At 37.9% G+C, this 230,686-nt stretch carries 230 protein-coding genes, 1 tRNA gene, 3 pseudogenes, 2 riboswitches and 1 other annotated feature (2 of these 237 cut by a window edge); of the genes and pseudogenes, 177 read left to right on the top strand and 57 right to left on the bottom strand.

Annotation, left to right across the window (positions count from 1 at the left end; genetic code table 11):
* Nucleotides 1-975, top strand: partial view of a helicase-exonuclease AddAB subunit AddA gene (gene addA, locus AB7942_RS02785; RefSeq protein WP_369445690.1) — the 3' portion only. It extends 2,811 nt beyond the left edge of the window; only the last 975 of its 3,786 coding nucleotides appear in the window; its start codon lies off the left edge, out of view; its stop codon occupies nucleotides 973-975.
* Between the two features lie 46 nt (nucleotides 976-1,021).
* Here addA and AB7942_RS02780 read toward each other — a convergent pair whose 3' ends face one another.
* Genes AB7942_RS02780 through AB7942_RS02755 form a run of 6 tightly spaced genes read right to left on the bottom strand, consistent with a single transcriptional unit; the run spans nucleotide 1,022 to nucleotide 3,017 of the window.
* A complete protein-coding gene (locus AB7942_RS02780) occupies nucleotides 1,022-1,240 on the bottom strand; it encodes a spore germination protein (RefSeq protein ID WP_369445689.1) in 219 nt (72 codons plus the stop codon).
* A gap of 59 nt (nucleotides 1,241-1,299) precedes the next feature.
* Nucleotides 1,300-1,695 carry a spore germination protein GerPE gene (locus AB7942_RS02775; protein WP_369445688.1) on the bottom strand — a complete coding sequence of 132 codons (396 nt, stop codon included), beginning with the start codon at nucleotides 1,693-1,695 and terminating at the stop codon, nucleotides 1,300-1,302.
* A 5-nt stretch (nucleotides 1,696-1,700) separates the two neighbouring features.
* The gene (locus AB7942_RS02770; protein WP_369445687.1) at nucleotides 1,701-1,877 is read right to left on the bottom strand and encodes a spore gernimation protein GerPD; all 177 of its coding nucleotides are present in this window, start codon (nucleotides 1,875-1,877) and stop codon (nucleotides 1,701-1,703) included.
* Complete coding sequence (gerPC, locus tag AB7942_RS02765; RefSeq protein ID WP_369445686.1) at nucleotides 1,874-2,488, bottom strand: spore germination protein GerPC; 615 nt, start codon at nucleotides 2,486-2,488, stop codon at nucleotides 1,874-1,876. The genes AB7942_RS02770 and gerPC overlap by 4 nt, the downstream gene beginning before the upstream one ends.
* A 34-nt stretch (nucleotides 2,489-2,522) precedes the next feature.
* Nucleotides 2,523-2,777 (bottom strand): spore germination protein GerPB, encoded by a 255-nt coding sequence (locus tag AB7942_RS02760; RefSeq protein WP_369445685.1) that lies wholly within the window; start codon nucleotides 2,775-2,777, stop codon nucleotides 2,523-2,525.
* An 18-nt stretch (nucleotides 2,778-2,795) separates the two neighbouring features.
* Nucleotides 2,796-3,017 carry a spore germination protein gene (locus AB7942_RS02755; RefSeq protein WP_088086031.1) on the bottom strand — a complete coding sequence of 74 codons (222 nt, stop codon included), beginning with the start codon at nucleotides 3,015-3,017 and terminating at the stop codon, nucleotides 2,796-2,798.
* A gap of 280 nt (nucleotides 3,018-3,297) precedes the next feature.
* Between AB7942_RS02755 and AB7942_RS02750 the strand changes: the two genes are divergently transcribed.
* From AB7942_RS02750 to AB7942_RS02725, 6 genes are all read left to right on the top strand, one after another.
* Entirely contained in the window at nucleotides 3,298-3,738 is a 441-nt protein-coding gene (locus tag AB7942_RS02750) for a hypothetical protein (protein ID WP_369445684.1), read from the top strand.
* Nucleotides 3,686-4,000, top strand: a complete 315-nt coding sequence (locus AB7942_RS02745; protein WP_369445683.1) for a type II secretion system F family protein — start codon at nucleotides 3,686-3,688, stop codon at nucleotides 3,998-4,000. Before AB7942_RS02750 ends, AB7942_RS02745 begins: the two co-directional genes overlap by 53 nt.
* Nucleotides 4,001-4,113: 113 nt before the next feature.
* Nucleotides 4,114-5,022 carry a fumarylacetoacetate hydrolase family protein gene (locus tag AB7942_RS02740; protein WP_369445682.1) on the top strand — a complete coding sequence of 303 codons (909 nt, stop codon included), beginning with the start codon at nucleotides 4,114-4,116 and terminating at the stop codon, nucleotides 5,020-5,022.
* Nucleotides 5,023-5,161: 139 nt separating this feature from the next.
* Nucleotides 5,162-5,521 (top strand): YisL family protein, encoded by a 360-nt coding sequence (locus tag AB7942_RS02735; RefSeq protein ID WP_088086033.1) that lies wholly within the window; start codon nucleotides 5,162-5,164, stop codon nucleotides 5,519-5,521.
* 128 nt (nucleotides 5,522-5,649) lie between these two features.
* The gene (locus tag AB7942_RS02730) at nucleotides 5,650-5,922 is read left to right on the top strand and encodes a ubiquitin-like small modifier protein 1 (RefSeq protein ID WP_369445681.1); all 273 of its coding nucleotides are present in this window, start codon (nucleotides 5,650-5,652) and stop codon (nucleotides 5,920-5,922) included.
* A gap of 1 nt (nucleotide 5,923) precedes the next feature.
* Complete coding sequence (locus AB7942_RS02725) at nucleotides 5,924-6,196, top strand: MoaD-like domain-containing protein (RefSeq protein WP_369445680.1); 273 nt, start codon at nucleotides 5,924-5,926, stop codon at nucleotides 6,194-6,196.
* Between the two features lie 116 nt (nucleotides 6,197-6,312).
* On the opposite strand, the gene AB7942_RS02720 is transcribed toward AB7942_RS02725, so the two are convergent.
* Entirely contained in the window at nucleotides 6,313-8,145 is a 1,833-nt protein-coding gene (locus tag AB7942_RS02720; RefSeq protein ID WP_369445679.1) for an aldehyde ferredoxin oxidoreductase family protein, read from the bottom strand.
* A gap of 243 nt (nucleotides 8,146-8,388) precedes the next feature.
* Between AB7942_RS02720 and AB7942_RS02715 the strand changes: the two genes are divergently transcribed.
* Nucleotides 8,389-9,417 (top strand): ThiF family adenylyltransferase, encoded by a 1,029-nt coding sequence (locus AB7942_RS02715; protein WP_369445678.1) that lies wholly within the window; start codon nucleotides 8,389-8,391, stop codon nucleotides 9,415-9,417.
* A gap of 46 nt (nucleotides 9,418-9,463) precedes the next feature.
* Here AB7942_RS02715 and AB7942_RS02710 read toward each other — a convergent pair whose 3' ends face one another.
* A complete protein-coding gene (locus tag AB7942_RS02710; protein ID WP_214713207.1) occupies nucleotides 9,464-10,027 on the bottom strand; it encodes a DUF2777 domain-containing protein in 564 nt (187 codons plus the stop codon).
* A 221-nt stretch (nucleotides 10,028-10,248) separates the two neighbouring features.
* Here AB7942_RS02710 and asnB point away from each other — a divergent pair, with 221 nt between their 5' ends.
* Both asnB and AB7942_RS02700 read left to right on the top strand, forming a co-directional pair.
* Entirely contained in the window at nucleotides 10,249-12,096 is a 1,848-nt protein-coding gene (gene asnB, locus AB7942_RS02705) for an asparagine synthase (glutamine-hydrolyzing) (protein ID WP_369445677.1), read from the top strand.
* 116 nt (nucleotides 12,097-12,212) lie between these two features.
* Entirely contained in the window at nucleotides 12,213-13,724 is a 1,512-nt protein-coding gene (locus AB7942_RS02700) for an alpha-amylase family glycosyl hydrolase (RefSeq protein WP_369445676.1), read from the top strand.
* A gap of 214 nt (nucleotides 13,725-13,938) precedes the next feature.
* Here AB7942_RS02700 and AB7942_RS02695 read toward each other — a convergent pair whose 3' ends face one another.
* Together AB7942_RS02695 and AB7942_RS02690 are read right to left on the bottom strand one after the other, a co-directional pair.
* Nucleotides 13,939-14,811 (bottom strand): SDR family oxidoreductase, encoded by an 873-nt coding sequence (locus AB7942_RS02695; protein WP_369445675.1) that lies wholly within the window; start codon nucleotides 14,809-14,811, stop codon nucleotides 13,939-13,941.
* A gap of 113 nt (nucleotides 14,812-14,924) precedes the next feature.
* Nucleotides 14,925-15,422, bottom strand: coding sequence for a YajQ family cyclic di-GMP-binding protein (locus tag AB7942_RS02690; protein ID WP_088086042.1), 498 nt, complete (start codon nucleotides 15,420-15,422; stop codon nucleotides 14,925-14,927).
* A gap of 136 nt (nucleotides 15,423-15,558) precedes the next feature.
* Between AB7942_RS02690 and AB7942_RS02685 the strand changes: the two genes are divergently transcribed.
* Nucleotides 15,559-16,422 (top strand): CvfB family protein, encoded by an 864-nt coding sequence (locus AB7942_RS02685; RefSeq protein ID WP_088086043.1) that lies wholly within the window; start codon nucleotides 15,559-15,561, stop codon nucleotides 16,420-16,422.
* Nucleotides 16,423-16,489: 67 nt separating this feature from the next.
* Nucleotides 16,490-16,621: a DUF3941 domain-containing protein gene (locus tag AB7942_RS02680; RefSeq protein ID WP_024028473.1), complete on the top strand. Its 132-nt coding sequence runs from the start codon at nucleotides 16,490-16,492 to the stop codon at nucleotides 16,619-16,621.
* A gap of 44 nt (nucleotides 16,622-16,665) precedes the next feature.
* Here AB7942_RS02680 and AB7942_RS02675 read toward each other — a convergent pair whose 3' ends face one another.
* Nucleotides 16,666-17,526 carry a DegV family protein gene (locus AB7942_RS02675; protein ID WP_369445674.1) on the bottom strand — a complete coding sequence of 287 codons (861 nt, stop codon included), beginning with the start codon at nucleotides 17,524-17,526 and terminating at the stop codon, nucleotides 16,666-16,668.
* A 124-nt stretch (nucleotides 17,527-17,650) separates the two neighbouring features.
* Here AB7942_RS02675 and AB7942_RS02670 point away from each other — a divergent pair, with 124 nt between their 5' ends.
* Nucleotides 17,651-18,493 carry a YitT family protein gene (locus AB7942_RS02670; protein ID WP_369445673.1) on the top strand — a complete coding sequence of 281 codons (843 nt, stop codon included), beginning with the start codon at nucleotides 17,651-17,653 and terminating at the stop codon, nucleotides 18,491-18,493.
* A 170-nt stretch (nucleotides 18,494-18,663) separates the two neighbouring features.
* Here the strand turns inward: AB7942_RS02670 and AB7942_RS02665 are convergent, their stop codons facing one another.
* From AB7942_RS02665 to AB7942_RS02655, 3 genes are all read right to left on the bottom strand, one after another.
* The gene (locus AB7942_RS02665; protein WP_088086046.1) at nucleotides 18,664-18,849 is read right to left on the bottom strand and encodes a DUF3813 domain-containing protein; all 186 of its coding nucleotides are present in this window, start codon (nucleotides 18,847-18,849) and stop codon (nucleotides 18,664-18,666) included.
* A 1-nt stretch (nucleotide 18,850) separates the two neighbouring features.
* Complete coding sequence (locus tag AB7942_RS02660) at nucleotides 18,851-19,003, bottom strand: hypothetical protein (RefSeq protein WP_168242474.1); 153 nt, start codon at nucleotides 19,001-19,003, stop codon at nucleotides 18,851-18,853.
* A 112-nt stretch (nucleotides 19,004-19,115) separates the two neighbouring features.
* Nucleotides 19,116-19,931 carry a Cof-type HAD-IIB family hydrolase gene (locus AB7942_RS02655; RefSeq protein WP_088086047.1) on the bottom strand — a complete coding sequence of 272 codons (816 nt, stop codon included), beginning with the start codon at nucleotides 19,929-19,931 and terminating at the stop codon, nucleotides 19,116-19,118.
* A 277-nt stretch (nucleotides 19,932-20,208) separates the two neighbouring features.
* Between AB7942_RS02655 and AB7942_RS02650 the strand changes: the two genes are divergently transcribed.
* Nucleotides 20,209-20,517, top strand: coding sequence for a metal-sulfur cluster assembly factor (locus AB7942_RS02650; protein ID WP_088086048.1), 309 nt, complete (start codon nucleotides 20,209-20,211; stop codon nucleotides 20,515-20,517).
* Nucleotides 20,518-20,727: 210 nt separating this feature from the next.
* The gene (locus AB7942_RS02645) at nucleotides 20,728-21,852 is read left to right on the top strand and encodes a TIGR04053 family radical SAM/SPASM domain-containing protein (protein WP_335713018.1); all 1,125 of its coding nucleotides are present in this window, start codon (nucleotides 20,728-20,730) and stop codon (nucleotides 21,850-21,852) included.
* An 81-nt stretch (nucleotides 21,853-21,933) separates the two neighbouring features.
* Here AB7942_RS02645 and AB7942_RS02640 read toward each other — a convergent pair whose 3' ends face one another.
* Nucleotides 21,934-22,632 (bottom strand): Crp/Fnr family transcriptional regulator, encoded by a 699-nt coding sequence (locus AB7942_RS02640; protein WP_098932856.1) that lies wholly within the window; start codon nucleotides 22,630-22,632, stop codon nucleotides 21,934-21,936.
* A 362-nt stretch (nucleotides 22,633-22,994) separates the two neighbouring features.
* On the opposite strand from AB7942_RS02640, the gene moaA reads away from it, so the two are divergent.
* Nucleotides 22,995-24,011: a GTP 3',8-cyclase MoaA gene (gene moaA, locus AB7942_RS02635; protein ID WP_369445672.1), complete on the top strand. Its 1,017-nt coding sequence runs from the start codon at nucleotides 22,995-22,997 to the stop codon at nucleotides 24,009-24,011.
* A gap of 73 nt (nucleotides 24,012-24,084) precedes the next feature.
* Here the strand turns inward: moaA and ric are convergent, their stop codons facing one another.
* Nucleotides 24,085-24,780: an iron-sulfur cluster repair di-iron protein gene (gene ric, locus AB7942_RS02630; protein ID WP_369445671.1), complete on the bottom strand. Its 696-nt coding sequence runs from the start codon at nucleotides 24,778-24,780 to the stop codon at nucleotides 24,085-24,087.
* 240 nt (nucleotides 24,781-25,020) lie between these two features.
* Here ric and AB7942_RS02625 point away from each other — a divergent pair, with 240 nt between their 5' ends.
* The 3 genes from AB7942_RS02625 to AB7942_RS02615 all read left to right on the top strand — a co-directional run bounded on the left by AB7942_RS02625 (nucleotide 25,021) and on the right by AB7942_RS02615 (nucleotide 27,878).
* Complete coding sequence (locus tag AB7942_RS02625; protein WP_369445670.1) at nucleotides 25,021-26,286, top strand: molybdopterin molybdotransferase MoeA; 1,266 nt, start codon at nucleotides 25,021-25,023, stop codon at nucleotides 26,284-26,286.
* Nucleotides 26,274-26,822 (top strand): molybdopterin-guanine dinucleotide biosynthesis protein B, encoded by a 549-nt coding sequence (mobB, locus tag AB7942_RS02620; RefSeq protein ID WP_335712207.1) that lies wholly within the window; start codon nucleotides 26,274-26,276, stop codon nucleotides 26,820-26,822. Before AB7942_RS02625 ends, mobB begins: the two co-directional genes overlap by 13 nt.
* Nucleotides 26,823-27,146: 324 nt before the next feature.
* Nucleotides 27,147-27,878: a YwiC-like family protein gene (locus AB7942_RS02615; protein WP_369445669.1), complete on the top strand. Its 732-nt coding sequence runs from the start codon at nucleotides 27,147-27,149 to the stop codon at nucleotides 27,876-27,878.
* 146 nt (nucleotides 27,879-28,024) lie between these two features.
* On the opposite strand, the gene AB7942_RS02610 is transcribed toward AB7942_RS02615, so the two are convergent.
* The gene (locus AB7942_RS02610) at nucleotides 28,025-28,717 is read right to left on the bottom strand and encodes a Crp/Fnr family transcriptional regulator (RefSeq protein WP_483310828.1); all 693 of its coding nucleotides are present in this window, start codon (nucleotides 28,715-28,717) and stop codon (nucleotides 28,025-28,027) included.
* A gap of 280 nt (nucleotides 28,718-28,997) precedes the next feature.
* Between AB7942_RS02610 and AB7942_RS02605 the strand changes: the two genes are divergently transcribed.
* Nucleotides 28,998-29,177, top strand: a complete 180-nt coding sequence (locus AB7942_RS02605) for a YjzC family protein (RefSeq protein WP_088086056.1) — start codon at nucleotides 28,998-29,000, stop codon at nucleotides 29,175-29,177.
* A 167-nt stretch (nucleotides 29,178-29,344) separates the two neighbouring features.
* A complete protein-coding gene (gene clpB / locus AB7942_RS02600; RefSeq protein WP_369445668.1) occupies nucleotides 29,345-31,939 on the top strand; it encodes an ATP-dependent chaperone ClpB in 2,595 nt (864 codons plus the stop codon).
* A gap of 45 nt (nucleotides 31,940-31,984) precedes the next feature.
* Here clpB and AB7942_RS02595 read toward each other — a convergent pair whose 3' ends face one another.
* Nucleotides 31,985-32,170 carry a YjzD family protein gene (locus tag AB7942_RS02595; RefSeq protein WP_088086058.1) on the bottom strand — a complete coding sequence of 62 codons (186 nt, stop codon included), beginning with the start codon at nucleotides 32,168-32,170 and terminating at the stop codon, nucleotides 31,985-31,987.
* 242 nt (nucleotides 32,171-32,412) lie between these two features.
* Between AB7942_RS02595 and AB7942_RS02590 the strand changes: the two genes are divergently transcribed.
* The 13 genes from AB7942_RS02590 (at nucleotide 32,413) to AB7942_RS02530 (ending at nucleotide 45,868) form a co-directional block, all read left to right on the top strand.
* The gene (locus AB7942_RS02590) at nucleotides 32,413-33,135 is read left to right on the top strand and encodes a lipase family protein (RefSeq protein ID WP_369445667.1); all 723 of its coding nucleotides are present in this window, start codon (nucleotides 32,413-32,415) and stop codon (nucleotides 33,133-33,135) included.
* A gap of 84 nt (nucleotides 33,136-33,219) precedes the next feature.
* Nucleotides 33,220-34,059, top strand: a complete 840-nt coding sequence (locus tag AB7942_RS02585; RefSeq protein ID WP_369445666.1) for a Rossmann-fold NAD(P)-binding domain-containing protein — start codon at nucleotides 33,220-33,222, stop codon at nucleotides 34,057-34,059.
* A gap of 218 nt (nucleotides 34,060-34,277) precedes the next feature.
* Nucleotides 34,278-35,225 (top strand): BMP family ABC transporter substrate-binding protein, encoded by a 948-nt coding sequence (locus tag AB7942_RS02580; RefSeq protein WP_369445665.1) that lies wholly within the window; start codon nucleotides 34,278-34,280, stop codon nucleotides 35,223-35,225.
* An 18-nt stretch (nucleotides 35,226-35,243) separates the two neighbouring features.
* On the top strand, nucleotides 35,244-35,435 hold the full coding sequence (locus AB7942_RS02575) for a ComZ family protein (protein ID WP_335711431.1): 192 nt from the start codon (nucleotides 35,244-35,246) through the stop codon (nucleotides 35,433-35,435).
* Nucleotides 35,436-35,724: 289 nt separating this feature from the next.
* Nucleotides 35,725-36,657: a beta-ketoacyl-ACP synthase III gene (locus AB7942_RS02570; RefSeq protein WP_369445664.1), complete on the top strand. Its 933-nt coding sequence runs from the start codon at nucleotides 35,725-35,727 to the stop codon at nucleotides 36,655-36,657.
* Nucleotides 36,658-36,718: 61 nt separating this feature from the next.
* Nucleotides 36,719-37,957, top strand: a complete 1,239-nt coding sequence (fabF, locus tag AB7942_RS02565) for a beta-ketoacyl-ACP synthase II (protein ID WP_335711433.1) — start codon at nucleotides 36,719-36,721, stop codon at nucleotides 37,955-37,957.
* Nucleotides 37,958-38,089: 132 nt separating this feature from the next.
* The gene (locus AB7942_RS02560; RefSeq protein ID WP_369445663.1) at nucleotides 38,090-38,890 is read left to right on the top strand and encodes a DUF2268 domain-containing putative Zn-dependent protease; all 801 of its coding nucleotides are present in this window, start codon (nucleotides 38,090-38,092) and stop codon (nucleotides 38,888-38,890) included.
* Nucleotides 38,891-39,030: 140 nt separating this feature from the next.
* Nucleotides 39,031-40,056 (top strand): ABC transporter ATP-binding protein, encoded by a 1,026-nt coding sequence (locus AB7942_RS02555; RefSeq protein ID WP_369445662.1) that lies wholly within the window; start codon nucleotides 39,031-39,033, stop codon nucleotides 40,054-40,056.
* Complete coding sequence (locus AB7942_RS02550; RefSeq protein ID WP_369445660.1) at nucleotides 40,053-41,063, top strand: ABC transporter ATP-binding protein; 1,011 nt, start codon at nucleotides 40,053-40,055, stop codon at nucleotides 41,061-41,063. Before AB7942_RS02555 ends, AB7942_RS02550 begins: the two co-directional genes overlap by 4 nt.
* 75 nt (nucleotides 41,064-41,138) lie before the next feature.
* A complete protein-coding gene (opp4A, locus tag AB7942_RS02545; protein WP_369445659.1) occupies nucleotides 41,139-42,854 on the top strand; it encodes an oligopeptide ABC transporter substrate-binding protein in 1,716 nt (571 codons plus the stop codon).
* Between the two features lie 164 nt (nucleotides 42,855-43,018).
* Nucleotides 43,019-43,984 (top strand): oligopeptide ABC transporter permease, encoded by a 966-nt coding sequence (gene opp4B / locus AB7942_RS02540; protein WP_088086069.1) that lies wholly within the window; start codon nucleotides 43,019-43,021, stop codon nucleotides 43,982-43,984.
* Nucleotides 43,985-43,995: 11 nt separating this feature from the next.
* A complete protein-coding gene (gene opp4C / locus AB7942_RS02535) occupies nucleotides 43,996-44,907 on the top strand; it encodes an oligopeptide ABC transporter permease (RefSeq protein ID WP_369445658.1) in 912 nt (303 codons plus the stop codon).
* Between the two features lie 214 nt (nucleotides 44,908-45,121).
* On the top strand, nucleotides 45,122-45,868 hold the full coding sequence (locus AB7942_RS02530) for a YjbA family protein (protein ID WP_369445657.1): 747 nt from the start codon (nucleotides 45,122-45,124) through the stop codon (nucleotides 45,866-45,868).
* 56 nt (nucleotides 45,869-45,924) lie between these two features.
* On the opposite strand, the gene trpS is transcribed toward AB7942_RS02530, so the two are convergent.
* Nucleotides 45,925-46,917 (bottom strand): tryptophan--tRNA ligase, encoded by a 993-nt coding sequence (trpS, locus tag AB7942_RS02525; RefSeq protein ID WP_369445761.1) that lies wholly within the window; start codon nucleotides 46,915-46,917, stop codon nucleotides 45,925-45,927.
* Between the two features lie 49 nt (nucleotides 46,918-46,966).
* Nucleotides 46,967-47,208, bottom strand: a binding site (T-box leader).
* Nucleotides 47,209-47,842: 634 nt separating this feature from the next.
* Here trpS and AB7942_RS02515 point away from each other — a divergent pair.
* From AB7942_RS02515 to AB7942_RS02495, 5 genes are all read left to right on the top strand, one after another.
* The gene (locus AB7942_RS02515; RefSeq protein WP_098932871.1) at nucleotides 47,843-49,537 is read left to right on the top strand and encodes a peptide ABC transporter substrate-binding protein; all 1,695 of its coding nucleotides are present in this window, start codon (nucleotides 47,843-47,845) and stop codon (nucleotides 49,535-49,537) included.
* A 115-nt stretch (nucleotides 49,538-49,652) separates the two neighbouring features.
* Entirely contained in the window at nucleotides 49,653-50,585 is a 933-nt protein-coding gene (opp3b, locus tag AB7942_RS02510; protein ID WP_088086074.1) for an oligopeptide ABC transporter permease, read from the top strand.
* Nucleotides 50,582-51,610: an oligopeptide ABC transporter permease gene (gene opp3C, locus AB7942_RS02505; RefSeq protein ID WP_098932872.1), complete on the top strand. Its 1,029-nt coding sequence runs from the start codon at nucleotides 50,582-50,584 to the stop codon at nucleotides 51,608-51,610. Before opp3b ends, opp3C begins: the two co-directional genes overlap by 4 nt.
* Before the next feature lie 17 nt (nucleotides 51,611-51,627).
* Nucleotides 51,628-52,722, top strand: coding sequence for an ABC transporter ATP-binding protein (locus AB7942_RS02500; RefSeq protein WP_335439474.1), 1,095 nt, complete (start codon nucleotides 51,628-51,630; stop codon nucleotides 52,720-52,722).
* Nucleotides 52,723-53,661 carry an ABC transporter ATP-binding protein gene (locus AB7942_RS02495; RefSeq protein WP_088086077.1) on the top strand — a complete coding sequence of 313 codons (939 nt, stop codon included), beginning with the start codon at nucleotides 52,723-52,725 and terminating at the stop codon, nucleotides 53,659-53,661.
* A 41-nt stretch (nucleotides 53,662-53,702) separates the two neighbouring features.
* On the opposite strand, the gene AB7942_RS02490 is transcribed toward AB7942_RS02495, so the two are convergent.
* Nucleotides 53,703-53,888, bottom strand: a complete 186-nt coding sequence (locus AB7942_RS02490; RefSeq protein ID WP_088086078.1) for a hypothetical protein — start codon at nucleotides 53,886-53,888, stop codon at nucleotides 53,703-53,705.
* A 587-nt stretch (nucleotides 53,889-54,475) separates the two neighbouring features.
* Here AB7942_RS02490 and spxA point away from each other — a divergent pair.
* From spxA to pepF, 5 genes are all read left to right on the top strand, one after another.
* Nucleotides 54,476-54,871, top strand: a complete 396-nt coding sequence (gene spxA / locus AB7942_RS02485) for a transcriptional regulator SpxA (RefSeq protein ID WP_026566143.1) — start codon at nucleotides 54,476-54,478, stop codon at nucleotides 54,869-54,871.
* Nucleotides 54,872-55,176: 305 nt separating this feature from the next.
* Complete coding sequence (gene mecA / locus AB7942_RS02480; RefSeq protein ID WP_369445656.1) at nucleotides 55,177-55,848, top strand: adaptor protein MecA; 672 nt, start codon at nucleotides 55,177-55,179, stop codon at nucleotides 55,846-55,848.
* 79 nt (nucleotides 55,849-55,927) lie between these two features.
* On the top strand, nucleotides 55,928-57,439 hold the full coding sequence (gene cls / locus AB7942_RS02475; RefSeq protein ID WP_088090336.1) for a cardiolipin synthase: 1,512 nt from the start codon (nucleotides 55,928-55,930) through the stop codon (nucleotides 57,437-57,439).
* A gap of 104 nt (nucleotides 57,440-57,543) precedes the next feature.
* Nucleotides 57,544-58,740, top strand: coding sequence for a competence protein CoiA (locus tag AB7942_RS02470; RefSeq protein WP_369445655.1), 1,197 nt, complete (start codon nucleotides 57,544-57,546; stop codon nucleotides 58,738-58,740).
* Nucleotides 58,741-58,886: 146 nt separating this feature from the next.
* Complete coding sequence (gene pepF, locus AB7942_RS02465) at nucleotides 58,887-60,710, top strand: oligoendopeptidase F (RefSeq protein ID WP_369445654.1); 1,824 nt, start codon at nucleotides 58,887-58,889, stop codon at nucleotides 60,708-60,710.
* A gap of 602 nt (nucleotides 60,711-61,312) precedes the next feature.
* Here the strand turns inward: pepF and AB7942_RS02460 are convergent.
* The 3 genes from AB7942_RS02460 to AB7942_RS02450 form a co-directional block, all read right to left on the bottom strand.
* On the bottom strand, nucleotides 61,313-62,191 hold the full coding sequence (locus tag AB7942_RS02460) for a ClpXP adapter SpxH family protein (RefSeq protein WP_483310827.1): 879 nt from the start codon (nucleotides 62,189-62,191) through the stop codon (nucleotides 61,313-61,315).
* Nucleotides 62,175-62,582, bottom strand: a complete 408-nt coding sequence (locus tag AB7942_RS02455; protein WP_098932875.1) for a globin domain-containing protein — start codon at nucleotides 62,580-62,582, stop codon at nucleotides 62,175-62,177. The genes AB7942_RS02460 and AB7942_RS02455 overlap by 17 nt, the downstream gene beginning before the upstream one ends.
* Nucleotides 62,583-62,788: 206 nt before the next feature.
* A complete protein-coding gene (locus tag AB7942_RS02450; protein ID WP_369445653.1) occupies nucleotides 62,789-63,379 on the bottom strand; it encodes a CYTH domain-containing protein in 591 nt (196 codons plus the stop codon).
* A gap of 120 nt (nucleotides 63,380-63,499) precedes the next feature.
* Here AB7942_RS02450 and AB7942_RS02445 point away from each other — a divergent pair, with 120 nt between their 5' ends.
* From AB7942_RS02445 to AB7942_RS02430, 4 genes are read left to right on the top strand one after another with little or no spacing between them, the layout of a single operon-like run.
* Nucleotides 63,500-63,865 (top strand): UPF0738 family protein, encoded by a 366-nt coding sequence (locus AB7942_RS02445; RefSeq protein ID WP_088086084.1) that lies wholly within the window; start codon nucleotides 63,500-63,502, stop codon nucleotides 63,863-63,865.
* A 19-nt stretch (nucleotides 63,866-63,884) separates the two neighbouring features.
* The gene (gene yjbM / locus AB7942_RS02440; protein ID WP_098932878.1) at nucleotides 63,885-64,523 is read left to right on the top strand and encodes a GTP diphosphokinase; all 639 of its coding nucleotides are present in this window, start codon (nucleotides 63,885-63,887) and stop codon (nucleotides 64,521-64,523) included.
* A 53-nt stretch (nucleotides 64,524-64,576) separates the two neighbouring features.
* A complete protein-coding gene (locus AB7942_RS02435; RefSeq protein WP_168242509.1) occupies nucleotides 64,577-65,371 on the top strand; it encodes an NAD kinase in 795 nt (264 codons plus the stop codon).
* Nucleotides 65,372-65,389: 18 nt separating this feature from the next.
* Complete coding sequence (locus AB7942_RS02430; protein WP_369445652.1) at nucleotides 65,390-66,295, top strand: RluA family pseudouridine synthase; 906 nt, start codon at nucleotides 65,390-65,392, stop codon at nucleotides 66,293-66,295.
* 49 nt (nucleotides 66,296-66,344) lie between these two features.
* Here AB7942_RS02430 and prpE read toward each other — a convergent pair whose 3' ends face one another.
* The gene (prpE, locus tag AB7942_RS02425) at nucleotides 66,345-67,085 is read right to left on the bottom strand and encodes a bis(5'-nucleosyl)-tetraphosphatase PrpE (protein WP_369445651.1); all 741 of its coding nucleotides are present in this window, start codon (nucleotides 67,083-67,085) and stop codon (nucleotides 66,345-66,347) included.
* A 94-nt stretch (nucleotides 67,086-67,179) separates the two neighbouring features.
* Here prpE and AB7942_RS02420 point away from each other — a divergent pair, with 94 nt between their 5' ends.
* From AB7942_RS02420 to AB7942_RS02410, 3 genes are all read left to right on the top strand, one after another.
* Nucleotides 67,180-69,039: a monovalent cation:proton antiporter family protein gene (locus AB7942_RS02420; RefSeq protein ID WP_369445650.1), complete on the top strand. Its 1,860-nt coding sequence runs from the start codon at nucleotides 67,180-67,182 to the stop codon at nucleotides 69,037-69,039.
* 114 nt (nucleotides 69,040-69,153) lie between these two features.
* Entirely contained in the window at nucleotides 69,154-69,924 is a 771-nt protein-coding gene (fabI, locus tag AB7942_RS02415) for an enoyl-ACP reductase FabI (protein WP_369445649.1), read from the top strand.
* A 130-nt stretch (nucleotides 69,925-70,054) separates the two neighbouring features.
* Entirely contained in the window at nucleotides 70,055-70,543 is a 489-nt protein-coding gene (locus AB7942_RS02410) for a CotO family spore coat protein (RefSeq protein WP_369445648.1), read from the top strand.
* A gap of 43 nt (nucleotides 70,544-70,586) precedes the next feature.
* Here the strand turns inward: AB7942_RS02410 and AB7942_RS02405 are convergent, their stop codons facing one another.
* On the bottom strand, nucleotides 70,587-71,099 hold the full coding sequence (locus tag AB7942_RS02405; protein ID WP_335712783.1) for a CotY/CotZ family spore coat protein: 513 nt from the start codon (nucleotides 71,097-71,099) through the stop codon (nucleotides 70,587-70,589).
* 138 nt (nucleotides 71,100-71,237) lie between these two features.
* Here AB7942_RS02405 and AB7942_RS02400 point away from each other — a divergent pair, with 138 nt between their 5' ends.
* From AB7942_RS02400 to spoVIF, 8 genes are all read left to right on the top strand, one after another.
* Complete coding sequence (locus AB7942_RS02400; protein WP_335712782.1) at nucleotides 71,238-71,594, top strand: DUF1360 domain-containing protein; 357 nt, start codon at nucleotides 71,238-71,240, stop codon at nucleotides 71,592-71,594.
* A gap of 82 nt (nucleotides 71,595-71,676) precedes the next feature.
* Entirely contained in the window at nucleotides 71,677-71,838 is a 162-nt protein-coding gene (locus AB7942_RS02395) for a hypothetical protein (protein ID WP_179195738.1), read from the top strand.
* Between the two features lie 148 nt (nucleotides 71,839-71,986).
* On the top strand, nucleotides 71,987-72,457 hold the full coding sequence (locus AB7942_RS02390; RefSeq protein ID WP_088086094.1) for a sporulation protein: 471 nt from the start codon (nucleotides 71,987-71,989) through the stop codon (nucleotides 72,455-72,457).
* Between the two features lie 16 nt (nucleotides 72,458-72,473).
* Nucleotides 72,474-72,953 carry a stage V sporulation protein AC gene (gene spoVAC, locus AB7942_RS02385; RefSeq protein WP_335712780.1) on the top strand — a complete coding sequence of 160 codons (480 nt, stop codon included), beginning with the start codon at nucleotides 72,474-72,476 and terminating at the stop codon, nucleotides 72,951-72,953.
* The gene (gene spoVAD / locus AB7942_RS02380) at nucleotides 72,954-73,979 is read left to right on the top strand and encodes a stage V sporulation protein AD (protein ID WP_369445647.1); all 1,026 of its coding nucleotides are present in this window, start codon (nucleotides 72,954-72,956) and stop codon (nucleotides 73,977-73,979) included.
* A gap of 4 nt (nucleotides 73,980-73,983) precedes the next feature.
* Nucleotides 73,984-74,340: a stage V sporulation protein AE gene (gene spoVAE, locus AB7942_RS02375; RefSeq protein WP_088086097.1), complete on the top strand. Its 357-nt coding sequence runs from the start codon at nucleotides 73,984-73,986 to the stop codon at nucleotides 74,338-74,340.
* 109 nt (nucleotides 74,341-74,449) lie between these two features.
* Nucleotides 74,450-74,572: a YjcZ family sporulation protein gene (locus tag AB7942_RS02370; protein WP_088086098.1), complete on the top strand. Its 123-nt coding sequence runs from the start codon at nucleotides 74,450-74,452 to the stop codon at nucleotides 74,570-74,572.
* A 176-nt stretch (nucleotides 74,573-74,748) separates the two neighbouring features.
* Complete coding sequence (gene spoVIF, locus AB7942_RS02365; RefSeq protein WP_088086099.1) at nucleotides 74,749-75,003, top strand: sporulation-specific transcription regulator SpoVIF; 255 nt, start codon at nucleotides 74,749-74,751, stop codon at nucleotides 75,001-75,003.
* Nucleotides 75,004-75,028: 25 nt separating this feature from the next.
* On the opposite strand, the gene AB7942_RS02360 is transcribed toward spoVIF, so the two are convergent.
* The 5 genes from AB7942_RS02360 to AB7942_RS02340 form a co-directional block, all read right to left on the bottom strand.
* Nucleotides 75,029-77,335: a UvrD-helicase domain-containing protein gene (locus AB7942_RS02360; protein ID WP_369445646.1), complete on the bottom strand. Its 2,307-nt coding sequence runs from the start codon at nucleotides 77,333-77,335 to the stop codon at nucleotides 75,029-75,031.
* Between the two features lie 137 nt (nucleotides 77,336-77,472).
* Complete coding sequence (locus tag AB7942_RS02355; RefSeq protein ID WP_098932885.1) at nucleotides 77,473-77,895, bottom strand: GNAT family N-acetyltransferase; 423 nt, start codon at nucleotides 77,893-77,895, stop codon at nucleotides 77,473-77,475.
* A 5-nt stretch (nucleotides 77,896-77,900) separates the two neighbouring features.
* Entirely contained in the window at nucleotides 77,901-78,413 is a 513-nt protein-coding gene (locus tag AB7942_RS02350) for a YjcG family protein (protein ID WP_369445645.1), read from the bottom strand.
* A gap of 123 nt (nucleotides 78,414-78,536) precedes the next feature.
* Nucleotides 78,537-79,259 (bottom strand): alpha/beta hydrolase, encoded by a 723-nt coding sequence (locus AB7942_RS02345; protein WP_369445644.1) that lies wholly within the window; start codon nucleotides 79,257-79,259, stop codon nucleotides 78,537-78,539.
* Between the two features lie 113 nt (nucleotides 79,260-79,372).
* The gene (locus tag AB7942_RS02340) at nucleotides 79,373-79,597 is read right to left on the bottom strand and encodes a hypothetical protein (RefSeq protein ID WP_098932888.1); all 225 of its coding nucleotides are present in this window, start codon (nucleotides 79,595-79,597) and stop codon (nucleotides 79,373-79,375) included.
* A gap of 192 nt (nucleotides 79,598-79,789) precedes the next feature.
* On the opposite strand from AB7942_RS02340, the gene AB7942_RS02335 reads away from it, so the two are divergent.
* Nucleotides 79,790-79,861 (top strand) — tRNA-Val (locus AB7942_RS02335).
* Between the two features lie 224 nt (nucleotides 79,862-80,085).
* Here the strand turns inward: AB7942_RS02335 and AB7942_RS02330 are convergent.
* Entirely contained in the window at nucleotides 80,086-80,961 is an 876-nt protein-coding gene (locus tag AB7942_RS02330; protein ID WP_369445643.1) for a helix-turn-helix transcriptional regulator, read from the bottom strand.
* A 176-nt stretch (nucleotides 80,962-81,137) separates the two neighbouring features.
* Here AB7942_RS02330 and AB7942_RS02325 point away from each other — a divergent pair, with 176 nt between their 5' ends.
* The 40 genes and pseudogenes from AB7942_RS02325 to AB7942_RS02130 all read left to right on the top strand — a co-directional run bounded on the left by AB7942_RS02325 (nucleotide 81,138) and on the right by AB7942_RS02130 (nucleotide 135,870).
* Nucleotides 81,138-82,907, top strand: coding sequence for an ABC transporter ATP-binding protein (locus tag AB7942_RS02325; RefSeq protein ID WP_369445642.1), 1,770 nt, complete (start codon nucleotides 81,138-81,140; stop codon nucleotides 82,905-82,907).
* Nucleotides 82,894-84,675 carry an ABC transporter ATP-binding protein gene (locus AB7942_RS02320; RefSeq protein WP_369445641.1) on the top strand — a complete coding sequence of 594 codons (1,782 nt, stop codon included), beginning with the start codon at nucleotides 82,894-82,896 and terminating at the stop codon, nucleotides 84,673-84,675. Before AB7942_RS02325 ends, AB7942_RS02320 begins: the two co-directional genes overlap by 14 nt.
* 294 nt (nucleotides 84,676-84,969) lie before the next feature.
* Nucleotides 84,970-85,521: an alpha-L-arabinofuranosidase C-terminal domain-containing protein gene (locus tag AB7942_RS02315; RefSeq protein WP_369445640.1), complete on the top strand. Its 552-nt coding sequence runs from the start codon at nucleotides 84,970-84,972 to the stop codon at nucleotides 85,519-85,521.
* A 39-nt stretch (nucleotides 85,522-85,560) separates the two neighbouring features.
* Nucleotides 85,561-86,841 carry a glycoside hydrolase family 27 protein gene (locus AB7942_RS02310; protein WP_369445639.1) on the top strand — a complete coding sequence of 427 codons (1,281 nt, stop codon included), beginning with the start codon at nucleotides 85,561-85,563 and terminating at the stop codon, nucleotides 86,839-86,841.
* Between the two features lie 392 nt (nucleotides 86,842-87,233).
* Nucleotides 87,234-88,532, top strand: a complete 1,299-nt coding sequence (locus AB7942_RS02305; RefSeq protein WP_369445638.1) for an ABC transporter substrate-binding protein — start codon at nucleotides 87,234-87,236, stop codon at nucleotides 88,530-88,532.
* Nucleotides 88,533-88,593: 61 nt separating this feature from the next.
* Nucleotides 88,594-89,508: a carbohydrate ABC transporter permease gene (locus AB7942_RS02300; RefSeq protein ID WP_335711680.1), complete on the top strand. Its 915-nt coding sequence runs from the start codon at nucleotides 88,594-88,596 to the stop codon at nucleotides 89,506-89,508.
* The gene (locus AB7942_RS02295) at nucleotides 89,495-90,397 is read left to right on the top strand and encodes a carbohydrate ABC transporter permease (RefSeq protein WP_335711681.1); all 903 of its coding nucleotides are present in this window, start codon (nucleotides 89,495-89,497) and stop codon (nucleotides 90,395-90,397) included. Before AB7942_RS02300 ends, AB7942_RS02295 begins: the two co-directional genes overlap by 14 nt.
* 15 nt (nucleotides 90,398-90,412) lie before the next feature.
* Nucleotides 90,413-93,229 (top strand): beta-galactosidase, encoded by a 2,817-nt coding sequence (locus AB7942_RS02290; RefSeq protein ID WP_369445637.1) that lies wholly within the window; start codon nucleotides 90,413-90,415, stop codon nucleotides 93,227-93,229.
* Between the two features lie 46 nt (nucleotides 93,230-93,275).
* On the top strand, nucleotides 93,276-93,878 hold the full coding sequence (locus AB7942_RS02285; protein WP_369445636.1) for a YesL family protein: 603 nt from the start codon (nucleotides 93,276-93,278) through the stop codon (nucleotides 93,876-93,878).
* Nucleotides 93,879-93,917: 39 nt separating this feature from the next.
* The gene (locus tag AB7942_RS02280) at nucleotides 93,918-97,076 is read left to right on the top strand and encodes a family 43 glycosylhydrolase (RefSeq protein WP_369445759.1); all 3,159 of its coding nucleotides are present in this window, start codon (nucleotides 93,918-93,920) and stop codon (nucleotides 97,074-97,076) included.
* A gap of 324 nt (nucleotides 97,077-97,400) precedes the next feature.
* On the top strand, nucleotides 97,401-99,161 hold the full coding sequence (locus tag AB7942_RS02275) for a sensor histidine kinase (RefSeq protein WP_369445635.1): 1,761 nt from the start codon (nucleotides 97,401-97,403) through the stop codon (nucleotides 99,159-99,161).
* A gap of 3 nt (nucleotides 99,162-99,164) precedes the next feature.
* A complete protein-coding gene (locus AB7942_RS02270) occupies nucleotides 99,165-100,616 on the top strand; it encodes a response regulator transcription factor (RefSeq protein ID WP_369445634.1) in 1,452 nt (483 codons plus the stop codon).
* A gap of 93 nt (nucleotides 100,617-100,709) precedes the next feature.
* Nucleotides 100,710-102,386, top strand: coding sequence for a type 2 periplasmic-binding domain-containing protein (locus tag AB7942_RS02265; RefSeq protein WP_369445633.1), 1,677 nt, complete (start codon nucleotides 100,710-100,712; stop codon nucleotides 102,384-102,386).
* 335 nt (nucleotides 102,387-102,721) lie between these two features.
* The gene (locus AB7942_RS02260; protein WP_369445632.1) at nucleotides 102,722-103,636 is read left to right on the top strand and encodes a family 43 glycosylhydrolase; all 915 of its coding nucleotides are present in this window, start codon (nucleotides 102,722-102,724) and stop codon (nucleotides 103,634-103,636) included.
* Nucleotides 103,605-104,033, top strand: coding sequence for a DUF6805 domain-containing protein (locus tag AB7942_RS02255; RefSeq protein WP_369445758.1), 429 nt, complete (start codon nucleotides 103,605-103,607; stop codon nucleotides 104,031-104,033). Before AB7942_RS02260 ends, AB7942_RS02255 begins: the two co-directional genes overlap by 32 nt.
* A 382-nt stretch (nucleotides 104,034-104,415) precedes the next feature.
* Complete coding sequence (locus AB7942_RS02250; protein WP_369445631.1) at nucleotides 104,416-105,759, top strand: ABC transporter substrate-binding protein; 1,344 nt, start codon at nucleotides 104,416-104,418, stop codon at nucleotides 105,757-105,759.
* 72 nt (nucleotides 105,760-105,831) lie between these two features.
* A complete protein-coding gene (locus tag AB7942_RS02245; protein WP_369445630.1) occupies nucleotides 105,832-107,676 on the top strand; it encodes a sensor histidine kinase in 1,845 nt (614 codons plus the stop codon).
* Complete coding sequence (locus AB7942_RS02240; RefSeq protein ID WP_369445629.1) at nucleotides 107,654-109,273, top strand: response regulator transcription factor; 1,620 nt, start codon at nucleotides 107,654-107,656, stop codon at nucleotides 109,271-109,273. The genes AB7942_RS02245 and AB7942_RS02240 overlap by 23 nt, the downstream gene beginning before the upstream one ends.
* A 290-nt stretch (nucleotides 109,274-109,563) precedes the next feature.
* Nucleotides 109,564-109,656: pseudogene (locus AB7942_RS02235) on the top strand (aspartyl-phosphate phosphatase Spo0E family protein); the annotation flags it as partial.
* Between the two features lie 142 nt (nucleotides 109,657-109,798).
* On the top strand, nucleotides 109,799-111,628 hold the full coding sequence (locus AB7942_RS02230) for a heparinase II/III family protein (RefSeq protein WP_369445628.1): 1,830 nt from the start codon (nucleotides 109,799-109,801) through the stop codon (nucleotides 111,626-111,628).
* A 12-nt stretch (nucleotides 111,629-111,640) separates the two neighbouring features.
* Entirely contained in the window at nucleotides 111,641-112,765 is a 1,125-nt protein-coding gene (locus AB7942_RS02225; RefSeq protein WP_369445627.1) for a glycoside hydrolase family 88 protein, read from the top strand.
* 60 nt (nucleotides 112,766-112,825) lie between these two features.
* On the top strand, nucleotides 112,826-114,706 hold the full coding sequence (locus AB7942_RS02220) for a DUF2264 domain-containing protein (protein WP_369445626.1): 1,881 nt from the start codon (nucleotides 112,826-112,828) through the stop codon (nucleotides 114,704-114,706).
* A gap of 61 nt (nucleotides 114,707-114,767) precedes the next feature.
* Complete coding sequence (gene kduI / locus AB7942_RS02215) at nucleotides 114,768-115,598, top strand: 5-dehydro-4-deoxy-D-glucuronate isomerase (protein ID WP_369445625.1); 831 nt, start codon at nucleotides 114,768-114,770, stop codon at nucleotides 115,596-115,598.
* Nucleotides 115,599-115,611: 13 nt separating this feature from the next.
* Complete coding sequence (gene kduD / locus AB7942_RS02210) at nucleotides 115,612-116,394, top strand: 2-dehydro-3-deoxy-D-gluconate 5-dehydrogenase KduD (protein ID WP_369445623.1); 783 nt, start codon at nucleotides 115,612-115,614, stop codon at nucleotides 116,392-116,394.
* A gap of 127 nt (nucleotides 116,395-116,521) precedes the next feature.
* Nucleotides 116,522-119,548: a beta-galactosidase, LacZ type gene (gene lacZ / locus AB7942_RS02205; RefSeq protein ID WP_369445757.1), complete on the top strand. Its 3,027-nt coding sequence runs from the start codon at nucleotides 116,522-116,524 to the stop codon at nucleotides 119,546-119,548.
* A gap of 149 nt (nucleotides 119,549-119,697) precedes the next feature.
* Nucleotides 119,698-121,185 (top strand): alpha-N-arabinofuranosidase, encoded by a 1,488-nt coding sequence (locus tag AB7942_RS02200; RefSeq protein WP_369445622.1) that lies wholly within the window; start codon nucleotides 119,698-119,700, stop codon nucleotides 121,183-121,185.
* A gap of 20 nt (nucleotides 121,186-121,205) precedes the next feature.
* On the top strand, nucleotides 121,206-121,478 hold the full coding sequence (locus tag AB7942_RS02195; protein ID WP_369445621.1) for a DUF6171 family protein: 273 nt from the start codon (nucleotides 121,206-121,208) through the stop codon (nucleotides 121,476-121,478).
* 732 nt (nucleotides 121,479-122,210) lie between these two features.
* Nucleotides 122,211-123,092 (top strand): pyridoxal 5'-phosphate synthase lyase subunit PdxS, encoded by an 882-nt coding sequence (pdxS, locus tag AB7942_RS02190; protein WP_369445620.1) that lies wholly within the window; start codon nucleotides 122,211-122,213, stop codon nucleotides 123,090-123,092.
* A 214-nt stretch (nucleotides 123,093-123,306) separates the two neighbouring features.
* A complete protein-coding gene (locus AB7942_RS02185) occupies nucleotides 123,307-123,636 on the top strand; it encodes a DUF3870 domain-containing protein (protein WP_369445619.1) in 330 nt (109 codons plus the stop codon).
* 188 nt (nucleotides 123,637-123,824) lie between these two features.
* Nucleotides 123,825-124,481: a CoA transferase subunit A gene (locus tag AB7942_RS02180; RefSeq protein WP_369445756.1), complete on the top strand. Its 657-nt coding sequence runs from the start codon at nucleotides 123,825-123,827 to the stop codon at nucleotides 124,479-124,481.
* Nucleotide 124,482: 1 nt separating this feature from the next.
* Nucleotides 124,483-125,145, top strand: coding sequence for a 3-oxoacid CoA-transferase subunit B (locus AB7942_RS02175; RefSeq protein WP_369445618.1), 663 nt, complete (start codon nucleotides 124,483-124,485; stop codon nucleotides 125,143-125,145).
* Complete coding sequence (locus AB7942_RS02170) at nucleotides 125,145-126,335, top strand: thiolase family protein (RefSeq protein WP_369445617.1); 1,191 nt, start codon at nucleotides 125,145-125,147, stop codon at nucleotides 126,333-126,335. Before AB7942_RS02175 ends, AB7942_RS02170 begins: the two co-directional genes overlap by 1 nt.
* Nucleotides 126,323-127,708 (top strand): aspartate aminotransferase family protein, encoded by a 1,386-nt coding sequence (locus tag AB7942_RS02165; RefSeq protein WP_369445616.1) that lies wholly within the window; start codon nucleotides 126,323-126,325, stop codon nucleotides 127,706-127,708. Before AB7942_RS02170 ends, AB7942_RS02165 begins: the two co-directional genes overlap by 13 nt.
* Nucleotides 127,692-128,987, top strand: coding sequence for an aspartate aminotransferase family protein (locus AB7942_RS02160; RefSeq protein ID WP_369445615.1), 1,296 nt, complete (start codon nucleotides 127,692-127,694; stop codon nucleotides 128,985-128,987). The genes AB7942_RS02165 and AB7942_RS02160 overlap by 17 nt, the downstream gene beginning before the upstream one ends.
* Nucleotides 128,988-129,029: 42 nt before the next feature.
* On the top strand, nucleotides 129,030-130,490 hold the full coding sequence (locus AB7942_RS02155) for an aldehyde dehydrogenase family protein (protein WP_369445614.1): 1,461 nt from the start codon (nucleotides 129,030-129,032) through the stop codon (nucleotides 130,488-130,490).
* Between the two features lie 34 nt (nucleotides 130,491-130,524).
* Entirely contained in the window at nucleotides 130,525-132,045 is a 1,521-nt protein-coding gene (locus AB7942_RS02150) for a M81 family metallopeptidase (protein WP_369445613.1), read from the top strand.
* Nucleotides 132,033-132,512 carry a GNAT family N-acetyltransferase gene (locus AB7942_RS02145; protein ID WP_369445612.1) on the top strand — a complete coding sequence of 160 codons (480 nt, stop codon included), beginning with the start codon at nucleotides 132,033-132,035 and terminating at the stop codon, nucleotides 132,510-132,512. Before AB7942_RS02150 ends, AB7942_RS02145 begins: the two co-directional genes overlap by 13 nt.
* Nucleotides 132,513-132,573: 61 nt before the next feature.
* Nucleotides 132,574-133,983, top strand: coding sequence for a lysine 2,3-aminomutase (gene kamA / locus AB7942_RS02140; RefSeq protein ID WP_369445755.1), 1,410 nt, complete (start codon nucleotides 132,574-132,576; stop codon nucleotides 133,981-133,983).
* A gap of 2 nt (nucleotides 133,984-133,985) precedes the next feature.
* Nucleotides 133,986-134,264, top strand: a complete 279-nt coding sequence (locus AB7942_RS02135) for a YokU family protein (protein WP_088086128.1) — start codon at nucleotides 133,986-133,988, stop codon at nucleotides 134,262-134,264.
* A 103-nt stretch (nucleotides 134,265-134,367) separates the two neighbouring features.
* Entirely contained in the window at nucleotides 134,368-135,870 is a 1,503-nt protein-coding gene (locus tag AB7942_RS02130) for an amino acid permease (protein WP_335438814.1), read from the top strand.
* 101 nt (nucleotides 135,871-135,971) lie between these two features.
* Here AB7942_RS02130 and AB7942_RS02125 read toward each other — a convergent pair whose 3' ends face one another.
* Nucleotides 135,972-136,868 carry a DNA-3-methyladenine glycosylase 2 gene (locus AB7942_RS02125; protein ID WP_369445754.1) on the bottom strand — a complete coding sequence of 299 codons (897 nt, stop codon included), beginning with the start codon at nucleotides 136,866-136,868 and terminating at the stop codon, nucleotides 135,972-135,974.
* Nucleotides 136,869-137,074: 206 nt separating this feature from the next.
* On the opposite strand from AB7942_RS02125, the gene AB7942_RS02120 reads away from it, so the two are divergent.
* From AB7942_RS02120 to AB7942_RS02080, 9 genes are all read left to right on the top strand, one after another.
* Nucleotides 137,075-138,058: a 2-hydroxyacid dehydrogenase gene (locus tag AB7942_RS02120; protein ID WP_369445611.1), complete on the top strand. Its 984-nt coding sequence runs from the start codon at nucleotides 137,075-137,077 to the stop codon at nucleotides 138,056-138,058.
* A gap of 245 nt (nucleotides 138,059-138,303) precedes the next feature.
* On the top strand, nucleotides 138,304-139,245 hold the full coding sequence (gene cyoE, locus AB7942_RS02115; protein ID WP_483310826.1) for a heme o synthase: 942 nt from the start codon (nucleotides 138,304-138,306) through the stop codon (nucleotides 139,243-139,245).
* 216 nt (nucleotides 139,246-139,461) lie between these two features.
* On the top strand, nucleotides 139,462-139,611 hold the full coding sequence (locus tag AB7942_RS02110; RefSeq protein WP_335438656.1) for a hypothetical protein: 150 nt from the start codon (nucleotides 139,462-139,464) through the stop codon (nucleotides 139,609-139,611).
* A gap of 15 nt (nucleotides 139,612-139,626) precedes the next feature.
* The gene (locus AB7942_RS02105; RefSeq protein ID WP_369445610.1) at nucleotides 139,627-140,094 is read left to right on the top strand and encodes a cytochrome c oxidase subunit II; all 468 of its coding nucleotides are present in this window, start codon (nucleotides 139,627-139,629) and stop codon (nucleotides 140,092-140,094) included.
* Nucleotides 140,095-140,108: 14 nt separating this feature from the next.
* Nucleotides 140,109-141,791: a cbb3-type cytochrome c oxidase subunit I gene (locus AB7942_RS02100; RefSeq protein WP_369445609.1), complete on the top strand. Its 1,683-nt coding sequence runs from the start codon at nucleotides 140,109-140,111 to the stop codon at nucleotides 141,789-141,791.
* Between the two features lie 105 nt (nucleotides 141,792-141,896).
* Nucleotides 141,897-142,529 carry an SCO family protein gene (locus AB7942_RS02095; RefSeq protein ID WP_369445608.1) on the top strand — a complete coding sequence of 211 codons (633 nt, stop codon included), beginning with the start codon at nucleotides 141,897-141,899 and terminating at the stop codon, nucleotides 142,527-142,529.
* 2 nt (nucleotides 142,530-142,531) lie between these two features.
* Complete coding sequence (locus AB7942_RS02090) at nucleotides 142,532-143,089, top strand: hypothetical protein (protein ID WP_335438653.1); 558 nt, start codon at nucleotides 142,532-142,534, stop codon at nucleotides 143,087-143,089.
* 173 nt (nucleotides 143,090-143,262) lie between these two features.
* Nucleotides 143,263-143,823, top strand: coding sequence for a LemA family protein (locus AB7942_RS02085; RefSeq protein ID WP_483310831.1), 561 nt, complete (start codon nucleotides 143,263-143,265; stop codon nucleotides 143,821-143,823).
* Nucleotides 143,823-144,578, top strand: a complete 756-nt coding sequence (locus AB7942_RS02080) for a TPM domain-containing protein (RefSeq protein WP_369445606.1) — start codon at nucleotides 143,823-143,825, stop codon at nucleotides 144,576-144,578. The genes AB7942_RS02085 and AB7942_RS02080 overlap by 1 nt, the downstream gene beginning before the upstream one ends.
* An 85-nt stretch (nucleotides 144,579-144,663) precedes the next feature.
* Here the strand turns inward: AB7942_RS02080 and AB7942_RS02075 are convergent, their stop codons facing one another.
* Nucleotides 144,664-145,764 carry an AI-2E family transporter gene (locus AB7942_RS02075; protein WP_369445605.1) on the bottom strand — a complete coding sequence of 367 codons (1,101 nt, stop codon included), beginning with the start codon at nucleotides 145,762-145,764 and terminating at the stop codon, nucleotides 144,664-144,666.
* Nucleotides 145,765-146,023: 259 nt separating this feature from the next.
* Between AB7942_RS02075 and yknW the strand changes: the two genes are divergently transcribed.
* The 6 genes from yknW (at nucleotide 146,024) to AB7942_RS02045 (ending at nucleotide 151,840) form a co-directional block, all read left to right on the top strand.
* Nucleotides 146,024-146,695, top strand: a complete 672-nt coding sequence (yknW, locus tag AB7942_RS02070; protein ID WP_369445604.1) for a YknW family membrane protein — start codon at nucleotides 146,024-146,026, stop codon at nucleotides 146,693-146,695.
* The gene (locus AB7942_RS02065; RefSeq protein ID WP_369445603.1) at nucleotides 146,695-147,825 is read left to right on the top strand and encodes an efflux RND transporter periplasmic adaptor subunit; all 1,131 of its coding nucleotides are present in this window, start codon (nucleotides 146,695-146,697) and stop codon (nucleotides 147,823-147,825) included. The genes yknW and AB7942_RS02065 overlap by 1 nt, the downstream gene beginning before the upstream one ends.
* Entirely contained in the window at nucleotides 147,822-148,514 is a 693-nt protein-coding gene (locus AB7942_RS02060) for an ABC transporter ATP-binding protein (RefSeq protein WP_369445602.1), read from the top strand. Before AB7942_RS02065 ends, AB7942_RS02060 begins: the two co-directional genes overlap by 4 nt.
* Nucleotides 148,511-149,704: an ABC transporter permease gene (locus tag AB7942_RS02055; protein WP_369445601.1), complete on the top strand. Its 1,194-nt coding sequence runs from the start codon at nucleotides 148,511-148,513 to the stop codon at nucleotides 149,702-149,704. Before AB7942_RS02060 ends, AB7942_RS02055 begins: the two co-directional genes overlap by 4 nt.
* A gap of 183 nt (nucleotides 149,705-149,887) precedes the next feature.
* Complete coding sequence (gene trpB, locus AB7942_RS02050; protein WP_369445600.1) at nucleotides 149,888-151,051, top strand: tryptophan synthase subunit beta; 1,164 nt, start codon at nucleotides 149,888-149,890, stop codon at nucleotides 151,049-151,051.
* 168 nt (nucleotides 151,052-151,219) lie between these two features.
* Entirely contained in the window at nucleotides 151,220-151,840 is a 621-nt protein-coding gene (locus AB7942_RS02045; protein ID WP_369445599.1) for a YitT family protein, read from the top strand.
* Between the two features lie 199 nt (nucleotides 151,841-152,039).
* On the opposite strand, the gene AB7942_RS02040 is transcribed toward AB7942_RS02045, so the two are convergent.
* Both AB7942_RS02040 and AB7942_RS02035 read right to left on the bottom strand, forming a co-directional pair.
* Nucleotides 152,040-152,843 (bottom strand): alpha/beta fold hydrolase, encoded by an 804-nt coding sequence (locus AB7942_RS02040; protein WP_369445598.1) that lies wholly within the window; start codon nucleotides 152,841-152,843, stop codon nucleotides 152,040-152,042.
* Between the two features lie 93 nt (nucleotides 152,844-152,936).
* Nucleotides 152,937-153,263, bottom strand: a complete 327-nt coding sequence (locus tag AB7942_RS02035; protein ID WP_369445597.1) for an alpha/beta fold hydrolase — start codon at nucleotides 153,261-153,263, stop codon at nucleotides 152,937-152,939.
* Between the two features lie 577 nt (nucleotides 153,264-153,840).
* Between AB7942_RS02035 and AB7942_RS02030 the strand changes: the two are divergent.
* The 7 genes and pseudogenes from AB7942_RS02030 to AB7942_RS02000 all read left to right on the top strand — a co-directional run.
* Nucleotides 153,841-155,037: pseudogene (locus AB7942_RS02030) on the top strand (AMP-binding protein); the annotation flags it as partial.
* Nucleotides 155,035-155,436, top strand: a complete 402-nt coding sequence (locus tag AB7942_RS02025) for an AMP-binding enzyme (RefSeq protein WP_369445752.1) — start codon at nucleotides 155,035-155,037, stop codon at nucleotides 155,434-155,436. The pseudogene AB7942_RS02030 and the gene AB7942_RS02025, both read left to right, overlap by 3 nt.
* Before the next feature lie 57 nt (nucleotides 155,437-155,493).
* A complete protein-coding gene (locus AB7942_RS02020; RefSeq protein ID WP_369445596.1) occupies nucleotides 155,494-156,273 on the top strand; it encodes an SDR family oxidoreductase in 780 nt (259 codons plus the stop codon).
* 36 nt (nucleotides 156,274-156,309) lie between these two features.
* Entirely contained in the window at nucleotides 156,310-156,792 is a 483-nt protein-coding gene (locus AB7942_RS02015; RefSeq protein ID WP_369445595.1) for a hypothetical protein, read from the top strand.
* Nucleotides 156,776-157,399, top strand: coding sequence for a hypothetical protein (locus AB7942_RS02010; protein WP_369445594.1), 624 nt, complete (start codon nucleotides 156,776-156,778; stop codon nucleotides 157,397-157,399). The genes AB7942_RS02015 and AB7942_RS02010 overlap by 17 nt, the downstream gene beginning before the upstream one ends.
* A gap of 22 nt (nucleotides 157,400-157,421) precedes the next feature.
* Nucleotides 157,422-157,988: a polyhydroxyalkanoate biosynthesis repressor PhaR gene (locus AB7942_RS02005; protein ID WP_369445593.1), complete on the top strand. Its 567-nt coding sequence runs from the start codon at nucleotides 157,422-157,424 to the stop codon at nucleotides 157,986-157,988.
* Between the two features lie 21 nt (nucleotides 157,989-158,009).
* Nucleotides 158,010-159,083 (top strand): alpha/beta fold hydrolase, encoded by a 1,074-nt coding sequence (locus tag AB7942_RS02000; protein ID WP_369445592.1) that lies wholly within the window; start codon nucleotides 158,010-158,012, stop codon nucleotides 159,081-159,083.
* A gap of 77 nt (nucleotides 159,084-159,160) precedes the next feature.
* Here the strand turns inward: AB7942_RS02000 and AB7942_RS01995 are convergent, their stop codons facing one another.
* The gene (locus AB7942_RS01995) at nucleotides 159,161-159,940 is read right to left on the bottom strand and encodes an alpha/beta fold hydrolase (RefSeq protein WP_369445591.1); all 780 of its coding nucleotides are present in this window, start codon (nucleotides 159,938-159,940) and stop codon (nucleotides 159,161-159,163) included.
* 334 nt (nucleotides 159,941-160,274) lie between these two features.
* Between AB7942_RS01995 and AB7942_RS01990 the strand changes: the two genes are divergently transcribed.
* The 3 genes from AB7942_RS01990 (at nucleotide 160,275) to AB7942_RS01980 (ending at nucleotide 163,481) form a co-directional block, all read left to right on the top strand.
* Entirely contained in the window at nucleotides 160,275-161,414 is a 1,140-nt protein-coding gene (locus AB7942_RS01990) for a sensor histidine kinase (protein ID WP_369445590.1), read from the top strand.
* Complete coding sequence (locus AB7942_RS01985) at nucleotides 161,411-162,010, top strand: response regulator transcription factor (RefSeq protein ID WP_088086152.1); 600 nt, start codon at nucleotides 161,411-161,413, stop codon at nucleotides 162,008-162,010. The genes AB7942_RS01990 and AB7942_RS01985 overlap by 4 nt, the downstream gene beginning before the upstream one ends.
* A gap of 238 nt (nucleotides 162,011-162,248) precedes the next feature.
* The gene (locus tag AB7942_RS01980) at nucleotides 162,249-163,481 is read left to right on the top strand and encodes a multidrug effflux MFS transporter (RefSeq protein WP_369445751.1); all 1,233 of its coding nucleotides are present in this window, start codon (nucleotides 162,249-162,251) and stop codon (nucleotides 163,479-163,481) included.
* 52 nt (nucleotides 163,482-163,533) lie between these two features.
* Here AB7942_RS01980 and AB7942_RS01975 read toward each other — a convergent pair whose 3' ends face one another.
* Nucleotides 163,534-164,382: an alpha/beta fold hydrolase gene (locus AB7942_RS01975; protein ID WP_088086153.1), complete on the bottom strand. Its 849-nt coding sequence runs from the start codon at nucleotides 164,380-164,382 to the stop codon at nucleotides 163,534-163,536.
* A gap of 362 nt (nucleotides 164,383-164,744) precedes the next feature.
* Between AB7942_RS01975 and AB7942_RS01970 the strand changes: the two genes are divergently transcribed.
* The 7 genes from AB7942_RS01970 to AB7942_RS01940 all read left to right on the top strand — a co-directional run bounded on the left by AB7942_RS01970 (nucleotide 164,745) and on the right by AB7942_RS01940 (nucleotide 171,697).
* Nucleotides 164,745-164,939 (top strand): IDEAL domain-containing protein, encoded by a 195-nt coding sequence (locus AB7942_RS01970; RefSeq protein ID WP_098933134.1) that lies wholly within the window; start codon nucleotides 164,745-164,747, stop codon nucleotides 164,937-164,939.
* 281 nt (nucleotides 164,940-165,220) lie between these two features.
* Nucleotides 165,221-166,612 carry an aminodeoxychorismate synthase, component I gene (pabB, locus tag AB7942_RS01965; RefSeq protein WP_369445589.1) on the top strand — a complete coding sequence of 464 codons (1,392 nt, stop codon included), beginning with the start codon at nucleotides 165,221-165,223 and terminating at the stop codon, nucleotides 166,610-166,612.
* Between the two features lie 6 nt (nucleotides 166,613-166,618).
* The gene (pabA, locus tag AB7942_RS01960; protein ID WP_098933128.1) at nucleotides 166,619-167,212 is read left to right on the top strand and encodes an aminodeoxychorismate/anthranilate synthase component II; all 594 of its coding nucleotides are present in this window, start codon (nucleotides 166,619-166,621) and stop codon (nucleotides 167,210-167,212) included.
* A 2-nt stretch (nucleotides 167,213-167,214) separates the two neighbouring features.
* Nucleotides 167,215-168,081 carry an aminodeoxychorismate lyase gene (gene pabC / locus AB7942_RS01955; RefSeq protein WP_369445588.1) on the top strand — a complete coding sequence of 289 codons (867 nt, stop codon included), beginning with the start codon at nucleotides 167,215-167,217 and terminating at the stop codon, nucleotides 168,079-168,081.
* 2 nt (nucleotides 168,082-168,083) lie between these two features.
* Complete coding sequence (locus AB7942_RS01950; RefSeq protein ID WP_369445587.1) at nucleotides 168,084-168,854, top strand: nucleotidyltransferase domain-containing protein; 771 nt, start codon at nucleotides 168,084-168,086, stop codon at nucleotides 168,852-168,854.
* Between the two features lie 159 nt (nucleotides 168,855-169,013).
* On the top strand, nucleotides 169,014-170,663 hold the full coding sequence (locus AB7942_RS01945) for a copper resistance CopC/CopD family protein (protein ID WP_369445586.1): 1,650 nt from the start codon (nucleotides 169,014-169,016) through the stop codon (nucleotides 170,661-170,663).
* Between the two features lie 455 nt (nucleotides 170,664-171,118).
* Nucleotides 171,119-171,697, top strand: coding sequence for a hypothetical protein (locus AB7942_RS01940; RefSeq protein ID WP_369445585.1), 579 nt, complete (start codon nucleotides 171,119-171,121; stop codon nucleotides 171,695-171,697).
* A gap of 55 nt (nucleotides 171,698-171,752) precedes the next feature.
* Here AB7942_RS01940 and AB7942_RS01935 read toward each other — a convergent pair whose 3' ends face one another.
* Complete coding sequence (locus tag AB7942_RS01935; protein ID WP_369445750.1) at nucleotides 171,753-172,397, bottom strand: YczE/YyaS/YitT family protein; 645 nt, start codon at nucleotides 172,395-172,397, stop codon at nucleotides 171,753-171,755.
* 244 nt (nucleotides 172,398-172,641) lie between these two features.
* On the opposite strand from AB7942_RS01935, the gene AB7942_RS01930 reads away from it, so the two are divergent.
* From AB7942_RS01930 to AB7942_RS01900, 7 genes are all read left to right on the top strand, one after another.
* Nucleotides 172,642-173,091 carry an SRPBCC family protein gene (locus AB7942_RS01930; protein ID WP_335712410.1) on the top strand — a complete coding sequence of 150 codons (450 nt, stop codon included), beginning with the start codon at nucleotides 172,642-172,644 and terminating at the stop codon, nucleotides 173,089-173,091.
* An 89-nt stretch (nucleotides 173,092-173,180) separates the two neighbouring features.
* Complete coding sequence (locus tag AB7942_RS01925; RefSeq protein ID WP_369445584.1) at nucleotides 173,181-174,371, top strand: cadherin-like beta sandwich domain-containing protein; 1,191 nt, start codon at nucleotides 173,181-173,183, stop codon at nucleotides 174,369-174,371.
* A 175-nt stretch (nucleotides 174,372-174,546) separates the two neighbouring features.
* On the top strand, nucleotides 174,547-177,306 hold the full coding sequence (gene ppc / locus AB7942_RS01920; RefSeq protein ID WP_369445583.1) for a phosphoenolpyruvate carboxylase: 2,760 nt from the start codon (nucleotides 174,547-174,549) through the stop codon (nucleotides 177,304-177,306).
* Between the two features lie 143 nt (nucleotides 177,307-177,449).
* A complete protein-coding gene (locus AB7942_RS01915; protein ID WP_369445582.1) occupies nucleotides 177,450-177,941 on the top strand; it encodes a hypothetical protein in 492 nt (163 codons plus the stop codon).
* A gap of 2 nt (nucleotides 177,942-177,943) precedes the next feature.
* Nucleotides 177,944-178,072: a hypothetical protein gene (locus AB7942_RS01910; RefSeq protein ID WP_369445581.1), complete on the top strand. Its 129-nt coding sequence runs from the start codon at nucleotides 177,944-177,946 to the stop codon at nucleotides 178,070-178,072.
* 71 nt (nucleotides 178,073-178,143) lie between these two features.
* The gene (locus AB7942_RS01905) at nucleotides 178,144-178,578 is read left to right on the top strand and encodes an alpha/beta fold hydrolase (RefSeq protein ID WP_369445580.1); all 435 of its coding nucleotides are present in this window, start codon (nucleotides 178,144-178,146) and stop codon (nucleotides 178,576-178,578) included.
* 96 nt (nucleotides 178,579-178,674) lie between these two features.
* On the top strand, nucleotides 178,675-179,007 hold the full coding sequence (locus AB7942_RS01900; protein ID WP_369445579.1) for a hypothetical protein: 333 nt from the start codon (nucleotides 178,675-178,677) through the stop codon (nucleotides 179,005-179,007).
* Between the two features lie 75 nt (nucleotides 179,008-179,082).
* On the opposite strand, the gene AB7942_RS01895 is transcribed toward AB7942_RS01900, so the two are convergent.
* Entirely contained in the window at nucleotides 179,083-179,865 is a 783-nt protein-coding gene (locus AB7942_RS01895; protein ID WP_369445578.1) for an alpha/beta fold hydrolase, read from the bottom strand.
* Nucleotides 179,866-180,015: 150 nt separating this feature from the next.
* Between AB7942_RS01895 and AB7942_RS01890 the strand changes: the two genes are divergently transcribed.
* The 5 genes from AB7942_RS01890 to AB7942_RS01870 all read left to right on the top strand — a co-directional run bounded on the left by AB7942_RS01890 (nucleotide 180,016) and on the right by AB7942_RS01870 (nucleotide 183,167).
* Nucleotides 180,016-180,453: a helix-turn-helix transcriptional regulator gene (locus tag AB7942_RS01890; protein WP_369445577.1), complete on the top strand. Its 438-nt coding sequence runs from the start codon at nucleotides 180,016-180,018 to the stop codon at nucleotides 180,451-180,453.
* Entirely contained in the window at nucleotides 180,434-181,033 is a 600-nt protein-coding gene (locus AB7942_RS01885; protein WP_369445576.1) for a hypothetical protein, read from the top strand. The genes AB7942_RS01890 and AB7942_RS01885 overlap by 20 nt, the downstream gene beginning before the upstream one ends.
* 369 nt (nucleotides 181,034-181,402) lie before the next feature.
* Nucleotides 181,403-181,552 (top strand): hypothetical protein, encoded by a 150-nt coding sequence (locus AB7942_RS01880; protein WP_369445575.1) that lies wholly within the window; start codon nucleotides 181,403-181,405, stop codon nucleotides 181,550-181,552.
* 135 nt (nucleotides 181,553-181,687) lie between these two features.
* Nucleotides 181,688-182,518, top strand: coding sequence for an undecaprenyl-diphosphate phosphatase (locus AB7942_RS01875; RefSeq protein WP_369445574.1), 831 nt, complete (start codon nucleotides 181,688-181,690; stop codon nucleotides 182,516-182,518).
* Between the two features lie 220 nt (nucleotides 182,519-182,738).
* Complete coding sequence (locus tag AB7942_RS01870; RefSeq protein ID WP_369445573.1) at nucleotides 182,739-183,167, top strand: CotY/CotZ family spore coat protein; 429 nt, start codon at nucleotides 182,739-182,741, stop codon at nucleotides 183,165-183,167.
* Nucleotides 183,168-183,231: 64 nt separating this feature from the next.
* Here the strand turns inward: AB7942_RS01870 and AB7942_RS01865 are convergent, their stop codons facing one another.
* Entirely contained in the window at nucleotides 183,232-184,038 is an 807-nt protein-coding gene (locus AB7942_RS01865) for a glycerophosphodiester phosphodiesterase (protein WP_369445572.1), read from the bottom strand.
* Nucleotides 184,039-184,288: 250 nt separating this feature from the next.
* Between AB7942_RS01865 and AB7942_RS01860 the strand changes: the two genes are divergently transcribed.
* Together AB7942_RS01860 and AB7942_RS01855 are read left to right on the top strand one after the other, a co-directional pair.
* Nucleotides 184,289-184,384, top strand: a complete 96-nt coding sequence (locus tag AB7942_RS01860; protein WP_369445571.1) for a YjcZ family sporulation protein — start codon at nucleotides 184,289-184,291, stop codon at nucleotides 184,382-184,384.
* 33 nt (nucleotides 184,385-184,417) lie between these two features.
* On the top strand, nucleotides 184,418-184,546 hold the full coding sequence (locus AB7942_RS01855) for a YjcZ family sporulation protein (RefSeq protein WP_369445570.1): 129 nt from the start codon (nucleotides 184,418-184,420) through the stop codon (nucleotides 184,544-184,546).
* 26 nt (nucleotides 184,547-184,572) lie between these two features.
* Here AB7942_RS01855 and AB7942_RS01850 read toward each other — a convergent pair whose 3' ends face one another.
* The 3 genes from AB7942_RS01850 to AB7942_RS01840 form a co-directional block, all read right to left on the bottom strand.
* A complete protein-coding gene (locus AB7942_RS01850) occupies nucleotides 184,573-184,995 on the bottom strand; it encodes a YkvA family protein (protein WP_256942289.1) in 423 nt (140 codons plus the stop codon).
* Between the two features lie 123 nt (nucleotides 184,996-185,118).
* The gene (locus AB7942_RS01845; RefSeq protein ID WP_369445569.1) at nucleotides 185,119-186,852 is read right to left on the bottom strand and encodes an AAA family ATPase; all 1,734 of its coding nucleotides are present in this window, start codon (nucleotides 186,850-186,852) and stop codon (nucleotides 185,119-185,121) included.
* Nucleotides 186,853-186,994: 142 nt separating this feature from the next.
* Nucleotides 186,995-187,255 (bottom strand): hypothetical protein, encoded by a 261-nt coding sequence (locus AB7942_RS01840; RefSeq protein ID WP_098933116.1) that lies wholly within the window; start codon nucleotides 187,253-187,255, stop codon nucleotides 186,995-186,997.
* A 201-nt stretch (nucleotides 187,256-187,456) separates the two neighbouring features.
* On the opposite strand from AB7942_RS01840, the gene AB7942_RS01835 reads away from it, so the two are divergent.
* The 5 genes from AB7942_RS01835 to AB7942_RS01815 all read left to right on the top strand — a co-directional run bounded on the left by AB7942_RS01835 (nucleotide 187,457) and on the right by AB7942_RS01815 (nucleotide 193,593).
* A complete protein-coding gene (locus tag AB7942_RS01835) occupies nucleotides 187,457-189,037 on the top strand; it encodes a peptide chain release factor 3 (RefSeq protein WP_369445568.1) in 1,581 nt (526 codons plus the stop codon).
* A 272-nt stretch (nucleotides 189,038-189,309) separates the two neighbouring features.
* Nucleotides 189,310-190,830 (top strand): aldehyde dehydrogenase family protein, encoded by a 1,521-nt coding sequence (locus AB7942_RS01830; protein ID WP_369445567.1) that lies wholly within the window; start codon nucleotides 189,310-189,312, stop codon nucleotides 190,828-190,830.
* A gap of 110 nt (nucleotides 190,831-190,940) precedes the next feature.
* Nucleotides 190,941-191,417, top strand: coding sequence for a hypothetical protein (locus AB7942_RS01825; RefSeq protein WP_369445566.1), 477 nt, complete (start codon nucleotides 190,941-190,943; stop codon nucleotides 191,415-191,417).
* Nucleotides 191,418-191,662: 245 nt separating this feature from the next.
* On the top strand, nucleotides 191,663-192,409 hold the full coding sequence (gene sigI / locus AB7942_RS01820) for an RNA polymerase sigma factor SigI (RefSeq protein WP_168242599.1): 747 nt from the start codon (nucleotides 191,663-191,665) through the stop codon (nucleotides 192,407-192,409).
* On the top strand, nucleotides 192,406-193,593 hold the full coding sequence (locus tag AB7942_RS01815) for an anti-sigma factor domain-containing protein (protein ID WP_369445565.1): 1,188 nt from the start codon (nucleotides 192,406-192,408) through the stop codon (nucleotides 193,591-193,593). Before sigI ends, AB7942_RS01815 begins: the two co-directional genes overlap by 4 nt.
* Before the next feature lie 43 nt (nucleotides 193,594-193,636).
* Here the strand turns inward: AB7942_RS01815 and AB7942_RS01810 are convergent, their stop codons facing one another.
* The 4 genes and pseudogenes from AB7942_RS01810 to AB7942_RS01795 all read right to left on the bottom strand — a co-directional run bounded on the left by AB7942_RS01810 (nucleotide 193,637) and on the right by AB7942_RS01795 (nucleotide 195,322).
* Nucleotides 193,637-193,840 carry an alpha/beta-type small acid-soluble spore protein gene (locus AB7942_RS01810; RefSeq protein ID WP_088086184.1) on the bottom strand — a complete coding sequence of 68 codons (204 nt, stop codon included), beginning with the start codon at nucleotides 193,838-193,840 and terminating at the stop codon, nucleotides 193,637-193,639.
* 437 nt (nucleotides 193,841-194,277) lie between these two features.
* Nucleotides 194,278-194,469: pseudogene (locus AB7942_RS01805) on the bottom strand (FAD-binding protein); the annotation flags it as partial.
* Between the two features lie 86 nt (nucleotides 194,470-194,555).
* Nucleotides 194,556-194,858, bottom strand: coding sequence for a sugar diacid recognition domain-containing protein (locus AB7942_RS01800; protein ID WP_369445564.1), 303 nt, complete (start codon nucleotides 194,856-194,858; stop codon nucleotides 194,556-194,558).
* A 110-nt stretch (nucleotides 194,859-194,968) separates the two neighbouring features.
* Nucleotides 194,969-195,322, bottom strand: coding sequence for a DUF3905 domain-containing protein (locus AB7942_RS01795; RefSeq protein ID WP_369445563.1), 354 nt, complete (start codon nucleotides 195,320-195,322; stop codon nucleotides 194,969-194,971).
* Nucleotides 195,323-195,458: 136 nt separating this feature from the next.
* Here AB7942_RS01795 and AB7942_RS01790 point away from each other — a divergent pair, with 136 nt between their 5' ends.
* Both AB7942_RS01790 and AB7942_RS01785 read left to right on the top strand, forming a co-directional pair.
* Complete coding sequence (locus AB7942_RS01790; RefSeq protein WP_166257651.1) at nucleotides 195,459-195,620, top strand: hypothetical protein; 162 nt, start codon at nucleotides 195,459-195,461, stop codon at nucleotides 195,618-195,620.
* Entirely contained in the window at nucleotides 195,620-195,757 is a 138-nt protein-coding gene (locus AB7942_RS01785; protein WP_168242602.1) for a hypothetical protein, read from the top strand. Before AB7942_RS01790 ends, AB7942_RS01785 begins: the two co-directional genes overlap by 1 nt.
* A 20-nt stretch (nucleotides 195,758-195,777) precedes the next feature.
* Here the strand turns inward: AB7942_RS01785 and AB7942_RS01780 are convergent, their stop codons facing one another.
* A complete protein-coding gene (locus AB7942_RS01780) occupies nucleotides 195,778-197,523 on the bottom strand; it encodes a B12-binding domain-containing radical SAM protein (RefSeq protein ID WP_369445562.1) in 1,746 nt (581 codons plus the stop codon).
* A gap of 125 nt (nucleotides 197,524-197,648) precedes the next feature.
* Nucleotides 197,649-199,343, bottom strand: coding sequence for an L-lactate permease (locus AB7942_RS01775; RefSeq protein ID WP_369445561.1), 1,695 nt, complete (start codon nucleotides 199,341-199,343; stop codon nucleotides 197,649-197,651).
* Nucleotides 199,344-199,669: 326 nt separating this feature from the next.
* On the opposite strand from AB7942_RS01775, the gene AB7942_RS01770 reads away from it, so the two are divergent.
* The 7 genes from AB7942_RS01770 to AB7942_RS01740 all read left to right on the top strand — a co-directional run bounded on the left by AB7942_RS01770 (nucleotide 199,670) and on the right by AB7942_RS01740 (nucleotide 207,922).
* Nucleotides 199,670-200,398: a FadR/GntR family transcriptional regulator gene (locus AB7942_RS01770; protein WP_088086188.1), complete on the top strand. Its 729-nt coding sequence runs from the start codon at nucleotides 199,670-199,672 to the stop codon at nucleotides 200,396-200,398.
* A 310-nt stretch (nucleotides 200,399-200,708) separates the two neighbouring features.
* A complete protein-coding gene (locus tag AB7942_RS01765) occupies nucleotides 200,709-201,428 on the top strand; it encodes a (Fe-S)-binding protein (RefSeq protein WP_369445560.1) in 720 nt (239 codons plus the stop codon).
* 45 nt (nucleotides 201,429-201,473) lie between these two features.
* On the top strand, nucleotides 201,474-202,898 hold the full coding sequence (locus AB7942_RS01760; protein ID WP_369445559.1) for a LutB/LldF family L-lactate oxidation iron-sulfur protein: 1,425 nt from the start codon (nucleotides 201,474-201,476) through the stop codon (nucleotides 202,896-202,898).
* A 2-nt stretch (nucleotides 202,899-202,900) separates the two neighbouring features.
* Nucleotides 202,901-203,620 (top strand): LutC/YkgG family protein, encoded by a 720-nt coding sequence (locus AB7942_RS01755; protein WP_369445558.1) that lies wholly within the window; start codon nucleotides 202,901-202,903, stop codon nucleotides 203,618-203,620.
* Nucleotides 203,621-203,899: 279 nt separating this feature from the next.
* Nucleotides 203,900-204,913, top strand: a complete 1,014-nt coding sequence (locus tag AB7942_RS01750; protein WP_369445557.1) for a 2-oxoacid:acceptor oxidoreductase family protein — start codon at nucleotides 203,900-203,902, stop codon at nucleotides 204,911-204,913.
* Entirely contained in the window at nucleotides 204,913-207,207 is a 2,295-nt protein-coding gene (locus tag AB7942_RS01745; protein WP_369445556.1) for a transketolase C-terminal domain-containing protein, read from the top strand. The genes AB7942_RS01750 and AB7942_RS01745 overlap by 1 nt, the downstream gene beginning before the upstream one ends.
* 130 nt (nucleotides 207,208-207,337) lie before the next feature.
* Entirely contained in the window at nucleotides 207,338-207,922 is a 585-nt protein-coding gene (locus AB7942_RS01740; RefSeq protein ID WP_335712009.1) for a DUF2087 domain-containing protein, read from the top strand.
* Between the two features lie 34 nt (nucleotides 207,923-207,956).
* On the opposite strand, the gene mtnK is transcribed toward AB7942_RS01740, so the two are convergent.
* Nucleotides 207,957-209,141, bottom strand: coding sequence for an S-methyl-5-thioribose kinase (gene mtnK / locus AB7942_RS01735; RefSeq protein WP_369445555.1), 1,185 nt, complete (start codon nucleotides 209,139-209,141; stop codon nucleotides 207,957-207,959).
* Nucleotides 209,142-209,244: 103 nt separating this feature from the next.
* Nucleotides 209,245-209,397: riboswitch (SAM riboswitch) on the bottom strand.
* Nucleotides 209,398-209,465: 68 nt separating this feature from the next.
* The gene (locus AB7942_RS01730) at nucleotides 209,466-210,251 is read right to left on the bottom strand and encodes a carbon-nitrogen family hydrolase (RefSeq protein WP_369445554.1); all 786 of its coding nucleotides are present in this window, start codon (nucleotides 210,249-210,251) and stop codon (nucleotides 209,466-209,468) included.
* Between the two features lie 118 nt (nucleotides 210,252-210,369).
* Here AB7942_RS01730 and AB7942_RS01725 point away from each other — a divergent pair, with 118 nt between their 5' ends.
* The 6 genes from AB7942_RS01725 to AB7942_RS01700 all read left to right on the top strand — a co-directional run bounded on the left by AB7942_RS01725 (nucleotide 210,370) and on the right by AB7942_RS01700 (nucleotide 215,394).
* A complete protein-coding gene (locus AB7942_RS01725) occupies nucleotides 210,370-211,545 on the top strand; it encodes a pyridoxal phosphate-dependent aminotransferase (RefSeq protein ID WP_369445553.1) in 1,176 nt (391 codons plus the stop codon).
* Nucleotides 211,546-211,628: 83 nt separating this feature from the next.
* Nucleotides 211,629-211,737: riboswitch (SAM riboswitch) on the top strand.
* A 72-nt stretch (nucleotides 211,738-211,809) separates the two neighbouring features.
* Nucleotides 211,810-213,021, top strand: coding sequence for a 2,3-diketo-5-methylthiopentyl-1-phosphate enolase (gene mtnW, locus AB7942_RS01720; RefSeq protein WP_369445552.1), 1,212 nt, complete (start codon nucleotides 211,810-211,812; stop codon nucleotides 213,019-213,021).
* Nucleotides 213,018-213,692: a 2-hydroxy-3-keto-5-methylthiopentenyl-1-phosphate phosphatase gene (locus AB7942_RS01715; protein ID WP_369445551.1), complete on the top strand. Its 675-nt coding sequence runs from the start codon at nucleotides 213,018-213,020 to the stop codon at nucleotides 213,690-213,692. Before mtnW ends, AB7942_RS01715 begins: the two co-directional genes overlap by 4 nt.
* Entirely contained in the window at nucleotides 213,686-214,315 is a 630-nt protein-coding gene (locus tag AB7942_RS01710) for a methylthioribulose 1-phosphate dehydratase (protein ID WP_088086199.1), read from the top strand. Before AB7942_RS01715 ends, AB7942_RS01710 begins: the two co-directional genes overlap by 7 nt.
* A gap of 30 nt (nucleotides 214,316-214,345) precedes the next feature.
* On the top strand, nucleotides 214,346-214,879 hold the full coding sequence (locus AB7942_RS01705) for a 1,2-dihydroxy-3-keto-5-methylthiopentene dioxygenase (RefSeq protein ID WP_088086200.1): 534 nt from the start codon (nucleotides 214,346-214,348) through the stop codon (nucleotides 214,877-214,879).
* A gap of 272 nt (nucleotides 214,880-215,151) precedes the next feature.
* The gene (locus tag AB7942_RS01700) at nucleotides 215,152-215,394 is read left to right on the top strand and encodes an aspartyl-phosphate phosphatase Spo0E family protein (RefSeq protein WP_335712004.1); all 243 of its coding nucleotides are present in this window, start codon (nucleotides 215,152-215,154) and stop codon (nucleotides 215,392-215,394) included.
* 66 nt (nucleotides 215,395-215,460) lie between these two features.
* On the opposite strand, the gene AB7942_RS01695 is transcribed toward AB7942_RS01700, so the two are convergent.
* Nucleotides 215,461-216,195, bottom strand: coding sequence for a ZIP family metal transporter (locus tag AB7942_RS01695; RefSeq protein ID WP_369445550.1), 735 nt, complete (start codon nucleotides 216,193-216,195; stop codon nucleotides 215,461-215,463).
* A gap of 394 nt (nucleotides 216,196-216,589) precedes the next feature.
* Here AB7942_RS01695 and AB7942_RS01690 point away from each other — a divergent pair, with 394 nt between their 5' ends.
* The 4 genes from AB7942_RS01690 to AB7942_RS01675 are packed head-to-tail and all read left to right on the top strand — an operon-like array spanning nucleotide 216,590 to nucleotide 220,052.
* Nucleotides 216,590-217,414: an electron transfer flavoprotein subunit beta/FixA family protein gene (locus tag AB7942_RS01690; RefSeq protein ID WP_088086203.1), complete on the top strand. Its 825-nt coding sequence runs from the start codon at nucleotides 216,590-216,592 to the stop codon at nucleotides 217,412-217,414.
* A 34-nt stretch (nucleotides 217,415-217,448) separates the two neighbouring features.
* The gene (locus tag AB7942_RS01685) at nucleotides 217,449-218,480 is read left to right on the top strand and encodes an electron transfer flavoprotein subunit alpha/FixB family protein (protein WP_335719413.1); all 1,032 of its coding nucleotides are present in this window, start codon (nucleotides 217,449-217,451) and stop codon (nucleotides 218,478-218,480) included.
* Nucleotides 218,473-219,768: an FAD-dependent oxidoreductase gene (locus AB7942_RS01680; RefSeq protein ID WP_088086205.1), complete on the top strand. Its 1,296-nt coding sequence runs from the start codon at nucleotides 218,473-218,475 to the stop codon at nucleotides 219,766-219,768. Before AB7942_RS01685 ends, AB7942_RS01680 begins: the two co-directional genes overlap by 8 nt.
* Nucleotides 219,768-220,052, top strand: coding sequence for a ferredoxin family protein (locus AB7942_RS01675; protein ID WP_066252392.1), 285 nt, complete (start codon nucleotides 219,768-219,770; stop codon nucleotides 220,050-220,052). Before AB7942_RS01680 ends, AB7942_RS01675 begins: the two co-directional genes overlap by 1 nt.
* Before the next feature lie 140 nt (nucleotides 220,053-220,192).
* Here the strand turns inward: AB7942_RS01675 and AB7942_RS01670 are convergent, their stop codons facing one another.
* Nucleotides 220,193-220,540 carry a hypothetical protein gene (locus AB7942_RS01670; protein ID WP_088086206.1) on the bottom strand — a complete coding sequence of 116 codons (348 nt, stop codon included), beginning with the start codon at nucleotides 220,538-220,540 and terminating at the stop codon, nucleotides 220,193-220,195.
* A 213-nt stretch (nucleotides 220,541-220,753) separates the two neighbouring features.
* Between AB7942_RS01670 and AB7942_RS01665 the strand changes: the two genes are divergently transcribed.
* Nucleotides 220,754-221,278, top strand: coding sequence for a hemerythrin domain-containing protein (locus AB7942_RS01665; protein WP_369445549.1), 525 nt, complete (start codon nucleotides 220,754-220,756; stop codon nucleotides 221,276-221,278).
* Nucleotides 221,279-221,304: 26 nt separating this feature from the next.
* Here AB7942_RS01665 and AB7942_RS01660 read toward each other — a convergent pair whose 3' ends face one another.
* The gene (locus AB7942_RS01660) at nucleotides 221,305-222,540 is read right to left on the bottom strand and encodes an MFS transporter (protein WP_088086207.1); all 1,236 of its coding nucleotides are present in this window, start codon (nucleotides 222,538-222,540) and stop codon (nucleotides 221,305-221,307) included.
* 453 nt (nucleotides 222,541-222,993) lie between these two features.
* On the opposite strand from AB7942_RS01660, the gene AB7942_RS01655 reads away from it, so the two are divergent.
* Together AB7942_RS01655 and AB7942_RS01650 are read left to right on the top strand one after the other, a co-directional pair.
* Entirely contained in the window at nucleotides 222,994-223,434 is a 441-nt protein-coding gene (locus AB7942_RS01655) for a MarR family winged helix-turn-helix transcriptional regulator (RefSeq protein ID WP_088086208.1), read from the top strand.
* 105 nt (nucleotides 223,435-223,539) lie between these two features.
* Nucleotides 223,540-225,234 carry a M3 family oligoendopeptidase gene (locus AB7942_RS01650; protein WP_369445548.1) on the top strand — a complete coding sequence of 565 codons (1,695 nt, stop codon included), beginning with the start codon at nucleotides 223,540-223,542 and terminating at the stop codon, nucleotides 225,232-225,234.
* Between the two features lie 47 nt (nucleotides 225,235-225,281).
* Here AB7942_RS01650 and AB7942_RS01645 read toward each other — a convergent pair whose 3' ends face one another.
* Nucleotides 225,282-227,435, bottom strand: a complete 2,154-nt coding sequence (locus AB7942_RS01645; protein WP_369445547.1) for an ATP-dependent Clp protease ATP-binding subunit — start codon at nucleotides 227,433-227,435, stop codon at nucleotides 225,282-225,284.
* Between the two features lie 192 nt (nucleotides 227,436-227,627).
* Here AB7942_RS01645 and AB7942_RS01640 point away from each other — a divergent pair, with 192 nt between their 5' ends.
* Nucleotides 227,628-228,677, top strand: a complete 1,050-nt coding sequence (locus AB7942_RS01640) for a YkvI family membrane protein (protein WP_098933096.1) — start codon at nucleotides 227,628-227,630, stop codon at nucleotides 228,675-228,677.
* A gap of 32 nt (nucleotides 228,678-228,709) precedes the next feature.
* Here AB7942_RS01640 and AB7942_RS01635 read toward each other — a convergent pair whose 3' ends face one another.
* Nucleotides 228,710-229,321 (bottom strand): CPBP family intramembrane glutamic endopeptidase, encoded by a 612-nt coding sequence (locus AB7942_RS01635; protein WP_369445546.1) that lies wholly within the window; start codon nucleotides 229,319-229,321, stop codon nucleotides 228,710-228,712.
* Between the two features lie 144 nt (nucleotides 229,322-229,465).
* Here AB7942_RS01635 and AB7942_RS01630 point away from each other — a divergent pair, with 144 nt between their 5' ends.
* Entirely contained in the window at nucleotides 229,466-229,585 is a 120-nt protein-coding gene (locus AB7942_RS01630; RefSeq protein WP_246869713.1) for a DUF6254 family protein, read from the top strand.
* Nucleotides 229,586-229,640: 55 nt separating this feature from the next.
* Here the strand turns inward: AB7942_RS01630 and AB7942_RS01625 are convergent, their stop codons facing one another.
* The gene (locus AB7942_RS01625) at nucleotides 229,641-229,829 is read right to left on the bottom strand and encodes a YkvS family protein (protein WP_066252404.1); all 189 of its coding nucleotides are present in this window, start codon (nucleotides 229,827-229,829) and stop codon (nucleotides 229,641-229,643) included.
* Between the two features lie 248 nt (nucleotides 229,830-230,077).
* Between AB7942_RS01625 and AB7942_RS01620 the strand changes: the two genes are divergently transcribed.
* Together AB7942_RS01620 and AB7942_RS01615 are read left to right on the top strand one after the other, a co-directional pair.
* Nucleotides 230,078-230,272 carry a hypothetical protein gene (locus AB7942_RS01620; RefSeq protein ID WP_098933094.1) on the top strand — a complete coding sequence of 65 codons (195 nt, stop codon included), beginning with the start codon at nucleotides 230,078-230,080 and terminating at the stop codon, nucleotides 230,270-230,272.
* 383 nt (nucleotides 230,273-230,655) lie between these two features.
* Nucleotides 230,656-230,686, top strand: the 5' portion of a protein-coding gene (locus AB7942_RS01615; protein WP_088086214.1) for a phosphocarrier protein HPr. The gene runs 236 nt beyond the window's last position; the window shows 31 of its 267 coding nt (coding positions 1-31); it begins with the start codon at nucleotides 230,656-230,658; its stop codon lies off the right edge, out of view.

Genomic DNA, 230,686 nt, shown 5'->3' with positions numbered 1-230,686 from the left:
AGCTATATTGACTGGATTGGACCAGCGCTTGTTCGCCATCAGGACGCCAATGAACTAAGGCTTAGTAGTACGGGAAATGCCCTTGTTCCTGAGGAAATTACAAGTCATCCTTCTTCATGGAAAATTTCTCTAATAAGTGCAGAAGAAATCAAGAAGACGGAATTAGAAATCGGAATGAATGAAGACCAATTTCTTGAAATGGTCCAAAAAGGGGAACATGTCCCGACCACGTCGCCATTTGATGAAGAAATTAAGTCGCGCTTAGACTGGGAATATTCCTTCCCAAGTGCCGCAGCCCATCGCTCTAAGCAATCCGTTTCTGAAATGAAACGCCAAAGAGAAATGGCAGATGAACAAAGTGGGACGGACCTTGTGAACCACTATAAAAAGTCGATAGTTAAACGCCCAAAATTTATGCAGGAAAAGCAATTAAGTCCAGCTGAACGGGGATCTGCCATGCATATGGTTATGCAACACGTAGATTTAACCAATTCAGTTAGTCAAGAATCTCTCCAGGAACGGTTAACATGGATGGTAAACAACGAATTGTTAACCCCAGACCAAGCAGAAGTCATTGACAAAAATTTAATTGTTCAATTCTTTCATTCAGATTTAGGGATTAGATATTTTAACGCAAAAGCAATCACCAGAGAGGTTCCCTTTACCCTTTCCATGCCTGCTCGTGATGTGTACCCCACTTGGAAGGATGAAGATGAATCTGTTTTTGTACAAGGGATCATTGACTGCGTCTTTGAGGATGAAAACGGCCTTGTTTTGGTCGATTATAAATCCGATCGAATTTCTGACCGCTATAAAGGTGGGTTTGAACAAGCGAAAACAATTCTTGAAGACCGCTACAAGATACAAATTAACTTATATACAAGAGCAATTGAACAAATTTGGAAAAGAAAGGTCACAGAAAGGTATTTATTTTTCTTTGATGGGGCCCATCTTTTGAAGGTTGAAAAGGATTAAGTAAACAAAAAATGACATAGACCATTTAGATGGTTTATGTCATTTTTTAATTATTCCCTGCAATTGGCTGGTCAATTACATTTGTATCAAGTACATTGGTCCCGCTTAACCCGGAATTATTTACTATAAATCCACCGGTATTAAATGCACCGGAACCCCCATTCGTCTTAGAGGCGCTCTTTGGAGAGATATACACGGCATCGCCAAATTGCACAATACCTCCACTTACGTGAACGATTTGGACTGGACCTATAATCGCTGGCATGACAAACATCCTTTTTTAGTGTACTTACTGGCTAGTTCCCCTTAAAGTAGTTTATGCTTTTATTTTTGTCCCTGTTCTGCATTCTCTTCATAAGGAAGTAACTGTCGAATATGCTTAATTCTAGCCTCCATAGAAACATGGCGGCTGTTACCCACATGTAAAAGGGACGCAGAGGATATCCCGATAATATCAATTTTACTTACCTTAATTAGCGGGTTGGGATTTTGACGGTAATATGAAAAAGGTTCATCGATAGGTTGAAAAGGAATAGGTTCAGAATAGACTCGATAGGGAGATAAATTGCCTTCATTACCATAAAATACCTCGGTTTCCCTTTGCACAGCCAGCGCTTTTGAAAGCCCATTTATTATACAGGAATCCCCAAGCTGTACCGTAGAGGCAAAAGAGACAATTTTAATATTTATAGTGTCTACACAAGAGGTTCTCTGCAACATGTTGGTCACTCCGGTGAGAGGGGAACAAACGGACCTATGATTAACGATTCTGCAGGGGTATCAAAAGTTGAGGCCAACTGGATCGTTTCCGTATCTCCCACCATGACTAACGAGGAGCTTGCCACCCCAGTGATTTTTATGTTTTCGACATAGAGTTCTCGGTTATAAACTTGAAAGTTCATTCTGATTTCATTCCTTTCAGATTTTCAGGTAAATTGCTGAAAAAAACCATTACCCCATTTTGAATTTCCTTTTTTAATCCTTCAATAATTAAATCGTCGGAAGGGGCATTTTCAAAGGAGCGGCTACTAGCGGAATGGGTGTTTAAATGTTGTTCAATCCTGCCAGGAAGTTGTTTAATGATGTCTTGTTTTATGAACGATAAATATTCATCATTCGGTTGAACGGTTAATTCCCTTTGGGCATTTTCTACTAATTGAGGTAAATCCGTTTCTAAATATCTGTAAATAGCTTCCTCAATTTTCATTGATCTTTGCATTTGATGTTTGGGTGATATTGGTGTGGTTAAGGATTGATTTTGTACTGCGAAGTCCTCGATTCCTGCTAATTCGGATGGGTTCAGACCTATGTTTAATGTGCCTTCAAGCGTCTCTACTTTTAATTGATCAAATTTATATTCAATTTTGTCAACATGGATAGCCTTTTTTTCATTTAATTTTTTCATATCTTCTTTCATTTTTTGGAGAGCGTTCTCTAAAGCTAGGATTCTCTGCTCCTGTGCTTGAATACACATCTGCAGCCATTGAAGATATTGGGAATAATCCTGATACATGTAATCACCTCACAATTATTTCACCAATGGTTTATCAAGTTTCGTTTGCTTGGGAGGCTGACATATCCTGCTTTCTAACGGCGGCTTGTAATGGTACTGATGGTGCCCCTAATGATGCGCTTGAAGGTTGAAGCGTTTGTGGTGCTGGTTGTGTAAAGCCACCGGTATTATATAAATGAGATGTAGGTTTGATAATTCCAGCACTGCCTATTTGTAAGACTGAGGAATTGGTAATCCCGCCAATTTTAATGAAATTAATTTGAATGGTCTGCTGGATATAAAAATTCATTTGAAAATCACCCATTCATTAAGCATTAAGTGCAATTCCTTGATCGTAAACATCTGAATCATGGGTATTTGTGGAACTAACATTATTATGGAGCTGTAAGCTATCCCCTGTGTTAAAGGAACCAGCACCGGAAAAGGTTTTTGCAGTAGAAAATGGCATAATTTTATAAACATCTCCAATATGGAAAACAGAACTGCTGCCAAGTGTAATGACCTGTGCAACTCCAACAATCGCTGGCATTTTCAACACCCTTTTTTCATAGTATCTTCTACATCCTATGTATGGGCACAGGTAATGTGATTGATTCGCCCAAATAAATTGGAAACTGAGGCTTGAGCATTTATGGGATTTATTTGATTAGGTTTGAAAAAAAGGGCAATGTAAAAGAGAGAGTAAATTTCTTCTTACTAAATGAACAATCCAATCCCTTGGAAGTAGAAGAGGGTGAAAAACAACAATCGTTTTTTGTAAGATTTATTAAACCCTTATTCCTTGATTTTAAAAAAAGCTTAAAAAGAGAATGCCAGGGGAAAAAGAAGCAAAAATAGATCAAAAGCTTCAACTGGCTGGAAATCCTTTTGGTATGACTGCTGTTGATTTTCGGATTGTTCAGATCGTATCAATAGTTGTTCTTCCGCTTATATTGGGAGGATATGGAGCACTGTTAAATGCTGGCACTGGGGCCATTGTCCTCTTTATATTGGCAGGACTTCTTCTTGGTTTCATTGCACCTCACCAATATTTAAAGAAGAAAACAAAGGCGAGAAGTCGTCATGCCTTAAGGGAATTTCCTGATATATTGGACCTTTTAACAGTAAGTCTTGAAGCAGGACTTGGATTTGATGCCGGTAGTGTCGAAGGTTATCTCAAAAAAAGAGGGGGTCCTCGCTTACGAATTTCATCGTTGTTTGGAAGAAATTCGGCTTGGGAAAACCAGAAGGGAAGCATTAGCAGGTATTAGAGATAGGCTTGATGTAGATATTGTTATAGCGTTTATCAGTAATGTTTTACAAGCTGAAAAATTAGGAATCGGCATGGTTCGAGTGCTCCGAGTTCAATCCAATGAAGTCAAAGAACAGAGAAAGCAACGGGCGGAAGAGACGGCTATGAAAGCATCAATCAAAATGCTCTTTCCGTTAGTTTTTTTCATATTTCCAAGTTTATTTATCGTTTTGTTAGGACCGGCAATCATCCAATTTATCGATACTTTTAAAAATAGTTAAGGGCTGATTCCCTTTTAATTAGGGATCGGCCTTTTTTGATTCTTTATATTTGTTCGGTTCATCTGTTTCTTTTAATATATAAAGTGTAATTACTATAAATTGAGGTGAAACCGATGAAATTTGTAACAGTCAAACATAATCATGAAACGTTTGTTGGTTTAGTAGACTCAGATGAATCAAAAGTCCTTTTACTAAATCCTGCTGAAGAAGTAAGGACAGGGAAGAGAAGTTTCCCATCTTCATTGCAGGAATGTATCGATTTAGGAGAAAGTTTTATCGAACAAGTCCAAGGTTTGCATGATTGGGTAATTAGTGGTGCGCATGCTGCATCTTTATATGTCTCCTTGGATGAAGTCACCTTGCTAGCTCCTATTCCAAGACCAAACAAGAATATTTTCTGTGTGGGAAAAAATTATGCAGAACATGCGATTGAAATGGGAAGTGAAGCAGATATCCCGGAACATGTAATGGTCTTTACGAAAGCCCCTACAACGGTTATTGGACCGAATGAAACAGTCCTAAACCATCTAGATGTAACGAATCAACTTGATTATGAAGGTGAGTTAGCTGTTATCATCGGCAAAAAGGGTCGGGCCATAAACAAGGAAGAAGCTTTGGATTATATTTTTGGTTATACCATTCTGAATGATGTAACAGCAAGAGATTTACAAGCGCGGCACCAGCAATTTTTTATCGGCAAAAGCCTCGACACTACGTGTCCAATGGGACCCTGGATTGTCCATAAAAGTGTGATAGAAAATCCCAACCATTTAAATATAGAAACAATTGTAAATGGGGAAGTAAGACAGAGTTCAAATACAAAGAATTTTATTTTTCCGATTGAGGAGGTTATCTCCGTTCTTTCCGCCGGAATGACACTTGAACCAGGCGATATTATAGCGACCGGCACACCGGCTGGAGTAGGAAAAGGGTTCAAACCACCTAAATTCTTATCTCCTGGCGACCACATGGAAGTGACCATCGAAAACATCGGAACATTGAAGAATAGGATTAAGCGATAGGCACAATTTATATCTCAAAATTGGTAGGGTAACATATCCATGTTTGTAACTAGATTGACTTACTTTTTTCGTTTTTATTAATGTTTTATGGTATGATAAGGTCGAAATAAATGAATTTCATTCATTAGGAGGTACTATATTGATTCACGGTCATATCACTGCATGGGTTTTAGCTTTAATTTTATTTTTCATTGCACTTTCCTTACATAAAAGTGGAAAAGCAAAAGGATTTAAAATTCTACAAATGATCTTACGAGTATTATACTTAGTTATAATAGCAACAGGTGTAGGACTTCTGTTTTCGGTTTACAGAATTGATGTGTGGTATATTTTAAAAGCGGTTGTAGGTCTATGGATAATCGGATTATTTGAAATGATCCTTGGCCGTGTGGCTAATGACAGAAGAACTTCTGTATTCTGGATTCAGTTTATCATTGCATGGGTGCTTGTATTATACCTAGGCTTTGCAAAATTACCAATGTCATTTTTACACCCATAAAACCTAATGTAACTAGTAAAGGCTGCCGAGAATTTCGGTAGTCTTTTTATATTTGCAAAATGATAAACATCGTGACAACTGCTTAGTTTGGTCTTAATATTGAAATTAGTAGAGAGGAGAGGTTCCATATGCTCGTAAAAGTGTTTGCTAATCTCCGGCAAATATGTGGTGGGGTAACGGTAGACGTTCAGCCTGATGGTGAACGGGTAATAGATGTACTTGATAAAATGATAGAAATGTTTCCACTATTAAAAGATGAAATCTTTACAAATGAAAAGGAACTGCTTCCATTTGTTCATGTCTATGTAAACGGAAGAAATATCATCCACCTTGATGACCTTCAGACAAAAGTAGAAGAAAAGGATCAATTTGCTCTTTTTCCGCCTGTTGCAGGTGGCTGATATGGTTATCAGAGAATTAGAGTTTCGTGGTATTAGAATTGAACATCTTGGTCTGTATTTTGAAGAACTTGGAGCTTTACAGAGGACAGATATGTTTCCTTACGTCTATGAGGCGGATAACTGGAAGGGACAAATACTTTCGGAAAAGGAAATTTCTTTTACTTCAAGTTTTAAGGTGAATACCGTCCAAGTTCGATTTTGTGCAAAGGACGATCATGTTCTAGATGTGTTAATCAAAAATTACCGCTATAAAACAACAAGAATTGGCGGTTAATTAAGAATAGCGTTAGCGCCCGTTTAGTAGCTTGCGCAAGCAAGTTATCTAAGTTCAAAAACTTAGGCATTGAAAAAAAGCTTCTGCACTTGTGCAGAAGCTTACTAAATTAATTCTTAGACACTTTGTTTTACTTCAGGATCGATAATTCCTAATTCACGAAGCTTTGCATCTGTAACGAGGCCGTCTGTCCAGCCGCGAACTTGATAATATTCTTCTAGCATGATATCCATCCGGCTTACATGGCCCGCACTGTTTCCAGACGCCGGTTCTTCTGTAAAACGTTTTGGAAGGAAGTCATCTTCACGTTTATTAAAGCCTGCAAGATTGTTGTAATAACGTTCAAGATTATAGATTCTTTCCCCAGCCTTCATAACATCCTCAGCTGTTAGTTGAACTCCAGTCATTGCACTATATTGCTCCGCATAATGCTCTGCGTTTTCTGAGAAGGATGAGAACTTACAAATATTCATAGAATCTGAGAATGCAAGCATATCTTGGAATACTTTTAGTAATTCGCCTTTTCCTTCTGGCTTTAATCGGTCAGTTGGTTCAGGAATACCGGCAATTTCACTGGCTACAGTGTATCCACGAAGGTGACATGCACCGCGGTTACTTGTAGCATAACCAAGTCCAATACCTTGAATGCCGCGAGGATCATAGGCAGGGATGGATTGGCCTTTAACAGACATTGATAATTCAGGTGCACCCCAAAGTGCTGTTGCACGTGCAGGCCCTTCAGCAAGTACGCCGCCAAATCCTTCCCGGTAAGCGATTTTTTTGGTTAATTCAATCATAGAATCAGCGTCGCCCCAGATTAATTCCTGATTAATAATCCCTTTTTCAAAAGCTTCCATAGTAACGGAGAAACAATGTCCAAGTTCAATTGTATCAAGACCATATTCATTACAGCGGTCGATCATATATGAAATCGCTTCTGCATCACTTAATAAACAGTTTGATCCAAGTGACCAAGCGGATTCGAATTCGATGCTCTCTACACGTGTTTTATATTTACCATCTTTTACTTCTACCTCAATTTTACAACCAACCGGGCAGGCATGGCATGTCTTGTTAGCAACACGTAAATTAGTGTTGTAATATTCACCACTGTGTTTCTCTGCTTCATCCCAGTGTGTTAATTGGGAGTTCTTTGTTGGAAGCGCTCCCACTTCATTGATCAAGTTGGTTAATACATTTGTTCCATATACGGATAATCCGCCTTTATTAGGTGCCGTTAAGCCGCCATCAAGGATCGCCTTTACAGCTTTTTTATTGGCATCTTTGTAATCGGTTTCTAATTTTGGTTGTGGCATATTGCCTTTTTGAGCAGCTTTGATAACAATTGCTTTTAATTTTTTATAGCCCGCAACAGCAGCTGTACCACCACGGCCTGCAGCACGGTCATGCTCATTAATAAATGCAGCAAAGCGGACAGTGTTTTCACCTGCTTGACCAATCGTCATAACACTTAGGTCTTCTTCACCGTGTTCGTCCTTCATTGCTTGAATAAAGGCTCGTGTGCTAGTTCCCCAAAGGTTTGAAGCGTCACGAAGCTCTGCCTTACCATCTTCAATAAATAGGTATACAGGCTTATCACTTTTTCCTGAAAAAATAATATTATCCACACCTGCCCATTTGAGCCGCGCTGCAGTCCACCCGCCGATGTGTGAATCCGTTACCGTACCAGTCAGCGGAGATTTAGTAACAACACAAAGACGTCCGCTCATCGAAGAACGTGAGCCTGTGACAGGGCCTGTCATAATACAAATGATGTTTTCTGCAGATAATGGCTCGACTTCAGGGCCGTTATCTAAAACATACTTAACCCCTAGGCCACGACCACCTATGTACTTAACTGCATCATCTTCGTTGATTCCTCTGTAATCAACCACACCATTTGTTAAGTCGACTAATACTTCTTTGTTTTTAAAACCGCCTAGATTCAAAGTTTTTCCCCCTCTTTCCCATATTAAAAAAATATATACTAATCTCTTATAATATTAGATATTGTTATAAGAGATTCCTACCAAATTATACTAAAACCCAATATTTATTATATCTCTTTTTCAATATTTATAAAATTAAATTATTTATAAAAGACAATCAAAAATAATTTGGTAAGATAATAGTAATATAACTTTTTCTTTTGCGGTTCATGATTACAGTTTAACATAGGAAAGAGGTGGATCATGAGTGATTTAGAACGCTATTCAAGACAGATTCTTTTTCAACAGATTGGGGAGTTTGGACAAATAAAATTGCAAAATAGCAAAGTGGCAATTGTCGGAGTTGGTGCACTTGGCACGGTAATCGCAAATCATCTGGTTCGTTCAGGGGTGGGCTATATAAGGTTAATTGATAGGGATTTGGTTGAACTATCAAATTTGCAGCGGCAGACACTTTTTGATGAAGAGGATGCAAAATTACAGCTCCCAAAGGTAATTGCTGCAAAAAAAAGATTAAATCGAATTAATTCTACTGTTACAGTCGATGCAGTAATCGCTGATTTAAACCTAGATAATGTGGAAGAATTATTAACGGATTTTAATTGTATCGTTGATGGCACTGATAATTTTATGACACGTTTCTTAATCAATGATGTGGCCGTAAAGTACGGAATTCCTTGGGTTCATGGTGCTGCTGTTAGTTCAAGAGGCATGTTTGCCTCGATAAAACCCGGAATTACCCCCTGCTACCGCTGTCTCTTTCCGCATGTCCCAACAGGGACGGGGGAAACCTGCGATACAGTTGGCGTATTGTCACCATTGACGGATATTATCGGTTCCTTTCAAGCCATGGAAACAATGAAGATATTAATTGATGAAAAAACTACACCTAATCTAGAACAAATTGATATATGGGATTATACCACCATGCAAATGGATATTTCAGAGGGGAGAAATCCTAATTGTCGGACATGTGTGAATCATCAATTTGATTTTTTAGATCGATCCTCGGAACTCCAGGTGGCCTATACGACACTTTGTGGGCGTAATACAGTCCAAGTCAATCCAAGAAATAATCGCGACTTAGATGTAAAAAAGGTGGCTGCGAATCTCAAGAAAAGTGGCAAAGTATCAGGAAATGACTACTTAATCCGTTTTACTCCTGATGAAGATATTTCTATTGTCGTATTTAAAGATGGACGTGTATTGATTCATGGTACAAATGATTTGGTCCAAGCAAAATTGCTTTATTCAAAATACATTGGGAACTAAATTGGTACCAAAAGAAAAAGGCGTGGGAGCTGCCCATGCCTTTTTCTTATGATATCATTTTTTCGATCACTAATCGTTTTCCGGTATTTAAAGTAAATTCAAATCGATCGTTAACTTTTTCATAGTAACAAAAGTGGTGCTGGACATTACAAATTTGCTCCTGATTATCGAAAACCAAAAAATTAACTCCATCCTTTCGATTTTCGTCCGATAAGAAGGATAAATGGTTGTAACAATAGATGCAATCGTAAATAGAAAAGTTTAAGGAGTTTAAAGTGGTCACAAATTGAAAAAAAGCATCATCATTAATCCCATCTAAAAGCCGCTCAAGTGAATAAATTAAATGTTTCCTAATTCTTACTAAATCATGGTTACGAAGCATCGTTGCTTCGTTTCCAATTCGGACCTTTCCTGTTTCATACAATTTGCCTTTCTTCCAACGATTCATTCGGAAGACTTCTATTTCTTGCTGAAGGTAATCATCTAACATTTCAGCTTCTTCTGTTTCTTCATCAAAAAAAATCCATTGTTCATTAATTTGTTCAACAGTTCCTTCTGTGTATGCTCTTTCCTGAAAATCGTAAAGTCTCATTCGTTGTTGTCGATTCATTATTAACCTCCGTGCCAGATGCTATCATATTCTTTTTAGACATCTTCATGAAATTTTATAACTGAAAGATAAAGTATTATCTTTTAAATCATATGAATTGTTGACTTACTCCATCGACCTCCGCTTTTCTATTTGGACAATTAACCATTTCCCATGGGCTGAATACTATAAAAACATGAATTCATGTACAGTAGTGCTGTTAATGAGGAGTGTGATAGGAAATGTGTGGTATTACAGGCTGGATTAATTTTGATAAATCACTTAAGAACGAAGCGGATACACTTACCAAAATGACAAATACACTGGCAAAAAGAGGACCTGATGAGACCAACATCTGGTCTGAAACACATGTCGCTTTTGGCCATAAGAGACTTATTGTTGTCGACCCTGAAGGGGGAAGGCAGCCAATGTCCAAACAAAAAGACGGCTTCGATTACACCATTTGCTACAATGGGGAATTATATAATACAGAAGATATCCGCAAAGTTCTCCATACTAAAGGATATTCATTTAAAGGTCATTCTGATACAGAAGTTCTATTATCTGCCTATATAGAATGGGCGGAAGAGTGTGTCAATTACTTGAATGGGATTTATGCATTTGCAATCTGGGATAGTAAGAAGGAACAACTCTTTATTGGACGTGACCGGTTAGGGGTCAAACCATTATTTTTCAGAGAACACAATAAGGGGCTTTTATTTGCTTCTGAAACCAAGGCTATTTTAGCTCATCCAGAAGTGAAAACAGAGATTGATCAAGAGGGGCTTGCTGAGATCTTTGGAGTCGGCCCTTCCAGGTCACCAGGTTCTGGTGTTTTTAAAGGGATTAAAGAACTGAGACCAGCCCATGCATTAACATTTTCAAAAAATGGTTTAAAAATTTGGAGATATTGGAATGTAAAAAGTGGTGAACACAAGGATAATGTTGAAGAAACAGCAGAAAAGGTCCGTTATTTAGTCACCGATGCGGTAACAAGGCAGCTTGTTTCCGATGTTCCTCTAAGTACCTTTTTGTCTGGCGGACTAGATTCTAGCATCATCACGGCCATTGCTGCTAAGGGTTTCCAAGAGCAGAACAAAGGACAGCTCCACACTTATTCAATCGATTATGAAGGTAATGACAAATTCTTTTCTTCAAATGAATTCCAGCCGGATGCTGATGGGAAATTTATTCAAATGATAACGGATAAATTTAATACAAAGCACCATAACAAGATTATCACTCAAAAGCAATTGGTCAATGATTTGGTGGAAGCTACACATGTCAGAGATCTTCCAGGGATGGCTGATGTGGATTCATCGTTACTGTGGTTTTGTAAGGAAATCAAACAGGATTTTGTTGTCAGCCTTTCAGGGGAATGTGCGGATGAAATTTTCGGGGGGTATCCTTGGTTCCATCGAAAACAAGACTTAGAACGTCCAGGATTTCCTTGGATGAGATCTGTAGCAGAAAGACAAAGTTTGTTGAAATCGCATTGGCAGGAAAAATTAAAATTAAATGACTATGTCATGGAAAAGTATTATCAAGCGGTCGCCGAAACCCCAAGGCTAGAGGGTGAAAGCGGGGAAGATTCTAAGCGCAGAGAATTATTTTATATTAATATGATTAATTTTATGACGACATTACTTGATCGGAAAGACCGAATGAGCATGGGAGCAAGCCTGGAAGTCAGAGTTCCCTTTGCTGATCACCGTCTTGTCGAATATGTATGGAATATCCCATGGGAGATGAAAATGTATCGAGGCAGGGAAAAAGGGATTCTTAGAAAAGCATTTGAAGGTATATTACCAGAGGAAGTATTGTACCGGAAAAAAAGCCCTTATCCAAAAACACATAATCCTGCCTATACCATTGCCGTTCAAAAACTGGTGGAAAATATATTACAAGATAAATCCTCAGCATTGCATGAATTTTTTAATAAAGAACAGCTTGAGAGTATCGTCAAGTCTGGTGGAAATTCATTTCAAGAACCTTGGTTTGGGCAGTTGATGACAGGACCACAGTTATTGGCATATCTTGTGCAGCTCCACACATGGTTTAAGGATTACAATATTAACATAGTAAATTAAAAATGAATTTCCGATAAAACGAAGAATAAAAAATTTGGAATAAGGACTTGATTAGATTAAAATGGTGTAGGGAAGAGGATATCCTCTTCTTTTTTTTTAGAGGAGGATATAACTTTATGAAAAAAATTACTTTTATTTTAATGCTATTATTACTAAATTCATCATTTCCTGCAAATGCTGCTGTTGAAAAGGAAGAACGTTTGTGGCAGGATGAATCCGTTTATTCTATCATGGTAGATCGTTTTAACGACGGGGATAGAAAAAATGACATCGATGTTAATGCCAAAGACCCATTAGCATATAACGGCGGTGATATCCAAGGTATTATTGATAAATTGGATTACATCCATGATATGGGATTTACTTCGATTCGACTATCTCCGATAGTTGACAATGCGAAGAATGGCTACCATGGTTTTTGGGTGAATGATTTTTACAAAGTGGACGAGCATTTTGGCACAATTAAGACTGTCCAAACGCTTGTAAAAGAAGCGCATAAGCGAAAGATGAAGGTTATCATGGATTTTGTGACGAATAATGTAGCTGCGGAACATCCATGGTTAAGTGATATTAATAAGCAGGACTGGTTTCATAAAAAAAAGGATACCCTAGCTGGAAATGAAAATCAGAAGGAGCTTGAAATGGGCTGGTCGGATGGCCTGCCAGACCTTAATCAGGACAACCCTGAAGTAAAAAAATACTTAATTGATGCAGCAAAATGGTGGATTAATAAAACAGATATTGATGGGCTTAGTCTACCAGAAGTAAATTATGTTCCAGTAAGCTTTTGGACAGATTTTTCAACTGAAGTTAAGAAAGAAAAAAAGGATTTCTTTCTGTTGGGAGTCATGTCAAAAAATACCTCAACTAATCTGAAAGAGTATGAAAGTGCCGGAATAGATAGTGTAGTTGATTACTCGTATAGTGAAAAGTTAAGAAAAACGTTTGCAGGTACGGATCAATCTTTCAGCACACTTTATTCGGCTGCTGATAATGGTCAGAACGCCTTATTAAGGGCAAATTTTATGGATAACGAATATACGTCAAGATTTACGAGTGATATTGTGGCAAAGAAACAATTCCCTGGCTCACGCTGGAAAACAGCATTGGTTTATCTTTATACGACCCCTGGAATCCCCTTCTTTTATTATGGAAGTGAAATTGCTCTAAATGGGGGAGAAATCCCGGATAACCGTGGGCAAATGAGCTTTCGAGCGGAAAAGGACCTGATTGATTATATTACCAAGGTGAGTGAATTAAGAAATCAGCTTCCGTCGCTAACAAGAGGGACAATGGAAATGCTCTATGATCAAAAGGGAATGGCAGTTTATAAACGGGTTTATAAGGGTGAAACGTCAATAATTGCCATCAATAATTCGAGTAAATCCCAAAGTGTTACGTTAACAAATAGTCAAATTGAAGGTGGAAAAGAGCTGCGGGGCCTGTTGGCAGGAGATAAAGTTAAAAGTGAAGATAATAAATACATGATCATCCTTGATCGGGATAATTCAGAGGTATATATTTTAGCTGAGAAAAGTGGCATCAATTTCTCATTAATTGCTAGCGTAGTCGTTGTATACCTGTTGTGTTTCTTATTTCTTTATAAAATAAGGAAACGAAGAAGATAAAATGTCGGGGAAATCCCCGACATTTTTTTAAAAGATAAAAAAGTATAAGTATTTGAACTTAGATAACTGTCTAGCTCCGGCGCCCAGCGTCTAGTGGACTTCGCTCTTTTCCCTACGATAAGTCAAGCACGAATGCGCTTACGCTCTCCGTGTTTCCTTTATCTCAGTCAAAGCGCTCCAGTCCATACGCCGCTAAACGGGCGCCTCCGCTTTTCTATCCATTGATAATCTCCCCGCCATTTACATGAATCATTTGCCCGCTTACATAGGAGGAGTCATCTGAAGCCAGGAAAACATAGCTTGCGGCCAATTCAAATGGTTGTCCTGCTCTCCCCATTGGGGTAGTTGATCCGAAAGCTGCAACCTGGTCTGCAGGGAAAGTCGATGGAATGAGTGGTGTCCAAATGGGACCTGGAGCCACACCATTAACACGAATCCCTTGAGGTGCAAGAGACATCGCTAAAGAGCGGGTAAAGGAAACAACCGCACCTTTTGTAGCTGAATAGTCCAATAATTGGTCATTCCCCTTGTAAGCAGTAATCGAGGCAGTATTAATGATGGATGCCCCTTGTTTTAAAAAAGGCAGCACCATTTTAGTCATATAAAAAAAGGAGAAAATATTCGTTCGGAACGTTTTTTCCAATTGATCCGAAGTAATAGATAATAAGCTTTTTTGCGGATGTTGTTCCGCCGCATTGTTGACGAGTATATCTAATCGGCCAAACTCAGAATGAATCTTATTGACAGTCTCCTTACAAAAATTTTCATTGCCAATGTCACCCGAATAAAGAAGACATCTTCGGCCCTCGGCTTCAATCATTTGTTTAGTTTCTTCTGCATCTTGATGCTCTTCCAAATAGACAATAGCAATATCTGCCCCTTCTTTGGCAAAATAAATAGCAACAGATTTGCCAATACCACTGTCGCCTCCTGTAATAATCGCTGTCTTCCCTGCTAATTTTCCTCCAGGCTTATATTTAGGATCAACTGAGATAGGCCGAGGATTCATTTCACTTTCTATACCAGGTTGATGGTTCTGATGCTGAGGTGGAAAGATATTCTTTTGTTTATTTTGATTGTTGCTCATTTACTAAAACCTCCAAGTATTTACTCACAATTAGTTTTAGTTAAATGGGTTAAATTATGAAAAATAAAGATAATAAAAAGCGAAAGGATTTTAAATCCTTCCGCCGTTTTGTTTTACCGATAATTAATAAACTGGACATCTACAGTTAAGTCCGCTTCGCGCACGAGGGAGATTATTTTTTGTAAATCATCGCGGTTTTTACCGCTAACACGAACTTGATCGTCCTGTACCTGACTTTTTACCTTGACGCCACTATTTTTAATAATTGTATTGATTTTTTTGGCATTTTCTTTATCAATACCTTGAACGAGCTTGGCTCTTTGGCGAACAGTTCCGCCTGATGCTTTTTCGACTTTCCCATAGTCAAGATTTCTAACGGGAACGCTTCGTTTCATCAGTTTGCTAAACAAAACATCTTTAAGCTGGTCCATTTTATATTCATCATCTGAAATAAGAACAAGCTCTTCTTTTTCCTTATCAAGTGAGACTTCACTTTTACTGCCTTTAAAATCATAGCGAGTGCCAATTTCCTTCATGGTTTGGGCAATCGCATTTGAAACTTCAGATAAGTCTACTTGAGATACAATATCAAATGAGCTATCTTTTGACATAACAAAACCTCCATTTTATAACGATATGTGAAACCCAGCCTGCTAAAGTTTCCCTTTATGGGTACATTATAGTAAAATATAGCAGTTGTAACAACCGCTTAGGAAAATTCTCCGAAAAAGAAAGAAGGAGTTATATATGTCTTTAAATGAACTTATTGGTCAAACAACCACATTAACAGTCGCCCGTAAAGCATCCTTTGGCTATTTTTTAACAGACGGTAATGAAGATGTTTTGCTGCATATAAATCAAGCCAATCAAGAATTAGAAGAAGAGGATCAGGTTGAAGTGTTTCTTTATGTTGATTCAGAAGGTCGAATCTCTGCATCAACCACTATTCCTGAGGTTGCGATTGGACGATATGCTTGGGTTAAAGTAACGGACATAAATCCCAGAATTGGCGTCTTTATCAATATAGGACTTCCAAAGGATATTTTGTTAGGAATCGATGATTTGCCTGTGCATAAGACAGTATGGCCAATGCCAGGAGATTTAGTCTACATAACTTTAAAGCTAAGCAGCAATTACCTTCTTTACGCGAAGCTTGCCAGTGACCAAGTAATTGAGTCTATTTCCGTAAAAGCAACAAGAGAAAATTTCAATAAAAATGTGCAGGGACATATTTATCGTACAGCTAAAGTAGGCAGCTGGATCTTTACAATAGAAGGGTTCAAAGGTTTCATTCATGAATCACAAAGACCAGAAGAGCCCCGCATAGGTGAAAAGGTTGAGGGAAGGATTATTGACGTTAAGGAAGATGGAACAATTAATGTTTCTTTACTAGCAAGGAAAGAGGAATCGCAGGATCTAGATGCGGAACGGATATATGAATATCTAATGAGCAGAAATGGAGCCATGCCCTATAACGATAAAAGCATGCCTGAAGATATTAAAGATCGCTTCGATTTGAGCAAAGGTGCCTTCAAGCGGGCCCTTGGAAAGCTTATGAAAGAGGGCAGGGTATACCAAGAGGGCAACTGGACATATGTAAAGAAAGATTAATGTGTTTTTACATACTCTTTTCAAATTGACAGAAACTAAAGTGAATCTATTTGAAAGGGGTAAGGATATGCCACATACATCAGACAACGATAAAAAAGCAAAAGACAACAATGCCCTTCGCCATGAAAAGAATATGATGCGCGAAAAAAATCGTCAAGCTGGAAAAAATCAATACTCCAAGCAGACAGACCATAAATAGAGTAATGAAAAATGAGTGAGGTGCGCACCTCACTCATTTTTTTATTAAGATGGTAATTGATTTAAGAAGAAAATCGCGATTGTTCCTGCACCTGTATGTGACCCAACGGCAGAACCAATGGAAGAAATGAATACCTCTTTTGGATGGAATTCTTCTTCAATCATTACTTTCATTTCTAATGTGGTTTCTTCACAATCGGCTTGGCTAATCCCAATCACCTGGTCTTTCATATTTGCCCCGCGTTCCTTCATAATTTCGATGATACGGCGCATCACTTTTTTCTTCCCACGGATTTTTTCAATTGGAACAAGTTTTCCGGCTTCCACATTTAAGATTGGCTTAATGTTCAATAATCCGCCGAGGAAGGCAGATGCTTTTGATACTCGGCCACCCTTTGCTAAATAATCTAAATCTTCAACAGTAAAAAGATGTTCCATGTGTTGGCTTCTAAAAACAACATCTTCTAAGATTGTTTCTTTATCGACACCTTTCATGGCGAGTGATGCTGCTTCTTTAACCACAAGACCAAATCCAAGCGATGCACATTTTGTATCGACAATTGTTAACTTAAAATTTGGATATTTTTCCTTCACTTGGTCAAGAATCATAACAGCGGTTGAATATGTACCAGATAATGCTGAAGAAAAAGCTATGTATATCCCATCTTCATCTTTTTCTGCCATTTTGGTAAATACTTCCTCAAACAGAAGTGGGGAGACTTGAGATGTTTTTGGAACAACGCCATTACGTATTGCCTCATAGACGGTGTTTGGATCAATTGTTTTTACATCTTCAAATTCTTTGCCATTAATCTCGACTTTTAAAGGAAATAAAGTAACATGATTCTCTTCATAAAAACTTTTTGGTAAATCGCATGCGCTATCAGCTAGTATTCTTACCTGCATGAAGCTCACCTGCTTTCAGGCTAATTTATAGTTTCAGTTTATCGGTTTCACCATAAAAATACAATTAGCAATCACCACAAAAGTATTAATGGATTGACAATCACATAAAAAGGGGGAAATTGAAATGATATGGCTCCAGGCGCAAAAACTGGCAGTGGTGGCAGCGGGCTCATTGTTAAGTGCGTTAGCGATGAATTTATTTTTAGTACCGGCAAATATTTATTCAAGTGGATTTACTGGAATAGCACAACTACTTTCAAAGGTGTTAAGTGACTATACTCCTATCCATGTTTCACTAGGGTTCTTATTATTATTGCTGAATATTCCTGTGGCCATTTTAGGCTGGAAAAAGGTAGGGAAATCCTTTACCGTCTATAGCTTTATAAGTGTTGCCCTGTCCTCGTTGTTTTTAATACTAATTCCTATTAAACAAGTTTCGAATGATATTCTTCTAAATGCTGTTTTTGGTGGTGTCATCCAAGCTGTTGGCGTCGGGATTACGTTAAAATGGGGAGCTTCAACAGGCGGAGTAGATATCATTGCAATGGTTTTATCGAGAATGAAAGACAAGCCGATTGGACCCTATATGTTGGTTATAAATGGAGTGATTATTATAACAGCAGGATTTTTGTATGGCTGGGAGAAAGCCCTTTATACACTTGTTACTTTATATACTTCGACTAGAGTGATTGACGCCATTCATACTAGACATGCAAAACTCACTGCAATAATTATTACCAAAAAGGCTGATGTCATGAAAAAAGCAATACAAGAAAAACTTGTAAGAGGAATCACGATTTTACCAGCAAAAGGTGCGTTCTCAAACGAAGCAAGAGAAATGTTGATGGTAGTTATTACACGCTATGAGCTCTTTGATTTGGAAAGGATCCTTAAGGATGTGGATCCCAATGCCTTTACAAATATCATTCAAACAACCAATATCTATGGATTTTTTCGTAAGGAATAAAAAGAAAAGCGGAAGCGCCTTGTCCAGGGGCGACAGGCATAAGACGAGCCGGCATGAAGGTTGCTTTTTAACCTTCAGGACGGATTGGCTGATGACCCCGAGCCCCTAGGCGCTATAGCTAGACAAAAAGAAAAGCGGAAGCGCCCAGTTAGGTGCCTCCGCTTTTCTTTTTAAGTCATCTGTTCAAGCTCTTGTTGCATTTGTTGGAGCTGTGCTTGCTCTGCTACAGTCGAATTTGCATAAGCAGAACTTAATGCATTTTTAGCTTTCGCGACAGCAGAATCAAGATCAGCTGGGTCGGCAGACTTCGCCATCTCAACAAATCTTCGTGCTTCTTGGAACAATTGGTTTCCCATGTTATATTCCTCCAAGCGAGGATTCTTGCACATTGGACATCTTCTGAGCTTCCGCTTCAGCGTAAGTCATGTGATAAGGAATACGTTCAGCATGCTTACTGACCGTATCCACTCCTTGCTGGACAAAGCGTTTTGATTTGTTTCGTTTACCCATTCGAATCCCTCCAATATGCTCATAGCTCATATTGAAACAGCAACGCTGCCTCAAAAAATAGTATGTACCAAAAGGGGGAGGTTCATTTAGGTAAACAATGGTGAAATGAGTGTTAATATTTTATATTTAACAAATCTGCCAAATATTGAGCAACACCATCTTCTTCGTTACTTAGAGTGACGTCATTAGCAATATTTTTCGCTTTGTCGATTGCGTTTCCCATGGCAATCCCATGCCCAGCAAATTCAAGCATTTCAAGGTCGTTGTCTTCATCGCCAAACGCAATAATTCTCTCAGCGGGAATACCATAATAATCAGAAGCCTTTTTTAACCCCACAGCCTTACTTAAGCCAACCTTTATAATTTCAACCACATGCCATGGAGCGGCCCAACTGCGATGATCGATAACTTCTGCATGGACGGCCGATAAGTGTTCGCGAATTATCTTTAATTGATCCTCCTCTGTATGAATTAATAAACTCGTGGGTGAATCATTTAAATAATTTGCCAGATCTCCCGTAGTGATTTTTGGATTGCCAAAGTTGAAAATATCTAACAGCTTTTCATCGTGATAATGGAAGTAAACATCATCGATCACTTCGGCAATTATATTATGGAAGTGGAAACTTCTGCACGCTTCCACAATTTCTTTTGCCACCTTTATATCAAGAGGTTCATGATAAAATCCCCAATCAGGTTTTCGAGGGTGATGCATAAATGCTCCATTGAAATTGACAATCGGTGTGTCTAAATCCAATTCCCGATAGTACATCTCACTGGAACGATAAGGCCTTCCTGTTGCAATCATAACGATATGACCTTGTTCTCTTGCTTTTTTAATAATTCCGTGTGTTTTTAATGATATCGTTTTATCATCTTTTAATAATGTCCCATCTAAATCTAATGCAATTAAGTGTCTATCTGTCATAATAACTCCTTCTAATTATAATTTTCATCGCTAATAAAGTGCGTCGCTTTAGGAAAAAATTTATATACATGTTACACTGCAATTATGCATTTAATACTTAGTGGAATTTCTTATTCCTATCTTTACTATGTTAACAATTTTATATCTAAACTGTAAAAAAATTCACACCAAAAGATATAAAAAAACTATATACTTTTTTTAACTAAGTCTCAATCTTAGCATGCTTGATCATTTGCTATAATAGAGTGGGACAAGATAATGAAGGAGTGGATCAAACATGAATGAAGAACTAAAAGAAAATATCATGGGTGCCTTAGAACTAGTAATTGACCCTGAACTAGGGGTAGATATTGTTAATTTAGGATTAGTATATAATGCTGAAATGGATGAAGAAGGAAATGTAACGATTACCATGACGTTAACTTCAATGGGCTGCCCACTTGCTGGAACAATTGTTGACCAGGTTAAACGGGCATTGGCCGACATTCCGGAGATCAAAGAAGTAGAAGTAAATATTGTTTTTAATCCTCCATGGAATAAAGAAATGATGTCACGTTATGCGAAAATCGCATTAGGAATTCGCTAAGCTTAATTAGAGGCTTTTGAACTCTCAGTAAAATAAGCGTATTTTTTAGAAACAGCAGATTTTCTGCTGTTTTTGTATTTTTCTTCACGTTTCAGACATATCTAGCATACTGAATGTGAGATAGTTCACTTTTTTCAAATATAAACACCTTTATAATACAGATTAATAAGGCTGTTGGATTTGAATAGCCGTTATTAGGAGGCGTTTCATATGGCTATTAGCCGAGATTTTAATAAAGACCCTTTTATCGTAATATGGGAACTCACTAGAGCTTGTCAATTAAAGTGTCTACACTGTCGTGCCGATGCACAGTATAAAAGGGATCCACGTGAACTATCATTTGAAGAAGGAAAAAATTTAATTGATCAAATATATGAAATGAACAATCCGATGCTTGTTTTTACTGGCGGAGACCCGCTGATGAGAGAAGATGTTTTTGATATTGCGAAATATGCAGTTGAAAAAGGCGTACGGGTATCAATGACCCCAAGCGCGACACCAAATGTAACAAAAGAAGCAATTGAAAAAGCAAAAGAAGTTGGTCTTGCTCGCTGGGCATTTAGTATTGATGGTCCTAGGGCTGAGATTCATGACCATTTTAGGGGAACAGCTGGATCATTTGACCTTACCATGGAAAAAATAAAATATTTGCATGAAGTTGGATTACCAATTCAGATTAATACGGTGATTTCCCGTTACAATATTGACTACCTTGATGAAATGGCAAAAATGGTTGAAGATTTAGAATGTGTGTTATGGAGTGTTTTTTTCCTAGTGCCAACAGGAAGAGGTCAACAATCAGATATGATTTCTCCAGTTCAACATGAAAAAGTATTCAGATGGCTATATGATTTAAGTAAGCGCGTGTCTTTTGATATCAAAACAACAGAAGCCATGCACTATAGACGTGTTGTGATTCAACAAAAAATGCGCGAAGCGAAGGAAACAACAGATGAGATTGAGTATTTAAGTGCATTAACAGAAAAAGGATTAACAGGCTCTATCGATGGTTTAGGACGAGCACCAAAAGGTGTTAATGATGGTAATGGTTTTGTTTTCATCTCCCATATTGGCGATGTATATCCAAGCGGACTATTACCCGTTAAAGCTGGTAATATCCGGGAAACGCCATTAGCTGAAATTTATCGTGAATCACCAATTTTCCAATCACTAAGAAACCCAGATCTTTTTAAAGGGAAATGTGGTGTCTGTGAATTCCGTCATGTTTGCGGGGGATCAAGGTCTAGAGCTTATGCAATGACTGGAGATTATCTAGAAAGCGAGCCATTCTGCGTTTATATTCCTAAATCATTAAGAGAAAAGCAAGAACAGTAATTAAAACCGATAAAAAAGGCTGCCTTATTATAGTGAGACAGCCTTGCGTATATAGATAACTGCAAATAAGTATAGGCTAGCCTATTCGATATTGCAATAAACGGCAGAACAATTTTCACAGTCGATTTCATTTTTTAAGTATTGTAAATCCAATATTGAAATCTTTCCTTTTTTAACTGAAATGATTTTATCTTTCTTTAGTTCACTAAGTATACGGTTTGTACTCTCACGTGATGTACCGCAGAAGTTGGCAAGTTCTTGGTTGGTTAACGGCAGATCTATTAAGATTTCATTATCTTTTTGAATACCATAACTATTCGACATACGGATAAGTGTTGAGAAAAGGGCACCTCGTTTTCCATTTAAAACGAGGTCGCGAAATTTTGTTTGTGTTTTCCGGAAATGATCACTCATCCATTTCATAAATTCAAAAGCAAGCTTACTGTTTTGGAAAATTTCACTTTCGATTATATCCTTTTTTATTGCTACGATTTCTCCTTCTTCAAGAACCATTGCACTTAATAAATATCTGGGGTTATCAGTAAATAGGGTTAATTCCCCGCATATATCATTTTCTCCACAAATTCTTAATGAAAGTTCACGGCCATCTGAAGTAATTTTACTGATTTGAATTTTGCCGGAAATGATAATGTAAAGTTCTTCCGCAAGCATTCCTTCTTGAAATAAAAAGCTTCCTTTTTCACTTTTAAATTTCCGGTCTGCAAATTTAAGCAATTCTTTTATTTCAATTGAATGAGTTGGTTTCATTATTGCTGTCATCAGCTTCACCTCAATGTGTCATATTAACAATCATCTATTTTCCATAGTGATCAATGTTTAGTTTGTTAGTACCATTTTATCTCATGAGGAATCAATAAGAAGAAGTAAACAATGACAATATAGTGAAAACTCATATGAAATTAATCATGTTTATTTATTTTCTATTTGAATTATCGTTTAAATGAATAAAATCTGTAGAGGAAATTTTTTTCCAAAACAGTTATTTATAGATTGTAAAACATCTGCTAAGATAAGAATTGTATTAAAAAGTATTGTTATAGTGAATAAAGTAACAGTTTTTTTATCTAAAGACTGGTACACTGAATATCATTAGGTTCCAAAAATAATGGAGTTGATATGGAATGGAAAAAACCATTATTAAAGATAAATTAAATAGACCATTGCATGACTTAAGAATTTCTGTGATTGATCGATGTAATTTCCGTTGCCAATACTGTATGCCAGCAGATCAATTTGGTCCTGATTTTGAGTTTCTTCCTAAAAGTGCTTTGCTATCCTATGAAGAGATCGAACGAATAGCGAAAATATTTGTTAGTTTGGGTGTGGAAAAAATTCGCCTAACTGGAGGAGAACCTCTTCTTCGAAGAGATATGCCCATTCTTGTTAAGAAGCTGTCAGCTATTGAGGGCTTACTTGATATCGGATTAACGACGAATGGTGTGCTCCTGCCGAAATTTGCCAAAGATTTAAAGGAAGCAGGACTCAAAAGAGTAAATGTCAGCCTTGATACCCTAAACGATGAATTGTTTGGCCAAATTAACGGGCGTGGGGTTGGAACTGGGCCAGTTTTGGAAGGCATTGAAGCAGCGAAACAAGCAGGTCTTGGGGTCAAAATAAATATGGTTGTCAAAAAAGGTTTGAATGATACTGAAATTATTCCAATGGCAGAGTACTGCAAGGAGAACAGTCTGGAGCTTCGCTATATAGAATTCATGGATGTTGGCTCCACGAACGGCTGGAAAATGGATGATGTTATTACAAAAAAACAGATTTATTATTTGTTAAAAGAACAATTTGATATTGAACCTGTTGACCCAGCCTACTACGGAGAAGTGGCGAAGGTGTACCGCTATAAAGATAAAGATGTGAATGTAGGATTTATCACGTCTGTTTCGGAATCGTTTTGTTCAAGCTGCACTCGTTCTCGACTTTCAGCGAATGGTCAGATTTTTACTTGTTTATTTAATGGGAATGGGCATGATATCCGTAATTTTATGAGAAACGGTGCCTCTGATGAAGAAATCCGTGAGCGGGTGAGCGCCATTTGGAATGGACGAGATGACAGATATTCAGACGAACGAACAGCCGAAACGCACAAAAACCGTAAAAAAATAGAAATGTCCTATATTGGTGGTTAAACTCTCTTCCATGAAGAGAGTTTTTTTGTAGAAAGAAACAGCCCGCTTTAAGAAAAGCGGACTGTTGATTTTATTAAAGATACCTAGGAAATAGGATGTTGTTTTCAAGATGCACATGCATAAAGGTTAATCCTTCTAACGCTTCCAAGCGTGCATATACTAATCGGTACGTACCGCATGCATCCAGAGGTAGAGTGTAGTCAGAAGTTACTGCACGGATCTCTCTTAAAATTTCACCGGCATGGTCATGTTCTTTTTCTAATTCAACAATCATTGCAATTGCTTCTTCACGATTCTCCACGGTTCCATCTGCAAGCTGCTTAATTAATGGGAATACAACAGCTTCCTCTTTCGCCATATGCTCCATCAATTCTTTTTTGAATTCATAGAAGAGTTCGTAAACCTTAAGTAACTCTGGATGGTTATCTCCATGGACACGTGAAACCTTCGTTACATAGGGACTTAGCATAGTTAGTTCCTCTTCAGATACACGATGGTAGTTTGAAATAACATGATCAATAATTGTAGTTGAATCAGAATTAGTCCAAACCTCAACATCTTTCTCGGTGTTTTCGTATTTATCAAAAACTTCTTTTAATTCATCTAACAAAGTATCAAGGTTAAGCCTAGTTTGAGCAACTGCTTCTGTTAATGAGATATTACCACCGCAGCAAAAATCGATTCGGTTCTTTTTAAAAACATCACTTGTTTTAGGTAATTCGTTAACAATATCTTTAACTAATGAATTAGCTGTAATTGTGAAACTCATCTTTAATTTCCTCCCAAAGTCCAAGATTAAATCTAACCTAATCATAATGTAAAATAGAAAAAAACTAGGTGACCTGAATCACACATTCCCTATGATTTTATATTTTTTGGCAAGATTCTTTTATTTTGTGACATTTGATATGTTAGTTAGTTTTTAATAAGCTTATAATGTTGATTAGTCGATGACTAATAGTACATATCACAATGGATAGATATTTGTTTAAGGCAGGAGCTGATTATTTTGTTCGAAAGAAGAAGACCGATACCAATTGGAGAAGCGGTCAAAAGCATAATGGAATATCAATTACTTGGTGTGACCGAACAAGTTTCGATAAATGAAAGCTTTGGCCGCTTTTTATCGGAGGATTTGATCGCAACTAGCGATGTGCCCCATTTTGACCGTGCACCGTATGATGGCTTTGCTGTTAGGTCAATCGATACACGTGAGGCTTCGCTATCCAATGTAGTTGAATTTGAAGTGGTCGATCACATCGGCGCTGGAATGGTTTCTACTAAAGTAATAGGAGAGCAGCAAGCTGTTAGGATTATGACTGGAGCAATGATGCCAGTTGGAACAGATGCTGTCGTTATGTTTGAGGTGGCTAAGGCCTACGAAAAGAATGGATTCTCATATATGTCCATTAAACGCAGCTTTAAAAAGGGTGATAACGTTTCGTTCAGTGGTGAAGATGCCAAGCAGGGTGAAGTTTTGGTGAAAAAAGGAACATTGATAAATCCTGGAATTCAAGCCATGCTTGCAACATTTGGATATGAACGAGTGTCCGTTGCGAAAAAGCCACGTGTTGGTTTGTTTGCAACAGGGACAGAGCTTTTAGAAGTAAATGAATCCTTGGTTCCAGGAAAAATTCGTAATAGTAATTCACATATGATTGCAGCCCAAATTGAAAGAGCGGGAGGCATTGTTCATTATTTTGGAAAGCTTCCTGATGAATTTGACACTTGCTTTGAAGCAGTCCAAAAAGCAATAAATGAAGTAGACTTATTAATTACCACCGGTGGGGTTTCAGTTGGGGATTTTGATTATCTGCCTGCTATTTATGAAAAGCTTGGGGCAGAGGTTTTCTTTAATAAAGTTGCCATGCGGCCTGGGAGTGTGACGACGGTTGCACAGCACAATGGGAAGCTTCTCTTTGGGCTTTCGGGTAATCCTTCGGCTTGTTATGTAGGCTTTGAATTGTTTGCCCGCCCAATTATCCGTAGGATGCTTTTTTCAGAAAAACCTCACCTTCGTAAAGAGCAAGCACTTTTAGAAGTCGATTTTCCTAAAGCCAATCCATTTACAAGGTTTGTCCGAAGTTCTACGTTTATAGATGCGGGAAGACTAAAGGCAACACCGAGTGGACTTGACAAGTCTAACATTATTATGAGCCTTTCTGGAGCGAATTCGTTGATGATTCTTCCAGGCGGAACTAGAGGCTTTACAGCCGGAAGTGAAGTGGACGTCCTTCTGCTTGAAGACCAGGTTGGCAGTTTGTGGCCGTGGTAAAGCCTGTCGTCTTTCAGGTGGTTGGTTATCAAAATAGTGGTAAAACCACGATAACAGCCAAACTAATCGAAGACTTAGTAAAAAAAGGACTTAAAACAGTTACGATTAAGCATCATGGTCATGGAGGCAGGCTTGCAGCCCTGCCACAGAAAGATACAGAAAAACATCTAAATGCAGGTGCACTTGCCTCGATTGTTGAAGGAGATGGAAGTTTAATGTTACAGGCTGACAATTTCTATCCATCACTAGAAGATCAGATCGAGTTAATGAAATTCTTTCATCCAGATGTAATATTAATCGAAGGTTATAAGTTAAAGTCCTTCCCGAAGTTACTGCTATTAAGAGATGAAAGTGACCTTTCTTTGTTAGATACCGTAAGTAATGTTTCTGCTATTGTATATTGGAAGGAAGAAATGCAGGAGCAAATCACATCAAGAATCAAAGTGCCCAGCTTTCATATCAACGATGAAGGTGCATTAATCTGGACTGCGCAAGTACTTCAGGAGCATGTTCATAATATTGATCAAAAAAGTTAATAAAATTGTCAAATCTGTTACTTTTATCACAGCTTGAAATATGGATTTACTCTACAATTCAAATTAGGGGATATAATGTTTGTTAAAATAGAATTATGGGTCTTTAATGGAAATACAGCAATCACTCATCAGATAACCGACCTAGAGATGATTGAAGTTACCTAGTAGATGATATAGATTTGCTGTACTTCCATTTTAACCTAAACAAATTTGTCACAAAAAGAAGGCGGAGTCCTTCTTTTTTACTGTAATTATGTGATGTGTTTCACTTATTTTTCCGCTTTGCTGGCTTATATTTAGGTTAGTCAAGGAAGAGGAGTGAAAATGATGAAGTTATTTTTACCGAAACAACATGGTGCATGGGCAATGCTAATCATCCCTTTTTGGCTTGGTGTCATTGAAGGAGGATTTATGTGGAAGCATGTCCCATTTTTCTTTGGATGGCTCCTATTATACTTGGCGACCTATCCGATGCTTCTTTTATTTAAAAAGAAAAAACCTCAGTTTTATACTAAATGGACACTTGTATATATGATTCCATCCCTATTACTTTTACTTATTCCTCTTTTGGAAAGACCAACGATTTTTTATTTTGGTCTTCTAATGATTCTGTTTTTTATAATAAATGCTTACTTTACTTCCAAAAATCAAGACCGTGCTTTTATGAATGACATCTCTGCTATTTTTGCCTTTTCAGTTGCTGGATTAGCAAGCAGTTATTTAGGACACGGTGTTATGAACATAGAGACACTTGTTTTCACCTTTGTAACTTCAGTCCTGTTTTTTGTGGGTTGTACTTTTTATGTCAAAACAATGATCAGGGAAAAGAAGAATACCCAATTTAAATGGATTTCATGGATTTACCATTTTCTTTTAGTGGCAGTGTGGATCGGAGTTGGCTTTTGGATCGTTGCAATAGCATTTATCCCAAGTCTTCTGAGAGCTATGATATTTTATGGGAAACCACTATCTCCTAAACAAATTGGCATTTACGAAATAATAAATTCAGCTATATTCTTTACGATCATGGCGATTCAAATAATCTTATTAAAATAAGAGCTATGTTACACGTGGCTGATTTCCGCTCCAATCAACATGTGCCAAAATCAGCAATGAGCTTTAACATTGCCATTAAAATAAAAAAATCGGTCGATATGACCGATTTTTTTTGCTTTATTTTAAGTTGTTTGCCAGCAGCAATTCTAATCAACTTTACAGATTTCGGTTGGACAATCTTCACAATCAATTTCCCGTTTTAAATACTCTAAATCATGAATAGTAATTGTTCCTTTATCTATTGACAGGATACCGGCCTTACGTAAATCACTCAACAAGCGATTTACTACTTCTCTTGATGTACCACAAAAATTGGCTAACTCTTGATTGGTTAGTGGTAATTCAATTAATATTCCTTTATTGGTTTTAATTCCATAACTATTGGTAATTCGAATAAGTGTGGAATAAAGAGCCCCTTTTTTTCCATGAAGAACCAAATCACGAAACTTGGTTTGTGTTTTTCGATATTGCTGACTCATCCACTTTATGAATTCAAATGAGAGTGCCAGATTTTGTGAGAGTTTTCCTTCAAGCGTGTCTTTCATAATAACGGCTACTTCACCACTCTCGACAACACGTGCACTTAATAAATATCTTGAAGAAGGGGAAAATAAGTTTAATTCACCAACAAAATCACCACGCGAGCACATTCTTAACGTAAGTTCTCTTCCATCAGGGATGATCTTGCTGATTTGAAGTATGCCACTTTGAACAATATACAATTCATCGGCTACAGATCCTTCTTGAAATAAAAAGGTACCTTTTTCAACTTTTTTTATATGGTGAACGGTATCTAAAAGATGGGACAGTGTTACCGGCATTTCTTTTACTGACTGCATACTCATAACCACCTTTAAAGGTACGAATTCAATGCTCATTTGATTTTAAAAAATGACAGTCAAGGTTAAATTTGCTAGATAATACTATAATTATATTGTTAACAAAGAATAATTAGCAACAAATGTGCGATAAGTTCATACAATCGTCAAAAGTTTGTTTAATCTTTACGTATTTCTTAGGAAATAATGTCGACTCATAAGATAATTTGCAAGAAATTCCAATAATGACAACCCGTTAAAGGGTAATAATAAGGAATGTGAAGCAAAGGAGGGAAAAAGAATGGGCCAAAATCGTCAGTTTAAGTCAGGGAGCAAAGCCCCAAATAATGGTGTTTATATTGAAGTTGGAGATACGGGAAGTAATGTTAATAATCCCAAAAAAATAAGGCTAAAAGCAGGAGATGCATTTCCTGAAACTTCGAATGATGAACGTGTTTGGACATATCAGCGGAAACCATGAATAAATAAGGAAAAGGTCATCCTTGGGGTGGCTTTTTCTTTTGCCTGCGCCTAGGCGTCAGTAGGCAATTTTTGCTGTTATTCCTATTTGCAAAAATTTACTTTTTATATAGGAAGTTTTATAATAAAAGAAAAGGTCAAAATTGGTCAAAGAGGGTGTGATAAAAAATGGACATGAATCGAATGACAGAAAGGTTACAAAAGGGGCTAATGGATGCTCAGTCGCTAGCTATCAAAAAAAATCATCAAGAGATTGATGAACCCCATTTGTTTTTATGTTTAATGGACCAAGAAGATAGTCTCATTTCTTCTATATTAAAAAAGTCAGGTATCCCTCCCGAAAAAATTAGAAAGAACCTAAATGAGGCTCTTGCTAAAAAACCAGAGGTTACAGGAAGTGGGGTTGAACAAGGAAAACTTTATATCACAGCCACGCTGCAAAAACTTTTTGTCAGTGCCGAGGAGTTTGCCAAAAAGTTTTCTGATGAGTATGTATCAGTCGAACATATTCTGTTAGCTGCAGTCTACGCGAAGGATTCAGAAATGCGAAGGCTTTTACAAAACGTTGGAATTCAACCAGACAAAGTTTTGCAAGCAATTAAAGAAATTAGGGGGAACCAAAGAGTGACATCACAAAATCCAGAAGCAGGATACGAAGCACTAAAAAAATATGGACGGGATCTTGTTGCTGAGGTTAAAGAAGGAAAAATGGATCCAGTTATTGGCCGTGATTCTGAAATCCGCAATGTAATTCGGATATTATCAAGGAAAACAAAGAATAATCCTGTTTTAATCGGTGAACCTGGTGTAGGGAAAACCGCTATTGTGGAAGGGTTGGCACAAAGGATAGTTAGGAAGGATGTACCGGAAGGACTAAAGGATAAAACAATTTTCTCATTGGATATGAGTGCGCTAATTGCTGGAGCCAAATTTAGAGGTGAGTTTGAAGAAAGATTGAAAGCAGTCCTAAATGAAATCAAAAAAAGTGAAGGACGAATATTGTTATTTATTGATGAAATTCACACGATAGTAGGAGCCGGTAAGACGGAAGGCGCGATGGATGCAGGCAATATGTTAAAACCAATGCTTGCCCGTGGTGAACTTCATTGTATTGGAGCAACTACTCTAGATGAGCACCGAAAATATATCGAAAAGGATCCAGCGCTTGAACGTAGATTTCAGCAGGTACTGGTCCAAGAGCCAAACGTTGAAGATACCATTTCAATCTTAAGAGGGCTAAAAGAGCGATATGAAGTGCATCACGGTGTTAAAATTCATGACCATGCCTTGGTTGCTGCTGCTACATTATCTGATCGTTATATCACCGATCGTTTTTTGCCTGATAAAGCAATTGATCTAGTCGATGAGGCTTGTGCTTTAATACGTACTGAAATAGATTCAATGCCTACCGAATTAGATGAAGTAACACGCAGGGTTATGCAATTGGAAATTGAAGAAGCTGCCTTAAGTAAAGAGGTTGATGACGGGAGTAAGTTGAGGCTGGAGGCTCTCCTAAAAGAACTAGCTGATTTAAAAGAAACAGCCAATGAAATGAAGGCAAAATGGCTCCAAGAGAAACAAAGTATACAGAAATTGCAGGAGAAAAGAGAACAACTGGAAAAACTTCGCAGGGAGCTTCAACAAGCTGAAGATAAATACGATTTAAACCGAGCGGCAGAGCTTCGCCATGGTCAAATTCCGTTAGCAGAAAAAGAGCTAAAGGATCTCGAAAGGGCAACTGCTAAGGACGAACGTATACTTCGTGAAGAAGTTACTGGAGAAGAAATCTCCAATATCGTATCAAGATGGACAGGAATACCTCTTTCTAAACTAGTAGAAGGGGAGAGAGAAAAGCTGTTAAAATTGGAATCCATCCTACACGAAAGAGTCATCGGTCAGAATGAGGCAGTAAATTTGGTGGCAGATGCAGTACTCAGGGCTCGTGCTGGAATTAAGGATCCTAAGCGACCAATTGGATCGTTTTTATTTTTAGGACCGACTGGTGTTGGGAAAACGGAGCTTGCGAAAGCATTGGCCGAGTCTTTATTCGACAGTGAGGAACATATTATACGTATCGATATGTCTGAATATATGGAGAAGCATGCTGTTTCCCGCCTAATTGGAGCCCCTCCAGGCTATATTGGCTATGAAGAAGGAGGACAGTTGACGGAAGCAGTAAGGAGAAGACCATATTCTGTTGTTTTAATGGATGAAATTGAAAAAGCTCATCCTGAGGTATTTAACATTCTCTTACAAGCGCTTGATGACGGAAGAATTACTGACTCAAAAGGGCGTGTCGTTGACTTTAAAAATACAGTTATTATTATGACTTCTAATATTGGCTCACATTTTTTACTAGAACGAAGTGAAACCGAGGTTGAAATCTCTGAAGCGGTAAGGGAGAAAGTGATGAGTCAATTACGGGGACATTTCCGTCCTGAGTTTTTAAATCGAATCGATGAAACGATCCTCTTTAAGCCGCTTTCATTGGACGAAATTAAGAATATCGTTGTCAAAATGATGAGAGAACTTCAAAATCGGTTAAAGCATCAACAAATTGATATAATCATTAATGAGGAAGCAAAAGAATTCATTGCCGTAAATGGATTTGATCCAATTTATGGGGCAAGGCCTTTAAAACGATTTATCCAAAGAAACATTGAAACCAAGCTAGCCCGTGAAATAATCGCTGGCAAGTTACATGATCAGTCAAGAGTGAAAATAAATATTAACGATGGTGAAATTACTTTATCGGTTTATTAAATACCTATAGAAAAAGGTCATCCATTTGATAGGATGACCTTTTTCTTAATGTTTTGTCGCAGGCTCGTTAGGAATTATTGCAGCAGCAATGTAAATCAAAATCGTTACCCCAACTGAAGCAATAGCAGCAGGCATAAATTCATATTTAGCACCTGCAGTCATGGCACTTACTACATATGTAAGCATTTGCACTAAAAGAAATGACCAGAAAAAGGTCCAAAAAAATCGCACTATTTTTCACCTCTAACCTATTTTACATCTTAATTTATATTATCATATGATTCTGAAATGATAAAGTGAAACTTCCACCAGTGGTAAGTAATACCATTCAGGCTTTTCCGAGCATTTTCCATTTTTAAATGGGTGGCCACTGATTTTCCAGATGAGCTTAATAAAAATAGGCTAACCCCCCTTTCATCTTCAATAAGACGGCATACAATACTGTGAGGAAATATGTAAAAGGAGATTTATCTATGGAGAATCGTAATTTTCAGATGGATACCCAATGGAATATTATTCACTACCCTGAAAAGCCTACCGGATTTGGGATCTTAATAATTGGAGATGAAAGACATTTTGTCGATGAAAGTAAATGCTTTTGGACACAAAATGAAGGAAGGTTAGCCATTGTTAACCAGCTCAAAGAAAAAGGGTATACCATTTTTTCCTCAAATCTATATGGGCGAAACTGGGGGAGCAATAATGCAGTTGAGCTTGCCGAGAGGTTATACCAGCATGTGATAAGAAGTGAAATACTTAATAACAAAATCCATATCTTAGCCGAAGGTATGGGGGCACTGGTTGCCTTAAGTTTAATGGAGAAAATGAAAGGGCGGATACGGTCAATTATTCTGCTCAACCCCATTATTTCCTTGAAAAACTATCTTGAACAAGAAAAGGAACATAAATTCTTTTATAAAAAGTTAATGAGGGAATTAGTAGCAGCGCATCAAATGGACCGACAAGTACTCGAAAACCATATTTTTAGTATGGATGATAAAATAAATCTTCAATTTGGATGTCCAGTTAAAATTATTCATGTCCTGTCAGGGGGGAAATCGTATAACCAATCTAAAGTGTATCCTCAAATAATCAGTAATTCAGAAATAAACCCTACTTTCATTCTTCCTGAAAAAAAACAACAGCTTGGCCATATGATGTTAAAGTTTTTCAACAAACATGAATCGATCCTCTAGGCTGTGCTGGTCCTCCCCAAAAAGAAATAATTCCTTAGCGAAACGCATAGGATTCATTAAGGTAAGTATGGGGAGGAATATTTTATGGACAAGGCAATTATATTTGGGATGTTTGACTTTGTTGGTTTTCATGTTGGCAAAAACCTGCTGAATAAGGGAATAGAGGTCATTGGCGTTCATATAGATGAGTTTGATAATATAGATTTTCTTGATGAAAAAAGACTTGAAGTTGGTCGAAATGCAAACTTTCTGGAAAAATCGTTATTCGATTTGGAGAATAGTCCTAGAGAAGACATAAGTAATACAAGGCTTATATTTTCGATATATGATTTATTTATGCTTAAAAAGGAACAAATTTTACAAAATGAAGAGGTAACAAAGCCGATAATTCAGTATATAGAGGACAATAACAAAAATGCGAATATCGTTTTTATTCTTCCAATTCAAATGCTTACCAGAACATTTAGGGGAAAAGAAATTGAGGGATTCCTAAGTAAGATAAACGGATTAGTAAAGAATACACAGATATTGTATTTACCTGCTATTTATGGTCCATGGCAGCCGTTAGCTTTTTTGTTTCAACAAGCAATTGTTTCCAAATTTAAAAAGACAGATATAACTCATGAAGAACGGGAATGGACAAACGATGTCATTTTTGTTGATGATGCCATAGAATCAATCTTAGAAATCATAGAGAAAGGAAAACCTGGCAGTTATTTGATTGAAAGTGGAAGTGATGACCAATGGATCAGATGTGCTTCTTACCTAAAAATCGATGAAACTCAGGCTCGGTTAAGTAACTTATCATCAATACAAGGTGATCTTCCAGTATTAAAAGTAACAGTAAGAAAGGTTACCCCAATTTCAGCTTCTATCCTGGCACAAATGGAACATGTGAAGCGATTGTATGATAATCGTTTATAAGGCAATTGGCATACTGTTTGAAAGAATCATGAAATATATGACCATAAAAAAAGATCCAAATGTGTTGTGGTGTTAAAATTGTCTTTTCATTTATTTGTTGAAAGGTTAGAATAAAATTGGAAAAAGCAGTCATAGAATTATTTTCCTTTGTTCTATAAATTAATAATGTAAAGAAAACGTGTTATAGAAATGGCAACAGTACGAAGGAGATGCATGAAATGATAAACCGTTTCGGAATCATACTTTTATGCCTTTTTTTGCTTGGTGCCTGCGGAGAGACAAAACCTACAGGTAAAATAAAAAAGGTTGGATTGTTAGTACCTGAAACGGTCAATGACCAAGTATGGGGGACGAAGGGCTTTAAAGGTTTGTTAAAGATACAGTCAAAATTTGATGTGGATGTGTTTTATAAAGAAGGAATGAATTCAGAAGCAGTTGTCGAACGTGCAGTAGAAGAGTTTGACCAAAAAGGAGTAAATCTAATATTCGGCCATGGGTCTGAATATGCTGAATACTTTAATAGTCTTTCTAAGGATTATCCTGATATTCATTTTATTAGTTTTAATGGTGATGCTAAAAACAAAAACACAACTAGTCTGAATTTTAAAGCACACGCGATGGGTTTTTTTGGAGGAATGGTAGCTGCACATATGTCAAAAGCACAAAATGTCGGTGTTATAGCCGCATATGAATGGCAGCCAGAGATTGAGGGCTTCTATCAGGGGGCTTTGGCTGAAAATAAAAACACGAATGTTAGTATAGAATATGTAGGAAATTGGGATGATGAAATAAAAGCCGTTCAATTAGCAAATGACATGATGGAAAAGGGAATTGATGTGATTTATCCTGCTGGTGACGGGTTTAATGTGCCAGTAATAGAAACGGTAAAGGAACACGGCATGTATGTAATCGGTTACGTTTCGGACCAATCTGATTTAGGTGAATCTACGGTATTAACAAGTACCATACAGCAGGTAGACATTTTATATGAAAAGGTTGCAGATCTATACAATAAAGGGGAACTAAAGACAGGAAACCTTTCCTATGATTTTCAAGACAATGTTATTTCACTTGGAAAATTTAGTCCTCATGTAAACAAAGAATTCATTCAGAAGATAAACAATCGAATTGAAGATTATAAAAAAACAGGAAACTTGCCAAAATGAAAAATTGAAGGAGTACATATGAACAGTCAAGATAAAACATTTCAATTTATGCAGATCGCGATGAAATACTTACCAGAAGCAAAGGAACAATTGGACACGGCTGGTGTGGAATTATCAATGGAATTAATTGAGCCATTCATGAATCTTTTTACAAAGGTCATGCAAGAAGCATATGAACTCGGTCTAGTTGAAGGTCGAAAAGAACTATAAAGAGGAAGTAAGCTCTCGTAATTGGGGGCTTATTTATTTTTTTGCTATGTTAAGGATTATTGTTGATTTTACAGCCAAGTTGATTGGAGCGAAGCACCTGAAGCGTAAATCAACAGCCAAGTTTTATTGAGCCATTTTATTTAATGGAATATACTTATGCGGAGAGAGAAATAAGAAGAAACAGTTGCTTAAAATAGGCTTTATTTGATAAAATTAGTACCAAGTCATAATAATTGATATTAAACTTTAGGATATAGAGAATCTTGCGAAAAAAAAGGAGTTGGAACTTGTGAAAGCAGGTATTGTTGGGATTGGCAGGTTTTTACCAGAGAAAATTGTCACCAATAAGGATTTAGAAAAAATAATGGATACCTCCGATGAATGGATTCGTACGATGACAGGTATCGAAGAAAGAAGAATTGCTGCCGATGATGTTAATACATCAGATATGGCATTTGAAGCAGCAAAAAAGGCCATTCAAGATGCTGGAATTACCGCTGAAGAAATTGATTTAATTTTGGTAGCTACAGTTACACCTGATACTCCTTTTCCATCGGTTGCCTGCAGAATTCAAGAAAGGCTGGGAGCAAAAAAGGCGGCAGCGATGGATGTCAGTGCAGCATGTGCTGGCTTTATGTACGGAATTGTGACAGCGAAACAATTCATTGAAACCGAAGTTTATAAATATGTCTTAGTCGTTGGCGTGGAAAAGCTTTCGAAAGTTACCGACTGGAGTGACCGCAATACGGCAGTATTGTTTGGGGACGGCGCTGGTGCCACCATTATTGGACCTGTTTCAGAAAATCGCGGAATCCTTTCCTTTGAGCTTGGGGCAGATGGGACTGGATCAAAACACCTTTACCAGGATGAATATATTATTATGAATGGTAGAGAAGTGTTCAAATTTGCTGTAAGGCAAATGGGGGAAAGCTGTATCAATGTTCTCGAAAAAGCAGGTTTAACAAAGGATGATGTTGATTTCCTTATTCCTCATCAAGCCAATATTCGTATTATGGAAGCATCTAGACAAAGATTAGATCTGCCAGTCGAAAAAATGTCCAAAACGATTAATAAATATGGTAATACTTCTGCTGCATCGATTCCAATTTCGATTGTGGAGGATATAGAAGAGGGAAGAATTAAAGATGATGACCTCATTGTCATGGTTGGCTTCGGCGGAGGCTTAACTTGGGGAGCAATTGCCATTAGATGGGGAAAATAAAGAGAATTTTTTTGATAAATAACCATACGAAACAAGATACGAAATGAAGGAGATAGATAACATGGAAAAACGCAGGGTCGTTGTAACAGGCATAGGTGCAGTAACGCCACTTGGAAATGATGCTGAAACAACATGGAAGCACATATTAGATGGTAAATCAGGGATTGGGCCATTGACAAGAGTTAATGCAGATGAATATCCTGCAAAAGTTGCCGCAGAATCTACTGATTTTGACCCAGAAGCCTTTATGGATAGAAAAGATGCACGCAAAATGGACCGTTTTACACAGTTTGCAGTTGCATCGGCATTAATGGCAGTAAAAGATGCTAATTTAACAATTAATGAAGATAACTCCCATCGTGTTGGAGTGTGGATTGGTTCTGGCATCGGCGGAATGGAAACATTTGAACAGCAATACGAAATATTTCAGAAGAGAGGTTACAAGCGTGTAAGCCCATTCTTTGTACCAATGCTGATTCCTGATATGGCAACAGGACAGGTTTCAATTATACTCGGCGCAAGAGGCTTCAATTCTTGTACAGTAACAGCCTGTGCAACAGGAACTAATTCCATTGGTGATGCCTTTAAAGTAATTCAACGCGGCGATGCAGATGCAATGGTGACCGGTGGAGCGGAAGCACCAATCACAAAAATGTCTGTCGCAGGCTTCTGCGCGAATACCGCTCTTTCGACAAATCCAGACCCGAAGACAGCAAGCAGACCATTCGATAAAAACCGCGATGGCTTTGTTATTGGTGAAGGTGCCGGGATCATTGTTCTGGAGGAACTTGATCATGCCTTAGCACGTGGTGCTAAAATCTATGCCGAAATTATTGGTTATGGGGCAACTGGTGATGCCTATCATATAACAGCACCAGCACCTGGTGGTGAAGGTGGTGCCCGTGCAATGAAAATGGCTATTAATGATGGCGGATTAAAACCTGAGGAAATTGATTATGTGAATGCGCACGGGACTAGTACTGAATATAATGACAAGTTTGAAACCCTTGCGGTTAAGGAAGTATTTGGCGAACATGCATATAAATTAGCAATCAGCTCAACTAAATCTATGACAGGACACCTTCTAGGTGCAGCAGGTGGTGTAGAAGCGATTTTCACTGTTTTAGCAATAAGAGACAGCATCCTTCCTCCAACTATGAATTATGAAACACCAGACCCTGAATGTGACTTAGATTATGTAGTCAATAAAGCACGTTCGAAAGAAATTAAGGCAGCCATGAGTAATTCGCTAGGCTTTGGCGGCCACAACGCAACGATTGTTTTCAAAAAATATGAATAAGAAAAAAATTCGGCCGGAGATGATTTCTGGTCGAATTTTTTTTGAGAAAAAATACCTCAGAAATACATGAACCACTTTTGTTCCATTTAATAAACTGATCAGAGGGTGAGTGAAGTTAAATGGGGTGAAGTAATGGGAATCATTCGAACAGAGCAATGGTTAGAGTTGGAGATTGACAGACCAGTTAAGATTTGTGAAAGATTAGAGCCATATTTTAAAAAACAAACCGCAAAGGAAATTTATAATCAATTGATGGATTTTGGGATGTATCGGCCGTCTAGGGCCGCAAGGAACAATCTTGTTCAGATGAAGGAACAAAAAGCATGGGATAAAGTAGAGCGTCTATTTAATAAATATAAACATAAATGGAATGGCCCTGACATACCAATTTTTCTCTTTCCAGTAGCACAGTCAGGAGGTTTTTTTATCAGAGAAGTTAAAAGCAAGGCTGGTGTTTCGTTCCCAGATAAAATGTTTCTTTTTCTCTCTACCTATGATGACCCAAAAGAAGTAGAGGCACTTATGATTCATGAATACCACCACGTCTGCCGGCTTAGGTTGTTAGATAAAAAGCTGGAAGACTATACTTTGCTTGATTCCATTATCATAGAAGGACTGGCAGAATATGCAGTTTTAAAAAATTGTGGACGGGAATATTTAGCTCCATGGTGCCGTATGTATAAAGAAAAGGAGTTATTAAATTTTTGGGAGAAATATTTGAAAGAACAGCTAAACACCAAAAAATTTGAAAAGAAACACGATGAATTACTTTATGGTGGAGGAAGACTGCCAAATCTACTAGGTTATGCTGCAGGATATCATTTGATTGAACATTTTTACAAAAACAATAATTATTCTACAAAACTATCTTTTATAAACCCTGCAATAAAATATCTAGAATACTATAATAAAACCTTCGAAAAAAGCCAGTAAAATAAGGCTTTTTTTAATGATGAAATAACATATATTAGGAATTGTGCAAAAAAATCTTGCAATTGTAACAATTCTGTAATAGAATTTTATTGAATATATAGAATAAACTGAATAATTCAAAAAAAGTTGGAAGGTGTACTATGAGCGCAAAAAAATCGCTGCACAAAGAGGCACCATTGCTTGAAGTGAAAAATTTACAGACCGCTTTTGATATTGACGGAACTGATTATAATGCAGTAGAAAATGTTTCGTTCAATGTAATGCCAGGGAAAATTATCGGTATTGTTGGAGAAACTGGTTGTGGTAAGTCTGTTTTGAGCCTTTCCATTATGAAGTTACTACCGAAAGGAAGTGGAAAAATAAAATCAGGTGAAGTCATTTTTGATGGAGTAAATCTTGAGAAAATGTCCGAATCACAAATCAATAAAATTCGCGGGAAAGACGTCTCCATGATTTTCCAAGAACCAATGACCTCATTAAATCCAGTCTTTACAATTGGATATCAACTCCAAGAAGTCCTTTTTAACCATACAAAGATTACTAAAAAAGAGGCTCGGTTAAAATCGATCGCCTTATTGAAAAGTGTTGGCATCTCTCGGCCAGAAAAACTCGTTGATGAGTATCCGCACCAATTATCAGGCGGGATGAGACAACGCGTCATGATCGCCATTGCCATTGCTTGTCAACCCAGATTATTAATTGCTGATGAACCAACCACTGCCCTCGATGTTACCGTTCAAGCCCAAATTCTCGAACTTTTAAAAGATATACAAACCGTAAATGATATGTCTGTTATTTTGATTACACATGATTTAGGTGTAATTGCTGAAATGTGTGACGAAGTAATGGTGATGTACGCTGGAAGGATTGTAGAACGGACCGATGTGGATACACTTTTCCATAATCCTAAACATCCATATACAAGTTTGCTCTTAGGGGCAATCCCGAAAATGGATGGACAAGAAGAACGGTTAAGTTCGATTAAAGGTATCGTCCCATCGCTTATAAATATGCCGAAAATTGGCTGCCGTTTTGCCCATCGATGTCCAAACGCCATGCCTGAATGCACTAAAATTACCCCTTTGCTTGAAGAAGTTGAACAAGGCCATGAGGTTGCCTGTTTGCTCTTTGAAACTAGCAAGCCAAGAGAAGGGGTGAAAAAATGAGTACCATTTATATACATAAAAAGGAACCCCATTTTTCCTCTCAATCTGAAAATCTATTAGAGATTAAAAATCTTAAAACCTATTATCCAGTCAAAGGTGGGTTCTTCAAGCGCACTATTGGAAATGTAAAAGCGGTAGATAATATCTCTTTTGAGATAAAAAAAGGAGAAACTCTTGGACTAGTAGGTGAATCCGGATGTGGAAAATCTACGGCAGGGAGAACCATTCTTCGTTTACTTAAACCAACGGGGGGACAAATTCTCTTTAATGGAAAAGACATTACCAAAGTAACTGGTAAATCACTTCGAGAGATTCGAAAAGATATGCAGATGGTCTTTCAGGACCCCTATGCTTCCTTGAATCCCATGCAAATGGTTGGAGATATAATTGCAGAGCCCATTTATAATTTTTCAAAAAAAGATAAAGCTGAGTTAAAACGGGAAGTCATGGATTTGTTAGATAAAGTAGGCTTGCCGCCCGATGCCTATTACAAGTATGCCCATGAATTTTCTGGGGGACAGCGCCAAAGAATTGGAATAGCCAGAGCTCTAGCATTAAAACCCAAATTAATTATTGCCGATGAACCGGTTTCAGCACTAGACGTATCAGTCCAATCACAGGTATTAAACCTGTTAAAGGACTTACAGGAAGAATTTGATCTTACTTTTCTTTTCATTGCGCATGACTTAAGTGTTGTTAAACACATGAGTGACCGAATAGGTGTTATGTACCTAGGGAATATGGTTGAGGTTTCGGATAAAGACCACCTATACGCTGAACCTCTCCATCCATATACACAGGCATTAATTTCAGCTATTCCAACTCCAGATCCCAGGGTGAAAAAGGAGCGGGTCATATTAAAAGGTGATGTGCCAAGCCCTATCAATCCTCCTTCTGGATGCACATTCCATCCTCGCTGCCCAATGGCAATGGAGGAATGTTCTAAAAGTAAGCCAGTATTAAAGGAGGTGAAGCCCTCTCATCGAGTAGCTTGCCACCTTTACTAGAAAAGTGAAAGTGCTTAGGGGCTGGAGCTTGTCATTAGCAAAAGGAAAAATATAAAACAATTAGGGGGGAAACAAATGAAGAAGAGAAGTATGCTTATGTTAGCAGCATTAATGCTGGTTCTTTCCGCATTTTTAGTAGCTTGCAGCGGCGGTGAAAAAGCGGGTACTAAGAAAAATGAAAATCAAGGTAACAGTGGCGAAACATCCGAAAAGCCACAGGATGGCGGCACACTTGTATATGCACTGGATTCGGCACCTGAAGGTAAATTTAACTACTCTTTTTATGGTACACAAACTGATGCATATGTAATTGATTTCTTTGATGAAAACTTAATTGATTATGATGAGAACCTCAAGGCACAACCACATATAGCCTCATGGAAAACAGCAGACAATAAAGTGTTTGACTTCGAAATCAAACAAGGTGTTAAATGGCACAACGGGGACGAATTATCAGTTAAGGATTGGGAATTCGCTTTGAAAGTTGTTGCTGACAAGGATTATGAAGGTCCGCGCTTTGATAACGTAAGAAACATTATGGGTGCACAAGATTATCATGATGGTAAAGCAAAGGAAATTGCTGGTATTAAAGTAGTTGACGATTACCACATTCAAATTACATTCGATAAGGCCCGTGTAAACAACTTGGATAATCTTTGGACATACCCTATGAACCGTACTGCATTTAAAGGAATTGCTGTTAAAGATATGATGGGGTCTGAACAAGTTCGTACAAAGCCAGTTGGTTTAGGACCATTTAAAGTTTCAAAAATTATCCCCGGTGAATCAGTTGAAATGGAGCGCTTTGATGATTACTTCGGAGGCAAACCGCATATCGAAAAAGTCGTTGTTAAAGTGATCGACCCATCTCTTTCCGTAGGAGAACTTAAAAATGGAACGCTTGATATGACTTCTTTCCATCCTAGTATTATTGATCAAGTTAAAGCGCTTGATAATGTAAACGCAGTAACATATCCTGGCGTAAGCTATTACTATGTTGGTTTCAGATTAGGTACTTGGGATGGCGAGAAAAACGTCATGAACGAACCAAAATACCAAGAGAAAAAGCTTCGTGAAGCAATGTATTATGCAATCAATCGTGAGGAATGGGTTAAGGCGTTCTTCTTTGGTGTAGGTAAGCCTGTAAACCGTCCAATCCCGACAAACCATTGGATTGCAGCACCTAATGAAGATTTAGAGCAATACAAATATGATCCGGAAAAAGCTAAAACACTATTAGATGAAGCGGGCTACAAAGACGTTGATGGCGATGGATTCCGTGAAGATCCAAACGGTAAGAAATTCGTTGTAAACTTCAGCCACTATGCAACGGATAACCCAACTTTTGAATCTCGTGCCAAAGCAATGACTCAATATTGGGAAGCTGTTGGATTGAAAACTAAATTAACGATGACTGATGTAAATCTTTACTATGAAATGCTTGAAAAAGCGGACAAATCAATGGAAGTATTCTTCGGAGGCTGGTCAACTGGTGCAGATCCAGATCCAACTCCACTTTGGGGCTCAAAAGCACTTTGGAACTATCCACGCTGGGTAAATGCGGACAGTGATAAATTGTTGGATCAAGCACTTGATATCAGTGTTGTTGGAACAGATAACGAAAAACGTAAGAATCTTTATGTACAATGGCAAAAACTATTCATGCAAGATCTTCCGGCATTACCAATTGCTGAACTAGAAGAAACAATGGCTGTTAGCAAGCGAGTTCAGGAAGTTAAATTTGACGTATCTGGTATGAACCGTCCAAATGAATGGTGGATAAAACAATAGTGCAGTTTTCTGGGAATTTTATACAATTCGTTTTGAAGGCTTACTATTACTGACAACTCAATTTTGAACTTCAGATGGGAGAAGGCTTTGCTTCTCCCATTTGAACAAATTAGGCGAGATATACAGCTTGTGGTTACCAAAGCTTATAGACAAGGAGAATGCACATGTTGAAATATGCATTTCGTAGAATATTGGGAATGATTCCAATGTTACTCCTTACTTCCATAGTAGTGTTTTCCTTGGCAAAATTAATGCCGGGGGATTCACTTAGTGGAGAGATTGATCCAAGAAATACAAATCCAGAATACATCGCAGAAATGCGTGAGAAATTGGGATACAATGATCCAATGCCTCAGCAGTATTTCCGTTGGATTAGTGGTTTCGTGGAGGGGGATTTTGGGAAATCAACACGATTCAAAATTGCTGTATCTGAGGTTATTGGAGAACGTCTCCCTAACACCATACTATTAGGCCTTTCAGCTATCTTAATAACCTACGTCCTTGCATTTTTTATGGGTTCATATGCAGGTCGAAAGCCGTATACCTTAATGGATAACCTAATAGGAGGATTAAACTACATAGGCTTGGCCATTCCATCCTTTATTGCAGGGGTATTCGCCATCTTTTTCTTTTCATTTAAGTTAGGCTGGTTTCCATCTAATGGCTCAGTAGACATTGGTGTTACAGATGGAACATTAGAATGGTGGCTAAGCCGTTTTCACCATGTTTTTTTACCTGCTATCGTACTTGGATTATTAAGTACAGCAAGTTATACGCAATTTTTACGTAACGATATTATTGAAAATAGCCGTAAAGATTATGTTCGTACTGCTCGTGCAAAAGGGACTCCGGAAAGTAAGATCTACAATGTTCATATTTTAAGAAACTCAATTATCCCACTTATAACCTTTTTAGGCTTTGATATTGTCGCCATTATTAGTGGTGCTATTATCACCGAGACAATTTTTACATATCCAGGTCTTGGACAATTATTCCTGCAGTCTGTCGGGACAAGAGATTATCCGGTATTAATGACATTGACCATGTTTTTCTCTTTCTTAACGCTTATCGGCAATTTAGTAGCAGATGTATTATATGGTGTTGTAGATCCGAGAATTAGGCTAGATTAGGGGGAGAAAAAATGAAAGTTGTAACACAATACGAAAAAAATGTTATCGTCACACCCCCGAAAAAAAGTTTATCTCCTTTTGCCATTGCTAGGAAGAAATTTGTAAAAAATAAATTAGCAATGGTCAGCTTTATCTTTTTATTAATTGTTACTATTGTTTCGATACTAGCACCTTTTATTACAACTGCAGATATTACGAGAATTAATATTGGCCAAATGTCGTTAGAACCATCGGGTGATCATTGGCTTGGAACGGATAAAGCCGGTCGGGATGTTTTTACGAGATTACTCTATGGGGGCCGCATATCGTTATTAGTTGGAATGAGTTGTACATTATTTGTCATATTACTTGGGACATTGATCGGCTCTATTTCAGGTTATTTTGGTGGAACAGTAGATAGTATATTAATGAGATTTACTGATTTTATCTTAAACTTTCCATTTCTAGTATTTGTAATAGTCCTTAATGCCATTCTTTTTGGAAAAGTAAATGGGTTATGGGTATTAATCGGCACCATTAGCTTGTTAAGCTGGGGGGGAATCGCCCGGATTGTTCGTAGTAAAATCCTCGCCGAAAAAGAAAATGAATATATTACGGCTGCTATTTCAATTGGTTGTTCACCAGCCAAAGTAATTATGAAACATCTATTACCAAACATTTTATCTACCGTTATCGTGCAAGCGACAATTACATTTGCGACAATGATTGTCGCTGAAACAGGATTAAGTTTTCTTGGCTTTGGTGTGCCTCAGGAAATTCCAAGTTGGGGAAATATGTTGAATTCGGCAAACGAGCCGGATGTTCTCCAATTTAAGCTTTGGATATGGGTACCGCCGGCATTAATTATAACGATTACTATTTTATCGATAAACTTTATCGGAGAAGGACTAAAGGATGCTTTCAATCCAAAATCAAAAAGATAAAATCTGCCATTCATGTGGTGGATTTTTTTGTGATTCTTTTCATTCGGGAATAACCAATATCATTTACCCATATACATTAAGATATATAAAAGGACAGGTTCTAAAAAAGTAGGTCAATCATTGAAATTGGAGCAAAATATATATAAAGGAATAATTTAACTAAGGTCTGCCCATACTGATTTACAAACAGTTTCTTGAAGTGAGGGGTTGTAAAATGTTGTATCTTCATGATGTATGGGTAAATTGGTTTGAAGGGGAAGAAAACGGTTATAATGTATGTCACTTTCATGAATGGCGTAAGGATGACGGGGTGGAACTGTTAGATCAGGTACCACTGATAAAAGTTGAGCCTGTTTTGTTTAAGTACATTGAAAACGATTTGGCGGAATTACCTCAACAACTTCTAGATGATATTTATCAGAAAGCCTATTTAAGAAAAAACCATGAAAGAGTTCAACTTGACTATTGCTTCGTGGTAACTGATGGAATTGGGATCTTAGCAATTGATACCATTGGCTATAATATCCCGATTCGAAAAAGTCGGTTAATACCTAGACAAGAGCAATTGGTGTACGAAATGATTGCTCAACATGAGGCTACTAAATATCATTTTTATGAACATGAAAAAATGAAGGACTATCATATTCTCTCACCTGAACCAGAACTAATGAGAGGTTTAACAAGAAAAGAGCGTCAATTAAAACAACTGTTATTTATGGCTTTAGATCAATTGCTCTCATCTAGTAATGAAGCAGAAGTTAGATATTGGTATACCGAATGGTGCCCCGAGCATTATTCAACCATTCAAGAATTAAATTTTGAAGCTGCATGGGAACAATTGTTTGAGGAAACAAAGTATGGGTGGTCTAAGCGCCATGAGACATTTTGTGAAAATTTAATAAAAGGACAGCCGTTTTTTGAAAAGCTTTGGGAAATGGAGCACGGTCCGAAAGTAAATTAAAAGCCTGACCCAAAAGATATGTATTCCATATCTTTTGTGGGTCAGGCTTTTTGCTGTTATCTTTTTTTTCTACCAAGCCCCATTGCATTTTCCATTTTTTTAAGGGTTTTTGCTGCCACTAGATTTGCCTTTTCTGCACCTTCATCTAGAATCCGGTCGAGTTCTGATGATTCGAGTAAATCATAGTATTTTTCTTGAATAGGCTGAAAGAAATTTACGACGACATCTGCTAAATCGCCTTTAAAATCACCATATCCTTTCCCTTCATACATTCCTTCAATTTCTGATACTGATTTACCACCTAGGATAGAATAAATGGATAATAAGTTAGATATACCAGGTTTGTTTAACTTATCGAATTTAACAATTCCTTCTGAATCTGTGACAGCACTCTTAATTTTCTTCTCAATCTGTTTTGGGTCATCCAATGGTGTGATAATTGCCTTTTTATTTGGATCTGATTTGCTCATTTTTTTTGTTGGTTCTTGCAATGACATAATTCTAGCACCAATTTTAGGAATACTAATCTCAGGGATAGTCAATATGTCCCTGTATTTTTTATTAAATCTTTCAGCTAAATCTCGTGTTAATTCTAAATGTTGTTTTTGATCTTCACCTACAGGTACAAGATTCGTGTTATATAAGAGGATATCCGCAGCCATGAGTGGCGGGTAAGTTAAAAGACTTGCCTGCACAGCCTCTTTACCAGTAGATTTATCCTTAAATTGTGTCATTCTTTCAAGTTCTCCAATATAGGCAACACATTGCATAATCCATCCTGCCTGGGCGTGAGCAGGGACCTCTGATTGAATAAATAAAGTAGCTTTTTCTGGATCAATTCCAACTGCTAGATACAATGCCGCTAAACTTCGAATATTTTTGCGAAGTGTTATTGGATCCTGTGGAACCGTAACGGCATGCTGGTCAACGATACAAAAGAAACAATTGTATTCGTTTTGCATTTCAACAAACTGTTTTAATGCTCCGATATAGTTACCAAGTGTTATTGTTCCACTCGGCTGAATACCAGAAAAAATCGTTTTCATGATTAATTTCCTCCTAAAAATATATAAAAAAACCATTCATCCCCATAAAACTAATAGGGACGAATGGTTCCGCGGTACCACCCTAAATTACTCAATAAAGAGTCACTCAATTCCACAATCATCCACAATGACGAACGGGAGTCCTTTTAACGCAAGGAAAACGTCAAATCCTACTTTTATATGTTCAGACAGAGGCTCCAAAGTCCATTCCGTATTTATTCGTGTTTGTTTACACCAGCCACAAACTCTCTGAAACGAAGGAAAATACGTACTACTCTTTATCATAGCCTGTTAAGCAACTATACAATTGTTCTTATTATAAATGAACTGTATATTTAATTTCAAGTCCGTAAAAAATAATATAGGCAGCACGAGATTAGCATTAGGAGAAAGTTAGCTAATCCATGAAATAGAAGGGGGGATTGATTGAATGTAATGAGCTCAGATAATGCAGGAATATCTTCGAACTTTCTATTGTTTTGCCCTCTTGAAAAAGCCAAATTAAAGGATTTACCAATACCATCGTAAAAGCCAGAATTTATCGTATAAAGAAGTAAGAAAGTAAGAAGGAGCAAAGAAGAAACATAAAACGATATATCGATATAACTTAATAAAGAAAATCCTTTTTTTGAAAGTGAAGAAATTATTAGTATAAGCAACTGTGTTAGTGCCAATATTAAAAGTCTTTTCCTTAATCTGTAATTCACAGTATAACCTCCAAAACATAGATTTAATAAGGGTAGACACTTAATATTATACAAAAAAATTAGTATAAGTGTAAATTATAACACAGGAATTTGTAACCAATACGTAACGAATGTTTCAATACTGTAAATAAAATTGTAAAAAATAATGTACAATTAATTTAAAATATGTATAATAGAGAATGTAGTAATTTTTCAGAATAATAGAAAAGGGAGGTCTACTAGTGAAGAAATCAAAACTTTCACTACTTTTAGTACTATCACTAGTTCTAAGCATGTTTCTAGCAGCATGTTCAGGCGGAGACAAGAATGAAGGCAAAGGAACGAATGAAGGCAATAAAGATGCTGGCACTGAGGAAACAACTCTAGCAGATGAACAAGTTCTTAATGTTCTTGAAACTGCAGAAATTCCATCAATGGACAGCGTAATGTCCCAAGACGTATTAAGCTTCACAATGTTAAATGCTACAAACGAAGGTTTATATCGTTTAGATCCTGACCAAAAAGTTATCCCTGGCGTAGCTGAGGGTGCACCAACATACAATGATGACAAAACTGTTATCACAATTAAATTAAAACAAGATACAAAATGGTCAAACGGTGACCCAGTTACTGCGCATGATTTTGTGTTTGCATGGCAACGTGCAATTGATCCGAAAGTTGCTGCTCCATATGGCGCATACTTCATGGAAGGCAAAATCAAAAATGCATCTGAAATTGTTGCTGGTAAAGCGAAATTGGAAGATTTAGGTATTAAAGCATTAGATGATTATACTGTGGAAATCACTTTAGTGAGAGCGCTTCCATACATTGAATCTTACCTAACATTCCCATTGTTCTACCCACAAAACAAAAAGTTTGTTGAAGCAGAAGGCGCTAACTTTGCGAAAGATGCTACTCACCTACTTTACAATGGTCCATTTAAAATGACTAAGTGGGATGGCCCAACTGGAACTGAATGGGTATTAGAAAAGAATGCTGATTACGTAAATGCTAAAGACGTTACTTTAGAGAAAATCAACTTTAACGTTTCTAAAGATCCACAAGCTTCTGCAAACGCATATACTGCAGGCGAAGCTGATATCACAGGGAAGCTTGCACAAGCTGCGATTCTTTCTCAATTTGAAGGACAAAAAGATTTACTACGCTACCAAGAGCCATCTATCTGGTGGTTAAAAATGAACGAAAAGAATAAAGCATTGAAAAATGTTAACATCCGTAAAGCAATTGCTTTATCTGTTGATAAAAAAGCTTTAACAGAAGATGTATTAGCAAACGGATCTATCCCTGCTGATTTCCTTGTACCAAAAGGTTTCTCATTCTTAGATGGTAAAGATTTCCGTGATACTGCTGGAACTTACCTAAGTACTAACAAAGAAGAAGCTAAAAAGCTTTGGGAAAAAGGTCTTAAAGAAACAGGCCTTAAGGAAGTAGCATTTACTTATGTTGGTCAAGATACTGAAACTTCAAAATTAACTGACGCTTTCGTTAAGGACCAATTAGAGAAAAACTTACCTGGATTAAAAATTACTGTCGAGGCTGTACCATTCAAAATTCGTATTGCTCGTGAAGACGCTCAAGATTACGATCTATTAATGGGTGGTTGGGGACCTGACTACGCTGACCCTATGACATACATGGATCTTTGGGTTACTGGCGGCGGACAAAATCACATGGATTATGGTAATCCAGAATTTGATAAGTTAATTAAATCAGCTAGTGAAGAACTTGTAGCTAAGCCACAAGATCGTTGGAAAGCTCTTCAAGATGCAGAAAAAATCTTATTAGAAGATGATGCGGCAATCGCACCACTTTACCAACGTTCAGTTAACCTGCTTATCAATCCGAAGGTTCAAGGCTTTGCGCACCATGCATTCGGTCCAGATTATAGTTACCAGTGGATTAAAATCACAAAATAGTAGCTATACTAATCAAATAGAGAGAGAGTATATTTCTTCAATATACTCTCTTTTTACCTGTATGGAAATTGTCAAAAAACGTCGAATATTTAGAAAAATATTAGGAGGTGTAGTCATGGCAAAATATATCTTACAACGAACTGGCTATATGATAATTACACTTTTAATCGTAACATCACTTACATTTTTCCTCATGAAGCTAATTCCAGGTAGCCCATTTAATAACTTCGAAAAGCTCTCAGAAGTTCAGCGCGATATTTTGCTGGATAAATATGGTTTAAATGAACCTCTGCCTGTTCAATATTTTAATTATATGAGGAATTTGGTAAAGGGTGACCTAGGAGTATCCTTTCAATTTGACAATACCCCTGTAACAGAACTTATTGCTAACCGCATTGGGCCATCTGCACAATTAGGTTTGCAAGCTATGATAGTTGGTGCAATAATTGGCATATTCTTGGGTGTAATTGCTGCCTTAAAGCAAAATACATGGATAGATTATGGGTCTACATTTATTGCTGTAGTTGGAAAATCAGTACCGTCATTTATATTTGCTGGATTGCTTCAGTTTTATATTTCTGTTAAATTGCATTGGCTTCCTGTTATGTTATGGAAAGGACCAGAATATACCATTTTGCCTACCATTGCACTAGCAATGTTTCCGATATCAATTGCGGCACGGTTTATGCGTACTGAAATGATAGAGGTATTAGGATCTGATTATATTACTTTGGCGAGAGCAAAGGGAGCAAGCCGTTGGCAAATTAGTTTAAAGCATGCACTAAGAAATGCATTAATACCTGTTGTGACTGTATTAGGACCCTTAGCTGTTAGCTTAATGACTGGTTCATTAGTTATTGAACAAATTTTTGGAATTCCAGGACTAGGGGAACAATTTGTTAAATCAATTAATATGAATGACTACCCTGTCATTATGGGAACCAATATTTTATTTGCTGTATTATTTGTTGTTGTTATCTTGATTGTTGATATTCTATATGGAATCATCGACCCACGTATTCGTATATCGGGGGGGAAAACTAAATGAGCAACAAAGACATTACAATTTCAAAGGATATGTTTGCTCCTGCCCATATTGACCCATCAAAAAGTGAAAAAATCTCCAAAAAGAGCCTGAACTTTTGGCAGGATTCATGGCTAAGAGTTCGGAAGAATAAAGGTGCGGTTGTTAGTTTAGTGATCTTAGCAATCATGCTTATTTTGGCATTTGTTGGTCCGATGATTACGCCGTATGATTTCGATACACAAAACACTAAGCATAATAACTTGCCGCCTCGTATTCAAGGTTTAGAGGATGTAGAATGGCTTCCATTTGATGGAACCTTATCCAGGAGAGACGGCACAGTATATAACGCATATGAAGTTCGGAAAATTGATGCCTATTACTGGTTTGGAACTGATAATTTAGGCCGAGACCAGTTTGCACGAATTTGGAAAGGTACACAAGTATCGTTATTTATTGCTTTCATGGCAGCATTAATTGATATGGCCATTGGAGTTGCATATGGAGCTGTATCTGGTTATTTAGGCGGAAAAATTGACGGTGTAATGCAACGTATTATAGAAGTGATTGTTGGTATTCCCAACCTGATTGTTGTTGTATTAATGATTTTGGTGTTAAAGCCAGGTATTATTCCAATCATACTCGCCTTAACTATAACCGGCTGGACTAGTATGGCCCGAGTTGTTCGAGCACAAGTGTTGAAATTTAAAGGTCAGGAATTTGTTTTGGCTGCCAAGACACTAGGTGCTTCCAATTCTTCAATTATTTTTAAACATATGATTCCGAACATGTTTGGTGTCATTATAATAAATACGATGTTTTCAATCCCAAATGCTATTTTCTTTGAAGCATTTTTGAGCTTTATTGGGTTGGGATTACAAGAACCGAATGCATCTTTAGGAACATTAGTCAATTCAGGATTTAAATCTATGATTGCATTTCCTTATCAAATGATTATTCCTTCCATTATGATAGCTATTATTATGGTTTGCTTTAACTTAGTGGCGGACGGATTACGAGATGCGTTGGATCCAAAAATGCGTGATTAGAAGGCAGGTGTATGTAAATGGAGAAAGTTTTACAAGTAAAGGATTTAAAAATATCGTTTCATACATTTTCTGGAGAAGTACAAGCGATTCGTGGTGTAAGCTTTGATTTATATAATGGTGAAACATTAGCGATCGTTGGTGAATCAGGTTCTGGAAAATCAGTTACAACAAAATCAATCATGCGGTTACTACCTGAACACAATTCAGAAATTAAAAGTGGTGAAATTCTTTTCGAAGGAAAAGACCTAACAAAACTTAAAGATAAAGAAATGCAAAAAATCCGTGGAAAAGATATTTCAATGATTTTCCAGGACCCGATGACTTCACTAAATCCAACAATGAAAATTGGCAACCAGATTATGGAGCCTCTTATTAAACACCAAAATATGAGCAGACACGCTGCAAAGGAAAGAGCAGTTGATTTATTAAAACTAGTTGGTATTCCAAAGGCAGAGATACGTGTAGATCAATACCCGCATCAGTTCTCAGGTGGGATGAGACAAAGGGTTGTTATCGCTATTGCCTTGGCATGTAATCCTAAAATTCTTATTGCCGATGAACCTACAACTGCTCTTGACGTTACAATTCAAGCACAAATTCTTGAATTAATGAAGGATCTACAAAAGAAAATTGATACATCGATAATCTTCATTACGCATGACCTTGGGGTTGTTGCCAATGTAGCGGATCGTGTAGCAGTTATGTATGGTGGGAAAATTGTTGAAATTGGGACAGCCGATGAGATTTTCTATAATCCACAACATCCATACACATGGGGCTTAATCAGTTCAATGCCTGACATGGATACACATGACGAGGAGTTATTCTCGATTCCTGGGACACCACCTGATTTATTAGATCCTCCAAAAGGTGATGCGTTTGCACCGCGTAACCCATTTGTTATGAAAATTGATTTAGAGCAAGAGCCGCCTTTCTTTAAAGTTTCTGACACACATTATGCAGCTACATGGCTGTTACATCCTGATGCACCAAAGGTTAACCCACCTGAGGCTGTAAAAAGACGCCAAAATCAATTTGCAGGAAATGCTCCAGTAGCTACTCTAGTGAAAACGAATCAAGGTCAATTCCCTGGAAAAAAGGAGGGAAAGTAAATGGCTCAGAATGAAAAATTACTTGAAATTAAAAATTTAAAGCAATATTTTAATGAAGGTAAAGTGAACGAAGTAAAAGCAGTAGATAATGTCTCTTTTGATATATTTAAAGGTGAAGTAATGGGATTAGTAGGAGAGTCTGGTTGTGGTAAATCAACAACAGGGCGCACAATAATCCGTTTATACGATGCTACTGGCGGCGAAGTATTATACGATGGAGTTAACGTCCACGGTAAAAAGTCAAAAAAACAATTAAAAGATTTTAATCGGAAAATGCAAATGATATTCCAAGATCCATATGCGTCATTAAATCCGAGATTAAAAATAGCTGATGTTATTGCCGAGGGAATTGATATCCATGGCTTGGCAAATTCAAAAAAAGATCGGATGGAGCAAGTATATGAGCTCTTAGAAACCGTTGGCTTGAATAGAGAGCATGCGAACCGTTATCCACATGAATTTAGTGGTGGTCAGCGTCAGCGAATTGGTATTGCACGTGCCCTTGCTGTTCAACCAGAATTTATCATTGCTGATGAACCTATTTCAGCGTTGGATGTTTCTATCCAAGCGCAGGTTGTTAACTTAATGAAAAAACTTCAAAAAGAGAAAAACTTAACCTATCTCTTCATTGCCCATGATCTTTCAATGGTAAAATACATTAGTGATCGTATTGGTGTTATGTATTTTGGTAAAATGGTAGAACTTGCACCTGCCGATGAACTTTATAAAAATCCACTACACCCGTACACACAATCACTTTTATCAGCGATTCCTGCTCCAGATCCAATCAGTGAACGGACACGGAAACGGAAATCATATGATCCAGCTAGTCATAACTACGAGCCTAATGAATCAGTTGAATTTAGAGAGGTGACTCCTGGTCACTTTGTTCTATGCTCGGAGAAAGAGTTCAAACAATACAAAGTACAATCTAAATAAAACAAAAAAACGATCTCGCTGCGAGATCGTTTTTTTGTTCATTATTTCTTATTACCCCCGACAGTTTTCCATCCAGTCTGGTATTTAGCACTTTCGTCGACAAATTCACTTCGATTTTTACCACCAAACACTTTTTCGCCAAAACTGTTTGTAATAACACCCATTAGGGCAGTAATTCCTACAATTAGTAAAGCAACAATAGTTAAATCCAATATGTATGCTCCCATAGTTTTAACCCCCTTCATAATCAGCTGTTTTGAATATTCGTAGCGCGATATTTATATCCCTCCTTTATTGTAAAAGAACTTACCTTTTATTTAAAGAGGAATTTAAATAACTTTCGATTTGATTTTCAAAAAAATGAATGCGTTTTCATTACGAATTTTTAATTGAGAATAGAATTTTGATTTATCGTTTTTTGCCGTAGAGAAATAAATTGTTAAAGTAGTGAAAACAATTTATTTCTTGGTGACCCTCACTTTATTACACAGTATAGACGAACATTATAGGAAGATGAATAATGATTAATAAAAAATTTCAAGATGAAATAATAAAAAAATATGAAACTTTTAGGAGAATTATTCGTCTAATATAGTGATACAAATAATTTTTGAATTGTTTTTCTTCTTACAATATTTTTTGAAAAAAAGATACCCTTTTAAGAAACAGTGGTGTATAATCAATGATATAAATTACTTATTTATAATGATTATTGAAAGATGATTTAACTTGATTATAATAAATTGGTTTAATAATTCAATATACGGGATATATCAATAAATAGACGCAAATAAAAGAGGAGTGTGAAGATTGAATGGTTACACTATACACTTCACCAAGTTGTACATCATGTAGGAAAGCCAAATCATGGTTAGAAGAACATGAAATACCATACACAGAGAGAAATATTTTCTCCGAACCATTAACCATGGAAGAGATAAAAGAAATACTTCGAATGACTGAAGATGGTACGGATGAAATTATTTCAACAAGATCAAAGACATTTCAAAAATTAGACGTTAACTTAGATGCAATGCCGCTTCAGGATTTATTTGGATTAATAAAAGAGAATCCTGGTCTCTTGCGCAGGCCGATTATAATCGATGAAAAACGTTTACAAGTTGGATATAATGAGGATGAAATCAGACGATTCCTCCCAAGAAGAGTCAGAACGTTTCAGTTGCGCGAAGCACAGCGTATGGTTAATTAAATAAATAGGCCTTCTTTTGGAGGTCTTTTTTTGTATATAAAAAATAATATCGTTGTGGTTTCTATCCCACTTTGCTACAATATAATGAAAATCTTAACAAAGTTGAATAGGTATTAACACTGTTTTTTAGATTTCAGCCTTTTTTATTTCCCTTATTAGTACTTTTATCATAAAATAAAAGTACACGAGTATTTACTTTTTTACACCCTATGATAATTTTTTTGAAATTAAGTAAATGCTAAGGCAGTATCTGCTTGGGGGTATTTAGTCCCTTCAATCTGGAAAACGGAAGGGAGAGGTTTTTAATGGAGATTGAACGCATTAATGAAAATACAGTGAAATTTTACATTTCATATGGTGATATAGAGGAAAGAGGCTTTGACCGTGAAGAGATTTGGTACAATCGGGAACGTAGTGAAGAACTCTTTTGGGAAATGATGGATGAAGTCCATGATGAGGAAGAATTTGTGATTGAAGGTCCTCTTTGGATTCAAGTCCAAGCACTTGATAAAGGCTTAGAGGTTCTGGTAACCAAAGCACAGCTGTCAAAAGATGGAGAAAAGTTTGAACTCCCCATTCCTAATGAAAAAATAAAAGATTTTCCGGCTGATGATAAGATTGAAGATCTTTTGGATCATCATTTTAATCGAAATCATTCAGATGAGGAAGATATTATTCTTGAGGAAGAAACGTTAGAATTCCTCATTGGCTTTAATGACTTTGAGGATGTTATTAGCTTATCTAATCGTTCAGGATTGGATGATTTAGTGACAATGCTGTATCATTTTGAAGGAAAATACTATTTATATATTGAATTTCCTGAAGACTTATTTGAAGAAGATGAAATTGACGATATATTAAGTATTTTGCTTGAGTACGGTTTTGAAACACAACTTACCATTCATCGTATTCAAGAATATGGTAAAGAAATAATTTCTGGAAATGTTTTTACTGAATTACGAAAACATTTTCGCTAATTAATGTACCGATTTCAATATTGAAATCGGTATTTTTAACATTAACTGTTTCCTGAAAAAACTCAGGTAGGTGAGGGCACTGAAAAACACAGTAAGGGTTATTATATTTTTGGCGGTATTATCCGTACTATTGTTTTTCTTTAAGGATCAATTAGCAAGTGGGATCTTTGGATTCCTAAGTGTTTTGGTTACACTGTCAGTTATTTTTATTGGCTTTGTTATTTTCCTTGAGAACCGCCACCCAACTCAAACGATCACTTGGTTAGTAGTTCTAGGTAGCTTTCCTTTGGTTGGTTTTATTTTTTACCTCCTTTTTGGCCGAAATTATCGGAAAGAGAAGATGTTTAGGAAGAAATATTTCTTAGATAAACAAGCGTTTTTGACAGTTGAAGGTGAGGATGATCCAAGAAGTGATGAAAAGCTTAGCTTAATGGGGGAACACCAAGGTAAATTATTCAATTTGGCTCAAAAACTGGGGAATAGTCCAATTTCCTTTGATACCTCCACAAAAATCTTAACAAATGGAGAAGAAACATTTCACCATATCTTAGAACAACTAAAAAAAGCTAGGCATCATATCCATCTTGAATATTATATTGTTCGTCACGACCATATTGGTCAAGAAATTAAAAATATTCTTATTGAAAAGGCCCATCAAGGTGTAAAGATTCGTTTCTTATATGACGCAGTGGGTTCTTGGCAGTTGTCCAAGTCCTATATAAACGACCTAAGAAATGCCGGGATCGAAATGGTGATTTTCGGGCCAGTAAAACTGCCTTTTTTAAATAATAAATTTAATTTCCGTAATCATCGTAAAATGATCATAATAGATGGGACGATTGGATTTGTTGGCGGGCTCAATATTGGGGATGAATATTTAGGAAGAGATAAGAACATTGGTTTTTGGCGTGACACGCATTTAATGCTTCGTGGGGAAGCCGTTCGAACACTTCAGCTAATTTTTTTACAAGACTGGTATTATATGACTAATCACAGTTTCCTAACAGCCGAATACTTATCACCCCAAAATGATAATGAAAATCACGGTGGTGTTCAACTCATCGCTGGAGGGCCTGATAACGAATGGAGTGTTATCAAAAATATCTTTTTCTCAATGATTGCAAGCGCGGAAAAATCAGTTTGGATTGCTTCACCGTATTTTATTCCAGATGAAGATATCTTTTCAGCAATAAAAGTTGCAGCCCTAAGTGGTATAGACGTACGGCTCCTTGTACCCAATAAACCAGATAAGCGGATCGTCTTTCATGCATCAAGATCGTATTTCCCAGAGCTTTTAGAAGCAGGCGTTAAGGTATATGAATACCAACGGGGCTTTATGCACAGTAAGATTGTTATCGTTGATCATGAACTAGCCTCGATTGGAACATCCAATATGGATATGAGAAGCTTCCATTTGAATTTTGAGGTAAATGCATTCTTATTCCGTACTAAAAGTACCCAGAAGCTAGTTGATGAATATATTAATGATCTTGAATATTCTAAACAGCTGGATAAAACAATTTTTCATGAAAGACATCTGGGTTTAAGAGTACTTGAATCAACAGCTCGGTTACTATCTCCCTTGCTCTAAAAACCTTGATAAAAAACTCGTCGAATTGGCGAGTTTTTTTTGTTTTTAAAAGGAATTAATGATAATTATAGCGAATTATGATAGATGAAGGAGGCGAGAATTAATTGTTAACAGCACAAACAAAAATTGGTGAAAAAATCTGTCTAGGGCTTGATTACAAAAAAGACACTCTTTTGGTCCTCCGTAGCAAAGAAGAATTTTTTTGCCCTATTTGTGGGGAAAGTGTTTTGCTTAAGTTAGGAGATCAGCGGATTTTTCATTTTGCCCATAAGCAGGGGGGAGCCTGCCGTGATTTTTATGAAAGCGAATCGAATTACCACATGGAGGGAAAACGTCAACTCTATCAGTGGCTGATAAGACAAAAGATTCCTTCCGTTTTAGAGTACTATGATAGGGATATTCAACAGCGACCTGATATCATGTTTAATTATAATGGAAAGAAATACGCGTTAGAGTATCAATGCTCAACCATTCCAGAGAGCATTTTTATTAAGCGGACGAATTCATATCTTCAGAATGGGTACCTTCCACTATGGATTCTTTCTAGCAACAAAATACGCAGTAAAAAGAGGAATATCGTTGCATTGTCAAACTTTCAGTACTTATTTTTACGGACCACTACTTCTGGAAAGTTCTATATTCCATCATATTGCCCCGAAAAACAGCAATTTCATATGGTTGAATCAATCACTCCCTATTCCACAAAAAATGCCTTCGCCAATCATTCCTTTTATCCTATAAAAAAAATAGACTTAAGTGATTTATTGGAACCCAAGATGGGCAATCAGTTTAATCTATCAAGCTGGAATAGTGAAAATGAAAAATTTAATCTAAATTGGGCTCTTCATCCAGGGAATCAGCATAAATCATTTTTTCATGAAATATATAACAAAAATCTTAATCTTTTCTTATTACCTCCAGAAATTGGTCTTCCCGTCCATCACTCACTACTTCTCCAAACACCACCGATCATTTGGCAAACGTATTTTTTTATAGATATAATCGCCGACAAAAGCCCCGATGATTTAATATCCCAACATGAAATTAACTGCCATTTAAATAAGAGAATTAAGAAAAAAGAAATCGTTGTAAGAAATTTATCACTGCTTGAAAAAGTTAATCCGTTATTAGCTATTTTCGATTACCTTTTACTGTTAGAGCAATTGGGTATGATATCAAGAAAAGGAGATACTAGTTACCAATTGATACGGAAGATATCGATTCCAAAGTCCAATCGAGAAAGAGAGGAAGCGAGGCTGATATTTTTTCAAAAATACCAGCGAATCCTTTTAAATAAATAAATGAAAATATGTATAAGGGCATACTATATAAAAGTGTAAATAGTTTCCTAGCTGCCAATTGTGAAAAGGAGTTTGAAAAGATAAGGAGAATATAATGTAATGATCATTTCTTTACGTAGGGCGAATAAAAGAATGGAGGATGAAGGATGGCAAATGAAACTGCAGTAAAATCGCTGCCAGCACGAAGTGAAATTTCTGAACAAGATACATGGAAATTAGAAGATATTTTTTCGAGTGACCAGGAATGGGAAAAAGAGTTTCAAGAGGTAAAAGCTCAAATCCCGGGGATTAAAGAATTCGAAGGAAAATTAGGGGAAAGTGCAGAGACACTGTATCAAGCTCTTCAGTTCCAAGACAAGCTGTTAGAACGAATTGGAAAGCTTTATACATATTCACATATGCGCTATGACCAAGACACGACGAACTCTTTTTATCAGGGCTTGGATGACAGAATGAAAAATCTGTATTCACAAGCAGCCAGCCAGTTGGCTTTTATTGTTCCAGAAGTTCTCTCTCTAGACGAGAGCAAAGTAACTAGCTTCTTAAATGAGAAATCAGAACTAAAATTATATGAGCATGCTCTAGCTGAAATTAATTTGCAAAGACCACATGTCCTAACAGCGGAGCAGGAAGCATTGCTAGCTGAAGCGAGTGAAGTGATGGATGCTTCTAGCAATACGTTTGGAATGTTAAACAATGCGGACCTTCAATTTCCATCTATCAAAGATGAAAATGGCGAAGAAGTTGAAATTACTCATGGCCGTTATATTCGCTTTTTAGAAAGCTCAGATCCAAGGGTAAGACACGATGCGTTTAAAGCTGTATATAAAACGTATGGTGAATTTAAAAATACATTTTCAAGTACATTAAGTGGAAATGTGAAGAAGGATAATTTTAATGCACGAGTAAGAAAATATGATTCAGCTAGACATTCAGCTCTTTCTGCTAACAATATTCCGGAGAGCGTTTATGATAACCTTGTAAATACGGTTACAGATAATCTTCATTTATTACATCGCTATTTGAAGCTACGTAAAAAAGTTCTTGGGCTTGATGAGCTTCATATGTATGATTTATTTACTCCGCTTGTGAAAGATGTGAAAATGGAAATCAAATACGAAGAGGCAAAGGATTTAGTCATTAAAGGGTTAGCTCCTTTAGGCGAAGAATATTCAAAAATTTTAACAGAGGGCTTTGAAAATCGCTGGGTTGATGTGCATGAAAATAAAGGAAAGCGGAGTGGGGCTTATTCTTCAGGAGCATACGGTACACATCCGTATATTCTGATGAACTGGCAGGATAATGTAAATAATTTATTTACACTTGCCCATGAATTTGGCCATTCTGTTCACAGTTACTATACACGGAAATCACAACCATATCCTTACGGTAACTATTCTATTTTCGTTGCTGAAGTGGCTTCAACCTGCAATGAAGCACTTCTAAATGACTACTTATTAAAAACAATTGATGATGAACAAAAACGAATATACTTACTCAATCATTATTTAGAAGGCTTTAGAGGCACCGTGTTCCGTCAAACCATGTTTGCGGAATTTGAACACATGATCCATCAAAAGGCACAAAATAACGAGGCATTAACAGCGGATGCATTAACGGAAAGCTATTACGAATTGAATAAAAAATATTTCGGTGATGAGGATATTGTGATTGATGAGGAAATCGGATTAGAATGGGCGAGAATTCCTCATTTTTATTACAATTATTATGTTTACCAGTATGCAACTGGTTTTAGTGCAGCCACTGCATTATGCAAGCAAATTTTAGAAGAGGGCGAGCCAGCAGTCAAAAGATACATTGACTTTCTAAGTTCGGGAAGTTCAGATTATCCTATCGAAGTGCTGAAAAAAGCCGGTGTAGATATGACAAGTGCAGAGCCAATCAAAAATGCTTGTAAGGTATTTGAAGAGAAATTGAATGAATTAGAACAATTGTTATCAAAAGCATAAATAAAGGGGATGGTGCCTATTGGCATCCATCCCTTTTAAAATCCTCTAAATCGTTTTCTGTCATTAAGATAAAAAATGAAAATAAAAATGGATACAAACAATATTGGTGTACTAAGCAATAGAGGGAAGATCTTTAATAATGCGAGTATTTGGAGGAAAAAGGCAAACAAAATAAACAGTACCATAATAATGAAAGGGAATTTTCTCATCGAACATGGCCACCCTTTTAAAAAGTAGTTTTCATTCTTCGTACTATTATGTCTATTGTCCATTCCATGAAATTATGATTTTTGACAATTATGTGAAATAAAGCACAAACTTATTGTCAGTATCTTTTATCCCATGCTATATTATATACGTGAAGTTGATCACAACAAACATATACCCCTTTGTTTGAACCGTGAAAAATTTCTCCCATCCCCTTTGTTCGTATAATAGAAAAATGCCTTGCAGTATAAAAGCTGCAAGGCATTTTCGTTTTTTTATAGAAACTGTTAAACTAGGCTGTTGATTTCAGCTCCAATCAACTTAGCCTATAAAACCAACAATAACCCTTTAACATGGGCTTAAAATAAAAAAATGCCGTTTGCAAACGACATTTTCTATTCTTCGATATATCTCCAAAAGGTTCCATATTTAGCGGGGATTTGTTCGACCACTTGCTTTAATAGTAGTTTCTTCATCTCCCGTTCAATTTGCGAAATAGACATATTATAAACAACAGCAATTTCCTTTGAGGCAACAAATTTAAAAAATTTCATAAACGTTTCTAACGGAGGCGGGGGAGATTGCACTGGTTTTTCAGAGAGCATTTCCTCCAAAATTTGGACATATACCTCATATGGATAAGAACCAGTTATCTTAATTCCTTCATCCTCTACATTTTCATTGAAAAATACTAACGTAGGAATTTCTTGTACATCCATTTCAGATGTGATCTTCAAATCACATTGGAAGGCTTTCGCAGCACTTTCGGAATGGATATCATACATGAATTCCTCCACATCTAAACCTAAACTCTTAGCGCAATCCTTTAACACTTCAAGATTAGATACATTTAGTTTTTCTAAAAACAAGCCCTCTTGTATTCTTCGCAGGAAACGAAGACCAGCACGTCTCCCTTGCAATTCAGCTGCTTTTAGAGCTATGGAAACTGTAAAAGGAGAATCGACGGGATTCTCTAACCATAGGCTTCCATCACATGACATTCCTGACCTGCTAGCAGTCTTTTCCCAAACTTGAGCGAGATTCTCAAAATTCTTTTTCTTACTCAAATTTAAATCAGCTAATCGACCACTCAAAATATGCTTAATTGAAAAATAACGGCCATATTCGATTTGAAGCTTCTTTAAAATGGGCTCTAATGCCCAACATTCCGGGCATAATGGGTCAATAAACATATAAATCTCAATTGGCTTTTTCTCATTTCCGCCACATTGTTGCTTGGAGCGAGAAGATCTTGAACTATTCACTATCTTCACCTAATACCTCACCATCAGGCGTGTTAATCATGTGTTGGGCAGTAAGATGAAGTCTTGAATAAAATTCGTCCCTTATTGGACCATTTAAGCCAATTTTGTCCATTGCTTGAGTCATGCAAGATAACCATGCTTTCGCACGTGTTGGAGTAACTGGAAAGGGCAAATGGCGAGCACGCATCATTGGATGGCCATGTTCTTCTGTATACAATGCAGGGCCGCCTAAATATTGAGTTAAGAATTGCTTTTGTTTACGAGCAATTTCTGTAAATTGATTTGGGAATATTGGAGCAAGATCAGGATGTTGTGCAACAAGTCCATAAAAAGTGTCCACAAGATGGTGTAATGTATCTTCACCAATGGATTCAAATGGTGAAAGCTTTCTCTCAATCATGTTGACAACTCCTTTAAAGTATTATGTAGATTTATTTTAACAATGCCTATTTCATATCTCAAATTAATTGCTTTGAAAATGTGAATTTGTCACTCTGAACACATTATTAATGTGTACCAAGTGAGCAATTCTTAATAGGAGAATGAGGCAGTAGTATGTTGGAAAAAACTCCAAATTGAAACTTCCCTTTAGCTAATTTAAAGAATTTAATCACAGTTTGTTTGTTCGTATTTTTTGTTATAGAAACGGCGAATTTTATTTTCTGTTTTTCGTGTAGGAATCTTAAATTGTTTAAGAAATTCAAGAAAATTTTTTTCTCCAACCTGATAGTTTTCAACCTCATATTCTAATTCATAATCCTCTTCACTTAGATAAATACTATGGTCCAATACCAGTAAGCCTTGTTTGTAATTGAATTCTACTCGCTCCGTAATTAATGATCCAAAATATTCAATAGTTGAAAAAGAAATTTGGTAGTCTTCGATAAGACGCTGAATGATCCCTGTTGGAAGTCTCCCATGGTGAATTGCGGTAGAGGCTTCCTCTTCCCCTATTATCTGATTTGTCTCTAGCAGCCCTACAGATGCCGGCTGTTTTAAGGTCATTTCGTAGGCCCCTCCCTTTTTACGAATTCTTAGTGCAGAGTCTTTACTTTTTAAAGCAAAATCAGGTGTATCAAAGTAGTGGTTTTCTTGTGAAAATATTTGGTTTTTGTCTATCTTGAAATACTTAAGGAGGCTTTCATATTCTATTCTTGTTAGCATATTTTTAAATTCGATTTCAATATTTTGCGTCATGCCGAACTTCCTTTCAACTGAGTGTTTTCTTTATTATCTCACTTCCAACTTAAACATCAATCCTTGGGAGAAATGGATGAATTATGCTAAAATAGGTAGGTAGACAATGGAGGTAAAGAGATGAAGAAAAATATTGCAATCCTAAAGGCATACATAAATGAAGATAAACTATTGTTAGAAACAAATGAGCCAATTCTGGAATTGGTTCCTGGGGAACAGATACTTGTAGACTCTGCCCAATACTCTTTCATTTACTTAATGGAAGATAAAAATGATTATACATATATCGTTTTACATGAACAAATCTGGCCGCTTTTAAAAAATGCCCAGGAAAAAAAGTTGCCTGTCTGGGTCACCTTTAATGATGAGCAAAAAGAACTAATAAATTTTCATGATGAATTTGATTATCTCTTAACAAATATTAAAGGTAATAGTAATTATGGAAAAGAATTGGTTACAAAAGTAGAGTGTATTTTCTTAACATAATTTGTTTTGAGGTGAAATCATGAAGCATTGGGACCAATTTTTAGCTCCATATAAACAGGCTGTTGCAGAATTAAAAGTAAAATTAAAGGGGATGAGAGGTCAATTTGAACTCGATGCTACTCATTCACCGATTGAATTTGTGACGGGAAGAGTTAAACCAATCGCAAGTATTCTTGACAAAGCGAATCAGAAAGGAATACCACTAGAAAGATTGGAAGAAGAAATGCAGGATATTGCAGGTATGCGTATTATGTGTCAGTTTGTCGATGACATTCATACAGTTGTCGATTTATTGCGAAACCGGAATGATTTTGAAATCGTAGAGGATAGAGATTATATTTCCCATAAAAAGACAAGCGGGTACCGGTCCTATCATGTTGTCATAAGCTACCCCGTTCAAACGATACATGGGGAAAAGAAAATCTTAGCGGAAATTCAAATACGAACTTTGGCAATGAATTTTTGGGCGACAATTGAACATACGCTTAGCTATAAGTATAAAGGTGTTTTTCCAAGTGATATTCAAATGCGTTTGCAAAGAGCAGCTGAAGCGGCATTTCGGTTAGATGAGGAGATGTCATTGATTCGTGGTGAAATTCAGGATGCTCAGGCCTTTTTTACAAGAAAGAAAGAATTAAAACAAGAAGAAAAGGATTAATTGTCATAACCGTCTTTTGAAAAGCCATTCAAGTCACAAGGAGCAAAAATACTATGAAATTTGCGATAACATCAAAAGGAGATCAAAAATCAAATATTTTAATGCACAAAATGAGGACCTATTTACTTGATTTTGATCTTGTGTACGATGAGGACCAACCAGATATAGTTGTTTCCATTGGTGGTGACGGGACACTCCTTTATGCCTTTCATCGCTATAGCAGCCGTTTGGATAAAACAGCCTTTGTAGGAATTCACACAGGCCATCTCGGCTTTTATGCAGATTGGATCCCAGATGAAATTGAAAAGCTAGTGATTGCGATTGCTAAAACACCCTATCAAGTCGTGGAATACCCATTGTTAGAAGTGATTATCCGTTACTCACATGCAGGGAAGGAATCAAGGTATCTTGCCTTAAATGAGTCAACTGTAAAAAGTGTCGAGGGGACACTCGTCATGGATGTGGAAATCCGCGGACAGCATTTCGAGCGGTTCCGTGGGGACGGCTTATGCGTTTCAACACCTTCGGGTAGTACCGCCTATAATAAGGCACTTGGCGGGGCGATTATCCATCCGTCGATTTCTGCCCTCCAAGTGGCTGAGATGGCATCGATAAATAACAAAGTCTTTAGAACCATAGGCTCGCCGCTTATTCTCCCTGCACACCATACATGTATGCTTAAACCGGTAAATCGGTCTGATTTTCAAGTGACCATCGACCATCTGACCTTGCTTCATAAGGATGTAAAATCAATCCAATTTAGGGTGCCAGAAGAAAAAATCCGCTTTGCCCGTTTCCGGCCGTTTCCTTTTTGGAAAAGAGTTCATGATTCCTTTATTTCAGATTGACGAGAAGGGGCCATTATAATGACTTCCCCGTTTCAAATGAAGTGGAAAATTAGTGAAAGCGATAGTGGAAAACTTTTAAGAGAATTTTTAAAAAAGGAAGAAATTTCCAGAACGGCCTTAACGGATATTAAGTTCAAGGGCGGCAGTATCCAAGTAAATGGAGAAGAAGTAAATGTTCGATACAGGTTGGCATTTGGGGATGAAGTAATGGTTATTTTCCCCATGGAGAGTCCTAGCGAGGGACTAAAGGGCGAAGAAATCCCGTTAACGATTCTATATGAAGATAAGTATTTGTTGGTTGTCAATAAACCCGCAGGAATGAATACGATTCCGTCTCGAGAACACCCCGTACACAGCTTGGCAAATGCCCTTGTAGGCTATTATCAGCGCAGTGGGCTGCAGGCTACAACCCACATAGTAACTCGGCTTGACAGGGATACTTCAGGGATTGTTCTAATTGCTAAGCATCGCCATGTCCATCACTTGTTCAGTTTGATGCAACGGGGTGGGCAGGTTAAAAGGACATATGAAGCTTTTGCTGGAGGCTGGATTTCACTAGATAGTGGCACGATTACAGCGCCCATTGGCCGCAAAGAGGACAGCATTATTGAGCGGGAAGTTCGTGCGGATGGTCAATATGCCTGCACTCATTATCAAGTGATCGAGAAACATATTTCATTTACCTATTTGGAGCTCACACTTGAAACCGGACGAACCCATCAAATTAGAGTCCATATGTCTTATTTAAACCATCCTTTGCTTGGTGACGATTTGTATGGGGGAGATCTAACATTAATTGCTAGGCAGGCTCTTCATTGTAAAAGAATAAAATTTATTCATCCGTTTTCAGGAGAGGAAATGATTTTTACTGCACCATTACCGAGGGATATGGGTGAAATTTTAGAGGCTGACTCGCTTTTATAGGAGGCAGCCTTTTTAATTTGAGCTTGCGTGTGATCCCGCTTTTTCAATTTCAATCAAATTGCTTAAACTTTTCCTCTACATATGGCATAGTAGATTTAATCGAAACCAATTCCATTTCAGGATATCTTAAGGCGGTTAGGTTTCCTCCGAAGACTGCCCCAGTATCAATATTATAGGTATTATTGATGATTCTTGGCTCATTCACAGGAGTATGTCCGTAAACGATACATGCTTCACCGTGATACTCTTTGGCCCAATCTCTTCTTATCGGTGAACCGTCAGGGTTTTTTTTACCTGTTATATCGCCGTAAAGAACAAATTCTTTGACCTTAGCATGCGATTGTCCGATAAATTCCTCCTTAATCCCTGCATGGGCAATAACAAGCTTTTTGTTGTCTATTACTAAATATAATGGAGCCCTTTCATAAAGTTCGGTGAATTTTTTTCGAATGGATTGCTGCTCTTTTTTATATAATGATTCATATTCGGCAACTGTTGTTTCTAACCCGTGGGCAATCTGAACTTTGTTGCCAAGGAAGAAACGATATAACTTATTACAATGATTCCCTGGTGTGTAATAGCCTGTTTTTTCTTTAATGACTAACTGCCATACAATTTCGATTACGTTTAGTGAAGCAGGTCCCCGGTCTGTTAAATCACCGAGAAATCCCAGCACTCTATTATTGGGATGTCTCGGGATACCGTTCTCCCATTTATAACCAAGTGTAATGGTAAGTTCCTTTAATTCCGTTAAACACCCATGAATATCACCGATTATATCAATTTTCATAAATTCAACTCCCTTATATCGATATTTTTTGCCTTAGAGTTAGTTTTTATAAAAAGGATTCTAATCTAAAACTTTTTTGAGAGGAGTTACACGAATGGAGCAGCAGGTTTCAGTTATTTCTTTATTAATTGTTGTTACGATGGCATTTTTAACACCGATTCTTTTACATCGGTTTAAATTGAATTATATCCCTGTGGTCGTCGCTGAAATTATTATGGGATTGGTCATCGGTAAAAGCGGTTTTGATGTGGTTCACGAAGATATGTGGCTCTCAACCCTATCGACCTTAGGGTTTATTTTTCTCATGTTTTTAAGCGGACTTGAGATAGACTTCACGGCCTTTGCTGGGAGAAAATTGCGTAAAAAGCTTCCAAATGGAAAAAAAGAGCCTAATTCATTTGTAGTTGCGGGGCTAATCTTTGCAGGTATCTTTATTTTCTCACTTGGTTTATCCTTTTTGTTTGTGATAGCAGGTTTTATTGAGAATGCCTTTTTAATGACGCTGATCATTTCGACCATATCATTGGGTGTTGTTGTGCCTACTTTGAAAGAGGCACATCTGATGAAAACCGTCATCGGACAAATTATCTTATTGGTTGCGGTCATAGCCGATTTAGTGACGATGATATTGCTTGCTGTCTTTGTATCGCTATATGAATCAGGACATGGAAATACGTGGTTGTTACTTATTTTATTTGCGGCAGGTATCGTTCTTTATTTTCTTGGCAAAAGATTTAAAAATCGAACCTTCATAGAAACACTTTCAACGGGGACCGTTCAAATAGGGACGAGGGCAGTGTTTACACTGATCATCGTATTAGTAGGGCTTTCTGAAACAGTGGGTGCAGAAAATATCTTAGGAGCGTTTCTAGCAGGTGTCCTTGTTTCGTTGTTATCGCCGAACCAAGAGCTTGTACATAAGCTAGACTCATTCGGGTATGGATTTTTGATTCCCATCTTTTTTGTAATGGTGGGGGTAAATCTTGATATTTGGTCTCTTTTTAACGAAAAAAAACTCTTATTATTGATACCGTTGCTATTACTGGGGCTGCTTTTATCAAAACTAATCCCCGTGTATATTTTGAAAATTTGGTATGAGTTGAAAACAGTCATTGCAGCGGGTTTTTTACTCACTTCTACTCTTTCACTGGTCATTGCGGCAGCGACAATAGGAGAAAGGTTAGAAATCATAACACCGCAGATGAGTGGCACATTAATATTGGTTGCTGTAATTACGTCTATTTTTACACCGATTGTTTTTAAAAAGTTATTCCCTAAAGAAGTGGTCGCTAATAAAAGGGTAAGCGTGGCATTCTTAGGTGCCAATCAGACCACATTGCCCGTCTCACGAGAATTAAAATCAGGCTTGTATGATCCAATCTTGTATCACACACAAATGGAGAAATCAGAAAAGCAAATTGCTAATTCTCTTTTTGACATAGTTGAAATTCCCGATTATTCCCTTGAAACGTTGGAGAATACAAACGTCTTTCAATCAGAAGTTGTAGTAATTTCAACAGGTGATGAAAGAGTAAATGCTACACTTTCTGTAGCTTCGAAAGAAAAAGGAGTTTCTAGGGTCATTGCCCGAATAGAAAGTCCTGAATTAGAGGAAAGCTTACGGGAGCATAATATAGAAGTGTTTTCTGCCTTTATGTCAACCAAAGTATTGCTCCGGGCCTTAATTGAGTCGCCAACCTTGTTAAATATATTAACAAATCAGGAGACAGGACTTTATGAAATTGTTATGCTGAATAGGCAATTTGATGGGATGTCTTTACGGAGATTTCCTTTTACAGGAGATATCATATTTGTCCGAATTTTCCGTGGCAAGGATTCCATCGTCCCACATGGAGATACAGAGCTGCAAATGAATGACCGCTTGATTGTTACTGGATCGAAGGAATATGTGGATGAACTGAAAAGAGAGCTGGAATTCTGCGAAACCTGTTAATATTTGATTGAAAAAATGTTGTTTGATGTGTTGAACTTTTCATTTATCGTAAATTAGTGTAAAATTAGTACCAAGTACTAATAACTCATGTAATAGTAGGAGGACTTTTTCAATATGAATCTTTCTTTATCTGAAAAAACTTATGTAGTAATGGGTGTTGCCAATAAACGCAGTATTGCATGGGGAATTGCCCGCTCATTGCACAATGCAGGAGCAAGATTAATTTTTACCTATGCAGGTGAAAGATTAGAAAGCAGTGTTCGTGAACTTGCTAATTCGTTAGAGGCTGAAGGGACACTTGTTTTACCGTGTGATGTTACACGCGATGAAGACGTTGCGAAGTGCTTTGCTGAAATTAAAGAAGCAGTTGGGACAATTCAAGGCGTGGCACATTGTATTGCTTTTGCAAATAAAGAAGAACTAAAAGGTGAATATTTGAATACAACGAGAGAGGGCTTCTTGCTCGCTCATAACATCAGTTCATATTCATTAACAGCTGTTGCCAAAGAGGCAAGAGGATTAATGACTGACGGAGGAAGCATCGTGACATTGACTTACTTAGGCGGTGAGCGTGCCCTTCCAAATTATAATGTCATGGGAGTTGCCAAGGCTTCCCTTGATGCAAGTGTTCGTTACCTTGCAGCGGATCTAGGAAAAGAAGGCATTCGTGTTAACTCCATTTCAGCTGGACCGATTCGGACGTTATCTGCTAAAGGTGTTGGTGATTTTAACGCAATTACAAAAGTAGTGGAAGAAAGAGCACCATTACGGAGAGCTACCACACCGGAAGAAGTAGGCGACACAGCGCTGTTCCTTTTCAGTGAACTTTCACGAGGAATTACCGGCGAAAACATTCATGTTGATTCCGGATATCATATTCTATAAGGATGATGATGAAGGCCCGCATTTGATGCGGGCCTTTTTGCTTGCAGTAAATTTCTTATTTTCCTATGAACGCGTATGGGCCTCTAGCATAAATATAATGTGTAGGATTACGTAAATGGAGGTACAGAGCATGTCGGAAAAGAAAAGCAAAGGTCCATTACTCTATATACACCAGCCGTTTGCAAGGACTCCTGCAACTAACATGCAGGACATTTATATGAGCAGACAGGAAGAAGAAGAGCTGGTTGAGGAAGAAAAGCTTTTAGAGGCTGAAAGCAAAAAGAAAATAGTTCAAGAGCCAATAGGAACGGAAGCATCTAGATCAGATAATCCAGCAACAAAATCACCAACATCGATTCAGGAAAGGCAGCATTCCCCCTTTAACAGGGTGAAACCCTTTAAAGAAATGGATATTAAAGAACGATTAGATTATTTAATCAAATATCCAATAGTCCTTCCGCCTCCACCATGCGTTTTTATTACCGAAGAAAAAAGTTATCAAGGATACCTAACAGAATACGATGGAAACGAAGTAACGATTCGTTTTCATGATAAATCGACTAAAACAGTACCGGTCCATGAACTTAAAGGGGTTATCCTGATTGGACTCAAAAAATAGAGACAACAAAAAGGCCAGCCGATTATACCGACTGGCAATATTTTTAGGTGCAAATTCCTAAGTTAACATCAGCAATACATTGAACTGCGCAGAAGCATCTTAAGTCAACTGTAATGCAATCGTTACTTGCGCGGAAACGTTCAACTTGACAAACCTTATCGAGGTTAATACAACACTTATCTCCACCTGAAACTAAGTTTACTGGGCAGAAATTTCCACCTTCACGGCGACCAGGTACTAATACACGAAGTGTAGCACAGCAGTTATCAAATACATCTTCGACACGGAAGTAGATGGATACACATGCATTGTTTTCGGTACTAAAGAAAGCGTGGAATGGTGAACCATCCGCAGTACTTAAAACAAATACACGAGTATCAACTGGATCTCTCCTTGCTGGTGATACCAATGTACCTAGTGGCTCATTGAAGCAACTGGAACATTCAGGACATTCATCTTCTTCTACAGCATTATCTTGGATATCCTTAATTGCACGGACGACTTCGCAAACACAATTACCTTTATGAAAATCATGATCATTATTTCCACAACCCATTTATTTTTCCTCCTTAATCCGATATATATCTTACATTATTAACATATTTCACAGAGAACTTTTGGGTAACGGACAATAGCCTTGTTTGAGTAAATTAGGCGACAAAAATGTCTATGAAAGGAAGAAAGGAAACACAACATGAAAATAACTTTATTAAACCTGATTATTCTATCACTTGCGTCTTTTAGGCTAACAAGATTGTTTGTTTTTGATAAAATAACCGAATTTATTAGGGAGCCTTTTTTCAATGAAATCAAAGAAGTAGATGAGTATGGTGAAATCGAGGTTTATTATTTACCAAAGGAAAAAGGAGTCAAAAAGTTCCTCGGTGAACTTCTTAGCTGTTATTGGTGTACAGGGATATGGACTTCTGTAGGAGTTGTCGGTATATCACTTCTATATCCAATCGTTTCCTACCCTATTATATTAATTTTAGCGGTTGCTGGCATTGCATCCATATTGGAGTTAATTGTACAGTATTTTATCGATAAATAAGATGTTTGCTGAGACAAGACCTACATCTTGGTCATATTCTAATACAAGTAGGAATGAATTGATAGCAAGGGAGAGAGAATTAATGAGTCAGAAAAAAAGGAGAAACCAATATACAAACACAACACAAGGTACAGAAACAACACAAGATATAGAAACAACACAATCCACTCATATGTATCAACCGTCAAAATCCATAAAGCAAAAAGGTTCAGGTTGTGGCTGCGGAAAAAAAACTTCTAAATAGGCTTAAGGGAACTGCCAGATTGACTGGCAGTTTTTTTGTTTTACGAAGGAATATAGATAAATTACTCGTAACTAGTCATAATTTTAGACAATATCGAAAAAACTACCTATAGTGATGGTTAAAAAACGGAATAAGGGATGGGAATCAAATGAAAGCTATTCATCATTGGGTATTATTCGCTTGTTTATTATTACTCTCCTCCTGTAGTCAAAATCCACAGGTTAAGGATAGTCAAATAGCCCTTATGAAAACAACGAATCCTAATCCGATCGTAACCGGGAAAAGCATAAGTAAAAATCATGTAAAAGAAATTGAACATGATGTAAGCGCGTTTCCAGAATTATATGATGTGGCCGTTATAAAAGGGAAAAAGGATACACTAGTGGTATATAAGGTTAAGCATTTGCATCGGTTTAGAATGAAAAAAATTGAAAAAAACATCAACAAAATGCTTGAAGAAAAATATCCCAATGATAACTTTACCATTTCAAGTGACTACAAAATTTTCCTTGAAGCAGTAAGACTTGATGAGAGAATGAAAACCTCCTCTAAATTTTCTCATCAAAGGGCTGAAAAGCGCTTTAACGAAATCGTTAAAATGACGAAAGATATGAAGTAAGAAAGGAAGAATGAAGATGGCAACCAGTAAGCAGAAAAACATGACGCCTCAGCAGCGCAACTATCAACAGCTTCAGCAGAAGCATGAAATTAAAAGGCCTGTTTTGAAGAATTGTATGAAGGCATTTTTTGTTGGTGGACTTATTTGTGTTGTCGGCCAAGCCATCAGTTACTTTTATATTTACTTTTTTGATTTTACCGAACAGAGTGTAGGAAATCCGACCGTGGCAACAATGGTCTTTCTATCAATGTTACTCACTGGCTTAGGAATTTACGATCGTCTAGGACAATTTGCTGGTGCAGGAAGTGCTGTGCCCGTTACGGGCTTTGGTAATGCCGTAATCTCGGCATGTATCGAACATCGAACGGAAGGATTTGTTTTAGGTGTAGGTGGAAATATGTTCAAGCTAGCTGGATCGGTAGTGCTCTTCGGTGTTTTCTCAGCTTTTGTTGTTGCGCTTGTTAAAACGCTGTTAGTGATTTGGGGGGTTTTGTAATTGCTAAAAGGGCACCAATCTTGGATATTTACAAATCGGCCAATGATCACTGCTACCGGGGTTACTGGTGGACCATTTGAAGCCAATGGAAATTTAGCCAATGATTTCGATTTATTATATGAAGACTTATGGATGGGAAAGGAGTCTTATGAAAAAGCTCACCGTTTACTATTAGAAGAAGCAATTAAAACAGCTTTACAAAAAGGGAATGTTGAGAAAGAGCAGATTCAATTTTTATTTGCTGGAGACTTAATTAATCAAATTACACCAACCAGTTTTGCGGCAAGGACAATGCAGATTCCATACTTTGGTCTGTTTGGGGCTTGCTCAACGTCCATGGAAGGGCTGGCCTTAGCCTCTTTTGTGGTAAATTACCAGGGGGCAAAATACGTGCTTACGGGTGCATCAAGTCATAATGCAGCAGTCGAAAAACAGTTTCGATACCCAACAGAGTATGGAGGTCAAAAGCCTCCAACTGCACAATGGACGGTAACAGGTGCTGGTGTAGCTTTAGTTCAACCAAATGAACCAGGACAGATGCACCCAGTAACAACTTCGGCAACGATTGGAAAAGTCATCGATATGGGATTAACCGATCCGTTTAATATGGGCGGCGCGATGGCACCAGCAGCAGCTGATACAATTGTGGCCCATTTCCGCGATCTTCAATTAGACCCCTCATATTATGACTTGATTGTCACTGGAGACCTCGGCCGAGTTGGTCATGATACAGCTTTTGAGGTAATCAATAAGAGTGGACTTCAATTAGAGCGAAAACAATTTCAGGATTGTGGTTTATTAATGTATAAGGATGATCAGCCTGTACAATCGGGGGGAAGCGGTGCGGGATGCTCAGCCACAGCCTTGTATGGGCATTTACTAAACCAAATGAAAAAAGGTACATATAAACGAATCTTAGTAGTTGCGACGGGGGCTCTGCTATCCCCGCTCAGCTTTCAGCAAAACGAATCGATCCCATGTATTGCACATGCTGTTGCTATTGAAATGAATGGAGATAAGGGGTGATCCTATGCTAGCGATGTTTTTCTGGGCATTTGTTATTGGTGGGCTAATCTGTGTTCTAGGGCAGCTTTTATTTGATGTTGCCAAGCTTACACCTGGTCATACACTAAGTTTGCTCGTTGTCATTGGAGCTATATTAGATGGTTTTGGACTGTATGAGCCCCTAGTTGACTTTGCAGGGGCAGGTGCTACCATTCCAATTACCAGTTTTGGAAATTCATTAGTCCATGGGGCACTTCAGGATGCAGAGAAACATGGGCTGATAGGAGTACTTACCGGTATGTTCCAAGTGACAAGTTCTGGTATCTCTGCAGCTATAATATTCGGGTTTCTTGGTGCACTAATCTTTAAACCTAAAGGATAAATTACTCATTATTAATATCCAATTTACAGAAATGGATGTCGCGCCTACACACAGTATAAAGTAATTTCATATGTTATTAATGAGATTACAGAAGTGAGGTGACATTTCTATGGGCTTTGGTTATGGCGGCTGCGGCTACGGATACGGCGGTGGATACGGGTACGGTTCAACTTTTGTGTTAATCGTAGTATTATTCATCCTTTTAATCATTGTTGGTGCAAGCTTCTATTAATAAACAGTAAGCTTATATTAATGGAAGGGGAAGGGGTTGGCCAAAAAAGTGGCCAGCCCTTTCTTTACTTGTTTAGCGTATGCGCCTAAGGGCGCGTACGCTTTTCCTATTTAATTCACCATTTTCTCTTTCCTTCATACAATAAAGTAGTTTATAAAGGAGCGTGATCTTTTACCATGGATAATGGATTTTTTAAAAACATTGAAAAGAAAACGGGCGTTAATATGAAAGATATCTTAGATTTAGCCAATTCATTACAAAATGCGAATTTTAAAGATGAAAAAACAGTCCGTAATGTGATTCGTCGGGTTTCTCAAATTGCCAATAAACCGGTAAGTAAAGAAATGGAAGATCAAATTGTAAAATCAATCGTTAACGATGGAAAGCAGCTTGACCTTAATACAATTTCGAATATGATCAATAAAAAGTAAAAGAAGAAGACCACTTTCCTAAGTTTTAGGAATCGGTCTTCTTCTTTTTAGTAAGAGGAACTAGGAACCTTGAGCGATTTGCTTTTTTCCCTCGTCTATTTTGCAGAATAGAAATAAATAGCTGCTCCTTTGCGCGAGTCATCGCCACGTAAAATAGTCTTCTTTCTTCTTCGAGTGCAGTAAAGTCACCATTTCGATAGGCTTCCAAGGCAAAATCATGCGGAAGGCTGCCATCGACTGCGCCGATCATATAAACGGTTTTGTATTCAAGGCCTTTTGAGCGGTGGATTGTACTTAGGCTGATTGCTTCATGAAAATGTTTACTTAAATTTTTGATTTCTTTGTTCATCGCCGACATGTGCTCGGAATGAGCTAGAAATGCTTCAATTTTGTCGAAACTTTTTGCAGCCACCTTTAAATCCTTAAGATCGTCCGATCCTTTTTCAAGTTTATTTGATTCATTTCCGCGTTTTTTCAGAAAATCAAGAAAGCCAATATCTTTCTCGACCTTTTCAATAGCAGAGTGAGGTGAAGAATGCTTTAACCCTCGAATAATCGTGACAGATTTTTTTAATTTCTTTTCCTGAAATGCATGGGCTGTCGTTAAATGTGCGAGTGCCTCAAGAAGACTGCAGTCTTTTAGGATACTTTGTGCTTTTAATTCTTTTAGGACTGCCTGCTTTAAAAATAATAATGGTAAAATGTCTGACATTGCTTGCGTGTCATCCTCATTTAAACTCACCTTTAGAAATGCAAGGACGCTTCTCACAATATAGCGTTCGTAAAAAGCCTCTGCATCCAAATCAATTTTAAAAGGAAGATTGGAGCCAGCCAGTCTTTCAAACACTGCACGAGAACCTGCATTGGTCCGATAAAGAATGGCAAAGTCTGAAGGATTTGCACCAAGTGAAATCCTCTCCTGTATATCGGTAACAATCATTGTTGCTTCTTCCTCTTCATCATAGGGGAAAAATAACTGTGGTAGTTTTTCTGATGAAAACTGTGCTTTCATTTTCTTTATTCTTCTTATTTTATTAGCTGCAATCATTTGATTAGCAGCCGAGACAATTTCATGAGACGATCGATAATTTTGATCAAGTGTGACCATTTTGGCATAGGGGAAATCTTTTTCAAATTCTAGCAAATAGCTTGGGTCACTACCCCGAAACGAATAGATCGCTTGATCATCGTCGCCAACGGCACATACATTTTTGTGTTTTCTGGATAAAAGTTTGATCAGCTCATACTGGACCTTATTAATATCCTGAAACTCGTCAATTAAAAAATAATGAAACCGATTTTGATATTGTTCAAGCAGGGAAGGGGTGGTGGCAAACAGTTGATAGCAGCCAATTAACATATCGTCAAAATCAAACAGACCTTCTTTTTTCTTATAGGCTTCATATCTTTTATATAAAAAGACTGCTTTTTCTTCCCATTCGGTGGTGGGCTTTACTTCATCTGGCATCAGCAGAGAGTTTTTCCATAATCCGATTTGCTGAAGAGCTAAATCATAGGCAAATTCTTTTTCGGACAAGTCGAGTTCTTTGCCAGCTTCCTTCAGGATTTTGTCTCGCTGCCATTCTTTTTTGAGCAGCTTATTTGAAGACCAATTAATTGAATCATGGAACATAAGAATACGATAAAAAATACTGTGAAAGGTTCCGGTAACAAGATGATTGATTTTATCTCGTTTCATTTGCGGATAGGAAAGCAGACGGTTCTTCATTTCAGCAGCTGCTTTTGACGTGAATGTAACGAGCATGATTGTCCTTGGGTCGATGTGTTTGTCATCTAGCATAAACGCTGTTCGTGCTGTTAACACCCGAGTTTTGCCACTCCCTGCACCAGCAAGGACTAATAAGGAGCCTTCTGTCTCCATGACAGCAGCAGCCTGACTTCCATCAAGAACAACTCCACTGTCTGCAAGTTGCTGTAAATAAGGTGAGCTCTCCTCATGTTTGTCACTAATTGTCTGTTTAAACGCAACCGTATATTCAATATTTTTGGACTTTTTGAAAAGATCCACGCTTTGCGGGGTCTGTGTAATGGTTCTACCCTTTGGGATGCTAAATCCGTTTACTTCGGAAAATTGTTGTGTATCTACTTTTTCTTTTTCCGCTATCATAGTAGGCTCTGGGCAATATATTTCAGGTGAATGTGTATGGTAAAAATGCGGATCCTTCTGAATGCCTAAAAACAATCGAACGTTCTCTTTACATGCAGGGCAGCTCAGTTGACCATTTTTTCCGGCAAGGAATATTTTTTGATATTGATCCCTGCTTAATTGTTCAAGGACAATATTCTGATTTTGATAAATTGCTGTTTTCATAATTTTTACCCTCTATATCCAAAAATCAAGACATGTTCTATCATATCAAAACCTGAGGGTAACTAAAAGGGTTTCACCGACATTGCTGGAATTACCAAAAAGCACTTGCCGCATAAAGCGTCAAGTGCCTCTTTCGTTTATATTTCTTTTACCATCGTTTTATGAGGAATTCCAGCATCCATAAATTCCTCTGAAACAATCTCATAACCAAGTCCTGCATAAAAGGGGATGGCATGTGTTTGAGCATTTAGCTTTAATTTATGAATATCTTTTTGAAGCGCATAGTTCTCGATTGCATTCATAATCGTTTTTCCTGCACCAGTTTTCCTTGCCTTGTTCAATACACAAATTCTTTCAACTTTTCCATAGCCATCAACGAAACGAAATCGACCAGCAGCAATTGGAGAACCTTCATCGTACATGACAAAGTGTTCTGCCTCGCCCTCGTAGGCGTCGATTTCCTCTTCGAGAGGGACATTTTGTTCTTCAACGAAAACGATTTTCCTAACTGAATAGGCATCTTCAAGTTCTTTTTGATTTTCTACAATCTTGACTGTCACTTAAACTATTCCTTTCCAAGACGAAATGTTTCATAAACGGTCCAGGAACCATTTTCTAATTGATAAAGTAGATGGAAACGGTCAACCGTTTCTTCATGATTAATCTTAGTCATGCGCAGTGATCCAAATACATCAGAATGCTCATCATTGGATAGCTTTTGACCAATCGTGATATGTGGAACAAATGCATATTCTAAGTTTTGCTCCGTAAATTCTTGATTGACTTCATTATGCAAGGCGGAAAGTTCATCTGTCTTGTCTACTTTGAAATAAATAACATTATTTACAGGCTGAAAAGAACTGATTTTTGAAGTCTTTAATGTGAATGCATTATGGCTAGCAGCTACTCTACGTAACTTTTCAGCGTATTCCTTCGCTTCTTCTTCGGACGCTTCAAATCCAGTTTTCAATGTTAGGTGAGGTGTAATTAAAGCATAATGCGGGTCATAACGTTTTCGATAGGAATTAGCTAAATCTTGTAGTTTTTTTGATGGAAAAATAACAACTCCAAATTTCATACGTATACCTCCGTTTTGATGAACTGACCTTTTTTTTTAAAAACAAAAAATTAACCTTCCTGATATTATAGCAAATTTTCAAAAAATATTAAACGACTTATCTAGATGTATATTCTAATAAGATTAAAATAGCATTTTAAGAGCCCGTCTTAAATCTGGCTGCCAGTAGGTCCAAGTATGATTTCCGTTAAATTCTTCATAAAAATATGTAATGGGTTTTTCCGAAATTATTTTTGAAAGCTTTCGGTTAGGGGTCAGGAAATCTTCAATTTTGCCATTTGTAGTCTGAACTTCAGTTTCTTGATTACCTATTACGTGATAGAGTTGTAAAAGCTGTCCATCCGAGAAGTTCTGGACCGAATTCAATACATTTTCATCCACATATGGAGATTGTAGAAGGACTTTTCCAAATGTATGAGGATATTGAAGGGCAGCCATTAACGAAACAGTTGCGCCCAGAGAATCTCCTATAAGCGCTCTGGTCAAGCCCATTTGATAAGTTGGAAACTCTTGATCTAAATACGGAACTAATTCATGGGCAAGAAAGCGAATGTATTGCTGATTCTGTTCGCCTTCAGGATGGTATTTCCTGCGGCGTTCTTCTACATTCTTATAGGGTACCCCAACAATAATTAAATTTTCAATTTCCCTTTCAAAAAGATACTCGTCTGCTAATCGGCCAATTCTGCCAAGTTGGAAATAATCCCTGCCATCCTGGGCAATCAGCAGCGAATACTTATATAACGGTGAGAAATTTGCAGGCAGATAAACGAGAAGCTGTAAATCTTCTCCAAGCTCCCTGCTGTGAAAGGTAAGTTCTTTGATTGTACCTTTTGGAAATTCCATGCAATGATTCCCCCAATAATTCGATCTTTACCACTGCATTATAACAAAACTAAAGAGGAAATGCTTTTAATGATGGAGGGAAGAATGTTATATGAATGGAGGTAGGAAGAGGATTAGTGAAGGTAGCGTTGTTTCGTGCGAGATTCAGGCATAATCGATAATATATTTTCCCGTTTAAAGGTGCGCATTTGTTTGCGCAGCAAACAATACGCACGAATGTATTCGTCGTGAACTTCCTTCACAATCAACTTCCGTTGGGAGAGTTCTTGGTTGTCGGCTAAATAAATCATTTCTAATGGAATATTTTCCTCGATTGAACGGATGAAAAGCCCATCCATGTGAATCGCCCCTTTCGTTTACTTATGTTATTATTATATCCAAACATTTGTTCTTTATTCAATAAAAATAGAACGAATGTTCCTGCTTTGGGATGATAAACAATGTCATCAAAAAAAATGTAAGAATAATAATTAAACTATTGACATTATCACAAAATTTTATATAATTAATTATGTAGTTTAAATAAATACGACTTGTTAGCTCAGTGGGAGAGCACTTCCTTGACAGGGAAGGGGTCGTGGGTTCGAATCCCTCACAGGTCATCAAAAAAATCCTAGCATCTCTATGATGTTAGGATTTTTTTTGTTTTAGTTTTTATTTTGCTTTTCTTTTGATTAAAGCGGTGTAGTATACGCCATCCACTAAGGGAATAATTAGAATATATTTTAGTTTAAAAAAAGGCTTCATTAACTTGAATGATATTAACAAATTAATGAGGTCTGGTGCCTTGAACCATTTAATTTCATTATCTAATAAAAATATATTTTTATTGGAACCTCCCTACATATTGTTTCCGGAACTCTTTAGGTGACAAATTCTCCTGTTTTTTAAATAATCTACTAAAATAGGGGGATTGTGTAAATCCACAGCTTTCTGAAATTCTATCAATACTCCAATCGGTTGAAATTAAAAGAATCTTTGCTTGATCAATGCGGATTTTGTTCACATATTCGATGGGAGTGCACCCTAAAGCTTGAATCATACATCTTGCAATATGATTTGGATGGAACCTAAGAGCACGGCCAAGATCCTCATAGGTTATTTTTTTTGCGTAATTTTTCCTCAAATAAATGGCGGCTTTTTCTGCAACTGCGAATACAGGCATGGAATTGGCAAGGTGCATATGATTTGAAAGCTCCTGTAGGAGTTGTTGAAAGAGTATTTGCCGCTGCCATTCCCCAGAATAAATAGACTCATGTTCAGATGTAATAATTTTTGAGCACAGATGTTCAACGGTTTCCAAATTGGATAATTGGCAGAACTTAGGTAGTGTTATTCCGAAGGGGTTCTCAGTAAAAAAGTTTCTAGACTGTACAGAAGCTTTCTCATCATAATAAAAAGGTTTAGAGACCTTGAGATCTTGCCATCCCTTTGCAACAATGAAATGGAACCAAAAAAAATGGGTAACTTGATCACACGGTGATATTGAAAAGTGATGCCGATCTGGGTAAAGGATCAGTGTATGCCCTTCGCTAACCTGAAAATGATTATTTTCCTCACCCATGAATAATTGCCCTTTAATCACAATTAATAAATCAAAAACTCCAATCTTATTTCGATTTGTATGTGATTGGCCTATTTCAAATGTATTCTCACCAGCTGCAAGGAGAGTCGGTAAGGGTGGGGCGAATAATTGAAGCATTCCATATCTCCTCATATGTTAGGATTGTGCAATTTTTTGTTATGATTTTACATTTTATTCTTTATTCTTAACACTATAATAGGTTCATAAATGTCTTTTGTCTATTCATAAAAGGGACGTAGCATTAAATAATATGTATTTATGTTTTAGGCACCTTAGGAGGGAGGAAGTGGATCATGCAAAGCATGCGTTGGGTTTGGCGTTATATAAGGAATTTTCGTTTTAGATTATTTAGCGGCCTTTTTCTGGCACTAGTTGTTTCTGCATTAAATATGCTGAACCCATTTTTTGCAGGAAAAATAGTTGATAAGGTTATTTATGGTCATCAGAATGACTTGTTATGGCTTTTTTTACTTTCCATGATAGGAGTAACTATGGTCAAGACGATAATTAGATATAATTATCAATTAATGTTCGAACGAGTTTCTCAAAGTGTCATCTTCACAATAAGAGAAAAGTTGTATGATCGGCTTAACCAATTAGATTTTAGTTTTTATGATCGGACCAAAACAGGAGATATCATGGCTCGTATGACTGGGGATTTGGAAGCAGTCAGACACTTTACGGCGTGGGTAATTTACATGATCTTCGAAAACCTTGCCATTCTGCTGTTTGCGATTGGGTTCATGTTTTATATTAATCCTCTGCTAGCTTTAGCAATGATCGCAGTTACCCCAATAATCGGATTCTTTGCTACTCGTTTATCCTTTAGAGTTAAACCCACTTTTGCAGCCATTCGGGGGCAGTTTGCAAGGCTAAATTCAGTGGTTCAGGAAAACATTAGCGGAAACAGAGTTGTAAAAGCCTTTGCAAAGGAAGAGTACGAAATTGATAAGTTCTCAGTTGAAAATGAAGCCTTTAAAGAAAAGAATTTAGCCTCCTCAAGAGTCTGGGAAAAGTTTTTGCCTGTCCTTGATTCACTTGCGGGAGTATTAACCGTTGTAATGATTCTTATTGGAGGGACTATGGTAATTAATCGTTCACTAACTTTGGGTGAATTAGTCACGTTCAATTCCTTAATCTGGGCATTAAATAATCCGATGCGTATGGCGGGATGGTTAATTAATGATGTTCAAAGATTTATAGCTTCTGCTGAAAAAGTGGAAGATTTGTTAAATACAAAACCTGAGATCACCAATGAAACGAAAAAATTCAATGTGAAACAGTTCAAAGGGGTTGTTGATTTCGATCATGTTTCCTTTAGTTATGGTGACGAACCAGTTTTAAATGATGTCAACTTTAAAGCTCTCCCGGGCCAAACGGTGGGCATCATTGGACCAACTGGTGCAGGTAAATCCACTTTAGTCAATCTTCTAAGCAGATTTTATGATGCAACTAGCGGTGAAGTAAGAGTGGATGGACTCAATGTGAAAGATTGGGATATTCCGAAATTGAGAGATAGTATGGCAATGGTTATGCAGGATATTTTTCTTTTCTCGGATACTATTGAAGGGAATATTGCTTACGGGAATCCGAATGCTTCCTTGGAAGACGTTCAAATTGCTGCAAAAATGGCAGAGGCCCACGATTTTATTACCGAACTGCCAGATGGTTACGATACTATTATTGGGGAACGTGGAGTAGGTCTTTCCGGAGGACAAAGACAAAGAATTGCTTTAGGAAGGGCGATTTTAAAAAATCCATCCATCCTGGTCCTGGACGATACAACTTCAGCTGTGGATATGGAAACGGAGCTAAGAATCCAACGAACATTAAAGTCCATTTTGCAGGAGAAAACATGTTTCATTATTGCCCATCGGATTTCTTCTGTAAAAGAGGCAGATTTAATTCTTGTCATGGAAAATGGGACGATAATTGAGAGAGGGAACCATAAAGAGCTGCTTGCGAAAAAAGGGTATTATTATAAAGTGTTTAGAAACCAAAATGGAAATTTTGATGCTCAACACGATAGTGAGGATGTGATATATCTCAATGGCGCGCAATAAATTTGATGTGGATGAAGAATTGGAATCACCGTTCAGTTTTATTCATCTTAAGCGGATGTTGGTTTATTTAAACCCTTACAGAAAGAAGATTCTATTTACTGTTTTGATTATGCTTATTGCCAGTGGGTCGAATTTAATCGGACCGTATTTAATAAAAAAAGCCATTGACGATAAAATTCCAGCCAAGGATGTAGGCGGTTTATGGGCTCTTGCCGGTATTTACTTATTTGCTGTGGTTATTACCGGAATCTGTATGAAATATAGGATTAGATTGATGTCACAGATTGGGCAGAGTGTCATTCTCCAGATTAGGAAAGACTTGTTTACTCATTTGCAAAAGCTGTCATTTTCGTTTTATGACAACAGGCCGCATGGAAAGATTTTAGTAAGAGTAGTAAACTATGTAAATTCTTTAAGTGATTTATTATCAAACGGTTTAATCAATTTGATTACAGACCTTTTCAGTCTTTTCGTCATTCTCGGATTTATGTTTGCCATTGACGTAAAGTTAACCCTTTTGGCCATGCTTGGTTTTCCCATCCTTGCAGTGGTTATCCTGCTGATTAAAAATGCCCAGCGGAAGGCATGGCAAACGTTAAGTAACAAGCAATCCAATATGAATGCATATATTCATGAAAGTATTAATGGCATCAAAGTGACGCAAGCCTTCACAAGGGAAGAAGAGAATAAGCGAATTTTTGGGGAAGTATCTGAAAGCTATCGAACATCATGGATGAAGGCTGTAAGGATCCAATTCTTGCTTTGGCCTTCGATTGAAAATATTTCAGTCCTTACGACTTCTATAATTTATGTTGTCGGTATTTCTTTGATTGGTGATGGAGTAACTGTTGGGGCACTAGTTGCTTTTGTTGGATATATAGGGATGTTTTGGGCACCAATTGCGAATATTGGAAATTTTTACAATGCCATCATTAATTCGACAGCCTATTTGGAAAGAATTTTTGAAATGATCGATGAAAAACCGACAGTTCAAGATTGTCCGAATGCTGTGGATCTTCCTTCGATCAAAGGGAAAGTCGAATTTAAAGAGGTTATCTTTGGATATGAAGAAGGGGAAAAAATCCTTAAAAACATTAATTTCTCTGTAAATCCGGGTGAAACCATTGCACTTGTCGGTGCAACTGGTTCAGGGAAGACAACGATTGTCAGTATGCTTAGTCGCTTTTACGATGTAAGCCAAGGGCATATTGAAATCGACGGTGTCGATATTAACACGGTTACCATTGATTCCCTGAGAAAGCAAATGGGTGTTATGCTTCAAGATCCATTTATCTTTTCAGGAACGATTATGGATAATATTCGATATGGCAGGCTTGACGCTACTGACGAAGAAATAATAGAAGCCGCGAAAGCAGTTCAGGCGCATCCGTTTATCAGCGAAATGTCTGAGGGATATCAAACAGAAGTGAACGAAAGAGGCACAAGGCTCTCCACTGGTCAGAGACAACTGATTTCCTTTGCCCGTGCGCTCTTAGCAGATCCAAAAATTTTGATACTAGATGAGGCTACATCATCGATTGATACGGAAACCGAGCTTGCCTTGCAAAAGGGACTTGAGATTTTACTCTCAGGCAGAACATCCTTTATTATTGCGCATCGCCTTTCCACCATTAAAAATGCAACTCGCATCCTTGTTATCGATAAAGGCAGGATAATAGAGGAAGGATATCATAATGAACTAATGAGTCGAAAGAGTTATTATTGGAGGCTCCATCAATCACAGCATAAATCTTTAGTCGTAGGATAAACCGCTAGATGGTTCACCATTTTTAGTTTCTGCTTAATTAAGTCTTGTTTGAAGAAATGGAATCCGGGAATCTGGGAAAATCCAGGTTCCTTTCTTATTAAAATACAAGATTTAGTAAAATAATTTTATTTAGTAAGAATTTTTGTATTGATAGAGAAAGTCTCTATTTTATCATTATAGTAAATGGGAAAAAATTAGATAAACGGCTAATTATCTATTAAATTTTTTGAAGAATTTTTAGGAATATCGAGAGAGAAATTGGGATATTTATGTCTGAAAAAAAAAGGATTAAAGGTGCTGACAAAAGAAAAGGGCGAGGAAATGGGAGATTTGTTTGGCATTTTTTTTGAAGACCTAAACCATGCGGCTGATGGTGGTCTTTCTGCTGAGTTAGTGCAAAATCGTTCGTTTGAATTTAATCCAATTGATAATAAGGATTATCACGGGTTAACTGCTTGGGAAAAGGTTGAAAGAGGAAATGCAATAGCAGAGATTTCTGTTGAAAATGACTATCCACTTAATGTAAAAAACACAAATTATCTTACGCTTAATGTTATCGACCCACTTTACTATTCTGCTAGCCTAGAATCTTCAACAGGAGATGTCATTGTTAAAGTGGTAAATGTTCAAGATCAACCTGTCACAGCTCAAATCGTTTTAGAGGATATCGAAAAAGAAACGATTGTAGGAACTATTTTTGAAATGTCAGGGTACGAATTAAGCGATGAAAATAGTTTTGATACACCTAAAAAGATACTACCAAAACAAAAAGACATTACTATTACAGGAAATACGCTGAATTATGAGTTCCCGAAGCATTCTATCACAGTAGTAAGATTTCATTAATTACAAAGAGTAATAATCAAATAGAAGGGACTGAATTGAATGAAGCATCATGCATTTGCCAAGACTCCCCCATTAGGCTGGAATAGCTGGGATTGTTACGGAGCGACTGTCAGGGAAAAAGAAGTAAAAGGGAATGCCGAATATATGGCTGAACATCTTAAAACGTTTGGCTGGGAATATATTGTAGTCGATATTCAATGGTATGAACCTGGAGCAAACTCCTCTATATATCGTCCTTTTGTACCGCTTGAAATGGATGATTATTCAAGATTAATCCCAGCAGTCAACCGCTTTCCTTCTGCAGAAGGAGGAAAAGGTTTCAAACCATTAGCTGATTATATTCATAACCTTGGATTAAAATTCGGCATTCACATTATGCGCGGGATTCCTCGTCAAGCCGTTCATGCGAATATGCCGATATTTGCTAGCAATGTCAGGGCAAGAGATATTGCCCATACAAATTCTATTTGTCCATGGAATACCGACATGTACGGAATAGATGCTTCTAAACAAGGAGCTCAAGAGTATTATAATTCTTTGTTTCAACTGTATGCAGAATGGGGAGTAGATTTTGTTAAAGTGGATGATATCGCGGCATCCAGACTCTATCATTTCCATAAGGGAGAGATTGAATTAATCCGCAAGGCAATCGAAAACTGCGGCAGAGATATGGTACTAAGTCTTTCACCTGGTCCGGCACCGCTTGAATATGCAGAGGATTTAATTTCCAATGCCAATATGTGGAGGATGACAGACGATTATTGGGATCAATGGAGCCTTTTATATGAAATGTTTGAAAGATGTGAAAAATGGAGTGAATATGTTGGACCAGGTCACTGGCCCGACTGTGACATGCTGCCTTTAGGACATATTGGGCTACGTTCAGTCGACGGTGGCGGGGGAAATCGTTGGACCCGATTCACAAAAGATGAACAGATTACAATGATGACTTTATGGGCAATCTTTCGTTCTCCACTTATGTTTGGAGGGGAACTTCGAGACAATGATGAATGGACTCAATCATTGCTGACCAATAAAGAGGTAATAGAACTAAATCAAAATAGTCACAGTAATCGCCTTGTTTATCGTAAGGAAGACAAAATTGTTTGGACTGCAAAAGATAACTTGAATAATACCTATGTCGCTTTGTTTAATGCCAGCGATGTGACAGCACCGATACAGGTTAAGTTGAAACAAATCGACCTTACAGGCAGCAAAAATGTGAGAGACTTGTGGAAACACAAGGAACTTGATCAAGTTGAGGAAATCATTGAGCAAACTTTGCCGCCGCACGGCTCCCTTTTACTAAAATTATATTAAATATTATTAAAAGAACTTTGGGATGAAGAGCTTGTTGAACATGATAAATATTGTGGGTATTCTCCTGAATTAGATTAAAATTGTTGTTGTTAAAGTAAATTTGTACATAAGGAACTTTGTTATTGCCCCTGAAGGTATTAACAAAGTTCCTTTTTTACATTAGGAAAAATAAAGTCAAAATATTCGTATAACCAGTAAAATTAGTCTTATATCCAGGGTGAAAAAATTTGATAACCTTATACTTGTAAAGGCTTTCAATGAAATAAAAGCAAATGCTGAGGAGATGATAAGTTTTTCATTCAAGGTTAAATGAGCCAATTTTGTGAAATTGTCTTAAAAGAAGCTCCGCTTGAAAGGTAATGACTTAATAAAGGAAAAATTGGGGGTAAATTATGAAAAGTTTAAAGAAAATTCTCACCACTGCAGCACTTTGTGCTACCTTGTTTGCTACAGGCTGTTCTAGTGAAACTTCGAAATCCTCAACTGGTGCGTCAAGCAGCGGTGGAGATAAAAAAGAAACGGTTTCTTTTACCTATTGGGGCGGGGACTTTGACAAAAAGAGAATGGAGAGCATTCGTACCGAATTCAATAAGGAGCACCCGGACATTAATGTCAAATTAATTCAAATTCCTTCTGATGGTTATGACCAGAAGTTACTTACATCCATGGCGGGCGGAGAACCTTATGATGTTGTTCAGGTAGCAGAAGCTTTCAATACCTATGCCGGCAAAGGAACTTTAACAGACTTAACTCCATACATGGAGAAAGATGGCGTTAACAAAGATGATTATTTCAAAGCAGGTATCGATGCTTACTCTTATAAGGGTAAAGTCATGGCAATGCCAATGCGTTTAGGTGCCATGATCATGCTATACAATAAAGATTTATTTGATAAAAACGGTATTCCTTATCCGACAGACCAATGGACATGGGAGGATTTCCGCAATGCAGCTATGAAAATTTCAAACAAAAAAGATGGAACGTTCGGTGTTCAGGGGGTTGGTTCCTGGTGGGCCAATTACATGGCCTACGTAGAATCATTTGGCGGCGGCTTAATGTCAGATGATCATACCAAATTCACTTTAGATTCACCAGAGTCAAAACAGGCCCTTCATTTCATGCAGGACATGTTATATAAAGATAAAGTTGCTCCTCTAAGCAGTGATATACCAAAAGGAGTTGATTTATGGACAAGCGGAAAGATTGGAATATTAGTTGATGGTCCATGGTGGATCTTGACTTCACAGGCTAACATTAAAGACTTCAAATGGGATGTAGCAACACTTCCAAAAGGGGCTGAATTTACTTCACCGTTATTCTCAAATGCATTTGCAATTCCAAATGGATCCAAACACAAGGATGCAGCTTGGGAGGTTGTAAAGTTCTGGACAGGGAAAGAAGGACAAACGATTTTGGCAAGTGAGCATGGGGAAGTACCTCCTTTAAAGTCTGTTGCCAACTCAAATGCTTTTCTTTATGAAGATGGACAATCACCAAACCTTAAAGCACTAGTTAACTCAGTAGACCATGCATTCGTACCACCGATTACATCAAAGTGGGGCGAAATTAACAAGCTTGCTGACACTTACTTAGGACCAATTTTTGTTGAAAATAAAAACATTGATAAACAGCTAAAAGAAATGAAACCTCAGGTTGAACAATTACTAAAAGAGGCCCAGCAGGCCAATTAAAGAATATGGGGGTAAGGGTAGAAGTACTTCTACCCTTCATGAAATTAAGGAGGGTTAATAAGTGGCTAAAACAAGACGAAGCACTTCTATTCCTAGACATGAAAGGAGGAACTTCTGGATTTATATTTCTCCTTGGATTATTGGTTTTATCGGATTTACTGCGATTCCTTTTTTTTCTTCATTAATCCTTAGCTTCATGCAATGGGATATCATCACTCCTCCAAAGTGGGTTGGACTGGAGAATTATAAACTTCTATTAAATGATAAAATTTATTTCTGGACTGACTTTAAAAACACGTTATTTTATGCGTTAGTCGGAGTACCTCTCTCAGTGACATTAGGATTGCTCATATCTATTTTACTTTCAAAAGAAATTAAAGGAATCAACATATACCGAACTATTTTTTATCTGCCTGCTGTATTCGGTGGTGTAGCTGTATTAATGTTATGGAGCTACTTATTGTATCCAGGAACAGGCGATAACAATGCCGGATTAATAAATGCAGCCCTAAACTGGTTGGGAATTCCTGCTCCCAGTTGGTCTCAGAGTAGCTTTTGGGCAAAGCCGGCTGTTATTCTTGTAGGTCTTTGGGGTGTTGGCGGAAGTATGATGATTTGGCTGCCTGCGTTAGCTGGTGTTCCAAAGGAATTGCTGGAAGCTGCAGAGATGGATGGGGCTTCAAGATGGCGGAGATTTTGGAGTGTTACCTTTCCGTTAATTACACCTGCGATTTTCTTCCAAGTTACAATGGGGATTATTGGTTCGTTTCAAATTTTCTTGGAACCAAAGATCATGCCAGGTTCTCAAAAAGCTTGGACTGACAGCTTAATGGTAAATTTATTTGATAATGCCTTCGTCTTCTACAAAATGGGATACGCTTCCGCGATTGCTTGGATATTATTTATCGTAATCATGGCACTGACAATCATTAATCTTTTACTCTCAAAGAGGTGGGTGTACTATGAGTCAAAGTAATCCTGAAATCATATCACAAGTTCCTATCAGTAAAAAAGAATTATCTAAATCGAAATCCTCGATCAGTGTTCTGCGGATTTTTCGGTATATCGTGCTAACCGCATTGGCTGCAGCTCTATTAATGCCGTTAGTGTGGACCATTTCCGCATCATTAAAACCGTCCAGCGAAATATTTTCCGTTCCAATTAAATGGATTCCTTCCGAATTTCACTGGGACAATTACTCGCGAGTTCTAAGTATTTTCCCAATGGTAAAATATTCAACGAATACCCTTATCATTACAATATGTGCCATTATCGGGCAAGTATTATCTTCTGTTTGTGTAGCTTACGGGTTTGCTCGCTTTCGTCATCCACTAGCTAATGTATTCTTCCTGCTTGTCCTAGCTACCATGATGATTCCTGGGCAGGTAACAATGATCCCGCAATTTTTAATGTATAAAGAATTTGGCTGGATAAACACGTATTTACCACTTATCGTTCCCAATTATTTTGGTGCAGCCATTAATATTTTTCTATTGCGTCAATTTATTATGGGCATCCCAAAAGAATTGGATGAATCAGCCAAAATGGATGGATGCAGTTCACTTGGGATTTTAACCAGAATCATTGCTCCAATGTGTAAGCCCATTATTATCACAATCATGATTTGGACCTTTAATCATAATTGGAATGATTTCATGGGACCGCTTATTTATTTGAATGATCCTGAAAAGTTTACCTTGCAGCTGGGAATCTATAGTTTAAATGCGGGACAACAAGGTCAGACGGATTTCGGTATGATGTTTGCTGCAACACTAATGGCATTAGTTCCAACTCTCTTACTATTTGCAGTTGGACAAAAATATTTTATGAGTGGAATCAAACTTGGAGGAGCCCTTAAAGGCTAAAGGAGCGGCTAATCTATGAGTATAATGAACAAAACTTCGGTGCAACTATCTAAACAAGGAATTTCGATAAATGGCAAGCCGACGATTATTCTTTGTGCCTCAGTCTTTTATTTCCGTATTCCAAGGGAACTTTGGAAAGATCGTCTTGAAAAAGTAAAAATGGCTGGATACAACTGCATAGACGTGTACTTTCCTTGGAATTTTCATGAAACCCAACGAGATCTGTGGGATTTTACCGATGATAAGGACGTGGAGGCCTTTTTGCAAATGGCTGCAGAAGAAGGGCTGTATGTTGTTGCCCGTCCTGGTCCTTATATTTGTTCGGAGTGGGATGGAGGGGCGCTTCCTGCCTACTTATTTACCAATACCAAGATGCGACTGAGAGACAATGATTCGGTATTTTTAGAGCATGTTGGCCGTTGGTTTGATCGAATCTTACCTATTTTAAAGAGATACGAATTAGGACAGAAGGGTTCGATAATTTGCGTTCAGCTTGATAATGAGCTTGATTTCTTTGGGTGCCAAGACCCGACAGGATATATTTCTGCCCTTCGTGATATGGCGTTTGCACATGATTTAGAGGTTCCATTGGTTGCATGTGCTGGTCAAGGGGATTTATTCAAGGCAAGCGGTAATTCAAAGGGAGTTATTCCAACGTGTAATTTTTACCCAAATGATCGAGACCCTGAATTTGAATCTAAGGTACATGAATATGTTGAGAGGTTAGGGAACCAAAATCTTCCATTAATGGTGACGGAAACAAATCGATCTCATTTCTTACTGCGTCGATTGCTTGCTGCAGGTGCTAAACTGCTAGGGCCTTACTTGCAGGTCTCTGGGACCAATTTTGGGTTTACCAATGCGGCTAATAATTGGGGAAATCCACTCTCATTCTTAACTTCTGATTACGACTTTGGGGGAATGATATCTTCTACAGGTGAGGTCAGAGCTGAAGCCTTAGAAGGAAGATTGATGAGTCGAATCTTGGGTGCAGTTGGGGAGTCACTGGCTCAATCTGTTTATAGCACAGATCATGAACTGACATTAGGCGGAGCTCTCTCGAATGAAGTGACAGGACCGAATGCCCTAGAATTACAGGGTGGAGGATATTTATACTCATTGCCAAATGTAAGTGATAATGAACAAACAGTTTCCATTCAGATAGGAGACCATTCCTATCCGAAACAAACGAAGATGACCATATCTAAGGGGCGTTGTCCTTTATTATTGGCTCAAACACCACTTAGTCACTGGGGATTTCAGCAGGGAATGTTAGAATTTGCTTCCGCAGAATTATTCTACTCTCACACCATTGGAAACCATACCATTTTGGTATTCTCTGGTGAAGGGGAGTCTGAGTTATCATTCCGGATGCCAGAATTAATGAATATTGAAACAGATGGCGGAATACAGGTGACCAGAGTAGAAGGATCAGATTTGGTGTTTACAGCCAATAACGGTGTTTCGGGATCTGCGTTCATTATTCTAGCCTCAGGTCAGGTTCTCGAGGTAAGGCTGCTTCAGCGTGAGAAGGCCTTGAATTTACGGGAAGTTACAGCAGATGGCTCATTAGTTTTTGATGATTTGTTAAAAACAGCATCTGATGCGGATGTACCTTCCATTCAATGGGGAATCGCACCTTTAAATGCTGGTGCACCTGAATTAGGAGAGAGTTCTCAACATCTCGGAGACAAGGCTGATTTTCTCGAAAACCGAGGAATTTATAGAGGCTATGCATGGTACCAAGCAAAGATACATGCGAATTCAGCTTATCCTGTTCACGGTGTCCTTCTGCAAGATGCAAGTGATATTTGCTCTGTTTATACGGACGATACCTTTCATGGTACCGTAGTGCCGGGCGGTGGAAGTCTGTTTGTTACGTTTAAGGAAGAAACATCAGGCAACAAGATGAAGTTAGTAGTCCGTTCTGAAATTTGGGGTCATTCTAACTTTAATGATGCACGCCTCCCTGCTTTTCACCTTAATGGACAGAAAGGATTGACGGGTGCTGCAGCGGTTACTAATATCTTGAAATTAAATAGTAACTGGCGATTCAAAGCAGCCCGCTCAAGTAGTGAACATGCTTCATACACGAACAAATCTTGTGAAACAGAAACATGGCCAATCGTAAACTGGGGCAGTTGGATGACGGAACATCATCCATCGTACGGGTATTATAAAAAAACATTCTATACATCGACCGAATCAAACGCTTGGTTCCTCCATCTTCCAGGAACTCGCTCTCTTGTCGCTGTATTTGTTAACGGATACGAGGCAGGAAAGGTGAATCCATTAACTCCTTATCTAGATCTTTCACCATGGATTAAGAGTGGAGAAGAGAACCAGTTAACGCTATTTCTAGAAACCTTTTACAGTCTGGAGACGGGGGATGTTATTCTTTACGAGGGACTTAACGCCATCGATTGGGAGTTAACTTCTGCAGGTGAAAAAGAATTATGGAGTCAAGCTCTAATAGCCCAATCGAACGTAGTTGCTACGGATTTACCTGTTGAACTTTTACCCGGCAGCAGTGCTTGGTTAATGGGAAAGATCGATCAAATAGACTCAACAAATTGTTGGAAGGTAATGTTCAGCGGCACAAATATCAAGCTGTCTATATTCTTTAATGGAAGATTGATAGGGAGGATTTGGACTCCATCTAAAACCTCAAGACCTCAAATGAGGGGCGGAAATGAAAGGATTGCCTATGTCCCTAGACCATGGATCCAAGAACAAGGCGATACTCTTGCCATTTTACTAGAGTCTACTGAACCCGATGAAATCGGTGTTTTAGAAGAGATTCGTTTCTCCTCTGTAAGTACGGAGATTTAAAAGATGAAACGTTAATAACAAAGTTAGTGTGATAGGAGTGATTAAGATGTTCAAAGTAGATGGAATGTTTCATCGTATTTGTACATGGATTTACCGCTTTGCCTATATAAACCTATTATTCTTGATTAGCTGCCTACCTGTAATAACAATTTATCCTGCTACGGCAGCCCTTTTTGGAGTTGTAAGGCAATGGGTAAAAAAGAATGATCCTCCTGTTTTCACAAATTATCGTTTACATTTTGTAGAAAATTTTAAGCAGAGTATGGTTTTAGGTCCAGCCATAACGGTGGTGTTTTTGGTTCTTATTGCCGATTTCTTTCTATTAATTAGAGTGCAAAGCGGAATAAAGGGTTTACTAATGGTTTGTTTACTTGTGATTAGTTTTTTTTCCTTCATATCTGCTATTTATATCGTACCACTAATGGTAAACGGTTATTACACGACGAAAGAATTAGTTAAGAATGCTTTTCAATTGTCGATTTACAAACCCTTTCTAACTTTATTTAATTTGTTGACATTGATTGGATTGATTTATATTTCGCTGCGTTTTTCTTTCATTCTATTATTTTTCTTTTTTAGTATTTCAGCATTTATTACCTATTGGGTTACTGAAAGAAAAATCAGTCATGCTACTGCTCCTGTGAAATAGTGAAGCCCAAACAAGTAAGGAGGAATATTGTTGTTTAAAATGAAAAAGGTAATATCATCCATATTAACATTTTCACTCATTGCCTTCCCAATACTTCATTCAACTGGACATGCATCTGCTGAGACCACACCCGAGGAAACAGATGTCCTCTATTTTGTGAATGCAGGTGACCCGACCCCAGATACTGTTGAAGGGACCGATAAATTGGGACTATATTCAAGTAAAACAGAGCAAAAGTATGGTGTAGACAGTGTTACAGGGAAAAAGTGGGGATTGGTAACCGCCACCAGTAATACTAATGTCTCTAATGGCGGCGATAAATTTGGGTCACTACGCTATTATAACGGTCCACAGGTACGGGATAAGGCATTAGAGTATAAGTTCGAATTGCCAAAAGGTGATTATGATATTTCTTTAGGATTCAAAAATCCATGGAGTGGACGAAGTGTTAATATTATCAGCGAGGGACAAAGTTTATCAAAAGGCGATTATGATATTGGAAGCTATAACGCTGAAAAAGCGGTGACTTATCAACAGGTTTCAGTAACTGATGGAGAATTGGATGTCAGAATTCAAGGACCTGCAACAGAAGCCTTAACAAACTATAATGATCCTCTTGTAAATTATATCATTATCAAAAAATATAAAATGATTCCCGTTTCTGATTTGGAGACAAAACTAACAGCTGCTAAGACAGAAGAGGCAAAAACAGATACCTATACCAAATACAGCTTAGAGGTATTAAATAAAGCCATTGAGCAGGCTGATAGTTTGATGAAAAATATCAGTGAAAATAGCTTGGATATAGAAGCGAAAACGATCCAGGAACAAATTCGAACGAATATCAAAAATCTAGACAGTGCACTAGCAGGACTTATCGTATACGCTCCAAACGCTTCATTTAAACCTGGCCAAGTATGGACAGATACAAACGGAGCTCCTATTCAGGCGCATGGCGGCGGGATCATGTATGATAAGCAAACGAAGAAGTATTATTGGTACGGGGAAGACAAAACATACGGATATCTCCCAGCTAGAGGTGTAAGTGTTTATTCTTCTACTGATCTATATAACTGGAAAGATGAAGGTTTAGCCCTTACTGCGATTGAATCTATGGACCAGTTTGAAACCGATCCACTAATTTCTAAGATTTATGAAGGAAGAGAGGACAAAGCCGATATTTTGAATGATATTGGTACCGATAGAGTAATTGAAAGACCTAAAGTAATTTACAATGATAAGACCAAAAAATATGTGATGTGGATGCATACTGATGGTCCTTCGACAACATCGACTGCGATGTATGCAAAAGCAGAAGCAGGTTATGCATTAAGTGACTCCCCTACAGGACCTTTTGTCTATCAAAAAAGCAATCGTATGGACAGAGCGCCGAAAGATGCAACATATAATGGTCAGCCTGACCAGCCAGGGATGGCGCGCGATATGAACTTGTTCAAGGATGATGACGGTACAGCATACCTGATTTATTCGAGTGAAGAAAATAGAACCATTTATATTTCAAAGTTGAATGATTCCTATACAGATGTTGTTGGCTGGCATAAGGATGGGCATGTGGAACGTGATACGGAATATAAAGCTGTATATGGTGAGGACTATGTAAGAGTATTTCCGGGGGCACAGCGTGAGGCTCCTGCTATGTTTAAATATCAAGGAAAATACTATTTGATTACTTCAGGTGCGACCGGATGGGATCCAAATCCAGCTAGATATACAGTTGCGGATAGCATTTTCGGGGAATGGAAGCCGATGCGCGATCCATCGTTAGGAGACAAAGCTTCTACGACATTTGATTCACAAAGCACCAATGTCATCTCGATTGATCCTCAAAAAGGGAAATTTATCTTTATGGCTGACAGATGGAAGTCTAGTGATTTAAAGGATTCAAGATATATATGGCTGCCGATCGAATTTGGTCAAAGTGATGAAATTAGTTTGCAATGGTATAACGAGTGGAAGCTGGATACTTTAAACAGAATGGGGAAAGTCACGATTAATACGGAACTTCCTACTAAAGTTTCGGTTGAACAAGTACCAAATTTACCGAATGTTATTAATGTTACCAATTCAGAAGGGAAACAATTGGATACCCCGGTAACATGGGCAATAAATGCAGCCAATTTCTCAAAGCCTGGTACAGTTGTGGTTGAAGGCACTCTTTCAGAATTAGCAAACAAAGTGATTAGGGTAAAGATACTTGTTATTCCTGAACATGTAAGATACTTTGTCCATGCAGGCGGGGCTAACACCAATGATTACATGACATGGTCATCTTACATGCAAGAAACACTCCTTAATAAAGGTGTCATTGATCAAAAGTATGATCTGGAAAATGGGCAGACGTGGGGATATGTAGGGGATCGTACAAGACCGTCGGGCGGTGACAGCGGCGATTTATTTTCTTCATTACGCTACCTTTTAAGTAACTCTGGTGATGATATTTCTTATAAGTTTGACTTGAAAAATGGGAAATACGCGGTATATACCGGACTTTACGACCCATGGTACAGTTCAACAAAGGGAAGCAGAAAAGCAAATATATTGATTAACGGTGAAACGAAAACCAAGGGGTATGTATTTACCAGCACTTATGATGTCCTTGGCTATAAAAATGTAAACGTGGCGGACGGAAAACTGGACCTGACTATTCGCAGGGTAAATGGTTCACCTGATCCGCAAATCAGCTGGATTATGATTGTAGAAGAAGATACGACAGCACCTGTGATTACGGTTACAGGTAATGAGGGAAGCTATTCCGTCGATTCAAACATATCGATCTCCTGCAATACAACCGATGATTTGTCTGGAATTGCAACTGTCGATTGCCCTCCAATTAAAGGACCGGCCTATGAATATAGCGTTGGTGCAAATTATTATACGGTAACAGCGACGGATCGATCAGGGAATACGACAGAAACTGAAATTCAATTTACAGTGACCGTCGATTTTGAGAGTCTAAGCCGTTTAACTGAATCCTTTGTAACAAACGATGGGATTGCGCATTCCCTGATCGCCAAACTTGCATCTGCTAAGGAAGCAGCAACAAGAGGAAATAGTGAAGCGGTGGCAGGCAAATTGAATGCATATGTGAATGAGCTATTGGCTCAAAACGGGAAATCAATTACTGAAGAACAGACAAATGTATTGATCTCTTTGTCACATAACCTCTTATTAAAATAATATATATTATTATTCCTATAATATATTTTTTATGACTTGGGGTTAAACATAGGTTGTTTAACCCTGAGGGGTATTTATGTTGAAGGGAATTAGAAAAGAAATTTTATAATATCAATTATCCATTCTTTCGTTAATAGGACACACCTCTTTTTCTATGGTATAGTGAATTTCAAGCAAACTCACTCTATCAAAGAATGAGGTGTTTTTTGCTTTTCAAAAATAATTAGTAATAGAATAAAAGAGCGTACTAAAGGCCTCTATCAATTTATTTGTCTGCTAGCTTGAGTTTATAATGAATTCGTATGGGAAGGGGCATTAACCACCTTGAATAATTTGCTTTACAGAGGCAGCCTTACTAAACAAATTCTTTTTTTAAGCCTGATAATGCTTTTGATACTTCTAATATCATTTACCATAACCAACACAATCGCTAAACAAATTATTGAAAAGAAGGGAGAGAATTCTTCCAAATCTCTAATGTTACAAATCGAAGAAAAAATAAATAGTTTCTATTCGGACATGGATGGAATATCCTTTTCATTATTATATAGTCCAACTGTCCAAACCTATTTGAGTTCGAAAAATGATATAGATAGGATTCTCATGCAAAATGAAATTACCTCCGTATTTGCAAATACATCTGCACTGAAAGGAAATATTAAAGGAATTCAGCTTTACAATAAAAACGGAGATATGACTACAAGTATGGGGATAAGATTGACCCAAGACAAACAAACTCCAATCCGTTCAGTAGAGTATACAGGCTTAATGAAGATGTCGAATAAAAAACAGCCCACCGATTATATACCCTACTATTTAATAAAGGTCCCTATTTATAAATTAAAAAAAGATCGTCTTGCCAGTGATTATTTGGGAACATGTATTTTCGTAATGGATGTAAGTAATTTTGACAACATTTTAAATAGGGCGAAAGTTACACCAAACTCTCACCTTTTACTACTTGATAGCAGCAACCACGTTATCGCAAGGGAAGGGATTAATCCTTCATTAGAAACGGTCAACATCGAAAAATGGATGAACGATTCAAACTACATCTACCAGACCATTACGCTATCCGCTACCGGATGGAAGTTGATCAGTGTCATTCCGAAGGATGAATTATTTCAGGACTTAGGTGTTATTAAACATTTTAACATTGCAACCTATTCGGTGATGTTTAGTATACTTGGTTTATTTCTTATCATTTTTTTTACCCGTATTTTAAAACCAATAAAGGCCATAATCGGATTTATGAAATCTTACCCTCAAGTGGGTTCAGATCAACGCTTTCATATGGTTTATAATAATGAAATTGACAGTCTCGGTGCGAATTTAAATAAAATGTTAGACGATATAGATGTATTAAGCACTCAAATTCAATCTACACAAAAAAGGATTTATGAGGTAGAAATCACTAAAAAGCAAATGGAAATCACTGCATTCCGAAATCAAATTAACCCACATTTTTTGTATAACACTCTAGAATGTATACGTGCAATTGCTTTGTTCCACGAAGCTCAAGAGATTGCAAATATTACGGCCTCTTTGTCGAACATGTTCCGATACTCGGTAAAGGGGAATAACTTTGTTGCAATCGAAGATGAGATTTCCCATGTTAAAGAATATGCGAAAATAATTAATTTCCGGTTTATGGGGAGAATTCAGATCATTATCGAAGCTGACAAAGATTTGTTGAATCTGAAGGCATTGAAAATGATGCTTCAACCGATAGTGGAAAATGCAGTTTTTCATGGGCTGGAGAAAAAAATTGACAATGGTATCGTTAAGGTTCAGGTGAAAAAAACAAAGAATAATCACGTTGAATATGTAATCCAAGACAACGGATATGGAATAGAGAAAAAAAAGCTAGAAGAACTTCTGCAGCACCTGCGGCATACTGAAGACCTTGCCTACTCTGAAAAAAATACTGCACTAGGGATCGGCTTAATCAATATTTATCGTAGATTAAAGTTATTTTATAGCTCCACAGCCGAGATGACCATCGAAAGTGAACCGCATATAGGCACAAAGGTTATTATTACATTTCCTGAGAATTTGCAAATGATTGGAATGGAGGAAAAGTAAAACGTGTATTCTGTATTGATTGTTGACGATGAACCATGGATTGCTTATGGAATCAAAAGGCTGATTGATTGGGATAGCTTAGGCTTTACAGTAATTGGGGAAGCCCACAATGGAGTGGCGGCATTAGAAATCATTTTGGACAAGAAACCAGATATTGTTCTATCGGATATTCGAATGCCTGGATTAGACGGATTTGAACTTCTGGACTGTATCAATCAAAATAAATTGGAAACGAAAGTGATTCTCATTAGCGGCTATTCGGAATTTGAATATGCGCAAAAAGCTGTTCGTTTGGGAGCAGTGGATTACATACTTAAACAGATAGATAAAGACACACTGATTAGTTCCTTAATGAGGGTAAAAGACTTACTCCAACAAAAACAGCAGGCTTTAAAAGTATTGGATACCTCCTTGTATGATTTATTTGAGTTGTTTGGCACTGATACCAAAATTAAAATCTGTGATTTTTTAACCAACAAGCGAATGGAATTTGTTGATCCATATTATCGTCTTATTACCTTTATATACCAAACTACTACAGTTTCTAATCCAGAAGAGGTGATAACCTTTAATGGAATCAAATGTATACGCTTTCGAACCGGTCAAAATAAAATATCCATTCTCATCAATTACGATGAGTCAAAAAAACCGATAGACTCGCTGGACCTTACCTCTTTTGAGCTTGCTAATGCGGAATGTATTGGCATTAGCAGTTTAGGAGAATCTTCAACACCAATCTCCAAGCTTTATCAGGAGTCGGATATTGCCGTTTTAAGTTCATCGTTTATTTCAGGCTGCAAGGTAATCAAGTATCAATCTGCTCAAATCACAGATTCATTGACAAGAGTATTGCTTTCTATCGAAGTTGCCATTAAAGAACAAAAACAAGACAAAATTAATAAAGGACTTGAGGATCTTCTAGATAAATGTAGGGAACATTCCTTGCTAATAGATCAAGTTACTAATATATATAATCAGCTTGTTTCTTTAATCCACAAGTATTACCGAAATAGTGACAGAGTTAAAGGAATCGAATATTTAACCTACTATCAAGGTGCCCGGTCGTTCCATTCGATTGAGGAGATATTTGATAAAATTAAAATGTTTTTCGTTGAACAACCGCAGGAAGAATTATTTATCACGAACGAAATGGTTAAGACGATTATCGATTATATCAATTCCCACTTCACAGAGGAAATATTACTTACCACCTTGGCACAGAAATTCAATATGAGTATTGGGTATCTGAGTGTCCTAATCAAGAAAGAAACAGGTACAACATACACGGAATACGTTACCCAAAAAAGACTAAATATGGCAAAAGAATTGTTATCAGACTCAAAACTCTCAGTCTATGAGATTGTTCGAAGGGTGGGGTATAAAGATTATTTTCATTTTAATAAGCTCTTTAAGAAATACTTTGGATTAACTCCCAGCAAATATCGGAAAATATAGCTGCTATTCAGTTAATGAAAGTGGACATATGTGGATGGGAAGGAGTGTTAAGATAAAAATGTACTTATTAAAATTTATAAAGGGGGTGTAATTATGAAATGGAAATTCCTAACTGCAATCTTGTTAAGTGGAGTTATAGTATTCTCGGGTTGTAGTCCTAGTAATTCCATCAGTGAACCAAAAGCCGGGGAAGGTACAGCATCATCCACTAGTACACCGGTGAATCTAACATGGTTCTCAGACGTAAGTTTCTGGGATCCTCCTTCACCATGGAACACGAATCCGAATTCTGTTGAAGGCCAAATCACTAAGAAAACAGGACTTACTTTTACCATTGATATTCCGGCTCAGGATGCGGATACAAAATTGAGCCTGTTGTTGGCTTCAATGAAACCACTTCCGGACGTGATGACGATCATCAATAATGATTTAGCTAAGAAGCTTATTGATTCCGGAAAAGTGTGGAGGTTGGACGAATTGTTGAAAAAGTATGATCCGAACTCGCACTTGCTGAAGGATTTTCCGAATGATGTGAAGCAAGGCTTAATTGCAAGAGATGGCGGGTGGTACTCGTATCCAAGTCATATCAATTCGAATGATGAAAGAAAAAAATACCCTCCGTCAAGTGAATTTTACTCTGAAAACTTAAAGTATCGCGATAACAACGGCATTATGGTGAACAAAAAACTCATGCAGCAGGCTGGTATTTCCCTTGATAATCTAAAAACCGAGGATGGCCTCCTAGCTGCTTATAAAAAAATAAAGGAAATAAAGCTAACTGCAAACGGAGCACCTGTTATACCGCTTCAAGTGGACGCAAAAGGGTATCAAGATACTACGTTACTAACACTTGAAATGATGTTTGGTGCGATGCCCGTCGATAAAAACGGCAAATATCGGGATATGATACTTGCTCCTGAATCAAAACATGCTCTCGATTTCATGTATAAAGCCGCGCAAGCAGGTTACTTTAATCCAAATCAGATGACAGTAGATACATCAGGTATGAAAGCAGCTGTACTGTCAGGAAGTGTTTTCAGTTATATTGGAAGTATTGCGAATTCAGGCTTTGAACAAATGGATGTATGGGTCTCTCCTGGTCCTATCTTGTCCAATCAAGGTACAAAGCCGGTTCTAGGGCACTCTTTAACAGCAGGTACCGGTTGGATGCAAACCTATATTTCTAAATCCACGAAAGAACCGGAGCGCCTAGCCAAATGGCTTAGCTTCATGAGTAGCAATGAAGGATTAACTCTGCATGTATATGGAATTGAGGGCAATGATTATTTGAGGGATAGTAAGGGGCTTGTTGTTCAAACTCAGCAAGGGATAAAAGATAAGAAAAATCAATCGAAAACAGGGGTTTTTGCTTTCTGGTCATTTCACAACATCTCTTGGCTTAATCATGTGACACTTGCCCCTACAAAAGACCCGGGGTCTGGTGTTTGGGATTCCTATGAGGTACTGACAGCATTCGGCAAGGCAAAGGAAACAGTTATTTATGACAATTCAGCACTTAGTATGCCGCCAAACTTTTTCACGGCTGGCAGTAAAATAGCTGACCGAAAGGCACAAATTATAGCTTATAAGCAAGCTCAAATTTCAAAGATTATCCTAGCTAAAGACGCTAACACGAGAGATCAACTTTACAAGGAGATGATCAGCCAGCTTAAAAAACTTGGTTTAGACGACCTTGACGATAAGATAAATGAACAATTCCAAAAGCAGTCCCCAAAATATAACATTACTCTTAAAGGTGTTAATTCATAAGAATAATTGAGTAATACTTATAAGCTTAATTTCCATTTTCGAATCAGTTTGAAGAATCAATAAATAGCAAAAAAATTAGAAACAATAACTGTTATATAAATACAGTTATTGTTTTTTTATTTGGATAAAAATTTATTTTTTGTTAAAACACAAAAATATTAACCAATGGACTTACGGAAGTCAAAATAATGGAGTGATACATCAAAATACCGTTAAGGCGGGAATTCGTGTTTATTATATTATGAAGAATACAGATCGATGCAGTGCACTAATTTAAAGATTGGATGATTGAATGAAAGTTTATTCAAGAAAACAGTTTGGAGGGCAACTACAATATGAATAGACAAGGATCTATTATCAAGGGTGAATGGGCGGACCCCTTTATATTAAAAGATGGAGACAATTATTATTTGTATCCAACAAAGGATAGTGAAGGCTGGCTTTACGAAAAATTTCATGTGTTTCATAGTAAAGACCTTATCAATTGGGAAGGGCCTTTTCTAGCACTGGACTTGAACGATGTACAGTGGGCAAAAACAAGAGCATGGGCACCAGGGGTCAATAAGTATAATGGGAAATATTATATGTACTTTTCTGCTGAAGCACAGATTGGCGCAGCTGTTTCAGACTCTCCATTGGGACCATTCAGGGATCTGGTTGGACGGCCTTTAATTAGTAAAGATGAATATGATTGTCAAAGTATAGATGCGGACCTTTTCATTGATGATGACAATCAGCCTTACCTGCTATGGGGACAAGGCAAGTGTTGGATTGTTCCATTGGAAGAGGATATGGTTACGTTCAAAACCAAGCCTGTCCTGCTTTCTGACCAACTTTATCGAAACCACGGAAAAGATCCCAATATTTTTGACAACAGTGTATATAATGAAGGACCACATTTGCAGAAAATCAATGGGACCTATCTGCTCACTTGGAGCAATTATGATACACGTGATACTAAATACCAAATTTGTTTTGCAACTAGCAACCATATTTACGGACCCTACGAAACACCAGAGGATAATAGAGTTACACAACCATCGGAACAATATTTTGGGACTGGCCATGCTTCCATGACAGAGTACCAGGAAAATTGGTATTTAGTGTATCACCGATTGATTGAACCTGATAGTTCTTTACTTCGTGAAACGTGCATTAGTCAAATTAACTTTATTGGTGGTAAGCCTGTTGTGGATGTGAACAGGCAAATAATGGAGAATACTAACCTTCAGGAAACAGCCGGAAATTGAACATGGAATTCAATCGGAAAATTCTAATACAGGTTATTCTGGTGTTGCCCAAAAGGCGTGGCGTGATTGTCAAGGGAAAGGCTATTTTTGTTATGTAATGAAAGTAGAGCCTGATAAACAAATGTATCTGCAGGTTACTTATTATGGTCGAGATAAAACCATTTACATGGATGGAAAGAAATTTGATCGTAACTTTGATATTTTAATTGATGGAACAGTGATTGCTCATCAAAAATTAGAAGGAAAATTGTCTGAATCTCTTATTGATATTTGTTACGAAATTCCAGTTGCCTTGACGGATGGAAAAGAGAAGGTTGAAGTGAAATTTTCATCATCAGAAGGGAAGGCAGCCGGTGGGGTTTATGGAATAAGAATAATCAACTCACCAATAGTTTAAGGAGATTTTGGAGAATACGTAATCTATTTCAAGAATTTTTGCTAGCAAATAGTCTTCCAAACCTGCACTCCCTTAAAATATGCCTATTCCAATTAGGAATAGGCAGAACTCTTTTTATTATTTGTACAATATTATTTCCGTTTCAACCTAGGAACAGCAAGAAATATAGATGGAGTCATCTGAAAAAAACACCAATTTATAAAAATATAGACATATGATGATTATATTAAAAATTCTATAATTAAGAGGTTCAATTAAATAACAATTTTTATAGAATGGAAAATTGAGAGAAATAAAGTTTTAGGTGAATTTTTCGGAGAATTTTGATAATGATTTTTGTAAAGGTTTTCATTGTGAAATGGAGACTCCTGGGGGGAAGCGGATGAATAAAAAGATATTAACTTTATTGATATGTACCGTATTATATCCGGTCATAGTTATCGGCTGTTCAGGAAGTGGAAGCAAGGTAGCATCAGACATAAAAAAGGACAAAAAAATCACATTAAAATTCTATTCTCATGGAACCGAGGCAAGCTACAACTGGAAGAACACCATTAATGCCTTTGAGAAAAAGTACCCTAACATCGATGTGGATTTAGTTGTTCTTAGTGAAAAGGGAGACACGCAGGAAGCGACCAAGAAGTTGGATCTTGCTGCTGCTTCAGGAGAACAAATGGATGTTCTCATGTTCAGTGAAGCAGCTAGTTATGCCCAGCGTGTAAGCATGGGAATGGTTGCACCTCTTGATGAATTTATTAATAAAGAGGGATACAAAGAATCAGAAGAATATAAGGTTGATACCCAGATAGACGGAAATTATTATGCGCTGCCAGGTAAATTTAACCCATGGTATGTCTTGTTAAATAAAGACCATTTAGTTGCAGCGGGACTTAAGGTACCAAATGATTGGACCTGGGATAAATTCATGGAATATGCAAAAGCGCTTACAAGAGATGGTCATTACGGAACATACTTCCATGGACCACAAAATGGAAGCTGGATGGAGTATATGAGACTTGCGCAAGCAAGTGAAGCCGAAAATACAGAATTTACAACAGAGGATGGGCAAGCAAATCTTGACAATCCACTCTTTAGAAAAACACTAGAAATAAGATTAAAAATGGAAAAAAAGGATAAATCGGCTGTTCCGTATGCAGACATCTTGTCGAAAAAACTCCATTATCGTAACCAGTTTTTTAATCAAGATGTAAGTTCCATCCTTATAGGAAGCTGGATGAACGCCGAGCTTGGGGGAACAGAACAGAACTCATTAAATTTCCATGTTGTTGTTGCACCTTACCCCAAAAATAATAAAGCCGATAAGGGGGGGTATACTCCAGTAACAACAGACTATATGGCGGTTGCTGCTAATTCACAGCACAAAAAAGAAGCATACACTTTCATCCGTTGGTACACAACAGAAGGACAGATTGTTCAGGGCAAGAACTTGCCATCATGGAATAAGGTAAGCAATCGTGATTTCACTAATATTATAGAAAAGATTCTAAGTGGTACTAAAAATCCTGAAAAAGTTGATAAAGAATCACTTATTAATGTTTTAAAAAATGCAAAATCATCTAAAATTATTTCTCCGGTTTCAAACCAGTCTGAAATCTATAATGTTATTAACGAAGAATATGAAAAGTTAATCTTCGGTCAACAGAATATCGATAAAACTATCAAAGTTTCTCAAGAGAGAGTAAAAGAAATTCTCAACAACAAATAATAATTGGCTAAATAGTAGAGGGGGTGTCATTAGTTTTGTGCCCCACAGCTCCGACTAGGAGGATCAAGCATTATGGGGAAAAAGATAAAGATAAATAATATACTGTCGCCTCGTTCTTTTCGTTTAAAAGTCATTTTCATTTCCATTATTTGTTTGGTTATTCCTGCAACGATGACGTTATTTATCTATAACTATTTAACGAAAGATACTTTAAAGGAACAGGCGCTATCCAGTGCAAATAGAGAACTGACCATTGCAAATGAATATGTGCAGAAGCTTCTCGAAGATATGATGTATATTACAAACTTTATCCAAGTTGACGCTGAAATGAATACCCTTTTAAAGCGCAAAGCAAAGAATATCAGGGAAGATACACCTGAACAGAAATACCAACAGTTTATAGATGATAGTAAAATCAATAAAATAATTGATAATATTACCTTGCTTGGAGGGAAATCCTACGTCACTATTCTCTTGAAAAATGGTCAATCGTATACAAACTATTCCAATTTTGAATTTAGCCCAACTGACTTATTTAAAGAAGAATGGTTTGAACAATTGAGTAAGACAAAAGGTTATGAAACAGTGTGGATTGGAAGCCAGCCCACCATATTTAAATCAGAGAAAAAGAATAATCCCTATCAAATATCAGTTGCTAGAACATTAAGGGATGAGAATTTAAATATTTATGGCTATGTAATTGTCACCATAATGGAAAATAAAATTAATCAAATATTTGAAAATATGAGTGGTCATGAGGAAATGGTTCTCTTGGATTCTTCAAATCATATTATTTCACAAAGAGATGATTCTGGAATTGGTGAACTATTCCAATACAGTAATCAGCTCAAGGAAGACAACTCCTCAAATATTTTTCAAATCTCGCGGATGGACTATTTAATTGCTGAACAAAAAATTTCTTTTACAGGTTGGAAACTTGTTTCGTTAATTCCTTATAAACAGGCAACGAATAAAGTTAACGCAATTTTCAATAAAGTAATGACCGTTCAGGTTATTTCTTTCACAATTTTTCTTGTTCTGATGACCTATTTTTTGAGAACGATTACAAAACCGATTGTCCAATTAGGAAATGTTGCAGACATAGTCCAACGCGGAAATTTAAATATCCGCTCAAGGATTCGGAGTAAGGACGAGATTGGCAGACTTTCTTCTTCTTTCGATTTGATGCTTGATCGCATCAATGAAATGATTCGGGAAATCACATTAACAGAGGAAAGAAAAAGAAAAGCGGAACTGGATATGCTGCAGGCTCAAATCAATCCCCACTTCCTTTTTAATGTCCTTAATTCCATCCGGATGAAAGTATTGGTTAAAGGAGATAAAGAGAGTGCGATTATGATCAGCTCTTTGTCAAAATTATTGCGTATGACCATTTCAAAAGAAAAAGAAATAATCACTTTACAGGAGGAAATCCAAATTGTCTTGGACTTTATAAACATCATGAATATGAGGCAAAAAGAAAAGGTGAATGTTGAAATTTCGGTGCATGATGAGGCTCAAATAGTAAGGATTCCACGTTTTATCCTGCAGCCTATTATTGAAAATAGCATCATCCATGGTCTAAACCAAAGTGCAGGAACTATTAAAGTAAATGCGAAAATCAAAGAAAATGAGGTAATCATTGTTATCGAAGATGATGGTCAGGGGATGGATGGCCAGGCATTGAATCGTTTACAAAGAAAGCTTATCCAATCAATTGGCGATAATTCTCACATTAACGAAAATAAAAGGGGCTTCTCGTCATTGGGCTTATCAAATGTGTATGAAAGAGTGTATATGACTTTTGGTCAGGATTTCAGAATGGATATCAAAAGCGAATTAGGTGAAGGAACTCAAGTCATTCTATCCATTCCTAAAGGAGGCAGTAAGTCAAATGTACAAAGTAATGTTAGTTGACGATGATTATCCGGTATTAGAATTGTTATCTCAAACAATTGAGTGGGAGCATCTGGGCGTAACACTTCAAAGTACACATGAAAATGGAGCAAGTGCTTTTGAAACAGCGCTTCATGAGATGCCTGATATATTAATTACAGATATAGGTATGCCAAAAATGAATGGGATTGAACTAACGAAACGCCTTAAAGAGATAAATCCAAATTTACAAGTTGTCATTCTGTCATGTCATTCTGAATTTGATTTTGCCAAGCAAGCATTAAAGCTGCGAGTGGAGGATTATCTAGTAAAAGACATGTTTGACCCGGAAGATTTATGTGAAATAATCAAAAAAGTAAAAGAAAACCTTGATAATCAAATAAGGAAAACATTGAAGAATCTTCATCTGCAGCACATGCTGGATAGTAATAAAGTGAGTGTAAAAGAAAGATTTATCAGGCAAACGATTTCCCAATCACAAATTACTGAAAAAGATTGGATTGTAGAAGCTAACACTCTAGGACTACAGTTAGATAAAGTAGGATACAAGGCCACATTAGCAATAGTTCATGATTTTCAAATAACTAAGGTAAAATATATCTCGGAAGATATTCTAACTTTTGCCATAAACAATGTAATCGAAGACATCATTATGGAATCTAAATTGGACGCAGTCCACTTTTGTTTAGGAGCAAAAGAATTCTTTTTATTTTTTCCATGTTCTCCAACTGTTAAGATAGGTTCCTTTGACGAAACTTATGAGAGTATGAAAAAAGTTCAAAAGGCATTAAAAAAATATTTAAATATTCACTTATCTTTTTTGATAGGAGAAGACTGCTCAAGCTTTGCAGACTTAAGACAAGAGCTTTCCCATTTGGAAAGTGCAAAACATCAATGTTTTTATATGCAGCCAGGATCCATTTTAAAAAGGGATATCGTTCAGACCGCAATGGTAGACTTGTTTTCCAATTACGATGAAGCATCAGCAGACATCAAAGATTTATTGTTGATGAGGGACGAAAGTGTGATTGTCCCTATTGTTTCCAAATGGATCTCACTTTTCGAACAAAAGAAATATCATCCTGAACTGGTGAAGGAATGGATATTAAAATTGTCATTAGATCTAAAGGTTAAATTGCAGGCCTTGCAATTTTTTCGTTCAGAGCATTCAGTTGAATGTTTGCATCAAAAGATTCTAATGTGTAATTTTCTATGTGAATTAGAAGGCATACTAATTGAATATTTTAAATCCCTATTAAACCTATCAAATGAGGTTTACAATCAGACAAAGCGAAGGGAAATTTTAGATGCGATCAGCTATGTTTCTATGAATCTAGAAAAGAGAATCAGCTTGGAGGAGGTCGCCAGTCACCTTTTTTTAAACCAAAGCTACTTTAGCCGATTGTTTAAGAAAGAGGTTGGGGAGACTTTTGTTGAATACATAACCAAAATGAAAATTTCGAGAGCAAAAGAATTGCTTGAACAAACGGCTGACTCTGTTGGGAAAATTTGTGAACGTCTCGGTTATGATAATCAAAGCTATTTTAATAAATTATTTAAAAACCATGTAGGCGTAACTCCAATTGAGTATCGAGGAGGAAAGGCCTCAGTAGGATAAGTTAGGAGTTAAATGTTTTATTATTAATGTCCAGTCCAATACGGCACTGGACTTTTTTGTTATTTCTTTTAAAGAATTTTTAAATATAGTCAATTTTAAGAGATAAGTAGAAATTGTATTAATATTTAGCAAAATACCGTTAATAAGTGGATGTAACCATACTTTATAATAAATCTATCCGAAAAATTACATTTGAAGGGATAATGTCGATGATTTTGAGAAAAGTAATTTATTTAAGAAAAAGTATTGATAGGGATCGCTTAAATATGTATTAAGTAGCAAAGGATAAAGATTTATCTCATCCAGATTTAGTCAAAATTAGTCAGCAATTAGATAAGAAAATAGTAAAGATGCAAAAATATTGTATGCAAGCAATGTTTTAGTCGATGAGGAATAGTCAAAATTGTGTTCACATTTAGCAAAATACCGTTAATAAGCGAACCTAGACTTATTTTATAATAAAAATAAACTGAAAATTTAAGTGATTTCTTTACGATGAGTTACAGGTTATGGAGTGTGAAAGCATTGATTACAGCAGATTTTAAGAGTTTGGTAAGCTCTGAAACTCCTCTATTATTCTCAAACATAGAAGCAAAAAACAATTGGTGGAGGAACACCAGTCAAAATTCTGCATTTCAACCGTTTTTTGATGAAATTAGGGATGAAGCGAAAAGGCTTCTGCAAGAAAATAATCAAGTACTAACTTATTCACTGTTTAGAATTTTTGCTGATACGGGTTCCCGTCTTGAATATGAAAAGGCATACTTCGAAAAGAGGAGACGCCTGAATACTTTTGCTATTATGGTGCTGCTTGAACCAGAAAAAATGGAGTATCTAAATGCATTGGAAAATTCAATCTGGTCCATTTGCAATGAATATTCCTGGTGTCTGCCCGCACATTTAATAAATAGTCCGGAAACATCCACCCAAGTAAGTTACTCCTTGGGCCAACCATTTGTACAAGGTTATACGATTGACTTGTTTGCCGCAGAAACGGCATTTTCTTTAGCTGAAATATTGAAGCTCTCTGAGGATTATTTGAGTCCACTAATTTGTAAGCGCATTTACGAGGAAGTGTACAAACGGATTTTTCATCCATTTAAGGAAAATCACTTTGACTGGGAATCGCAGACACATAACTGGGCTGCTGTTTGTGCAGGGTCAATTGGTTCGGCAGCATTGCATTTAATTAATAATGCCGAGGAACTTTCCATAGTTTTATATCGGGTACTGCCTGCCATGGACTCCTATTTAAAAGGTTTCAATGAGGATGGCATTTGCCTTGAGGGATATGGATATTGGCAATATGGCTTTGGTTACTATGTCTATTTTGCTGATTTATTAAAGAAGAAGACTGCAGGACAGCTGGATTTATTCATTTCTGAAAAAGTTCACCAAATTGCCCTTTTTCAGCAAAGATGTTTTCTTAATCGGAACGTGGTTGTAAACTTCTCTGATTCGCTTCCAACAACTTCGGTGTCTTTAGGGCTGAGTCATTATTTAAGCAAGGTTTACCATGATTTTCAGGTGCCGGAACATGATCTTCGCGCCAAATATACAGACGATCATTGCAGCAGGTGGGCGCTAGCAATTCGGAATCTGCTGTGGTTTGATGAATCGGCTCCACAGCAGTCATGGAAAAGCGGAACCTTTTATTCAAAAGAGTCGGCCTGGTTCATTTCGAGGCATCACACCGAATCTGGAAGTTTCTCCTTTGCAGCGAAAGGAGGCCATAATGATGAGCCACATAACCATAACGATCTCGGCCATTTTATCCTTCAAGGAAACAATGAAATGCTATTAAAAGATTTAGGCTCCGGATTATACACCAAGGATTACTTCAATGAAAAGCGCTATTCGTTTTTATGCAACGGCTCGCAGGGGCATTCTGTTCCAATTATTAATCATCAATTTCAAAAAGCTGGTTCAACACGGTTCGGAGACATTCGTACAGCTTTATTAGATGAAGATGTTGAAACCTTCGCACTGGATATAGAAAATGCGTATGAAGTAGAGACTCTTCAAAAATTAACACGAAAGTTTACGTGGATGAAAAAGAATCAGCCGAAGCTGATCCTGGAAGACTCCTATTCTTTTACTGAAAAACCGGATTCGATTGTAGAACGGTTGATTACTCCTAAACTATCGATAACAAAAGATGACGTTGGAGTAATCCTCAAAGGGAAAGAAAAGCTAAGAATCTTATTTGATCAAAGTCAATTAAAACTGGTCGTAAAAAAACTCGATTTTACAAACCATTTCGGAGAAACAGAAGAAAACATAGCTCTCGACTTTATTGTCAAAAACCTAGATAAAGAATGCAGTGTCGAACTAGTTTTTCAATTTGAAAAATAAAGGGTGAAGAGGATGACGGAACAAAGACATTGGGTAAATGAAGCATGGCAGCAGATTGTTCAAAAAATTGATAGAACAAGCAAAAGGATAGGGGCAAATTTCCCTCATGCAAGTGAAAACGGCGAATATGTTTTGGCGGAACCGCATTGGTGGACAGCTGCGTTCTGGCCTGGTTTACTGTGGCTGCTATATCGGGATACACAGGATGATGGATTAAAGCAGCTGGCTGAGAAGTGCGAAGAAAAGCTTGACGCAGTTCAAAATGATTACTATCGTCTCGATCATGATATGGGATTTATGTGGATATTAACAAGTGTTGCCCAATATAAGCTCTTGGGAAGTGAGGGTTCCAAACGACGTGCACTCATTGCAGCCAACCTGCTAATGGGACGCTTCAACGTAAATGGAAACTTCATCCGGGCGTGGAACCCGTGGAATGAGGGAGAAGACAATAGCGGAATTGCGATTATTGATTGTCTGTTGAATCTGCCGCTGCTATATTGGGCCTCAGAGGAAACAGGTGATCCAAGATTCAAGGGTGTTTCTAAAAAGCATGCCGATACGGTGTTGGAACATTTTATCCGGAGTGATGGCAGTGTTCATCATATTGTCCGCTTTAATCCTGAAAGCGGCGAAATGCTAGAGGCCATGGGCGGTCAGGGATATGGACCGGATTCTGCCTGGTCAAGGGGGACAGCGTGGGCAATTTATGGTCTAACATTATCCTATCACTATACGGGAGATACAAACTACTTAGAGACGGCAAAAAGAGTTGCCCATTTTTTTGTCTCACATCTGCCAGAAGATTTCGTTCCAGATTGGGATTTCCGTCTTCCAGCAAATGTAGATACTCCTAAGGATTCTTCTGCAGGTGCCATTGCGGCATGCGGTCTCCTGTTATTAGCAGAGAAAGTGACAGCAGCAGAGTCGCCTATCTATCAAAGAGCCGGTGAGAAAATCCTAGAATCGTTATACAGAAATTATGGTGATTGGGAAGGATCTGAGGAAGGATTAATCCTCCACGGAACAAGCCATTTTCCTCAAGGGAAAAATACAAATAACCCTCTGATATATGGAGACTACTATTTTGTTGAAGGACTTGCAAGACTAAAAGGTTACAAGGAACTATTTTGGTAGAATGGAAGGTTTATCTTCCAAAAACTGTCTCCGCAATTCGCTATAAGGAGGTTAGTGTTAATGTTAAAACTCGATTTACCTATACAGAAAAATCCTCTTATCACACGAGATGATTTCATCGAGGCCATAAATCAAATTCTAAAACCGTTGAAACCTTATTACAGTCAGGGGAAAACTCGTCTTGAAATAGGTAATACTGGTGCGGGTTACTCTGATTCTATAGCAGGAATTGAGGGGTTCTCCAGAGTACTTTGGGGTCTTGTACCATTGCTTTCAGGAGGAGAGGAATCGGAAATCTGGGAAATCAGCCTGCAGGGAATAAAAAATGGGACAGATCCTTCCCATGAGGAATATTGGGGAGATCTCTCAGACTTTGACCAACGGGCAGTAGAAATGGCTGCATTTGGTTATGCGCTTGCACTTGCACCCGAAAAAATTTGGGACCCACTAAGTAATCAAGAGAAAGAGAATCTTTTTATATGGCTGAATCAAATTAATGTCATCAAAGTATATGATTGCAATTGGCTGTTTTTCCCTGTGCTTGTTAACCTGGGCTTTAAGAAAGTGGGATTACCCTATGACCAGGAAAAAGTGAAGGAGAGCCTTGATCGGATTGATGATTTTTATTTAGAGGAAGGCTGGTATGCGGACGGAACAGTTGCTCATCTTGACTATTATGGTCCTTTTGCGATTCATTTCTATAGCCTGCTTTATGCGAAACTAATGGGCTTCGAGGATCCAGTTCGTACGCATCGGTATAAAAGCAGGGCAGAGAATTTTGCTAAAGAGTTTATTTATTGGTTTGCGGGTGATGGCTCTGCCCTTCCATATGGAAGAAGCCTTGCCTACCGTTTTGCCCAATCTGCTTTTTGGAGTGCGCTTGTATACGCTGAGGTTGAGCCATTTCCTCTTGAAGTGATGAAGGGCCTTATCCTTAGAAACCTTCGTTGGTGGTTCAGTCAGCCTATATTCGATTCTAACGGCCTGTTGACGATTGGCTATCGCTACCCAAATTTGGTCATGGCGGAAAATTATAACTCACCCGGATCACCTTATTGGGCACTAAAAACCTTTTTGCCTCTGGCACTGACTGAAAATCATCCATTCTGGCAGGCAGAAGAGAAGCCGCTTCCATCCTTGGAGGAGATAGTTGTTCAACACTCACCACGTTTTGTTTTATGCAGACAGGAAGCTAAAAACCATGTGGTTGCATTTAACGCTGGGTATCAGCACACAAATGATCATTCGCATACAGCAGCAAAATATGAGAAATTTGCATACTCCAACATATTTGGCTTCAGTGTCCCGAAAGCAGAGTGGGGGCTTGGGCAAAGTGCATTTGATTCGATGCTGGCGGTAAGCGAGGGCGACAATATCTATAGAGGGAAAAGAAAATGTCAGGAGTATAACGTTGAAGGCAATGTTATCTATACAAAATGGAAGCCATGGGATGATGTCGTCATCAAAACTTGGCTTGTAGCAGGAACACCGTGGCATATCCGCATCCATTGTATTGAGACAAGCAGAAACTTGGACGTTGCCGATGGCGGATTCGCTTTAGGGCTGGATCATAAAAATTATAAAAGCCAAAAGGTTGAAGTATTGGCAAATAAGCAAGAATGTTTGGCGGTTTTCCCATGGGGAGCAAGTGGAATTATAAGCATTTATGGAAACGGGCAGGCAGAATTGGTCTATCCCAATGCAAACACAAATCTTATGAGTACTCGTACTGTTATACCGACTGTCAAAGCAAGTCTGCAGCCAGGTAAGCACTGGCTGGTTAATGCAGTATTTGGAGAAGCGGGAAGTAATAATGTAATCAATCAATGGGAAGAGGTTCCTCATGTTGTGATTGCCAATGAGGAGATTCTCATTGGGCATGGAATGGGGAAAATCGGCATTTCAAGGGGGGGATTTTTTCCACAAGAGTGGAAGTCATGAACAAGCTATATGTACTTAACAAGATTTTAGATTGTAGGAAACTATTAAGGAGATGCGAATCATGGAAACTCGTTATGCACACCATCCAGAAGATATGAAAAAATATACAACCGAGGAATTAAGAAGAGAATTTCTCGTTGAAACCTTATTTGAAGCAGGTCAAGTACACTTAACGTACACACATGTGGATCGAATGATTTTTGGCGGTGTAACTCCTGCTGAGAACGAATTAACGATCAAGCTGGATAAGGAATTAGGGGTAGAGTACTTTCTTGAGCGCCGCGAACTTGGGATTATCAACATTGGTGGTGAAGGATCTGTTGCCCTAGATGGAACAGAGTATGAAATGCAAATGCGTGATGGTTTATACGTAGGGAAAGGAACAAAAGAAGTACTATTCCGTTCCAAGGATGCAATGAATCCGGCTAAATTCTATATCAACTCTACGCCTGCTCATCATACGTATCCTACTGTAAAAATTGATATTAAAAAAATCGATCCGCTGCAAATGGGTTCACCTAGTACATTAAATGAACGGAAAATCTATCAATATGTTCACCCGAATGTTTGTGAAAGCTGCCAATTGCAAATGGGGTTAACGATGCTTGAGCCGGGAAGTGTCTGGAACACAATGCCTTGCCATACGCATGAACGGAGGATGGAAGTCTATTTATATTTTGATATGGAACCAGAAACTCGTGTCTTCCACTTCATGGGCAAGCCAGACGAAACAAGACATTTAATTATGAAAAATGAACAAGCTGCCATATCACCTAGCTGGTCTATCCATACTGGAACAGCCACGAGCAACTATACTTTTATTTGGGGAATGTGCGGTGAAAACATCACCTATTCAGATATGGATCATGTCAAGATGGAAGAATTGAGATAGGGGGTGTTCATCTATGGTGAATGATCTTAGAGCTTTTTCACTTGATTTTTTTAGCTTAGCTGGAAAAGTGGCCATTGTTACAGGGGGAAATAAAGGATTGGGCCAAGGATATGCGGTTGCACTTGCCAAAGCGGGTGCAGATCTTTTTGTTGTATCGCGCAGTAATAACTGGGAAGAAACGAAGGAATTAATTGAGGAGACAGGCCGCAGGGTCGAGTTTTTCCAAGTTGATTTAAGTGACAGAGAAGCTCTTAAGCAGGTTGCAGCACAGTGTCTAAAAACATTTGGCAAGATTGATATATTAGTAAACAATGCCGGCACCATCCGCCGAGCCCCATTATTGGAGTACAAGGAAGAAGACTGGGATGTTGTAATGGATATCAATTTACATTCTCTATATCTTCTGAGCCAGGAAGTGGCAAAGGTCATGGTTGAACAAAAAAGCGGGAAAATTATCAATATAGCATCGATGCTCTCGTTCCAAGGCGGGAAGTTCGTGCCGCCATATACAGCAAGTAAGCATGCAGTAGCAGGTTTAACAAAAGCATTCGCAAACGAACTGGCGGAACATAATATTCAAATTAATGCCATTGCCCCTGGCTATATTGCTACAGACAACACGGCTCCTATTCGTGCAGATGAAAAGCGTAATGCGGAAATCTTATCACGAATTCCGGCAGGACGCTGGGCCACGCCTGCAGACTTAATGGGTGTGGTGGTATTCTTATCGAGCAAAGCCTCCGATTATATGAATGGCCATATTTTAGGTATCGATGGCGGTTGGTTAGCTAGATGATGAAGTTTCTGTGCTATAAAAAGTATTCTCTTTCAATGAGTCTTTGAAATAGTGGAAATAGAATTAGTGGAAATAGAATTAGTAGATAGGAAGTGTAATTGAAAAAATGACAATGATTTCAAAGATAATGAAAACTGTCCCGACAATCAACTGGCTATCCGATTTAAAGGTGTTCGCAATTAATCGCCTCCCGGCACATTCAGACCACTGTTACTACGAATCAATGGAGGAGGCACGAAGCGCTGTTTCAATGAAAATGAGTCATGAATTAAACGGAAATTGGAAGTTTACCTATAGTCTAAATCCTGATAATCGGCCGAAAGATTTTTATAGGTCCGAGTTTAATTGCTCCGGTTGGGGAGACATTTCTGTACCTGGACATATTCAACTCCAGGGCTATGGAAAGCCTCAATATGTGAATACGATGTACCCATGGGACGGTCACAATGAAATCCGCCCTCCTGAGATTCCGACGGATCATAATCCAGTAGGAAGTTATGTGAAATTTTTTAATGTTCCAGCCAATATGCAAAATAAGCCAGTTTTTATTTCTTTTCAAGGTGTAGAGTCCGCTTTCTATGTGTGGTTGAATGGAGAGTTTGTTGGTTACAGTGAGGATTCTTTTACCCCGGCAGAATTTGAGCTTACTCCGTATTTAACAGAGGGAGAGAATAAGCTTGCAGTTGAGGTCTATCAACGGAGTACTGGAAGTTGGCTGGAAGACCAGGATTTTTGGAGGTTTTCAGGAATTTTTCGTGATGTTTACCTCTACACTGTACCGGAAATTCATGTCTCTGATTTGCATGTTCATCCTGAGTTGGATTCGACTTTTACAAAAGGTACGCTTAAAGCAGATCTTAAGCTTCAAGGATTACCTGCTTCCAAAATAACAGCAATATTAGTCGATGCCAAAGGTGACCTTGTTGCGTCAACTAATGGGGAAGAGAACGGAGGTAATTGGTCCATTTCAATGTCTGTCGACAATCCGAGGCTTTGGAGTGCAGAAAGTCCTTATTTGTACAAATTATTTATCAAACTATATAACAAGTCTAATAGTTTAGTTGAGGTTGTTCCGCAGAAGGTCGGCTTTAGAAATTTTGAACTAGTGGATAAAATTATGCGCCTCAACGGTGAGCGGATTGTGTTCAAGGGGGTAAACCGTCATGAATTTAACCCTCGCCGGGGACGTGCGATTACAAAGGAAGACATGCTTTGGGATATTAAAACCCTGAAGCTCCATAACATTAACGCAGTCCGCACGTCCCACTATCCGAATCAAAGCTATTGGTACGAATTATGTGATGAATACGGTGTGTATGTCATTGATGAAATGAATCTGGAAACTCATGGATCTTGGCAGAAGATGGGTGCAGTTGAACCATCATGGAACATTCCTGGAAATAAGGCGGAGTGGGAAGATATTGTCATGGACCGGGCAATCTCGATGGTGGAAAGGGATAAGAATCATCCGTCTATCCTGATTTGGTCCTGCGGTAATGAATCGTACGCAGGGGAAGTTATTCTTAATGTCTCCAAGTATTTCAAGAAGGTTGATCCGAGCCGACTTGTGCATTATGAGGGTGTTTTTCACAACCGTGATTATAACGATACGAGCGATATGGAAAGCCGCATGTATGCAAAGCCTGTGGATATTGAGAAGTATTTAACGGAAAACCCGGATAAGCCTTACATTAGCTGTGAATATATGCACGCGATGGGGAATTCGCTGGGCGGCATGTACAAATATACGGATTTAGAGCATAAGTATCCTATGTTTCAAGGTGGTTTTATTTGGGATTATATTGATCAGTCCATTTATAAGAAGGACCGTTACGGAAACGAATACCTCTCATATGGCGGTGATTTTGACGACCGTCCAACGGATTACGGCTTTTGTACAAACGGTATTGTGTATGCAAACCGTGAACTTTCACCAAAGATGCAGGAAGTGAAATTTTTATATCAAAATTTCAAGCTGTTACCAGATCAAACGGGTGTAATTGTCAAGAATGAAAGCTTGTTTTCAAATACAGCAGACTATGTGATGGAATATTCCTTATTCCTTGAGGGTAAGGAATTATACAGAGACACCCTTCTTACAGCTGTTGAACCACAATGTGAGGGACGCTTTGAATTTACCTGGCCTGTGAACATCGCAGAAACATCCGGTGAGTATTCTGTTCAAACTTCACTGAAGCTAAAGGAAAACACCCTTTGGGCTGTTGCGGGTTATGAGGTTGCGTTCGGTCAGTTTGTCTATCAGGTTGGTTCGAGGGAAATATCCCCCGCACAAGGAGAACTTAGGGTTGTTCGCGGTGATGTCAATATTGGTGTTCATGGCAGAGATTTCATAGTCATGTTTTCAAAGGGAGTTGGAAGTCTTGTATCCCTAAACTATGCTGGAAGAGAAATGATTGCCCTTCCTCCGGCACCATTATTCTGGAGAGCAACTACTGACAATGATCGTGGCTTTTCTCAAATCTACCATTCCGGACTTTGGTACACAGCAAGTTTAGCAAGGAAATGTGTGGATATTCAAGTTGAAGAAAAAGAGAAAGAAGTTGACCTTTCTTTTACTTATAAATTCTCGATTAATAATGACGTCGAGGTGAAGACTGTTTACACGGTTTATCCAGATGGAAGTGTCCGTGTAAAGTCTGAGTATAAAGGTGCAGAGAATCTGCCACAGCTTCCGATTTTCGCTGTTTCCTTTAAGGTACCAGCGGATTATGACCAACTTGAGTGGTATGCGATGGGACCGGAAGAGAATTACTCTGACCGTAACACGGGCGCAAGACTCGGTATCTTTAAAAATCAGGTTTCTAACAATTTATCAGGATATGTAATGCCACAGGAATCAGGTAACCGTACCGGAGTCAGACGAGTAAGCTTGACGAACCGTGACGGAAATGGAATAAGAATTACTTCTGTTAATGAACCGTTGGAGTGCAATTTTTCCCCCTATACAGCATTCGAGCTTGAGAGCGCTCAGCATGTTTATGAGCTTCCGAATGGTCATTATACGGTATTGACCGTAGCGGGAAAACAGATGGGAGTTGGCGGTGATGACAGCTGGGGGGCACCAGTTCATAATGAACACCTTATTCGTGCTGACCAAGACATGGAATTTGAGTTTATTATACAAAGAATCTAAATATTATTATAAATTAATCGTGCAGAGTCTTTATTTTAGTCAGTCACTGTTACACTCCATGTACCTCCCTGTTATTGTTCAACAAATAATAAAAAAGTTGTGTATAAATTGGTTTCATTTCCTATCACAAATTAATGGAGGCATTATCGATGGCAAATAACGTTATTATCAAAACCGATATCCAAAAAGGAAAAATAAATAAGAATATATATGGTCATTTTGCAGAACACCTTGGAAGATGTATTTATGAAGGAATCTGGGTTGGCGAGAATTCTCCCATCCCTAATACGAAGGGAATGCGTAATGATGTGTTAGCAGCATTGAAGAATATTAATATTCCAATACTACGCTGGCCAGGCGGATGTTTTGCTGACGAATACCATTGGAAGGATGGCATTGGTCCAAAAGAGAATCGTAAACGAATGGTTAACACCCATTGGGGCGGTGTGGTAGAAAACAATCATTTTGGTACACACGAATTTATGCTTTTGTGCGAATTGCTAGAGTGTGAGCCCTATATTTGCGGCAACGTTGGAAGCGGAACTGTACAGGAAATGTCTGAGTGGGTTGAATATATGACATTTGAAGGCGAATCTCCCATGGCTAACTGGCGCCGTGAGAATGGTCAGGAAGAGCCATGGAAACTAAAATATTTCGGAGTCGGCAATGAAAACTGGGGCTGTGGTGGAAACATGCGTCCTGAATATTATGCTGACCTTTATCGACGTTATCAGACATACGTTAGAAATTATGGAAATAACAAAGTTTATAAGATTGCCGGCGGCGCAAATGTCGATGATTATAATTGGACAGAAGTACTAATGAAAAATGCACACTGGCTAATGGATGGTTTAAGCCTCCATTATTATACTGTTCCAGGAGATTCATGGTCTGATAAAGGATCCGCGGTTGATTTCGCTGAAGATGAATGGTTTATTACGATGAAAAAGGCTCTTCGTATGGACGAGTTAGTAACAAAGCATAGTACTATTATGGACAAATACGATCCTCAAAAACGGGTTGGGATGATTATCGATGAGTGGGGAACATGGTTTAACGTAGAGCCAGGAACTAATCCTGGATTCTTATATCAGCAGAACACCATCCGCGATGCTCTAGTTGCAGGATTGCATTTTAACATCTTCCATCATCACTGTGATCGTGTCCAAATGACGAATATTGCTCAAACTGTCAATGTACTGCAAGCCATGATTTTAACTGAAGGAGAAAAAATGATTCTTACTCCAACTTATCATGTATTTGATATGTACAAGGTTCACCAGGAAGCCGAGTTCTTAGAAGTTAATTCTTCATTGGACACCTATGAGTACAATGGAGAAAAATTACCGCAAGTAAGTGTGTCTGCATCCAAAAATGCTGAAGGCAAGATCCATATCAGTTTATGTAATATCGATCATCAAAATGAAGCAGGATTAGATTTAGATCTTCGCGGCGTAAATGTAGTAGATACAAAGGTTTCAGGGACCATTATCACTGCGGAAACTATGAATGCTCATAATACATTTGAGAAGCCAAATGTTGTAAAACCAACTCAATTTACTGGTGTAACAGTTGAAAACAACAAATTGGCAATCAAACTTCCAGCAATGTCTGTTGTAACATTAGTGATTGAGTAGGAAATAACGGGGGAATTACCGTGAGTGAAAAAGGTATATGTAAAGGCTGCGTCGAAAGTGTAATCGTAACGGAAGAAGTGATTCAGGAGCTTGTAAAAGAAACGGAAGAAGATTTATCTGTAATTGTTTCTGATGTAGTCTATAAAGCAAGATTAACTATTTGTAAGAACTGTCCTTCTCTTCAATATGGTACAACTTGTGCTCATAGCGGATGTATTGTCCGTTTTAGAGCAAAATTTAAAAACAAGGGTTGCCCGTTTGCCGGGAATCCAAAGTGGGATAAAGTTAGCTAATTTAGAGATCCTCTCCATGTTGGCATCAACCCTAAAAAGTCCCTGACAGGGTTGAGGTCGGGGGTTCGAACCCCTCACAGGTCATTATAACAGAGCCTTGGTAACCTTTGAGTTATCAAGGTTTTTTCTATTTAACAAAAGGAAATTTAGTTTGAAGTAATACAGATGATTTGGTGTCAAAATCTATTACCTCTACAATTCGACATAATCAGACTTACCTCTTCTTTACCTACCTGAATGACTGCCTTCATCTCAACTCACTTGTTGTCTTTTTTCTAACTGGATTAGTATTATTCTAAAAAAATTTCAACTCAGGAGCCAGTTGTGATTAAGTATGTTTCATTAAATAAAGGCTCTGTAAAACTTGCCTGTTGATTTCCGCTCCAGGCGCGTGCGGTTCGCGGGCGGGTTCGGGGAGCCTCCTCGCGTCACTGCGCTCCTGCGGGGTCTCCCCTGCCTCGTCCTCCCGCAGGAGTCTTCGCGCCTTCCTCTCTAATCAACAGGATGCCAAAATCAACAATAAGCTTTAACATGGCCAAAATAAAAAGTTATTCCCATTTTATTGGTAATATACTTTTTGCAGTTTAAGTGCAAAAAAATAAGAATAGTGCCAAAAAATTTTTCGTTTTTTTTCTTAAATAGTTCGCAAATAGGCATTTTTAATATTGGCACAGTATTTGCATGTTTATAAGTGAAACTAGTGAGTTCATAATCATCTAAGGGGGCTTAACAATGAAAACAGGTACGGATCGTGTAAAAAGAGGCATGGCTGAAATGCAAAAGGGCGGCGTCATTATGGACGTTGTGAATGCTGAGCAAGCAAAAATAGCAGAGGAAGCAGGAGCGGTAGCTGTAATGGCATTGGAGCGCGTTCCTTCTGATATCCGTGCAAGTGGTGGAGTAGCAAGAATGGCAGATCCACGAATTACTGAAGAAGTTATGAATGCGGTTTCTATTCCAGTTATGGCAAAAGCACGTATTGGGCACATCGTAGAAGCCCGAGTACTTGAAGCAATGGGTGTTGATTATATTGATGAGAGTGAAGTTTTAACACCAGCAGATGAAGAGTACCATCTAAATAAAAATGATTACACTGTTCCATTTGTTTGTGGTTGCCGTGATCTTGGTGAAGCAGCACGCCGTATAGGTGAAGGTGCTTCCATGCTTCGTACAAAAGGAGAGCCGGGAACTGGTAATATCGTAGAAGCTGTTCGTCATATCCGTAAGGTAAATGCACAAGTACGTAAAGTTGCTACAATGAGTGAAGATGAATTGATGACAGAGGCTAAGCTACTTGGAGCTCCATATGAACTTCTTCTAGAGATTAAGCGTCACGGACGTCTACCTGTAGTAAACTTTGCAGCTGGTGGAGTAGCAACGCCTGCTGATGCTGCACTTATGATGCAATTAGGTGCTGATGGAGTATTTGTTGGTTCTGGAATCTTCAAATCTGATAACCCAGCAAAATTCGCTAGAGCTATCGTGGAAGCAACAACCCACTATAAGGACTATAAACTAATTGCAGAGATTTCAAAAAATCTTGGAATTGCAATGAAAGGTATTGAGATTTCAACACTGCCTCCTGAAGCGCGAATGCAGGATCGTGGTTGGTAAAAATTTCAAATCTCCTAGAAGGATTTTAACATACAGGGGAGAATAATCTATTTATTGTGTATAGGTCTAAAAAATAGTCGAAAGCTCTTTCTTGTTGGTGAAAGCGCTTTAACATTTTTGAAAATTTAAAATATTCACATTGACATTGTTGATTCTGACCCGTATACTCGTGTTAGAAACATGTTCAGTGGGTTTTTGAAAGGTGGATTATGGCATGCAAACACTGGAAACAGTTATTGTTACAGGATATGCAAAAGCTCCACAGGGAACTTCCATGTATGAAATGTATAAGCATGCGGGAATTGTTCTCGAAGTGAATCTGAAAGATCATAAGATTATCGGAGCTGAATTCACATTCGTAACTGAACTAACTAAAAATTATTTTCAAAAACTGCTGATAGGCTACTGTCTTCAAGACGGTGTCGAGCACCTGATTAAACGAATTCAAAGTTTTTATTTTGCTCCATCCCAGCAAGCGATCATTGTGGCTCTTCAAGCTGCAGTTCAACGTTACTGGGATAATGTGAAGCAAATGAATACATAACGTTTGGTTATAATAAAGTGGGAAGATGACCTCTTCCCATGGTCTTATTAAAACCGGGCAAACATGAACTCTTTGTAAGGAATGTTCCTTGGAACGACATTCTTTATAGAGATTTATGTTTTGCTCGGTTTTTTATTTTACCGAACTGTTAACACCCACAAAAGTCGATGGAGAGGAAGGGAAAAATGATGAGCAAGCTGATTACATGCGAAGAAGCTGTAAAAAAGGTTAAAAGCGGCTCACGAATTATGGTAGGGGGATTTGGACTTGTAGGAAGTCCGCTTAGTTTAATAGCCGCTTTGGCTCATTCTGAAGTGAAAGACTTAGAGATTATTAGTAATAACCTTGGTGAACCAGGCAGAGGTCTTGGAGTTTTAGTAAGGCAAAAGCAAGTGAAAAAAGCAATAGGTTCGTATTTTACATCCAACCCAGAGGTGGTTAAGGCTTATCAGGATAAGGAAATGGAGGTGGAGCTTCTCCCGCAAGGAACAATGTCTGAAGCCATTCGAGCGGGTGGTGCGGGACTAGGAGGGTTTTATACACCGGTCAGCGTAGGAACAAAAATCGCCGAAAACAAAGAAGAGCGTACCCTTAACGGTAAAAAATATGTGTTCCAAGAGCCTCTTAAAGCCAATTTTTCTTTAATTAAAGCAAAAAAAGCGGATCAATTAGGAAATCTCATCTACAACAAATCGGCAAGAAACTTCAATCCGATGATGGCAACAGCTGCGGATGTGGTTATTGCAGAGGTGGACGAGATTGTGGAGGTAGGCCAAATTTCTCCTGAAGAAATTGTGACCCCTCATTTATACGTTGATTTTATCGTTGTGAAGGGCGGGAACTAGCTTGAACGTGAAACAATACATTGCTGCAAGAGCGGCGAAGGAATTAAAGCATGGGGATATCGTCAATTTGGGGATAGGGATTCCAACGCTGGTGGCTGATTACATTCCATCAGATGTTAAAGTTTTTTTACACTCGGAAAACGGCATCCTTGGAGTAGGTCCTACACCTGATCCAGAGCATATTGACCAAAATCTTGTCAATGCAGGGAAACTTCCTGTCACAGTATTGGAAGGGTCATCCTATTTTGATAGCGCTTCCTCTTTTGCGATGATTCGCGGAGGACATGTAAGCGTTTCGATTCTTGGTGTACTGCAAATCGATGCAATTGGGCGGATTGCCAACTGGGCCGTACCAGGAAAAAGTGTTCTTGGTGTAGGCGGGGCGATGGATTTATTGGAGGGCTCCAAAAAGGTAATCGTAACAACGTTGCATACGTCTAACCAGGGAGATTCAAAAATCGTCAAGGAATTAACCTATCCGATCACATCGGAACGAATAGTGGATTTAATTATTACCGATTTGGCGGTGTTCGCTGTAAAGGAAGATGGACTACATCTTATGGAGCTGTCCCCTGGAATTTCCCTTGAGGAAGTTCAACAGAGAACGGATGCACCCTTCCATATTGCTGAATCTTTCAATATAGGCAAAGAGGTGACTGTGTAGTGGTTGTAATCGTAAATGCATTTCGGACTGCTATCGGAAGCATCGGTGGATCACTGGCGGATACGCGCCCGGAAGAGCTCGTATCTCTCATCATGAAAAATAATCTTTCGTCTTCTGGTTATAGTGCCAATATTGTCGATGAAGTCATCGTCGGCCAAACAAAGCAGAGTGCGCATGCTCCGAATATTGCAAGAGTTGCCGCATTACAGGCCCATTTTCCAGAATCGATTCCTGCTTATACTGTTCATCGTCAGTGTGGTTCGGGTATGCAGGCCGTCATTAACGGAGCGATGTCCATTTTGACAGGTCAGGCGGACGTCGTTTTAGCAGGAGGTGTCGAAAGCATGTCACAAGCGCCTCATTATACGGTTGGCACTCGATTCGGCCTTAAGATGGGAGATCTGACGCTGTATGATTCAAATACGGAGAGTCAGCCAAAATCGCAGCCGGAGGAGATATATGGTCGTTTCACGATGGGGCAAACAGCTGAGTGGCTAGCTGAAAAATATAACATTAGCCGCCGTAAACAAGACGAATTTGCCTTCACGAGTCAGCAGAAAGCGAAACGTGCAATTGAAATGGGCCATTTTGAGGAAGAAATCATTCCTGTTCCGGTAAAGGAAGGAAAAAAGGGGATTAGACACTTTGCGATAGATGAGTACCCAAGATTGACGGACATTGAAAAGTTAGGAACACTAAGTCCTGTGTTTCAAAACGATGGTACGGTAACAGCCGGAAACTCGTCCGGCAGAAATGATGGAGCCTCGATGCTGCTGTTGATGTCGGAAGAAAAAGCGAAACAACTTGGAGTGGTCCCGATGGCAAGGATTCGTTCCTTTGCTGCAACGGGCGTATCACCAAAAGAAATGGGAATCGGTCCGGTTCCTGCATCCCAAATTGCGTTGAAAAAAGCGGGTCTTCGTTTGGAAGATATTGATTTGATTGAATTAAATGAAGCGTTCGCTGCTCAAAGTCTTGCTTGTTTAAAAGAATGGGGCATAAAAGGAGACAATGTGAATGTAAACGGAGGGGCGATTGCCTTAGGTCATCCACTTGGGTGCTCCGGTGCAAGAATCGTCACTACATTATGTCATGAGCTTGAAAAACAAAAGCGGCAATTTGGCCTTGCAACGATTTGTGTCGCGGGGGGATTAGGAATGGCAATGGTGGTGGAAAGATGGATGGAATAAAAAAAGACTACGTGTTTCATCGTGATCTAAAAAAGGAGTACCCGATTATTACCCACGGTGCAGGGGTCTATCTCATAGATGGGAACGGGAAAAAATATTTGGATGCTTGCTCGGGAGCGGTTGCAGCCAACTTGGGACATGGGATTACTTCTATAGGAGAGGCCATGGCAGAACAAGCAAAAAAAGCAGCTTTCGTCCATACAATGCGCTTCGAGACGAAAGCGTTGCATGAACTGGCTGAAACAATCGGAAAAATGGCCCCCGACCATTTAAATAAAGTGTATTTTACAACCGGAGGCTCCGAAGCAAATGAAAGTGCTTTGAAGCTGGCGAGGCAATATCATAGGGACGCCGGCAGATCCCAAAAACACATGGTAATCGGGCGATGGCAATCGTATCACGGTAACACCATCGGTTCTTTATCAGCAGGAGGAGACGTTAAAAGAAGGCATGCATACACTCCTAATCTTTTAAACTATGCCCATGTCTATTCTCCGTACTGCCACCGATGTCCATACGATCGTCAAAAAGATGATTGTCTCTCTAAACAAAACTGGACGTGTGTAACGGATATAGAAAGAACCATTTTAGAGCTTGGTCCTGAGAACGTGTCGGCATTTATCGCCGAACCAATTGTCGGAAGCCAGCAAGGTGCTGTTCCACCGCCGCCAGGGTATTTTGAGAGAGTTCGAGAGCTGTGTGACCGTTACGAAATTGTCTTAATTATCGATGAAGTAATGACAGGATTCGGCCGTACTGGTACCAACTTTGCGACAGAACAGATTGGAATCGAACCTGATATCATCACGTTTGGAAAAGGGGTTTCGGCAGGATATGCTCCGCTGGCCGGAATGATTGTTCATGAACGATTGATAGATGGGCTCATTCAAAATAGTGACGGGAAATTTATTCACGGCTATACCTATAGCGGGCATCCTGTGGCTGTAGCAGCCGGTCTTGCTGCATTAGACGTATATGAGCGAGATATGGTGCTGGAAAACGTCAAAAAACAAGGGACCTACCTTTTCAACCGTCTTATGGAGCTGAAGCAAAAACATTCTTATATATCTGATGTTCGGGGCAGAGGGCTGTTAATTGGTATGGAGCTTGTGAAAGATCGTGAGCAGGATCTATTGTTCGATCCATCTGAAAAAGCTGCTGAAAGATTGAATGGAATTGCGATGGAACTCGGTGCGGTTTTTTATCCCGGTTCCGGTTCAATAGACGGCACAATGGGGGAGCACTTTATCATCAGTCCACCATTAAATGTAACGAAAATAGAAATTGATGAAATTGTGAGAATACTAGATGAATCATTATCGATATTCGAGGGCCAATTTAGAAAGGATGAGGCATATGAAATTACAAAGTAAAACAAACGAAATTCAAGAAAAAGCACGAAGGCATTTATCACCGGTTATGACAAGGGTAACGGAGCTTGTCATTGAAAAAGCGCATGGCGCAAAGTTTTGGACGACAGACGGAAAGGAATATATTGATTTTGTTTCAGGAGTGGCCGTCAATGCAGTTGGGCATACGAACGATAAAATGGTTGAAGCCATTAAAAAGCAAGCTGAAGCCTTAATTCATCTTGGGTTGAACTACGGTTATTATGAAACGGCTGCGAATTTGGCGGAAAAGCTTGCTCAAATCACACCAGGAAATCTTGACACTGTTTTTTTCTCCAATTCGGGAGCTGAAGCCATTGACGGTGCGCTTAAACTAGCAAAGGCGGCCACAGGCAGACCGGCTATCATTGCTTTTGAAGGATCGTTTCATGGCCGTACATTAGGAGCAACAGCCATTACGGCATCAAGCTCTAAATACCGTCGATATTATGAGCCGATTTTAGGCGAGGTGTACCACGTTCCATATCCGTATCCCAGCCAGCTGAAAAACATTAGAGAAGAAGAAGCAGAAGAGTATTGCTTGAATCAGCTTCAAAAATTGTTTGATTTACGCGTGGATCCTTCACGTGTAGCGGCTATCATCATTGAACCGGTAATGGGTGAAGGCGGCTATTATCCGGCACCGCCAAGCTTTTTGCAGGAGTTAAGAAAGATTACAGAGGAACACGGCATATTGCTTATCTTTGACGAAGTACAGACAGGATTTGGCCGTACAGGCAAAATGTTCGCGGCAGAGCATGCGAATGTGACTCCTGATATTTTAGTACTGGCAAAAGCACTTTCCGGCGGAATGCCTCTTGGTGCCATTGTAGCAAGTCGTGAGCTTCATGAGAAATGGCCAACGGCCGGTCATGGTTCGACATTTGGTGGAAATCCAGTTTCTTGTGCTGCGGCATTGGCAAACATTGAGGTCATTGAGGAAGAGAAGTTAGTAGAACGCAGTGCTAAACTCGGTGCCAAGATTGTCGGCCGACTTCATAACTCGGTAGGACATTTACCGGGCATTGTTGAAGTCCGAGGAGTTGGCATGATGATCGGTATTGAATTCGATTCGCAATCTGCTGCTTCCTTTGTACCGAAAATTAAATCGAAAGCACTGGAAAATGGCTTGCTCATTATGAACTGCGGTGTAAGCGGGCAAACGATCCGATTAATGCTGCCTCTTAATATTCAAGAAGATGTGCTTGATATAGGATTAACGATTTTAGAAGATGTGATAACAGAAACAATTTCAGGAAACTAATTTTCGTTTCCTCGGAATACAACTATAAAGGAGGTCAAGTATATGTCTAGTCAAATCAAAACAGATATTCTTCAGGGAGATCTTTATATAAATGGAAAATGGGTAAGTGCCCCCGATCAGTCCTACTTTGAAAGCTTAAATCCGGCAACGGGGGAACTTGTCGGCATATGTGCGGCCGCCACAACAGAGCAAGTAGATGAGGCTGTCACAAAAGCGAATGAAGCGTATTCACAATGGAAGAACATCCCCATTCCAGAGCGAGCGGCTTATTTAACGAAAGCAGCCCAATTGTTTGAAATACGAAAAGAGGAACTTGCTAGTGTCATGACAATGGAGATGGGCAAAGTGCTGCCTGAGTCTTTAGGCGAAGTTGGAGTGGTCATCGCGACTGCTCAATATATGGCAGGCGAGGGACGACGTCTCTTTGGAGAAACGGTCCCTGCGGGCTTCCCAGACCGGAACGTAAGAATGGTTCGTGAACCTCTTGGAGTTGCGGCGTGCATTACCCCCTGGAACTTTCCAGTTGCACTTGCTTCCTACAAAATCTTTTCAGCTCTGCTTGCTGGTAATACCGTCGTATGGAAGCCTGCTTCAGAGGTTGCGCTATCGGCAAAGATATTTGTGGAAGTGTTAGATGAAGCCGGATTTCCAGCAGGAGTTGTGAACTTAATTACCGGTTCAGGAAGAACAGTCGGGCAAACACTCGCAGAGCATTCAGATGTTAAAATCATTTCGTTTACGGGTTCAACTGAAGTCGGACAAAAGCTGGCTGAAATGAGCAGTAAAACGTTAAAACGTATTTCATTGGAATTGGGTGGGAAAAACGCAGTGATCGTCTTGAAGGATGCGGACTTGGACAAGGCGGCAGACGGAATCGTAAAATCAGCGTTTACAACAACTGGTCAGCGCTGTACAGCGGCAAGCCGAGTAATCGTCGAGCGTCCAGTAAAGGAACTGCTCGTACAAAAATTAATAGAAATAACAAAGTCTATGAAAATAGGAAATGGACTTGAAGAAGGGAAACAAGTGGGACCTCTCGTAAATGAAGACCAGCTTCATACAGTCGAAAAATATGTAAAAACAGCGATTGAAGAAGGTGGAAAAATTGTCTCTGGTGGGCAGCGTGTCAAAGAATTGGGCGGCTATTATTATGAGCCGACAATCATTGAGAATGTGAAACCGAATGATATTGTTGCACAGGAAGAAATATTTGGTCCAGTTCTTGCCATCATTGAAGTAGATTCATATGAGGAAGCCATGGAAGTAAATAACGGGACAATTTATGGGCTATCAACTTCTATTTATACAGAGAGCCTTCATTATGCGAACCGTGCTGCAAAGGAAGCAGTAAGCGGACTTGTCTATATTAATAACGGAACATCCAATGCCGAAATGGGAGTAGCATTTGGAGGCATGAAAATGTCCGGAAACGGTCACCGTGAAGTTTCCCATCATGCATTTGATGTCATGACAGAGTGGAAGTCGATTTATACAAACTATTAATAAACGGGCCATATCTATTATAAGGTGGGAGAATATGAGAAAACACCGTATTGGAATTGCATTCTTTTACCATGAATCCCACAGTTTTAGTCCGATGAAAACCGAAATCGAACAGTTTCGAAACGAAGGCTATTTTATCGGCGATGAAATTTATGATGCCTATACAGGAACGAAAACAGAAGTGGGTGGGTTTCTGGATGTATTGAAACAGGTGGAGGATGTAGAAATCGTGCCGCTGCTTTGTGCGGCAGCGGTCCCATCGGGCGTAGTATCAACAGAAGCGTATTCAATCATCGAAGAGCAAATGCTCCAGTCAATCCGGGAGGCTGGAAGGCTGGACGGATTATTGCTTGCACTGCATGGAGCGATGGTCGTGGAGCACCTCCTTGATCCGGAAGAGCATTTACTGGGAAAAATTCGCGGGCTTATCGGATTGAATGTTCCAATCGCGACGACGCTGGACATGCACGCCAATTTAAGCGAAAAAATGATTGATTACACACCGCTTCATTTTGGATTTAAAACATATCCACATGTTGATATGTATGAACAAGGCGTTCATGCGTCAATGGCTTTATTGAAGCAATTAAAGGAAGGTGTGCATTATTATGCTTCTTTTGAAAAATTGCCGATGATGCCTCCCTCTATCAATATGAGAACTGCAGAAGGGCCGATGCACAAAATGATAGAGTGGGCGAAACAAGCCGAAGAGGAAGAAGGCATTTATAATGTGTCTGTATTTGGTGGCTTTCCTTACTCGGATATTCCCATGGTCGGTGCAAGTGTACTTGTTGTTTCGCTCGATCCGCAAAAGGGAAAAGAGAGTGCCCAAAAGTTGGCTTACTTGTTCTGGAGTGTAAGAGAAGAATTTATCATGGATTTGCCCGGTGTAAAAGAAGGGCTCGATTTGGCATTGGCGATAGAGGATGACATGCCAATCGTGCTGGCTGATATCTCAGATAATCCGTTAAGCTGCGGGAGCGGGGATACAACAGAGCTGCTTCGGGAGATGGTGAAGATGAACATTCCTAACACGCTGTTTGGAGGACTCTACGATCCAGAATCTATTGAGGCTTGCCGCAAGAAGGGAGCCGGAAATAAGGTATTGTTGTCTCTTGGAGGGAAAGTATCTCCTGATTTTGGGGAGCCCGTACAGGTCGAAGCAACGGTAGTGGCCTTATCAGACGGTGTATTTCACAATTCTGGGCCGTTCAATCAGCATTTAAGAGTTGATTTAAAGGGGGCGGCTCACATTCGCGTTGGTGAGATGGATATCCTCCTCATTGGAAGGCCGATGTCAGCGAATGATCCGGAAATGTTTCGTCATATTGGTCTTGAGCCGCAGGCAAAGAGAATTCTTGGGTTAAAGGCTAAAAATCATTTTCGGGCAGCGTTTGAGCCGATTGTTGGCCGTATCATTTATGTGGATGCACCTGGTGTTGCATCCAACCGTTTAACAACTTTTACGTATCGTCACATACCAAAGCCAATTTGGCCGCTGAATGATATCCAATATGAAGTAGAAGTGAGGGGGACAGAAAAATGGAAACATTGAACAAAACCTATTATGTTGAAGTACCAGCTTCGTTGAATCCAGAACAGCTAAAAATGATGATGGAGCTTGAGGAAGATGCGTTTCCGGGATTAGGAGCAGTAGATGAACAAGCCCTTGTCCCGCTTACACGCTACGGGAAACTCATTCAATACCGGCAGCAAAATGATCCAAGGCCGATTGCGATTTGCGAAGTGATGAGAGCTTACAATGATATTCATAAAGCCTACATTTTTGGGTTTTATGTCCGCTCCGACCAGCAAGGGAAAGGAATCGGGAAATTATTTTTACAGGAAATTTTTCCGATTCTAAAGCAAGATGGTTTTCGTAAGGTCTGCTTAACAGTCAGTACTAAAAACAAAGCAGCCGTCAAGTTATATGAAAAATTAGGGTTTGTCATAAAAGAGACGAGATTCGATGAATTTGGTGAAGGGGAAAATCGCTATTATATGGAATGCGTCATTTCTTAATAAGGTAATGATCAGAGGAGAATTCATCAAAAAAATAGGCTAATTTTAGGAGGAGTTTATGATGAGAAACAATTTATTCAAACCGCAAAGACATTGGAAAGAAATCGAGCTTTGGAAGGATGTAACTGATGAGCAATGGAATGATTGGGTTTGGCAATTGACGAATACTATCAAAAATTTAGAAGACTTAAAGAAAGTAGTTAACTTAACACCAGAGGAAGAAGAAGGGGTTTTAATTTCAACAAAAACAATCCCATTAAACATCACGCCATATTATGCATCGCTTATGGATCCTGATGATTCAAGATGTCCGGTTCGAATGCAGTCTGTTCCGATTTCTGCGGAATTGCATAAAACAAGATATGATTTAGAAGATCCCCTTCACGAAGATGAAGATTCACCAGTACCTGGGTTAACACATCGTTATCCGGATCGCGTGTTGTTCCTAGTCACAAACCAATGCTCCATGTACTGCCGTTACTGCACAAGAAGACGCTTCTCCGGACAAATCGGAATGGGCGTACCAAAGAAACAGTTAGACACAGCGATTAATTATATCGCATCTAACCCACAAATTCGAGATGTGTTAATTTCCGGAGGAGACGGGCTCCTTATTAATGACAATATTTTAGAATATATTTTAAAGAATTTACGTGAGATTCCGCATGTAGAAATTATTCGTATCGGTACAAGAGCACCTGTCGTATTCCCACAGCGTATTACCGAAAATCTTTGCAATATCTTGAAAAAGTATCATCCAGTTTGGTTGAATACACATTTCAATACATCTATTGAAATTACGGAAGAATCGAAGCGTGCATGTGAAATGCTTGCAAATGTTGGTGTACCTGTTGGTAACCAAGCGGTTATTTTAGCAGGCATTAACGACAGTGTGCCGATCATGAAACAGCTTATGCATGACCTTGTTAAAATTCGCGTTCGTCCATATTATATTTACCAATGTGATTTATCAGAAGGGATTGGCCATTTCCGTGCACCAATCAGCAAAGGATTGGAAATTATGGAGGGACTTCGCGGCCATACATCGGGTTATGCCGTTCCGACATTTATTGTTGATGCCCCGGGTGGAGGCGGTAAAATTCCATTGCAGCCGAACTATATCATTTCTCAAAGTTCTAATAAAGTCGTACTACGTAACTTTGAAGGTGTCATTACATCTTATCCAGAACCAACAAATTATCAGTCAGGCAGTGCAGAGGATTACTACAAAAAGGTATATCCTGAAGTGTTTGAAAAGTTTGAAAGTAATGGTGTTCTATCCATTATTGATGATACGAAATTTAACCTTACACCAGAAGGATTAAAACGGTTAGATCGCCGCAAAACGTATAAGGAAAATACTGAGCATAGTTCATTAAAAGATAAACGTGACAAACGTGACGAGTTAAAAGAGAAAAAATTCCAATCACAAATGAAGAAATATGAAACAGTAGGAGCAAAGGAGGAATAATTTTGATTTGTCAATGGTGCGAATCTGACACAGCACGTGAAACGAGCAACAAAGTGTATTGGGAACTTCCAGATGGAACAAATGCGATCGAAATTAAGGACACACCATCCATTCATTGCTTGGAATGCGGTATGACCTATCAAACAGATAACACGGTGAAAGAAATTGAGGATCATCTATTTTTAATTGATTGCTCAAAGCTTGAAAAAAGTATGACGTATGAAACACTTATGGCCGCTCCACGTTTATTGAAGCGAAACTACTTTGATTTTTCGAAATAATTAGCCTAGCCATCTCTCATTTTTCAATATTAAGTGGGAGATGGCATATGTTTTCTAAAAAGTTAGATAGATGCTAATAGATGAAAAATTAAGGAGGACAAGAATGGAAGCAATCAACAACTATAATAATGACCAAAATAATCAGAAACATCAGAATAATAAGGAAAGTAAAGAGCATATTAAACGCAATTTAAAGGCGCGTCACATGACGATGATTGCTATTGGAGGGTCAATCGGGACAGGGTTATTTCTAGCGACAGGGGCGTCCATTCAAACAGCTGGACCTGGTGGAGCGTTAATAGCTTATGGGGCTATCGGCATCATGGTCTACTTTTTAATGACAAGTCTCGGAGAAATGGCTACCTTAATGCCGGTTTCGGGATCATTTTCAACATATGGCAGTCGCTTTGTCGATCCGGCATTTGGTTTTGCGCTTGGTTGGAATTATTGGTTCAACTGGGCTATTACACTGGCGGTTGAAATAGCTGCATCAGCAATTATTATGAAGTTCTGGTTTCCGGATGTACCGAGCATCGTCTGGAGTTCACTGTTTTTAGGCCTAATCTTTTTATTGAATGCCTTGTCGGTTAAAAGTTACGGAGAATCCGAGTACTGGTTCTCCTTAATAAAAGTAGTGACGATCATCGTTTTCATTGGAGTCGGTTTGCTTACCATTTTCGGTATTCTTGGCGGACAGTTTATCGGGTTTAAAAACTTTACTATAGGAGATGCTCCTGTTCATGGCGGCCTTTTGTCCATTTTAAGCATTTTTTTCATTGCAGGTTTTTCCTTTCAAGGTACGGAACTCGTGGGGATTGCTGCAGGAGAAAGTGAAGAGCCGGAGAAAAACGTTCCAAAGGCGATTCGACAAGTATTTTGGCGTATTCTTCTATTCTATATCGTTGCTATTGCTGTCATTGGCCTTATCATTCCTTATACAAGTCCAAACCTGTTAGGCAGGGATGTCGATAGCATCGCTGTCAGCCCTTTTACCCTTGTATTTAAGAAAGTGGGCATAGCATTTGCAGCATCTGTGATGAATGCGGTCATTTTGACATCGGTTTTATCGGCGGGGAGTTCCGGTTTATATGCATCGACACGCATGCTTTGGTCCATGGCAAAAGACGGTCAGGCTCCTAAATTTTTACAAAATGTAAATGATCGCGGAATTCCGATGAATGCCCTTGTCATGACGACGATTATCGGTGGCTTTGCCTTTTTAACGTCCATTTTTGGAGATCAAGTGTATACATGGTTATTAAATGCGTCAGGCTTAACCGGATTTATTGCATGGCTAGGAATTGCAGTCAGCCATTATCGTTTTAGAAAAGCATATTTGGCCCAGGGCAGGGACATGAATGATTTGAAATTTAAAGCGAAATGGTTCCCGCTTGGTCCGATTCTCGCTTTTGCGATGTGTGTCTTTGTCATTTTCGGCCAAAATTATCAAGCTTTTTTAGCAAGTGAGATTGATTGGTATGGAGTAGCAGTGTCGTATATTGGTTTACCGATCTTTTTGGCATTATGGCTCGGGTATAAACTCGTTCATAAATCGAAGGTCGTTCCACTAAAGGAATGTTCTTTTGATGAGATGTCATCAAAATAGAAGGTTTAGAGGAAGGGTATAAATTCTATAAGGTGAATTAAAATAGAATAGTTATGGCACCTGCCAAAAAGCACAAGCTAAACCTAGCTAGTGCTTTTTGACTAGTAGAGAACTCGCCATAAATAGAAGGTTGCATAGGATTCCCAATTTGCCCAGGGGATTGATAATGCAAGGATTTCTTCTTTGGTCGGCTTTCTATCCATATTTAGTAGCGTTTTTACCGCATTAATTAGACCGACATCATCGATCGGGAAGGCAGTCGGAAAACGAAGGCAGCGCATCAGCACATAATTGGCTGTCCATGGGCCAATCCCGCGTATTTTAATTAAGCTTTTTTCGACCTCTTTAAAATGACTGGCTTCCATTAATTTTTCCTTGGATAATTCTCCGCTCGCCATTAATTTGGCAATTCCAATAATATATTCACTCTTTTTGACGGTCATTTTAATATCTGCGAGATCCTTTGGTGTGAGTTGTGCAATTCGTTCATAGGACGGAAATATCCAATAATTTTTGCCGTCCCATTCAATGGACTCACCAAATTTTTCAACGAATTGTCTCTTTAATGTGTAAGCGAATCCTAAGTTAATTTGCTGGCCTAAGACCCCCCAGCAAAGAGCTTCAAACAAATCGGGAATGCCGATTAGGCGTAATCCATAAAAGTCTTTTACGGGCATTTTAAGTAAGGGATCAGCTTTGGCAATATCATAAAAGGGAGTTAAATCGTTATCGAGGTCAAACCATTCTCGAATATAATGGACTACCTTATTAGGATCGCGCGGTTTACCTTTTAAAAAGTGAACAACCATTTGGTTTTTCTCGTTTACTTTTATTTGTACAAGTGTTTGAATTTCGCCAATCGCGATGACTCTTGTAATGTTATCATTTTCAATTTCATACATACATTCATTTTTATTCCGCTGCAGGTATCCAAAGTTTGCTTTCATATTAAACGCTTTAGGCAATGGAATGACAATATATTCATTAACTTCGTTAATTTCTTCCCCAAGTGTGTTGGACAATTTATCCTACCCCTTCCTTTTGCTATATTCTATTATTATCATAAAAGTAAAAAAATTATTTTTTTATCTTGCTGTTACATTCAAATTTTTTTATTATTCATGCAATTACGTGTATATTGATTATGTAGTACTGTTAATCGCTGAATGAAAGAGAATCTAATTCTGAATGTGAGGAATCTTAGTTGAAACCAAAAGTTATTGTCTATAAAAAAGTCGATTCTACTGTTATAGAATATGTACGTGAAACTTGTGAAGTTATTTATTTTGAAAAATTAGATTCGCAGTCACTTCCTAGCTTTTATAAAGAATTAAAGGATGCTGAAGGGATTCTGGGCTCTGGACTAAAAGTGGATGAAAAGTTTTTGGAGCTTGCGCCTCAACTAAAAATTGTCAGCAATATCTCAGTTGGCTACGATAATTTAGATATTCCCGAAATAACTAAGCGCAAAATTATGGCTACTAATACTCCAGAGGTTTTAAATGATAGTGTAGCCGATACCATTTTTGGTTTATTACTAGCAACGGCTAGAAGAATGCCGGAATTAAATCAGATGGTAAAGTCAGGAAAGTGGACATCGCAAGTGGGTGAGAATCTGTATGGAGTGGATGTGCATCATAAGACATTGGGAATTATCGGAATGGGAGGAATTGGCTCAGCCATTGCCAAACGTGCGAATTATGGCTTTGATATGCCCATTTTGTATCACAATCGCTCACGAAATTTAGAAGCCGAACAAATTTATCAAGCAACCTACTGTTCCCTTGAAGAAATTTGTCAGCACGCAGACTTCATTTGCTTAATGACACCACTAACACCAAAGACAGTTAAGCTAATTGGAGAAAAGGAATTTAAACTAATGAAGAAATCAGCCATTTTTGTTAATGGTTCGCGTGGAGCAACTGTGGATGAAGATGCCTTGGTTCAGGCCCTTCAAAATGGGGATATCTTAGCTGCAGGGTTAGACGTCTTCGCACAGGAACCAGTAAGTCCAGATCACCCACTTTTATCAATGGATAATGTAGTCACCCTGCCGCATATTGGGTCAGCTACCTACGAAACTCGATTGAAAATGGCCAAAGTTGCAGCGGAAAATCTAGTCCATGGATTGGAGGGTAAACAGCCGCTTTCATTAATTAATCAAGATGTTTTAACCGAAGTTCACTAAATAAACAGGCGTGAAGAATCTTCTTAAACAAAGGGTTCTCCACGCCTGTTTTATTAATCTACGATTAAAACATAGGGTATGGAGTTTTTGTAGAAAGGACAAAAGAATAATACTAGAAGTTCCAAATGGAAATATCCAACAGCCATTTCTAGGTGCCTGACACCGGATTTTGTGAGATAATCGAAATGTAGTATGATACAATTAACTTTGGTTTGTTTGGAAGACTTCTTAGGAGAGGATATTAGATGACCAATAATGAGATACCTTCTCTACAGAAGGATGGAAAAGTTACGATATTGAATCAACGAAATACATCAAACATAATGAATGATCTAAAGTTACTTTTTAAAGCAAATGTATTAATCGCTAATGTTTTGCCTGTCTTTGCAGGATTCTGGTTAGCCTTACATTTTACCAATGCTTCATTTACAGCCCACCTGGATTTATTTTTCTTAACAATTTTCGGAAGTACAATGGTAATGGCTGGGGCACTCGCGCTCAATAACTGGTACGATGTTGATATTGACACTGTAATGGATCGAACAAAGGGTCGTCCAACAGTAACGGGGAATATTTCTTTGAACGCAGTTTTAACAATAGGTATTGCTCTAAGTATATTAGGTCAAATCCTTTTACTCTTTACGACCGTTGAAGCGGCGATATACTCCTTTGTCGGATGGTTTACCTATGTTATTTTATATACCATGTGGTCAAAACGGCGGTATACAATTAATACAGTAATTGGAAGTGTTTCTGGTGCCGTTACACCTTTAATAGGATGGACAGCCATCGCACCTGGTTTTCAAAGAGTCCCAATGATCTTGTTTCTTATCTTGTTTATTTTTCAAATGCCGCATACCTTTGCGATTGCCGTAAAGAAATATAAAGAATATAAAGCAGCTGGAGTAGCCATGCTTCCCGTTGTTCGCGGATTGGCTGTGACTAAACGGCAAATGGTGATCTATATTGCTTGCTTATTTCCATTACCATTTTTTTTAACGATGCTTGGAAATACTTTTATAGTGATTGCTACGTTGCTTAACGTTGGATGGTTGGTTGTGAGTATCAGCGGATTTTTTACTAAGGATGATTTAAAATGGGCACATGTGAATTTTCTATATTCCGTTAATTATATAACAATATTGTTTCTCTTGATGGTAATTGTTACATTGCCGGTATTTAGTTAGTCGAGATCAAATGAAACTCAAACTATAGATAAGTGAAAGCTGTTCCGAAAGTATGCAAGTTATTTGCAAACTAATGGAGCAGCTTTTTTGTGTTTGAAAAAGGCAGTTCCTTTTGGGTGTTCACGAAAAAAGCTGAGCAAATGTGATACAGTTCACTTCGATGATAATCATTCCCATCTATTATTAAGGTATGAAATATAAGGGGGTTGATTTTCAGTGGGGGACACAAAAGTTAACAACAAAAAAAAGCATGGTGAAGGGCACGAGGCTCCATTAAAAGGAACATGGATTTCTGTAGGAGTGGTTGGGGTCGTAATTCTCGCTACGTATTTAATATTATATGGCCTTTATATGGCTAGAGTATAGGAGGGGATGACAGATATGAAAATGCATCTTGATGAAAAAATTTGGCTTACCTTGAGTTTCGGTATGATCATGCTATTCATGCTTATTACTGGCTATCAAGCATTTGCCTTGGAAATGGGACCACCGAGTAATAATGAATTAATTGATCCACAAAAGGTAGACCAAACAGCGCCATTCGATAAACCGGGTATTACAAAGGTTGGCGAAAATGAATATGAAGTAGTTATGACATTACAAGCTTTCAGTTTTAATCCAGGTAATATCGAAGTCCCTGCTGGATCGACAGTGCATTTTACATTAACCTCAAAAGATGTTGTCCATGGATTTGAAGTTGCAGGTACAAACCTAAATGCAATGGTCATGCCAGGACATATTCAAAAAATCACTCAAAAATTTAATAAAGCGGGAACGTATTTAGTGTTATGTAATGAATATTGCGGTGCCGTTCACCAAATGATGAGTACAACAATTACAGTTAAATAAAGGGGGGAAGCAAAATGCAACCAGCAAAATCACAGACATTTAAAGATAAAGCAGGTAGAGTGATGGGAATCAGCAAGGAAGATGCCCTATTAACGAAATCATATATATTTGTAGCATTTATATCATTACTTCTTGGCGGAATTCTTGGCCTTGTGCAGGGACTGAACCGTGCCGGAATTCTGGAATTACCATCATGGATAAACTATTATCAAGTTCTGACAGCACATGGTTTAATATTAGTTGTTGTATTAACTGCTTTCTTTACGATTGGTTATTTTTATGCCAGTCTTTCACATACTTTAGGGGGGATTCTTCCTAAAGTAAGAAAGATCGCATGGATTGGCTTTGGATTGAAGATTGTCGGGTTTGTTTTAGCAGTAATTCCAATCATTATGGGTGATGCATCTGTAATGTATACTTTCTATCCGCCAATGGCAGCTGCACCAATGTTTTATATTGGTTTAGCTTTAATTGTGGTTGGTGTTTGGATGTGTGCTTTCGGTGCCTTTATCCAAGTTGCGAATTGGAGAAAGAATAACAAAGGACAGCATGTACCAATCCTTGCTTATTTTGCTACTGGAGTATTTGTCCTATTATTTTTCGGTTCCATACCTGTAGCGATAGAAGTAATCGTTATGATTATTCCTTGGTCATTTGGCTGGGTCGAAACAATCAATGTTATGGTGGCACGTACACTATTTTGGGCCTTTGGACATACGTTAGTTAATATTTGGTATTTAACTGCTGTTTCCGCATGGTATGTCATTGTACCTAAAATTATTGGTGGAAAACGCTGGAGTGATACGTTAACCCGTGTCGTTATTATTGGCTTAGTAGTTATGAATATTACAGGTGGATTCCATCACCAAATTGTTGACCCAGGAATTGATCCAGCCGTTAAATTTATGCACGTATTTATGAGTTTGGCGATTGGATTCCCGTCCTTAATGACAGCATTCGCCATGTTTGCCGTTTTTGAACGTACAGCAAGAAAACAAGGTGGAAAAGGCTTAATCGGATGGTATAAAAAAATGCCATGGGGCGATGTTCGTTTCCTAGCTCCAATGATTGCGATGATTGCCTTTATACCTGCTGGTGCTGGTGGAATTGCTCAAAGCACTAACCAATTGGATCAGGTCGTTCATAATACGATGTGGATTGTTGGACATTTTCATTTAACGCTTGGCATGTCCGTAGTGATGACGTTCTTTGGCATTAGTTATTGGTTAGTTCCATATATTTCAAAACGTGTATTAACACCGCAAATAAATAAATTAGGTGTGATCCAAACTTGGATTTGGACAATAGGAATGATCTTTATGTCAGGGGCTATGCATTGGGTTGGATTACTTGGTTCCCCGCGTAGAACTTCTTTTACAACTTATGGAGACAATGCAACAGCATTAAGCTGGAGCCCATATTTAATGTGCTTAGCTGTTGGCGGCACCTTGTTAATTATCGGTGTTATTCTTCAAGTGTATGCAGTAATGAATATGATGTTTTTTGCACCAAAGGGAGAAACAGAATTTCCTATTGCTGAGGAAGAAGATAATGCAACTAAAACTCCATATTGGACAGAGCGTTGGGGCCTTTGGATTGTGATAATGCTATTAGTTGTTGCAATGGCCTATGTCATCCCATTAACTGAATTTATCGTTAATGCACCTCCGGGATCACCACCATTCAAAACTTGGTAATATATTATTAATTAAAAAAGAGATAGCTCGTTTGTTTGGGCTATCTCTTTATTCTTAATTTAGTCATATATAATTGCAAAATCAATAATTTGGGAAGTGATCTTCGTGATCAAAAATGGGCATAATACATTTGCGTGTTTGCTTGTTATCTTATTTGGGTGTGCGTTGTTCTATATAGGAACCGATGGATTCCGAGCATTTACGTCAGAAACGGCACGGGTCAATAAACTAATTGGCGATAAGCCCAAATTCCCAGAAGTAAACTTTGAGGATAGTAAGGGGCGGAATTATTCTATTTCTGAGTTTAAGGGCAAGTATGTATTTATTACCTTTCTTTATACGTCTTGTACAACAGTTTGCCCGCAATTAGAAATGAACATGTCTAAGGTTTACGATAAGATACCAAGCAAATATATTGGCAAAGATATTGAATTTTTAAGCATAAGTTTTGATCCTGTCAGGGATGATCCAGGTACCTTAGAAAAATACCGAGGCTATTTTAATAGTGATGGAGAAACATGGAGGATGGCAAGAATACCAAATCAAGCTGAATTGGATTCGTTGTTAAAAGAATTTGGTGTTATTGTTATTCCTGACGGAAATGGAAGTTTTGCACATAATTCAGCTTTTTATTTGATGGATAAAAATGGCAGTCTGCTTGATGTCTTAGACTATAAAAAGATTGATGAAGCTGCTAATAAGCTTGTAGGTATTCTTAAGAAGGAAGCGGGGGAGTAATCTTGAAGCAATCAATCTATGGCTTATTGTTACTTCTTACCTTAATACTTCCTCCTGTTGCAAATTTAATGGAATCAGTCATGGTTATTCACATGCATATGCAAATGCCTTTGTTAATTTTTACAGGATTTCTAATGGCACGATTTTTTCAACTGCGATTCCCTCACTTTTTTGAAAAATGGAATGGTAATGGTGTACCAGGAATTTTGTTGTTTGTTATCATAGTTGTTTACTGGACGCTGCCTCGTTCAATGGATGAAGCATTGAATGAACAAAGCATGGAACTATTTAAATTTGTCAGTTTACCATTATTAGCTGGTATACCACTAAGGGATAGCTGGAAAAAACTTCGCCCAATTGGGAAGGACATTACTTTTTACTTTTTTGCCATCTTGTTTTTTGGAATGGGCTGGTTGTACATTGACTCGCCAGTGCAATTATGTAATAACTACCTTGTAATCGAGCAAATCACGCTTGGTTGGGGATTTTTGACGACGGCAATCTGCATGGTGATTTATAAGGTTTATATCGCTTTTGTTGATCCATCGAAATATGAATAATTAAATACAGATGAGCCTAAGCCTATATGGATTAGGCTCTATTTTGTGAAAAGGCTAAAATATGAATGTAATTTTGGTACTTTTTACAAATGATAACTGTTGGAAAAGGAAAAATTTTTGAAATTGAAATATACTATAAGGGAAGGGACGTGATGATTTTGAAAAAAGGTTATATGGTGATTGGAATAATTGTAGCAGTGATTGTTATTTTTGGTGCAATGGTAATTTCCAGCTATAACTCTTTTGTCAATTTAGAGGAAAATGTGGACCAGTCCTATTCTCAAATTGAAAACCAACTGCAAAGAAGGCTGGATTTAATTCCGAACTTAGTAAATACAGTGAAGGGTTTTGCTTCGCATGAAAAAGAAGTGATTGCATCAATCTCAGATGCACGTGCAAGACTAGCCGGTGCGAATACGCCGCAGGCACAAGCCACAGCAAACGCAGAACTTTCAGGTGCGTTAAGCCGTCTACTTGTAGTCGTAGAAAATTATCCCGATCTTAAAGCAAATCAGCAGTTTACCCAATTAATGGATGAACTTGCAGGAACAGAAAACAGAATAGCTGTCGCACGTAAAGATTATAATGATCAAGTGGCGGTGTACAATAAAAAAGTAAAAAGATTTCCTGGGGCAATTATTGCAGGCATAACTGGGTTTGATGAAAAAGAATATTTTAAAGCGGACCCTAGTGCCAAAGAGGCTCCAAAAGTTGACTTTGGGGACGATCAATAATGAAAACAAAACGGATCTTCAGCCTTTTGTTGGTGTTTATCACTTTTTTTCTCTGTGCTGTGAATGCACAAGCTGAGGATGTCCAAATTCCGGCACCTGTTGGAGACATTTACGTACAGGATTTTGCCAATGTATTAAACGAAACAGAAAGAGCAGAATTAATCAATTTAGGCAGGAACATTGAAGACCAAACAACGGCACAAATTGCAGTTTTGACAGTAGAAACAATAGGAGACCAAACGATAGAAGAGTTTGCAAATGAAGCTTTTCGGCAATATGGAATCGGAAATAAACAGGAAAACAACGGTGTATTGCTCGTCTTGTCTATGCAAGAACGCAAAGTAAGGATCGAAGTTGGCTATGGATTGGAAGGCAGAATTCCGGATGGAAAAGCAGGTCGAATTCTTGATGGATATGCCATTCCATTTTTAAAAAATCAACAGCCAAATCGAGCAATTGTTGAAACTTATAAAGCTCTAACAAAAGAAGTCCTCGCTGAGTATGGCAATGAAGGGGACGTTAGTAAGCAGACAAAGGCAACCGGTGAAAAAGGATGGGGTATTCCCGGTTGGTTAATGGTCATTGTTATTATTGGAGTTGTGTTTTTAGATTTTAAGTTTTTTGGAGGAACGCTCACCTACCTTCTCTTATCTATAATCTCCAGAGGTGGAGGTAGAGGAGGCGGTGGTAGTGGTGGTTCTAGAGGGGGCGGAGGAGGTTCATCCGGTGGCGGTGGTGCAGGCCGAGGATGGTGATACACTTGCCAGAAAATCGAAAAACTGTTAGGAGGCCTTTCTCCTAACAGTTTTTTATATTCTATTAATTTTTATTAATACATTCTTATGGTTCGTCAGTTATCGTTGCCATTTTTCGAGCCCTTAGGAACTTTATTATATTTAAAACAATCGTTTTTACTACGGCATAGAACGGTACTGCCAACACCATCCCTAAGATCCCAGCTAAATTTCCTGCAGCGAGTAAAACAATAATAATTGTCGCTGGATGGGTATCCAATGATTTTCCAAGGATGAGCGGAGATAAGACATTGCCTTCAACCTGCTGAGCAATAACGATAATCACGATAACCAATAAGGCTTTGGTAGGTGAATCAAAAAGAGCAACAATCACAGCAGGGGCACCGCCGAGAATTGGCCCGACATAAGGAATTATGTTGGTAAACGCTACAATTAGGGCCATAACTAGCGCAAATGGCAAATCAATAATCAAGTATCCAACAAAAGCAAGAGTTCCTACTGACAGGGCTACAATGACTTGTCCCTGAATATAGGAGGAAAGTGTTTCACCAGTCTCTTTCAACATAATCAACCCGGCATCTCTATATGTTGCAGGGAGGAATTTAGTGAGGGCCTTAGGGAACTTATGTCCATCCTTAAACATGTAAAATAATAAAAAAGGAACGGTGGCTAAAATGACCGCAATATTAGCAAACACACCGAGTATATTTGTAATGCCACCGGTAACCCTATCCGGTAAGGTATTTGCGTAGGCAATCAGTTTTTGTTTACCTGTTTCCAAAAGGTCATTTTGCTCTTTCATGATCCATTTGAATTCAGAACTGCGTGATAGATTATCAAAATACTGCAAGGTCTTGTTAGCATAATCAGGAAGTGCATTCGCAAGGGCGGTGAATTGCTCTGTGATGGCAGGGACCAAACTGCCAATCGCTAATACCAGAATGCCAATAAACACGACATAAATGATGAGGATGGCAAGAATTCTCGGCACTTTTTGACGCTGAAGAAAATTAACGATTGGATTTAGTAAGAAAAATAGAAATCCGGTAATAAGAATTGGGAAAAAAAGAGTAGAGAAAAAGATCCCAATCGGCATGAATAAAAATGAAATCTTTGTTGAAACAAAGATGATAGTTAAAATTAATAGGATCTGGATTAACCCGTACTGGAATTTTCTTTTTGACATTATGTACCCCTTTTTCTTTGGTCTTTTAAACTTGGCTGTTGATTTCCACTCCAATCAACTTGGCTATAAATTCAACAATGACCTTTAACACAGACTTTTCTTTTAATATAGCTAAAATTATATCAAAAACATGGAACAGAAGACAAATTCTAGAATTTTTCATGGTGTCAGGCACCACTCAAAAAAAATGAAACTTTCGCCTCATTTTATCGTATACTTAATAGGAATATTTTACATAAGTGGAATAGGGGTGTTAAACATGGAATTGCAAAAAGAAGTGAATTTTTTGAATGAGAATCCGAAGTTATTGGGAATGTTTACAAGTCCAGGTATGCAGTTTGAGAGGATTAAGCAAAACCCGAAAATATGGGTACCGCTTATTGTTATTAGTTTCCTCTATGTGATCGGAATGGCCTTTATGGCGCTATCTTTGGATGCGGATACTTTAATTGAACAGGGAGTGCCAAAAGACCAGATAGATTTGGTGTTAACCATTACAAAAGTAACCGTTATGGTAACAGGTATAATTACGCCTATTTTTGGTGTGCTAATCAGCAGTGCGATTCAATTAGCAATTGCAAGAATCGCTAGTTCAACGGTTTCTTTTAAACAATTATTTTCTATGAATACTTATATCATGATAATCGGTGCAGCAGGTCTAATTTTAAATATGGCAATTAGCTTTGTAATCGGTGGAAACCCAGAAATATATATTACTAGTTTAGCAGGGCTGCTGAATCAAGAAAAAGCAGGTGTCTTAGGTTCTATCGAGGTATTTGGGATTTGGTCAGTTGTATTAACTGCACTTGGACTGAATAAAACAGCACAATTTTCTAAAGGGCTTGCATGGACGATTGCAATTATATTCTTCCTAATTAGTATTGGCTTTGGTTTGATAGGAACTCTATTGCAAGGAGCGCCAAAGTTATAATGAAAAAGAAAACTTGGATTGCGCTAGGTGTAATTAGTTTGGTCATCATTATGATTTCTGTCAGTGTCTACCGGCAAGTTTTTGCAAAAGGACCTTCCGTTAAAACCACAGAAATCAGCCAAGAGGAGATCTCCTCACTTTTGATGATTCCCGGTACCGTGAAACTTCCAGAGGAACAACTTGTGTATGCAACTCCTGATAAAGGGGAGATCAAGGAACTGCTAGTAAAAGAAGGTCAATCAGTAAAGAAAGGAACAGTCTTGGCCAAATTGCAGAACGCACAGCTCGAGCTTGAAATCGAGCAAAATAAATTATCGATCCAATCAGCTAACCTAAAAATAAGCCAAATAGATAAAAAAATAGAGCAGCTAGAAGAGAAAGAAAAAACGTTGAGTGAGCAGGTTGGAGTAGGTAAAAAAGAAGCGAAAAAACAGCTTGCCCCTGAATTTGAACAACTTGAGATGGAAAAAGAGTTAGCGAATATAGAACTAAAACAAACTGAGGTTCAAAAAGACCTGATTAGCAAACGCCAGGGTGACTTAGAGATTAAGAGTACAATGGATGGAATCGTTTTAGTATCAAAAAAGCCAGTATCATCTTCGATCGAAGCAGCAAACGAGCCTATTATACATATTGGTAAGTTAGAAGGAATGACTGCATCGGGACTTTTGTCTGAATACGACACACTAAAAGTTAGTAGTGGACAAAAAGTGATTATCCGATCTGATGCAGTACCTGGAAAAGAGTGGCAGGGTGTAATTACCAAGACTGCTATTTTGCCAGAGCAGAACCAAACTAGTTTGCAAAATGGCACCCAGGCTGTACAGTATCCCGTAACAGTAAAAATTTCCGGTGATACCAAAACGTTAAAACCAGGTTTCCAAGTCATTATGGAGATTGAAACGGACAAAAAGACAGCGATGGTCCTGCCGCTCGATGCATTATTTGATGATGGAGATAAGCCATATGTGTATCTTGTAAAGGATGGCAAGGCTAATAAGCAGAATGTCAAAACAGGCATCACATCAGGAAAGAAAATTGAAATTCTTGAAGGTGTTTCAAAAGGAGACCAAGTCATCGTTAATGGACCCGACAATATTAAGGATGGGTTGGAAGTGACAATCAAATGATCCGGCTAGAATCCATCAAAAGATCGTTTTTACTTGGAAAAGAGAGCGTTCATGTCTTAAACGGTATCAGTCTCACGATTCGTAAAGGTGAATTTGCTGCCATTATGGGTCCATCAGGTTCTGGGAAATCAACCTTAATGAATATTATCGGCTGTTTGGATAAACCGACTGAGGGAGAGTATTACCTTGGCGGGGAAAATGTTTCTCATTATAATGACAAAGAATTGGCGAGGGTTAGAAATCAATCGATTGGCTTTGTCTTTCAACAGTTCCATTTGCTGCCGCGCTTATCAGCTTTAAAAAATGTCGAACTGCCAATGATTTATGCTGGAATCTCAAAAAAAGAGCGACAGGCCCGTGCTGAAGAGGCACTAATAAAAGTAGGTCTTTCGGATCGAATGAACCATCTTCCCAATTCCCTATCTGGGGGACAAAAGCAACGTGTAGCTATTGCGAGAGCAATTGTCAATACACCAAAGTTGATTTTAGCGGATGAGCCCACGGGTGCTCTTGATTCGAAGACAAGCAAGGACATTATGGAACAATTTAAGGAACTTAATGAGGAAGGTGTAACCATTATCGTCGTTACCCATGAATCAGAAGTGGCGGAATACGCGAACCGAACGATTATGGTTAGAGATGGAATGATTCAATCGCCTTCTATGGGTGTAAGGGGGCCGGCCCTATGAGTTTTATGGAAAATCTTTTTATGGCTTTAAGCTCACTTAAAGCCCATAAGATGCGAAGTATTCTTACGATGCTTGGAATTATTATTGGTGTGGGTGCTGTCATAATCGTGGTAGCAATCGGACAGGGCGGAGAGGCGATGCTTAAATCACAGATTACTGGTCCAGGGAATACTATTGAGATATTTTATCAGCCTTCTGATGAAGAAATGCGCGCAAACCCTAATGTATTTCAGCAAGCTCCCTTCAAACAGGATGATATCAGGGCGCTTGAACAAATTCCGGAAATTAATCGTGTGGTTGCATCAAGCACAAAATTGTCTACTTTTCGATTTCAAAAGGAAACAGGCGATGTGTCTACCACCGGTATAAATCAAGCTTATATTCATTTAAATGAGTTGAAAGTAGCAGAGGGAAGAAATTTTTCAGCTTCTGATTTTCTGGGCGGGCGCCGTGTGGGGTTAGTCAGTAACAAATTGCAGGAGGAATTATTTAAAGGGAAAAATCCCGTCGGCGATATTGTTACGGTAGCCAATCAACCAATTGAAATCATTGGGGTTTTAGAAAAACCAACCGGCCTTTTTTCCTTTGGTTCAATGGAAGTTTATCTACCTTTCCAAACATGGAAAACTATATACGGAAGCAGCGATTTTACTCAGGTAACCCTTCAAGCAGAGTCTGCTGAGCAATTGCAGGTTGCAGGTAAAAAGGCTGCTAAGCTATTAAATAATCTGCATAATACGGAAAAGTCTTATCAGGTTATCAATATGGAGGAAATCGCTCAAGGAGTAGGGCAAATTACAAAAATCATGACCTTAATTATCGGGAGTATTGCCGGTATCTCTTTATTTGTTGGCGGGATTGGTGTTATGAATATCATGCTTGTTTCGGTGACAGAAAGAACAAGGGAAATAGGAATCCGCATGGCATTAGGTGCAACTCGAGGCCAAGTATTGACCCAATTTTTAATAGAATCGATGACACTAACCTTTATTGGCGGCATCCTTGGAATATTACTAGGCTGGGGAACGTCAACTATAGTGAGTTTCTTTGCTGGCTGGCCATCCTTGGTGTCTTGGCAAGTAGTGTTAGGCGGCGTGTTATTTTCGATGGTAATTGGTGTTGTGTTTGGACTACTTCCAGCAAATAAAGCTTCCAAACTTGACCCGATTGACTCATTGAGATATGAGTAAAGTATATTTTAAGTAATCTAGTTAATAAAGTCTACACGCTGTGTAGGCTTTTTCTATGTATTGCTAATAGTTAAATGTTTGCAGAAAATGGACTGTATGATAAAATAATTATAGGAATATTCAGTTAATATAATTAAATTGTGGCTGAGCTAGAATAATATATTAGAAGGAGTCGAGCAGAGCATGGTGAAAGTGAGTGTAGAGAATAAAGGCTATTTTGGGGAGTTCGGCGGAAGTTTTGTACCAGAGGATTTACAACTAGTAATGAACGAATTAGAGGAGCAATTTTTCCGTTATAAAGATGATCCGGAATTTATTGAGGAATTCAAATATTACCTAAAAGAATATGTAGGCAGAGAGAATCCGTTAACATTCGCTGAAAATTTAACGAAGCAAAATCAAGGGGCAAAAATTTATCTGAAACGAGAAGATTTGAATCATACAGGGGCACACAAAATTAATAATGCAATTGGACAGATTCTTTTAGCAAAACGAATGGGTGCAAAGCGAATTATTGCTGAAACGGGAGCAGGCCAGCACGGGGTGGCAACTGCAACCGCATGTGCCATGTTTGGGATGGAATGTATTATTTATATGGGTAAATTGGATACGGAACGCCAAGCGCTCAACGTCTTTCGAATGGAATTATTAGGAGCCAAAGTTGTACCTGTTGATAAAGGGCAGGGCCGCTTAAAGGATGCCGTCGATGAAGCCTTGGGCGACTTGGTGCAAAACTATAAAAATACCTTCTATCTATTAGGTTCGGCCGTGGGTCCTCATCCTTATCCAACAATGGTCAAACACTTCCAAGCAATTATCAGCGAAGAATCGAAACGTCAGATCCTTGAAAAAGAAGGCAGGCTTCCAACAGCTGTAATTGCCTGTGCAGGAGGCGGGAGCAATGCCATTGGTGCCTTTGCCCATTATATTGACGAAAATGATGTGCGCTTAATTGGAGTTGAACCAGCTGAGGCACCGACGATGACTGAAGGGGTCCCAGCTGTGATCCATGGCTTTAGATGTTTAACGTTACTTGATGAGAAGGGCGAGCCTAAACCAACGTATTCGATTGCTGCAGGACTTGATTATCCTGGTGTCGGTCCTGAGCATAGCCATTTGAAAACCAGCGGGCGAGCCGAATATGTAACCGTAACCGGGCAAGAAGCACTAGAGGCGTTTCAAGTATTAAGCAAGACTGAAGGCATTATTCCTGCGTTAGAAAGTTCTCATGCTGTAGCATACGCCATTAAGTTGGCAAAAGAGTTGGCAAACGACGATGTGCTGATTGTTAACTTATCAGGCCGTGGCGATAAAGATGTGGAGCAAGTATTTAAGATGTTAAAATAATTTAGCAGCATTAAAATATTGACCTAAAAAAGAGTCGCTAGTAACAAATGTGAATTTGTTGCAGCGGCTTTTTTTTTATTCATTTGAGCTATAAAGAATTTTTCTCTATAAATTGAATATAATTTTAGAACACATGTGACTGTACTTTGGATTCAAAAGGGGACAAGTATGTATAGGAAAAAAATAAAATTCTATATTGATTTTAGCAGGTCAGGAGGGTTCCCTTTTTATCAGCGAATTTTTATTATTTTCTTGGGGGCATCTCTGGTCGCTATTTCCTTGCAATTATTTTTGGTAGAAAATCATATTATTGACGGGGGGATTATTGGAATAAGCATCCTTCTTTCACATATTACAAGTCAAGAAATAGGATTGTTTTTGTTGATATTAAATACTCCCTTTTTCCTAATTGCCTATCGATTTCTGGGTAGAAGATTTCTCATGCTAAGCCTATTTGCTGTTCTTGTCCTATCAATTGAAACCTATTTATTAGAACCGTTTCCTGTTATAACTGATAGCCCGATCGTGGTGATTGTCCTTGGAGGTATTAGTTTAGGACTCGGAGTTGGAATAACCATTCGGTTTGGCGGATGTTTTGATGGGACAGAGGTGTTGGCCATTCTGTTTAGTAAACGTTCCTCTTTTTCAATAGGGCAAATTATTCTGTTATTTAATATACTCATATTTGGAAGTTCCATTTTCATATTTGGTCCTAAAGAGGCATTTTACTCTTTAGCAACCTTTCTCATAGCCTATAAGACTATTGATATTTCTATTCAGGCTCATTAATTTAAAAAGTTTTTCCTTGGTGTTTACTTGTTATAAATGGCGATTTCGATTGTCTCAGTAGGTAAATTGCTAAGAAGAGTTCTTAGAGATGAAGAGATTGCGAAGGTAAAAGCTTAATTGAGACTAGGAAAAGCTTATCTTACCATACGAAAATGCCCGGTCACCTATGTGATCGGGCATTTTTTAGGTAACCATAGAGCTATTGTTTCTTTAAAAATTCTAGCACTCTTTCATTCACTAAGTCATTGGCTTCGGTTATATAGATATGACCAGCACCTTGTATAGTCAAAAATTCAGCAATCGGAATTTTCTCTGCTAATGTTACCCCATTTTGGTATGGGACCAATTTATCTTCGTCCCCATGGATCACCAATGTAGGAACCTTGATTTGGTCAATCTCGCTGTAAGTATCATGGGCTAAGCAGGCCTGGAGCTGAAGTATATATGCATAGGGAAGAACAGGTATCTCTATTCTTTTTTGGATGTCCTCTGCAACTAATTCCCGCTGATTTTCGATAAATACTTGACTGTAAAGGATTGGAGCCGTGGCCCATGCCATTTCTTCTGGTGTTGCAATAGAGGAGCCCCTTGAAAGCATTAACATCGAGACATCGGCACTAGGTTGTACATGATTTACTCCGCCTGAGGTTGTACAACCTAGAACAAGCGAACGGACCCGTGTGGGATACATAAGTGCTAATCTTTGTGCAATCATCCCACCCATGGATATGCCATATACATGGGCTGAGTCAACACCGGCAGCATCCAAGACACACCTTGCATCTTCTGCCATTTTCTCGATGGAGTAGGGAGTATCTGGTTTGTCGCTGTGACCTGTACCGCGATTATCAAAAATAATTACCTTAAAATGCTCGCTTAAAGCAGGTAGAGTTCTAAACCAAGATTTTGAATTTAGTGACAACCCCATAATTAATAGTAAGGGTTCACCCTCACCATGAATCTCATAATAAAGATTAATTCCATTCCCGTTGGTTATTGGCATTCTAAAAAACTCCTCCTTTTCATAGATAACGGTAAATTATATGATAATGTGCAATAGTAAAGAACATAGAAGAGGGGAGGAATCATCCTCCCCTTAACTTACTTTTGAGTGTTTTTTCAAAAAGTTGCGAAGAATCCTGTTAAAGGAATCCTTTTGCTCTAACTTTGCAATATGACCAGTATTCCTTATAATGACAAATTCAGAGTCACGAGCAAAGTGTGGGATCGATATTTTTTCATTAGTAATGTACTCACCATGTCCACGTAAATCAGGAATAATCAAGTCATACTGATCCGCAAATTCAAACTGATTGTTCCAGCCCTCCTTTACCTCCCCAAGACCATGAATAAAGACCAAAGGTTCACCTTCACCAAAACGTAAGTAAGGAATTTTAGAGCAACTAATAGACTCTTCACTCAAATATAACCCCTCCTATTGCTTTTTATCATAAATGGGGTTGCCACTATTTGTAAAGTGACGATTTTTATAAAATTCAGAATAATACAAATGTACTACTTTTACCTGTCCTCCCTGGATGGACAAGTGTATTTCTTTGGTGCCTGACACCACACTAGGAAATTTCTGAATATAAGTGGAATTATTATAGGAGAATACTACTTTTTATTTTTGAGGTTCATCTTGACGTCTGGAAGGTAGTAGGTTTTATGTTTTGGTTTTACATATTTCACCACATGGACAGTGATGAATAAAAAAATATTCCGACAATTTTCGCTATATTTTTAGTGTTTGCAAAACAGATAGAATACTAATGCTTAGTATTCTAGAGGCTCGTTTTGGTCTTTCGAGGAAACATGGATTTTTGTTGAATTTTTGTCGAGAGTGCGAGGTTTACAAATTTTCATTTAACTACAATAATCGTAACTATATTAATATTTTAATTAAGGATAATGACGAAAGCTTCGAAGAATTTGCAGCCTTATTTATACGGAATATTTAATATTTGACTTTAAATCATCCTAAGGAGGCAACGTATCTAATGGTTTATCAGCAAAAACCGTGGTTAAAAATTTATGACCCCAGTCTTGACGAGCATGTAAATATTGAACACAAATCACTTTACGATTTTTTACAAGGTTCAGTAAACCTTTATAACGAAAAGCCTGCATTCACCTTTTATGGTAAGGTTTGGTCCTTCAACGATACAAAAGTGATTACAGATCAATTTGCTTCTGCCTTACATCGAGCTGGATTTGCTAAAGGCGATCGTTTATCTATTATGCTTCCTAATTCCCCGCATTACATATTCACGCTTTTTGGTACTTTTTGTCTTGGTGGAATCGCTGTTCAAGTTAATCCAATGTATGTAGAAAGAGAAATTGAACATGTATTAAATGATTCTGGCTCAGAATACATAGTCTTACTAGATGCATTTTATCCAAAGATTAAAGCGATTCAATCAACTACATCTTTAAAAAAGGTAATCGTTGTCAGTTTCGGTGGAGATAGAATAGACCTTGCTGAAGGCGATCATTATTTTGATGAATTCCTGCATAAGAAAGTAAATAATCCAGAGGTTGAGATTAATCATTATAAGGACGTAGCACTTTTACAATACACAGGAGGAACTACTGGTGTTTCTAAAGGTGTTATGCTTACCCATTACAATATTTTAGCCAATGTCACCCAAGTTTGTGATTTTAGCTATCGACCATGTAAAAATTAACCTGATGATTTGAAGATGATTACGGTTCTGCCAATGTTCCATGTTTATGGACTCTCTAGCATTGCGCTATGCGGAATTAGGGAAGGGGCAAATCAAATCGTTTTACCTCGCTTTGATTCTAAAGAAATCATGGAAACCGTAAAGCGTGAAAAACCATTTCAAATGTCAGCTGTTCCAACCATGTTTACTGCATTAAACAGTCAATCAGGTTTAGAAGAAAGCGGATTTAATGATTTATACTACATAAGCTGCGGTGGAGCACCGCTGCCCGTTGAAACTGTAAAAGCCTTCGAGAAGAAAACAGGTGCAATGCTTTATAATGGCTATGGTCTTTCCGAGTCAGCTCCAACCGCCATTTTTAGTCCACCATTCGTCCCGAGGAAATATGGAAGTGTTGGAATTCCTGTCCAAAGTACGGTCGCAAGAATAGTTCTTGAAACGGATGACGGATATGTCGATGCACCAGTTGGAGAAGAAGGTGAATTAATTATCCAAGGTCCGCAGGTGATGAAAGGCTATTGGAACCGCCCAGAAGAAACAGCCAAAGTATTAAAGGCTGGCTGGCTGTTTACAGGTGATATCGCAAAAATGGATGAAGACGGCTATTTTTATATTGTAGACCGGAAGAAGGATATGATTATTGCAAGCGGATACAATGTTTATCCTAGTGAAATCGGGGAAGTGCTTCATCAGCTAGAAGCTATCGAAGAGGTGCTTGTCATTGGTGTCCCAGACTTATACCGCGGTGAAACCGTAAAGGCATTTGTCAAATTGAAAGAAGGATATACTATTTCCGCTGAGGAAATCAAACAATTTGGTAAGGAAAACCTTGCCCCTTATAAGGCACCAAAACTAGTAGAAATACTTGAGGAGCTTCCAAAATCATCTGTCGGAAAACTCCTTAGATGAGTATTAAGAGACCAAGAGAAATCAGGGGTTAAAGCTTAATAGAGAGGAAGAAAATCGATGAATAATCAAGAACTTTTCAGTTTAAAAGGGAAAACGGCTATTATCACTGGCGGGGGAAGAGGCTTAGGACAGCAAATCGCGGTCGCATATGCGGAAGCAGGAGCAAATGTGGTGATTTGTTCGCGTAATCTTGAAGCCTGTCAGCAATTTAGTGAAGCCCTCAAAGAAAAGGGGGTTCGCACGCTTGCATTAAAATGTGATGTATCCAATCCAAACGAAATCCAAGCTGTCGTCCACGAAACCATGAAGGAATTTGGACGGATTGATATTTTGGTTAATAACAGTGGTAGCACTTGGGGAGCACCTGCATTAGAGATGCCTGCCGATAAATGGGATAAGGTAATGGATATTAACCTTAAGGCGGTGTTCCTATTTTCCCAAGCCGTTGGAAAAATAATGGTGGAGCATAAGGCTGGTAAGATTATCAACATTGCATCAATTGCTGGCATGGGCGGTCAAGATCCATTAGTAATGGATGCGATTGGTTATGCTGCAAGCAAAGGCGCAGTCATTACATTAACGAAGGATTTAGCCGTTAAATTAGCACCATTTAATGTTCATGTGAATGCAATTGCCCCTGGATTTTTCCCGACTAAAATGTCTAAAACCATCTTGAACTATTCAGGTGAAAAAATACTTGAGAGAACACCAGCAGGCCGTTTTGGTTCTGATGATGATATGAAAGGACCTGCACTTTTCTTAGCTTCGGATGCTTCTAACTATGTTTATGGACATGTACTTGTCGTTGACGGGGGCACGACTGCCAGTGTACAGTAAAAGATAGATACTGACAGGCAGTTAAGAGGGGTATAAATGAAGTACACCCATCAAGAAATGGATGCTTTTTATAAAAAGCTTGAAAAAAAATGGAATCAACAAATCCATGCCCATACCAACAACCGCAGCTTTACTTTGGCTATTGGGAGGGCATTGGAAGCACACGTAAAACAGATAAGAATTCACAAAAGGTTAACAACTAGGTGGTTAAAGCATTTAGACCTTCCGACTAAGGATGAAATAAGTGCTATTTCTGTAAGAATCGTAGATTATGAGGAAAAATTAGATTTTTTTGATGATGCGATCTACGAGATTAAACAAAGCCAGTTGAAGAATAATTCCCAGTTAAGAATGGTTCGGAAGTCATGTGAAGCCCTACTATCCGTTTTAGAAAAGGAAGTAAAGGATATCCACGACTGCAAGATAAAAAGCCTAGAATCAGAGCTTTTAGAATTAAAACAATTTTTTTTTACAAATCATTTAAATTTGGAGGAGAATAACAATGACGAAAAAAACTGAAACTGTACTAGAAGTTGAAAACCAAGAAACTGTGGTAGATGGGGAAAAGGATTTTACAAGTCTAGACCTTGTATGGAAACTTGGCTTTAATGAATTGGATGCCTGGGCAGAGCGCTTTAACAAACAGGATGAACTTTTCTTAGAGACTGTAAAGAACTATGTGGAAAAGCTTAAACAGAATCAGGAAAATGGAATCACGATTGCTGCTCAATTTGGCATGGAACTTAAAAAGTGGGAGAAAGCAGCACGCGAAGAATTACTTGTGACCACAACTTCACTACAGAACTTTTTTCCAGTGAAATCCTATGAAGAAATTAACCAAGTAGTAGATGACATTCAAAATAAAACTGCAAATCTATTATTAACACCTACTCAAGCGTTAATAACTGGTCAATTGGAAGCACTAGATAAATATGTGGAAACAGTTGAACAATATATTGCTTATCGAAAAAATGGCAGAGAAAAATATATTGAGAGTGTAAAGAAAACTAGCAATGTTTTATTTGAAAATCAAAAAGTATTTGTGAACATGTTGACTAAACAAGTCAAACAAGCGATGCTGCCATTTCAAAATTATATGAAGGACGTAACCGAGCAACCTAAATAATAACAATATAGGAGTGTAAGTAATGTCAGGTAAAAAACCTTACGATCCATATGAATCCCTTCATAAGTTAAGTTTATTGTGGGAAAAACAGATTAATGATTTTATCTATCTGTTGACTGATAACAAAGATTTCGTGAAAACGTCCAAATTTGGGACTGAAATTAATTCCCGTTTTCTGGAGGAATTAAAAAAGAATCAAGAAGCACTTGCTGGTGTACTAAATTTGCCTACTAAAAATGATGTCTCTAATGTTGCGACTTTAACGATCCAAGCAGAAGAGAAAATTGAAGCACTTGAGGAACAAATTTGGGAACTTCAAGATTCCATGAAGACGCAAAGCAAAGAGATTGAGAGTGTTGTAGAGATTTCCAAAGAAATTATTAAACTGACAAAGCAGCTTAAAACGGAATTAGTAAAAACGAAAAAAGAGCAGACAGACACAAAAGAATTACATGCCGAACTTCAAGAAATGAAGTTTGAAATCATGAAATTAACAAATTTTAAAGAAGAATTTGAGACTTTAAAGGGTCTTATTCTTAAAGACAGAAGTACGGAACAAGAGTTAACTGGATCAGGCTCATCCAAATAAAAATGAAACGGAGATATGACATTGTCAACTGAAACACCATTAATGGGGTTCATTCCCGAATTGGATTATCAGAAAGAAATGGAACGTTGGGCTAATTTCTATAAGATTTTAAGTGAACCTGAGCCTAAGACAGGTCAGACTCCAAGAACTGAAGTATGGAAAAAAAATAAATCAGTTTTATGGTATTATCCTGCAAAACAGAAGAAGTATGAGATTCCTTTGTTTTTCGTGTATTCGTTATTTAATAAACCCTACATTTTAGATATAGACCCAAAGACAAGTGTTATTAAGAACCTAACCGACATGGGCTATGATGTGTATTTATTGGATTGGGGTACACCAGGCTATGAAGATAAAAAAATCGGTCTTGACACCTATATCGAGAAATATTTAAAAATAGCGGTGAAGCGGGCTGTTCGCCATTCTGGAGTAGAAGAAATTACATTAGTTGGCTACTGTTTAGGCGGGACGATTGCCGCAATCTATGCATCGATTGCGGAAGAACCAATAAAAAATTTAATTGTTGCAACCATACCAATTGATTTCTCTACATTTATCGGGCCAGATAAATGGGCTGAGGGCCTCAAAGAGGGAGATTTTAACATCGATCATTTCCTTGATGTTTATGGGGTGGTCCCGCCAAAATATGTTGAAATGATGTTTAGAGCGGTTGGATCACCAATTTATTTCACTAACTATACGATGCTTTTAAATCGAGCCCACGATCAGAGGTATGTGGATAAGTGGCGTCGAATGAATAAGTGGACTCAGGATCAGGTTCCTTTTACCGGTGAGGCTTGTAAACAATTAGGAAATGACCTGATTAAAGATAACAAGCTGGTTAAAGGGGAATTTGTAGTTGGAAATAAAAAGGCAGATTTACGTAATATTGATGCCAATCTATTTGTAATCTCTGGCTCTAGAGACAATTTAGTTCTCGAAGAACAAAGTAAGCCAATTATGGATTTAGTATCTAGTAAGGATAAAACGTATCTTTGCGTTGAATCAGGCCATGTTGGACTTGCTTTATCTGGCTTATTAGCGGGAATTGTTGATCAATGGGCATCCAGTCGCTCAAATCCGCTTTCAAAATGATTGTGTAATAAAGTTTGGTACAAGGAAATATATAATAAGTGTAGGCAATGAAGAAGAGGAAGGAGAATCCTTCCTCTCTAACTTGCCGTTTTATGTTTGTTCAAAAATGTCCGTAGAACTTTGTTAAATTCATCTTTCGCCTCTAACTTTACAATATGGCCAGTATTCCTGAAAATAACAAATTCTGAATGGCGAATTTGTTTATGCATCATGCATTGAATCCATATAGGGGTGATTGAATCATATTGCCCGCCAATAATTAAGGTTGGAACTTTTATCTTAGGGAGTAAAGTTAAATTATTTACTTTTAGACATGCCTCCATTGCTTTAAAGAAAAATTCTTTGTTAGGCTTGTAAAATTTTGAAAAGTTTTCGAGATTTTCCTTTGACCAAGAATAGAGGCAGACCTTTGCTGAACTTGCTGTTATAGCCTCGAGAGCTTTATTTTCTGCACGAAATTTCCTGAATTTTATAAATAGTTTGCCTAGTTCTCTTGGAGCATAATGTAAAGTGCTTACAAGCATTAAGGAACGGCACATTTCAGGTGCTTGACGATATATTTCTTGCGCTACCACTCCACCCATAGACAATCCACAAATGTGTGCGCTTTCAAATCCAAGCCCTTTCACTAAACTGATTACATCACGAGCAAAGTTTTCTATCGATATCTCCCCAGGTGAAATATACTCTCCATGTCCGCGTAAATCAGGGATAATTAAGTCGAACTGGTTAGCGAATTCAAACTGATGTGACCAACCCTCCTTCACCTCACCAAGACCGTGAATAAAGACTAACGGCTCACCGGCGCCAAGACGCAAATAAGGAATCTCGGAGTAACTTTTGAATATTTTACTCAACCTTCATTCCTCCTAGTTGTTTTATACAACTTATGTTCCCAATATTTGAACGGTGTATACATATATAATTCTGATTATTTTATTATATAATTACTTGTGGGAAAATATTACATATGGGTGTAAAACACATATATAGGTGCAGGTATTCATCTTATTCTTAAAAGTGAGAAAACAAGAGGAAGGAATGCAGATGGTGACTAAAATGAAAAAATGTTGTCAGGTTTAAAGGAGTAAAGTTTTTAGCTAAAATGAATGCTGTAAGGGAGAAAAACTAGGCTGCTTTGAGTTATGATAGATGGATAACAGGATTTTAAGTGAAAATGAGGTTTCGTTCATGATAAAAAAGTATATGACATTTCAAAAAAATAATGGTATTGCACCGTATATTTGGACGATTCTTGGTATATTGCCGTTTTACTTTATTTTTCAATCACCTTCCACAATTGAAATTGTTGTAGGTATTTTACTCACTCTGCTATTCTTTATCTTTTACCGAATTGCGTTTATTTCAAAAGGCTGGCCGGTTTATCTATGGACGTTGATCTTGATCGGTATTTCGATCACTGCGAACAGCCTTTTCAATTATGTTTATTTTGCTTTTTTTCTTGCATACTTTATCGGCAATATTAAAGATAGGATTGCCTTTTTGACCTTGTATTTTATTCATTTGTTTAGTACGTCGGTATCAATTAATTTCAGTATCGTTATGCATGAAAAATTATTTCTACAGCAATTGCCCTTTGTAATCATTATCTGGATTAGTGTTATCCTTCTCCCGTTTAGCATCCATAACCGGAAGGAGAGAGGGCAGCTTGAAGAAAAGCTAGTGGATGCGAATAAGCGGATTTCGGAACTAGTCAAAATAGAAGAGCGGCAGCGGATTGCCCGGGATCTTCATGATACACTCGGTCAAAAGCTTTCACTCATTGGATTGAAGTCAGATTTGGCACGAAAGTTAATCTCGAAAGATCCTGATCAGGCACGGAATGAATTGAAGGATGTTCAGCAAACAGCTCGGACGGCATTAAGTGAAGTTAGAAAAATGGTTTCTTCGATGCGTGGGATCCGCTTGAAGGACGAAATCCTCCGTGTTGAACAAATCCTAAACGCTGCCCAAATAAATTTTGTGCGTGTAGGGGATTTTACACCATCAAATGTCTCGCTGTTAACGGAGAATATCTTAAGCATGTGTTTGAAAGAGGCCGTAAATAATGTCGTTAAACATAGTGAAGCTAAGTCATGTTCCATATCGGTGGAACAAACGATGAAGGAATTGGTAATAAGAGTTCAGGATGATGGTATCTTTAAGGGGGAAAAGGAAAAGTTAGCAGAAGGTCATGGGCTGATAGGCATGAAAGAACGGCTGGAATTTATTAATGGCAGTCTAGACATTTTGACAAAAGAGGGAACAACATTAATCATAAGTGTACCAAATGATGTCAAACCTGGCTTGGATAAGGAGGATAAAAAATGATTAAAATCGTGATAGCTGAAGACCAGCAAATGCTTTTAGGAGCCTTTGGTTCATTACTAAATTTAGAGGATGACATGGAAGTTGTTGGAAAGGCCTCAAACGGAGAAGAGGCCGTTGCGCTGGTGAAAAAGTTTCAACCGGATGTCTGTATTATGGATATTGAAATGCCTGGCAAGAGCGGACTGGAGGCGGCTGAAGAGTTGAAGGGTCTTGGCTGTAAAGTTATCATTTTAACCACCTTTGCCCGGACGGGTTACTTCCAACGGGCATTAAAAGCTGGTGTGAGCGGCTATTTGTTGAAGGATAGTCCTAGTGAAGAGTTGGCTAACTCCATCCGAAGTGTGATGTCAGGAAAACGAATTTATGCTCCAGAATTAATGGACGATGTATATGGAGAAGAAAACCCGTTAACTGACCGGGAAAAAGAGGTGCTAGAGCTTGTAGCTGACGGAAAAAACACGAAAGAAATCGCGGAAGAACTTAGCATCAAAACAGGAACTGTCAGAAATTACATCTCGATCATCCTCGACAAACTTGAAGTTAAAAATAGAATCGAAGCAATTACTCAATCTAAAGAAAAAGGCTGGTTCAAATAAAGAGTGTTTTTACGGTGTCAGGCACCGTTAAAACACTTTTTTTTTTCGCATTATCTAAGTAGGTCAGACACTTGGGGAAGTGTAAAACCTAAATAAATGATTAAATTTTTCTTGAATTATAATCAGGTGATAATCCTCTATTAAGGTTGCAAATAAGTTTTATTTTTTTGAAAAGTGTAGTTTACTATAATAGAAAGTAAGTAAAGGAAGTTTATTACAGAAAGGGATTGATATTATGATGGGAGAATCAATAAAAGATGAGATAGATGGCAGCAGAGTAATGCCCCGCTCCCAACGGTTATGGATGGCTGTTATCCTCGGTACGTTAGCAGCATTCGGTCCCTTGTCGATTGATATGTATTTACCTGCTCTACCTGAGTTAGCAAAAGATTTTCACTCAAATCCGTCACTGGTTCAATTTAGTTTAACCTTTTTCTTGCTGGGATTAGCTTTTGGTCAGCTGTTTTCTGGTCCACTCAGTGATGTTTATGGGCGTCGTAAGCCGTTGCTTATTGGATTGATCACTTATTTTGTTGTTTCACTATTATGTGTGTTTAGTCCCTCGATTTGGACATTTATTATTTTACGATTAATTCAAGGGCTCGCAGGTTCCGCTGGAATTGTTATTTCACGGGCGGTTGTTCGGGATTTATATTCAGGTTCAGAATTAACCAAATTCTTTGCGTTGCTTGCATTGGTTAATGGCCTCGCTCCGATTCTAGCACCTGTGGCGGGTGCACAGTTCTTAAAAATTGTACCTTGGCAAGGTATATTTATCGTCTTAAGTATAATCGGATTGCTGATGTCCATTGTTGTATTTTTCTGGCTTCCAGAAACACATCCTGAGGAAAAAAGGGCTGCAGGAGGGTTGAAAAATACATTTATTACCTTTAAAAACCTCATTCTGGATCGAAGTTTCATGGGATATGCATTAGTACAAGGACTTGTTTTTGCTGCTATGTTTGCTTATATTTCAGGCTCACCTTTTGTAGTGCAGAATATATATGGCGCCTCTGCGCAAATGTTTAGTCTGATCTTTGCTATAAATGGAATTGGAATCATGATTGCTAGTCAAACGACAGGAAGATTGGCTGGTCGAATACACGAGTCAAAGCTGTTCGTTTTTGGAATCGGGATGTCTTTTTTGGGTGGAATTATACTACTGCTTCTTTTGATTTTACATGCTGACTTACTAATTGTCTTACTGCCACTATTCTTTGTGGTAACCAGTGTCGGGGTGGTTAATACGGCAGGATTTTCCCTTGCTATGCAAAAACAAGGTAAGTCAGCAGGCAGTGCATCTGCTCTTCTAGGAGTCATGTCGCTTTCCTTTGGAGGAATTGTTGCTCCCCTTGTGGGATTAGGAGGAGAACATACAGCGATACCAATGGGAATTGTCATCTCTTGTGCTGGTGGGGGAGCGGTCCTTTTATACATGTTTCTTGTCCATCCCAGAAACCAAACAAATTGAGGTTACAAGGGTAAGTAAATTTCGGCTTCATATTCTACTGTAAAAACGGCAGCTACGCTTCAGCTGCCGTTTTGTAATTATCAATAAAGCCTTTAATATATTCAAATACTTCCAAAGGGCGCTCTTCTGGAAGGGCATGGCCAGTATCTTTTAACACAATCAACTCAGAGTTGGTTAGGTCTTGATTTAGCTTTTCTCCTACATTAAGCGGCATCGATTTATCATGATCCCCCCAAAGTAATAAACAAGGTGTCTTGATTTGGTTTAGGATCTCAACGGGCAAGTCCCCCTCACGGTCACGAATCATTCTTGTAAGCGCGACGAAAATCTCATCTTCTAAAAAAGGCTGTAAGTACCCATTTATCATTTCTTCGTTGATAATGGCATGGTTAAATAGTGCGTCTTGAAGATTCTTTTTTACACCAGTCCGTGCAAACCAATATTTTACGAAGAGATGGAAATAGGGAAGGTAGCTAGTCAAGATTAAGGGCAATTTAGAGCGTTTAAGATAAGCTGAACTGCAGAGTAGAATGGCTGTGTCTGCTAGCTCTGGCATCATATGAAGGATATTTAATACAATTTGCCCACCCATGGAATGACCAATAAAGGTCATTTTTTTTAACCCCAAAGACTCCGTAAGTTTTATGACAGTTTGGGCTAAATTCTTGTAGGAATAGACATAACGGTTACATTTCGCACTTTTCCCAAATGGGGGAAGATCAACGGATAGTACCTGGTAGTCTTTCTTCAATAATGAGATCAAATGGCGAAATGTGAAGGTTGAAGAAAGGAACCCATGTAATAATACAAACGTTTTTTCCGATGTATGATTTGGATAAAACTCATAATATACATTAATGTTATTAACTGGTCGATAACCTGATAAGACTGTTTGTTCCATCTAAATCCCTCACCTGCTCCGTCAATAAAATAGATGAGTATAATGTTCCCCAAAAATCGATACATACACAAAAAAATCTGCAGATAGCAAAACAGCCCAAACATTGTTCTTAAATAAAAATTTTCAAAAAGTTAGCACAAAAAACCTATACAAATCTGATAATACTTAATAAAAATGGATATTTTTGTTGTGCGTCCATCCGTCGTGGACAAATGAGGAAAGTGTCTTTTTGCGGTGCCTGACACCAGCTTTTTGTGTTTTTGATCATTTGGTAAAAATTTTTTTTAGATTTTTGAAATAAAGTGTTTGAATTTTTAGAAAACTCCTTGTATAATTAGAAAAAACGTAAGGAGTTGATTTCCATGGAAAAGAAATTACTTAATTCACCACAACATTCGGATGAGAATACAGATGCTGTAGTTGCTGAGATGTTTCTAAACAATGCCCTGCTAGAGTTTAAGAGGGAGAAAATCCGCAAGGAAATCGACCAAACATTACAACATGGGGATAAAGAATTATTCCTAAGGTTAACAGAAGAGCTAAAGAAAATTTCTTAAATCATTTACTAACTAATCCTATTACTATTAAAAAAGAAGCCCTATCCAACCATTGGATGGGCTTCTTTCTGTTTTCAGCTCAGCTATTATCGTCATTCATAAGCAAGCCTCCAGAAAAACCAACTAATTTATTACCAAATTCCACAGCAAGTTCAAATAATCCTTCATTAATGACTGAATAAAAGTTCTCTCTCCATGGGTGTCAGTTAACAATTCTTCAGTGGTGCCTGACACCCATTTCAAGTATGATATAAAAAGAAAAACAATTAGGGGTGGAATGTTTGCATCAACTTCATTTGTACAGTAAAAAAATTCCTTATTCTTATTCAAAATTTTCCAGTCAGTTTCGTGTACTTGCTGAGAATAGCACCCATCATGTGTTATTGGAAAGTGGGCGTGGCGGGCGTTACAGTATTGCTGCGTTCCAGCCTGAAACGATTATCAAAGGTAAGAACCGTATACTTGAAATTCACAATGATAAGGGTTCCGAGAGGTTGGAAGGAAATCCGCTTCACTTAATGAAGGAATGGATGAGCCAGTATCATGTTGATAAAATAGAAGGTCTACCAAGTTTCCTCGGCGGTGCAATTGGTTACATCAGCTATGATCATGCTCGTAACATAGAAAAACTGCCTGAGATTGCAAAAGATGATTTAGAAATGCCGGAAATTTACTTTTTCATAGTAAAGGAATGGTTTATTTACGACCATGAACAAGACCTATTATGGCTGTTGATAGTGGCTGAAAACGATCAGGATATTGATAATCGGTTAGCATTTTGGGAACAGCGCTGGCTTCATGAATCATCATCTAAACCACCTCATAAAGCAGATAAGATTGACTTGGATCAATTAGAGGTTTCGATGACAGAAGATGAATTTAAACAGGCAGTAACAAAAGTCCAACAATATATTTCACAAGGTGATGTGTTCCAGGTGAACCTAGCAGTCCGCCAATCAAAACCGATTGAAGTTGAGGCACTTAAAGTATATGAACAATTAAGATCCTTAAATCCATCTCCATATATGGGCTATCTTCATACACCAGACTTTCAGCTTGTAAGTGGATCACCAGAACTGCTTGTTAAAAAAAATGGACAAGAAGTAAGCACCCGACCCATCGCCGGCACTCGTTCAAGAGGTAAGAACCACGAAGAAGATATCAAACTGGCCAGTGAATTAATTGAAAACGAAAAGGAACGAGCAGAACATGTAATGCTAGTGGATTTAGAACGGAATGACCTTGGAAGGGTATGTAAGTACGGAACCGTTGAGGTCAATGAATTTATGGTCATTGAAAAATACTCACATGTGATGCACATCGTCTCCAATGTAAGAGGGGATTTGGCGGAAGACAAATCTAGCATTGATATTATTGATGCAGTATTCCCTGGTGGGACCATAACAGGTGCGCCTAAAGTTCGAACAATGGAAATTATAGAAGAACTTGAGCCTGTCCAACGGGGAATTTATACGGGTTCACTCGGTTGGATTGATTTTAGTGGTGATCTAGAATTAAACATTATCATCCGAACCATGCTCATTAAAGATGGGATGGCACATGTTCAAGCTGGTGCCGGGATTGTTATTGATTCTAATCCAATGCAAGAATACAAAGAATCGATGAAAAAGGCTGCTGCATTATGGAAGGCAAAAGAAATGGCAGAGGAGTAAACAACAATGATTTTTATGATAGATAATTATGATTCCTTTACCTTTAACTTAGTGCAATATTTAGGTGCACTTGGAGAAGAATTAGTGGTCAAGCGAAATAATCAAACGTCAATTGCCGAGATTTCAGAACTACAGCCTGAATTCTTAATGGTTTCTCCAGGGCCATGTAGTCCAAATGAAGCGGGAATAAGCTTGGATGCAATTAAAGCATTCGCAGGAAAAATCCCGATATTTGGTGTGTGTCTAGGTCAGCAAGCAATTGCCCAAGCTTTTAATGGAGAGGTTATTCGAGCAGAAAGACTCATGCACGGGAAAACATCCGATATGTATCATGATGGAAAGACGATTTTTCAAGGTTTACCGAATCCTTTTCCAGCGACAAGATACCACTCATTGATTGTCAAAAGAGAGACTCTTCCAGATTGTTTTGAGATTTCTGCATGGACAAAAGACGGGGAAATTATGGCGATTCGTCATAAGGAATTACCAATTGAAGGAGTTCAGTTTCACCCCGAATCTATTTTGACTACTTCGGGAAAAGATCTTTTGCGCAACTTCGTCCATCATTATAAAAATATTGTAATGCAAAAGGGTCATTAAGTATGGTGATTTATATAAACGGACAATTTTTAAAAAAAGAAGATGCGATGATTTCTCCGTTGGATCATGGTTTTTTATATGGAATGGGATTATTTGAAACGGTTCGAGTGTATGAAGGGTTTCCCTTTTTATTAGATGATCATCTAGCACGTCTAAATCAAGGTTTAGAGGTGCTTAACATTACCTACCGATTTCATCGTGAAGAAACGAATAGAATCTTGCAGGATTTACTGAAAATAAACAATTTATCTAATGCCTATATCCGCTTAAATGTCTCAGCCGGAATAGGTGATGTTGGTTTGCAGGTGGAACCTTACAAGGAACCGAACATCCTTGTTTTTCCTAAGCCGTTACCGCTGGCAGGAGAATTATCGGAAAAAAAGGCTGTTTTATTGAAGTTGAGGCGGAACAGTCCAGAAGGAATTGAACGAGTAAAGTCACATCATTTTATGAATAATGTCCTGGCAAAAAGAGAGATTGGAAATGCTGCTGATATTGAAGGGATTTTTCGAACTGAGGATGGATACTTAGCTGAAGGGATCGTCTCTAATATCTTTTGGGTAAAAGGTAACGACTTATATACTCCTTCAGTACAAACAGGTATTTTAAATGGGATTACACGGCAGTTTGTTATCGAATTAGCGAAGAAACATAATCTTTGTGTTAAAGAGGGATTGTACTTATTAACACACGTTCTTGAGGCCGATGAGATGTTTGTGACCAATTCAATACAGGAAATCGTACCAATAACTACATTTGAGGGTCATCAATTACCTGGTAAACAGGGACAAGTAGTTCAACAATTACATCGTGAATATCGCCATTATTGTCAAAGTCTGTGGTCAAGGAATGGTTTAGGGAGTGAATAACCTTGAAAGAAAAAATACTAACAGAAATCAAAAAAATAGAAGAAGAATATGGAGTAAGAATCTGTCTTGCTGTAGAGTCAGGAAGCAGAGCATGGGGCTTCCCATCCAAGGATAGTGATTACGATGTCCGGTTTATTTATGTTCATAAAAAGGACTGGTATTTGAGCATTGACCAAAAGCGTGATGTGATTGAACTGCCAATTAATGATCTCCTTGATATTAATGGCTGGGAATTGCGTAAAGCCCTCCAACTTTTTAGAAAATCAAATCCCCCGCTAATGGAGTGGCTCCATTCGGGGATAATTTATTATCAGGCTTTTTCGTTAGTAGATAAATTGAAAGCAATTCAAAATCAAGTTTTTTTGCCACAATCAGCACTCTATCACTACTTAAATATGGCAAAAGGTAATTTTCGTGATTACCTCCGAAGCGATCAAGTGAAAATTAAAAAGTACTTTTATGTCCTCCGTCCAGTTTTAGCATGTATGTGGATTGAAAGATATAATTCAGTACCGCCGATTGAATTTCAGAAATTGATAGAGGAACTCCTTGTTGAGGGGCCACTTAAGCAGGAAATCCTTACCTTGTTAGAAAGGAAAATTAGCGGAGATGAACTAAACCTCGAACCAAAGATTACTTCCATTAATGACTTTTTGGAGAAAGAGATCAACCGGCTTGAGGAATACACCAAAACCCTTAGAGCCCCCAAAGAGGATATGACCCCAATTCTAGATGATTTATTCAGAGAAGTCCTCGATGAGGTTTGGGCTTAAATATTACTGTAAAAAGTTCAACAATTATTCACAAGTTGGTCCTATAAAGATATTGTTAATATTCTTATTTATCATTATTATAGTATCGACAGTGAAAACTTTATTGCATGTGATATATATCAACTACTACACGATTCTAACAATAAGGGGAGTGATGGATTGCAAATAAAAGAAAAAGTCAGCACATTTCTTGTTATCCTGTCCCTGTTTGTACTTTTATTTCCGTCTATTTCATCAGCACACGCCTATATAAAAAAATCTACACCCTTAGAAAATGAGACGGTGGAAAAAGCCCCAACCGAAGTAACGATAAAATTTGATGAAACTGTCCAGCCTGCCTTTAACTCAATTAAGGTTTTTGATTCAGAAGGAAATCGAGTCGATAAAAAAAATGGACGGATTGACCCAAAGCAACCTTTTATCCTAAAGAGCGGATTAAAGAAGGATCTTCCAAATGGATCCTATCGAATAAAGTGGAAGGTGGTTTCAAGCGACGGCCATCCTGTTGAAGGTGTAATTCCTTTTCAAATTGGTGAAAAGGGTCAAGACTCTACCTCCCTAGATAATGAAACGAAAGGCTACACCCCTAAAGCGGATCTAATCATTATCCGTTGGCTGCAATATCTGAGCAATGCGTTCTATGTCGGGCTCATCTTTTTTTATATGGTTATTGTGCCCAAGGAATTACGGGAAACAGGTTCAGTCGATAAGAAGTTCCGTATGCTAATAAGCACAGGTTTGATTCTTCTATTTCTTAGTATTCTGTTAAGTCTGCCATTACAGGCAACGATTGAATCTGGTTATCCTTGGAGTGAAGTGTTTAACTTCTCAATCATCGAAAATATCTTAATGAACACAAATTATGGTCAATTTTGGGTTATTCAAATAGCTCTCCTTATAACTCTTGCCCTGCTCACTTCTTTTATAGGCATGGCCGAGCGCATGAAACGAGCTATTTTGTGGACTTGCTTTTGTCTTGGGGCAGCCTTGTTATTGACAAAGGCATTGACCAGTCATGCCGCAGCACAACCAAATCCGTTATTAACAATAGCAATGGATTTTCTGCATTTACTTGCTGCATCGATTTGGATCGGAAGTCTAACTGGTTTTGTCTCATTGCTTTCATTACGTAAAAACACAGAGATAAAGCAAAATTATTTGAAAATGATAAAAAGTTTCTCCAAATGGGGACTGATCCTTGTTCTTTTTTTAACTTTAACTGGATTGTTTGCTAGTTTTTTATATATTCCAAACCTCTCAGCACTTGTCCAAACGAACTATGGAAAAGCATTAATGTGGAAACTTATTTTGTTTTTGGTGATGCTGCTCCTTGCAGCTGTGAATTTTATTAAAGGAAAAAGGGGAACCACTAAGGGACTGAAGGCATCTCTAAAGGGTGAGCTTACCCTTGGTTTGTTAATCTTAGTCCTATCCGTTGTTTTAACCAATTTACCAACAGCCATGCAATCTCCAGGACCATTTATGGAAACTAACATAGTGAACCAAGGCAAGCAATTGACTTTAGAAGCAACGCCTAATATTATTGGAGTGAATTTATTTGAGATTACCTTAAAAGACCGAGAAGGGAAGCCAATTAAAGAAATTGAACAAATTCACTTAACCTTTACCATGCTTGAAATGGACATGGGAAAAGAAACTGTTAGTTTAACAAAAACGGCTGATGGCAAGTATGAAGTGAAGGGTTTGCATTTTAGCATGGCAGGTCATTGGAACGTACATGTCCATGTTCTAACCAAGTCGTTAGAAAGTATCGACACTGATTTCAAAGTTTTAGTGGGAAGTCAATAAAAAACTTATCACTAATTTAATCAGGAATAGCTTCATTGCTTTCATTAGCAGCCTTGGTTATGGAAATCCGTAAAAATAATTAAAAAATTTAACACAGAAGATGCCAAGTGTATCTTCTGTTTTTTTATAAGCTTTTGTTATATAAAGTAATTAATATTTTGTAATGGCTAATACTTTTATTTGTAAAAAATACTAAATTTTCCCTTAGAACTGTTATAATTCTAAATAAGAAAGAACTATCATAATATTATCAGTCCTTATCATATTAGGAGTATTTTGGATATTTATTTGCATCCTTTTGCAAAAAAAGACTGTTCCTAAGGCTTAGGTCTTAGAAGAAAATAAATCTGCAGATTGTTTTCCCTTTTATTTGAATTAATTATGATTAACTTATAGAAAATATAAGGGTTAGAATTTACTATATTTTCCTCCCAATCGAATAGGGGGTTTTAAAAATGAGCAGGAAAGTTTATGTTCTTCTAACGGACACGGGTACAGTTTTAGGGAAAATGATTAAGCTCTATACAAAAAAACCACTTAATCATGCCTCAATTGTGATTGATGAACAATTCAACAAGGTTTATAGTTTTGGGAGAAGAAATCCAAGAAATCCTTTCTTTGCAGGATTTGTGGAAGAAAACGTCCGTGGTGGTCTATTTAGGAATGCCGATTGTGCTATTTATTGCATTACGATTACCGAAAAACAATTTCAAAAAATGATCTGTAAATTAAGGGATATGGAAGACCATAAGGAAGAATACAGGTACAATCTCATTGGGTTATTTGCTGTAATGCTGAATATGGAGATGACCCGTAAAAATGCCTTCTTTTGTTCCCATTTTGTTGCAGCCATCTTGGAAGAATCCGGGATTGATATCAAAAGTCAAAAGCCTCTATCCCTTGTAACTCCCCATGATATAAAGGAGTCGGCACCCTTAGAATTAATTTATGAAGGGAAATTGTCGGCCTTCATCACTGATTCCCATCGAAAATATTATAAAGAGTTTACTCCTGAGAGTGTCGAAGTTATTTAACTGAAATAACGGAAATTAAGTCACCACTTCCAACAAGTGCTTAATTTCCGTTATTTTAAATAACAATACCTTCTTGCGTTTTGCTGTTTTTCCTTTTGACAGTTTCTACTAATGACTTAAATAGCTTAAGAGAATGATCGAAAATAGGACTTTGAATGAATGTATAAAGGAAAGTAGCAATAAACACAGGACCACCTAATAATAAACCGATCATTAATACAATGCTTTCAACTATGATGCGTGCTTGACTTACTGACAACTTTGTTTTATCAGAAATTGAAAGCATGAAGCCATCACGTGGACCAGCGCCAATCCCTGCTGCTACATACATGCCGCCACCAATCCCTGTAATCATGATTCCACTAAGGAGAATAAGGTAATCCAACCATGTACCAGTTGCTTTTGGAAGAATATCCAACCAGAGAAAAAAGTCCATGATAGGTCCAATACATAGGGCATTTAGGATTGTACCTATGCTAATATAGCTCCGTGCAACAAAAAAGGAAATGAAGATCAGAATTAACCCGCAAATCACTCCCCAAGTACCAATAGTTAAACCAAAATGCTGATATAGGGCGACATTTAGTACTTCCCATGGGTGTAACCCAACATATTTAACCTTAACGGCAATCGCATTTCCCAAGCCGAAAAAAGTTAATCCTGCAAAAAATAAGAAATACTGAAAGAATTTCATCTTCAGTTACCTCCGCTTACTCATCGTTTTTCGAATATTTAAACCTATCATAAGATTCTAAAGGATGAATCAATAATAATCAATGGTTACGTGAGTTTGCCTTTGAATTAATTGACCAAGCGGGTGTGGCAGTGATTCCTGGTGAACTGCTACTTGCCTCTTCTATAAACAGAAAATTCCACATATATTTTTTAAAAGGACCTACTGCACTTTGAAGGTCTTTTACTTTGACGACGAAAGAGGGGTACAAATGCTAAGCGATTTACAACATCTTGAATTAGATATCCCGATTGAAGTGATTTGGGACTTTATTCGTGACGAAAATAATTGGGCACCGCTTGTACCAGGTTATATTCAACATGAAAAAATAAATGAACGTCAAATCTGCTGGGAATTTAAGAGTGACCTCGGCGTTATGAAAAAGAAGGTTAGTTTATTGATTGATATTAAAGAGTGGAATGAACCTGCCAGGGTAAGTTTTGAATTAAAAAGGGCAAACGAAAAGTATTTAGGTGAAGGCTACTTTGAAGCAAAAGCAATAAATAGAAATAAAACTCGAGTGACAGGCTTTCTTGAAATCAATGCATCAGGGCCGATGGGCTCTCTAGCAAATTCGCTATTTAAAAAAGCGCTCCAAAAATCGGATGAAGAAGTAGCATCAGTAATCTCTTCAAAGCTAGAAGAATTTCATCGCAGATAAAAATTAAACTTAAGATAAACTTAAGCTATGAATGATAAAGTTAGTCCAAATTCCACTATCACCAAAGATAGTAGACAGGAGGATTGACTATGAAAGAAACGATTCAAAGCAAAGCCCTAAATGTAATGCTTGTAATTTCAATGGTATGGATGGGGGGTGGAACGTACATACCAACAGCATATGCTGAAACAAATACGGCTCCAGTCCAAGAGGACCAACAAGAAGGCAAACTATCAAAAATAGAGATAGAAGGAATTAAGCTAGACCAGCTGTTTTCAGCAGATTCAAAGGAATATTCTGCCACAGTAAAAAACGAGGTTCAATCGATTAAGTTATTAGTAGAAAGCAGCAATCCGGATTCATCGATTACAATAAATGGGCAGACGGTTATAAGTGGAGTTGTCGGTGCATATTCCCTTCAAACAGGTGAGAATAAATTTCTTATTTCCGTGGATAATGGCAGTGACTCAACCAATACCTATACCCTGACTATAATGAGAGAGGAAAATGATAATAATCTCTTGCAAAGTATTACCCTATCAAAAGGGAAGTTATCACCAAACTTTTCTTCTACCGGTACAGACTACAAGGTAGTTGTTCCAAATGACGTTCCTGTGATTACCATTAAACCTACATCTGTTGAAACAACATCAACTATTAAGGTGAATGAAACTTTAATAACAAAAGATGGCGCTGCAGTAGAACTTCCCGTCGGAGAGTCAGATATTATTATAGCGGTAACAGCTGAAAATGGTGAGAAAAGAATTTATACCTTACACTTTACAAGAGCAGCTACTGAGATTAAAACCAATACCAATACCAATACCAATACCAATACCAATACCAATACCAATACCAATGGCAATACCAATACCAATGCCAATGCCAATTCAAATCAGAATAATAAACCGGGTCTTTCCCAATCAACATCGCAACCAAATAATCGGCCCAATTCTACCCAACCTACATCACAACAGGCGAGTTCTTTGAACGTAGAAAAAACAAGTAAAGCGTTACTTTCCTCATTGTCAGTTTCAGAAGGATCCTGGGATAGCACCTTTACGAGTGATGAGTTTACCTACCATGTAACCGTGTCAAGTGATATGGACGAGGTAACTCTTAACCCGATTGCAAAATCCAGCAATTCAGAAATTTTGATTGAAGGCAGTACTAAGGAAACAATTAAGCTAGAAGACGACTCGAAAACGATTATTTCTATTGTCGTAACAAACGAAGATGATCGAAAAACATATGTGCTAGTATTTGATAAAGAATCTTAAAATGAAGAACTTTTATTTTTTTTACTTGAAGAAACCTGCATTTGGCAGGTTTTTTTGAATCAGAATAAACTTTATTTTTAAAAAACAGCACTTATTTTTTAACATGATGCAAAAAATTATGTTATATTAATAAATAAAAAATTTACCGAATTTTCGATTAAGGGAAGGTGGCAGTATGACTATAGAATTGAAATTGAATGACAGCAGTCTTCCGTTGCGACAAGACGTGAAATTACTGGCTAATATGCTTGGAGAGATTCTGCTCAATCACGGTGGTCCCGAACTATTGGATAAAGTGGAAAAAATACGTTTAATGTGTAAGACATTAAGAGAACATTTTGATCAAGCTATCTATGATGCATTAAAGGAAGAAATTGCTAGTCTAAGCGCACCTTTAAGGAAACAAGTTATTCGAGCATTCTCCATGTATTTCCATTTAATTAATGCCGCAGAACAGAATCATCGTATTCGTAGACGGAGACAGTACCAACTGGAGGATGAAACTATTGTCCAACCCGCTTCAATAGAGAGTGCTATTCTTTCGCTTAAAGAGAACAATATTAAGGAAGATGTCATTCAAGATATCCTTAATACTTTGTCACTTGAACTGGTTATTACAGCCCATCCAACAGAGGCAACTAAGCGTTCAATTCTTGAAATTCAGCAGCGGATTGCTGTTATCCTAAAAAGTCTCGATCATCCGTTATTAACAAGTAGAGAAAGAAAAAAGCTTGAAGAGAGATTGTTTAATGAAGTTTCAATTCTTTGGCAAACGGATGAATTACGGCAAACTAAGCCTACGGTTTTAGACGAAGTGAGAAACGGACTATATTATTTTGATCAGACCCTTTTCGAGGTTCTTCCTGAAATCCATCAGGAAGTGGCAGATTGTTTAGAGAAGAATTACACTCAAACACAATGGGAAGTTCCAAATTTTCTCCGTTTTGGATCATGGATCGGTGGAGATCGTGATGGGAATCCCAATGTTACACACGATGTTACTTGGGAGACACTAAATAGGCAGAGAAGACTCGTCTTAAAAAAATATAAAAATGTTCTCGTTGATTTAATGAAACGATACAGTCATTCCACTTCAAGAGTGGAGGTAAGTAATGATCTTCTTAAGTTGATTGAACTAGAAGATACATATTTAACCGATGAGAAAAAATGGCCAATTCAAACGGAAGTGTACCGTCGAGCATTTGCTATCATTATTGAACGAGTAAAACAAGTAGGTAAAACGGATTTGGGCTATAAATCTTCCGATGAATTACTAGAAGACTTATTTATTATTAAAAAAAGTTTGAAAAAGCATCATCCAGCAGCACATGAATTAATGACTATTCAAAAGCTGATTCGACAAGTTCAATTGTTTGGTTTTCATTTAGCGACACTAGATATTCGGAATCATAGTGGTGAACATGAAGCAGCCATGACCGAAATATTGCGCAAAGTCAGTATCTCCGATAATTATGCGGGGCTTGCGGAAGATGAAAAACTAAAAATACTTCAAAATATCCTATTGGATCCTCGCCCGCTTCTATTATTAAATGAAGATTATTCGGCGGAAACTCAGGAAATGATTAAAGTCTTCCAAATGATCAAGAGTGCACATGAAGAATTCGGGAAACGGTCGATTTCCGTCTATCTTGTGAGCATGACAAAATCCCCTAGTGATTTACTAGAGGTACTTGTTCTTGCTAAAGAGGCTGGGATTTATCGACTTCACGCAGATGGGACCTTAGAAAGTCATTTACATGTGGCGCCTTTGCTAGAAACAATTGACGATTTAACTGCTGGGCCTGAAATTATGGAAACACTATTTGAGATGCCTGTCTATCGAAATCATTTGCAAATAATGGGGGATCAGCAGGAAATAATGCTTGGTTACTCGGACGGAAGCAAAGATGGTGGTACATTGACAGCTAACTGGAAACTATATAAAGCTCAAATTGAAATTCATGAAATGGCAAAGAGGTACCAGATCGGACTTAAGTTCTTCCATGGCCGTGGTGGTTCGTTAGGCCGTGGCGGCGGTCCATTAAATAAAAGTATCCTGTCTCAACCGGCAGAAACCATTGGCGACGGGGTTAAAATTACGGAGCAAGGCGAGGTTTTATCTTCACGCTATTTACTTGAGGATATTGCTTATCGGAGTTTGGAACAGGCTACTTCCACGCTGCTCTTAACGGCAACACATATATCAAAAGAAGCGAAGCAAGGTTTTCAACGTGATCCAATATGGGTTGAGTCGATTGAAGAAATTTCAAGCTTGGCTTTGACCAAATATCAATCACTTGTATTTGGAGATCCAGATTTCCTTGCCTACTTCACGGAAGCGACACCACTAAGAGAGCTCGGAGACTTAAACATCGGTTCAAGGCCAATGAGCAGAAAAAATCAGGGCCGCTTTGAAGATTTAAGGGCAATTCCATGGGTGTTTGCTTGGACTCAAAGCCGTCAATTGCTTCCAGCATGGTACGCAGCAGGTACTGGTTTAGCAGGATTTGCAGCTAATGGAGAACAAAATTTGCAGATGCTTCAGCAAATGTATGAAAAATGGCCTTTCTTCCAATCAACGATTGATAACCTGCAAATGGCATTAATGAAAGCTGATATTACGACAGCAAGAGAATACTTATCCCTTGTGAAAGACCAGACCATTGCAGAACGAATCTTTACTAATATTCTTGAAGAATACGAAACAACAAAAGAAGTTCTCCTTAGAATAACAGGTGATAATGAATTGTTAGATCATACACCAAATATAAAGGAATCGGTATATAGAAGAAATCCATATGTCGATCCGCTAAACTTTTTACAAGTTGAATTAATAAAGGAACTAAGAAATCAAGAAGAGCCTAATGAAGAACTATTAATTGAAGTTTTGCTGACAATTAGTGGGATCTCTGCAGGATTACGAAATACTGGTTGATATTGAAGTACAAGCCATAAACTCTCTCGAAAGAAGAGTTTATGGCTTTTTTCATATATTTCTTCCTGTCAAAAGCGAAGGTGATGAAATATAATGTTGCGTAAATTTCGAACATTTAGTGAGATGTTGCTAATGTAGCAAAGTTGTCACTTCAAACGGAAGAAAAAATTGATATTTTAGAAGAACAAATTTGGAATTTGCAGGATAGTTTAGGTTTGTTAAATAACGAAAATTTGGCTATGTTTCAAGAGATGGTGAACATCGTTAAACAAATGAAGAATGAATTCCAAAAAATGGCCGAAGAGATAGCAGGAACACAAAAACTTAAAGAAGATTTTCAAGAATTACGGCAGGGTCTTGTAGATGTAAAAATTATCCAAATCAATCTTCAGGAGTTGCGCAAAGAAATAGAGGAAATTAAGGGAATCAAAGCGGAGTTAAAAGGAATTAGTGATACAGTTGAATCTGTAAAAATTCAAGAGGATTTACAGGAATTGAAACAAGGAATAACAGAGATATCGGATATTAAGAAGGAGCTAGCAATACTGAAAAGTCTTATGCAAAAAGGAAAGACAAAAGACAAGGAAAAAGAACTAGCTCTTACTGGTGTTGGCACGAAGGATGAAAGGGGTTGAAAATGATGAGTTCTAATGCATCAGTTACAAATTTTATACCACTTCTGGATGTTGGAAAAGAATCAGCAAGGTGGAATAGAGTCTATAAAGTCTTAACAGAACCGAAGCCGGATATTGTCTCTACACCATAGAGATTATTTGGACAAAAAATAAATCAACCTTATATTATCATCCGTCAAAAGAAAAAAAGTATCAGGTTCCATTGTTTATAGTCTACTCACTCCTTAATAAACCTTATATTTTAGATATCGGCGAAGGGAGCAGTGTAGTAGGCGGACTAACAGAACGAGGATATGATGTCTATTTTCTAGACTGGGGTTCTCCAGGTTACGAAGATAGTGAAATAACCCTTGATGATTATATCCTTGATTATTTGGAAAATGGCGTCAAACGGGCCTTACGACATTCCGGGGCAAAAGAAATATCGATGATTGGCTATTGTTTAGGAGGGACTATTGCCGCCATCTTTGCTTCTCTAACGAAATTACTGATTAAGAATTTAGTCCTTGCTACAGTTCCAATTGACTTTAGCATTGGCATTGTTCCGGATAAGTGGTTAAAAGGGCTGCAAAAAGGGGTAATTAACTTTGATCGTCTTTCTGAAGTGTATGGAGTAATCCCATCAGAAATTATGTAAGGATTGTTCAGAGGACTCTCTCCAGTCTATGTGAGTCCCATGATAAACCTAATTTCCCGAGCGCATGATGCAGATTATGTTGAAAAGTGACGGCGGATGGATAAATGGACAAAAGACTCGGCATCGTTTTCTGCAGCGTTCAAACAGCTAGTTAATGATTTATATAAAGAGAACAAACTCCTTAAAGGAGAGCTTAATATTGGCGGTAGAAAAGTAGATTTAAAAAATATCACTTGCTCTTTATTTGACTTCTCAACTTCAAGAGATACGCTGATATTAGAGAAGCAAAGCCTTCCTGTTATTGACATGGTATCTAGTGAAGATAAAACCTACCAGGTTTTTGAAGGCGGGCATGTCTCACTAGCCTTAACTGGGAAATTTGCTATTTTCGCAGATAAGTGGCTTTCCTCTCGTTCGCAAGAAATTTAGGATTTTCTCTCATAAACTGATAGGGTATAGGAATAAATGATAAGCGGGAAGGACCCCATCCTTCCCGCTTATCATTTATGAAGCTCTTTTTTGTTGAACGAGGAATTTTCGCAGGAGGTTATTAAACCGGTCTTTTGCTTCCAGTTTGGCAAGATGACCGGTATTCCTCATAATTATAAATTCAGAATTCGGGATTAATTTGTGCATCCAGGCTTGAATCCAATTCGGCAATATAGAGTCGTATTGTCCCCCAACAATAAGGGTTGGAACATCTACCATCGGTAATAACGATAAATTATTGACCTCAAAGCATGCTACCAAGGAGTTAATAAAAATATGTTGTTTAGGTTGGAAAAACTTATCGAATTTTTCAATCGTTTCTTTATTCCAAGAATATAGTGCCATGCGTGCTGCAAATTCCGAGTGTCTACCTAATGTTGTAATTCGTTCAAGTTTTACTTTTCGTGAATCAAATAATAAACCCTTTAGTTTTTTGGGGAAATAGTGGAATGAACTTATTAATAGGAGTGTACGACAACGGTCGGGAGCTTGACGGTAAATTTCCTGTGCAACGGCACCGCCCATTGATAGACCCAGAATATGAGCAGTTTCAATTTCTAACTCCTGTAGTAAACCAATTATGTCTGAAGCAAAATTTCGAATCGAAATTCCATCCGATTTATTGCATGCCCCATGACCGCGTAAATCAGGGATGATCAACTCAAATTGATCTGCTAATTCATATTGGTCTTCCCAACCTTCTTTTACTTCACCTAAACCATGGATCAATACCAATGGTTCCCCCTTACCAAAGTGTAAATAAGGTACCCCCAACCTGCTAATTAATGCTTTTTCCATTTCACACCACCTTCTTATTTTCAATAGTTCATTACCAAAATAAGGAAAATAAAAACGTTGTTATTTTACTTTTATTCATATTTATTTACTTTGTTGACAAAATATTACCCATAAGTGTAAAATACATATATAGGGAGAGGTGATAAGGATATGGTGAATCAAGACAATCAAACAATTAATCCTTCGAAAAATTTTGTGCTACCATTTATTTTATTGCTTCTTAGCAAGGTTTCTCTACATGGATATGAACTTAGCCAGAAGCTAGAAGCATTCGGGTTTAAGACACTTGATCAGGGGAATTTATACAGGTTATTAAGACAACTTGAAAAGGACGAGCTTCTATCATCAGAATGGGATACTACCGGGAGTGGTCCTGCTAAAAGAAGGTACTCCATAACGAATGGCGGGATTACATACTTAAAGGGATATGCCAATCAACTAGAATCCTACCAATCGTTATTGGATCAATTTTTCAAAATGTATTCCAGTTTCTTTGAGCTCTATATGCCTTCATTTCATAAGAAGGATTCCATAGAGAAAGTCAATAATAGAAAGAGGAGGAAAGACGATGGCACAGAAGAAAAATGAAACGGTTCTATCTGCAGTAGAAACAATTAATCAAGCAGTAGAGGAATCGGTAGCCGTAGGATCATTTGTTAACACATTTTGGGATCAATTCGAGCTATCACGTGAACGTGCAGAACAGTTACGGGAAAATGGTGAGGATGCATATATTAATGCATTAAAGGAAGTCATCAAATTTAATAAGCAATTTAGGAAATCCGTTTCAAATTTGTATCAACAGTCGAAAACAACTAACAAGGAAATGGTCTCAGAACTGATGCAGCAATTACCATTCGGTAACGAAGATGTCAAGGACGAGGTGTTACCAATACCCGAAACTGAAGAACTTAAGAAACAATTTGTAGAGGTTTCAGGACAATTAGAGAACCTCGCTCTTACACCAATTAAGTCTATCTTTCATGTTGTTGAACAAATGGAAGATAATATTGAAAAAAGTGCAGAATCTAGTGTAGCTTATGGACGTGAACGCCGAAATGCATGGCTCCAAGTAAGGAAGGAATATGTTAAATTTGCAAAAGATTCTCATTTGAATCTTGTTGACAGAAGCAAATCCAGCTTTAAAGAATTCATTAAACCGCAATAATTATTTTTACCTTCTAAGGAGAATAATAAACTTTGAGGATGCACATAGGTAAATATTATTCTATATTAGAACCACAATCTCTTTTCATTAAGAAACAAGAGATTGTGGTTCTTTTATATTCGTTGGACTTTAGAGTTTAGCTAAAAATGAACACACTTTGTTAAATCCTTTCCAAAAGTTACCGATGAAATGTTAATGTAATATTATTATTATCTAGTTGACAAATTTAGAAGTTATACTTCTAATTAAGAGAAAATAAGATGATACAGGTTTGCTTTATTGGAATTAAAAAGGCAGGGGTGTAAATTGAAAAAGAAGTTATTTGCACTATGTACCACAATTGTTATGGGACTAGGGAGTGTTTTCTCGTTGCCAGTAGTAAATGCAAAGGCAGATAATACTACAATTAAAAGTATAGAAGAGCAGCGTTCTGGTCTTCAGACAGATATAACAAAAGCAAATCAGGAACTTTCTCAAGTACAAGATGAATTAACAAAATTAAATGAAACTATTACATGAATTACGTCGTTATTAATAACGAGGGGTAAAAATAAAAAAAATATTGCAAAGTAGTTAGTTAATGAGTAGAATAAATAGGTTGTAAATCATCATGACTTACGATACTGTCGCAATAGGTTAGGAGTAAATCATAACATGGAATTACTAATATTTATTAAAGCCATTATCCTCGGATTAGTAGAAGGTTTAACAGAATTTGCACCGGTTTCCTCCACAGGTCACATGATTATCGTTGATGATATGTGGTTGCAATCTGAAAAGTTTTTGACACAGCATGGAGCCAACACGTTTAAAATTGTTATTCAACTTGGTTCGATTCTTGCGGTTGTCGTCACCTTTAAGGACCGCTTCATCGATTTATTAGGTCTAGGCCTCTTCAATAAGAAAGTTGTTAACGAGCAAGGCCGTCTTAAATTAACACAAGTTATTGTGGGATTAATTCCTGCAGGTGTTCTAGGCGTTCTCTTCAATGACTATATTGATGACCACTTATTTTCAACCGCAACGGTTTTAATTGGTTTAGTAATTGGTGCTATATTAATGATTCTTGCAGATTTTATTGGTCCAAAACATCCGAAAACACAAACAGTTGATCAGATATCCTATGGACAAGCTTTGGCTGTTGGTTTATTTCAATGTTTATCCTTATGGCCTGGATTTTCTCGTTCCGGATCAACTATCTCAGGTGGCGTATTACTGGGAATGAGTCACCGTGCTGCAGCGGATTTTACCTTTATCATGGCTGTGCCAATTATGGCAGGTGCAAGTTTACTCTCCTTATTAAAAAACTGGGAATATATGACGATTGATGCCTTGCCATTCTTTATTGCAGGATTTATAAGTGCCTTTATTTTTGCGTTATTATCCATCCGCTTTTTCTTAAAGCTGATTAACAAAATTAAACTTTTGCCGTTTGCAATTTATCGCATTGTTTTGGCATTAATTCTTTATATTATTTTCTTTTAAATTTTAGCCAGCTTACAAAATGTAAGCTGCTTTTTTTTGTTTCAAACTTTGCAGCCAGTTTTATGTTTATTTACCCAAATAAACATAAACGGGTAAGAACCTATCTAGAAATAATTAGTCATTTACCCGTTTTCCGTAAGAAAGTTGCCTATACCACAATTGCTGAATAGAATATTTTAAAATAAGTGGATTGTTCAACGGGACGGAAGGAGGGAAAGACATGGAAAAAGGACGGTGCGAGGAGCATTGTTTATGTAATGAAATGGAACAGTTGCTTGAAGAACAACAAAGATTATCCTTTGAAGGTTTTCGATTTGTATGCGATGAAATTGGGTTTGATACCATTCCCTTTGTCCTTTCTAATAGTAAATGTCCATTTGAGGTATTGGGGAAAACGAAGAGTGGTCTATTTTTTACTACTCAAGTATTCAGATTAGAATGTCTTGATTCATGGCATTGCTGTGCAAAGCTATCGCTGCTTTTGCCTGTAGATATAGATGGTTTTCCAGTAGACCTTTGTGACGAAGTATTTTCATTAATAAAAACGAATAACTGTATTTTAGTTGATCTATCTTGTTTTTGCAGTATTCAACCTTTATCCCCGAGATTAGTTAATCGGGAACTGCCCATTGTTGAACCGAAATGTTAATAAAATGAGCAGATTAGGGTCTAATCAGGAAATAAAATATAGACCCAGACCCTAATCGATTTTCTTAACACAAATCTGGAAAGTCAGTAATAATACCTTCGACATGTAGATTTTTTAAAGTATTTACCTCATTCTTTTTTTTCGCTGTCCATATAATCGTTTTTAATCCATGTTGATGAATTCTTTTAATAAGCCGTTTATTAACCATGGTTATTTTAGGATTTACATAAGAAACATAACTTGCAAAAGACCTTAAATCTTTATTTGAAATAATATTTACACCCGAATTCTTTACTAAAACTCCAATAGGGATGGAAGGAAGCAGTTCATGAAAACGTTTAAGTGAACCACGATCAAATGATTGAATAATTATATGATTTTCTCCTGATGTTAAATTTCTATTGAGTAGTTCTTCGACAGTCTTTTCCACAATTTGCGGGTAAAGTGAGGGTTTTTTTAATTCAAGTAAAATACCAATTTTTCCTGCAAACTCATCGAAAAACTCAGCGAGGGAAGGGATCTTCTCACCAGCAAATTTACTATGGAACCAACTTCCTGCATCAAGGTTTTGAATTTCTTTCAAGGTGAGGTCCCTTACCTTCCCTTTCCCATTCGTTGTCCTGTTAACGGTTGAATCATGAATCACGACCAATTCACCGTCTTTTGTCATTTGGACATCGATTTCAAGGTAATCTACACCTAAGTCTACGGCTTTCTTAAAAGATGCAAATGTATTCTCAGGGCAGTATCCAGCTGCACCTCTATGGCCAATTTTCAAGGGAGAGTGTTGTTTATCCTTTAAGCTTAACCGTGTCATCAATCGATAAGATACCATGAAAATCAGAAACAAAAGGGTTGCGGCATTCCTCAAGTTTGGGACTCCAATCTATATATATTTGTGAACATGTTATGAAAAACAGTGCCAATTGTCAACTAAACAAAGAGAATTTTATAAAAATGAATTCAGCTAGATCATACTTTTCTATTTTGATAATTGCTTTTTGTTGCTTAGAATGGGCTTCTTCTTTTTTTTCAAAACTGGGTAATTTGGATATGTGTCTATCGCACATTTTTATCCATGTGAATAGGATATATGGAAATCAGAAAAGGAGGTAATGTAAATGTCTGGTGCAGCTGGTGGCTACGGCGGCGGATTTGCCCTACTAGTCGTTTTATTTATTTTGTTAATCATTATTGGGGCTTCATGGTGCTGCTGAGTTTTCTATTAATATAAAAAGGAGGTCCTGAAAATGTTTGGATATGGTGGCCATTGTGGCTATGGATATGGATATGGTGGCTGCGGTTACGGCGGTGGATTCGCTTTAATCGTAGTATTATTTATCCTCTTGATTATTGTAGGTGCAGCTTGTTTTAGATAAGAATTTATAAAGGTGAACCCGCTTGGTTAATCAAGCGGGTTTTCTTGTGCAAATATATTGGCTCGTTTCCATTTACTAAATGCATCTAATTCGCTGGAAATTTTTTTTACGGTAAAGCCAATCAAGGCGGCGTCATCCAATATGCCAAGCCCGATGATGAAATCTGGTACTAAATCAAGTGGTGAAACAAAATAAAGCAGGGTTCCGACAACGGTAAGAATTGTACTGGGAGAGACATTTTTATATTCACCCTTCGAATAAGATTTAACCAGATCAAAAAATAATTGCAATTTTTCCCAAACTTCTTCTAAGTTTTGTTTTTTCTCATTTGCCATTTTTATTGCTTTGTTTAATAAGCCTTGTGTTTTTTGCTGATCGCCGAGGAAATCTTTAGCTTTGACATTATATTTTTGCTGCTCTTTTTCAAAAATCTTCTTTTTACTTAACAACCTGTCCACTTCCTTTTTTAAAAGACCATCCTTAGTGTTCCACCAAAATAAAAAAACCATGAGATAATAAATCACAAATAAAAACAAACCAGGCGCATGAGCACCTGGTTTTCTACTACTATATTAAACAATGTTTTCATTTAAATTAGTCTGCGTTCCCCATACAATATCTTCGATTTCAGAGCCTTCAAGTGTTTCTTTCTTTAATAAAGCCTCGACTAATTGCTGATACTGATTATGATGACTATTAATGAGGTTTTCTGCTTTTTCTAATGCTTTTCTAAATAGTTCTTGCATTTTTTCTTCTTTATCTTGTTTATTGAAGGTCAACTGGAATCCTTCTTGAAGCATTCCGGTATCCACCATTTGTTCAATGATTTGTTTTGCCTGCTGCACGTCTCCACCAACTCCGATACTGTGTTCACCCAAATGCATTCTTTCGGCAACTCCGCCGGCTAATACCATTGCCACACGCTCTAGTAAGTCACTGGTTGTCGACAAGTGTAGTTCCTTTGGAATGGGTGCAACATAACCCAACGCCTCACCGCGAGGGATAATGGTTGCTTTTCTAACAGAACCTGGCTTCGTTAGTGATGCCACAATGGCATGACCTGCTTCATGTATGGCAACCCTCCGCTTTGTTTCAAGGTCTTGCAATGAACGGGAAGTACTCCCTAAGATGGTTCTATCAAGGGCATAGTCAAGATCATGCTTCTTAATCATATCCTGCCCATTTCGAACGGCTCTCCTACTTGCCGTTTCAAAAAGGGACTGAAGCTCTGCACCTGAAAAACCAGAGGTGCTTTCTGCTAATTCATCTAATTTTGAGAGTACTTCTTTAGCAAAAGACTTACCTTTAGCATGAATACCAATGATTTCTCTTCTGCCTTTTGTGTCAGGCAGCGGTACATGAAAGGAGAAGTCGATTCTTCCTGGTCGCAGAAAGGCTTCATCAAGCAAATCTTTTCTATTGGTTGCAGCAATAAATAGAATTCCATCATTTGAATGTCCGCCATCAAGCTGTACAAGTAATTCAGTTAATGTTTTTTCGGCTTCCTCGCCACCATGTGCCTTTCTCTTAGCAGCTAGAGCATCTACTTCATCGATGAAAATAACAGCTGGACTTTGCTTTCTTGCCGTTTTAAACAAGGAACGGACCCGACTGGCCCCTACACCAATGAACATTTCATTAAAAGCTGATCCACTGGCAGTAAAAAATGAAGCATTTAGTTCACGAGCAATTGCTTGAGCAAGTAAGGTTTTACCAGTTCCAGGAGGTCCGTACAACAGTATGCCTTTCGGTGGTTTAATTCCTAATTTTGTTGCTCGTTCCGGTTCTTTAAGGGTAGTAAGTGTTTGTAATATTTCTTCCTTCATTTCGTCTCCGAGGCCTCCTACATCTTTTAAGCTAATAGAAGGAAGCGCGCGAGAATTGGCGACACTATTTTTCATTGAATTATTTAGTCCAAGGCTGCCCTTTGTTTTTTGAAGAGCGAATGCTGCTCCAGCCAGAAGAAGAATAACACCACCCAAAATCCACTTTCCATATTTACTGCTAGTGGAGTATGAGTATTCGATATTATATTTTCCAACCAGTTTGTCTAACATTTGACTATTGGGAGGAACATGGGAAATAAATTCGCCTTCCTTTGTTTGAATATATAGGCTCCCATCAGGTTTTTCAATTAGTTTAACTACTTTTCCTTGTTGATCTTGAATGGTTTTCTCAACAGAAGAGAAGGGAATAGCGATTTCATTATTTGTGGTCTGGACGACCCAGATCGTTCCTGCAATAACTAATATAAACGCTGCAATTAGCGGAATAAACTTTGAAACTTTTCGTATACTTTGATTCAATGCCTTCATCTCCTTCAACAGAATACTACTCTATTATAAAGGTATTCCCAGAAAAATGGATGTGGGAATCGTTGGGAAACTCTAGTGTCGTAATGAAAAAACACCAGCACTTTTTTGAATAGTGTGGTGTCTTTAATAAAGATTAGGATAATAGACGTAGATGTGGAATAATTGGCATCAATACACTCTGAGCAATCACACCAATGCTTGCACCTATACTTGATGCTTTACTCCATTTAAAAACATGAACTTTTTCGTCTTTTCCTTCATACAAAAATAATAGCTGTTCGCCTTCCTCAGCAATTCCAATTTTTTTATAAGAAATGTTATTCTCCTTTAAAACAATATCAAAGGCTTTATGCAATAAATTTATGGTCTGCTGATCAATTTTTATAATATTCATTTCCCGTTACCTCCGTTGTGATTATGTATAAACGGTCCTTAATACAATGATTTCCGCGTACCTTCATTATATTCTTTCTGAACACGGGATTAAAGAAATAATCGATGCTGATTCATATTGAAATATTGCAAAGTTAGCGTTTCAGAGATAAGATTGAGGTTATGGACAAAAATTTTTATTGTCAAAAGAGAGGAAAACGAAATGGGTAACAATTTTAAAGAAGATGTATTGTCACGCCGGACATTTGCGATTATTTCCCACCCTGATGCCGGTAAAACCACGCTAACTGAAAAATTATTATTATTCGGCGGTGCCATTCGTGATGCGGGCACTGTAAAAGCGAAAAAAACGGGAAAGTTTGCTACAAGTGATTGGATGGAAATTGAAAAGCAGCGGGGAATATCGGTAACCTCCAGTGTAATGCAATTTGACTATGATGGATTCCGTATCAATATTTTGGATACTCCTGGCCACCAGGATTTCAGTGAAGATACGTACCGTACTTTGATGGCTGTAGATAGTGCTGTGATGATCGTCGATGCTGCAAAAGGGATTGAGGCACAAACACTCAAGCTTTTTAAAGTATGCCGGATGCGTGGTATTCCAATTTTTACATTTATGAATAAACTTGATCGCCAAGGCAAGCCGCCACTTGAACTTTTGGCTGAATTAGAAGAGGTTCTCGGCATTGAATCATATCCGATGAACTGGCCGATTGGGATGGGGAAAGAGTTCCTTGGAATTTATGATCGATTTAACAATAGGGTTGAACAGTTCCGTGTCGATGAGGAAGAACGATTTATTCCATTAAATGAAGACGGGGAAATAGCTGGGGACCACCCGCTAAAAACGTCGGGACTTTATGATCAAACACTTGATGAAATCATGTTGCTTAATGAGGCTGGAAATGAATTTTCAGCGGAAAAAGTAGCAGCTGGTAACTTGACACCTGTTTTCTTTGGTAGTGCGCTAACTGCCTTTGGTGTACAGACATTTCTTGAGTCTTACCTAGAGTTTGCTCCGCCCCCAAAGGCGCGTAATTCATCCATTGGGGAAATTGATCCATTAGGGAACCAATTTTCAGGTTTTGTCTTTAAAATTCAAGCAAATATGAATCCGGCGCACCGAGACAGGATTGCTTTTGTACGAGTGTGTTCTGGGAAATTTGAGCGAGGAATGACAGTGAATATTCCGCGTTTGAATAAACAAATAAAGCTTTCTCAATCGACATCGTTTATGGCGGAAGAACGAAATACGGTAGATGAGGCAGTTAGTGGAGATATTATCGGCTTATACGATACAGGCACTTACCAAATTGGCGACACACTGACTTCTGGGAAGGATGACTTTCAATATGAAAGACTGCCTCAGTTTACACCAGAACTGTATGTCAGAGTTTCTGCCAAAAACGTGATGAAGCAAAAATCATTTTATAAAGGAATTCAGCAGCTCGTCCAAGAAGGAGCAATTCAGCTTTATAAAACAATTAAAACGGATGACTATTTATTAGGTGCAGTTGGTCAATTGCAGTTTGAGGTTTTTGAGCATCGAATGAGAAATGAGTATAATGCAGAAGTATTAATGGAACGGATGGGGTCGAAAATAGCTCGTTGGGTTGAGGGTGAAACCGTCGATGAAAATTTATCGAGTTCCCGTTCTCTTCTAGTTAAAGACAGATATGAGCATTATGTATTTTTGTTTGAAAATGACTTTGCTCTCCGTTGGTTTCAAGAGAAAAATCCAACAGTTAAACTCTATAATCCAATGGATCAGGAGACTTAAGAAAAGTGGCGGGTTTGATACCTGCCCTTTTCTACGAATTAATAAAACAGAAAATTCAGACTAATTACCCATAGACGAATCTTTTCAAGGGGAAAGGACAGTTTGATTGCGCACAGACTGTGACTGATTTAAAAGATTCGGGGATATCCTGTCCTGACTTTAAAGATGGTATTAAGCCAATGGCCGCTTTTTATTTAAAACAAAAGGATAACCCAATTTTTCAAATAAACATTTTATAAAAGGGGAGAAGAATTATCGATGCAATTCAAGAAATGCTAACGGTGATCGCCCCTGCGACAGGAAAGCAGATCGGAGATATTCCAGAAACACCGATTAGCCAAGTAGATATTTTTTATCAAAAGGGAAAAAACGCTTTCCTGCAGTGGAGTAAACTGACGGTGTTAGAAAGGGCTGAATATCTTTTAAAACTTAAAACAATAATAGTTGAACAGATGGAGGAAATAGTTAAAATTATTTCTGAGGATACCGGCAAAGTGGTCACGGAAGCCCTAATTGCTGATATAATGCCAACCCTTGACGGTATTGATCATATCACTAGGCATGGGGAGAAAATTCTAAAGCGCAAAAGAGTAAAAACTCCCCTTTTATTAATTGGTAAGAAATCATTTATTGAATATATGCCAAGAGGTGTTGTGTTAATTATCTCGCCATGGAATTATCCTATGCAGCTTGCGATGGTCCCTATGCTCAGTGCTTTGGGATCCGGAAATACAGTTATATTAAAACCCTCAGAGGTAACTCCACTTGTCGGGAAATGTATTGAAGATCTTTTTATCAAAGCTGGCTTTCCTGATGGAGTAGTTCAAGTAGCCCATGGAGGGAAAGAGGTAGGGGCAGCTTTTACCAACGGGAAACCCGATTATATCTTTTTTACCGGATCCGTCCGAACCGGAAAAATTATTCAACAAGTTGCTGCAAAGGATCTTATTCCGACAACGCTTGAGCTTGGCGGAAAGGACCCAATGATTGTGTTTGCTGATGCACATTTGGAAAGAGCAGCAAAAGGGGCGGCATGGGCAGCATTTACCAATAGCGGTCAGGTGTGTATGAGTGTAGAAAGGCTATATGTTGAAAAAACAATCTATCCTCAGTTCCTATCCTTATTAAAAAAAGAGATCATGGACCTAAAGCAGGGAAATGATCAAGATGCGGATGTCGGTTCCATGACGTTTCCAGCACAATTACAAATCGTTAAAGACCAGTTGGAAGATGCATTGAGTAATGGAGCACAACTGGAAATAGGGCTCCCCCCTGAAAAGTGGGCAAATGGAATGTTTTTACCACTAACGGTTGTAACAAATGTAAACCATCAAATGAAAATTATCCAAGAAGAATCTTTTGGTCCACTACTTCCTGTCATTGCTCTTGATAACGAAGAAGAAGTGATAAGCTTAGCAAATGACACGGTTTACGGATTAAATGCAAGCGTGTGGACAAGAGATAAAGAAAAAGCGCGAAGAGTAGCCTCTAAGCTTGTTTCCGGAGCAGTTGTTATTAATGACGCGATCATTAGTATTGCAAATCATGGTCTCCCTTTTGGAGGGGCAAAACAAAGTGGAATTGGCAGGTACCATGGGGAGGCGGGCATACGGATTTTTTGTCATGAAAAGTCAATTGTTGAGGATAACGGACAGAAAAAAAGTGAAATTCATTGGTATCCTTATCGTGATAAATTTCCGTTATTTCTACAACTTTTTAAGAGTTATTTCCAAACAAATCGAGATTGGGTTAGATTTGTCCAATACTACTTGCGTATACTAAAAAAGAATTAAGGTTGGGAAATAATATTGATTTTTTTGTTATTTTTTTACATAATCTGGATAAGCTAAGTTGAGTTGTTTTTTAGCTTACAAAAATATGCCATGAGAAGCGGGATTGTACGATGAAAAAAATGAGCAAACTCGAAGCTGTTTTATGGAATATTGCTTTTCCTGGTTTTAGTCAATTGTTAATGGGTCAATATATCAAAGGAATATTGTTCGTTGCATTAGAAGTAATGATCAATGCCAAAAGTCACTTTAATATGGCAATTATGTTGAGCTTCTTAGGAGAAATTGACAAGGCAGATGCGGTTCTAAATTATCAATGGCTTATGTTTTATCCATGTGTCTATATGTTTTCCATGTGGGATGGTTATCGTTCAGCCATGCCTAAAGAGGAAAAATACACATTTTTACCATTTGTCTTCGGTGCGTACTTCGTCACTGTGGGTTTAATGCTGTCACCGAAAGTCACGATTCTACAAGTTCACCCAGGCCCAATATTTGTACCGATGTTGTTTTTAATTCCTGGGCTGCTAATTGGCTTTGTATTAAAATTTTTAATGGCTATAAAGCTTCGAAAAAAAATGATCGAATAAAAAAAGCTTCAAATCAGGATATATCTGGTTTGAAGTTTTTTATTGGGAAAATTTTTTTATTATAACCCCCACAAACTGGTTCAGAAGAAACGTAACTATGTAGTAAAAAGAAAAGGGCAATAATCCTCTAAACAATAAACAGGAAATGATAGGCATTCTTGGTGCTATCTTTTTCTAAATGCTTAACCTCCATAAAGTCATATATAACAGTCGTATGTTATAATTGGTCGAATAGAGGTGAGCAAATGCTAAGTTTATTGTTTATGGCCAAAAAGAAAAAAAGAACTTTGGAAGAAACCGTTCTCTTAATTCAACAAGGTGAGCAATACCTACTTGACGAAATTATCAGTGCTTATAAGCCATTTATTGCAAAAACAGTGTCTTCAGTATGTAGACGATATATCTATGAAACCGATGATGAATTTAGCATTGGTCTCATCGCATTTAACGAAGCGATTGAGAAATACTCAACTGAGCGCGGAAGTTCTTTATTGAGTTTTTCCGAAGTCATAATCAAAAGAAGAGTTATTGACTATATCCGTAAACAGTCAAAAAATCAACACCTAAGTTTTGATTTAACTAATGATACCAAAGACGAAGAATCAGCAGGAACAATCATTGTTAACGAGCTCTCACTTGATGACTACAATAAAAAGAATGATGATCAACTAAGGAAAGATGAAATCCTTCACTTTCAAAAATTATTGACTACCTTTGATTTAAGTTTCAGTGACTTGGTTGAGAATTCACCTAAGCACTTCGACGCCCGAAAAAATGCCATTATAATAGCGAAAATGTTAGTAGAAAATCAGGAATTAAAAGAATTGTTATTTACGAACAAGCGTCTTCCCATTAAGCAATTAGAAAAAATGGTAGATGTCAGCAGAAAGACAATTGAACGGAACAGGAAATATATTATTGCCATTGCACTTATTTTAGCGGGTGATTATATCTTTATGAAAGATTACATAAAGGGGGTGCTTGAAACATGAAAAAGGGAGTTGTAATGGAAATAGATGATGCATTCCTAACGCTTTTAACCCCTGAAGGTGAGTTTTTGCATGCCAATAGACAAAATCAGCCATATGCAATTGGAGAAGAAATCCATTTTTTTCCGATTAAAAGTGTTAAAACTACGAATCATTTTAATACAATAAAAAATGTTTTTAAATTAAAACCAGTTTGGGCGCTAATGGCAGCATTATTTATCTTCCTCGGTTCGTTTTTTCCCATGTATCAAAATAATAAGGCATATGCCTATATGTCCATCGATGTAAATCCAAGTATTGAGTTAAGTATTAATAAAAAAATGCAGGTTGTAGAGGTAACTGGTTATAACAAAGAAGGAAAAGAGATTATTTCCCAATTGAATAAATGGGAAAAAGAGGATGTTTCTAAAGTAGCTCAAACTATTTTGGCTGAAATGAAAAAAGAAGGCTACTTGAATACTAAGGAAAACATTATTATTTCCACGGTCCGGACAAAAGAGGCTGAAGTTAAGATTGATAAAAAGCTTCAAGAGAATATTGATGAGATCAAGGCGTCAGTGAACAAACAAAAGTTAGGAATTACAGTTTTAAAAGCTACGAAAAGTGAATGGAAAAAAGCTCATAAGCTTGGTATCACAACTGGGAAATACAAGAAAAACAAAGTTCAGGGTTCTATTAATCAAAATGTGAAGACAAAAGATAAGGGCGGAAAAATTGATAGGAAAGCTATACCCTTAAGTTCGGCTAACAGAAATCCCTTAGGTCAATTCAAAAAACAAACAGAAAATAAGGCCATCGAAAACAATGGGATTGCAGGAAATAAAAAGCAAACTGGAAAAATATGGTTGAACGGCAAATTCATACCACCTGGGCAGTTAAAAAAGATCGAAGATGATCAACTAAAACAGAAACAACAACAACCCAAAAAGCAAAACAATCAAAGGGAAAAATCATCTGGAAATCAAAAATCAAAAAGCAACGAAATAAATAAAGAGAAAGACAGTCAAAAAGAGAAAGACACTCAAAAAGGGAAAGACGGTCAAAAATGGAAAGACAGTCAAAAAGGGAAAGGCAGAAATATCGGAGAACATCAAGGGGAATATAACCAAAAGTATAAAGAGAAAAACAGCGAAAAACAAAATGGTAAAAGTTACCAAAAATATAATCACAATCAAAAGGATAAATAAAGTCCGGATATATTATCCCGGACTTTTTTCCATATTTATTAAATTATTTTTGAGTGAATTGTCCAGAAATTTGTGCTTGGGCTTGTTGAACAAGACGTTTTGTAATTTCGCCACCTACAGACCCGTTTGCTCTTGAAACAGTATCTGAACCTAAATTAACGCCGAATTCTTGGGCAATTTCGTATTTTACCTGGTCTAAATATTGTTCAATCCCAGGCACTAACAACTTGTTACTGCTATTGGCCATTTTATTCAACTCCTTCTTTTCGGTACAGAGATAATTTCAGCTCTGTATAAGTATTATTTATTTATTTTTGTGATTTATAAGTGGTAATGTTTTTCGGTTTTGGATTTTAATAAGAAAAGCGCAAGCGCCCTGTTCAGCGGCGTATGGCCTGGAGCGCTCCAACTGAGATAAAGGAAACACGAAGAGCCGAAGGCGATTCGATGTTGACTTATCGTAGGGCGGAGAGCGAAGGACACTAGCCGCTAGGGCGCTGGAGCTGGACAATTTTCAAAGTCGAAATTTATGCTTTCTTATCTTGTAAAAAAAGAGCCCTTCGGCTCCTCTTTCATTATTTTTTAACTGCTTCTAATAGCAGGTCAACGATGTGTACACCTCTCATTTTCTCAGAGAGTCCTTCTTTTTCAATCTCAACTTTCATTTGCAATAAGCAGCCAGGGTTTCATTGAACCTGGATCAGGTGGGTAGAAAAGTCCTTTTGCCGAAGCGGCATTAGCCACATCAAGGCAAATAACCCCTGGCTGGACAGTAATGGTTAAATTTTCTTCATCAAGATCAACGATTTTGTTCATGTGTTTGAAAAGAATGACAACCCCACCTTCAGTCGGACACGTTCCACCACAAAGATTTGAATGATTCTACAGCACGCGTGTGCCAATCAAACTGCTCAGCATAATAATTTTCACTTATGAGGAGTTCCGTCATTTTTCGAATTACTTCACAAAAGGGGTGACTTTATTTGGTTCACCCGTGATTCCAATACTCCAATTACATCATGTTGAAAGAAGATTGGTAAATTAATCCCTGCTTTCACACCTGTTAACTTTAATTGATCTTCCTCTGTAATAATCTGTTTTTGCTTTTTTTGTGCAGTAACCAATGCCCCTTCATGGAAGGTCCTGACACGTTCTAAGTCTGTACTTGCAAGGATATACCCGTCTGTGTTAACAACAATAATATCTTCACCGATTAATTTTCTCACTTCTTTAACTATTTTTTCTGCTAACTCAGGTAATAGCAACGTCTGCACCTCCGAAAAATGCTCACTTTTATTATATCAATGTTTATTTAGAGGTGTATGTTAAAAAAAACACTCTGGGCGGATATCCCAGAGTGTGATCAAATTATAAATTAATCGCTTCCTTTACTAACATCTTTTGTGGGATGCATAAAAGGGTAAGCTTGTGGTTTCTTTTTACTTTCTAATAAATCACGATTTTCGGCTGTGTTCCAGCCGATATCGTTTGTAGGGTGAACCCATTCATCTCCAGCCATGATAGCTGGGTCTGTATCTTTTGTCCAGGTTTCTAATGGTGAATTAGAAGAGGCGTATATACTATCACCAATTGTCACACCATGTTTATTTACAAAAGGAGGCTCCATCTTTATTCCAGTACCTTCAAAGCTTGGGGCACTAATTTGATGTGGCATCGTTTCATTCATGCTTACCTGATCCGCAGACTGTGTATTCTTCGCATTTTTCATTTTTGCATCACTCCTGTTTTTTCTTATTTTCTTCGAGTCATGGGATTTTATTTATGAAAAATAAGGAAAGGAATGATAACTCTATATTTGTTCAAAACTATGGTAGTAAGATTAATTTTTAAGGGAGGATTATTCCATGGCTAAGCGCAAAGCAGAATTTGATGCAGTAGAAAAATATACAAAAACACCACATAAAAATGTTCAGGAAAGTGAATTTTCTGCGGAATTTACCGATAATAACAATGCTATAAGGTTTCAAAATCGAAATTCAAAATTAGGAAAAAAGGGAAGAAGCTAATGAAAAGCCGCCGTAAAACTCCACCCCGTATTCCGACTGAAGAATTCAGCATTGAATTTGGCGATGTTAACGGCACAAAATTGTATGATATTCTCCAGGTCTCACAAAAAGAGAAGAAAAACAATAAAAAGAAATAAGCCGGCAATGCCGGCTTTAGTTAGTTCTCAAGAAATGAAAATATTAGTGTACGGCCCTTCATTGGGTCAAAATAAGCTAATACACAGGAAGGTTGTTTATTAATCTTACCAGTTGTTTGATACAATGCTAAATCGAAGGATATTTCTTCCAACATGGTATGTTTATATAAGTCCTTTTCATCAAGGCCTAAATCAATAAACGATGGTCCTAACATCGAAGGGTGTTCAGAAATTTGTTTGTAAATTTGTGTTCTCTTTTCCTTATCAAAGCTAGCTTCCCACCAAGGTTTTCTCGGTTTATATTTATGGTTCTTTAGATAATCATATTTCATCAGGCCTATTATCACATCTAGGTCATTTACCTTTTGATGGTCCAAAAACGCATGAAGTCTGCGGAATAAATCCTCAAGCTGATGACCAATTCTGGACCAGCCTTGTTTTTCCCAGTAGGAACCAAACTGTTGGAAGAAATCAAAAGGGGATGGAAAAACGTTTGTTATTAAGAATTCGACTGTTTCATCCATCCGGTGATCATTCCAATACTTTTCCAAAACATCCTCAACTTGCTTGATTCTAACGATATCATTAAATGAGAGTACGTTATTACTTAATATTTCATATGGAGAATGATCCATATAAACATATTTTTGTTCAGCAGCACGTAGTCGGACTCCTGTTCCTCGAAGCATTTTTAAAAAACCTAACTGCAGTTCTTCAGGACGTAACTCAAAAACATCATTAAACGTTTTTCGAAAAGAAGCGTAATCTTCTTCTGGTAAACCAGCAATTAAATCAAGATGCTGATCAATTTTTTTACCTTCCTTCACCATTGTGACGGTTCTACAAAGTTTTGAATAATTTTGTTTGCGCATTACAAGTTCATTTGTAAAGTCATTAGTTGATTGGACTCCGATTTCAAAGCGGAAAAGTCCCTTAGGTGCTTCTTGGTTGAGAAATTCAATTACTTCAGGCCGCATAATATCTGCTGTGATTTCAAACTGAAAGACGGTACCGGGGAGATGTTCATCAATTAAGAACTGGAACATTTCCATAGCATAGCTCCTGCTAATATTAAAGGTTCGATCCACAAATTTGATGGTTTTTGCACCATGAGTCATTAAATATCGTATATCTTCTTTAATTTTTTCACGATCAAAATAACGGACACCAACTTCAATAGACGATAAACAAAATTGGCAGCTAAATGGACAACCGCGACTAGTTTCAATATAGGTGACTCTTTTGCCTAAATGAGCGATATCTTCAGGGAAGCGATAGGGTGACGGTAATTCCTTAAGGTCTAGCTTATTCATTTGGGGAGTAATGACAACTTGCTGATTATCACGGAAGGCGACACCAGGTACTTTTTTATAGTTACGGTTTTTTTGGATTTCAGCCAGAAGCTGTTTAAAGGTTTGTTCTCCTTCACCCATAACAATAAAGTCAACCTCAGGTATTTTCTCCATCCATTCACGGGTATCATAAGTTACTTCCGGGCCGCCTAGAACAATAATTATCGATGGATCTACTTTTTTTATCAAATTTACAACTTTAATGGTTTCCTCGATGTTCCATATATAACAGCTAAATCCAATGACTTCAGGGGTCAGTTGATAAAGATCTGTTACGATATTTAAGACCGGGTCCTTTATTGTATATTCTTTAATCTGTATATTGAATTCTGGTGCTGCATAAGCCTTTAAATATCGAATCGCTAAGTTAGTATGTATATACTTAGCATTCAAGGTAGAACAAATAACATTCATAAAAAAACTCCTTTACATAAATGAAAACAATATATTATTATAACTTATTTTAGACCAAAAGGATAGGAAGCAAACAATCAAAAAGCCCATGCCGCTTGGGCATGAGCTTTCATGTGTTGAAAAGGTTAAGGTATCATCCAAGATAATACACCGTTTTGTAGGAAGGTAAGAATTCCTACTATAATGACAAGGAAAAAGCTATGTTTGATCGTGAAGCGGAATAACTCGGATTCTTTTCCTGCTAATCCTACAGCTGCACAGGCAACTGCAATAGATTGTGGTGAAATCATTTTTCCAGTTACCCCGCCTGAAGAGTTAGCAGCAAGGGCAAGTACTGGGTCCATTCCGACGGAAGTTGCTGTGATTTTTTGCAGGTTACCGAATAATAAGTTTGCAGAAGTATCAGAACCAGTAATAAACACTCCAAGCCAGCCAAGGAAAGGTGAGAAAAACGGAAATAGTAATGAACCTGTTTTGGCAAGTGTCATTCCAAGAGTAGTGCTCATACCAGAGGCATTCGTGACATACGCGAAACCAACAACAGCAGCAATTGTAATAACTGGATACTTTAATTCATTAATGGTTTCTCCAAATGTAACGAGCCAATTTTTCCAAGAGATGCCAACAATGAATTTTGTCAATATTGCCGCGATTAATATTGCAGTACCTGCGGCACCCAGAATCTCAAGTTTATAAATGGCAGGAATTGGAGCACCAGCACTGTTAATAATTTTATTATTGATTAATGGTACATTTGGAATAAAGGTTAATGCGTGTCCGATGGAATTAATAGCTTTTAAGATTGCATTTGCACCTTCATAATGACCAGTTAACGCTAGTTTAATAGTAGGCATACCCCATAAAGTTATGATTCCTGTTAACAATAAGAAAGGGGACCATGCCTTGAAAATTTGCCCTCCCGTATGTTTTACGTCTTGGGTTTTTAATTTATTTGCGGTTGATGTAGCAGCAAGCTCTTGTTCAGAAGAAAAACGGAAAATAGTTTTTGGCTTCCAGAATTTTAAGAAGATGGCAAGTGCGAATAATGAAACTAGCGCTGATAAGATATCTGGAAGTTCTGGTCCCATAAAGTTAGAAGTAAAAAACTGTGTCAGGGCAAAGGCTACTCCCGAAACAAGAATGGCTGGCATTACTTCTTTCGTTTTTTTCCAGCCTGCCATAATAAGTACTAAGTAAAATGGGATAAAGACAGATAGAAATGGCAACTGGCGGCCCACCATTTTGGAGATTTCAGTAGCTGCAACTCCAGTTGGACCTTCCATGGCAATGATTGGCGCACCAATTGCTCCGAATGCAACAGGAGCAGTATTTGCAATTAGACAAAGCCCAGCAGCATATAAAGGATTAAATCCTAAACCGACTAAAAGAGCCGCTGATATGGCGACGGGTGCTCCGAAACCGGCTGCACCTTCAAGGAACGCACCAAAGGAAAACGCTACCAATAGTGCTTGTAAACGGCGATCCTCAGTAATAGATACAACAGAAGTTCTGATAATATCAAATTGTCCTGTCTTTACAGTAAGTTTGTACAAGAATACTGAAGTAATGATAATCCAGCCAATTGGTAGGATACCATATACAGCTCCTTGGGATGCAGACATAAATGCCATCTCTGCTGGCATTTTATAGGCAACAATTGCAATTACTAAGGCAATGGCTAAAGTAGATAATCCAGCAAGATAGCCTTTCATCCGTTTAATTGCTAATGCCCAGAAGAAGTATAGAATTGGAATTAGTGCAACAACTGCTGAAAGCGCGAGATTATCTCCCACTGCGGTAAAATTTTGAGTAAATGTCATAATAGCTTAATCCCCCGAATTAGCTTTTTTTGATTTTTTCTTTCCCTAAGAAATGGTATCTACCCTCCTCAATTTTAGTAACCGCTTACAAATAGTGTCATGGTCATCTGATGACTAGATGTCTCTTGGTGCTAAAATGAATTATATGGACGATTTGGAAGAAATTCAATCTTTTTTTTTAAAATATGACTTTTTATTATTTCTACGGTAAATATGATAAAGACCTTTATTATTTAAGATAACGTAGATGTTAGATGCAGTTCTATCAAAAAAATGTATAATAAAGATGCGTCCAAATTACGAAATGGTTGTTAGGGGCTGGATGGGTGAATTATAAAAAGATTAAACCAAAGAAGATATATGAAGAAGTAGCAGAAGCTATTTATGAAATGATTCGAACGGGTCAAGTAAAACCAGGTGAAAAACTTGATTCAGTACAACAGCTGGCGGAAAATTTTCAAGTGGGGAGGTCTGCCATTCGCGAAGCATTAACCTCTTTAAGAGCGATGGGCCTCATTGAAATGAAGCAAGGAGAAGGTACATTTGTAAATGAGTTTGAAACAGATCAAATAACCTTTCCACTATCAACAGCTATGTTAATGAATAAAGAGGATATAGCTCAATTATTAGAGGTTCGTAAGATAATTGAAATAGGTACAGCAGCTGCAGCTGCTAAAAAGAGAACCAATCAGCAGCTCATAACTATGGAGAGCGCATTGGAAGAAATGAAACATGCAAATGGGGATGAGGAACTCGGTGAAAAAGCTGATTTACAATTTCATCTTGCTTTGGCAGATGCAGCACAGAACCCACTGCTGCTTAGCTTAATGAATCATGTTTCTGGATTAATGGAAGAAACAATGAAGGAAACTAGAAGAGTATGGCTTTTTTCTAAACAAACAACGGTAGAACGTCTTTATAATGAACATATTGCTATTTATGAAGCAATAAAAGAGCAGGATGTAGATAAAGCTAGCAAGTTTATGCTTATTCACTTAGAAAATGTTGAGGCTCTACTACAAAAATATTTCCAATCTACCAATTTATCTAGGTAGTATTTTGGCGAAAGTGATTTATTAAAAACATGTGGCTCCAATTTATTAGGAACGCATGTTTTTTTAATAGCTCTGTTAAAGCTAAATGTTGATTTTGGCACTTTGTTGATTGGAGCGGAAATCAACAGCCAAGTTTAACATAGCCTTTAAATAATAAAAATTTTTTTGAAAGCACTTTCTTTACAGCGTGTTTTTTTGTATTGTAGTAAAGTAGAGATTAATTAATATATATTTTTTATTCAAGTCATCTGATGACCAGTTCACCTGAATGATTTGAAGAAAATCAGATATTTAGGAGAGGAAGACAAACATGAAGGTTACACTTTTTGCGACATGTATTGTAGATATGTTTCAAAGTAATGTAGGGAAAGCAACAGTGGAATTGCTTGAAAGGCTTGGATGTGAGATAGTTTTTCCTGAATCCCAAGTATGCTGTGGACAGCCATCATATAATAGTGGTTATGTTAAAGAATCAAAAGAAGCAATGAAGCGTATGATTGATACTTTTATAGATGCCGAGTACATAGTATCTCCATCCGGTTCCTGCATCACAATGTTCCACGAATATCCACATATATTTAAGGGCGACCCTGTTTGGGAACCAAAAGCAAAAAAATTGGTGGAAAAGTCATTTGAACTTACACAATTTATTGTAGATGTCATGAAAATTGAAGATGTTGGTGCCCGTTTTGAAGGAAGTGTAACATACCATACCTCTTGTCACATGACGAGATTGTTAGGAGTTAAAAAAGCTCCTATGATTCTATTAAGCAATGTAAAAGGCCTTAAGTTTACTGAATTGCCTGCAAAGGAACAATGCTGTGGTTTCGGAGGAACTTTTTCGGTTAAAATGGCACAAATCTCAGAGCAAATGGTCGATGAAAAAGTTCGCCATGTTGAAGAAACCGGTGCTGAGTACCTTATCGGTGCTGATGCAGCATGCTTAATGAATATCGGTGGACGGATAGATCGAGTAGGAAAGCCTATCAAAGTGCTGCATATTGCTGAGGTATTAAATAGCCGTGGATAGTTATTTACTTGCTTAATAAATTTACTTGAGTGGAGGAATGGTCGTATGTCAATGAAGATTAGCACGGATCAATTTAAAGAACGTGTTGATAAAGGGATCCATGATGACTTCATGCGGGGTGCCGTTGCAGGAGCACAGGACGGTATGGGCGTAAAAAGGCGTGTTGCAACAGAAGAATTAGGAAACTGGGAAGAATGGCGCTCACATGGGGAAGAAATACGTCAACATGTGTTAGAGCACTTAGATTATTACTTAGAGCTATTAAGTGAGAATGTAGCTAAGCGGGGTGGGCATGTATTTTTTGCTCAGACTAAGGAAGAAGCTAATGATTATATTCGTGAAATAGTTAAGAAAAAAGAAGCAAAGAAAATTGTTAAATCCAAATCAATGGTAACAGAAGAAATCAGCTTAAATGCAATGCTGGAACAAGAAGGCTGTGAGGTAATTGAAACGGATCTAGGCGAATACATTCTTCAAGTTGATGATCATGATCCGCCATCTCATATTGTCGTGCCCGCACTACATAAAAATAAAGAGCAAATTCGTGACGTGTTTACTGAAAAGCTTGGTTATAAAAAGACTTCAAAACCAGAAGAATTAGCCTGGCATGCACGTGAAATGCTTAGGAAGGAATACCTATCAGCCGATATTGGTATAACCGGATGTAACTTTGCAGTGGCAGAGACCGGGTCTTTTAGTTTAGTGACGAATGAAGGAAATGCGGATTTAGTTACCGCGTTACCAAAAACACAAATTACCGTCATGGGTATGGAAAGACTTGTCCCAACCTTTGAAGAGATGGAAGTTCTTGTTAGTTTATTAACGAGAAGCGCCGTAGGGCAAAAATTAACAAGTTATATTACCGTGTTAACAGGACCAAAAGAAGCATTGGATGCGGATGGTCCGGAGGAATTCCACCTTGTCATTGTCGATAATGGCAGATCCAACATACTTGGCGGGGAATTCCAGTCGGTATTGCAATGTATCCGTTGTGCTGCATGTATTAATGTATGCCCTGTGTATCGTCATGTGGGCGGACACTCCTACGGCTCGATCTATTCTGGCCCAATAGGTGCGGTCCTGTCTCCTTTATTAGGTGGATATGACGAATTCAAAGAATTGCCTTACGCATCAACTCTATGTGGTGCTTGTACTGAGGTATGTCCGGTAAAAATACCGTTACATAACCTTCTCCACAAACACCGTGAAATCATTGTCGAAAAAGAAGGAAAAGCACCTATTTCCGAGAAACTGGCGATGAAGGCGTTTGGTTTAGGGGCAGCATCACCACTCTTATACAAGCTTGGTTCGAAAATGGCACCAGCTGCAATGAACCCGTTTACGGTTGGAGAGAAAATATCAAAAGGGCCAGGTCCATTAAAGGCTTGGACAGATATTCGTGAGTTTCCGGCACCAAATAAAGAGCGATTCAGAGATTGGTTTAAAAACCGTGAAAAAGGAGGCAAATAATCATGGTAGGGACGATTCAAAATCGGGATAAATTTTTAAATCAAATTGCCGGCCGCCTTGAACGCCCACGAATTTCCTCTGCGGTTGAAAGGCCGACTTGGAAATTCCAGCCCCAATATGAGGTGTTAAAGGATGCTACTCAGGACGATTTGTTAGAGGTATTAACAGAACAATGTAAGAAAATCCATACAAACCTCTATGTAACTGACAGGAAAGATTTAGCAACTACGCTTAACAAAGTGGTTTCAGGCTATGGTGGCGGCCCAATTGTAACCTGGAAAGATGAGCGCTTTTCTCAGTGGGGGCTGGATCCGCTATTTAAGCAGGAATGGCCTAGCCGGAAAATGGAAGTATATGAATGGAATCACACCAAAGGGAAAGAAAATATCGCGAAAGCGGAAAAGGCTAATGTCGGGATTACCATAAGTGAAATAACACTTGCAGAATCCGGAACGGTGGTTTTGTTTAGCAATGAGAATAAAGGAAGAACGGTTAGCTTTTTACCAGCAACCTATATTGCACTTGTACCGAAAAGCACTTTAGTTCCACGGATTACGCAAGCTGCTCAAAAGATGAGGGAGATTCACAAGGAAACGGGGCATGTTGCTTCATGCATCAATTTTATTACCGGACCAAGTAACTCTGCGGATATTGAATTGAATCTAGTTGTTGGTGTCCATGGGCCAGTAAAAGCCTCCTATATTGTTATTAACGATCTTTAAACAAAATGAAATGGTCTGTATCCGGAAATGGATGCAGATCATTTTTTTATATTCTGTTATATAACATAAATATGCCTGTTATATAATTATGAAAGCTCTTTAAAGTCATATATGGTAAGGCTTATTCAATAAAAATTTTATGTGTTTCAAAATAATTATCGTTATGTTTGACTTTTATCACAGCGTAATAAAAATAGTTGTCTTACAATAGTTTTTGGGAAGTTAAATTTTTATGTCTATTTCGTGTTAGCTTATTGAACGAAGTTAGGGAGGGACATTATGTCTATTTTACCGAAAAAAAATGAATTGGGATTTTTTGAAATCCGTCTTGAATCAATTGGGGGGCTAGGAGCTAACCTAGCTGGAAAAATGTTAGCGGAGGCTGGTGCTTTAAGTCTTGGCTTGAAAGGATCCAATTTTTCATCCTACGGCTCTGAGAAAAAAGGGTCTCCTGTAAAGAGTTTCATTCGCTTTTGTGAACCAGATGTAGAAATTAGAGATCATAGTCCAATTGAACAACCACATATTGTTGGTGTTTTCCATGAAGCCTTATATAGAACGGTTGATGTTGTTAGCGGTTTGAATGCTGATAGTATAGTCCTAGTAAATACAGCAAGGGATTTTGATGAAGTTAAAACGGATTTACAATTAGATTATGGTACACTAGCGATTGTTGATGCCCTACAGATAGCCGTAGAGGAAAAAACTAAAGTAAATACGGCAATGCTTGGAGCATTATATCGTATTTGTGATTTTCTAGATCCTGAATCCATGAGAGACGTGATTCGGAAAACGTTTACGAAGAAATACCCGCATCTTGTTGAACCAAATATCCGCACTTTTGACCGCGGTTATAATGAGGTTCAGTTTAAAACATATGAAGTGCCAGAAAGGGCTGAAGGAAAAGCCTTCACACGCCCACTTCCACAGCTTGGATACTTGACTCAGGAAATCGGTGGTGTCATGGTTTCTCAAGCAAATAGTATTCTTAAAGATTTAAGTGGTTCACGCCAAGGATTCCTTCCGGAGTTCCAACAAGAAAAATGTATTCACTGTGCTGCATGTGACAACGTTTGTCCTGACTTTTGCTTCGTTTGGGAAGAAGGAGAAGATAAGCGTGGAAGAAAACAAATGTTCCTTCAAGGTATTGATTACCAATACTGTAAAGGCTGCCTGAAATGCGTGGAAGCCTGCCCAACCGACGCACTCGGTGATCTTCGTGAAATGCTTGGGTATGCAGATAATAACCGCGTAAAGCAAAACTTTCCTTATATTGCAGGAGGAATCCAATAATGGCTATTTTAGAAGATAAATTAACAACAAAAGGTGTAGCAGAACAAATTTCTACTTTTGAATCTGGAAATGAAATGGCTGCTATGGCGGCAGCACAAATCAATTATCATATTATGGGATATTTCCCAATTACACCCTCAACAGAGGTTGCTCAATTTTTAGATCAAATGAAAACGCGCGGGGAGCATGATATTAAACTGATTCCTGCAGATGGCGAGCACGGTTCAGCGGGTATTTGCTACGGTGCGGCGGCAACTGGTGCACGTGTTATCAATGCAACCAGTGCAAACGGATTCTTATATATGATTGAACAAATGCCTGTCCAATCAGGGACTCGTTTTCCAATGGTTATGAATCTAGTTACTCGTGCCGTCAGTGGTCCGCTTGATATTCGTGGCGATCACTCGGATCTCTATTATGCATTAAATACAGGCTGGGTAATCTTAACAGCAAAAACACCGCAAGCTGTATATGATATGAATATTATGGCGCTTAAAATTGCCGAACATTCAAAGGTCCGCTTACCAGTTATTGTTGCTTATGATGGCTTCTTTACATCCCACCAAAAGCGTCGAGTGGAATTCTTTAAGGACCGCAGTGTTGTACAGCAATTTGTAGGTGAATGTCCAACCGATTACAACTTTGTTAGAGACTTGAGGAAGCCAGTAACGATTGGCGCTCATATGAGTGGTGATGATTTCATTAACAATCACTACCAACAATCAGAAGCAATGTACAATGCTGGTGAGGTATTTAAGGAAGTGGCAGCGGAATATGCTAAGCTTTCTGGAAGAGAATATCCAGTTCTAGATTTATATAAAATGGAAGATGCGGATGTAGCATTATTCCTATTAAACTCTGCGGCAGAATCTGCTAAGGATGTAGTGGATCAACTTCGAGCAAAAGGAATTAAAGCAGGTGTAATTAGCCCGAATATTATCCGTCCATTCCCTGCAAAGGAAATTCGCGAAGCCCTTAAGAATGTAAGATCATTATTAGTTGGGGAACGTGCGGATTCTTACGGAGCAAATGGTCCTAACCTTACACATGAAGTGAAATCTGCACTTCAAGATGACAAAGACAACAAGACTATCGTGTTAAGCCGCGTATTTGGTCTCGGCGGTAAAGATTTCTATGCAACTGATGCACAGGCTTTTTTTGATATGGCGCTTGATGCAAAGGAAAAAGGCTATGCTGAAAAGCCATTTGATTACTATGGTCATATTCCAGGTAATCCTGAAAAAATCCTTAAGCCCGTTATTTTGCCACAGCACGGGGATGTTTTTAAAACAGGTTTAATTGATGTGAAAATGGATGAAGAAACCAATAAATTAAAGGTGAAAATCCCGCCGTTACGTGCTTTAACTTGTAAACCGAAACGGATTGCCTCCGGTCACGGGGCATGTCCAGGGTGCGGAATTTTTGCTGGACTCGAGTTATTCTTTAAAGGGATTGAGGGAGACATTGTTACTCTATTCCAAACGGGATGCGCTTATGTAACAACAACATCTTATCCTAGCACCTCCCATAAGCAAACGATGATGCACAATTTGTTCCAAAACGGTGCCGCTACGCTTTCAGGTACTGTTGAAGCATTCATGGAATTAAAACGACGCGGCGAAATTGAAGTATCGGATGACGCCACATTTGTTATGATTACTGGTGATGGTGGTATGGATATTGGTATGGGTTCAGCGATTGGTACTGCTCTTCGCGGACATAAACTAATTATGCTTGAATATGATAATGAGGGCTACATGAATACAGGCTCACAAATGTCTTATTCAACACCACTGGGTCATATGACAAGTACATCAGGAGTTGGAAAAGCACAGCGAGGAAAAGCCTTCCATCATAAAGATACTCCGCAAATTATGGCTGCTACCAATATTCCTTATGTGTTTACCGGTTCGGAAGCCTTTCCACAGGACTTAGTTAAAAAAGGTGCAAAAGCACAATGGTATGCCCAAAATGTTGGAACAGTATATGGAAAACTTCTCATCACATGCCCACTTAACTGGAAATCTGATGACCGTTTTGGTACAAAAATTATCGAAGCTGCTGTAGATTCTTGCTTCTTCCCGCTTTATGAAGTAGAACAAGGTGTTACAACCATAACTTACAATCCAGAAGAGAAGAGCAAACGAATTCCACTTTCTGATTGGTTAAAATATATGGGGAAAACAAAACACCTACTTAAAGATGAAAACAAGCCAATGCTAGAAGAATTTGAAGCAGAAGTTGAGAAAAGATGGCAGAGACTCAAAGCAAAGAATGAAAATCCTATGCTGTAAAAAAAGCAATTCAAAAAAACACTTCCTTATAGGTAGTGTTTTTTTGTTGGTTATTGACAGGGGAGATTAAATTTGATATATATCTAATTAGATGTATATCGAAGTGGAATGAAGAGGAGGTAGTGCATTGATACAATTAGACCGTGTTGTTGCGTTTTATAAAACGATGGGGGATCCCACACGGATTAGAATCGTTGCTATATTAGCAAAAGGTCCACTCCATGGGCAGGCAATAGCAGGAAAGCTTGGCTTGTCCGCACCTACGATTACCCATCATTTAAAGAAATTACGAGAGATCCATGTGGTGTATGACAGAAGAGTCAAGAATACGATTTACTTTTACCTAAATGAATCGTTGATTAACCAGCAGGCAAAGGTGTTTACAGAGCTGTTAGAAAAAAAGGGGAAGGAGTTGGATGAAATGGTCGAGTCAAGTATCGAGAGACAAAAAATTATCGAGAACTTCTTTATGAAAAATGGGAAACTAAAGAACATTCCTGCCCAAAGGAAGAAGAAATTAATCGTGTTCGAACACATGGTACGTGGGTTAAAAATAGGTGAAAAGTACGAAGAAAAACAATTAAACGAGTATATAAAACAATTCCATGATGATTATGCAACTATTCGCAGAGAGTTTATCATAAATCATTACATGTTCCGCGAAAATGGTATTTATGAACTAAATCCAGAAGAACTGTGGGCAAAACTTGACTAGAAAAGCAATCCGAAAGTTCGGATTGCTTTTCCTATTATAATGCTCCTTTTACCGTCGTTATGAAAGAAGAAAGGTTCTTTATTTCTTTTCGTTGTTTAATTAGGATTGTACCGAGATCTAATGTTCTCTGCTTAGCAGTAATTCTAGTTTGATCTTCCTCGATCCCATCTAAATCAGCAACATGAGCAAGACCAATTGTTCTTCTGATTAATTCGCAGCCTGCAAAGCCGATCGAGTCCTCAAAAAACTTAGTTAAATTATAGTTTAAAAATCTAGTGGATTTAGCGTAATCGTCTTTATTCTCCGTATTCCATAATTGTGTAAATTGATCCTCAAATACATTCCATACCGTTTCAATATGATTGAGGAAAAGATCACGTTGTTCAACATTTGCTATTACCTGAAAGAGAAGATTTGCAAATACTTGGCCGATATCAAATCCAGCTGGTCCGTAAAAAGCAAATTCAGGATCGATTACTTTTGTTTCATAATTATCGGCAAAAACACTTCCGGTATGAAGATCACCATGGAGGAGAACTTCAGCTTCTGTTAAAAAGCGTTTCTTCAAAATATTTACATGAAACTTTAGTTCTTCATCCTGCCAAAGCTCTTCGACTACAGGATGCAGTCCTTCCTCGAAATCGTTGGTTTCTGCATCAATAAAAGGATCGGTAAAGATTAAATCTTCAGTTATTTTGCAAAGCTCGGGATTGATAAACTGTTGTACATATTCCTTTTTTAAGGAAAGGCCTAATCCGTAATCGGAAGTGTAAAATAGTGTTTTTGCAAGATATTCACCTAGATGCTTTGAAATTAATGGATAGGTTTCTCCTTTGATAAAGCCAGTTCTTGCGATCGAAAGATGGGAAAGGTCCTCCATTACGGTTACAGCTAGGACATCATCTGTGAAAAAAACTTGGGGTACATAATCTGGAGCAATCTGTCCGAAAATTTTTAAGGCATCCGCTTCAATCTTTGCTCTTTTCAAAGTTAATGGCCAGCTTTCGCCAACTACCTTTGCATAAGGGAGAGCTTGTTTGATAATAACACTTTTTCCTTTTAATTTATCAACAATATGAAAGACTAGATTGAGATTCCCATCGCCAATCTCCTTGCAGGAAAGTTTTGCATGCTGGTCAAAAATTTTCAATTCAAGTGCCAGTTCAACTGCACTCCCGTTTGTTAAAGGCTGGTATGTTTTTTGTTTTAGTAGACTCATTATGGTTCCTCCTCGTTTTTGGGAGGCTTAATTATGCACGCAGGCACTAAAAAAGCCTCTTTCTCATCTGAAAGAGGCTGATAGACAATATTGTCTGTCTCACCTCTTATCTCTCAGAAAGATAATCCTTCTGTTGGAATTAGCACCGTGCCTTAAAGGGGGGATCCCCAGCGCAAAAAGCGCCCCATTTCAATGGGTTTCCGGTCGGTTGCTGGGCTTCAAAGGGCCAAATCCCTCAGCCAGCTCGTGATAAGAGAAAATCTATTTAACTGGTAAAAATCATATCAGTAACAAAGAGAAAGTGTCAATATTTTTTGAAAATTATTATTTATAGAATTCTGGTTTTCTATCCGTGAAAATAGGAATTTGCTTACGGACCTCCTTGACTAAGTCCATCTCAATTTCAGCCGATAGGATTTCTTCCTTCATTCCAGCCTCAGCAATGACCTCACCCCACGGGTCAATAATCATTGAGTGACCAGCAAAATGGTTTTTTGGGTCATTTCCAGAACGGTTACAGGCAATTACATAACATTGATTTTCAATTGCTCTGGCAATTAAAAGGGCCCTCCAGTGGGACAATCTGGGTGCAGGCCATTCGGCCACAACAAACAGTGCTTCTGCACCATCTGATGTGTGAGCGCGTATCCACTCTGGAAACCGGATATCATAACAGATCGACCCAGCAAACTGGTGATTATCAAGTTGGAAAAGTCCCTTCTCAGCGCCAGGCTCTAAGAAAACATGCTCATTCATGAGTTTAAAAAGATGTAGTTTACTATACTGGTGCACAAGCGTGCCATCTTTATTGATGATGAGGAGAGTATTTTTTACTCCTGTTTCTTCTCGGTTCGCAACTGAGCCGCCAACGAAATGAACCTGATTTTTTTGTGCTGCATTTCTCAGAAATTCAATCGTTTGTAGTGCTTTTGGGTCTGCAATTTCATTCAGGCGGGTCAAGTCATAACCCGTTGTCCATAGTTCTGGAAGGACAATGATATCGGGTTGTTCAATCAGTGCTTTTTCAATGAGTCTTTCGGCAGTTTGGTAGTTTTTATTGGGATTGCCAAAGACGATATCCATTTGCAGACATGAAATTTTTAATTTCACGAATCTTCACCTCGTTTGAAATTTCGGAATTTTTTCTTTACAAGCCATTATAAAAGTTATATCATTTGTGACTAGAAATTCATAATGATTCTTATAAATAATTAAGCAGGTGAGAATAATGAAGCAATTTCCACCATCAGAACTATTAACTAGTCTTCCGAAGCAATTTTTTGCTTCACTTGTTAAAAAAGTGGGTGAGTATATTTCACAAGGGTTTGATGTGATTAATTTAGGGCAAGGCAATCCCGATCAGCCAACGCCTTCTCATATTGTTAAAAAACTTCAAGATGCAGCAGTGAATCCATTAAATCATAAATATTCTCCTTTTCAGGGACATCGTTATTTAAAACAGGCTGCCGCTGATTTTTATTTAAGAGAATATGGAGTGACCATTGATCCGGATAAAGAAGTGGCAATTTTGTTTGGGGGTAAAGCAGGACTTGTCGAAATCCCTCAATGCTTATTAAATCCGGGGGATACCATCCTCGTACCTGACCCCGGTTACCCAGATTATTGGTCTGGGGTTGCTCTTGCAAAAGCTGAAATGGTTACGATGCCGTTACGAGAGGAAAATAACTTTCTGCCGGATTATTGCGAACTGGATAAGTCTGTTTTATCAAAAGCAAAGTTAATGTTCCTCAATTATCCTAATAATCCAACAGGATCTACAGCTACTCATGAATTTTTTGATGAGACTATTAAGCTAGCGAGTGATCATGATATTTGTGTTATTCATGATTTTGCCTATGGTGCTATTGGTTTCGATGGTGAAAAACCAATAAGTTTTATGCAGGTTGAAGGGGCTAAAGAGGTTGGGATAGAGATATATACTTTATCAAAAACCTTTAATATGGCAGGCTGGCGTGTTGGTTTTGCTGTTGGGAATGAGAGTGTGATTTCAAGCATCGAACTTTTACAGGACCATCTTTATGTTAGTTTATTTGGGGCTGTACAAGAGGCAGCGGCTGAGGCTTTAATGGGCCCTCAGGATTGTGTACGGGAACTAAACGATCTTTATGAGAGAAGACGTAATGTATTGATTGATGGGCTTCGTTCATTGGGATGGAATGTCACCGCGCCAAAGGGTTCCTTTTTCGCGTGGCTCAAAGTTCCTGAGGGCAAAACATCTGAGGAATTTGCTAACATTTTACTTGAACAAGCACATATCATGGTTGCACCGGGAATTGGCTTTGGAGAATTTGGAGAAGGATATGTCCGTGTTGGGTTATTAACATCAGAACAACGATTAGCCGAAGCTGTTGAAAGAATTAGTCGTTTGGAAATATTCTGTTAAATCGATTGACATTTTTTATTTTTCTTGCGATAATCCAAATTAAAGTTAAACAACATTATAAATTTAATAAAATACGAATCGTTTTCTTATCAAGAGCAGGCGGAGGGAAAAGCCCGATGAAGCCCGGCAACCGACTTAAACCAGTTTTAGGCACGGTGCTAATTCTTGCAGCAACAAGCTGATAGATGAGAAGATGTTAGTTTGCGGCTAACCTCTTCTTTGTTGAAGAGGTTTTTTATGTTTTTTGAAAGGACGTGTTTTGGAATGTCTAAAATAATTGCTACATATTTACTGCATGATGAAAAAAAGCCAACCAAAAAGGCTGAAGAGATTGCACTTGGATTAACTGTAGGTTCATGGACGAACTTACCTGAACTAGAGCAAAGCCAATTACGCAAGCATAAAGGCAGTGTGGTATCAGTTGAAACGATACCTGCAGAAAAAGGTGACCAATCTTTAATCTGCATAGCCTATCCAGCGATTAATTTTTCTAATGACCTGCCTGCTATTTTAACAACCGTTTTCGGTAAGCTTTCATTAGATGGAAAAATAAAATTACTAGATTTACAGTTTGATGATGGATTAAAGAGTCAGTTCCCTGGCCCAAGGTTTGGAATTGAAGGTCTTCGGAAGAAATTAAACGTTTATAATAGACCGCTTTTAATGAGTATCTTTAAAGGAGTGCTCGGTAAAGATCTCGCATTTTTAGTTGAGCAATTAAAGCAACAAGCCCTTGGTGGTGTAGATTTTGTGAAGGATGATGAAATCCTTTTTGAAAATGAGCTGACACCATTTGAAAAAAGAATTGTCGAAGGAAAAAAGGCATTGCAAGAAGTATTTGACCAAACAGGACATCGAACTTTGTATGCAGTTAACCTAACGGGTAGAACATCGCAGCTGAAGGAAAAAGCAAGGAAGGCTGCAGAGCTTGGAGCGGACCTCTTACTGTTTAATGTGTTTTCCTATGGCATAGACGCCCTGCAGGAATTAAGAGAAGACGATGAAATTGCCTTACCACTTATGGCACACCCTGCAGTTAGTGGTGCTTTTACATCATCTCCAGTTTATGGATTATCCCATTCATTATTGCTTGGAAAGTTGCTTCGTTATGCTGGTGCTGATTTATCATTGTTCCCATCCCCATATGGAACCGTGGCGTTAGAGAAGACGAAAGCACTGTCGATTGCAAGTGAGTTAACCGTAGAAGATGTCTTTAAAAAGTCATTCCCAGTTCCATCAGCGGGAATTCATCCAGGCTTGGTTCCTTTATTAATTCGTGACTTCGGTATTGATTCTGTCATTAATGCAGGCGGAGGGGTCCATGGCCATCCAGATGGTGCACGTGGAGGGGGCCTTGCGTTCCGTCAAGCGATTGATACCAACCTTAAAGGAAAGTTATTAGCCGAAGGTGCAAAACAGCATCCTGAGCTCCATACGGCACTAAAACTATGGGGTAATGCAGAGGTGACCGTATGACAAAACCAGTGATTTTTTGTGATTTTGACGGAACGGTAACTGAAAGTGATAACATCATTAGCATGATGGAAAAGTTTGCTCCTCAAGGGTGGGAACGGATCAAAGATCAAATCCTCTCACGTGAGATTTCGATCAATGAAGGAGTCGGGAAACTATTCTCCTTATTACCAAGTAAGTTAAAGGATGAACTGACTGAGTTTGCGATTAAAAATGCAAAGATTCGCCCAGGATTTGGAGAGTTTGTTGAATTTGCGCGTGCAAAAGGTATTCCATTTTATATTGTTAGTGGCGGTATTGACTTCTTTGTTTATCCAATCTTGGAGAAATATGGTCCATTTGATGGAGTTTATTGCAATGAATCGGATTTTACAGACGAGAGAATAAAAATTCTATGGCCGAATGAATGTGATTCATTATGTAACAATGATTGCGGATGTTGTAAACCAAGTATTATTCGTAAATTAAACACTCAGGAAAACCGTTTCAAAATTGTTATTGGAGATTCGGTAACTGATCTCGAGGCAGCAAAACATGCGGACTTTGTGTTAGCAAGAGATTTACTTCAGGAAAAATGTGTGGAATGGGGAATCAATCATCAAGGATTTACATCTTTTTTCGATTGTATCGAGGAAATTAACAAAAGAATTGAGGTGGATGAACTAACATGCTAAATGAAAGATGGAACGAATTAGCCGATGTAAAGGATGAGTTAGCTGAGCGTGATTGGTTTATGGGTACGAGCGGTAACCTGGCGATTAAAGTAAGTAATCATCCGCTTCAATTTTTAGTAACAGCAAGTGGAAAAGATAAACGCAAGCGAACAGATGAAGATTTTTTACTCGTTGATGAATTTGGCCGTGCAGTTGAAGAAACACATTTAAAGCCCTCAGCAGAGACACTTCTTCATGTCGAAATTTACCGTCGAACCAATGCTGGCTGCAGTCTCCATGTGCATACGATTGATAATAATGTGATCTCAGAAGTTTATGGTGATAATGGTGAGGTCACATTTAAAGGCCAAGAGTTGATCAAGGCTTTTGATAAGTGGGAAGAGGACGCAGTCTTAACAATACCAATTATTCACAATTATGCCCATATCCCGACACTTGCTAATAAGTTTTCTGAACATGTTTCAGGAGATACTGGAGCTATCTTGATTCGCAACCATGGAATAACGGTATGGGGGAGAAATGCCTTTGAGGCTAAAAAAATCCTTGAAGCCTCAGAGTTTTTATTCCGCTACCAGTTACGTTTACTAGAGCATAAACCATATCAATTATTTAAAGTCGTGTAAAAAATATTAATAATGAGAGGATGATGAAGAATGGCATATATTACTTTTCAAACCAGAGAAGAGCAAATTCATGAACTAGAAGAGGTTGCAAGCTTTCTGGAGTCGCAGGAAGTTATTTATGAAAATTGGGATATTAGTAAACTTCCCGCTGAACTCGTAGAAAAGTATCTTTTAAGCGATGAAGAAAAGGTAGAAATTCTAGCTGCATTTGAAGGCGAAATCGCAGATATTTCTGCTAGACGTGGCTACAAAGCTCAAGATGTCATTTCTTTATCAGAAAATACTCCAAATTTGGATGTATTACTGACAAACTTTAAAAATGAGCATCATCATACAGATGATGAAGTTCGTTTCATAGTCAGCGGCCATGGTGTCTTTGTCATCCAAGGTAAAGATGGTGAGTTCTTTGAAGTACATCTCAATCCAGGAGACTTGATTTCTGTACCTGAAAATACAAGGCACTATTTTACCCTTGAAGAAGATCGGAAAGTGGTTGCTGTAAGGATTTTTGTTACCACCGAGGGATGGGTACCTATTTACGAAAAAGAAGAAGTAAATCAATAACGGATACTAAAACTGGCTGCAGATTATTGCAAACCAGTTTTTTTTATTGTGTCTATAAGTATGGTGAAATGGAATAAAACGCTTGCAAACTAGAAGAATTTTGTCGAAAAACCAAGAATTTATTTGAGGGATTTGTCGAATAACAAAAGAAATAGGATGTTTTGTCTACTTTTGCGATTGTGTTTACATTTATAATAATTCTTGTCATAATTCATCAAGTAGTCTAATTTTTTGTTGTTTACAGTAATAGAGTAAGAGGTAGGGGGATAATCGTGTGCGAGTATAGTAATACACAGATTGAAATGATTGAAGAGATAAAGGCTAAAAGGGAATTAATGATAAATAGCGCGAATACACAGGGGTTTACCAATGAGATGACAATAAAATACAGCCAGGAGCTAGATGAATTAATAAATGAGTATCAAAAAGTAATGGACCAAATCTCTAGGCCAAATGAAGAAATTAAATTTGCCTTTAAACAAATGATCATGGTTTGGCCGAAGATTTTAGTCTAACGATAATTAAGTAAGAGAGTGATAAGTTTAAATTTGTTCACCCGCTTAGTTAAAGATAAAAATTTCTTATGAAAAAATATCAATTATGTACACCATGACAAGCAACCCCAAGATAAATGCATAGGTGGAAACGCGCTCATTTCCGTCGCCATGGCTTTCAGGAATTAATTCTTTATAAATAATAAATAACATGGCACCAGCAGCAAATGATAGACCATAGGGGACTAGCCCTTGAACAAATGAGGTTAAAAAATACCCTAATAAGGAAGTAATGATTTCAATGGCTCCAGTTAAGGTTGCAATAATGAAGGCCTTCAGTTTACTAATTCGCTGATTGATTAAAAATAATGCGACAAGTAGGCCTTCCGGCGCATTTTGAAACCCAATAGCTAAAGCAATTAAATTTCCAGTATCCCCCTGTTCGGATGCATAGCTTACGCCAACTGACAATCCCTCAGGAATATTATGAAGGGTAATTGCAGATATAATTAACAACGCCTTCTCATCAAATTGAATTCCCTTTTTGTTATGCTGTAAGTCAATATGAGGGATTTTTTTTTCCAAAGTAGTCAGCACCCATACCCCTAAACAAACTCCAACAAAAAGTGAACCAAAGCCTCCTGTTCTTAATGCCTCAGGGATCAACCCAATCGTAGAAGCTGCCATCATAATTCCTGCACTAAATGCTAATAAAACATCTTTCCAACGATGTGTAATGGAATGAGGTATAAATAGTATAATTAGTGCACCTGCCCCCGTAGATAACGCCGAAAGAACACTTCCAAAAATAACTTCAGACATTACACATCTCCTTTCTTGTCCAATTAATCCAAATCAAATATCTACAATATTAGACAGTAGCTGTGATTTTTATCATTGTTTATATCTTAATATTTCATATAGTTATATTAGTACTACTTTATCTAATATTCACATCACGATTAACTACATATCTTACCACAAACTGTAATAACTTCAACTTTTACAAACCACTACTTAGCTACTGCATAAGATTTTTAAGAATGTTAAATGATCACTAGTTTTAGGTTAAATCGAGAAAGAAAAAAAGAAAACTATCAATGTTTGGTACTATGCTTGTGTTGCGATTCATATATCGTAAATAAAAGCATTTTTAAACCACAGGAAGCAAACGCTTTCAATAATCTCAGATCATATGGAGGAGGGAAAGTCCTACATGCATATTGTCGTATGTGTCAAACAAGTACCAGATACAAAAATTATTAAAATTAATCCTAAAACCAACACACTCGACCGTCGCAGTGCACCAGCCATCTTGAACCCTTACGATGCCCATGCAGTTCAGGAGGCCGTAAAAATTAGGGAAAAAACAGGAGGTACCATTTCCGTCTTATCAATGGGACCACCGCAAGCGACTGATATTATCAAGAAGAGTGTGGAAATAGGTGCTGATAAAGGATATTTAATTTCTGACCGTGCCTTTGCAGGGGCAGATACACTGGCAACTAGTTATGCGCTTTCGAAAGCTTTAGAAAAAATCAATAAGGAACACCCAGTTGACATGATTATTTGTGGGAAGCACGCGATTGATGGTGATACGGGACAAGTTGGACCTGGTATTGCAAGAAGAATGGATATCCCGCCAATAACTAATGTAATTGAAGTGTCTGAAGTCAATCAGAAAGAAAACACCGTTCTCATTAAACGGAAATTAACCAATGGCTATGAATTGATTCAATCCAATCTTCCATGTTTATTGACGGTTGAAAAAGAAATTAATGACATCGACTATTCGCCAATGCCGAACATGATTAAAGCGGCAAGGTACGAACCAATTATTTGGGCAGTAAGTGACTTTGAAAATGTAGAACGGTCACAACTAGGACTAAAAGGTTCACCAACCATTGTTGGAAAAATGTTTACGCCACCACGTCCAGAAGGCGGGAAAAGACTAGAGGGTACTAGTGATGAACAGGTTAACCAGCTAATGGCGCTGTTGATGGAGAAAAAGGACCTGTTAACAATCCAATCATCTAAATAATAACGATTATCTTTTGTCATGGGGGGGAATATACATGAATCTAGACGATTATCGGGGAGTCTGGGTATTCATCGAACAAAACGATGGTAAAGTAGAAGGCGTTTCTATGGAATTACTTGGTGCTGGAAGGAAACTAGCGGATAAATTACAAGTTCCTTTAGCGGGCTTTTTACTAGGCAATGAAGTAAAACCTTTAGCAAATAAAATTATTTCTTATGGTGCAGATATCGTATACATGGTCGACCACCCTGTATTGAAAAATTACCGTACTGAATCATATATGAAGGGCGTAATGCTCCTCGCTGAAAAATATAAGCCAGAAATTATCCTTTATGGCGCAACACCAAACGGTAAAGATTTAGCTAGTGCCGTAGCAACAGATTTAAACACAGGATTAACTGCGGATACTACAATGCTTGATGTGGATGTTGATAATAGATTACTAGAAGCAAGCAGACCTGCCTTTGGCGGTAATATCATGGCGACAATCCTATGTAAAAAACATCGCCCGCAAATGGCAACCGTTAGACCAAAGGTAATGAAGGCACTAGAACCGGTATCAGGAAGAACAGGTAAAATTATTGAAGAAAAAATATCACTGCAAGAAGAAGATATGCGTACAAAAGTGTTACAAATTGTGAATGACGTAACAAAAAAAGCCAATTTAGCTGATGCACATGTTATCGTCTGTGGAGGAAAAGGAATGGGAGATGTGCAAAACTTCCAGCGCCTATATGAATTTGCGGAAACGATTGGAGCGACTGTTGGAGGTACTCGTGATGTGGTTGAAGCAGGCTGGCTGCCACACCATCTTCAAATTGGCCAAACTGGTGAAACAGTTACACCAAAAATTTATTTTGCTATTGCACTTTCTGGTGCAATTCAGCACGTTGTCGGCATGAAAAATTCGGATTTAATTATCGCTATAAACAAAGATCCAAATGCACCAATTTTTGATGTTGCCACATATGGAATCGTAGGAGATGCAATGGAAATTCTCCCAAAACTTATCGAGGAATTTAAGCAGCTTAGAACTGAAAAAGGTGGTGAAATAAGCTATGCATGAAAAATTTGATGTGATTGTCGTTGGGGCAGGTCCAGCAGGAAGTGCATGTGCCCTCACGTGTGCCAAAAATGGACTAAACGTTTTGCTTATTGAACGTGGAGAATACCCAGGAGCAAAAAACGTAATGGGCGGGGTATTGTACCGCAAACAAATGGAAGAATTAGTTCCTGAATTTTGGAAGGAAGCACCACTTGAGAGACCTGTCATTGAACAGCGCTTTTGGATGATGGATAAGGAATCTGTCGTTCAATTCGGCTATAAAGGTCTTGAATGGGGTATGGAACCATATAATAACTTTACAGTCCTTCGGGCCCAGTTTGACCAATGGTTTGCAAAAAAGGCAGTAGACGCTGGGGCATTACTTATTAATGAAACAGTAGTAACTGAATGTATCGTTGAAAATGGCAAGGTAGTCGGGGTTCGTACCGATCGTCCGAATGGAGAGGTATATGCGGATGTCGTGGTGCTTGCCGACGGTGTTAACTCTCTTCTTTCAAAACAGTTAGGCTTTCATAAAGAATTTCGTCCAGATGAAGTAGCCTTAACAGTAATGGAAGTTGTTAATTTACCAAAAGAAAAAATAAATGACCGTTTTAATTTGGAAGATAACCAGGGTTGTACAATTGAAATCTTTGGTGATTCAACAAAGGGTAATCTTGGAACCGCTTTTGTTTACACGAATAAAGAGAGCTTGAATATCGGAGTTGGTACAACACTATCAAGCATGATAAAAGCGAAAATCAAGCCATATGAGCTTCTAGACTACTTAAAAACTCACCCGATGGTCAAGCCAATGCTTGCTGGTGGGGAATCTGCTGAGTATCTTGCTCATCTTATTCCTGAAGGTGGTTATCGTTCGGTACCGAAAGTAGCTGGTAATGGAGTTATTGTCGTCGGTGATGCAGCACAGCTAGTAAATGCCATTCATCGGGAAGGTTCGAACATGGCGATGTCATCAGGAAAGATGGCTGCTGAAGCCGTAGTTCAGGCACATAAAAGTGGGGACTTCAGTGAATCAAGCTTAAATAGCTACCGTGACGCGCTTAATAGTAGTTTCATAATGAAGGATTTAGAGAAGTACAAGGATGCGGCACATACGTTTGAGAAATACCCACAATACTTTAATGACTATGTTCCAATGATGAATAAAGCGATGAGCAAATTCTTTACAGTTGATGGGACTCCTAAGCGTGAAAAACAAAAACAAATAATGAAGAGTGTAACTGCGGAAAGAGGAACAATTAGAGTATTGCAAGATATCTATCGTGCTTGGAAGGCGGTGAAATAATGTCAACGAAGAATATCGAGGAAAAACAGTATCTCCTCCGTTTTAAGTGTGATACAAAGTCTCATTTGACCGTACTGGATCATGATGTATGCATGACAAAATGTCCCGATAAAATTTGTACAGTATTTTGCCCTGCTGAGGTTTATAAGTGGGAAGGAACACGGATGCAGGTAGGCTACGAAGGATGCCATGAATGTGGAAGCTGCCGGATCGGCTGCCCATACCAGAACATTAAATGGGAATATCCAAAAGGCGGACACGGGATTGTATTCCGTTTAGCGTAAATTGGAAATAAAAAAGGAGCTGTTTGCGTTTTATGCAAACAGCTCCTTAATTTATGTAGATATTTTAATAATACTATATGTGGGTTTTTTCACAAGTGAACGTAAAAAGAAGGTGAAGCAGAAGGTAAGTTTTTAGGGGGTTAGCTTATTTTCTCTAGTATGGTAGCTGAGGAAAGTTTATCGTTTTTGCTGGCTGTGACAAGCGAAGATGCAAATGAGTTCGCATGATCCATTAACTCCATACTCGGTGAGCAATAATATGGTTTTTTCCAATTGAAATCACCTTCACTATCGGCAGGATATATACTTACTTTCCAATGATAGTATATTTTTGACTGTGGGAGTTGTACCCCTTCTACGGCAATAAGCCAATGTGTCGAAGGTGAGTTAGGGTAGTATGCTGCGGATTCCTGTAAGGAAATTAGGTCATTTACACCAATGGGTATTAATGCCTTTTGATAAAAGTCGTGATAATTTGGGGTTTTCATATTTTTTTCCCTCCCTTTTATGTTCTATCTCTATTATATGAAACATTTAAACTTTTTTTGTGTGATAAATGTTAAAATTTTAAAAAAAATTAACGAGTTTTCATGAAACTGACAAAAATTCATAACCTAATCGTAATTGTGACCTAAGTCACTACATAAATTAATGGTTGATTTTATACTTGAAGCAATAGAATGAGATAGAGGTGATTGTTGATGAGTGGCTGTATGAGTGCTCTTGGTGGAATGGACCAAGCTGAACTAAGTAAAGGACTTAAGCATTTAAAAAGTGAACATCCTCCGTTATTAGGACAATTAGAAGGATTGTATGACCTAACACAAAAAATTGATCAAGAAATAGATGTAGAAACTAACTTTGCTGGATTAATTACAAAAGTAAAAGAATTTAAAGCAGCATTGGACCCTCATTCAGAAAGAGAAGAAGGCGTTCTTTTCCCTATGATGGGTGTATATATCGGGACGACATCTGGACCAATAGCTGTTATGGAATATGAACATGATCAGGCAAAAGCAAATATTGGAGAATTTCTTGAAAAAGCAGAAAGTGGTCTTGCGACTACGGAAGAAACTAAAAAAACAGCTGAACTAATTCAAAATGCCTACTTTATTTTAACAGAGCATTTCTCCAAAGAGGAAAATGTTTTGTTCCCAATGGCAGAAAGAATGCTTACAGAAGAGGAAAAGGAAGAATTATACCGTAAAATCCAAGACATAAAATAAAGGATGGGCCTCTGGCCCATCCTATTTTACTTTTGATTCCATTCTTTAACCTTTTGGTCAGTTGGAAGGAGAAACGCAATTAAGCCTAGAATCGGAAGTACACCGAGCCATGTAATCATCGACTGTAATCCAATCCAGTCTGCTATATAACCGAGTCCTACAGAACCAATTGCACCCATTCCAAACGCAAGTCCTACTGTTAACCCAGACATCGTCCCAATTTTCCCCGGGACTAATTCCTGTGCATATACTACCGTTACAGAAAAACTAGTCATTAAAATAAACCCAGTAAGTATTAAGAAAATAAATGCCAACGTTGGTGGTACCTGTGGAATTAAAATTGAAAAAGGAATCGTTGCTAACATGGAAAAGGAAATGATTGTTTTTTTACCAAACCGATCTGAAAGAGGACCTCCAAAAAAAGTACCGACGGCACCGGAAACTAAAAAAGCGAACAGGAATAATTGGGATTGCTTAATCGTAAGGGCATATTCTTTTATCGCATAAAAGGTATAAAAGTTGGTAATTCCAGAAGAATACCAAGTCCTTGCAAAAATTAATAATAAAATCAATGCTAAGGTATTTTTTACCTCTTTAGTTATTGCTACATTGTTAGACAAGCTAGTTCTCTTTTTCTTTAGTATATTTGGTGAAGCTATCAACCTGTGATTATACCAATTTGCAATATAAATTAATAAAATCACTGCTAGTGCTGCGACAATCGTAAACCAGGATGCACCAATCTGCCCCAATGGAACCAATATTAGTGCAGTTATTAGTGGAGCCAATGCTTGACCCGTGTTTCCACCGACCTGATAAATCGACTGTGCCAGTCCGCGTCGATTTCCTGCAGCCATATATGCAACCCGGGAACCTTCCGGGTGAAATACTGCTGAACCAAGACCGATGAAAAGGACTGACAAGACAATTAGTCCAAAGTTTGAAGCAAACCCTAATCCAAGAATACCGACTAGCGTGAAAGTCAGTCCGATCGGCAGTGCGAAAGGCATAGGTTTCTTGTCAGTTATGTAGCCGACCATTGGCTGCAAAACAGATGAGACCATATTTAGGGAAAAAGCAATAATACCAAGCTGGGTAAAACTTAGCCCCATTGATTTTTCTAAAATAGGGAACATGGCTGGCACCACAGCTTGAATTGCATCATTCAATAAATGGCACAATCCAATAATAAAAAGAATTTTATACATGGTTGATTCAGAAGACTTTGGAGCCTTTGCAGGTAAAACAGCTTGTGAACTCATAATAATCCCTTCTTTATTAAAAATACTAAATTTTTTTATAACCATATTTTACTACCGAACCATAAAAATAAGAAATATTTTATTTATAATTAATTTTATAGGCTCTGTCTAACTTGGCCGTTGATTGCAGCGAAGGGCGCTTCGCTTTCCGCGGGCGGGTCAGGGGAGCCTCCTCGGCGCTAAGCGCCTGCGGGGTCTCCCCTGACCCGTCCTCGCGCCTTCCGCTCCAATCAACGTAGGCTTAAAATCAACAATGACCTTTAACAAAGCCATTTAATAAAAAAATTCCTATCATGCATCTATTTCTCTTGGATACGAAATATTCCTGATTTTTTTAGGGTGAATTGACATTTCTTAAAAATTTTTTTATAATAATCTTGAAATCAAGATATTTTATTCATATTGATACCTCAAAGTAAGTCTAATTTATAAACCTAAAAGGATGAGTTTTTTATGGAAAATAATTCAACGGCTAATTCATTAAAGCTTTTTATAGTCCTTTCAAGAGCGTATAAAGCAATTAACGAGCATGTAAATAAAGTGATCCAGGCCAGTGGTTTAAATCCAACTGAATTTGCAGTTTTGGAGCTCCTTTACCATAAAGGTGATCAGCCAATGCAGCAAATAGGCGGGAAAATATTACTTGCAAGCGGAAGCATTACTTACGTGGTCGACAAACTTGAACAAAAAGGGATGTTAAGAAGAATTGCCTGTCCGAAGGACCGACGAGTCACTTATGCACAAATAACTGAAGATGGGAAAAAGTTTATTCAGGATATTTTTCCTGAACATGCTGAGCAAATTGATAAACTCATGTCATCACTGACTGAAACTGAAAAACTGGAAGCAATTGATCTGTTAAAAAAACTAGGGTTGCCTGCTGGTAAGTTCTAATACGGCCATTAGGGTCGTATTTTTTTTGTTGTTAGGAATGTTAGTGGATAGTATATAATAAAATAGATTGGAAATATTAGCAAAGTACAAAAAGGGGATGGTTCAATGGGGTTTGAGAACTATACATACATACGACCGGATTTAGATGAGGTAACAGAAAAATTTCATTTAGCACTTGAGAGCCTAAAAAATGCTGAATCGGTTGAAGATCAAAGCAGGGTAATGAATGAGATTAATAAGCTAAGAAATGATCTAGGTACTATGTTCAACCTTTGTTATATTCGTCATTCTATTGATACAAATGATGAGTTTTATAAGGATGAACAGGATTTTATGGATGAAATCCAGCCTGAAGTTGAAGGGTTAGTAACTAAGTATTATCAAGTGCTTGTAAATTCTAAGTTCCGTCCTGAATTAGAAGAGAAATGGGGAAAGCAGCTATTTGCCCTAGCTGAAGGACAACTTAAAACATTTAAACCTGAAATTGTGCCCTTACTTCAGAAGGAAAATCGCCTATCAACGGAATATACGAAGCTAATGGCTTCGGCAAAGATAGAATTTGAAGGGGAAGAGAGAACATTAGCACAATTAGAACCATTCGCGCAGTCGACTGACAGAAAAATGAGAAAACGAGCCAATGAAGCGAAATTTGGTTTTATGGTTGAACATGAAGCAGAGTTTGATCGAATTTATGATGATCTGGTGAAAGTAAGGACAGAAATTGCCGAATCACTTGGATTTAATAACTTTGTTGAACTTGGTTATTACAGAATGATGAGAACAGATTATAATGCTGAGATGGTCGCCAATTTCCGTAGTCAAGTACAGGATTTCATTGTTCCGATTGCGACAAAATTAAAAGTACGTCAACAAGAAAGAATCGGACTGGATAAATTAAAGTACTATGATGAAAGCTTTAATTTTCAAACTGGTAATGCCACTCCAAAAGGTACTCCGGAATGGATCATAGAAAATGGACAAAAAATGTATGAAGATCTTTCAGAAGATACGGGGGCATTTTTTCGCTATATGCAAGATAATCATTTGATGGATCTTGTTGCCAAGAAGGGTAAAGCCGGCGGAGGCTACTGTACGTTTATAGAAAATTATAAAGCACCTTTCATTTTTTCTAATTTTAACGGAACGTCCGGGGATATTGATGTCCTGACACATGAGGCAGGTCATGCTTTCCAAGTGTATTCAAGCCGTCATTTTGAGATTCCCGAATACGCATGGCCAACCTATGAAGCATGTGAAATTCATTCGATGAGTATGGAATTTTTCACATGGCCATGGATGGACTTGTTCTTTAAGGAAGACACCGATAAATACAAGTTTTCACATTTAAGTGATGCCCTATTATTCTTGCCATATGGGGTTTCGGTTGATGAATTTCAACATTGGGTCTATGAAAACCCAGAAGCTACTCCAAAAGAGCGTAAGCTCCAGTGGCGTGAGATTGAGAAAAAATATTTGCCGCATAAAGATTATGACGGAAATGAATACTTAGAGAATGGCGGCTTCTGGCAGCGCCAAGGGCATATCTATAATTCGCCATTTTACTATATAGATTATACGCTCGCCCAAATTTGTGCTTTCCAATTCTGGAAGCGTTCAAGAGAGAATCAAGATGAAGCTTGGGCAGATTATGTGAAGCTTTGTAAGCTAGGCGGGAGTATGTCATTCACAAAGTTAGTCGAGGCAGCAAATCTAATCTCTCCTTTTGAAGTTGGTTGTGTAGAGTCAGTTGTGGGTGTAATTGATGATTGGTTAAAATCTGTGGATGATAAAAATCTATAGTTAAATGAAAAAAGCGAAGCCGTTCAAGAAATGGCTTCGCTTTTGACCTATTTAGGAGAAGTTACTTTAGAAACTACTTTGAGCTGATTTTCTTCAACAACGGCAGATAATTTTTTAGTATCTGGTTCCTCTAAGATAAAATCAGCAATTTTATCTTCAAGTTCTTCTTGGATTACGCGGCGGAGCGGGCGTGCCCCAAATGCGGGGTGGTACCCAAGCATAGCTAGCTTTTCTTTTGCTTCTGTTGTAATGGTTAATTCAATCTTTTGCTCAGTAAGTGTTTCTTGTAATTCACTAATCATTAAATCGACAATATAGAGGATATGCTCTTTACCGAGTGAATTGAATTCAATGATACTATCGAAACGATTTAAGAATTCTGGCTTAAAGAAGCCGCCTAACGAGTCAAGTATACTTGCTTCTTCGATCGCCTCTGTTGTACCAAATCCAACATGTACTGTCTTGTGGCCCACACCAGCATTGCTTGTCATAATGATAACAGTATCCTTAAAGCTGACAATTCTTCCTTGACTGTCTGTGAGTCGGCCATCTTCAAGAATTTGCAGGAACAGATGCTGGACATCTGGATGTGCCTTTTCAATTTCATCTAATAAAATAATGCTATATGGATTTCTCCTCACTTTTTCGGTTAGCTGTCCGGCCTCTTCATGACCTACATAGCCAGGAGGTGAGCCGATTAATTTGGAGACGCTGTGTTTTTCCATGTATTCGCTCATATCAAGGCGGATCATCGAATCCTTAGATCCAAATAATTCCTCAGCAAGGTTTTTGGTCAACTCTGTTTTTCCGACGCCGGTTGGTCCAACAAATAGAAAGGAACCAATTGGGCGATGCTTTGATTTTAAGCCGGCTCGACTACGTCTAATCGCTTTAGAAACTTTATTTACAGCCTTTTCCTGGCCAATAACCTTTTGGTTAAGATTTTCTTCTAATGCCTTCATTTTTAGCTGCTCATCTTGTTGCAGCTTTCCAACAGGTATCCCTGTTTTTTGTTCGATGATTTCTTGTATAAGCTCTACATCAACGATGGGTCTTTCAGAGCTTGATATTAAATGTAAAGACTTTTCAAGGTTTGTTTCTTCATCGCGAAGGGATGCTGCCTTTTCATACTGCTCATTTCTAAGTGCTTCTTCCTTCTCAGCAGCAATCTCTTTTAGACGTATTTCAATTTGTTCATTGCTCTTATAATCCGAAACTAGGTTTAATTTCGAGCCAGCTTCATCAAGCAAATCGATGGCTTTGTCAGGTAAAAAGCGGTCTTGAATATAGCGCTGAGACAATTGAACACAGGAAAGGATTGCTTCATCAGAATAGACGACTTCATGATAATCCTCATACTTCTTTTGTATCCCTTTTAATATATCAATCGCAGCTTCGGCAGTCGGTTCAAGTACATGAACTGGTTGGAAGCGCCGTTCCAGAGCAGAATCTTTTTCGATTTGGCGATATTCTTTTAATGTGGTTGCACCAACCACCTGAAGTTCTCCACGAGCAAGGGCAGGCTTTAAAATGTTGCCGGCATCCATAGAGCCTTCAGCAGAGCCAGCACCTACTAGCAGATGAATCTCATCGATGAAAAGGATAATATTTTTCCGCTCCTGTAATTCGGAAATGATTTGCTTCATTCTTTCCTCAAATTGGCCACGGATTCCTGTATTGGCAACAAGAGAAGCGACGTCAAGCAAATATACCTCTTTCCCCCGTAACTTACCTGGGACATCTCCTTCAGCAATTTTCTGGGCAAGACCTTCAGCAATTGCAGTCTTCCCGACCCCTGGTTCACCAATTAAAACCGGATTATTCTTATTTCGTCTGTTTAGTATTTCAATGACACGCATTACTTCTCCATCGCGGCCGATGACAGGATCTATCAACCCCGCTTTTGCCATTTGGGTTAAATTACGTCCGAATTGGTCAATAAAGCCACCTTTTCCGGTTTTTCTTCCTGTTTGTTGTGTAGGTTGAATGCTATCATCCTTATCCTGAGAAGCGTTATTCATGAACAGATTTTCAAATGGGAAGCTTGGATAAGAATTCATCTTTGGACCAAAACCTGCACCTAAAGTTTGCTTTTCTTTTGTATAGCATTCGTGACAGAGTTTGATTTCCTTACGTTGTCCGTTAATAATCATATTTAATTGAATGTTTGCATGGTTCTCATTACATTGTTGACAAAGCATAAGCAAATTACCTCCTTGTAAAGATTCATATTTTCACTTTGACTTTGACTATATTTGACCTTATGACGATAGTATACTCTGACCTTTTTTGACTTTCAAGAAATTTGTTTTTGGTAATGCTTTCTATTTCAGGAAAAAAGCTCGTCTTTGTTTGTCCTTATCATCATATATTGATGTTAAGGAGGAGATGATGTGAAAAGGGATTGGACTCAAGCATTTCAGATTGCGGCGGTCTATGTAGGCACTGTAGTAGGCGCTGGATTCGCCACGGGAAAAGAAATCGTTGAATTTTTTTCGCGGTTTGGTTTCTTTGGCTTAATAAGTATATTGATGAGCGGATATCTCTTTATTTCATTGGGTTCAAAATTAATGAGAATGGCTGCACTTATAGATGCAAAATCTTATCAAGAGTTTAATGAGTACTTGTTTGGCAAATGGCCTGGTCGTGTCATTAACGTCTTTATGCTATTTATGCTTCTTGGTGTTAGTGCTGTGATGCTTTCAGGGGCTGGGGCTATTTTTGAGGAACAGTTAAATCTGCCCAAAGCAGTCGGTGTTTTCCTGACAATTTTTTTATCCTTTTTAGTCATGCTAGTTGGAACAAAAGGTCTTTTTGCTGTCAACACGTTTGTTGTTCCGGTAATGATCACATTCAGCATAATTTTAATGTTCTATTCCATTCAAATGCCCAACTTCCTCAATCAATTATTATTTGTTCCTCATTCCGACGATGGCTGGAAAAGTGTGATAGCACCATTTTCATATGTGGCATTGAATCTGGGGCTATCACAAGCCGTTTTAGTACCGATTGCAACAGAGGTAAAGGATGATTGGACGATCAAATGGGGAGGGATTCTTGGGGGTGCTGCTTTAACCGTGATATTGATTGCTGGTCATTTCACTTTAATCATGCTTCCTAATTTGGAACAGTATAATATTCCAATGGCAATTGTTATGAAAAACTTAGCCCCTTTTTTTTATTGGATTTTTGTTCTCGTTATTTATGGAGAGATTTTTACTTCTGTGATTGGAAATGTCTTTGGACTGGACCGACAATTGAAGCAATATTTGCCCATTCCGACAATGGTGTCGGTTACGCTTATTTTTATTGTTTCCTACCTGATTAGTCTTGTGAATTACGGTACGTTGCTATCCTATTTGTATCCATTGTTTGGTTACATCTGCATGATTTTTTTTATTTTACTATGGATGAAACCATTTACACCATGTATAAGAAAATAGAAAAGCAGGTGTCCACCAGACACACTGCTTTTCTATTTAAAAGGCAAAATAATAAAAATCAAAAGGTCAAAAATGATATGAGAAACAATAACCAAAGGCATACTCTTTTTTAAAAAATAAAGATATCCCCACACAAAACCAGAAATAAAGGCAGCAAGAACTAATAAAAATGAGCCAGAATAAATATGGACGGAAGCGTACAGAATTGATGCAGACAAAATACTTACAACCGGATTTAAGTATTTCGAGAGTCTTTTTTGGATAAATCCACGCCAGAAAAGTTCTTCGCCAGGTGCCGCAACTAAAACAAGTGCAAGGTACTGCCAAAATAAGGATGGGGCATACCAATAATAGAGATTTTTAATGCTTGTACCAATTGGCAGCTGAAGTATTTCCATTCCCCATATACCAGCCCGAAAGACAAAATATAATAAGAAACCGGATATTGATCCTAGTAGGATAAATTGAATAAATGATACTTCATCATCCACCTCCTCTTGAAAGGTTGAGTATGCGATGAGTACCAGAACTGATCCTGAAAATATATACCAAAAGATCGCTCTATCATGAAATGAAAAAAATAAAAGAACGTGAGCAATAATAAAACCAATAAGTATGCGAGGGTCTAGGAAGAATTTTTTCATTATCGCGATCTCCTTTTCGAAACAATAAAATTTATTTTATCAAATTAGTTTTTCAAATGGAAATCATTACATCACCCCATTCCCCATTTTTATAGGTTAGAACACCAAGAAAAGAAAAAAATAATAAAGAAGGGAGTGAAAGGGATGAGCAAATCAAAGAGTGAACAAGAACGAGAATGGACAGTTAGGAAACAAGATCAAAATCCTCATGGGAAAGTCAAAAGTTTAAAGCAGTTATCAAAGGAAGCTGGAAAAGGCGAATAACGGTTTAAAAAAAAAGGCAGCCATGGTTAGACTGCCTTTTCTATAATTCTATTAATTAATAAGCGCTTTCTTTTACAACCTTATAGTTTTTGTGATTAACAACTGTTCGTTGATCCAATTCTAAATCACGATAATTGTCCATAAATGTTAGGTCGACTATGACAGAATTTTCATTTACCTTTTCAACAATCCCCTTTAGACCACCGCGGAATTCTATGATATTTCCTACTTCTGCTTTTCTCATTTTAGTCTCTCTCCTTTACCTCAAAAAACTATAATAAAATCCAGTTAAATAACAGTTTGCACTACTTTATTCATTTCGTAAAGGCTTTTATTTGACAATTATGTTAATTCTTTATAAACATTATAATTATATGAGAAAAAAGGCCATAAAAGAATCGGAAACGCTTTCAAAAGGTATCTTAAGTTTCGAAAATTGGCTTAATAAAAGTCATATACGTTAATATAAACAGGTAAAGGTGGTGCGACAGAATGAAGGAAGAAATGATCACTGAAATCTTGGATCGACTAATGACAGGTGAAATTTCAGAGTATTATGTAACAAATGATGATTTCATGGAATTTCGTCAGGTCCTGGTAAAAAGGAATGATTTTAAGCATTTCCGCGGAATTGGTCAGAGGGGCGGGGATGTTTTGTATCATTATCTAAAAGAACCTAGAAGCTAATCGCAATTTTTCCCAAGAACTTTCCATTAGAATTGTTGAAATAATCAAAAGCTGTCGAAAGTGACAGATTTTAATGTTTTTCTTGGGGGAAATATGATAGTTTATGAATGTTTTTGACAGAATTGTGACAAATGATATAAAATTGATTTTTCAGTTGTTTGAATAAGTGGAAAGTGCTATTCTATCAATTGAATAAACAAAAAAACATTATCATGAGAGTGTAAATTCATAACATATTTGTTTTCCTTTTGGAAAAAAAAGCTAAAAAGATTTGAATTTAACTCTTTAGCCAATTAAAGATTTAGTTGACTAAATGATGAGAAATGTTTATTTTTAATGAAGCAAGTTTATATTTTTATATATATTAAAGGAGTTTGATGATCATGTCAGAAAAGCAATTTAAGGTAATCGCAG

This window comes from Neobacillus sp. BF23-41 (assembly GCF_041106275.1).
The sequence above is the reverse complement of the archived record's forward strand: the minus strand, read 5'-3'. Positions and strand labels throughout refer to the sequence as shown.

Coding starts and splice junctions, on each gene's coding strand:
- AB7942_RS02395 (WP_179195738.1), top strand. CDS start 71,677: ATGAGTCAGAAAAAAAGGAGAAACCAATATACAAACACAACACAAGGT.
- AB7942_RS02340 (WP_098932888.1), bottom strand. CDS start 79,597: ATGGATGGGCTTTTCATCCGTTCAATCGAGGAAAATATTCCATTAGAA.
- AB7942_RS02225 (WP_369445627.1), top strand. CDS start 111,641: ATGACGGAACAAAGACATTGGGTAAATGAAGCATGGCAGCAGATTGTT.
- AB7942_RS02610 (WP_483310828.1), bottom strand. CDS start 28,717: ATGCAGTCAGTAAAAGAAATGCCGGTAACACTGTCCCATCTTTTAGAT.
- AB7942_RS02160 (WP_369445615.1), top strand. CDS start 127,692: ATGAAATTACAAAGTAAAACAAACGAAATTCAAGAAAAAGCACGAAGG.
- AB7942_RS01930 (WP_335712410.1), top strand. CDS start 172,642: ATGCTAAGCGATTTACAACATCTTGAATTAGATATCCCGATTGAAGTG.
- AB7942_RS02390 (WP_088086094.1), top strand. CDS start 71,987: ATGAAAGCTATTCATCATTGGGTATTATTCGCTTGTTTATTATTACTC.
- AB7942_RS02150 (WP_369445613.1), top strand. CDS start 130,525: ATGAGAAAACACCGTATTGGAATTGCATTCTTTTACCATGAATCCCAC.
- prpE (WP_369445651.1), bottom strand. CDS start 67,085: ATGAAAATTGATATAATCGGTGATATTCATGGGTGTTTAACGGAATTA.
- AB7942_RS01760 (WP_369445559.1), top strand. CDS start 201,474: ATGTCAATGAAGATTAGCACGGATCAATTTAAAGAACGTGTTGATAAA.
- AB7942_RS02295 (WP_335711681.1), top strand. CDS start 89,495: ATGAGTCAAAGTAATCCTGAAATCATATCACAAGTTCCTATCAGTAAA.
- AB7942_RS02640 (WP_098932856.1), bottom strand. CDS start 22,632: ATGACAGCAATAATGAAACCAACTCATTCAATTGAAATAAAAGAATTG.
- AB7942_RS01705 (WP_088086200.1), top strand. CDS start 214,346: ATGGCATATATTACTTTTCAAACCAGAGAAGAGCAAATTCATGAACTA.
- AB7942_RS01855 (WP_369445570.1), top strand. CDS start 184,418: ATGTTTGGATATGGTGGCCATTGTGGCTATGGATATGGATATGGTGGC.
- AB7942_RS02680 (WP_024028473.1), top strand. CDS start 16,490: ATGCCACATACATCAGACAACGATAAAAAAGCAAAAGACAACAATGCC.
- spoVAC (WP_335712780.1), top strand. CDS start 72,474: ATGGCAACCAGTAAGCAGAAAAACATGACGCCTCAGCAGCGCAACTAT.
- AB7942_RS02020 (WP_369445596.1), top strand. CDS start 155,494: ATGAATAATCAAGAACTTTTCAGTTTAAAAGGGAAAACGGCTATTATC.
- AB7942_RS01635 (WP_369445546.1), bottom strand. CDS start 229,321: ATGAAAAAATTCTTCCTAGACCCTCGCATACTTATTGGTTTTATTATT.
- AB7942_RS01840 (WP_098933116.1), bottom strand. CDS start 187,255: ATGAATATTATAAAAATTGATCAGCAGACCATAAATTTATTGCATAAA.
- AB7942_RS02605 (WP_088086056.1), top strand. CDS start 28,998: ATGGGCCAAAATCGTCAGTTTAAGTCAGGGAGCAAAGCCCCAAATAAT.
- pepF (WP_369445654.1), top strand. CDS start 58,887: ATGGCAAATGAAACTGCAGTAAAATCGCTGCCAGCACGAAGTGAAATT.
- AB7942_RS02010 (WP_369445594.1), top strand. CDS start 156,776: ATGACGAAAAAAACTGAAACTGTACTAGAAGTTGAAAACCAAGAAACT.
- pdxS (WP_369445620.1), top strand. CDS start 122,211: ATGAAAACAGGTACGGATCGTGTAAAAAGAGGCATGGCTGAAATGCAA.
- AB7942_RS01975 (WP_088086153.1), bottom strand. CDS start 164,382: ATGGAACAAACAGTCTTATCAGGTTATCGACCAGTTAATAACATTAAT.
- mecA (WP_369445656.1), top strand. CDS start 55,177: ATGGAGATTGAACGCATTAATGAAAATACAGTGAAATTTTACATTTCA.
- AB7942_RS01725 (WP_369445553.1), top strand. CDS start 210,370: ATGAAGCAATTTCCACCATCAGAACTATTAACTAGTCTTCCGAAGCAA.
- AB7942_RS01980 (WP_369445751.1), top strand. CDS start 162,249: ATGGGAGAATCAATAAAAGATGAGATAGATGGCAGCAGAGTAATGCCC.
- mtnW (WP_369445552.1), top strand. CDS start 211,810: ATGTCTAAAATAATTGCTACATATTTACTGCATGATGAAAAAAAGCCA.
- AB7942_RS01745 (WP_369445556.1), top strand. CDS start 204,913: ATGGCTATTTTAGAAGATAAATTAACAACAAAAGGTGTAGCAGAACAA.
- pabA (WP_098933128.1), top strand. CDS start 166,619: ATGATTTTTATGATAGATAATTATGATTCCTTTACCTTTAACTTAGTG.
- AB7942_RS02130 (WP_335438814.1), top strand. CDS start 134,368: ATGGAAGCAATCAACAACTATAATAATGACCAAAATAATCAGAAACAT.
- opp3b (WP_088086074.1), top strand. CDS start 49,653: ATGGCAAAATATATCTTACAACGAACTGGCTATATGATAATTACACTT.
- AB7942_RS02645 (WP_335713018.1), top strand. CDS start 20,728: ATGGCTATTAGCCGAGATTTTAATAAAGACCCTTTTATCGTAATATGG.
- AB7942_RS01830 (WP_369445567.1), top strand. CDS start 189,310: ATGCTAACGGTGATCGCCCCTGCGACAGGAAAGCAGATCGGAGATATT.
- AB7942_RS01680 (WP_088086205.1), top strand. CDS start 218,473: ATGCATGAAAAATTTGATGTGATTGTCGTTGGGGCAGGTCCAGCAGGA.
- yknW (WP_369445604.1), top strand. CDS start 146,024: ATGGAATTGCAAAAAGAAGTGAATTTTTTGAATGAGAATCCGAAGTTA.
- AB7942_RS02580 (WP_369445665.1), top strand. CDS start 34,278: ATGATAAACCGTTTCGGAATCATACTTTTATGCCTTTTTTTGCTTGGT.
- AB7942_RS02740 (WP_369445682.1), top strand. CDS start 4,114: ATGAAATTTGTAACAGTCAAACATAATCATGAAACGTTTGTTGGTTTA.
- AB7942_RS02015 (WP_369445595.1), top strand. CDS start 156,310: ATGAAGTACACCCATCAAGAAATGGATGCTTTTTATAAAAAGCTTGAA.
- ric (WP_369445671.1), bottom strand. CDS start 24,780: ATGAGTTTCACAATTACAGCTAATTCATTAGTTAAAGATATTGTTAAC.
- AB7942_RS02325 (WP_369445642.1), top strand. CDS start 81,138: ATGCAAAGCATGCGTTGGGTTTGGCGTTATATAAGGAATTTTCGTTTT.
- AB7942_RS02560 (WP_369445663.1), top strand. CDS start 38,090: ATGGGAATCATTCGAACAGAGCAATGGTTAGAGTTGGAGATTGACAGA.
- AB7942_RS02550 (WP_369445660.1), top strand. CDS start 40,053: ATGAGTACCATTTATATACATAAAAAGGAACCCCATTTTTCCTCTCAA.
- AB7942_RS01900 (WP_369445579.1), top strand. CDS start 178,675: ATGGATAAATGGACAAAAGACTCGGCATCGTTTTCTGCAGCGTTCAAA.
- AB7942_RS02080 (WP_369445606.1), top strand. CDS start 143,823: ATGAAAACAAAACGGATCTTCAGCCTTTTGTTGGTGTTTATCACTTTT.
- AB7942_RS01750 (WP_369445557.1), top strand. CDS start 203,900: ATGTCTATTTTACCGAAAAAAAATGAATTGGGATTTTTTGAAATCCGT.
- AB7942_RS02265 (WP_369445633.1), top strand. CDS start 100,710: ATGAAATGGAAATTCCTAACTGCAATCTTGTTAAGTGGAGTTATAGTA.
- AB7942_RS02435 (WP_168242509.1), top strand. CDS start 64,577: ATGAAATTTGCGATAACATCAAAAGGAGATCAAAAATCAAATATTTTA.
- AB7942_RS02025 (WP_369445752.1), top strand. CDS start 155,035: ATGAAAGGCTATTGGAACCGCCCAGAAGAAACAGCCAAAGTATTAAAG.
- AB7942_RS02410 (WP_369445648.1), top strand. CDS start 70,055: ATGTCGGAAAAGAAAAGCAAAGGTCCATTACTCTATATACACCAGCCG.
- AB7942_RS02655 (WP_088086047.1), bottom strand. CDS start 19,931: ATGACAGATAGACACTTAATTGCATTAGATTTAGATGGGACATTATTA.
- cyoE (WP_483310826.1), top strand. CDS start 138,304: ATGACCAATAATGAGATACCTTCTCTACAGAAGGATGGAAAAGTTACG.
- AB7942_RS01765 (WP_369445560.1), top strand. CDS start 200,709: ATGAAGGTTACACTTTTTGCGACATGTATTGTAGATATGTTTCAAAGT.
- AB7942_RS02650 (WP_088086048.1), top strand. CDS start 20,209: ATGAATGAAGAACTAAAAGAAAATATCATGGGTGCCTTAGAACTAGTA.
- mtnK (WP_369445555.1), bottom strand. CDS start 209,141: ATGAGTCTACTAAAACAAAAAACATACCAGCCTTTAACAAACGGGAGT.
- yjbM (WP_098932878.1), top strand. CDS start 63,885: ATGAAGCATTGGGACCAATTTTTAGCTCCATATAAACAGGCTGTTGCA.
- AB7942_RS01875 (WP_369445574.1), top strand. CDS start 181,688: ATGGAATTACTAATATTTATTAAAGCCATTATCCTCGGATTAGTAGAA.
- AB7942_RS01795 (WP_369445563.1), bottom strand. CDS start 195,322: ATGAAAAATGCGAAGAATACACAGTCTGCGGATCAGGTAAGCATGAAT.
- AB7942_RS02420 (WP_369445650.1), top strand. CDS start 67,180: ATGGAGCAGCAGGTTTCAGTTATTTCTTTATTAATTGTTGTTACGATG.
- AB7942_RS02165 (WP_369445616.1), top strand. CDS start 126,323: ATGGATGGAATAAAAAAAGACTACGTGTTTCATCGTGATCTAAAAAAG.
- AB7942_RS02060 (WP_369445602.1), top strand. CDS start 147,822: ATGATCCGGCTAGAATCCATCAAAAGATCGTTTTTACTTGGAAAAGAG.
- AB7942_RS02665 (WP_088086046.1), bottom strand. CDS start 18,849: ATGGGAAACCAATTGTTCCAAGAAGCACGAAGATTTGTTGAGATGGCG.
- AB7942_RS02240 (WP_369445629.1), top strand. CDS start 107,654: ATGTACAAAGTAATGTTAGTTGACGATGATTATCCGGTATTAGAATTG.
- AB7942_RS02575 (WP_335711431.1), top strand. CDS start 35,244: ATGAACAGTCAAGATAAAACATTTCAATTTATGCAGATCGCGATGAAA.
- AB7942_RS02100 (WP_369445609.1), top strand. CDS start 140,109: ATGCAACCAGCAAAATCACAGACATTTAAAGATAAAGCAGGTAGAGTG.
- AB7942_RS02490 (WP_088086078.1), bottom strand. CDS start 53,888: ATGGGAGCATACATATTGGATTTAACTATTGTTGCTTTACTAATTGTA.
- AB7942_RS01780 (WP_369445562.1), bottom strand. CDS start 197,523: ATGAATGTTATTTGTTCTACCTTGAATGCTAAGTATATACATACTAAC.
- moaA (WP_369445672.1), top strand. CDS start 22,995: ATGGAAAAAACCATTATTAAAGATAAATTAAATAGACCATTGCATGAC.
- AB7942_RS02455 (WP_098932875.1), bottom strand. CDS start 62,582: ATGATTGAGAGAAAGCTTTCACCATTTGAATCCATTGGTGAAGATACA.
- AB7942_RS02250 (WP_369445631.1), top strand. CDS start 104,416: ATGAATAAAAAGATATTAACTTTATTGATATGTACCGTATTATATCCG.
- AB7942_RS02585 (WP_369445666.1), top strand. CDS start 33,220: ATGGACAAGGCAATTATATTTGGGATGTTTGACTTTGTTGGTTTTCAT.
- AB7942_RS02085 (WP_483310831.1), top strand. CDS start 143,263: ATGGTGATTGGAATAATTGTAGCAGTGATTGTTATTTTTGGTGCAATG.
- AB7942_RS01970 (WP_098933134.1), top strand. CDS start 164,745: ATGGAAAAGAAATTACTTAATTCACCACAACATTCGGATGAGAATACA.
- AB7942_RS01650 (WP_369445548.1), top strand. CDS start 223,540: ATGGGGTTTGAGAACTATACATACATACGACCGGATTTAGATGAGGTA.
- AB7942_RS02500 (WP_335439474.1), top strand. CDS start 51,628: ATGGAGAAAGTTTTACAAGTAAAGGATTTAAAAATATCGTTTCATACA.
- AB7942_RS02305 (WP_369445638.1), top strand. CDS start 87,234: ATGAAAAGTTTAAAGAAAATTCTCACCACTGCAGCACTTTGTGCTACC.
- AB7942_RS01710 (WP_088086199.1), top strand. CDS start 213,686: ATGCTAAATGAAAGATGGAACGAATTAGCCGATGTAAAGGATGAGTTA.
- AB7942_RS01670 (WP_088086206.1), bottom strand. CDS start 220,540: ATGAAAACCCCAAATTATCACGACTTTTATCAAAAGGCATTAATACCC.
- AB7942_RS01985 (WP_088086152.1), top strand. CDS start 161,411: ATGATTAAAATCGTGATAGCTGAAGACCAGCAAATGCTTTTAGGAGCC.
- AB7942_RS02220 (WP_369445626.1), top strand. CDS start 112,826: ATGTTAAAACTCGATTTACCTATACAGAAAAATCCTCTTATCACACGA.
- AB7942_RS02695 (WP_369445675.1), bottom strand. CDS start 14,811: ATGAGCAACAATCAAAATAAACAAAAGAATATCTTTCCACCTCAGCAT.
- AB7942_RS02700 (WP_369445676.1), top strand. CDS start 12,213: ATGAAAAAAATTACTTTTATTTTAATGCTATTATTACTAAATTCATCA.
- AB7942_RS02185 (WP_369445619.1), top strand. CDS start 123,307: ATGCAAACACTGGAAACAGTTATTGTTACAGGATATGCAAAAGCTCCA.
- AB7942_RS02350 (WP_369445645.1), bottom strand. CDS start 78,413: ATGAAATTTGGAGTTGTTATTTTTCCATCAAAAAAACTACAAGATTTA.
- AB7942_RS01665 (WP_369445549.1), top strand. CDS start 220,754: ATGAGTGGCTGTATGAGTGCTCTTGGTGGAATGGACCAAGCTGAACTA.
- AB7942_RS01790 (WP_166257651.1), top strand. CDS start 195,459: ATGGCTAAGCGCAAAGCAGAATTTGATGCAGTAGAAAAATATACAAAA.
- AB7942_RS01660 (WP_088086207.1), bottom strand. CDS start 222,540: ATGAGTTCACAAGCTGTTTTACCTGCAAAGGCTCCAAAGTCTTCTGAA.
- sigI (WP_168242599.1), top strand. CDS start 191,663: ATGCTAAGTTTATTGTTTATGGCCAAAAAGAAAAAAAGAACTTTGGAA.
- asnB (WP_369445677.1), top strand. CDS start 10,249: ATGTGTGGTATTACAGGCTGGATTAATTTTGATAAATCACTTAAGAAC.
- kduI (WP_369445625.1), top strand. CDS start 114,768: ATGGAAACTCGTTATGCACACCATCCAGAAGATATGAAAAAATATACA.
- gerPC (WP_369445686.1), bottom strand. CDS start 2,488: ATGTATCAGGATTATTCCCAATATCTTCAATGGCTGCAGATGTGTATT.
- AB7942_RS02530 (WP_369445657.1), top strand. CDS start 45,122: ATGTTGTATCTTCATGATGTATGGGTAAATTGGTTTGAAGGGGAAGAA.
- AB7942_RS02200 (WP_369445622.1), top strand. CDS start 119,698: ATGGCAAATAACGTTATTATCAAAACCGATATCCAAAAAGGAAAAATA.
- AB7942_RS02105 (WP_369445610.1), top strand. CDS start 139,627: ATGAAAATGCATCTTGATGAAAAAATTTGGCTTACCTTGAGTTTCGGT.
- AB7942_RS02405 (WP_335712783.1), bottom strand. CDS start 71,099: ATGGGTTGTGGAAATAATGATCATGATTTTCATAAAGGTAATTGTGTT.
- AB7942_RS01890 (WP_369445577.1), top strand. CDS start 180,016: ATGGTGAATCAAGACAATCAAACAATTAATCCTTCGAAAAATTTTGTG.
- AB7942_RS02715 (WP_369445678.1), top strand. CDS start 8,389: ATGAGTGATTTAGAACGCTATTCAAGACAGATTCTTTTTCAACAGATT.
- AB7942_RS02710 (WP_214713207.1), bottom strand. CDS start 10,027: ATGAATCGACAACAACGAATGAGACTTTACGATTTTCAGGAAAGAGCA.
- AB7942_RS02075 (WP_369445605.1), bottom strand. CDS start 145,764: ATGTCAAAAAGAAAATTCCAGTACGGGTTAATCCAGATCCTATTAATT.
- AB7942_RS01860 (WP_369445571.1), top strand. CDS start 184,289: ATGTCTGGTGCAGCTGGTGGCTACGGCGGCGGATTTGCCCTACTAGTC.
- AB7942_RS01695 (WP_369445550.1), bottom strand. CDS start 216,195: ATGTCTGAAGTTATTTTTGGAAGTGTTCTTTCGGCGTTATCTACGGGG.
- AB7942_RS02685 (WP_088086043.1), top strand. CDS start 15,559: ATGTCTTTAAATGAACTTATTGGTCAAACAACCACATTAACAGTCGCC.
- kamA (WP_369445755.1), top strand. CDS start 132,574: ATGAGAAACAATTTATTCAAACCGCAAAGACATTGGAAAGAAATCGAG.
- AB7942_RS01925 (WP_369445584.1), top strand. CDS start 173,181: ATGAAAGAAACGATTCAAAGCAAAGCCCTAAATGTAATGCTTGTAATT.
- AB7942_RS01620 (WP_098933094.1), top strand. CDS start 230,078: ATGAAGGAAGAAATGATCACTGAAATCTTGGATCGACTAATGACAGGT.
- AB7942_RS01895 (WP_369445578.1), bottom strand. CDS start 179,865: ATGGAAAAAGCATTAATTAGCAGGTTGGGGGTACCTTATTTACACTTT.
- opp3C (WP_098932872.1), top strand. CDS start 50,582: ATGAGCAACAAAGACATTACAATTTCAAAGGATATGTTTGCTCCTGCC.
- AB7942_RS02290 (WP_369445637.1), top strand. CDS start 90,413: ATGAGTATAATGAACAAAACTTCGGTGCAACTATCTAAACAAGGAATT.
- AB7942_RS02260 (WP_369445632.1), top strand. CDS start 102,722: ATGAATAGACAAGGATCTATTATCAAGGGTGAATGGGCGGACCCCTTT.
- lacZ (WP_369445757.1), top strand. CDS start 116,522: ATGAAAACTGTCCCGACAATCAACTGGCTATCCGATTTAAAGGTGTTC.
- AB7942_RS02780 (WP_369445689.1), bottom strand. CDS start 1,240: ATGCCAGCGATTATAGGTCCAGTCCAAATCGTTCACGTAAGTGGAGGT.
- fabF (WP_335711433.1), top strand. CDS start 36,719: ATGGAAAAACGCAGGGTCGTTGTAACAGGCATAGGTGCAGTAACGCCA.
- AB7942_RS01825 (WP_369445566.1), top strand. CDS start 190,941: ATGAAAAAAATGAGCAAACTCGAAGCTGTTTTATGGAATATTGCTTTT.
- AB7942_RS01910 (WP_369445581.1), top strand. CDS start 177,944: ATGATGAGTTCTAATGCATCAGTTACAAATTTTATACCACTTCTGGAT.
- AB7942_RS02005 (WP_369445593.1), top strand. CDS start 157,422: ATGTCAGGTAAAAAACCTTACGATCCATATGAATCCCTTCATAAGTTA.
- AB7942_RS02360 (WP_369445646.1), bottom strand. CDS start 77,335: ATGAAAACAGCAATTTATCAAAATCAGAATATTGTCCTTGAACAATTA.
- AB7942_RS02670 (WP_369445673.1), top strand. CDS start 17,651: ATGATATGGCTCCAGGCGCAAAAACTGGCAGTGGTGGCAGCGGGCTCA.
- AB7942_RS01785 (WP_168242602.1), top strand. CDS start 195,620: ATGAAAAGCCGCCGTAAAACTCCACCCCGTATTCCGACTGAAGAATTC.
- trpB (WP_369445600.1), top strand. CDS start 149,888: ATGGTGAAAGTGAGTGTAGAGAATAAAGGCTATTTTGGGGAGTTCGGC.
- AB7942_RS02690 (WP_088086042.1), bottom strand. CDS start 15,422: ATGTCAAAAGATAGCTCATTTGATATTGTATCTCAAGTAGACTTATCT.
- AB7942_RS02310 (WP_369445639.1), top strand. CDS start 85,561: ATGAAGCATCATGCATTTGCCAAGACTCCCCCATTAGGCTGGAATAGC.
- AB7942_RS02330 (WP_369445643.1), bottom strand. CDS start 80,961: ATGCTTCAATTATTCGCCCCACCCTTACCGACTCTCCTTGCAGCTGGT.
- AB7942_RS01625 (WP_066252404.1), bottom strand. CDS start 229,829: ATGAGAAAAGCAGAAGTAGGAAATATCATAGAATTCCGCGGTGGTCTA.
- AB7942_RS01810 (WP_088086184.1), bottom strand. CDS start 193,840: ATGGCCAATAGCAGTAACAAGTTGTTAGTGCCTGGGATTGAACAATAT.
- clpB (WP_369445668.1), top strand. CDS start 29,345: ATGGACATGAATCGAATGACAGAAAGGTTACAAAAGGGGCTAATGGAT.
- opp4B (WP_088086069.1), top strand. CDS start 43,019: ATGTTGAAATATGCATTTCGTAGAATATTGGGAATGATTCCAATGTTA.
- AB7942_RS02495 (WP_088086077.1), top strand. CDS start 52,723: ATGGCTCAGAATGAAAAATTACTTGAAATTAAAAATTTAAAGCAATAT.
- AB7942_RS01630 (WP_246869713.1), top strand. CDS start 229,466: ATGAGCAAATCAAAGAGTGAACAAGAACGAGAATGGACAGTTAGGAAA.
- AB7942_RS02045 (WP_369445599.1), top strand. CDS start 151,220: ATGTATAGGAAAAAAATAAAATTCTATATTGATTTTAGCAGGTCAGGA.
- ppc (WP_369445583.1), top strand. CDS start 174,547: ATGACTATAGAATTGAAATTGAATGACAGCAGTCTTCCGTTGCGACAA.
- AB7942_RS02430 (WP_369445652.1), top strand. CDS start 65,390: ATGACTTCCCCGTTTCAAATGAAGTGGAAAATTAGTGAAAGCGATAGT.
- AB7942_RS02245 (WP_369445630.1), top strand. CDS start 105,832: ATGGGGAAAAAGATAAAGATAAATAATATACTGTCGCCTCGTTCTTTT.
- AB7942_RS02770 (WP_369445687.1), bottom strand. CDS start 1,877: ATGAACTTTCAAGTTTATAACCGAGAACTCTATGTCGAAAACATAAAA.
- AB7942_RS01775 (WP_369445561.1), bottom strand. CDS start 199,343: ATGACATTTACTCAAAATTTTACCGCAGTGGGAGATAATCTCGCGCTT.
- AB7942_RS02750 (WP_369445684.1), top strand. CDS start 3,298: ATGCCAGGGGAAAAAGAAGCAAAAATAGATCAAAAGCTTCAACTGGCT.
- AB7942_RS02675 (WP_369445674.1), bottom strand. CDS start 17,526: ATGCAGGTAAGAATACTAGCTGATAGCGCATGCGATTTACCAAAAAGT.
- AB7942_RS02590 (WP_369445667.1), top strand. CDS start 32,413: ATGGAGAATCGTAATTTTCAGATGGATACCCAATGGAATATTATTCAC.
- AB7942_RS01870 (WP_369445573.1), top strand. CDS start 182,739: ATGGAAAAAGGACGGTGCGAGGAGCATTGTTTATGTAATGAAATGGAA.
- AB7942_RS02445 (WP_088086084.1), top strand. CDS start 63,500: ATGAAGAAAAATATTGCAATCCTAAAGGCATACATAAATGAAGATAAA.
- AB7942_RS02280 (WP_369445759.1), top strand. CDS start 93,918: ATGAAAAAGGTAATATCATCCATATTAACATTTTCACTCATTGCCTTC.
- AB7942_RS01645 (WP_369445547.1), bottom strand. CDS start 227,435: ATGCTTTGTCAACAATGTAATGAGAACCATGCAAACATTCAATTAAAT.
- AB7942_RS02345 (WP_369445644.1), bottom strand. CDS start 79,259: ATGGAATTTCCAAAAGGTACAATCAAAGAACTTACCTTTCACAGCAGG.
- AB7942_RS02055 (WP_369445601.1), top strand. CDS start 148,511: ATGAGTTTTATGGAAAATCTTTTTATGGCTTTAAGCTCACTTAAAGCC.
- spxA (WP_026566143.1), top strand. CDS start 54,476: ATGGTTACACTATACACTTCACCAAGTTGTACATCATGTAGGAAAGCC.
- opp4A (WP_369445659.1), top strand. CDS start 41,139: ATGAAGAAGAGAAGTATGCTTATGTTAGCAGCATTAATGCTGGTTCTT.
- AB7942_RS02760 (WP_369445685.1), bottom strand. CDS start 2,777: ATGAATTTTTATATCCAGCAGACCATTCAAATTAATTTCATTAAAATT.
- AB7942_RS02450 (WP_369445653.1), bottom strand. CDS start 63,379: ATGACGCAAAATATTGAAATCGAATTTAAAAATATGCTAACAAGAATA.
- AB7942_RS01835 (WP_369445568.1), top strand. CDS start 187,457: ATGGGTAACAATTTTAAAGAAGATGTATTGTCACGCCGGACATTTGCG.
- spoVIF (WP_088086099.1), top strand. CDS start 74,749: ATGGATAATGGATTTTTTAAAAACATTGAAAAGAAAACGGGCGTTAAT.
- AB7942_RS01940 (WP_369445585.1), top strand. CDS start 171,119: ATGAGCAGGAAAGTTTATGTTCTTCTAACGGACACGGGTACAGTTTTA.
- AB7942_RS02155 (WP_369445614.1), top strand. CDS start 129,030: ATGTCTAGTCAAATCAAAACAGATATTCTTCAGGGAGATCTTTATATA.
- AB7942_RS02065 (WP_369445603.1), top strand. CDS start 146,695: ATGAAAAAGAAAACTTGGATTGCGCTAGGTGTAATTAGTTTGGTCATC.
- AB7942_RS02320 (WP_369445641.1), top strand. CDS start 82,894: ATGGCGCGCAATAAATTTGATGTGGATGAAGAATTGGAATCACCGTTC.
- AB7942_RS02725 (WP_369445680.1), top strand. CDS start 5,924: ATGGTTATCAGAGAATTAGAGTTTCGTGGTATTAGAATTGAACATCTT.
- AB7942_RS02660 (WP_168242474.1), bottom strand. CDS start 19,003: ATGGGTAAACGAAACAAATCAAAACGCTTTGTCCAGCAAGGAGTGGAT.
- AB7942_RS01685 (WP_335719413.1), top strand. CDS start 217,449: ATGAATCTAGACGATTATCGGGGAGTCTGGGTATTCATCGAACAAAAC.
- AB7942_RS02370 (WP_088086098.1), top strand. CDS start 74,450: ATGGGCTTTGGTTATGGCGGCTGCGGCTACGGATACGGCGGTGGATAC.
- kduD (WP_369445623.1), top strand. CDS start 115,612: ATGGTGAATGATCTTAGAGCTTTTTCACTTGATTTTTTTAGCTTAGCT.
- AB7942_RS02285 (WP_369445636.1), top strand. CDS start 93,276: ATGTTCAAAGTAGATGGAATGTTTCATCGTATTTGTACATGGATTTAC.
- AB7942_RS01885 (WP_369445576.1), top strand. CDS start 180,434: ATGGCACAGAAGAAAAATGAAACGGTTCTATCTGCAGTAGAAACAATT.
- AB7942_RS02775 (WP_369445688.1), bottom strand. CDS start 1,695: ATGTTGCAGAGAACCTCTTGTGTAGACACTATAAATATTAAAATTGTC.
- AB7942_RS01815 (WP_369445565.1), top strand. CDS start 192,406: ATGAAAAAGGGAGTTGTAATGGAAATAGATGATGCATTCCTAACGCTT.
- opp4C (WP_369445658.1), top strand. CDS start 43,996: ATGAAAGTTGTAACACAATACGAAAAAAATGTTATCGTCACACCCCCG.
- fabI (WP_369445649.1), top strand. CDS start 69,154: ATGAATCTTTCTTTATCTGAAAAAACTTATGTAGTAATGGGTGTTGCC.
- AB7942_RS01690 (WP_088086203.1), top strand. CDS start 216,590: ATGCATATTGTCGTATGTGTCAAACAAGTACCAGATACAAAAATTATT.
- AB7942_RS02040 (WP_369445598.1), bottom strand. CDS start 152,843: ATGCCAATAACCAACGGGAATGGAATTAATCTTTATTATGAGATTCAT.
- AB7942_RS01655 (WP_088086208.1), top strand. CDS start 222,994: ATGGAAAATAATTCAACGGCTAATTCATTAAAGCTTTTTATAGTCCTT.
- spoVAE (WP_088086097.1), top strand. CDS start 73,984: ATGCTAGCGATGTTTTTCTGGGCATTTGTTATTGGTGGGCTAATCTGT.
- AB7942_RS02555 (WP_369445662.1), top strand. CDS start 39,031: ATGAGCGCAAAAAAATCGCTGCACAAAGAGGCACCATTGCTTGAAGTG.
- AB7942_RS01675 (WP_066252392.1), top strand. CDS start 219,768: ATGTCAACGAAGAATATCGAGGAAAAACAGTATCTCCTCCGTTTTAAG.
- pabC (WP_369445588.1), top strand. CDS start 167,215: ATGGTGATTTATATAAACGGACAATTTTTAAAAAAAGAAGATGCGATG.
- AB7942_RS02755 (WP_088086031.1), bottom strand. CDS start 3,017: ATGCCAGCGATTGTTGGAGTTGCACAGGTCATTACACTTGGCAGCAGT.
- AB7942_RS01990 (WP_369445590.1), top strand. CDS start 160,275: ATGATAAAAAAGTATATGACATTTCAAAAAAATAATGGTATTGCACCG.
- AB7942_RS02730 (WP_369445681.1), top strand. CDS start 5,650: ATGCTCGTAAAAGTGTTTGCTAATCTCCGGCAAATATGTGGTGGGGTA.
- AB7942_RS02180 (WP_369445756.1), top strand. CDS start 123,825: ATGAGCAAGCTGATTACATGCGAAGAAGCTGTAAAAAAGGTTAAAAGC.
- AB7942_RS01755 (WP_369445558.1), top strand. CDS start 202,901: ATGGTAGGGACGATTCAAAATCGGGATAAATTTTTAAATCAAATTGCC.
- AB7942_RS02615 (WP_369445669.1), top strand. CDS start 27,147: ATGATGAAGTTATTTTTACCGAAACAACATGGTGCATGGGCAATGCTA.
- AB7942_RS01715 (WP_369445551.1), top strand. CDS start 213,018: ATGACAAAACCAGTGATTTTTTGTGATTTTGACGGAACGGTAACTGAA.
- AB7942_RS02400 (WP_335712782.1), top strand. CDS start 71,238: ATGAAAATAACTTTATTAAACCTGATTATTCTATCACTTGCGTCTTTT.
- AB7942_RS02145 (WP_369445612.1), top strand. CDS start 132,033: ATGGAAACATTGAACAAAACCTATTATGTTGAAGTACCAGCTTCGTTG.